Raw genomic sequence first — 182,561 nt, 5'->3', positions numbered from 1 at the left:
TACAAGTATGAAGTGAAAGAACAACCGGTAGATGGGTATAAATCGGAAGTAAAGGGTTATGACATCACGAATACAAAAGTAGGTCAAACAAAAGTAGAAGGAACAAAGACGTGGAAAGATGATAACGCAACAGATCGTCCGAAAACAATCAAAGTAGACTTACTACAAAATGGTCAAGTGATTGCAACGCAAGAAGTGAGTGGAGCAAGCGGCTGGAAATATGAATTCAAAGATTTAGCGGCATATGATGTAGAAGGTAAGGCCTACAAGTATGAAGTGAAAGAACAACCGGTAGATGGATATAAATCTGAGGTAAAAGGTTACGACATTACGAATACAAAAATAATAGATGTAACAGTTGTTGATCCTATAGAAAATGCACCTCCAAAGGTTGATAAAGAAGTTCCACCAACAACAGAAAATGCACCTCCAAAGGTTGATAAAGAAGTTCCACCAACAATAGAAAATGCACCTCCAAAGGTTGATACAGAAGTTCCATCAACAACAGAAAATGCACCTTCAAAGGTTGATTCGGAAGTTCCGCCAACAAAAGAAAATACGTCTTCAAAGATTAATACAGAGGTTTCGCCTACTAAAGAAAATAATAAGATGTCAGCATGGCTTCCTAAAACAGGTGGAACATCAATGGAGATGATTTCTATTATCGCAGGTATGGTGATGTTGATTTTAGGTGGAGTCCTATTCGCCCGTCAACGGATGAGATAATAAAAAAACTTTAGCTGGTATAAGGAATTTATCAAGTGTGAAAATGTTCATACTATCAGCTAAGTAATATGTTGTTAACGGTAAGCGACTTAGTAAAGATAATAGGGAAATATAGATTGTTTTTTGTTTGTACAATGATTATAAACTAAGTTTATAAGTATGATTTAGAATTAATTAGTTTATATATAAAAGTAAGAGGGTAATAGATTTACTTATAGCGTGCCGTTGATTCAGAAAGAAATACAATTGATTTTTATTTTGGTGAAACAAGAAAGTATAAGGCCGCAGAGCGTTTTTTAAGAAAGCTTTGCGGTCTTTTATGTTTTAAACTCTTGTTTTATTACTCTATACAAGTACGCGGTTAATCCTATGGTAATTCAGAACAAGAGTATCATTGTAATAGGTAATTGTTTTAGTTTGAAAAGTTATATGGGGATTCTTAAAGATATAGTAAATATAAAGGAGATGGGTTAAATAATGAAATACACACTTAAAGATCTTATAAATATAAACGAGTTTAAGAATATAACAGAGCAATTTTATAATTTAACTAAAGTTCCATTCTGTCTCCTTGATAATAATCAAAATGTTATATTTTCCAAAGGTAACCCTTTTTTTCGTAATCAAAAAATCCAATTATCCCAAGAAATGCATATCCCCATCATTATTGAGCAGGAACATATAGCAACCTTTGTTATAGGAACAAGTATTAATAAAGAGGTTATTGCGAATTCTCATATAACACATTTTAAATGCATTGCAAATCTAATTGAAGAGATGGCAACACAACAATTACACCTTAAAAAAATCCATGAAAAAGATTCACAAATGAATGCGATAACAAATCATGAGGAAAATTGTTTAGGCAGTATATTACAAAATATGCCGATTATGATTAATGCTATTGATGAAAAAGGAAATATTATCATGTGGAATCGGGAATGTGAATTAGTAACTGGATATAATGCAGATGAAATAATTAACAATCCAAAAGCGATGGAATTGCTACATCCTAATAGACCTAATCGTAACGATTTGTTGCAAAATGGTCACGATTTTAGAGATTGGGAGATGGATATCACATGTAAAAATGGTGAGATAAAAACTATTATGTGGTCCAATATTTTACATAGTATTCCAAATTTAGGATGGAGTATCGGAGCAATTGGAATTGATATAACTAAGCGTAAGAGGATGGAAGAGAAACTTAAACAAACCTCGACTGAACTAGAATTAATTTTTAAAGCAATTCCTGATTTGTATTTTTTATCAGAACTTGATGGGACCATTAAGGATGGTAAAGTAAATTCTATATCCAAATTTTATGTTCCAATTGAAGAGTTTATAGGGAAGAAATTTCAAGAGATATTACCAGTTCCTATCATAAAGCAATTTGAGAAGGCTATTAATCAAATGAAAACTTCATCCGATCCTGTATTAATAGAATATTCTCTACAACTAGATGATGAAACTTATTATTTTGAAGCAAGACTTTTACCGCTTTTTGAGGATAAAATTATGATTGTTGTACGTGATATTACAGAGCGTACAATAACGACGGAATTATTAAAGAAATCAGATACCCTTAATGCAGTAGGGCAATTGGCAGCTGGGGTCGCTCATAAAGTTCGTAACCCATTAACAGTAATTAAAGGGTTCATGCAATTATTGCAGCAGGAAGTAGGAAAGGATAAAGAATATTTAAACCTAATACTTTCTGAAATCAGTAGTATTGAAACAGTTCTTCAAGAATTTTTATCTATTGCAAAACCGAATGCTGTAGTATTTGAACCGAAAAACCTTTGTACTATATTAGATAATGTAGTCGACTTAATAAGTACACAAGCAATTATGAAGAATATTCGTATTGCATTGAATATGGATGTTGAAAACTTATTGATTGAGTGTTGCGAAATTCAATTAAAACAAGTCTTCTATAGCATTTTACAAAATTCTATTGAGGCTATACAAAATGGTCAAGAAATCATCATTAATGTGAAAAAACATAATAGTACCGAGGTTAAGATTTGTATTTTAGATAAAGGCGTAGGTATTCCCTCAGAAAGAATTAAAAGACTAGGTGAACCTTTTTATAGTATAAAAGAAAAAGGTACGGGTGTGGGGCTCATGATGAGTTACCGAATTATTGAAAGTCATGGTGGGAAAATAAGTATAAAAAGCCAAGTTGGGAAAGGAACTACTGTTACTCTGTTTTTCCCAATTTATAACGGTGACTCAGCTGGTGATGTTAGTCCAAATAGCATGTAATCATAACTAGTAAATAAATCTCTGAAAATGAAAATTAAACTATTATCTTGTAGAAATATAGGTGGTCTGAAGTGATTTGATCAGGCAAAGAAAAATGGATTTAATAGAGATAATGAAACTTGAATTTGAAGTACAACTCCTAGTTTCAGTAGACGTTATATTTTATGCATAGAAGTAAGAGGCTCCTTTCAAAATTCACTTAAAAAGTTAGATTCATAATGTAACGGGAGATGAAAATTAATTTAGGGAAAAGAAGGGTGCTCTAAATACCATTTAGGTTATGCTGCATATATATCTAAAAAGTGAAAAGTTTCTTTTTCTCAGCTATAGAAAAAGAAACTTTTTTACTTGAGTAACAATTTTTATGATATTTGTGAAAGGGTTTTGTTATATTTTTGAAAGAAAAATGCAATATCTATGAACTAAGATGAACTTGCGCATATTGATTTTATATCAATCGCCATTGATCAAGGAACCGAGGAGATTTAATGTATGAAAACAAGAATTGCAATTATAGAAGATGAAGATAATATACGTGAGATATGTAAACGGTACTTAGAAAGGGAAGGATATGAGGTATACACTGCTGTGAACGGAGCAGAAGGATGGAATGTATTTCAACAATTTCAACCAGATCTAATTATTTTAGATTTGATGATGCCAGAAAAAGATGGTTGGGAACTATGTGAGGAAATTCGTCAGCATTCCAATGTACCTATTATTATGTTAACTGCGAGAGGAGAAGAAAGGGAGCGGATTTTAGGATTAACAATGGGGGCGGATGATTATGTAACAAAACCCTTTTCGCCTCGTGAATTAGTATTAAGGGTACAAATTATATTAAGAAGGGGAAATCAAGTAACACTTCAAGGAATAGAGCCTGAATCAGGAATGATAGAGTTTCTAGATTTGAAAATTGATCCAACGAAAAGACGTGTATTTGTTTGTCAATATGAAATTGAGCTAACGGTGAAAGAGTTTGAGGTGCTTTATCTCATGGCAAAACATCCTAAACAGGTGTTTTCACGGTCCCAACTTCTTGAACAAATTTGGGGATTTGAGTATGAAGGCTGCACAAATGCAGTAACTGTATTAATGAGTCGTTTACGTGAGAAATTGGAGAAACATACAACAAAGAATCGTTGGGTCCATACGGTTTGGGGCATCGGTTATTGTTTTGAACCAGATGGAGGAAACGATAAATGAAGTTACGATATCAACTGTTATTGATGAATCTATTAAGCACGGGTATCATGGTGATTTCTATATGGTACAGTGAAAGGCAAATGCTACTTAGACCAGAACAGACACGATTATTAATAGTAATAGTAATTGTAGCAATGATTATTTCTACGATTATTTACTGGTTAATGACACGCCCTATTATGAGATCTATTCAAAATCTAATTGCCTTAACCAAACAATTTAGTGATAGACAATTTGGAACGATGTACATCATAGGGAAAGAACCGGAAGAATTTAAAGAATTAGCGGAAGCTTTTCAAGAAATGGCCAAAAAACTAGACGAAAGCTTTGCAGAGTTAGAAAAAGGAGAAAAAGCACGTACAGAGCTGATTGCGAATATTTCCCACGACTTACGAACTCCTATGGCTAGCATACAATTGATGGTAGAAGCGTTACAAGATGGATTAATTGAAGACCCTGATATGAAACAACAATATTTAAAGACAATCCTAAATGATATACAACGATTAAGTGGACTAATTAATGATTTATTTGATCTTTCTAAGTTAGAACTTGGACAAGAAGTTTTTCATCCAAGTTTAATACATGTGGATAGCATTCTATTAAAAGTAATAGATTCACATGATATCTTATTGCAAGATAAAGAGATTGATCTACAATTGCATGTTTCAGAGACATTACCACGAATTTGGATTATGCCATGTAAAATAGCACGAGTTATCAATAATTTGTTGCATAACGCGATTCGGCATTCTCCTACATGTGGGACAATCGAATTAATTGTAGAGGAAAATAAACAGAAGCAGCAAGTTCAATTCACTTTGTGTGATGAAGGGGAAGGGATTTCTTCAGATGATCAATTGCGTATATTTGACCGTTTCTTTAGAACGGATCCATCAAGAAGTTCACAATCTGGAGGTTCTGGACTTGGTTTAGCCATTGCAAAATCGCTAGTTGAACTGCATAAAGGACAAATTGGTGTTCGGGACCGCCAAGATGGGAAACAGGGATGTGAATTTTGGTTTACTCTTCCTGTTACACCAGAAAAAAATGAGTCGGTTGAAAGACTTTTGTAACATTTACGAAAGGGAATTGAAAGATATATAAAGAATACTGTATCGAAGGTGATTATATTTTAATCTGAAGTGATTGGATAAAAATAATATATATTTATCGGAATCTCCACTTGCAGTAGGGATAAAGCAAATTTGTGGTTTAGCTTTTTTTGCTTGCTTTAATATATATAAATCTAACAATGGGTTATCTGGTTCCATTGAAAACCCACCACCACCAAGAGTAATTATTTGTCTCATATACGTACTCCTTTCAAAACAAAATATTAAGTGATAAGTTCTACAAATAATAAATAATCCCTTGTTGAACTAACCTATCCGTTAGTTTAATAAGAGTAGGTGATGCCTTTACGTACATCACCTACTCAAATGATTCAAAGTAACTCGAAACCCATTTAGTGTTATTTTCTGCAATATATTCTTTTGCAAGAATTAGTCTTTGGACAAGTTCTTCCTTAGTTAATTTCATATATTTCCATCTCAGATTATCCAGATTAAGATTGGACGGATGTATTAGGTATGCAAAGCTAGGTAATTTTACTAATATACTAAATCTTCAGGTGATATATGAAAATAGGATTTTTACGTGATAGTAGCAAGGGAAATAAAATGCATTTAAATGGTAGGAAATGACGTTATCAACTATAAATATTAAAGTACATGCGGTATGAAACCGAGGAAGATATGCTTTCCTCGGTTATTTATATTGTAATAATATTTATACAGGAATCATATTGAATAGATGTATTTTATTGTTAAATTAGTTAAAGATTAATTAGATTTATGAATAATAATTTATTGAAAAAATAATTGAATTTTTCAGATAAATAAATTAATATAAAGTAATAAATTTTCAGATTTATAGAAAATCGGAAAATGAGAGGTTTTGGAAATTTTATAAGAGGCGATAAACGATTTTAAGATAGCTTTAAAGCTATCTTAAAATGACGTTTGCTTCATCATTTTCGAGCCGAAAGGAATTAGGGTACAGCATCTTGTTTTAAAATGCGGCTATGAATCATCTAAGAGGGGGAAATGAAGTGGCAAACAAAGAATTGAAAAGAGGTTTAGAAGCACGTCATATTCAAATGATTGCTTTAGGCGGAACAATTGGTGTTGGTTTGTTTATGGGATCAGCCAGCACGATTAAATGGACAGGTCCGTCAGTAATGCTTGCTTATGCAATTGCAGGTATTTTTATCTTCTTCATCATGCGTGCCATGGGAGAAATGTTGTATATGGAGCCAAGTACAGGTTCATTTGCGACGTTCGGTCATAAGTATATTCACCCGTTAGCTGGTTATATGACAGCTTGGAGTAACTGGTTCCAGTGGGTTATCGTTGGGATGTCAGAGATTATCGCGGTTGGAGCGTATATGCAATATTGGTTCCCGGATTTGCCAGCTTGGATACCGGGTATTATTGCAATGGTTATTCTTGGTGCAGCTAACTTAATTTCTGTTAAGTCATTTGGAGAATTTGAATTTTGGTTTGCGATGATTAAAATCGTTACGATTTTATTAATGATTATTGCGGGATTTGGTCTCATTTTCTTCGGAATTGGTAACGGCGGAGAAGCGATTGGTATATCTAATCTTTGGGCAAACGGCGGTTTCTTTACAGGTGGTTTTTCAGGATTCTTCTTTGCTTTATCACTTGTAGTTGGAGCATATCAAGGTGTGGAATTAATCGGGATTACTGCTGGTGAAGCGAAGGATCCGAAGAAGACACTTACAAGAGCGATTCAAAGTACAATTTGGCGTATTTTAATTTTCTACATCGGTGCGATTTTCGTTATTGTAACTGTGTATCCGTGGGATCAATTAAGTACAATTGGTAGCCCGTTCGTAGCAACTTTTGCGAAGGTTGGTATTACGGCTGCTGCAGGACTTATTAACTTCGTTGTTATTACAGCGGCAATGTCTGGTTGTAATAGTGGTATTTATAGTGCGGGACGTATGTTGTATACGTTAGGTGTAAATGGACAAGCACCGAAATATTTTGCGAAAATTTCTAAAAACGGTGTACCTTTATTTGGTACAGTTGGCGTAATTATCGGTTTAGCGGTTGGTGTTGTTTTAAGCTACATTGCACCAAAAAATTTATTCGTATATGTATATAGTGCGAGTGTACTTCCTGGTATGGTACCATGGTTCGTCATTTTAATTAGTCAAATTAATTTTAGAAAAGAAAAGGGAGCAGAGATGAAAGATCATCCGTTCAAAATGCCATTTGCTCCTGTTACAAACTACTTAACGATTGCCTTTTTAATTATGGTATTAATCGGAATGTGGTTTAACGATGATACTCGTATTTCACTAATTGTAGGTATTGTTTTCTTAGCTATCGTTACAATTAGTTTCTATGCTTTCGGAATAGGGAAACGTGTTCCGTTAGATGTTCAAAATAATCAAGAGGTTTCAAGTAAATAAAGATAGTAAAAAAGTCCGATTTCTTATTTAGAAATCGGACTTCTTGTTATTAAAATTTCTCTAATACAATCTTCCCAATTGTACGCCCACCCTCAAGTAATGCATGTGCCTTTTTAAGATTTTCTGCATTTATCGGTGTTAACGTATCGTTTAAAGTTGTATGAAGGATACCTTCATCTAATAATTCGCTCACTTTGTTTAATAACTCGTGCTGCGTAATCATATCACCAGTTTCATACATCGCTTTTGTGAACATAAACTCCCAAACGAATGTAGCGCTTTTACTTTTTAAAATTCCCATCTCAAGAGGGTGCTCATTTTCTACGATAGAGCAAATTTTCCCTTGTGGTTTAATGAGGTCACCGATTGCTTGCCAATGTTGATCTGTATTATTTAAGCAGAAGATGTAATCGACATCTTTTAGCCCAAGTTCTAATATTTGATCTTTTAACGGTTTGTGATGGTTAATTGTATGGTCAGCACCAAACTTTTTAACCCAGTCTATCGTTTCACCGCGGGAAGCAGTTGCGATAACATTTAGTCCAGCCCATTTCGCAAGCTGAATTGCGATTGAACCTACACCACCAGCTCCGCCGATAATTAAAATGTTTTTAAATGTATTTTCACTTTTCTTAGCGTAATCAATGCCTAAACGTTCGAATAAACCTTCCCACGCCGTAATAGCTGTTAAAGGAATTGCTGCAGATTCAGCATCGCTTAAAGTTTTTGGTTTTTTACCAACGATTCTTTCATCAACTAAATGGTATTCACTATATGTACCTTGTCTCGTAATACTTCCAGCGTAAAACACTTCATCGCCTTCTTTAAATAATGTACAACCTTCGCCAGTTTGTACGACAACACCACTAGCATCCCAGCCAAGTATTTTCGCTACATTTTCTTTTTTATCTTTCGGAGAGCGAACTTTTGTATCAACTGGATTAACGGAAATCGCATTAATTTTAACAAGTATATCTCTTCCTATCGCAACAGGTCTTTCAATTTCCACATCAATTAAACTGTTTTCTTCTTCAATAGGTAAGTATTCATGTAAACCAATTGCTTTCATTTTAATTTCCTCCATTAAAGTAAGAATCTTATTCTCTTTCATTATAGGGGGGAAAGGTTGTTATGTAAAAAAAGGATACGCTAATTGTTTTTTGGTAATTTAGAAACTATTTTAAATATTAAGTGTATATGGTGTCCTTATGGTAGAAAATATTGTGAGGTGAATGGCTAATGACAATACAGTCAAGAATTAGCAAAGTACATAGCATAATATAATCATAAAAGAATTAAGGGGAAACTAAAAGGCATGAGTCCGGTACAATACCGGACCCATGCCCAAGAAGCTGCCTAATGAAATAATGTGTCTAACTTTTTGGGGTCACTGCAAACAGGATGGCTCTTCTTTATTTCACATATACATAGGCTTTATTTACAATTAAGCAGATTTTATTTTATATAAATATTACTATACTAATCTAAAATTTCTGTGTTTACATTTTTTTCTTTTTATCTCATAATTTTAATTGGGAAAAGGGAGGAAAGAAATGGTTCAAATCAAAGTGACACCTGAAATGCTAGAAGAAGTTGCTAATCGTGCAAGTAATACCAGAATCGCATTAGAATCTATACATAATAATTTATGTAATGAAATAGATCATTTGTGTTTTCAATGGATTGGAGCCTCTAATCAACAGTTCGTTCAAATGTTCAATGATGCGAAACCAAAAGCTTTTACATCTATCAATTCAATTATGCAAGTAGAAGAAGATTTGAAACGAATTGCTGAAAAATTTCGTAATACAGATAATCAAGATGTTACAATGGAAGAAGATGCAATGTGTGGTAAACCTTCTTCGGAGGAAAAAGGATTTGATGGAAAAAAATTAGCCAGAGATATAGCTGGTGAAATAAGTGGTGAGTATGATATTAAAAGAGCGTGGGATGGAGTTGATCCATCCACTGGCGAAAAACTTTCAACCTGGGATAGAATTTTTGCAGGTGGAATGGCAGTAGCTGGTCTTACACCAGTCGGGAAACTTGCTAAAGTGGGAAAAGGCGTTAAGATGACGCATGCTGCAGTAGAAAGTAAAAATCTTTTACGAGGAGAGGATTACTTAAAATCAGCAACACGACCAAACGGCATTGGTAAACCGCATATTGGTGAGAATGGAAACTTAATTCCAGCAAATAAAGAAGGGATGTATAAGGGCCGACAAGTAACTGTCACTGAACATATCTTAGGTGGATATCGAAGGGGAGCAAAACATAATAGCCCTTATACTAGTTTCTCAATAAATCCTGAAGTTGCAAGCAATTATGGTAAAAATATTATTGATATTGACTTACCTGCTTTAAGAAAGGGTATTAGAGAAGGAGAAGTAACAGACGTTGCTATTTTGAGCCCTAAGCAAATAGAACGTTTAATAAAGCAAGATTCCGCAACTACAGATCATTGGAAAAATCTCGCTTTAAATTGGACTAAAAGGGATACTGAATACCTTATAAGAGGAGAAATTCCTAGTAAGTACTTTAACATTAAGAAATGAGAGGGATATTCGCTATGAAACTATACTTTAAAGACATACATTTAGGTGATATTTCAAATGCAAATGGTGATGGTTTTTGGATGTATGGGGATATTAACTTCACTAATAATATTTCTGATTTCAAAGAGTTTCTTAACAAAATGGTAGATGAAAATAATCCATCTTTAGATGATGTAAATCCAATTCTATTGGATGAAAACAATTGGTTTGTATCTAAAAATGATCAATTAGAGGGAATTGGAATACCCGCTGTCTATTTTGATTCAAATGAAATAGAATGGCGTTGGAGATAAATAAAAAGGTTCTCAGTTAAGAGAACCTTTTTCACCTCACTTCACATAAGATGAATTTTGTTGTCGCTAACAGGGGGATAACAAAATCAATTTTAATTTCTTCTATATTTTGTTCAAGGGATGAAAATAAAAAATGAAAAAACGTGTCTAACTTTTTGTGGTCACTTCACATTTCGCTCATGACTTTTTTAACTAAATAATCTTTTTAAATAAGTTATATACTTTTTTTGAACTATCTTCATTTAATTGATAATACGTAAGGTTTAAATCATCAGGAGTATCTTGCTGAGCGATCATCACTTCGCCATTGTCGTGATCAACTACCCATATGAAATATTTTTTATAAGTTCCATCTTCAAACGTAATCCACATATCACAATCTATTAAATCTGAGCCTTCTTCATCTAATGTTAATTTCCCTTTTTTCGCGGTATCCATACTCGTAATGAACGTTTTTAATTCATCTGTTTTTGTGAGAAAGATATCCTTTTTCGTCTTAATTGATTCTACATGTATATCTTTTATTTCCTGTTTTCCTAAAAAAAAAGGGGGTTCATTTGGATCTCGTGAAGTTGAAATAATAGTCACTTTCTTTTTCGGTTTGTTTGCTGTATAGAAATCTTGAATAGATTTCCCAGAGTTTATAAACCACACGATTCCAGAAATAATCAATACGCTACCTAGCAGTAAAATGATTTTTTTAATAGGGTATTCTCCTCTCTATTACTTCGTGTGAAAGGCTTTTCTATTAATATATGATAGGTAAGCGTAAAGTATTATAGTTGTACGTGGCTATTTTTCACAGTTTTAATAGGGCGATCAACGAATAAATTGTAAGTAAGCCCTATTAATACGAGAATTCCACCGATAATTTTGCCAATTGATAGCTCGTTTGTCATGAAGAAATCAATGATAGTTCCCATAAACAATTGTCCGATAAAGATGAGTAACGTTAAATAAAATGCTGATATTTTAGGAGTAATATAGTTTGATAATGAAATAACGATAACGCCAACTAGGCCACCTAAATAGACTACGAAAGGGATTTTTTGTAGTGTATGACTTGATATATATATAGAATCTGAACTGAAAATTAAAAATATCATGGAGAAAAATAATCCAGTAATATAATTGAAAAATGTACCTTCCCAATTTCCAATTTTCTTTGCTAAATTCGCATTAATAATTCTAGCAACAACGATAGAAACTCCAACTAAAATAGCGATACAAATATATAACATTTTCTTGCCCCCATTAATAAATTGTCATGATAATAATTCCAGAAGAAATGAACACTAATCCAATTAGTTTTTTCTTTTCAAACTTTGCAACCTTCATTCCTAATAAACCGAAATGATCAATTATGATAGAAGCAATGGATTGACCGAGTAGACTTAATGCGATTGTAATAGAAGCGCCAAGAGCGGAGAAGCTTATATTGCTAAAAAGTACTGTGAATACTCCAATGGCTCCGGCGCTATATAAATACAGCGGAATTCCTTTCTCAAAACGAATTTTATTTTTGTTGATAATTAAGACGACAATAACTGCTACTAAACCTACGAGGTGAATGACAACGCTCGCTGTGTAATTTCCAATTATCTCGGATAAAATTCCATTAAGTGGAATCATAATAGCGATAAGTGCCCCAATAAAGACAGAAAGAAAGTTATACAATGTAATATCCCCTTTATATTTCATGTTTGTAATGACTGTATCACGCTGAAATTGTATATTGCTATGACATATGTCATAGTGAAAGAAGAAAATTTTGATTACAATGGGGATGAGTTGTAAAGGTGGGGGAAGTATGAAGAAAGTATGTAACACAAATAAATTAGCAGAGTATATGAAACAAAATAATATTGATTCATTTTTTAGTAATGATATGAAACCATATATGGAACTTATATTTTTTAAAAAGAATGAGTTCATTTGTAGGGAGAATGAAGAAATAGATTATTTATATTTCTTTGTGGAAGGAAAAGCGAAAGCGTTTAATACATTAAGTAATGGGAAATCTGTATTGCTATGTTTCTATGATAGTTTGCAGCTGCTTGGAGATGTGGAATTAATTCACTCTCAAAAGATTACGTCAAACGTACAAGTAATGGCAGATTCATATTGTGTTGCTTTGCCTTTAGGAAAAGTGAGAAACCAACTATTTCATGATGCAAAGTTTTTAAGATGTATTTGTGGATCATTAGCACATAAGTTAAATCGACTATCAAAAAACAGTACAATTAATTTATTATACCCGCTTGAAAATCGACTTGCGAGTTACATGTTAGCAGCAGGGGAACGAGCGGTTCAGCACGGAAATAGAATTGTGTTTAGCGGGAATTTAACGGAAATAGCTGAATTGCTAGGAACGAGTTATCGGCATTTATTACGTACATTAAATGTTTTTTGTGATAAAGAGATTATAAAGAAAAACAATGGTTGCTTTGAAATGATGAATGTAGATGTATTGAAGGAATTGGCTGCGGATGTATATAAATAGGAGGGGACTATAAATGATTACGCCTATATTTAGAATTTTTGATATTGAAAAAGCGCAGTTGTTTTACTTTGATTTTTTAGGATTTAAACTTGATTGGGAACATCGGTATGAGGAAAGATTGTAGAAATGTAAGAACTTAATATACAAGTTTTCATAAATTGAGTAGTGTAATTACGTGTTAAATGAATGGAATGAAGAGTAGTTCATAAAGTAGTGAACTGCTCTTTTTTATTTTGTTAAACAGATTGAATTATTAAAAAATAAATCGTATGATAAAACATATGAACAAATGAGCATATATTCATGTGTTTTAAGAAGGAGGAAAAAGATGCTAGATGCAATTATTGTTGGAGCTGGTCAAGCGGGATTGGCAATAGGATACTATTTGAAGCAGGAACGTTATAACTTTCTGTTACTAGACGCTGGAAACCGAATTGGTGATTCATGGAGAAAACGCTATGATTCTTTGCAACTTTTTACCCCGAGGTCATATAGTAGCTTGCCAGGGATGGCATTAATAGGAGAGGAAAATGGCTTTCCATATAAAGATGAAATTGCTAATTATTTAGAGAGATATGCACAGCATTTTCAATTCCCAGTACAAGTACAAACTGAGGTTTTAAAAATAAGAAAACAACAAGACATATTCGAATTACATACTCCTACAGAAATTCTACAAACGAAAAAAGTTATTATCGCAACAGGAGGTTTTCAACAGCCATTTATCCCCTCATTTTCACAACATCTTTCATCACATATTTTTCAAATACATTCATCACAATATAAATCACCATTGCAAATTCCAAAGGGAAAAGTACTTGTAGTAGGTGGAGGGAATTCAGGAATGCAAATAGCAGTAGAACTTGCAAAAAACCATGAAGTTACAATGTCTATCAGTCATCCATTAACGTTTTTACCGTTACATTTTTTTAGAAAAAGCATTTTTAATTGGCTAGAAAAAATGGGTTTACTATTTGCTGAAATAAATACAAAGCGAGGAAGATGGTTTCAAAAGAAAAAGGACCCCATTTTTGGTTTTGAAGGTAAGGAACTCATTCGTAATGGAGCAATTAAACTACAGGAAAAAGTGATAAGTGCATCAGAAAATAAGATTATGTTTCAAAATGGTGATACATATAGTGCGCAAAGTATTATATGGTCAACTGGTTTTATTCAGGATTATACATGGATTGAAATAGAAAAGGCAGTGAATGAGGATGGATTTCCTAATCATACAAAGGGAATAAGTCCAGTAAGAGGATTGTATTATATCGGATTACCGTGGCAATCGCAAAGGGGTTCTGCACTTATTTGTGGTGTAGGAAAGGATGCAGCGTATTTGATTTCTGAAATCAAAAAAATAGATCAGTAGCAGCAACTACTGATCATCCATATGTACATGAATTAGGAGAGGTCAAACATTTATTAACTTTATTATAATAGATTTTCATGGAATAAAAAACTGAAAATTCTTGTTTTTTTATTGAGAAAGTTTTTTGTATCGAAATATATGAAAAAACAGGGATTTTTATTAAAAGGAACAATGATATTTATATTTTCGTAAATTATGATATAGTCTGAATTAGAGGGGTTTCCATAAATGTAATTATTTTCATGCTAATTTCGTTTCTGTTGTTTCATTTCATTATGGAACTCCATAGGTATTATTATTTACGGAAGCATATAGAAGATGGAGGGAGAACGCATACAATCTTTTAAAGGGGCTGTAATGTATTTCGCAAAAGATTTGGTCGCTTTATGTTTATGTACGGATTTTAGAAGTCGATAAAAATATTATGTAAATAATAAAAGTGTCACAAATTTTTATATATTATTGTGATTGATATCACATCCTTTTTTCTCAATGGATATTATGCTTAGGTTGTAACGAATGATTGGGAGAGGGTGGGATGATATGTTTTGTTATCAATGTGAACAAACGCCAACAGGTGGATGTAAAATAATAGGTGTTTGCGGTAAGAATGAAACAATCGCAAGTTTACAAGATACGATTGTGTTTGGATTAAAAGGAATTGCGGCCTATCGTACTCATGCTGCTCAGCTAGGGTATACAGATGCATTTGTAGATGCTACAACTCAAGAAGCGTTATATATGACATTAACAAATTCTAATTTTAATGAACAAGAACATATTGATATGGCTATGAAAGTAGGGAAATCGGCTTTACGAGTGATGGAGTTGTTGGATGAGGCACATACGAATCACTTTGGTGTTCCAGAACCTGTTCAAATTACACAAAATCATGTAGAAGGTAAGGCAATTGTAGTTACTGGTCATAATTTATTTGCATTAGAGGAATTATTAAAGCAAACAGAAGGAAAAGACATTAATATTTATACGCATTCTGAAATGCTACCAGCGCACGGATATCCACAATTGAAAAAATATAAACATTTAAAAGGAAACATTGGTAAGGCGTGGTATGATCAACGACGTCTTTTTGAAAAATTCACTGGTGCGATATTGGCTACAACGAACTGTGTTATGCCAATTAAAGGCTCATACTCTGATCGATTCTTTTCATATGATATTGCTGGGTTAGAGGGCGTACAGAAAATTGAAAATGATGATTTTGCACCACTGATTCAAAAAGCGCTAGAACTTCCCGAAGTACATATGGAATCGGATGAACAGTTAGTAACAGGGTTTCATCATAATACAGTATTATCATTAGCTCCAGAAATCATTGAAGCAGTAAAGGAAGGGAAAATAAAGCGTTTCTTTGTGATCGCAGGTTGTGATGCACCAGGAAAAGGCGGAGAATATTATCGTGAATTAGCAACATCACTTCCGCCAGAAACGGTTATTTTAACAACTTCTTGCGGGAAATTCCGCTTTAATGATGTAAATTATGGTGTTGTACCTGGTACGGAGATTCCGCGTTACATTGATTTAGGACAATGTAATAATTCAATTTCTACAGTAAAAATAGCGGCTGCTTTAGCAGATGCTTTCCAATGTGAAGTGAATGAATTGCCAGTGAGTATTGTCCTATCATGGTTTGAACAAAAAGCGGTTGCGATATTACTTGGGCTATTTAGTCTTGGGATTCAAGACATTCGAATTGGTCCAAAGGCACCTGAATTTATTTCGCCTGGTGTGCTTGATGTATTACAAGAAACATTTGGTTTAAAACTGATTACAACTGCAGCAGAAGATATAGATATGATGTTATCGTAAAAAAAAAGGATGTTTTCATACAGTAGTGGAAATCATTTGTAGGTGAGTTAGTAGAAGAATAATTAAAGGATTCATTTTATTAATAGAGAGAATCCACTATATCCATAAACTTCAGAAGTTTAAAAAGCTCCACAACAAAAATATGTACATATTTTTGTTGTGGAGCTTTCTTTAGCTTACAAGGTATATGGATAGTTCGCCATAAAAAAGTAGACTGTATCCAATTGGGATAAAGCGGATTTGAAATTTTTTGAAAATAAAGTTGACATTCACAACTACTTAGTCATACAATGTACTTGTAATAAGTAATACCGAATAGTGAGGTTAATCGAAATATATTCAGTAAACAATAGGGAATAGCGGATTTTAGAAAAAATTAAAAATCCAGTTGACATTCACAACTACTTAGTCATACAATGTACTTGTAATAAGTAATACTGAATAGTATGGTTTCTCAAAAGCTATTCAGTAAAAAATTCGCCTTAGTACTCTGTGATACTGAATATAAGTCAGACAGAATAGGGGGTAGAGGAGGATCAGAATATGGAAAATTTAACTGAAATGCTGAAAGGTTCACTAGAAGGATGTGTGCTGGAAATCATTAGTCGCCGTGAAACGTATGGCTATGAGATTACCCGTCACTTGAATGATCTTGGGTTTACCGAAGTCGTAGAAGGAACGGTTTATACTATCCTCGTACGATTAGAAAAGAAAAAGCTTGTGAATATTGAAAAGAAACCGTCAGATATGGGGCCGCCTCGTAAGTTTTATTCACTTAATGAAGCTGGCCACCAGGAGCTTGAATTGTTTTGGAAAAAATGGGATTTTGTATCTTCAAAAATTAACGTCTTGAAGTCAAATTAGCCTCATAATATAAAATGTTCCGGCTCATATTTGGAGAGTTTCTTGTTCTGCTTTATAAAAAAGGAGGAAAATAAGATGTTGGAAATGTTCAAAAAATTAATTGGTGATAAAAAAGAGTACAAAATGATGATGGGACGTGTTGAAGCACTGCCAGAGGACTATCAGTTTGTGTTTAAGAAAATTCAAAACTACATGTGGAATTTCTCGGCGGGTAACGGGATGGATATGTTACACATCCAGTATGAATTAATCGATTTGTTTGAAGCTGGTGCAGCGGAAGGCAGACAAGTGCTTGACATTACTGGGGAGGACGTAGCATCGTTTGCTGACGAACTAGTGGCAAATGCTAAAACGTATGTCTCTAAGTATCGTGAAGATTTGAATGAAAGTATTATGAAGAAATTGGGGAAAAAATAAATGCAATAAGTAATACTGACTGATTAGCTGGTTATAAATGTGAACTGCCGCCATCGCTATTCAGTTATATTTTCAAGCTCTACTAAGTAATACAGATTATCAGTGATACTAAATAGAGGTGTAGGTAATTTAATTTTATAAGGGGGAACAAGTATGAGTCATGCAGTGATTTCTGTAAAAGGGTTAAAAAAATCTTTTAAAGATAAAGAAGTCTTAAAGGGAGTAGATTTTGAGGTGCAGCGCGGTGAAATTTTCGCGCTGCTGGGATCAAATGGAGCGGGAAAGACGACAACGGTCAATATCCTTTCGACGCTGATGAAGCAAGATGGTGGTGAAGTAAGTATTTGCGACTTTGACGTTCAGTGTCAACCGGATCATGTTCGTCAAAGTATCAGTTTGACAGGGCAGTTCGCAGCTTTAGACGGCATGCTGACTGGGAGGGAAAACTTAATAATGATTGCCAAGTTGCGCGAGGTTCCTAATCCTACTCAAGTCGCTGACAATTTGCTTGCAAGATTCAGCCTGACTGATGCAGCAAACCAAAGGGCAGACCAGTATTCGGGAGGGATGAAACGCCGACTTGATATTGCTATGAGTTTGATTGGGACGCCAGCAGTCATTTTTCTCGACGAACCAACGACAGGGCTTGATCCTGAAGCGCGGATTGAAGTTTGGGATACCGTTAAGGAACTTGCCGGCGGAGGCACAACGATCTTATTGACGACTCAGTACTTGGAGGAAGCAGAACAACTGGCGGATCGTATTGCGATCTTGCATGGCGGAAAAATCATTACGACTGGTACTCTTACTGAACTTAAAGAAATGTTCCCTCCAGCAAAAGTGGAATATATCGAGAAGCAGCCGACATTAGAAGAAATTTTCCTTGCGATCATCGGCAAAAAGGAGGAGATGTAAATGAAAAGCAAAACAGGAGTATTACTAGGTCGTTTAATGCGCAACATCATGCGTAGCCCAGATACGATTATTACAGTAGCGATTACGCCGATTATGATGATGTTGTTGTTTGTTTACGTATTTGGTGGTGCCATAAAGACAGGAACGGATAACTATGTCAATTATTTATTGCCGGGAATTTTGCTGATGGCTATTGCATCTGGTGTTGCTTACACATCCGTACGATTGTTTACGGATGTAAAGAGCGGGCTGATGGCGCGTTTCATTACGATGCCAATCAAGCGCTCGTCGGTATTATGGGCTCACGTATTAACCTCTCTTGTTGCTAATGTTCTTACTATGGTGGTGGTTATTCTCGTTGCGCTTTTAATGGGCTTCCGTTCCAGTGCTAATATTTTAGATTGGCTCGCGGTAGCTGGGATACTCGGGATGTTTACGCTGGCGCTAACATGGCTGGCTATAATTCCAGGGTTGACAGCTAAGTCTATGGAAGGGGCGACAGCCTACTCGTACCCGCTCATTTTTCTACCTTTTATTAGTTCGGCCTTTGTTCCTACCGAAACGATGCCAAAAATTGTTCGTGCGTTTGCAGAGAATCAGCCTGTAACTTCAATCGTGAATGCGATCCGTGCTCTCTTATATGAAGGGACTGTTGGCAACGACATTTGGATTGCACTTGCTTGGTGCGTGGGCATTATGATTATCGCTTACTTCTTCGCGGGTAAAGCATTTAAACGTCAGTTAGGGTAAGTACCGAGGTAACTAAACCTTCCGGAATAATATATATGTTTTGAAAAGCACGGAAGATTTTCCGTGCTTTTATTTTTATAGGGCCCATTGAATTCAGCAAGAAGGAAAATTTATTAGATAAAGAGAAATACAAGTTGATTGGCAATTGAGTAAGTTAAGGAGATCATATTTATAATGAATACTATAAAAACCACAGGGTGCTTCACTATTGTTGATAATAGTGAAGGGAAAATATTACTAGTTAAACGAAATGATTATCCTATCTGGGATTTGCCTGGGGGAAGATTAGAAGAAAATGAACAGTTAGAGAAGTGTGCTATAAGAGAAACTAAAGAAGAAACGGGCTATATAATTGCTATTGAGCGTAAAATAGGAGAATATCACCAACCTGAATACGATGATATGCAACATTTATTTTCAGGAAAATTACTAGGGGGAGAGCCAATAAATAATGGACCTGAAACTGCAAAAATTGGGTGGTTTAATCCTAGTAGATTACCTTTGTTAATGGTTCCAAATAGACGGAAACAGATCAGTAATTTTATGAGACACAAAAATTCACTAATAAAAGAGACATTAAAGACATCATTTATGGTAAAGGTATTGAAAAAAATTATGTGAGATGGCTATTGAATTAACGGGGGCTTTAGTTGAGGGAGGCTCATTGAAACGCCCCAATTTTTTTATAAAACGTTGGAGCAATTAGATGAAATAAGAGCATGTTTTGATTAATCTTTTTTCAAAACATGCTCTTTCTATTTGTCTTTTAGCAACGTCATTCTCATCAATTTGCTCAAACTTTATTTTAAAGTTATAGTAGCAAATACAATGTTTCCCCTAGGTATTTGAAAATAGGGAAAAGTAAAGCCAAATATCATTTTGGGGTATACTGTTCACTGCTTATGGACGGTATAAGCATAATCTCTCTTGTAAACCTTCCAACACTTCTTCAGGTACTTCCCTGATTTTAATATCTTTACCTAGGAAAAGTATCCAATTCGTGATTTCTGCCAATTCATCGGCATTGTTAACATTGATAAAAGTTTTTAGAATGGCTGTGGATTGAAAAGGGTTTGTGTAGGAAACCGAAATTTTTAAAGGATGGTATTTTTTGAACTGAGCAATCGCTTTTGGACCAAGTTCTAGTACAAGGTTGATTACTTCATCCTGTTTACTTAGTTTTTCTAAAATCTTTTTCTTACTTAAACTTTTTTTCGGCGTGTAGGGTTCGATATCGATGAGATGGTCGACAGGAAACATCTTCTTTTTTTCTTTTTCTAAGTCAAAGCCTTCAATTATCCAATGGCTTATTTCTTGATAAAGGTGCAATAGATAAATTGGATAAGATTTAATTGTTTTCTCTTCTTTTATGGTAATCAATAAATGGCTGTCCAAAAGAAGGGTTTGGATGAGTTTTTCTAATATTGGATGGGGGAGGTCAGAAAGCTCAAGTAGGTCGGGATTATTGGGATTAGTTCCTCCAAAAAGCAAGATTTGATTTAAAAGAACAAGATCATCTTGCTGGGTTTCTGAGATGAGTCCTAGTAGTTTTTCAGCTAAAGACTGACGGCTTTTTAGATAGGGAAGTTGTTGATTTCTTGTGGCCATAAAGGCAATAAAAAGAGCTTTAACCTCGTTATCAGTAAAGCGAACAACGGGCAGGATAGAGTTATGCATAACAAAATATCCTCCATCCCTTCCAACTTCAGCGACAAGTGGCATTCCCATGGCTTCAATTTCTCTAATGTCTCTAATAGCTGTTGATCGTGATATATTAAATTCTTGTATAATTTCAGAAATTGTAAAGTGGGAGCGGTTGTTGATATACCGCATGATGGTATTAATTCGTTCAACTTTTTTCATTTTGGTCTCCTAAACAGTATCATTTTTTGACATGATTTAAAGATATTATAAACTTATCAGATGAAAAGATAAATCATTTGATTAATTAAAAAAGAGGAAGGTTTTGAATATGAAAAATTATACTTTAGAAGAAAAAGATAGCTTTATCGTGTTAGGTATTGGAACTGAAATAAAGAGCGCATACACAGACTTTGCTGGAATAAATAAAGAAAAGGAAGATTTTTGGTCGGCTGTTAAAGAAGATGGAAGGCTGGACACTTTAAAAGCTATAGCTACAAATGAATACATTTTTTCTGTGAGTGAAGCGGTGAATAATAAGATGATGTATTATGCTGGTGTCATGACAGAAGCACAAATACAAGAAGAATCTAGAGTAATCCAGTTTCCGATGGGGGAATACTTAGTAGTTAAAGGAGAAGGTAAGACTGCTGAGGAGCTAAGTAATAAGCTTACTGGCATTGCCTTTGGTCAAGTTTTACCTGAAGCAAAGGATTTTGCCTATGTTGGTGGGCCAAATACAACGGTTGAGATGGGGCAGCGAAACGGCTTAGTTTTTGGTGAAATGTGGATTCCAGTTGTTAGGAAGTAAAGAGTTAAAAGGAGAGATGGAATTGTCCAATATCGTTGATTTTAAAAATGTAACTACAGCTGGTTTAGAGTCTTCACCTGTAGCAGAAGCGCTTGCTGGTTTACGTGCCCATGAAGCCCGTTACTTTATGAACAAATACAAACATGAATTTAAGGTTGTTCCAGCTAGTGAAAGCGAGGAGACCCTTGATTATGTGAACCGTATTTTGAAAGAAGAACGTGATATTGAGTTTACGGCCCAACCTTTAGAAACATCGTGTTTTCAAGTGGAAAATATTAAATTTTCCTATGTCTTTTATGAGGATGGTCTTGCAGTCAACGTCATGTATACATTGGATAACCCGAAGAAGCGAGCTGTTGGATTTAAGCTTTCTGAGGGAATGGAGATACCAAAGGAGTTAGAAGAGAAGTTTAAGTTTGCTAGGCAGAAGTCTAAACTTGCTGGAACAATTCGAGGCTCGTTTTTTGTAATTAAAGGAGAATATATTGTAAGTTAAAGAAACTAGTCGTTTGTTGTATTTTAACAGGCGTGAATATGAAAGGTAGGGCTAATAATCTTGAGTTGTTAGCCTTTTTTATATTGTTCTAAATAGGGGAAGCATCACATTGCTTTAAGTTAAATTTATAGATTAAAGAATACATTGAGTTTTGCTAATAGTATGTTGTGTTAACCTCATATGTATAGGTATACATTAATCTTTTCTCTCGTCAATCATGATAACATGAACAATAAGAAAATTTGTGTAAGATAAAGGGGGAATATTATGACTGAAACAAACGGATTTTCAGGAATCAATTTAAAAAAAGATGTGAAGTTTTCTATTATAATCCCTGCACACAATGAAGAAAAGTACATTAGAAAATGTTTGGATTCAATTGCAAAGGCATCAGAGGTATATAAAGATCAAACGGAAGTCATAGTTGTTTTAAATCGTTGTACAGATAAAACAGAGGAAATAGCAAAATCTTATAACTGTATTACATTAAAAAATGACGATAAAAACTTATCTAAAATCCGAAATGCAGGGGCCAAAATAGCTAGCGGAGAAATAATCGTTACTATAGATGCTGATACCCAAATGACAGAGTCTATGCTGTCTAATGTAGATAAATATTTAGCTTCAGGTAAATACATTGGGGGTGGGGTAACTGGGAAGTTTGAAAGAATATCTTTTGGAATATTCTTTTCCGCAATTTTAATAATAATCCCCTTACTTTTTAAGTATGGAGTTATATCTGTAGGGATTTTTTGGTGCTATAAAAAAGACTTTATGGCAATCAACGGATTTAATGAAAACATGCTTATGGCAGAAGATGCAGATTTTGCTAAACGGTTAAAAGGATGGGGAAAGCAAAATAATAAGAAATTCGGTACAATTAAAAATGGAATGATAACCTCGTGCAGAAGATTTGATAAATATGGAGACTGGGCTTTACTTAAAAATCCAAAAGTGATTTTAGCATATCTAAAAGGAACTGATAAAAAATACGCAGATAAAACCTACTATGATAATCAAGAAAGATAGCAATGGAGAAAATCGGCAGGGAATAGTGAGAACAGTTGATACTATTGTAGATACATTGAGAAACCAACTAGATTTAACAGGTGTGAAACATGGATGTGAGGCCGATAAAATCTTGTATCATGTTTGCAATAGAAGCACCAGAAAAAAGGATATCAACTATTGAAGAATTATATGATTAACCTTAGTTATAAAAAATAATAAATATAACGAGAAAGCCATCAATTTGATTAATGTTTTTTTCAAATTGATGGCTTTTATTTTTGAAATAAATAGCTATTTTATAGAACATGTTTTTTTGACCCCCATAAATTTTTTTGTTCCTTCGAATATATAGTGAGGACAAAAACATTCCTGCCACACAACATCAAGGGAATGAAAAGAAGAATCCATAGAATATTGAAGATGGAGATTCATTTCATGTTAGGACTGATATCATTTTGTGCAGCAACCTCACGAAATGGTGGAATTCATTTGTAAGTTATTTAGGTTAGTTGTTTGATTTCAAAGCTAAAAGGAAGTTATTATTCTATATTCCTATTAAGCTATTTTTGTATCAAAACCTTAGAAGGTTAGAGTTTGTATTTATACTTAGAGTAAGAAGAAAAGGAGCATGTGAAAAATATAATGGAGAAAAAAATTCAACAAGAGAAAGATAAATCAAAGCCTGTTTTTTATGATCCTAAAGGAAGAAGAAAAAAAGCTTTTAGTTGGTTTCTATGTATCTCAATAGTTAGCTTAAGTATTGTATTTTATTTTTTCTTTCAAAGTATTTTTTCGACACCAGAAATTCCAAATATAAATCCTTCTGTAAAACAAGATACTAAACTGGTACCTATTAATCAAAAACTCAGCGACGAGCAGTTAAAGAAAGAAGAATTTAAACCTAATACCGAAATGAAAAACACTGAAAATTCGGTTGATTCAACGAACGATAGCAAACAACCTAAAGAAGTGTATGGTTTTTATGTAAACTGGGATGAAAATAGTACTGCTTCTTTAAAAGAAAATATCGATTCCTTAACTATGTTAGTACCAGAATGGTATCACTTAAAAGCAGACTTAACAATTAGTAGTGAGATAAAACCTGAGATTGTTAAGTTAGCAGAAAAAAATCATGTGAAAATTATGCCTTTACTTACTAACTATACAGAGGAAGCTTCTGGTCCTGATAGTGAACTTATTCATAAGTTACTGAATTCACCAGATCATGTAAAGACAAAGTTTATTAACGATTTAGTAAAGCAAGTTGAAAAGAATCAATTTTCAGGTATTAATATTGACTTTGAGGCAATACCTGAAAGCGATAGAGAAAACTTAACCAATTTCATGAAAGAACTTACTACGGTCTTTCATAAACATCATTTGCTCGTTACGCAAGATGTTCCTGCTAATGATAAGGCCTTTGATTATGGTGCATTAGCCAAAGTAATAGATCGTATGATTGTAATGATGTATGACGAGCACTATGGGGCAGGGGTACCAGGACCAGTTGCTTCAAATAAATGGTTTGAACATACGCTCAATGAACTAGACATTCCGTCTGAGAAACTTATAGTTGCTTTCGGTAACTATGGATATGATTGGGAAGTAAATAGCAAAGAACCTGCGAAGTCTGTAACTTTCTCAGAAGTTATGACAATGACTCAGGATTCAAATATAAAAATTCAATGGGATAATATTAGTGGAAATCCTTATTTTCGATATAAAATAGGAGAGAAAGAACATACCGCTTGGTTCTTAGATGGTGTTACTCTTTATAATCAAGTAAAAATCGCAATGAACAACAATGCGAAGGGATTTGCGTTATGGAGACTAGGAGCAGAAGATCCTACTATATGGAAAGCTTTAAAAGATCCTATTGAGGTACAAAATAATCCTGATGCATTACATAAAATCGCTAGTTTAGATGAAGTGAATTATTCTGGACAAGGCGAAATTTTACAGATTGAGAATGAAAGACAAAATGGATCGAGAGATTTTAAGGTAGACAAAAATGGTTATCTTACAGATGAAGTGTATCAATCACTATCATCTGCATACGAAGTGCAACGATATGGAAAACCAAAAGGCAAACAAGTAGTATTAACATTTGATGATGGACCGGATCCTAAATATACGCCGGAAATTCTAGATATATTAAAAGAGTATAAAATAAAAGCTGCCTTTTTTGTACTTGGTGAAAATGCGCAACTAAATCCTAGTATTGTTAAAAGAATATACGATGAAGGGCATGAAATTGGCAATCATACCTTCAAGCATCCTAACGTCGCTGATACATCTTTACTACGTACAAAAGTAGAACTTAATACAACTCAGCGCCTAATTCAGGAAATAACTGGACATTCTACGGTTTTATTTAGGTCACCATATGAAGCAGATGCTAACCCGGATTCATCAAATGAAATACTGCCTATTTTGCGTGCACAAAATATGAACTATACAATGGTGGCAGAAAATATTGATCCTGAGGATTGGGCGACTCCATCCACAAATGAATTAGTAAAGCGTACTCTTGATCCCATTTATAAGGGGGAGGGAAATGTTATTCTTCTCCATGATGCAGGAGGGAATCGTACCCATACGGTAGAGGCGCTGCCGATGATTATTAAAGATCTTAAAAAGAATGGATATAGTTTTGTAACAATTTCAGATTTAATGGATAAAGAACGAGATGAAGTTATGCCTCCCGTTTCTTCTGAGGATAAGCAATATGCACTTTACAATAAAGCTGTTTTTTCAGGAGTAGGATATTCTAAGCATATATTAACAACTATTTTTTATATTGCTATTGGATTAGGTATTTTTCGATTCCTATTTTTAATTTATTTTGCATTCAAGCAAAAAAAGAAAACAAAATCTCGTTTATTTGCTAATTCGTCTTATCAACCTTTTGTTAGTGTTATCATAGCAGCATATAATGAAGAGAAGGTTATAGTTAAGACTATTCGCTCAATTTTGGATAGTAATTATAGAGAGTTTGAAATTATTGTCGTTGATGACGGATCGAAAGATGATACGTCAAAAGTCATTCAAGAAACATTCTATAAACATCCTAAAGTTCGTTTAATTCAGAAAGAAAATGGTGGAAAATCATCCGCAATGAACTTAGGATTTCAAAAATCACGTGGCGAAATAATTGTTACCTTAGATGCGGATACAATTATTGCGCAAGATGCTATTTCTCTAATGATTAGACACTTTGAAGATCATAATGTAGCGGCAGTTTCAGGCAATGTCAAAGTGGGAAATAGACGAAATTTGTTAACTACTTGGCAACATGTTGAATATATTACAGGATTTAATTTAGAACGCAGAGCTTTTGATGAGTTAAATTGTATTACGGTAGTTCCTGGAGCTATTGGAGCATGGCGTAAAAAGAATGTAGTCGAATCTGGATATTTAAGTGAAGATACATTAGCAGAAGATACGGATCTTACTATAACATTTTTACGCGAAGGGCATAGAATTGTATATGAAGAAAGAGCATACGCTTATACGGAGTCACCTGAAGATGTGAAAAGTCTTATTAAACAGCGATATCGTTGGTCGTATGGTACACTCCAGTGTCTTTGGAAACATCGAAAAGCATTGTTTAATGCAAAACATAAAACATTAGGGTTTATTGCATTACCTAATATGTGGTTATTCCAATATATTTTGCAATTCATTGCTCCTTTAGCAGATATACTAATGATTATAGGGTTATTTGGTAACGATCCGCTAAAAGTTTTAGGCTTTTATTTTGTATTCTTTTTAATGGATCTTCTCGCTTCTCTGTTTGCATTTAAATTAGAGAAAGAGAACCCTAAACCACTAGGATGGTTAATTTTACAACGATTTATTTATCGTCAATTTATGACTTATGTTGTAATTAAATCTATATTTTCATCCATTCGAGGGGTAGCGGTAGGATGGAATAAACTAAAGAGAATGGGGAGTGTTAAGCATTCTCCTGAACATAAGGAGGCATCATAAGAGAGAAGATAATCTGCTCTCTTTTTGTTATTGACTTTAGTCAGTTGAACCTGGAGAAGGCAAAATATAAAACCACCCGTTAAACTGGAAAAATAAAATCTCCTATAACGAAATTTCTATTCATTATTGACTACTCATAGTGAGACATTATAGTAAGAAACCCCTTTAATTTCGGACTGAAGGGGTTTCTTACTATTTTTTTAAAATGACGGACACAAAATTGTATATCCTTTCGAATTATATATATGGATATCATTAATATTTATATAAAAGGGGAGAAAAAATATGAAAGAAATGTATGAAGAGATTACTGAAGTATTGAAGGTATTGGCGCATCCTGTCCGTTTATCCTTAGTAGAAATAATGCTTGCAAAAGGTCCTACAAATGTAACAACAATGTATGAAACATTACAAATGCCTCAAAGTACAATTAGTCAACATTTATCCAAGCTAAAAGCTACTAAAATCGTTACAGGTACTCGTAAAGGGTTAGAAATTTATTATGAAGTAACGGATAATCGTACAAAAGCGATATTATTAAGTTTGTTGTAAACCCATTATCCGAAAGAAGTCGATTCATTAGCACTGGCCAACGCTCAATTAAACTCGCAAACTGCTTATAAGAATTTTTTAGTGGTCAAAGTACTATCATCATAAAAGAATTAAGACAAAACTAAAAGGCATGAGCCCGGTACAATACCCGGACTCATGCCTTTTAGTTTTGCCTAATGAAATAATCTGTCTAACCGTAAACGTCCCGATTGCTTTAGCTAATAATCAGTGGGGGATGAAGAAAACCCCCACTGATTAAAGTTTCACTTTATGGGATCACTTCAAGAATTGCGGCTTTTACTATTATTTTTTTGAACGGGCAAGTAACCAAACAAAGTATGGTCCACCAATAAGTGCTGTAAAGACCCCAGCAGGAATTTCTAAAGGAGGTACGAGCCCTTTTCCTAAAGTATCAGCAAGCAGTAAAACAATAATCCCTATTAAAGCAGAGGCCGGAAGGAGTACATAATATTTTCCTCCCACAAGCCTTCTTGCAATATGCGGTGCGATTAACCCTACAAAACCAATTGTTCCGACAATGGCAACGGTAGCGGCGACAAGTAATGCGGATAAGAATAATAGAAGCATCCTTGTGCGATCCACGTTTGCTCCTAAACCTGTCGCGAGTTCATCTCCTAATGAGAGTACTTCAATGCGAATCGAGAAATATATGACAAGTGGTACGAGAACGACGATCCATGGTAGTAGTTGATAGACGTGATCCCATTGTCGTCCCCAAAGGCTCCCAGCTAACCATGCGAGTGCAGTATTAATTTCTACTGGGAATTTCACCATCAGTAGTTGTAATCCTGCCTGACAAAGTGCTGAAAGGGCAACTCCGGCAAGAGCTAAAGTCGAAGTTTTTAATTTGTTACCTCGTGCAAAAAAGTATAAGCATACTGTAACAAACATGGCACCAATAAATGCAAAAATGGGCAGGGTATAAGCAGGTGCGCTTGGGAAAAGCAAAATAACAATTGCAGCACTTAGCCCAGCACCTTTAGATACACCAATAACATCAGGAGATGCCAGTGGGTTTTTTAAAATTCCTTGCAAAACTGCTCCAGAAATAGAAAGGCCAATTCCTGCTAGAATAGCAATAAAGTACCTTGGTAAGCGAAATGTAATAAGAATGTTTTTAACTGAAGTAGGCTCTCCGGTAAATAGACACTGAATGATGTCGAGAGGGGAAATCCAAATGGCTCCAGCCCCTAAACTAAGTAAGCTCGCAATAATTAAAAGAGCTAATAAAGTTGTAAAAGTAATGAATAGTTTTTTTCTATGATTTACGTTTGTTGTTTTCATTTCGTCTCAAGTCTCGCTCCTTTCTTAGCTAAAAATAAGAAGAATGGAGAGCCGATAATCGCTGTTACAATTCCGACAGGTGTATCGTAAGGGTACGAAATAAAGCGTGATAAAATATCGGCATATACTAATAGCACACCGCCTAGTAGAGCGGTAAATGGAATGAGTCTTTGGTAAGACGATCCGATAAGTGAACGCGCAATATGGGGTCCCATTAATCCAATAAATCCAATAGGACCAGCAATTGCTACAGAAGAGCCTGATAGTAGTACAACGCTAATTGCAGCTAGAATTTGTGTTCTTTTTACATTCGTTCCAAGTCCTTTTGCTACTTCTTGTCCCATATTTAATAGAGTTAAAGATTTAGATAACCAAATAGCAAGGATTAAACCAAGGATATACCAAGGCCAGGCCATTTGTACTTTAATCCAGCGAGCTCCATCTACACCACCAGCCATCCAATAAATAATACTATCTGTAGAATTTTCATCGATTAGAATTAGTGTTTGTGTAAATGAAGATAAGATCAAATGAATGACCATTCCGGCTAGTGCGAGGCGTACGGGTGACATTTCTTTTATATTGGCTAACATATAGACGATACAACCACCAAATGCCGCACCGATAAACGCAGCTATAACCATTCCAGTGCTTGCAACAGAAGGGAACAATACCATAATTGTAACGACCGCAAGGGAAGCACCTGCATTTACTCCAAAAACTTGTGGTGAAGCAAGGGCGTTACGAGTGATTGCTTGCATAATCGCACCAGATACGGCTAAGGCGCTACCAACGAGAAAGGTAACAATAAGGCGTGGCAAACGAATATCTCGGATTATTAAATATGTTTTATGATCTTTTGGTGCCCATAAATCTTGCATTTGTATATTTGTAGCGCCGATTAAAAAGCTACCCAATGCCCCGATAATAAGTAAAAGAAAAAGTAAAATATAAAATATGATGGCACGTTTTTGATTAGTGCTCCTCATGCTCTTTAATCGCTCCTTTTATCATCAATAAAAAAGTAAGGTATATACGTAGATGGAAGTCACTACTCCGCATACACCTTACTTTGTTTACTATTATTTCTTTTCTATCTTTTTCAGTGTATCAATTGTTTGATCCATAATGATTTCGGCTGGAATTAATCCACGGAAACGAGCCCATGTCATACGGTCAAAATAGTAGATTTGTTTGTTGTTTGCGACTTTTGTTTCTTTCCAGAGCGCTTCTGTTTCCCAATCTTTCTCAACTGTTTTTTCGCCATCTGTCATTAGGAATAGGACATCTGGATTTATTTTTAAGAATTGCTCTAGGTTAGCATTATAGTATGGTCCACCAGCTGTTTCTTTAAATGCTTGTGCATCTTTATCTTGTAGTGCAGTTGGAAGGCCAAGCTTTTTAAAGATTGTTCCTACATATGAAATGTCTGAGTGTAAAAACATTTTATCTACTGTTGCGTGAGCTGGAGCAATGACTAAATCTTTAAATTTACTTTCATCTAGTTCTTTTTGGAAATTCGCTACTTTTTCATTATGTTTTTTTAATACTTCGTCACCTTTTTGGTCTTCTCCAACCGCATGCGCAATTTGTTTAAACTGTTCGAGTGTTTGGTCATAAGTTTGATTTGAACTTTGGAAGCCAATTGTTGGTGCGATAGTACTTAATTGCTTATAAATATCTTTATGACTTTGACGACTAGAGTCGATAATAATTAAATCTGGTTGCAATGAACTAATCACTTCAACGTTTGGTTGTTTACGTGAACCAACAGATGTATAATCCTTTACTTTATCTTTTATTTCTGGAATAATGCGTTCGGGCTTACCATCATCAGCGATTCCTACAGGAGAAATATTTAAGTTAGCTAAAGCGTCTAAGAAAGAAAACTCTAGCACAACGATTTTTTTCGGTTTTCCTTTTATTTCTGTAGTACCTAAATCATGTTTTACAGTAATTGTTTCTGCATTGCTGTCATCTTTGTTGTTGGCCTTTGCGTTTTCCTTATCCTTATCGCTACCACATGCTGTTAAAGCAAAAAGTAGAATAGCGGCTAAAATAGAAAAGGCCCACTTTTTTCCCCTCATTCTAAAACATCTCCTCATTACTATGTATAAATAGATATTGAAAATCATTTTCAATTATAATGTTAATTTTATGCAAAATCAATGTATTTATTTCACTAGGTGTATTTTTTTTATATAATTTTAATTTAGAAGATTCCTACTTTAAGCTTGTTTAGAGATAGGGGAGATAGTTCAATTCGTAATATACAAAGAGGAGATTGTGAAGATCTTGTTCGTATAAAGTTCATTTATTTTTATATTTTTGTAATAAAATAAATGAACGTGCATTGAATCGTCAAAAGTATACTTGTTCATAGATGTAAACTCCTTTTAGGAGACATACAAACCATTCATGATAAAGAGATTAATAAAAGTGCACCGGAGTACGTGCGATATGTGATGAATAAAGAGTATTCTAATATATAAGGAAAATTAGTATCCAGTTATGTATAAAAAGCATAACTGGATTTTTATTTATAAACATAATAATTTACTAGATTTTGTATTTTGTGTAAGATAATAAAGAATATTCAATTAATAATCAAAGGAAGAGATATAAATGAAGCTGCCACTATTACAAGTAGAGACAGAGAGACTTATTATTCGTCCATTTCAAAAAGAGGATTATGAAAGTTGGTTAGATGGATTCAATAAGAGGTTACCATCTCAATATAAATACGATGATGGCTATCATGATATGTCGTCTTCAAAAAAAGAATGGTTCACGGAATGGATAAGAGGATTTGATGAGGCGGCACGGCGGGATGAAATGTACGTTCTAGGTATTTTTCAGAAAGAAAATGGTGCCAATATTGGAAAGCTAGAACTTATAAAAATTTTACGTATGGATTATCAATGGGCGATGATGGGATATTCAATTCATAATCAATATTGGAAAAATGGATACGGAGTAGAAAGTGTAGTAGCTGCGCTGCCGTTATTTTTTTATAGTCTTCAATTTCATAGAATCGAATTACATATACATGTTGATAATGAGCCATCCGTTCGTCTTGCAGAAAGAGCAGGTTTTTCATTTGAATGTAAGAGAGAAGCATTTTCTCAGGAGAATGGTAAGTGGGCAGATTTTCTTATTTATTATAAAAACAAGGAGCTAGATATATGAGGGTACTTATTACAGGTGGAAATCGAGGATTAGGGTTACAGTTAGTAAAGGTATTTCATGAAAATGGACATATCGTTTATCCGCTAGTTAGAAGTGAGGAAGCGATAGAACAATTAAAACAGATGTGTACTTCTAGATGTTTTCCTATATTAGCAGATTTATCAGCCGATGATAGTACTGAACGTATTAAGGAGCAGCTTGAGAAATATACGGAGCATATTGATCTAGTTATAAATAACGCTGGGATACCTGGAAAGGAAACCGAGATTTTACGGACAAATTCAGAAGAGTTAACGGAACTATTTAATATTCATTGCTTAGGTGTAATTCGAGCTATAAAAGGTACATATATGGCTTTAACTAGGTCGAATCATCCGAGAATTATCAATATGTCCTCTCGATTAGGTTCATTACATAAAATGGCGACCAAAGAATTTTCACAAGGTCAGTTTTCGTATTCATATCGAATTGCTAAGGCTGCACAAAATATGTTAACACTCTGTTTACAACAAGAGTTTGAAAATAAAGGAATTCGTGTAACTGCAATTCATCCAGGAAAATTAAAGACTGAAATTGGAGCTTTTGATGCGGATATGACTCCGGCTCAAGGAGCTCAAAATATATATAAGTGGGTTATAGATTCGAATGAGGATGTTTCAGGAAAGTTTATTGAACCGGGTGTAGGGGAGTTGAAGTGGTAATGTACGATTTTATAGTCATTTAAAGTACATTTGGATCTTAAAAGTAACGAATGAAGAAAGCCTGGCATATAGCCAGGGCTTTACGTTATCTATTCAACACTTCAATATAAGAAGCATCTCCAGTTGTTCGAATTGTAGAGCGGAAATTGTTATGTTCTAACGTTTCTGCAACTTGTTTTAGTTGCTGTGCATCATCATGATGAATAAGTAAGCTGTCGGAACCACTTTCTTCTATATGAATGTGTTCGACGTTTCCGATCGCATTATGTATAGCTTTTAAAAATTCAGGCTTCATATTGTCCTCCTATATGTATGTAACGTCGTTATTAGTATTTCCTTATTTTTGAAATATAAAAGTGGAAGAAGGGAGAAATAAAAATGAATATAACGCAGTTTAAAGAACATATTACATCACTTTTTGAAGAGCATCTTCATAAATACGGTGATGACGAATATGGTTTTACTCATATTAGTAAAGAAGAATTTCACAAAATAGGTTACACAACAAATGTAACGTTAGAAACGATTGAAGAAGCGTATCGAAATGGAGTCGATATGATCGTTACACATCATGCACCTTGGAGTTTTTTATTTGGTATGGAAGAGGCTTGTATTGAGAAATTAAAACAATACGAAATGAATCATTTTTGGATTCATTTGCCGTTAGATTTTGTGGAATTTGGAACGTGTACGTCGCTATTTCATGAAATTGGGATAGATACAATTTTAGAATACTCTACGTATGAGGAAGAGGAATTACCTGGAATAGGTGAGTTTGAAGAAGCGATTCCCTTTTCAAACTTAGTTGGAAAACTGGAAGAAAGAATGGAAGAGAAAGTGAAGAGCTGGAGGAATCATGATAAACCAGTAAAACGAATTGCGATTTTAACTGGTGCAGGAAACAATACAAATTTGATTGAGCGAGCGTTAGAAAAAGGTTGTGATACGTACATAACAGGAGAAAAAACATTATATACGGTGCAATATGCGAAATTTAAAGGCATTAACTTAATTGTAGGTAGTCATACGTTTACAGAGGTGTTTGGTGTGGAGAGCTTGGCTCGTAAGTTAAAGGGAATAGATAAATCAATAGAAATTACTAGATTAAATGAAGATCATTTGGAGTGAGGGAAATGGTAACTATATACGCAAATTATGGGGAATCAAAAGTGAAGTTAACATGGAAAAAAGATTGTATATTGCCAGAATACGAAAGGATCACGAGTGTTCACGGTTTTTGTTTTCATAAAAATAAGGTTTTACTAATAAACCATGAACAGCGTGGTTGGGACTTTCCTGGTGGGCATATAGAAGAAGGAGAACTACCAGAAGAATGTTTTAAAAGAGAAGCATGGGAAGAAGGGTATGTAAAAGGAGAATGTGCTTTATTTGGATATATTATCGTTGATCATAGTGATAATCCTAATTGGAATGAAAATAGTCCGTATCCGAAAGTGGGATATCAGCCATTCTACCGGATGGAGATTAATGAAATACATGAGTTTGATGGGGAGTATGAATCTGATAACAGGATGTTTGTTAACGTAGAAGAAATTGCGTCGCATTATCATAAATGGAATGAATTCTATGAAGAAATATTGAAGGAAGCCGCTGCAATAAAATAATATTGTTTTTTGTTACATTAAGATGTCCCGAGAGGATTCTCCTTATTTTTATCAAATAGTAAAGTTGTCTTTTGAATTGAAGGAATATTCGGAATTAGGAGTGGAGAAATGGAAATTTCAATAATAGCTGAACAACTAGTTAATGAGAAAGTTATTTCACATTATCCAAATAGTATAAAAGCGTTGAATGGAGGAACGACAAGTACAGTATATTTGTTGGACGAAAAATATGTAGTAAAGCTGAATGAATCGGAAGTGATGCGTGAAGAAGCTAATTTTTTCTCATTTTATGAGGGGAATACTTTGTTTTCAAAGCTTTTGTATAAGGACCCTTTACATACATATATTGTGTATTCTTTCCTTGAAGGGAGTACGTCTTGCGAACGAGGACATAAACGAAGTGCACTACGTACACTTGTAAAAGAAGTTATCAATAAGTACAAAATTGTTCCAGGGGCAGAGGGGTGGGGGTGGAAAGAAAGTCCGGTTCAATGTTGGAATGAATTTTTAACGAAAAATGTGATGGAGGCTTATGGAAATGTAAGACGGTATATAAGTGATGAAGAGTATGAAACGGTTCTTAAACTAGCAAATAGTCCGAATAGGGGAACTGGAATAAATCAGCCATTTTTATTGCATGGTGATTTTGGATTTCATAACTTTATATTCAGGGAGAATAAGCTATATGGTGTAATTGACCCGTTACCAGTCCTGGGAGATCCTATATACGATTTAATTTATGCGTTCTGTTCAACCCCGGAAGATTTGACAAAAGAAACAATTAATTATGCGATGAAACAGTGTGTATTTCATAAAAAAGACCGTAATTTACATGAAGAAATAGTCATAGGATTATATTTGCGTATAGATACATGTGTAAGACACCATCCGAAAGATTTAGAAGATTATTTAGTAGCTTGGCGTTATTGGATGGCCGAAATTGAGCCGACTTTGGGGGGGATAGTGAGATGAATGTTGCAGAAGCGAAAAAGGATTTAGCAATAAAAACGAAGAGAGGCTTACCAATTATATTAGCTGGCGTTTTATTTTGGATAGTTATGAGTATAACGGGCTTTGTTCTTCCAGAAAAACAAGTGGTGTGGGTATATTTAATCGGTATGGGATGTGTGTTTCCTTTCGGCTTAATGATAGCTGCTATATTGAAAATTGACATGTTTGCGAAAGGAAATCCGTTAGGGATTTTAGCAGGATTAATTGGTGGGATAAATGTATTAAATATTCCGCTTGTATTACTTGCCTATTTTCAATTTCCAGAATGGTTACCTTTTGTAGTAGCAATGTTAATAGGTGTTCATTTTATCCCGTACGTATGGATTTATGAAAGTAAAAGTTATGGTTTATTGTCAGTAGGGACTGTATTCGTAACGTCAGTTTGCGGGATTCTTTTTGCGGAAAAAGGATTTACTGTAATTCCATTATCGGTTACAGCTGTTTATTTACTTACTTTTATAAGTTTATTAATTGAAAATAAAAAAGCAGATCATTATCAACAAAAATCAGCTTAATAAAAATATAGGGATAGGGGAAATGATTATGAAAAATTACGTTTGTACAACGTGTGGCGTACAGTATGCGGCGAGTGTAGAAGAACCGGTGAGTTGTCATATTTGTGATGAAGAAAGGCAATATGTTAATCCAAAAGGACAATCTTGGACGACACTAGAAAGCTTACAAACGAGTGATACATACAAAAATGAAATAATCGAAGAGGAAAACGGGCTTTATAGTATTACGACAAAACCAGGGTTTGCGATCGGTCAAACGGCATTTGTAGTGAAAACAGAGTCATATCGTTTATTATGGGACTGTATTACTTATTTAGATGAAATGACAATTGAGAAGATAAAAGAGGGGGGCGGGTTAGATGCGATTGCACTATCTCATCCTCATTATTATTCAACGCAAGTAGAGTGGGCAGAAACGTTTGATGTACCAATTTATATACATGAAGACGATAAAGAGTGGGTGATGCGCCCGAGTAGTCGCATAATTTATTGGTCTGGGGAGAGTTTACAATTGGCCGATGGCTTAGTTATTCATCGTTTAGGAGGACATTTTAAAGGGGGATCTGTGTTACATTGGGAAGAAGGAAATGATGGAAAAGGAATTTTATTAACTGGTGATATTATTCAAGTTGTAGCGGATGAGCAGTGGGTAAGCTTTATGTACAGCTATCCGAACTTAATTCCATTACCAGCGAGAAAAGTGGAGGAAATGGCGAATCGAGTGAAGCCGTTACAGTTTAATCGTTTATACAACGCTTTTCATCGGGTAGTAAAAGAAAATGCAAATGAGGCAGTGGAACGGTCTGCTGAAAGATATATGAAGGCGGTAGAAGGAAAGTTGTTTCATACGTAAAAGGAGAGTTAGCTTCATGAAAACGTTAGTATGTTTTGGAGATAGTATTACAGCTGATGAAACGTTTTTTGATGGAACGCCGAGGTTAACACCGCGTTTGCAAGAGATGTTTCCGAAATGGAAAGTAGTGAATGCAGGTGTTCCAGGTGATAATACATTCGATGCGCTAAATAGGATTGAAGAGGATGTATTGTCATATGAACCGGAATTTGTAATAGTTTTTCTTGGTACGAACGATGCCGTTTCTTTTGCTCAAGTACCATTACAAATTTATAAAGAAAACTTAGAGAAAATTGTGAACCAGATTTCATCACATAAAGTATTGATTATTAGTCCTGCACCAGTTGATGAAGAAAGGCAGCATAATAGAACGAATAAAGTGCTCGGTCAGTATGCAGACGTGGTAGAGGAAGTGGCGAAAGAAACAGGAAGTCATTTTCTAAATTTGTATGCTGAAATGATTCAAGAAAAGGATTATAAGAGGTTTGTAGAAGATGAAGAGAAGGATGGATTACACTTTGGGCAAGTGGGTTATGAGTATTTAGCGGGGCTAATGGGTGAAAAGTTAAAAGGGATTCTGTAAAAAGCAAAGCGTGGGCGCTTTGCTTTTTTGTTCCATGTAGCTTTGGCAAGTAATTGTCTCAAGCTGTTTATTTATGTCCACGAGGGAATCCATCCAGCATTTACCGGTTGATTAATAGAACTGTAAAGTTTAAATTTACAGTATGATTTTTGGAAGTGAATTGTCATCGTTTGGAAAATGAAGTGCCGATAATTTTATAGAAGTAGCATTTTTAAAAGAAACGAATAGTCTAAGATAACTTAAATATTCTCGAATAAATAACATTACGTGTATTTGATTCTAAACTGTAACTTTTTTTAATACATTTCAATAACACATATGTAAATGAATTGTGCATTTGATAAAAAACAGTAAAGGAGTGTGTAAAATATGGTGATTCTATATACGACAGCAAGCTGTAGTTCATGCCGAAAAGCAAAAGCATGGCTTGAAGAGCATCAAATTGATTATACCGAAAAAAATATCGTATCCAATTCTCTTACAGTCGATGAACTTAAATCCATTCTTCGTTTAACTGAAGAGGGGGCTACTGAAATTATTTCAACTAGATCTAAAACTTTTCAAGAGCTAAATATAAATATCGAGGCGCTTTCGCTTAATGAATTTTATAAATTAATAATTGAGCATCCTCAAATGTTGCGTCGCCCAATTATGTTGGACGAAAAAAGATTACAAATTGGTTTTAATGAGGAAGAAATTCGTAAATTTTTACCGCGTAGCGTTCGAACAGTTTTGAATATTGAATTGCAAAAAATGGCTAATTAATAAGTAATATTTTTTAAGGGGAATTTTTTTGAAAGGAGGAAACAGGAGATGATTGAAGTATTAGTTACAGTCAATTATAACAATAGAAATTATCAAACAAATGTTATTGTGAGTAAAGATACGATCTGGACAAAAATTAAACAGTTGGCAGAAGAACAAGTTAAGAAACAGTGGAGTGTTTAAATGTATTTTTAACTTAAAAAGCTAAATGAAGTGATGAGATATAGGGGAGTTCGGATAGAATATAAAGGGATTTATTTTTATAGCAAGAATTATTTATATATATTTTAACGTTCGACTAACCTATCTGTAATATTTATGGCTACAGTATGTGAAGTAGCGAGAAATCATATTTTTTTATCGTAGGAGGAAAACAATGAACAGCGACTTTACCTTGGCCATTCACAGTTTAACTTATTTAGCTTTACAATCAGACCGGATGTCAACAAGTACTGCTATTTCAGAGAGTGCGGGTGTTCATCCAGTACGTATTCGCAAAGTGCTAAGTTTGTTGAAAAAACATAAGTTTATACAATCAAAAGAGGGGACTGGCGGAGGATTTATTTTTGCTCGCAATTTAAGTGAAGTTAATCTTTGGCATATTTATCAAATAACTTCAGAAGGTGCTTTGCAGCCTAAGTGTCCTGAATCAAATGGTCAGTGTATTGTAGGTTCGAATATGAGAAAAGTTCTTTTCACTATTTTCTTAGGTGCTGAAGAACATCTAGGTGAATATTTAAAGAATTATACAATGAAAGAAGTTGTTGATCTTATCAATCCAGAACGTTAAGTGGCTGAATTGTTATATAGCCGTGAGCTCTTAACATTTAAATGTAATGAAAAATAATACAGTTTAGTTTTTATATTTTGTTTATCGTCACGAAAAAATAAATTGTAAGAAGGTGGAAAGTATGATGTCAAATAATAACCATGTTTTAAAAGTTGGAGATTGGGTTCGTGGAATATCAAATGAAGGTGAATTCATACTTGGTTACATTGCATCACTTGATGACGTAGAAGGTGTAGTTACAGTTATTATTGTGAAACGTGACAACAAGTACACAAAAAATGAAGCAATTTTACTTCTTAGTAAACACGTTACGAAACTCCCTGAATCAAAAGCAATCAATAAGGAGCAAATCCTTTATCTTATAGACCTCGCATTATTAACAGGAGATGAAGAGTGGTTTATCGAGCTTTCTTCAAAATTAAACTCGATAAAAGAGCTAGTTAGTGGGGGATTTTAAAAAGTTTATAATAAATATAATTTCTTTCAGAATCTTTAGCTGTAATACAATCAATTCTTTAATTTTAAAAGGCCCATTACATTAGGGAATCGGGAAGAAGCGTAATAATATGATTTATAAGTTTAAGTTAAGAGCATGCAGGATTTTATACAGATCTAGTAACAAACGAGAACACCCAAATGTATAAAATCTTGCATCTTTTTTATATCAAAAAATGAGATAATTCCCTCGGTATAGAATGATTACTGATGATATCCAACTGTTTATAATGAGGTGATATGTTAACTTTACATGAATAAGATATGTATATTTCTTTATTTATGGTAATTGTCGTACAATCAAGACAGTAGTATGAATTGTATGAAGGAGGGAGAGATGAAAAAATTTATAGTTAGTTATTTAGTATGTCTCCTGTTTTTTTCTATATTTACATCTAGCTTGCAATTTATAATAAATGACCCAGAAGGGATGGAAGGATGGGGTTCTCCCTGGTCGATGGCTCTGCTTTACATTATGTACGGCAGTATACCTGTACTTATAGGTAGTCTATTAGGAGAATTCTTTTATAGGAAAGTAAAAAGAAGTTACAAATTAAATATTGGAATTCCGCTGTTTATAGTATTAGGTTTTTCTTATGCATATTTAATGGGTATCGGGTTATTAGGAGGATATGTATCTTACTCTATAATGGATTTTATTAAATTTAGTCTTCCAATTACTTTGTCTTCCATAGTTTTCTATTTTATAAGACGTATCTAATTAATTGTCGATAACAAAGATATGTAAGTTGAAAATCTATACCTTCGATAAATGTATAGATGATAAAATAGATTAATTAGGAAAATTAGGAGGTCTTACACATGACCGTTATATATTTAGTAAGACACGGTGAAACGGATTGGAATTCTGTGGGGAGACTGCAAGGAAGAGAAGATATACCATTAAATGAAAAAGGCAAAAAGCAGGCTAATGATTGCGGTCTACATTTAAGTAAAAAAGAATGGGATGTTATTATTAGCAGTCCTTTAAAAAGGGCAAAAGAAACAGCACGGATTATAAATGTATATACTAAAACATCGATTGAGATCGAAATGAAAGAGTTTGTGGAAAGAGATTTCGGTAAAGCTTCAGGATTAACTGTGGAAGAACGTACAAAACTTTATCCTAATCGAAAGTATGAAGACCAAGAAGAGAAAGAAATCTTTACTCAACGTATAATAAATGGGCTAGAAAAAATTCAACGATGTCATAAAGATAGAAATATAATTGTTGTAGCACATGGAGCTGTTATAAATGCCATCCTTGCTTACTTGTCAAAAGGGGAAATTGGCTCTGGAAAAACTGTACTAAGAAATGCCTGTATAAGTCATATTTATTACGAAGAAAATCAATGGAACATACATACATATAATCAAATTACTCACTTGTCTTAATGATTTATATAATGTTCACTCTCCATAATTATGCAAATAAGCTGTCCATATGGGCAGCTTATTATATTTTTTTGAAAAGTGTATATGAATTCAATATCAATAATATATATCCTAAAATTTGGTTTGTGTACGTTTGAATATATTTCTTTTTAGTCATATTAATTGTTTATTAGAATATCTTTTGTGTCTAAAAAAGATTTTATAATAAAAGAGGGATATAAATATCTTCATAATGAGTAACCTTGATAGGTAATGTGTTATTGTATTTTTTTATTAACTAATCCAACTTTAAACACTTGAAATAATTGCTACATACTAACTGTAAAACATTATCCATGTAAAATTATGGTCGTTAAATATTTCTGAAAATATAAAAATATTAATTTTATAAATATACACGTTATAATGAGGGCGTCGAGAGAAAATTTATTATCTCTGGAGAAAATACAAAAAATGCAATTACTAGTAAGAAAGGTGTGTGATTAGAGGCGAAAGGTATTTAAAATGCTTTAGTGGCTTGTGTAAGCAATAGCATTTATGCTGACGAAGTTATTAAAGTAATGCACAGAGTCGAGAGACAAATGCCTCACAAATTAAGAGAGGCCGGTTTATCTGAAATTACTGTTAAAAGTAAAAAGAGAGAAACCATTAAGGTAATAAACAGTTAGTAGAAACGTTGTAACGCATTTAGGAAATCTATTCTATATTGTTCTCTTAGCGGGTCTTTATATAAAAGGTCAGTATTATGAGTAAACTATTTTGTGAACGCTAACAATTATATAATGAGGCCGACTAACGAATGTTTCAATTTGGATTCGTTTTGATGAAGGACATACATGTGGGGCAACTTGTAAGTCATTCATTTTTTCAAAAGGAAAATATTCGTTAGCGATAAAGAGAGACGTAAGAATAGGAGATAAGGGGGATTTATTATATGAACGGGAATACTGCAAAAAAAATAGAAGTTCAAGAAAATACCGCAATCAAAAATGAGAACTATCTAGATCCTAAAAAGTGGCATAAGCAGGATACTACATGGGCATTAAGCCTTTTTGGAACAGCAATTGGGGCAGGAGTACTCTTTTTACCGATTAATGCAGGTTCAGGTGGTTTATTATCATTATTACTGATTACATTACTTGCATACCCAGTTATGTATTATTCACATAGGGCGCTTGCTAAAATGATATATGCTTCTAATTCTGCTGATGAGGGGATCACAGGTACAATTAGAGAGTATTTCGGAAATAAAGCAAGTATTATTTTTAACATCGTATATTTCGTTTCAATTTATACAATCGTATTAATGTATTCGGTTGCGCTTACAAATACTGCAAGTAGTTTTATCGTGCATCAATTGCACATGCCGGAACCTCCAAGAGCCATTTTATCACTTGTATTAGTGCTTGGTCTTATCGCTATACTAAATTTCGGTCAAGATATTACCGTGAAAATAATGAGTATGCTAGTGTATCCTTTCATAGCTTCTCTACTGTTTATTGCAATATCTTTAATTCCACAGTGGAATACGTCAATGCTTAGCTTTTCAGCTGCTTCTACTGCTTCAACAGGAACAGGATATTTTGGAACGATATTGATGATTCTACCAATCATCGTATTCTCATTTAATCATTCACCTATGATTTCATCATTTGTTGTGAAGCAGAGAGCTACGTATGGAATCGAAGCCACTGATGCGAAATGTGCGCAAATACAAAAAGTTTGTTATATCATGACATTCGTTGTTGTTATGTTCTTTGTTTGGAGTAGCACACTAAGTTTGACTCCAGAGGATTTAAAAATGGCGAAAGAACAGAACTTATCAATCCTTTCATATCTTGCTAATGAGCTTAATTCGCCTGTAATCACAATTGCAGCTCCTATCATTGCTTTTGTGGCTATAACAAAGTCGTTCCTTGGCCATTATATAGGAGCATATGAGGTAATGCGTGACGTAATTATTAAATTCGGTAAAACACGCGGAAAAGATATCGAAGAAAAAACAGTTAAGACAATGGTTCTTACTTTTGTCGTATTAACATGCTGGTATGTTGCTTATGCAAATCCAAGTATTCTTGGAATTATTGATGCTCTTAGCGGTCCGTTAGTTGCTGCCATCTTATGTCTATTACCAATGTATGCGATTCGTAAAGTACCAGTACTGGCTAAATACAGAGGGAAAATGAGCAATGTATTTGTCGTTATTATAGGTATCCTTACGGTCTTAGCAAGTATTAAGTCATTATTCTAATTCACGATAGTTAGTTCTAATGTAAAATAGAACGATCTTGGGACAAGCTTCTCCGTTTGGAGAGTTTGTCCCTTTTTAAATTAGCGACAAAAGGTCAAATTTCACATAAGCTCTTTTCGTAAATAAGGTTACTTTAAGGCGTAACAATTTTATCCGTATTGATTTTATGAGATTTTTCCGCATAATTGTAAATAAGGGGGATGATTCCAAATTGAGTAAGCTGAATATCAGCACAACAGTTTCAGGAGATATAGTTGTTACCCGTCTTATCGGCAAGATTAAAATAGAGGATGTTTATGAATGGTTTAATCACTTCGAGCAGGTTTGTCAACAATTCATTTCCGAGGGACGGAAATACAAATTGTTGGTGGATAGAAAAGGATATACGCCAGATCATTTTTCTGTTCAAAAAGTATGGAAAGAAAAGTTTTTCAATGAAAAGATTTTGAATCACAGTAAGGCAATTGCTTTTCTTCTTGAAGAGGGAGAGATAGTGAATTATCTACAACAATCCAATACAAAAGAATCTGTGGGATTTTTTGATGATTATGAACAAGCGTTCATTTGGTTGAATGAATATCCCATATGAAACTTTTAGCGAACCAGTTGCTCTATCAACTGGTTTTTTTATGTCCTTAATGTTGTCACTATCATAATATTTACTTGCTGACAAGCTTTCAATGCCATTGTTTTTCTTCGCATATTCTTGTCCATTTGCTTGTGCAATCAAAAAAACGAAAACAAATAGTTGTTCATATACGTTTTGCATGCCTAAAGGACACTTTAGAGCAATAAGCTTTAAAGTATTACCATCAGTGAAAAACTGCTGTACGAAATGTTTAGTACGTATAGCATTTTAAAGGACATACATTTTTAACGCGTTAAATATAATTCATAATAGCACTGATAAGAATACGCTTTAAGGTATTCGTTATATGGAAAGGTCGCACTATAGAGTCACATAATTTCAAAAATACCAATGTGGTAGAAAGTAATTAGGGAGGTTAAAGATATGAGTACTTCAAATTTGAGTGAAATAAGTAAACAAATTTTAATAGAGGAGGAAACACTTCAATTTTCCTCTTTTACAAATGAAGATGCATTGCAATTAGGTTTATATATCATTGAAACAGCAAAGCGCGAGGGAAAATTGATTGCTGTTGATATAACCAAAAATGGTGTGCAACTATTTCACTTCAAGATGACAGGGACAACTGAGGAAAATACGAAATGGATTGAGCGTAAAAAACGGGTCGTTTCTCTGCATAATCATAGCTCGTATTATATGCAGATAGAAAGTGAAATAAATGGAATCCCATATCATGAAAAATACCGTTTAGATGGCTCGAGATATGCTGCGTTTGGTGGATCCTTTCCCATCCAAATAAAAAACGTAGGGGTTATTGGAATGATAACAGTCTCAGGATTACCACCAGAAGTAGATCATGAATTGGTTATAAGAGCAGTTAAAAATCATTTAAAGCAATAATAAAAAGGCAAAAATGAACATATTCTTGTTCGTTTTTGCCTTTTTATTATTTGGCTACCAGCATTTAATAAACAGACAAAAGCGGAAAATCTTTAATTCGAGATATTTTATATTAATTTCAATAAGTAGGTAGGGTGTAGTAATGCTTTGAATTGCCGCTATTAATGTTGGGGACAATTAGAAAGCGACAAATATAAAAAAATAGAAGCTAATAGCTTTTTGCATTGTATAAAACTGTGAATTAGCCTTCTGTACAATTCATTTTTACCATATTGACAATGACTATACACCACGAGGGGGACTGAAATTGGAATCAATGACCTTTGTTTTATTTGGAGCAACAGGGGACTTAGCTAAAAGAAAAATTTACCCCGCATTATATAACTTATATATAGATCAAAAACTTCCAAAGCAAATATCCGTTATTGGGCTTGGAAGACGTGAAGTATCTCATGAAGATTTTCAAGGGAAAATAAAAGACTCAATAGAAACTTTTTCTCGTCCTAGGGAAGAAGGTACTCCGGAAATGGAAGGTTTTTTAGAAAATTTTCGATATTGCCCATTAGATGTGAGTAAGCCGGAAGACTATGAGAGGTTATTACAAGTAGTTCGTGAAAGGGAAGAAGAACTAAATATAACAGGGAATAGAATGTTCTATCTTTCAGTTGCACCTGACTTTTTTGAGACAATTGCTATAAATATTAAGGAAAGCGGACTTGATAGAACGGATGGATGGAAACGCCTAATGATTGAGAAACCGTTTGGGCACGATCTTAAGTCTGCTCGTGAGCTTAATGATAAGCTTAGTCGAACGTTTGAAGAAGATGAAATATACCGTATTGATCATTATTTAGGTAAACCGATGATTCAAAACATTGAAGCGCTTGAATTTGCAAATCCAGTTCTCCAATCGATTTGGAATAAAGAACATATAGCGAATGTACAAATAACAGCTAGTGAAACGGTTGGGGTTGAAGAAAGGGCCGGATATTATGATCAGGCAGGAGCCATTCGTGATATGGTTCAAAATCATATGTTACAAATATTAATGATGACTGCTATGAACCTTCCGGAAAAGATTAACGCCTCTGAAATTCGAGAGGAAAAACGAAAGGTAATGGAGACTCTTCGTAGAGTGAAAAAAGAAGACGTTCAGAACCATATCGTTCGTGGTCAATACGCTTCAGGTGAGATAAAAGGCGGGCAAGTTGTTGCGTATAGAGAGGAACCAGGAGTAGATCCTTCTTCTAAAACAGATACGTTTGTTGCTGCTCGCTTATGGATCGATAATCCATTTTGGACTGGCGTTCCATTTTATATACGAACAGGCAAAAGAATGAAAGAAAAATCTACTCGTATTGTAATTGAATTTAAAAATACGTTAAAACAACAATATCAATATACGAATCCAAAGGCAGAGCCTAATTTGTTAATGATTGAAATTAGCCCAAATGAAAATGTTTCACTGCAATTAAATAGTAAAAACCCGTTGAAAAATGGAGAGCTTGAACCGATACGTATTCATTTTACTTGTGAGCAAACAGGAGTGGGAATACCGGAAGCATATGAAAGACTCATCTATGATGCTGTATGTGGAGATTCTACATTTTTTGCACACTGGAAAGAAGTCGAGTTGTCATGGGAATGGGTGCAGCCAATACTTGAAGCATTCGAGGAGGACATATTGCCTCTTCATGAATACGAATCGGGATCATTTGGTCCAGATTCGGCGAATGCTCTATTACAAGAAAGTGAATTTAAGTGGTGGTTAGATGAGGAATTGAAAAAATAAGTACGTTCTTAAATGAAGGTATTTAGAGTGAAGTTTACTATTGAAACATGTGCAGGAGCTGAAGCTAAGGTCATGCATTTACGACAGAAAATGTTGTCTAATACGTAAAAGTTATATGAAAAAAAGGTATTCATGATTTTAGTGATATGTATTTATGATAAAGGGTAATTTAAGTGGGAATTATATTATGAAAGTAGGATTAATTGGCTTAGGTAAAATGGGATTGAATTTAGGAAAAAATTTAATTGCTCATAAACATGAAATAGCAGCTCTGCGCAATGAATTCGGCGGACATGCAGTCGAGAAGTAATAAAAACCCTAAAATTATAACTCGTTAACGTTTAAAAACTGGAGGGAATTGATCATGAAATTTTTTATTGATACTGCAAATCTTGAGGACATAAAAAAAGCATATAAACTAGGAGTTTTAGCTGGTGTTACAACGAATCCTTCTTTAGTAGCAAAAGAGGGCATTAAGTTTGAAGACCGTATTGCAGAAATTTGTCAGGCAGTACCTAAAGTTGAATCTGTTTCGGCAGAAGTAACTCCAGATGCTGTTACAGCTGAAGAAATGATTGCTCAAGCAGAAGAGCTTATTAAAATTAACGGTGGCGATAAAAACGTCACGATAAAACTTCCGATGACGCTAGCAGGGCTAGAAGCTTGCCGCTACCTTACTGAAAAAGGTGTTAAAACGAACGTTACACTTATTTTCACTGTGAACCAAGCACTTTTAGCTGCTCGAGCAGGTGCAACGTATGTTTCTCCATTTTTAGGTCGCTTAGATGATATTTCTGAAGATGGCGTACTATTAGTTGCTAAAATTGCTGAATTATTCGATATTCATCAATTAGATGCACAAATTATTGCTGCTTCTGTTAGGCACCCAGATCATGTAACTCGTGTAGCGATGGCAGGTGCTCACATTGCAACAATTCCTTATAAAGTAATTGAGCAACTTGCTATGCATCCATTAACAGACCAAGGTATTGAAAAGTTTGCTGCGGATTGGGCAAAAGCGCCTAAGTTATAATGAAGTGAGGCTGCCATTCTTCAAAAAAACACTATAGTTATGAAAAGGACCTCCTTATGAGAGTGAAGTTTGTTAAAACATATCCCTCATAAGAGAGAGTCTTTTTTCGTATATAGTAGGATAATATGGTAAGTTATAAAGAGGGACTCCGACTTTTTAGGATATTTTTTAATATAAAATAGTTTAAAGCTTTAGTTACGAAGTAGGATGAACAAAAACGATAGGGAGAGAGTTATGAAAATGACTGATAACAAAAAATTTATTGGATATGTTGGAACGTACACGAAAGAAAAAAGCGAAGGAATATATACTTTTACTTTAGACACGGAAACAAAAAAAATTAGTAATGTAGCACTTGCGGCCAAACTGGATAACCCTACATATGTAACCATTAACCGAAATAATCAATATCTCTATTCTGTTGTAAAAGAAGGAGAAACTGGCGGGATAGCTGCTTATTCGATTGATAGTCATACTGGAGAGCTTAAGGAGAAGAACAGACAAGTAGTAGAAGGTGCATCTCCTTGTCATATTAGTGTTGATAGTGGAAATCACGTGGTAGTTACAGCAAATTATCATAAAGGAACGATTGAGTCTTTTGAAGTAAATGAAGAAAATGGAACGGTAAGTCCTGCTGCATCTATTATGGCACATGAAGGTTCAGGTCCGAATAAAGAAAGACAAGAAAAACCACATGCACATTACGCGGGATATACTCCTGACGAAAAATATGTGGTGGGTGTCGATTTAGGAATAGATAAATTAATTACATATGAAATGAAAGATAGTACATTAATAGAAGTGAATAGCTTGTCTGTGAATCCAGGAAGTGGTCCAAGACATATTACTTTTCACCCGAATGGAAAGTACGCGTATGTGATGACGGAACTTAGTTCAGAAGTCATTGTGTTAACGTATAATCCTGAAGGAGGATCCTTTACCGAATTGCAGTATATTTCTACCATTCCAGAACAATTCGATGAAAATAGTCAAGGAAGTGCGATTCATATTTCTTCTGACGGCCACTTTGTGTATGCAGCTAATCGAGGTCATAACAGTATTGCTGTATTCAGTGTAGATCAACATTCAGGTCAGCTTACATTTGTTGAACATACATATACAGAAGGAAATTGGCCGAGGGACTTCGTGTTAGATCCTACTGAAAAGTTTCTTGTTGCGACAAATGAAAAGTCGCATAATCTTGTACTATTTTCAAGAGATGAATCTACAGGGAAGTTAACGCTCATCCAATCTGATGTTGTTGTACCAGAGCCTGTTTGTGTTAAGTTTTTAAATGTTTAAGTTGTGTTGAAGCTGAATGCGTATAGAGATGTCGTTATTTGTCGAAATGTCGATATATTAAAAAAATCGTTGATATAATTTCAGATACCCGGAAAATAGTAAAAAGCAAAGCGATATCGCTTTGCTTTTTACTGTTTCTTTTTCGGCCTACGTACTAACTCGCCGCCGCAGTTTGGACAAACGTTTTGTCTTTCTTCTGTACATGGTGCACAAAATGTACATTCATACACGCAAATGTATGCTTCAGAATCTTGCCCCAGTGATTGATCGCAAATTTGACAGTTTGTTTTCATTTCTAGTGCCATTATAGCTCTCCTTTTAGTTCGAATATTTACAATTTAATTATAATTCATCGAATAGAAGCTGTCTTTTTCAATTGAAAGGAAAATGACTGATAAAGTTATGAATTGAGATGAAAAATGCCTGTTTCTATTAAAATTGATTATTTATTGTAGTTGGAATATTATGAAATAGTCAAAAGACAACAGGGGGTATAGATTTTGACTATTCATAACGATCATTTAAAAGCGAACTGCGAAACATGTTTCGGTCTATGTTGTGTGGCATTACCGTTCGCAGCATCGGTAGATTTTGCAGTGAATAAAGATGGTGGTAAACCGTGTTCCAACTTACAATCAGATTTTAAATGTAGCATACATAAAAATCTGAGAGGGAATGGTTATAAAGGTTGTACAGTATTTGAATGTTTCGGCGCTGGACAGAAAATTTCTCAAGTTACGTTTAAAGGGATTGATTGGCGGAAGGATGCTGAGCATGCAAGGAAAATGTATGATGCTTTTCCGGTTATGCATCAGCTCCATGAAATGCTTTGGTATTTGAATGAGGCTATTCTTTTAAAGGCGACGCAGTCAATTCATAAAGAACTAAGTAGAGCGATGGAAGAGACGGAGCGTCTTTCAAATTTAAATGCGGACGAGTTAATGAAAGTAAATATTCCCTTACACCGTGCAGAAGTAAATGTTTTACTTTTAGAAACGAGTGAGCTAGTTTGGAAGGAGATGAATGCCGCGCGTAAGAAGCGAATTAGTCACCGCGGAGCAGACCTTATGGGAGCCAATTTGAAAAAGAAAGATTTACAAGGCGCGAATTTAAGAGGCGCATATTTAATTGCGGCTAACTTAAATGGTGCAGACTTACGAGGAGCAGATCTCATCGGAGCAGATTTGCGAGATGCAGATATTCGCGGTGCGGACTTCACCAATAGTATTTTTCTTACGCAAGTTCAAATTAATGCGGCGAAAGGGGATACACATACGAAATTACCGAAATTGTTGTCCCGTCCCGCGCATTGGAGTGCGTAAAGATGATGGAATACAAAGTAATATACCGATTTGCATTGGTTTTCACGATCAAGACCCAATTATACGAACAGGCAGAGAATAAAAATCTCTGCCTGTTTTTTATTTTTTTTCAAGAGTGGTAATTAAAACGCTACATATAATAAGAATACCACCAATGAAAAAGTTACTATTTAATGTTTCATTTAAGAGAAACCAACCAAGTAACGATCCAACGATAGGTTGGAAGAAGAAAAATAATGAGCCGATGCTTGCATCCATTAATTCTAATCCTTTATTCCAAAGGAAAAATGCACCTGCTGTTGAGACGATTCCTAAGTATAATACGCCTAGTATTACGTACGTATTTACTGCTTCGATAGAGGTTGATTGTATTTCCCATATCATAAAAGGTGTAATGAAAAAGAGTGAAAAGAATATCGCGTACGTTGTAATAACTAAAGATGAAAATTGAGCTGAAGCGATTTTTACATAAATGGATAGTAAAGCCCATGTGATAGCGGCTCCAACTAATATGATTGTACCGATAAAATAAGAGCCAATTTCAATATCCCATCCAATTACGATAATGACACCGATAGTCGCTATTATAGTAGATAACAGTCTACGGGCAGTTAGTTTTTCTTTTAAAATGAGCGCTGCAAATATAACCATAAATGCAGGTGTAGCTGATGTTACTAAAGAGCCTGTATGAGCGTCGGATAATTTAGTGCCAATGAATTGACATGTGATCGAAATGAAATATCCGATAAATCCAATCCAAGCGAATAGGAGCCAATCTTTTTTACGAATGGTTGCTTTTTTCTTTTGTTTTTTCTCAGTGATTTTCAAAATTGCATATAAAACAACAAAAGCGATAATAAAGCGTAACCAAACGAGTGTAAGCGGTGGGATAAAGTCGAGTACATATTTGCTAACAACATACATACCGCCCCATATACTTGCTGCTAGTGATAAACAGATAGCTCCTAAAATTGTTTGTTTCATTTGAATTACCTCCGTCTATTTTTAGGGTATTATCAGTTCCCTAAGACGAGGCATAGTGCATTTGTTATATGAATGCCCGTCTTAGTTTATAGACGGCCTACAGGTTGATCGTTTTCGAATGAAGTGTTGTAGTACATGTGAATCTGCCCCCTTTCTATATGTTATAACGTTATTATAACTTAATTTTCAGTTTATTTTGGTATTTATTGTACTGAATTGATTTTTTAGAAATGGAAGGGCATGTTCTAAAATAAGAAAGGTTGAAAAGAATAGGTGATTTCATGAATATATTTCGTTAGCACGTCACTTATTAAATTTGATAATCTAATTATAAAGTTGAAACTATAGTCTGTAAGTTTAAAAAAGTATGTGGAGTTGTGTATAAATTATGAATAACAAACCGTCACGTTTGACTGTACAGTTTATGTATTGTATGATGTTAGTAATATAAACAAGGGGGGAAGATCGTTGGGAAGGTGTATCGAATCGGACAGTTGGCTCTCATGGCTCACGTGTCGAAACGAACGATTGATTATTATACGAATCTAGGTATCTTAAAAGCGGAGCGATCTCAATCTAATTATCGCTATTACGACGAAACAGCATTTGAGACATTACAATTTATTGAGAAGTGCAAAGAAATGCATATGCCGCTTTGTGAGATTAAAGAGAAAATCGAGGAGAAGAAGAAGCTGCTCGGTATCAATGAACACGTTTCGAAACAAGTGAATGAAGTGACAGACCATATTCATCGATTAGAAGCAGAGTTAACGGAATTAAAGCCGCTTTTAGATGAGTTGACTGATTCACAACGTGAAAAAATATCGAAATCTTTATCTGGTCAAACGACAGCTTTAATACAGACACTTGCTCTATTATTATAGAAAAAGTGAAATCCGACCTCTTTAATTTTTGTATCGGGCTATGTTTTCTCATGAGCACATAAGAAAACATTATAGTATACAGGAGGTGGACACCTTAGTTTTTTAACTAAGGGGATTCATTGGGAATATTTAATTTAGTCATGGTTGCGATTTTAATCGCATTTACTGGATTTTTCGTAGCAGCAGAGTTTGCGATTGTAAAGGTGCGTTCAAGTCGCATTGATCAGCTTGTTGCGGAAGGGAAACGCGGTGCTTTAGCAGCGAAAAAAGTAACATCAAATTTAGATGAATATTTATCAGCTTGTCAATTAGGTATTACGGTTACAGCGATGGGACTAGGTTGGTTAGGTGAACCGACGATAGAAAAATTATTACATCCGTTATTTGAGAAATTGAATTTAAATCCTTCTATTTCATCAGTATTAACGTTTGGTCTTGCATTTATGACGATGACATACTTGCACGTTGTAGTCGGGGAATTAGCTCCGAAAACGATGGCAATTCAAAAAGCTGAAAAAGTGACATTGTTATTTGCGGGTCCGTTAATGATGTTCTATAAAGTTATGTATCCGTTTATTTGGGTGTTGAATAGTTCTGCTCGTGTAGTAACTGGTTTATTCGGTTTGAAGCCAGCTTCTGAACATGAAGTAGCTCATTCAGAAGAAGAGTTACGTCTTATTCTTTCAGAGAGCTACGAAAGTGGAGAAATTAATCAAGCTGAATACAAGTATGTAAATAACATCTTTGAATTTGATAATCGTATTGCGAAAGAAATCATGGTACCGCGTACGGAAATCGTTGGTTTCTATCTTGAAGATTCAGTAGAAGAGCACATGAAAGTAATCCAAAATGAACGATACACACGTTATCCGATTTTTGGAGAAGATAAAGATGATATTATCGGTATGGTCAATGTAAAAGATTTCTTTATTCGATATATGAACAACGATAAAGAAGATTTATCATCGATTCGCACGTATATGCGTCCGATTATTGAAGTGATGGAAACAACTCCAATTCACGATTTATTACTGCAAATGCAGAAGAAGCGAATTCCGATGGCTGTTTTATATGATGAGTACGGAGGGACAGCTGGAATTGTAACGCTTGAAGATATATTGGAGGAAATCGTCGGCGAAATTCGTGATGAATATGATGAAGATGAAGCACCACCAATCCAGCATGTGAACGAGCACCATAAAATTGTTGATGGAAAAGTGCTCATCACAGAAGTGAAAGATTTGTTTGGATTACACATTGAAGAAGATGATGTAGATACAATTGGTGGATGGATTATGATGCAAAACCATGAAATTGAAGAAGGACAACACGTTGAAGCAGAAGGTTATGAATTTAAAGTGTTAGAAAAAGATGCTTATCAAATTAAACGTGTTGAAATTCGCAAAATGGATCATGAACAAGAACAAGAGAAAGCAGCAACTGTGTAAGTTGCTGCTTTTCTTTTAAAGTATAAAAAATGTGAAATTAGGAGCGGATATTTTGATTCAAGCAGCCTTACGTGTATATCGATTACAATTGTATGTGATCTTTAGTGGTTTACTACTTATGTGGACGATTACTCCGTTTGGAAAACAAGTAACAGGGTTTGGTATCGGATTAGCTGTAAGCGCATATTGCCTTTGGTTATTAGCTCGCAGAGTGGAGAAACTTGGGAAAAGTATCGTAATGAAAGAAAAGGCTCCTGGATTAGGAGTTTTAAACCGGTTTGCAGCTGCTATATTAGGGGCTATCATTATGTATGAAATTGAGCATGAAATGGAAATGTGGGCATTTGGTACAGGTATTTTAGGTGGTCACTTTTTAATGATTGTGAATTTAGCTTATGCAAATATGCAGTTAGTGAAAGAAGAAGAGAAGCGAAGAGAGAAGGCTTCTAAAAACATAGAGCTATGATAAAGGGGCCTAATGGAGGTTCCTTTTTTGATTTTAAGAAAGTAATCATAACTAAACGACAAATATAATACGCTTCTTTTTTTCGTTTTTCAATAGTATGAAAAATAATAAAAAAAAATTTAAAAACCCATCGATTTCTAAAGCTTATGTATGTTATTATGACAAAAGACTTTTGGAAAGAGGTGGATATCAATGTTACAAGCTCTACTTATTTTTGTGCTTCAAATTATTTATGTTCCTATATTAACAATCCGTACGATTTTGCTTGTAAAGAATCAAACAAGATCCGCTGCTGGTGTAGGATTGTTAGAAGGTGCTATTTACATTGTCAGTTTAGGTATTGTGTTTCAGGATTTATCAAATTGGATGAACATTGTCGCCTATGTCATCGGCTTTAGTGCGGGACTATTATTAGGCGGTTATATAGAGAATAAATTAGCAATTGGATATATTACGTATCAAGTTAGTTTACTAGACCGTTGTAATGAATTAGTAGATGAATTACGACATTCAGGATTTGGCGTTACAGTATTTGAAGGTGAAGGTATTAATTCTATTCGTTATCGTTTAGATATCGTCGCAAAACGCTCTAGAGAGAAAGAACTTTTAGAAATTATTAATGAAATTGCACCGAAAGCGTTTATGTCTTCGTATGAAATTCGTTCATTTAAAGGTGGATATTTAACGAAAGCGATGAAGAAGAGAGCGTTGTTGAAGAAGAAAGATCATCATGCATCGTAAGAAAAGGGAATGGTGCAGCTTTAAAATTCAGTTTAATCAAGGCGCACTATGATCTTATATTTAAATGTAAAAGAGAGGAATCTATTTTGAAAAAGATTCCTCTCTTTTTTATAAAAAGATCTCTCAGATAATCTGAGAAATCTTTAAAATATGTATAATTATTTTTTACTGGCAACATAAATAAAGGTTACTTTATTTTCATCAATGCCCTCGGTCTTAATTTCTAATTGATTATCTTTTGTTGTAATCGTTAGTGTTAATAATTCAATATTGCCGTTTCCAGTTTCTAAAGAATCTCCTGTGAAAATAGTTGTAGTTCGTCAGATACAGAAATAGACATACAAAAAACGCCATCCTTTCCTATGATTCTACAGAAAGAATAGCGTATTTTTTTCATTTTGAGGATATTTCTTTTTATTGCGATGGGGTTCGTCCTCACAAGGCAAGCTAGCATTCTAGCTAAAATGCTAGCTCTAGATCAAAAAATAAGAATAAAACTAATAAATATTTAATTTATATTTTTTTAATCTCATTTTCATAATCATCAAGTTCCATATCTGTCATTACATATGAGGAGGAATCCTCTTTTATAAACCGTACCGCATTTAGTCCGATCATCTGAGCAGCGGCTGACGGCTGACCGTCCGGTAAAAGAGGCGAAATAGACAGGTCGGCAACCTTAAGATTTTGTGTACCAAACACATTAAGGAATCCATCGACAACCCCTTCTTGAATCGTCTGTCCCATCCGACACTGCCCGCCTATAGAGAAATTCGTGTAAGCGGCTTTGACATAATTCTCAAGCTGACGTTGTTTGTTAGGATCGTTGTCAGGTAGCTGGAATATACTCTCGGGAGGATAAACAACTTTCCCGATGCCGTTATTTGGGTATTTCAGTGGATCTCTAGCTTCTACAATAATATTATAAATTCTCTTATATTGATCGACCATATACGTTAGGTCATTGGGATTTTCTAACGGATGAAAGTCAAGAGATGGATAAGCCTCTGGATCGCTATGCTCCACTAGCACTGTCCCTCTGCTTTTTGTATTCACGTCTATAATACCGAAACTCATGATACTTGGAGTGGTTTGGAAAGTTAAATCAAAACTCCAACCATTGCTGATCACATCTGAAGCAGGGAGAAAAAATGGGATAGGAGCCCCTATTAATTGGAGACGACGACTTTCTAGTAGATTCAGTGGATTCTCTGCTTGAAAAGCACCTAGGATTAGTGGATAGTTTGGATCAGCAAAAAATACCGGAAGAAGTTGAGGGGTATCTATCTCGACTCCCAATCCAATATAACCTTGAATTTGAAGATTGTGACCAACATGTGGACTCTCTATCAATGTTGATATACCTGCTTTAGCCAAATCATCCGATTTACCGATTCCTGAACGTTGTAGAATGAGTGAAGAAAAGAATCCTGCAGAGACGATAATGCCTTTTCTTGCAAACTTTCTATGTGAAACGCCATCCTTGACAAATTCAACACCAACCGCAATGTTCAATCCATCTTTTTTCTTAAATAAGATTTTGTTAACGGTTGTTTTAGTTAAAATAACCAACTTTCTTCCATCAACTCCAAATTCATCTGAATTGGACTGGTTTCCTTGGCTGACAACATGGTCATTTAAATACCCTGTTGCGGTTGAGGATCGGACAAATTCACCGGGGCTAACCTCTTTTTGAATAATTTGCGTTTGATGAAATGTACAATCCCTTATGCCGGTATTATAGTCCGTAGCAATCGGTGTTCCCAATACAGTGTTTGTTGCTTGAACTAGCGTATTAATCAATCCATTAGGGGGGATACTCTGTTGCCTAATAAAAATCGGCCCTTGTGTTCCCCGTTCACTAGGGTCTTGTGTTGATCCTGTATAGGTTTCATTTTTTATGAACAAGGAGCTAATATTATCATAACTCCATTGATTACCAACAAGGCTTGCCCAATGGTTATACAACTCTTTACTCCCACGTACGGCGTACATGTCACTAATTTCTGAGCTTCCCCCTATGGTGCGACCATTTGTTGCAATAAGTGTACGTGCAATAGTTGACTCTAGTTCAGAAGTAACATTAAAACTAAACCTGTTACCACGGGTTGTATTAATGGCGGCAATAACGCTAGGGTCACTTAGCTCATTCGTCATATTTGTTCCTGCTTCAAGCACTAGTACAGAAGTACTTTTGTCATCCGTTAATTCTTTGGCTATTACCCCTCCAGCAGTTCCAGCACCAATCACGATATAATCAAATTTGGTAGGGTCAGGGTTTATCGGCTCTGGAATGGCGCAAGGAAATGCACAAGGAAATAATGAATAAGGAAATGCACAAGGATTGAAACAATCTCTATTTTTTGATGGCATAAATAATCAAGCTCCTTTTTTTGCATTTAGTATATTAAATGTAAAAAAGAAGTTGTCTCTTGTACCAGTGTCATTACTTTTAAAAATAATGTATGTTCTATACATGTAAGGTTATAGGGGGATTTTGATTCTTTAGGTTGGTGAGCATGGGATATCGCCAGCATTGCGAACAACCTAACAATAGAAACTATCCCATCGCCATTAAGTTAACGGTGCTAAAAGGGGATATGTGAGAGTTGTTTTTTAAAACTTCTACGATTGTACTAAAGATGGGCATAACAAATAAACCTTAACGTGGGTTGTATATTAGTGAGTTAGCTGCACTTCGTTAATTAATAAATAAAAATATGTAATTTTATTTATTAATTATAAACAAAGTGTTATTATTTTATTCTGAATATTAATCCTAATAAGAACTGTTATAAACACAAAAATAATTAAATCCACAAAAGGATAGTCTTAACATCGGAGGGATATTAAGTTGGTTTTTGAATTGTTTATCAAGGGAATAATCATTGGCATTAGTATAGCTGCTCCTGTCGGACCTATTGGAGTTTTATGCATAAGACGTACACTTGAGTACGGAAAATTTATTGGTTTTATTTCGGGTTTAGGCGCAGCAACAGCTGATGGTCTGTATGGGATGATTGCTGGACTCGGTTTAACAGTTGTAACTAATTTTTTAGTTGAACAACAAGGTTGGATTCATTTTATTGGTGGTGTGTTTTTATTATATCTAGGACTGAAAATTTTCATTTCAAAACCGTCAAAAACATCAGCTAAAGCCAATGGTAATACTGTTTTTGGAGCATATACTTCTACCTTTTTTTTAACCATTACAAATCCGGTAACCATTTTATCTTTCTTAGCCATTTTTTCTGGGTTAGGAATTTCTAATCCAAATGATGATACTATGACTGAATTGGCTGTAGTATTAGGAGTTTTTTTAGGTTCTACATTATGGTGGTTAACTCTCAGTAGTGTAACTGGAATATTGAAGAATCGAATAAAAAACTTTCCTTTCAATATTGTAAATCGTGTTTCTGGATTAATTATATTAATGTTTGGTTTATGGTCTATGTACAATTTATCGAAAGGATTTTTTAGTTAAAACAAAGTAGATAAGCTAGAATGGTGCCAACGACGTTTATTATTAAGGCGAGAAAGTAATGTACTAAGAAGAAGCCAATTGCAAAAGCTGCGTAGTCAATCCATCTTATTTGATGAGTTGTTATTTTAGGGTATATTATAATAAAAGATGATTAATAGTTAGATAGGAAGTGTTTATTTGATAGTATACACAGTAAAACCTCTTCATATATATAGGAAAATGCGAGACGACGGTTTTTATAAGGGGAATGAAAAATATGTTTGGCCAGAATTTAAATCTTCGTATGCTTGGATGATGGGACAGATGAAGGAAAGGCTTCCTAATTATGATGGTTCAACTTATCCTGTATGGCTTTGGCATAAAAGACCAGATCAGAACCGACCAGGGATGCTACCTAAAGGTCAAAAAGGTGTTATCATTGCATTAGACATACCGGAAGAGGATATTCTTTGGTCATGTTTTGATTCTTGGCATTGTGTTTTAAACAAATGGCTATTAACTCAAACAGAAGAAGAGTATAACCAATTAGAAGAAGGTTATTCTGAAGAAGAAATGATATCTTCATGGTCCAATATTTTTGATTTTGATTGGTTAAAAAACTCAGAAGAAGATTGGCTTAGATTTGATCCAGATTGGATTCAGGGCGTAACACCACGTATTGAAATGAAAAACGTAATTAAAATAAATCGATTTATTGCTAAATAGAGGAGAGGATTGACACTACAGTGACCTCTTTAAAAAGGGCAACTAAGCAACCTGAGTTCTATATTTATATGGGCTCAGGTTATTTGCTTTCTTTTGAAACCTTTGATGATTATAAAAATGTCTATATTTGTGTACGGCAAGTTTAAATGTAGTGAGGATATTATAAAAGAATAGGAAACAAAAAAGACAAGGAACGTCTTTATAGACACACCTTGCCTTTTTTGTTTTAAATAAATGGTGTTTTATCTTTTCGGTTGAAAAATATGCTGAAAGAAGTATTTGTGATGTAAGTTATCTACAACTTTATTTGCTTGATATGTGCGGTGTTGTTCGAGTCGAAGTCTTTGCTCCATCATTTTTATTGCGTGATCAGATAAACGTAACATAATACATATCTCCTTTTCTATAAATATAGGTGTCTATTTGATAACGATTCCATATTTATAATTAAGGAGGCAAAATGTGTAACATAGGCAAAGAGCACCTTCCTCTCCCATTACGCTTACGAGGTTAGCTGTCGGACTCGGGAAGTGAGAGTTTCCCTACTTAAAAAAGATTCGCCCCAAGTAGCATAGCTACAAAAATGGTTCCCCCGCTCCAAAATTTGGACTCAGCAAAAGGTTATATAAGGTAAAAAATAACATAAATAAACGAATGAGTCAAACTATTTTATTTTTTCTTTCTTTTTAAGTTGTGTAAGTACTAGACCATCAGGGAGTTCTGTATTTGTTACTTCAATGAAGCCGTGTTTTTTATATAATGCGATAGCGGGAGTATTTGCTTTTCCTGTTTGTACAATATATGTCATGGAAGAAGGGAACATGTTAAATATATAAAGTAATAGTTTCGTTGCGATTCCTTGTTTGAAAAAATCAGGCGATACAACTAGTCGGTGAATGTCAATTACTTCTTCTTCTATAAAAGAAATAAAGCCGACAAGTTTATTTTCAGAAAAATATCCATAGAATGTTTCGCCGCAACTTTGAATATCGTTTACAGTATCATATAAACGAGGGATTGCGGTACTGTTTATATAGTCCGTTTCAATTGTATAAGCTGGTATTTGAACTTGTAAAATAGATGTTGCTACTTCATAAGAATTGGAAAGTAATTTGTGAATCATAAATAATGAATCCTCCTTCAAATCTTCTATATTAATATAATTTATTGATGGATAAGTTTGACAATGTTTTTCTGTTTTGCATATAATATATGTATCTCCATACATATATTAGTAGTAGGTATATTTCTATAGTGAAATATGGTTGGCGTTGATAAATACATATTTTTGTATTGAATCATACAAACCATAATAGAAATGGGGGACTAAAAATGGGATGGATTATCACATTAATAGTTGGTGCTATTATAGGTGCAATTGCTAGTTCTATAACGGGTAAAAATTTTCCGGGTGGCATGTTCGGAAATATTATCGCAGGTTTATTAGGTGCTTCGTTAGGTAGTAGATTATTTGGATCTTTTGGGCCATCATTTGGCGGTATTCATGTCGTGCCAGCATTATTAGGGGCAATCGTCTTAATTCTTATTGTATCATTTGTAGTGAAATCTGTAAGGAAATAGAGATATAGATTATGATGAAAAGCCCTGACTAAGGGCTTTTCATCATTCAAAGAGGTGGTTTCGTTGGATAGAGAAAATGTAAGAAAAAGAGATAAGTTGAAAAAGTTTTTTAGGGAACAAAATTATTTAGCGGTGTTACTTGGATTTGCATTATTGTTCATTAACATATTATTACTAACAAAAATCTCCTTTGTATTTACCCCGTTTATTGTCTTTTTAAAAACAATTTTCTTCCCAGTATTATTGGCGGGCGTACTATTTTATATTTTACATCCATTCGTTTCACTTTTAGAAAAGAAAGGTGTTTCAAGAATCGTATCAATAGCTTCTATATATATAATAGTACTAGGATTATTTGTATTTTTAGTTGTGACAGTAATCCCGATTATTAAAGATCAAATTGATGCGTTAATACGTAACTTACCATATTTCGGTCATGAAATTGAACGCGCGGCACGTAGATTTGGGGAAAGTAATGTACTCGGTAAAATTCAGGAGAATTTAAATATTGATGTAGCAAACATGGTAAAAGACTACACAGTTGATTTTACAAAGTCATTATCATCAGTAACTGGGAATGTAACTGGATTTTTGAGTACTGTTACAGAGGTTGTGTTAACATTTGTAATGGTTCCGTTTATATTGTTCTATCTTTTAAAAGATGGTGAGCAATTACCGAATCACTTTTTGAAGTTTATTTCAGAGCAAAGACGACCAGCAGCGAAGAACATACTAGATGATATGCATTATGCGATTAGCTCGTATATTAGAGGCCAAATTATCGTTAGCTTATTTATCGGTATTATGCTATTAATCGGTTACCTTATTATCGGTATTAAATATGCTGTATTACTTGCTATTTTGGCAATGATTGTAAATATCGTTCCGTACGTAGGGCCAGTTATTGCAATTACACCAGCTTTAATTATTGCATTTATTGACTCGCCAGCAATGGTTTTAAAAGTAATTATCGTTATGATGGTTGTACAATTAGCAGAAGGGAAATTTATTTCTCCTCAAGTTATGGGGAAAAAGCTAGATATTCATCCGATTACAATTATATTTATCATATTAACTGCAGGTAACTTATTTGGAATTATGGGGATTATTTTAGCAATTCCAGGATATGCGATATTAAAAGTGTTAGTTACGCATAGTTATAGGTTTGTTAAGTTAAATACGTGAAAAAAGAACTAAAAAAGAGAAGATAGATTAATCTTCTCTTTTTTTATTGGCTACATGAATAAAAATAGTGCGAAACATTTGTCTCATGCAATGTGAGTTATCTTTCGAGATTACATTAAGGGAATATTTTCCAATTTTTAAAAAGAAATTTGATTTGATAACGTAAAGAAAAGCGTTTTTTATTTTATGGATACAATTTCTAGCTTGGTTGTGATGTAATGTTACATATATAAGTAATACTTAGCGATTATTATAATTAATAAATATTCCATGTATTATATTTAAGGGTGTAAAATGAAAGGGTGTTCAAAAAAAAGAAAATAGTACAAATTCAATTGAAAATGGGGATATTCTAGTATTTTTATAATTAGTAAAAGTTATTCTAAAAGGAGTATGTTGGGTGAATCATAGACGAAAGAAAAAGAAACCGAAACAAATAAGAAAAGAAACGGTTCAGATAAAACCGAAAGTAGAAGAAAAACCACTAAAAGAGAGTAGTAACAAGTTAGTTGACATTCTCCTTGGCATTCTTCTTTTCCCAATTCTTATATGGGCTGTCTTGGAAGGTTCTAAAACACAAGTAAGCAAAGGAAAGACTTTCCTTATTATCGTTTTCTTTATCTTAATTGCAATGGGGTTATCTATGATCGGAAACAAGTAAAGGGGTAGTTCAGATGTTTAGGAAGAAGGAGAAAAAAAACATTTACGTTAGACTCGTTAACAAACAAGGGGAAATCATTCGAGAGTTTGATTGTACAGAAAAAGACTTGCAAGAAGTAAAAGAAAATGGTGCTGAAATTCGTGTGGTTGGAGATAACTCATATGAGATGGTAGCAACCGATGAACAATTAGAAAAACTAGCAAGAGTCGAAGCAGAAATCGAAGCAGAAATCAAGGAATGGGAAGACGCTTTAAATGAGAGTTTGGATGAACGAGAGGAAAGAGAAGCAAGACAGAAAGAATTGAAAGAAAAGAATAAATGGAGTACAAAGAAGAAAGTAATCGTATTTGGACTGATATTTTTTGTATTTATTGGATTACCTATTATCGAGGGGTATCAGAATAGTAAACTAGTTGAAGAAGGTACATCAATAAATGCAGAAATTGTAGGTAGGCATGTAGAGAAGGAATTCCTGTTTACACACCCCACATTAGTAGTTGAGGTAGACGGTAAAAAGCATAATGTATGGGTAAGTGAAGAGACATATAACGGAGCAGAGTGGTTAGGTAGACTAAAAGTCATCAAAACAAAAGATGGTAAAGTTGATAAAGACCCTAGGTATGAGGGCGAAGACTTAATCACGAGTTATTAAGCAGTATGTTTTTAATAACCTCCTATCATATTGTTGAGGGGAGGTTATTGCTTTTCTGAAGATAAAATTAAATAGCTTTATTATCTCGATACAACTGGAGAAATGTGTTGATACAAAATGATATTTCGATAATTGAAGGGGTTCACATTTTCTTTCGAAACTTATAAGTTGCATATATGAAAAAGTATGCTAATATAGGGTTACTTATTAAACGTGTTTAATAAGTATAATTAAAGTCACTTATTAAAGGTATTTAATAAGTAGGGCTCATTCGATAATAAAGGAGATGATTGTATGAAAACAGAGAAAGAAAAGATGGTGGCAGGGGAAATGTATATGCCAGATGATGAAGGATTAGTAGCTGATAGGATTGAAGCAAAACGGTTAACGCGTCTTTATAACGAGGCTATGGAAACAGGAGATGAGTTGCGTTTTACTTTATTAAATCAGCTTTTAGGTTCTTCAGCTGACGGAATATCACATATTAAGCCTACTTTTCGTTGTGATTATGGTTACAATATCCATATTGGAAAGAACTTTTTCTCCAATTTCAATTGTGTGATTTTGGACGTTTGTGAAGTTCGAATTGGTGATAATTGTATGTTTGCACCTGGTGTTCACATTTATACTGCTACGCATCCGTTACATCCAGTGGAACGAAACTCTGGCAAAGAATATGGAAAGCCGGTAAAGATAGGTAACAACGTTTGGGTTGGCGGGGGAGCGATTATTAACCCTGGTATTTCAATTGGAGATAATGTTGTAATTGCTTCAGGGGCAGTTGTGACAAAAGATGTACCTAATAATGTAGTTGTTGGTGGTAACCCAGCTAAAATTATTAAAATGATAGACGAATAAAGGGCGTTTTCACCAGTTCGTAAATTATCGTATAGACAATTTGAAAGGTGTTTCATATGAAGAAATATTGTACGGACAATCATACAAAGACATTACTTGCCGCTAGAAATGCTCTATTCCTCTTATTTGCTTTACCAGGTGTCGCGTTTGCTACATGGATTTCAAGAACAGCAGCGACGCGAGATATTTTAGCAGTGTCAAATGCAGAAATGGGCTGGATTTTGTTCGGACTATCTGTTGGCTCAATAATTGGTTTATTGAGTGCAAGTCATTTCATTGGCTATAAGGGAGCTAGAGACGTTATTATAGGCAGTATGTTTTTGATGATTGTTGGATTACTATGTTTAGGTATTACTATTTATTTTGTTTCCAGCATGGGGGCTTTTAGTAGCCTACTAGTATTTGGAGTAGGATATGGATTGGCGGAAGTTTCATTGAATGTAGAAGGTTCTTCCATTGAGCAGAAACTAGGAACGACACTTCTTCCGAAATTCCACGGTTTTTTTAGTATAGGAACTTTAGTAGGTGCGCTTAGCGGTTCTGTTGCTGCCTCGCTCCATATCCCTATTATATATCAATTTTTTGCAGTTTCTCTTGTGTCTTTATTACTTGTATGTATGTTGTATCGTTTTCTTCCGCATGGAACAGGAAAGAAGGAGATATCGCCGAACAAAAAGCGAGCGAAGCATACGTCCTTACGTATGGAAAAAAAGGTGCTTTTAATTGGTCTTTTTGTGCTCGGAATGGCATTTGCAGAAGGAAGTGCAAATGATTGGCTACCTATTATAATGGTAGACGGACATGGACAAAGTGTAGTGACAGGTTCTATTATGTACACTATTTTTGTATCGGCAATGACGTTAGCTCGTATGTGTAGCAGTTATTTCCTTGATCGGTTCGGTCGTGTGGCTGTCGTACGTGCTACGATTATGATGGCGATTATAGGAATTTCAATCGTCATATTTGGGAGTAACTCGTATTTTCTAGCATTTGGTGTCGTGCTGTGGGGGACTGGTGCGGCGCTAGGTTTCCCGATTGGTCTTTCAGCCGCTGGAGATGATAGTGAAAACGCGACTTCTAATGTTGCTGCAGTTTCTATAATCGGTTTTACAGCCTTTTTAGTCGGACCACCATTTTTAGGTATACTGGGGGAAGCATTCGGAATACGCAATGCCTTGCTAGCTGTTTTATTATTTGTTCTCTTGTCCGGAATCGTATCGTCTGTTACGAGAGAGAATACATCGAGCTAAATAAGGAGTACATGCTAGCGGAAATATATCATCTCTATTGCTTTAGAAAATGATGTATGATATATTGTCAACGCAACTTATTAAAAGTGTTTAATAAGTATGTTGATTAAGGTGGTGAGCGATTTGAGTGAACAATTTGTTACTCAAAAATCGATTAAAGAGACGATCCTTCGCGGCATTCGTACAGCTCTTCTAGAGCGAGGTAGTGCAACGAAAGTTGAACTTAGTAATACATTAGAAATTAGTTTTCCAACGATAAGCAAATTTATAGAAAAAATGAAACAAGACGGTGAAGTCACTTTAGTCGGTTTAGATGATTCAAGTGGCGGAAGAAGAGCAAAACGATATGCATATAATCCGGAATATATGTTAGGAGTAGCGATATTTTTAGAAAAAAATGAGACGAACTATACAATTTTTAACTGTTTAGGGGAAGTGAAAGAACAAGGCAGTACGTCAAGTGTATTAATGGATACGGGCCTAAGTCTATTAACAGAACATATAGAAAGTCTAATAGCTACATTTCCGAAAATAAGTTCAATATCAATTGGTGTGCCTGGTGCAGTCGATAATGGGCGTATTTTCTACATTCCTGGATATGAAAAGTTTCAAAATTTTAATTTGAAAAATCACTTGGAAGAACGGTTTTCTATACCTGTAGTAATAGAAAACGATATGAATGCTGCAGTGCTCGGCTATCATAAAAACTCAGGAAGTAATGACAATTCATCTCTTGTATATTTGTATGCAGGTCAAAACGGTCCAGGTGCCGGGATTATGGTAAATGGAGATGTCGTACGAGGAAGTACCTTTTTCTCAGGAGAGATATCTTTCGTTCCGCAGTATGATAATAAAAATTTCTTGCAAGCTTTGAGAAGTGGGGACGAAGTGAAAAAATCCGATAATCCAGAGGAATATAATATAGATGCTATGACCCGTTTAATAGCTACATTTATAGCTATTATTAACCCTCATGCTTTTATTTTCTGCGATGATGAAGTGAACCAATTTGTAATAGATCAAATTATAAAAAATTGTCCGCAGTACATTCCAGCAGAGCATATTCCGAAAATAACAGTGAGTGATTGGAAAGAAGATTATTTATATGGATTAAAAAGCCTTGGACTTGATCTCATGATTACGAAAACAAACAAAGAAAGTTAAATGTACTGGCAATGAAGCATCCAATTGCCAGTTGAATAACATAAAAGAAAAGGTGTCGATTATGAAAATTGAACATGTAGCAATTTGGGTGAATGATTTAGAAAGAATGCGTGATTTTTATAAACAATACTTCGATGGTGAAGAAAATAGCTTATATCACAATCCGAAAAAGCAGTTTAAATCTTATTTTATAACTTTTGAAGGTGGAGCACGCCTAGAACTTATGAAGCAGGTAGGGATAGATGATGCATTACAAACACAAACAATAGGATATGCTCATATTGCTTTTTCTGTAGGTAGTAAAGAAAAAGTGAATCAATTAACGGATATGTTAAGAGAAGCAGGCTATTCTGTGTTAAATGGTCCACGCACTACAGGAGATGGTTACTATGAAAGTGTAGTAAGTGACCCTGAAGGAAATCAGATTGAGATAACAATCTAACATTCTATTAATAATTGATAAAAGTATAAAACCTTGTTGTTCCCCCAAATGTTTGCGAGAAATCTATTATTTCTTTAGAAAGGGGGACATAACAGTGAGTGAGTCAATTTTGATTTTCTGTATATATCCATTGCTTATTTGTATTTTTTCAATTGCTGTGACATATAGAATAGGTACACTTTACGTGATGCCAATGGTCACATTTTTTATTTTTCTTATGTTAAATGTTACATTGTATGATCCATCATTTTTCTTTTGGGTTGGCATGTATACTATTTTTGCATTTATTGTTTCTTATATAACTATACTTTTTGTAAGGGGATATAAAGTTGTAGAAAGAGAACGGTAATATCATTTTGGGGGAAATAGGGATTTACGGTGAACGGTAACAACCTCATTTCGCGTTATCATGACGGGAAATGAGGTTGTTTTATTTCTATATAAAATTATGTAACGTTTGTTAATTGGAGTGCTGAAACTCCTTAATAATACGCTTAATAACTGGATGAAGAGTACTAGGCAATTCATCAAGCGGGAAAAAGCGTAATTCTTTTGACTCCGTTTGATCACATATAAGTTCACCATGAAATTCGCGGCAAATATAAACAACGAGTACACCGTGTACTTGATCGCCGTTTGGATAGATTTGAAAATAATCTGGTCCAGAGTATGTACGGAATAGTTCTGGATTTTCAATGATAAGCCCAGTTTCTTCAAATACTTCTCGTTTTAAAGCGTCTTCTAGTGTTTCGTTATATTCCAAGGCGCCGCCAATAATACCCCAGCGGTTAAAATCTGTACGAAGCTGCAATAATACTTCATCGTTTTCATTTAATATAATGGCGTGTGAGCCTATCAAAATAAGAGGATGATTTCCTACTAAATTTCTCATATCTTCAATATAACCCATAATATTTCTCCTTACATTTAATAATAATTAGGAAGTTCTCTTAACATTTTTTCTGTTTTACGTGCTGTGAAGGCTAAGTTATGATCATCTTTTGTTCTAAAAAATAATGTGCGTAAAAAGATTTTAATGTTCGCACATAAAATACAATACTCATTAAGCGAAAGCCGTTTTCTAATTTGAGGAAGCCTTTTTATTTTTTTATAAATAATAGAAATTAACGCATCTTGCGGGAAGTCATGATACAGCATTGCTAGTAATGGAGTAACGATACGTTCATCTTCGTTATTATGAAAAAGATCAGACGGAATGAAAATTTTATTTAATAAACAATGAATTAATTCTTCATACCACTGAAAGGTCGTATAGGAATTGTGAACAATTTCGGTGAAGGCATCAGATACGTGGGCAAGGCAATGAGCCCATCCTTTATTTTCAATATAGCCTCGAAAATCCATTTCCAAGTTTGTATATGTAATGAGTTTGTTTTTTATTTCCTCGATATCCTCCTCTGTAAAAAAGTAGTGCGAGTTAGCGAATTGGAGTATTAATGCAATTAACGAAACAGTGTAAGAACGTGTGAAAACCCCATCTGTTTGTGGGGAGTGAATGTCACAATATAAATACTCATCACTTAAACAAGTATGTAAAAGCAATTTCAGCTGATCGTCCATAAGGAATTCATGATGAATAAAATGAGCAAAACATTTATATATAAGTTGGTAACGAACATAACTGTCAGTCGTTCCGATATATTGAAGCATGTTTAAAGTTAACTCATTTATATCTATATGTTGCAGTTGCGTATAGTCATTTTGTTGTATGAGCTCTAACTGTTGTTGCAGTGCTGTAATATCCAATGGAGAACCTCCTCCGCACTTTAAAGATGCGATCTTTTCTAGTATTCTATATATTCAGGGACAATCCTGCTCATGCAAGGAGAACGAGTAGAAATTCGAGTATGACATAGATGAGGGAAGAATATGACGACTATAGAACTGTTAGAAAAACATTTTAAAATAAGAAGAAGCGCTTCTTCTATAATGATAAAAGAGAATAATGCAGAGGTTTTTACAGAAGAGCAATTGGAAGAGATGCTGCAGTATTGCGTTGCTGAGGCGGAGAAAGATGGAATAGAAATACATATTGAGATTTCTTCAAAAAGCCCAAATTATGATGTGTATAAGAAATGTTTCGAAACGTATTCAATTGAATATCTTATTGAAAACATTATTGTATTTAAGGATATATACGAAGTAAAGGATGTAGAAAGTGAAATTGATTTTAAACTAATTGAAGAGGTAGGAGAAGACGCTTTTTATTCCCTTTGGAAGGAAGTGACGGGAGAACAAGTCGCTTTTGATCAATTTGTAAATATGATGGAACAAGAAATTGACGGGCAATGGAAAGAACATTGTTTAACAGTAGTTGTGGGTGAAGAGTCAATAGGAATTGTAATCCCGCATATTGAGAGAGGTACGTTAGAAGAAGGGAAACTTATGTATTTCGCAATCACTCCAAATATGCGAAATAAAGGGTACGAAGCAGCATTCTTTACAGGGGCGATGTTCGTTTTAAAAGAAATAGGCGCATCTTATTATATTGGTGAAGCAAATGTGCAAAATGAGTGGATGAAGGATGTTTTTGAAAAGAACGGATGTCAGCTGCTGAGTTCAACTGAGAGATATGTGAGAAAGTTTTAGGAGGATGAATGATGTATACTCTCGAACTCGTATAGCGGGAGGGGACTATATATGTTAAAGCAATCAATGCATTCATTCGTTTTATTGTATCCAGATGTATTGTTAGAAGGCTGGAAAGTTGAAAAAGTTTCAGAACGTTATGAAGGTGAAAAGTGGGAAACTTTTTGGTTTCAAGTTGTTACGCCAACTAGTATGTTTCGGGTAAAAGAGTTTTTTCTCGATATTATGGAACCAGTATTTCCGGATAGCTGTATTTCTCAAGCAAAAGGAGATTGTTTTCAATATAAAAGGCTTGTGTATTGGAAAGGTGTAAATTATAAGGGAAAAGAAAGTTATGTTACATCTAGATGGAAAACACAAATTGAAATTTCTATTGATCATGGATATGTAAACCAAGATGAAATGGAAAGATTTCTATTTGGGTTACAACCGGTAAATATGGAGTTTGTGAAAACGATACTACATACACCATTTCACTTATTAAGCTTTCAAGCGAAAAAAGGTGGAAGTGGTGAGATAGGAAGATGCAGAGAGTGGAATTCTCCAGATGACGTATCATATTCGAAATTACCACTTCATGAAAAGTTAAGCTGGGAACTTGAATCGGTCGGATTCGGAAATGATGAAATGCAGTATGTATATTGGGACGAAGATAATAAACTATATGCGCTTTGGGTTTGTCGGCATAAAAACAAAGCGTATTATCCTGTGTCATCATGGACAATGAATTATGGCGTGAAACAGATTATAAACGGGATAGAGTTTTATTCGCATAAAGAGCGCGGAACAGTTGTGTATGAGGATTTAGGTAATGAACAAATCGCATATGTATTTCGAGGGAATCCGTGTACAAATTTTGAACAAGTAAAAGAACTTTTCACATGTTTGTAAGATAAATAGAAGAATCGAAACGACAAAGTATGCTGTTCTATAATACAATAAAGAAGGATTAAACTATACTATACGAGGAAAGCGTTGGTGAAAGAATGGAGCAGCAAAGACTTTGGCTACAAGCAACTGTAGAACGAAATGCAGATGATACGTTACATATAAAGTGGAAAAATAATATAGAAGAAGTTCGCATTTATTGGAGTACTTCACCAGATCATATTGAAGAGGATGGGGAATTACTTGCAACAGTAAATGGGGAATCATCATATACAATTGAAACCCCGAGTGAAAATGAGCGTCCATATTTTAGACTAGTAGGAAGTAATGGACAAGCAGTAACAGTAGCTGAGCGTAGATTGCCATTACAAGGTGCGTTTAACTTCCGTGATATGGGCGGATATGAAACGACAGATGGCCGTAAAGTAAAATGGGGCAAGTTGTACCGCTCTGAAGAACTAGCAGGACTAACAGAGTCGGATATCGACTATTTACAAAAATCTGGTTTAAAGTTAATTTGTGACTATCGCACAGACTTTGAGGTAAAGCATAAGCCAAACCCAAGTATTACAGGCGCTCGTCAAGTGTGCTTACCAGTTATGCAAGAGTTGGCGAAAGACTTAAATATAAATGAGTTTTTCCAAGTGGGTGACTTATCTATGTTAGGGAAACCAGGCGAATATCTTGTGAACATGAATCAAGATTTCGTCGATGGCAACGAGGCTTTCGTTAGCTTTTTAAAACTCGCGCAAAATCCGGAAAACTTACCGTTAGTAAACCACTGTACAGCTGGAAAAGATCGTACTGGATTTGGCTCAGCGTTATTATTACTGTTACTAGGTGTACCGGAAAAAACAGTAATGGAAGACTACTTACTAAGTAACGGCTTCCGTGAAAAATTAAACGAAAAAATGATGGCCTTTTTAGGTGCAAAATTACAAAACGATGAAAGTAGAGCAATATTAGGTGCAATGTTTGAAGCACGCGCCGAATATTTACAAGCTGCGATTGATGAAATCCAAAAGCAATACGGATCAGTTGAAGAGTATGCTGAAAAGGCTCTTGGCTTTACGAAAGAGTCGTTAGAGGAAATGAAAGTGTTATTGTTAGAGGATAAATAATGGAGAGGGAGGCTGATTGGATTAGCCTCCTTTTACTATTGTTGCTATAATTTTGTTCCATAAAGTAATTGATAACCGAATTGCGTTGTCCATATTATGAAATTTTTCTTTGCCTTATTATTCCTATGACAATTGGAATAGCTGTCCCGATTAATAATATCGGTAAAAATAATTTTCCAAAACCGCCGCTCCACTCTAAAGCTATTGAAATTGTTTCAAATTGGATAAAAACAAAGATAAGTAAACAGACATTTTTTAATTGATTAAGCATTTTTCTACTATTTAAATAAAACTGCTCAGCATTCGATTCATTAAGTCTTTGTGGATAGTTATGAACTTCTGGAAACTTTTCTAAAGTCTGTATTAATAGGAGTATGAATGCTCCTACTCCTGGTAGCTGCAGAAGTTCCCACTTTGATCCCCAGCGATCTACAACCCCATATGCGTTATAATGTGCAGGTACTTCCTCGGGTAATTTTCCCCAAATGATGATCAAAAAAATGATTGACCCAAAGAATAACGAATATCCAATGATATCTCCAATCCATTCACTTTTTGTTTTTGGGATATTTATTTTTGGTCTTTTCCATGAATTTACTATATTTTCCCGCCCCTTTCTATAGTATCCATTATCCAAATTATCTCAAATTTATAGTATTTTCACAATTAATTATTTTTGAATAACATGACTCGTGTGTCTTAAGCAAGTGTAAAATTTCTGTACAGTAAAAACAAAAAGTTCGACTTAAGAGACAATTAATGAGAAACTACAAGTTGTAAATAACGTAATAATTGAGGAGAGAAAAATGAAATACAAAGTTATATTATTCGACGTAGATGACACATTATTAGATTTCCCTGAAACGGAAAGAAACGCATTACATAATGCGTTTGTACAGTTCGGTATGCCTACAGGCTATAATGATTATCTTGCAAGTTATAAAAAGATTAGTAATGGATTGTGGAGAGATTTAGAAAATAAAGTGGTTACGCTAAGTGAATTAGCGGTAGATCGATTTAGACAATTATTTGCCCTTCATAATATAGAAGTAGATGCGCAGCAATTTAGTGATGCATATCTTGAAAACTTAGGAAAAGAAGTACATCTTATAGAAGGTGCAGTGCGATTATGTGAGAATCTTCAAGATTGCAAGTTAGGTATTATTACGAATGGATATACGAAGGTGCAACAATCTAGAATTGGAAACTCGCCTTTATGTGATTTCTTTGATCATATTATTATTTCTGAAGAAGTCGGCCATCAAAAGCCGGCACGTGAGATTTTTGATTATGCATTTGAGAAGTTTGGTATTACTGATAAATCAAGCGTACTAATGGTTGGAGATTCGCTAACTTCTGATATGAAGGGCGGAGAAGATTACGGCATTGATACGTGTTGGTATAATCCGAGTTTGAAAGAGAACACGACGAGTGTTAAGCCGACGTATGAAGTGGAGAGTTTACTGCAAATTTTAGAAATTGCTGAAGTGGCGGAAGAAAAGGTAGCCTCATTTTAATTGTATTGAAATTTGACGATTCGTCGATATAATTTCATATACTAAGATATGGAACAAAAAAGATGGCACCAAGTCAAAACAATTTTACTGAAAGAAAACAGAAATAACACTAAATAATAAGCTGTTTGTAATTTGTCATTACAAACAGCTTAAAAATAAAAAAAGATTGCCTCTTAGGATATGAGCAATCTTTTTTTATTTTTTTAGGAGATGAAATGTATATTTTTCTACCCTATCTCCATCAAGTAAAAAAATGTTTGTTCCCCAATAATGAAAAAAATGAATTTAATTCTCATAAATAACTTAAAGTGGTAAAAATTTCGTTTTGGAGGTAGTTCAAAATCTTAAGTTAATGGCATGGGTTGGAACCTTTTCCTTGTTTAGACTGGATATCCGCCTGTTGGCGGTGGCCACGCACTAAATAATCTGCGAATCAGCACAATTTCTCCTAAATGGTAGGAGTTGTGAGATGCAATATTGCGTAGAACACCACCAGTGGTTTCACCAGGCCATTCCTCCAATGTTGTGCCCAATTGAACAGTTTGGGCAATTGTGCATGCCTGTTCAATCCCTTGAAGAAAATACTGAATAATCTGTCGCCACTCTTCCTCACTGGCAGGCCCTTCTTCTTCAGGCCAGCTCTCTTTTACATGGGCAGGTAATGCAGGCTTCTTCCCCTGGGCGGATAATAAGAGAAAATCTTGCCAGTAGGTCATGTGTTTTACTAATTGATAAATAGAATAAGGCAGTTCCTCTCTGCGTTTTCCCGCAAGCGCCATGTCTATATCCGACAAAGCATTTTTGATGGGAAGATGTCCTCGTTCTCCTCTTAACGATTTTACTAATGCTTGGCTAAATGCTTTATTTGATTGATCCATAATAATTGACTCCCATCCTGTTTTATTTTCTAATTTGCTGATTTTAAGGTTCCGTCTCTTTTATCCCGCATTAACGGGCAGTATGACCCCCACCTCAAAATTCAGCGAAAGCGAAGAAGTTAGGTGGGGGATCAACTGCCCCTAAAAGCCCGATTGGGTCAACTAATAATCAGTGGGGGATGGACAAAACCCCCACTGATTAAAGTTTCACTTTATATGTACTAAATAAATTATAGAAGATTTACGACTATTAAGAGAAAGTAAAATAGGGCAAAAATAACAAGAATCACTGACTTCTTAACGCACAGGAAATCGTTGGTTTTTATTTGAATAGTACTTTAATGTACAATTGTAGTAATAGATAAATCAAAGGTTAGAATGACAATATCCAGGTCTGCAATAATGTCAGCCACTTTTGATTTTAGCTTTTCCGATTCCTCCTGAATTTTATCCAATTGATTTTACTGTGAATGAACTATGAGTTGATTATAATGATTAGAGTGAACTCTAAGTCAAGAGAAAAATAATAAAAGGATAGTTATTCTATTATGAGGGAGTTCGTAAAGCAAAAATAGTATTTCTATACTAAGGTCATTTACGTGTTATAATACATGAATTAAATGTGTATATATACATAGTTTCTCAGAGTGATGCAATGTTAGGTATGAGCTGTGTAACAACTAGAGGTGAGTAAAGGATGTTAACGTTTTTATTTGAGTTAGACAAAAGTATTCCAGATAAGGATGACCCACGATATGCTGCTTATGCAAAAGGCTTTATTGAAGGTGATGTAACGATTTGCGCGAGTGACAAAGTATTTTTTCAGAAGTCACGCATGAAAGTTGCAGAGCTTGGCATTTATTTAGGACAGTGGATGGAACAAGTGCAGCACGGGCAGAACGAACAGATGAATTATGAAACGCCTGAACGTGATGAAGTCATTCTCAGATTCTTCTATGAAGAGGACGATCAGTGGAAGATTTATTCTAGTTGGCAACAATTTGAAATTCAGGAGAGTATCTCTACTACAACATTAGTAGAGAGCGTTCAACGCTATTTATATGATCTAAATAAGGAACTGCGCGCGATAGAATATCCTGTGACATTTGATCAGTATTTAAGAGGAGAGCGAATGATGCAGCTCTCTTACAAACGATTGTGTGATAGTAAAGCGGATACGACGCCTATTGAGGTTTACAATGAAAGCAAACAAGTAGGCGTAGTACGGGGCTATTATAAAAATACGTTGATGAAAGTACTAGATTTCATTCCAAAAGTTGGTAGTAATATCATTTATGAAATAAAGGATAGTAAGGACAATATTCGCGTCATTGCAAAGGATGTAAGTAGGCAGCGCCAAAGAAAGATTTTAGTAACGTACATCGATAATCATGATGCAAAGCATGAAATACTTGTATGTGACGGAAAGTTATTAGATGCAAATTTCTTATTTACCTTTACATATAAGACAGAAGAATATGTTGTTCAAAAAACTTCAATTGGGCTTGGAAAGTTATTACGAAAGGGCTATGTAATCGCAGATTGGAATATTCGTCTTGAGGAAGATATGTATTATATTGAGATGAATGTATTTGATGATGATTATATAGAGGATCAATACTTACTGTTAGGCGTATTTCATGCGGTATTGTATGGGTGATAAATGAGAAATACCTGTATTCTTCATAGGAAGGATACAGGTATTTTTTATGTCGTTCTGGTGACTTGGTGCCCTTTGTTAATCCTCAAAAATAAAAATCTCATCAATCGTACTATGTAGTACCCTCGCTATATCGTGAGCAAGTTGTAAGGAAGGGTTATACTTTCCTTTTTCAAGGTGGCTAATTGTTTCACGACGTACACCAACTTGTTTCGCTAAATCTTCTTGTGTCATGTTCAATTTGGCACGGTATTCTTTTATTTTCGTTACGAACGCCATGGCGCATCTTCCATTTCATCAACAGGTTTATCGTAAAAGAACATAGAGAAACCGAAAGTAAGAATGAGTGTGCTGAAAATAATCGCGATATCCACTTCTTGTAATGTACTAATTGGAAATAGCATTTCAATAAACATAATGATAGCGGTAGTTAGTAACGTAACGATAAACGCATTGCGGCAAGATTTATTGACGATTTGTTCAAAAAGTTCATCATGATGAACTTTTCTATACGTTGTGAAAAAGGAGAAGAAACAGAACATAGTAAACAATCCTTTTTCATAAAAAAATCCGAGAAACCCAAAGAAACCAAGAAATCCTAAATATTTAATCCAAGTCGTTTTCATGATAGGTCCTCCTTATAATATTAGAAATAAGTCACATTATGTTATAAATATATCACATATAGAAATTTATGGTAATAATAGTTTTCCAGTTCTCTTCATAATAATAGTAAAAAGAGGAAATATGCTGCGAAATAAAGAGGATAATATTGTAAAATGGTTGTAAGGAGGGGGAGGAAGAAATGCTAACTGGGATCATGATCGTTGTATTACTTGTAGTGATTACTGTAATTGCGACAGTGTTAATTGGGCGGAATGGTGATGCGAATTATAGTAAAGCGACAAAAGGGAATATTAAACGTCTTACGATGATTTATATTATACTAGCTGTCGTTTTAATCGTTGGATTAGGAGTTTACATTTATTTTAAAGGTTAAATAAACTGAAAAATACAAAAATCTAAAAATAGAAGTATGCTATAATATCAATATAGTTATTTGGTAATTAAGGAAAGGATTGGATGTAATGATTGAAATTACGAATGTGTCAAAAAGTTATAATGGATCTACTTATGCAGTAAAAGATTTAAGTTTATCGGTACCTAGTGGAGAAATTTTTGGGTTTTTAGGACCGAATGGTGCGGGTAAATCAACGACAATTAAGATGATTACTGGTATTCACGGAGTGGATAAAGGGACTATTACGATCAACGGCAAAGATATTATGAAAAATCCAATGGAAGCGAAAAAGACGTTTGGTTATGTTCCGGATAGTCCAGATATGTTTTTGCGATTAAAAGGAATTGAATATTTAAACTTTATGGCAGATATGTATGAAGTACCGAAAGAAGTAAGACAAGAGCGAATAGAGTCTTTAGCGAAGAAGTTTGATCTTTATAATGCGTTATCTGATCAAATTCAAAGTTACTCACACGGTATGAGACAAAAGATTGTTATTATTGGTGTGCTCGTGCATGAGCCGGACGTATGGATTTTAGATGAACCGTTAACGGGGCTTGATCCGAAGTCTGCATATATTTTGAAAGAAATGATGAGAGAACATGCAGATAAAGGAAAGATTGTATTTTTCTCTACGCACGTATTAGAAGTAGCTGAAAAAATATGTGACCGCGTTGCGATTATTAATAAGGGGAATCTTCAGTTTAAAGGAAATTTAGATGAAATGAGAGATCATTTTAAATCCAATGAATCACTTGAAAAAATGTTCTTGGAGATGACGGGAAATGAGTAAAATATGGACGTTAACAAAGGTATTATTGAAATTAAATTATGCAGATTTTATAACAGATAAGAAGAAGCGATGGGCGTATTTATTTTCGTTTGCAGCAATATTATTTGTAGGTTTTTTAATATTTGGTTCGATGACCCACGGAATGTATGAAGGAATGATACATCTCGGACAGAATCCAGCGATTATAATTGCAATGGGATTAGCTATTGCTAGTATATGGGTGTTTTTGATGAGTATTATGAACATTTTAACAGTGTTTTACTATAGTAATGATGTTGAAATGTTACTACCGTTACCGTTAAAACCCGCGCAAATTATTTCTGCAAAATTCTTTACGGTGTTAATTACACAATACGTAATGAGTTCGTTTATTTTATGGCCTATCTTTATTACTTACGGTTTAAAGAGCGGTGCATTCATTACATATTATATTTATATGGTTGTCATTTACATATTCTTCCCGATCGTTCCGTTAGTGTTAGCTTCGTTAATTATGACACTTATTATGAGGTATACGAATATAGCAAAAAACAAAGACCGAGGAAATATATTTATTGGAATCGTAAGCATACTATTTATTGTAGGAATTAATGTATTTATGCAGTGGAGAAATAAAAGTGCAGTATCTGGAGCTGGAGATTCAGTTGCGAATTATCTTGCAAATAATCAATCCTCCCTCTTCGTACAAATGACAAATTATTTTCCGACTACATATTTTGGTGCAATGGGATTAGTAGAAAATGCAAATTGGAAGGGTCCTTTATATGTAATGATCTTTGCAATTATTTCATTTGTATTTTTTGTGTTGTTTTATTACATTGCAGAGCGTACATATTTAAAAGGGGTTATTGGACTTTCAACGAGTACAGCAAAAAAAGAGGTCATTTCAGCAGAAGGTTTACAAAAATCAACGGTACAAAGTTCTCATTTAAAAGCATATGTGAAAAAAGAATTTAAAACGTTATTCCGTACACCGCAATTTTTCTTAAATTGCATTGTGCAAACTTTTGTAATGCCGATTATGTTGTTCTTTATTTTATTCGTGCAAGATGGAAATTTAAAGTTTATTACGGAATATGTAAACAATCCAGAGAAAGCGGGTTTTGCAATTGGTGCTGGACTTTGTGCATCGTTATTTTTAATGGGAAATAACGTAATTGCAACGACGTCATTCTCTCGAGATGGAAGCGCATGGTTTGTGAATCGTTATTTACCAGTAAAAGCTTCGGATATCTTTTTTGCAAAAGCGATAACTGCCTGGTTAATTAATATAATCATTTTAGCAGTATTCGGTATTACAATGGCAGTTGTAGCGGGAGTTTCTCCAGTCTTCATGATACTTTGGTTTTTACTAAGTGCGAACGGTTTATTGTTAATCAATTTAATCGGTACACGCTGGGATGCACAAACTGCAGATATTCATTGGGATACAGAGCAGAAATTATTTAAAAGCCGATATACAACTTTGTGGAATTTTTTAGCTAACATTTTAATAGCTTTAGTTATTGTAGCAGGTGTAAGTGTATTATACTTCGTCCTTCATGTAGGGCTTTGGGTTATGTTTATTGTTTTATTTGTACTATTTACGATTGTAAATTATATCTTTATTAAAATTTTGAAATTAGGCGCAGAACGTATATTGTCAAATATTCAATAAGAAGATAGATCCTCTGTATTCGTGCAGGGGATTTATCCATAGATGGAGGAGAAATGGTGAAGAAAATAGCAATTGTAACAGGGGCAACTCGTCTGAATGGAATTGGTGCGGCTGTATGCAAGGTGCTTGCTCAAAAGGGGATAGACATTTTTTTCACGTATTGGCCTCAGTATGATAAAGCGATGCCGTGGGGAATGAATGATCAAGAACCTTTTGTGTTGAAAAAGGAGATTGAAAGTTACGGTGTTCGATGTGAAATGGCAGAAATCAACTTATCACAGTCTTATTCACCTAATCGTGTATTGTATATGGTATCAGAACGCTTAGGTGAGCCATCTATTCTTATTAATAATGCGGCATATTCTACTCATACGAAAATTGAAGAGTTAGATGTAGAACAGTTAGATAAACATTATACGGTCAATGTTCGTGCTCCTATGTTATTAAGTTCATTATTTATTAAACATTTTTCACGCAAAACAAGTGGAAGTGTTATAAATCTTACTTCTGGGCAGTCACTGGGACCAATGCCAGATGAACTGGCATATGTAGCAACGAAAGGAGCAATTGAAGCATTTACAAAATCAGTAGCACCAGTTGCGATGGAGAAAGGGATTACAGTGAATGCTGTTGATCCAGGACCGACGAATACAGGATGGATTACAGAGGAGTTACAGCATCATTTAGTGTGGAAGTCCCCGCAAGGTAGAGTTGGAGAATCCATGGATGCTGCACGTTTAATAGCTTTTTTAGTAAGTGAAGAAGCGAAGTGGGTTACTGGGCAAGTCATACATTCAAATGGTGGTTACTCATAAATATATTATGTTAACAAATGTTGAGAAACAAAAAATGAAAGAAAATTTTATTTTTTTGTATAAATAAAATGTCAAGAAAGATAAAAATTTGATAGGAGAGTATATCGTCATATGAAGATAGTAATACTTCATGTGACAATATACTCTTTTTCTTTTACAACAGAGCAGAAAAATGAAGTAGAAGAAACTCGAATATTAAAATGAGTTTATCAGTTTTTGTACGTATTATTATGAAGATTACTGTCGGAAAGATGGTGATTTATGTGAAAAGGGATTTTTTAAAGGGAAATCGAATCGTAAAGGGGAGGATAAATTAAGTAAACATAGGGGGATTTATATGAAAATGAAAAAGGTCGCTATCGCATCGATAACAATTGGTACAATGCTTACTATGGCAGCTTGTAGTCCTTCGGCAGATAAAGAGACAGAAAAGAAGGAGCAAGTAACGGCGCAAAATGAAGGTGAAGCAAAAACGACAAGTACAGATGAAGCGTCAAAAACAACGAAAGATACTGAAAAAGAAACAAATACTTCTTCAAATGAAAAAACAGATAAAGATGCAAAAAATACGAAAGAATCATCTGGAACAGAAAGTAACGGCAAAACATCAACTCAAAACGAGAATGTGAAAACAAAAGAAAAAGAAACGACAGGTAAAACGAATGAGCAAACGACTAGTGGAAAAGCAACAGATCAAAGTACAAGTACAAACTCAAACGGAAAAACAACGAAAGATCCGAAGAAAAGCGTAGCTGTGAAAACAAATGTAAAAGAAGTTGTTGCTTTAATTGATAGCTTAGACAAGCAACTAGCTGCTAATCCTAAATTGGAAACAGTGAATAAGCTTGGAAAACAAATTAATGAGAAATGGGATGTAATTGAGAAAGATTTAGAAGCATCGCACCCAACTGACTTTAAAACCATTGGCCAAAGTATGTACCCGTTAATTGTAGGAGCGGAGAAAGAAAAAATAGATGTTACTAAAATGAAGTCATTAACGACGAAAACGAAAAAAGATTTAAATCTTTTATTGACGAAGTTATCGTAGTGTGAAAAGAGCCTACTCGTGTGAGTAGGCTTCTTTTAGGTTGAGAGTTTATTTTAAAGTTAATGGGAAAACTATCTAAAAAGGATGGTGACAAAAATGACAATCGATCGAATTTGTACAATTGGGCCAGCAAGCAATAATAAAGAAACGTTAGCGCAGTTAATAAAGAACGGTATGAAAATTGTTCGGCTAAATTTATCACATGGCACGCATGAAAGTCATAAAGACATCATTCGTTTAGTGAAATCTTTAGATGATTCTATTAAATTTTTAGGTGATGTACAAGGTCCTAAAATAAGATTAGGTGAAATGAACGGAGAACAAATTACACTTCAGGCGGGCAATTCTTTTATTTTACATACACAACCAGTTACAGGGAGCAATACAGAAGCAAGTATCGATTATGTTGGAATTGCGAATGATGTGAAAGTTGGAAGTAGAATTTTAATTAATGATGGAGAAGTTGAATTAATTGTTGAAAAGGTAAGTACGGAAAAAATAGAAACAAAGGTCAAAATAGGTGGTATTATCTCATCTCATAAAGGGGTGAATTTACCAGGGGCGATCGTTAGCTTACCAGCTATTACAGAGAAAGATAAAAAAGATATTCAGTTTCTTTTAAAAGAGAATGTTGATTTTATTGCGTGTTCTTTTGTGCGAAAACCTAGTCATATAAAGGAAATACGGGATTTTATAAAGCAGCATAAAGAATCTTCCCCGAGTTTAATTGCAAAAATAGAAACGATGGAAGCAATCGAGAATTTTCAAGATATATGTAAAGAGGCGGATGGAATTATGATTGCAAGGGGCGATTTAGGAGTAGAGTTACCGTTCCAATTTATTCCGCTCTTACAAAAAATGATGATTCATGAGTGTAATCGAACGAATACATATGTCATTACAGCAACACAAATGCTTCAATCTATGGTAGATCATTCTATTCCTACAAGAGCTGAGGTGACTGATGTATTTCAAGCTGTACTGGACGGGACGAATGCAGTTATGCTTTCTGCTGAAAGTGCATCAGGAGAACATCCAATTGAAAGTGTGAGAACACTACGCCTCGTTTCTGAATTTGCGGAGCATGTGAAAAAAGATGGTCCTTTTGCGATGAAAGATGTACTGGAATTGCTGCATAAATCTTTCGGTGAGTGATGAATAAACACGAGGGGAATATGCATCCCCCTCGTGTTTTTAACTCATATTAATCTTGCTCTTGCTCATCCAAAATCTTATCAAAAGCAGCAGATACTTTGTCAAACTCTTCGTCATTTTCAATGTATGAAAACTCATTATCTTCTTCTACTTTTAAAAAGAAGATATCAATGTCTTCCTCAGTTTCTGTTTGAATGTCTTCTACGAAGGCAACTGCAATATATTCTGCGCCTTCGACATCCATAGCTCCAAGTACTTCTACTTCCTGATCCTCATTATTCTCATCACTAAGTGTAAACACTTCGCCAACTTCAATATCAGACATATTCATTCTCCTCCTGTTAGACTCTAAAAAATTGAGCGCTCAAACTGTATACATACTAACATATCTTTCCATGAAAAACCAAATTCATACGTAAGAAAAACAACTGATTCTTCTTTAGTATGAGTATACAGCTATAAGGAGCATTATTTTTTGTGTGCTATATTACTAAATCCATTCAACAATTGTATCCATAGTCTGTCTTGTTTTATTACGCTTTGGCTCTTCTTTACGGTAACCAAAGGCAACCATAACAGATACTTCAAGATGATCGCCCTGTATAATGCCTTCTTGGTGAAGTAAAGAATCTACTTTCTCTTTATCAAATCCTTCTATTGGACAAGAGTCAATGCCAATTTGAGCTGCACTCGTCATCATATTACCTAAAGCAATATAAGATTGTTTAGATGCCCAATCAAATACAGCACGATCGGATTGTAACAAGTTAAAATCTGATTCCTGGAACTTTTTGAAGAATTCATATCTAATTTTTTGAGTGTCTTCAGGTAATCCAATAATATCGTTCATCATATATTTAATATATTTTGCATCATAATGCATATCTTTAATGTTTCTTGAAAGAACAATGACAAAGTGACTTGCTGTTGCAAGTTGTCCACCAGCTCCCCATGAATAAGGTTCTAGTTTTTCTCTTAATTCTTTATTTTGTACGACAATAAATTTCCAAGGCTCATATCCAAAAGAAGAAGGAGATAATCTTCCTGTTTCTAAAATAAATTTAAAATCTTCTTCTGAAATTTTCTGCATAGGATCGAATTCTTTACATGCATGTCTGAAATGAAAAGCCTCCATAATTTTTTCTTTTGTCATTTGTTTTGTATTTGTCATAAAAGTTCCTCTTTTCATTATTTTATTTTTGTAAGTAAATTATATTTTTAAAGTAACATAGAAACAAGTACGCACATTTATGTGGTATAGTATCAAAAAAGATACTATTGATAAGGGAAGGGATTTCTTATGGATTGTGCAAACGAAAATAATATAAATTACCCATTTTTAAATAAATATTCTTGTCCAGTCGAAGCGATGGTCGAGGTGATTGGGGGGAAATGGAAAGGGGTTATTTTGTATCATTTATTAGATGGTAAAAAGAGGTTTAATGAATTAAAGAGATTAAAACCTAATATCACACAAAGAATGTTAACACTGCAGCTGAGAGAACTTGAAGCAGATGGCATCATACATCGTGAAGTGTACCGTGAAGTGCCTCCAAAAGTAGAATATTCGTTAACTGAGCTTGGTGAATCACTTCGTCCAATGATTCTATTAATGTTGGAGTGGGCAACTCATAATATGGAGAAAGTTTTGGAGAGTAGAAATATACAAAATAATAGTAAATAGTTGAATTTGGTATAGTAGAGACGGACAGGGATTTTTCTTGAATTGGTAGTGGGGCTGGAAAACCGTATATTATCAAAATAGGTAATGGGAAGCTTTGTAGGATTAAATTGATTATAATTATTTTATGTAAACTAATTGCTTGGTTATCTATAAAATGAAAATATCTACTTATCGTTGATATAGTGTAAGTAATGATAGATATATTCGAAAAATCGTTAATATAATTTCACTTACGAAGGTGTTGTTCGTTTAGGAAAAGGGGCTGTCATGCGCGGACAGCCCTTTTTTAATTTACCTGAGTTACATTTTGAGCACATTTCACAATCATAACGTGCTAGGCATATTACAATAATTATCAAATGTATCATCTTTCAAAGAAGAAAGCGGAACCTTCACCTCACTACCTTCTTTCATATTCCGCAGCACAACAGTGTCTGTACTAAGTTCTTCCTCACCAATAATAAGCACATACGGGATATTTTCTTTGTTTGCGTAATTAAGAGCCCGTTTTAATTTACGTCCTGCCAGTTCTAGTTCGACTTTTAATGAAGTAGTAGCTCGTAATTGCTGGGCAATTTGCAAGCATTGTAATTCTGTCCCGAGTGGGATGATAAATAAATCGGCTGTAGATGATGTAGTTTCTTTTTGTGATAGTGCTGTATAAATAACATCCAAACCGAATGAAATACCAACTGTTGGATAGTTCATATTATCACCACGGAACGCTCCAATAATATTATCGTATCGACCACCGCTACCGATGCTAGATGTAATTGAGCTATTTTTTAAAAAGATTTCATACACAGTGCCTGTATACATTGTGAGTCCTCGTGCTAAAAACGGATTGAATATCGTATTTTCGTTTATTCCAAGGGCAATCAAATATTGCTGTAATTGTTGCAATTCGTTTATTCCATCGGTAACGAGTGGATTATTAAATGCTTCTTCAAATTCAGTAAGCTTAAACTTCATACAAGATAAAACGGTATTACATATCGTATCGGCCATTTCTACAGTAATTCCTCGCTCCAATACATCTTTCCGTACACCATCAATCCCAATCTTTTCGATTTTGTCTAATGATAAAATTACGTCACTTGTTAATTCGGCAGGGATGTTCATAGACTGGAGAATACCGTTTAATAATTTTCGGTTATTATATTGAATGGTTACTTCTAAGTTTAACGTTCGAAACAGTTCAAATGCCATGCTCATAAGTTCCGCTTCCGCCATGACAGACTCTACACCAACTATATCAACGTCGCATTGAATGAACTCGCGAAATCTTCCTTGTTTAATCGGACCATCTCGAAATACTTTCCCAATTTCATACCGTTTAAAAGGGAGGCGGATGTTAGGATTCATTGCCACAACTTTTGCGAATGGAATCGTTAAATCGTATCGTAAGGCAAGTTCGCGTTTTCCTTGATCCTTAAGCGTATATATTTCTTTTAGTATTTCATCACCACCACCGTACTTGTAAGACATAAGTTCATACATATTTAACGTTGGTGTTTCTAACGGTTTACAGCCATAACGTTCAAACGTATCTTCACACGCTCTTTTAATTTTATTTCGCAATACTTGTTCCTCTGGTAAATAGTCTTTCGTTCCTTTTACATTTTTCATTTCCATCATAATCACTCCTTTTTTAAATTAAAAAAAGCTATGCAGGTATAAAAATACCCACATAGCTTTATGAACGCTTCGTGGGTCAACAGGAAAAGCCCTGTACCCACGAAGAAAAAAATTTCTCCGGATACACGGCGTTACGTATGATGATGAAGTTGGAAAGAAGTATTAAAATTTCGCATTGCAAATCTCTCCTTAACATAAGTTTTTCCAAATTATATCAGATGATTTTTGAATTATCAATATTTTTAGTTTTGAAATATACGTGAAGTTATGTAGGAGAAATGGAAAAGGGTGTATAATAAAAGAAAACTTAATAATATGAAATAACCTTTTAAGGAGACCACTATGAAAAAAGATAAAACAAATGCGATGCGAATATTAGATAAAGAAAAAATTGAATATTCGATGATGTCATATGATCCGGACGATGGAAAAATTGACGGCGTATCAGTAGCTGAGAAAATTGGACGAGAAGTGAGAGAAGTATATAAAACGTTAATCGCTCAAGGGAATAGTAAAAATTATCATGTGTTTATCATTCCAGTAGATGAGGAATTGAATTTAAAAACTGCGGCAAAAGCAGTAAGTGAAAAGAAAATTGAAATGATTGCTGTAAAAGATATTACGAAAGTGTCAGGATACATTCGCGGCGGTTGTTCACCAGTCGGCATGAAGAAGTTATTTTCTACATGTATTGATGAGAGTGCTCAATCACTTGAAACGATCATTGTAAGTGGAGGGAAAATCGGTATACAAATTGAGCTGAAAGTTGAAGACTTGGCGAAAGTGACGAGAGCGCAGTTTGGTGAGGTAACGAAGTAAATATACATAGGGAAAGAAGTTCTATAAAATTTTATATTTAGGTTATAGATGTTAAACTCAATAAAATCAAAGGTAGGAGCATATTTGATATGTACAAAATGTTCCTACCTTTTTATCATTATTTTATTATCAATTACTTTTTCAAAATAACCAAACTTGATTCGTACGATCCTTACGTTATTTGAATTACGATTTAGATTTAGATCTCAACATGATTCCTCTTTTAGTAATAACATAATTCTCTGGTAAGCAAGTTGTGCCTGGATGATTTTCGCAACGTGAAAAAAGCTCTTTTAAATCTCGTTGAAAATCACTACGTGGACGCTTTGGTTCTGCAATTCCCCATTTATCCATGCACTCTAGAATCAAAGATTGAGCCTCCGGGTATATCCTTGCAGTTTCAAGAAGACAGCCGACTGCAACTGAGCGGGTAGGTTCCTCGTATCTTTTCTTCAGTTTATCAACACAGCTTGTAGTCATATTCCAAAGCCATACGTGGTAAGTTAGATTACTATCAGGGATAGGTGTATCAAAGAATCCCCTGCGAATGCATGCCCATAAAGTTAGTATACTATTATTAGTAAGAGTAGAAGATTCGTGGTTACCAACATTGATGACAAGTGAACTTATATGATTGGATATATTAATGCCTCTTTCAGCCAATCTCCGCCATATATTGCAAATGAACTCTTGTGTCGGTATATCCTTTCTATAATAATCCGATAACACCAGCTCTACTACTTCCGGTGGCAACGAAACGTTTAAGGAAATTAATTCATCCAACATCACAGCTGCCCGGTATTGAACATATCGTTCAGAATCTAATGTATCTCGTTCCTTTTTGTCAATATACAATAATCGTGCGATTTGCGTAACGTATGGTTGCAGATCAGCATCCTTACTCAAACTTTCATAAGCCACTTCTAATAAATCAGCAATTAATTCAGGGTTGTTCATTTGAGTGTAAACACCCTTATCATGCTTGCCATGACATAAGCTCTCGATATAGCTAACTATCCAATTTGCAGCTTTCGACGTTTCACCAGATGACAGTATAAAATCAGCAAGGCTAGTCTTCATACTTTGGCGTTGAATAGATTCCCCAGAAACAAATTGCTGCAGCTTATCCAAAATAATATCATCTTTTAACATATCGAATACAGATCCCCCTTCACTGACCAGTAAAATTAGTTTTTTCAGATACTAAACTTATCGCTAGTCTCTCCATCCCTACACATTTTACCTTATTTTAGTAATTATTGATGGGACAACTAAATAGTAACACATATTGGCACAGTCCTGGCAAACAACCCCATGAGGGATAGCACATCACCCAATGTTTAATTAAGATACTATCCTGCTGAAACGTCAGTTCTTTTTCGCCACTAATCTGAAAAGATACCATTTTTCTTTCAAACTTTGGTTGATGAGGTTTTTGGTGTTTTTTTACATTAAATGTATGTAGATTTAGCCGAAGACTAGTTTGACAAACGGAGGCAGCAAGCAAAGGTGAAAAAGCTACAGTATACGAAGAAAAGAATGGTTGGCTAAGAATTGGTACAGATGAGTGGATTTATAATGAGCCTAGCTACATCGTCTATACGAAAGATAAAATTTAAATAGTTAAGAAGTAAGTCATACATCACATATTTCATTTATTCCCAGGCAATGGACAGCATTTTCTCCATTGCCTGTTTTTGTGTTTCAGTTTTTTAATAGTTATATAGAAATTTGAAATGGAGTTAGAAGGAAGAGTAATTGTCTGTAAAATATTGGACGTTTTAGGTTGATTTAGTATATGGGTTTTTAAGTTTTTACGTGATTTTACATTTGTAAATGAGGGTTTTTGTTGTTTGATGGCGATAAAAACGAACATTTTTAAAATATTTTCGAAAAACATTCATATTTTAATTGCGAATATACAAAAAGTTTGTTATATTACCAATATAATAATTTTAAATAACATCACTCGTATATACTCGGTAATATGGTCCGAGCGTTTCTACCTAGTTCCCAATGAAAGAACTGGACTACGGGTTAAAGTATTCGGTCGCTCTATGTAATGTGCGCTACCGATTTATAATTTTGCATATGCTTAATTAACTTTGACTACCGTAGTTCTAGAAAGTAGAGATTCTTCTACAATTTCTAGAACTTTTTTGTTTGGACCAAAGCATCGAGTATAGAAAACAACAAGAGAAAGAGGAGATTATTTATGAAGAAGAATACGTTGAAAAAATGTGCTGCCCTAGTAACTACTGTTGCATTGTCATTCTCGATACTTGCGGGATGTAATGCGAGTCCGAAACAAGTTGAGGCAAAAAGCAATCAAAAACCAATCTTAATTCAAGGGCCAATGCCGATAGAAGCTGAAAATTTTGCAAAAAGATTAAAAAATGTGAAAGAAGAAAAGTCTGGAACTTTCGTATTTTATAAAGGAACTGTCGACAATTATCCTGTAATCGTAGCGAAAACAGGTAAAGGAATGGAAAATACAGCTGCCGCTACAGCAGTAGCTATTGAAAAATATAAGCCTCAGGCGATTATTAACCAAGGAACATCAGGTGGACATGATCCAAATTTAAATGTATTTGATATCGTTTTAGGAAAACAAGTAGCAAACATAGGTTCATTAAAAACAACAAATATGGATGAGAATCAAGGAATTGAGCCGACAAAATGGATATCTATGGACTTAATGGCTTCTGAAGGAAGTGCAGGAGAAGATCCAAATGCTGAGAAAATCCGATACTACGAGGGAGATAAGGATTTACTTGCAGCGGCGAATGCGGTAAAAGATAAATACACAAAAGGTAAAGTGGTGGAAGGTACGATTGGTTCAGCAGACGTTTGGAATAATGAAGTTGATAGAATTAAGTGGTTCCATACAAAATACGGTACATCTGTAGAAGAAATGGAAGGTGCAGCAGCAGCACAAATCGCAAAAGCGTATGATGTACCATTTTTAGGAATTCGAGTATTATCTAACAATAAAACAAACGGCGGAAAATATAATCCAAATACAGCAGCAGCAAATCAAGAATATGTATATGAAGTAGTTAAAAAGTATATTGATACGTTGCCAAATAAATAAAAGTATTTCTAGTAAAGAAACGTCAAGTAACCCCGAAATAAACGACAAAAGTTGTTTGTTTCGGGGTATTTGCTGTTTTCTTATTCACTACTGAAGTAGTTCGTAACGTTTCAATAGTATAGAAGGTTTTGCGGAAGAAAATTGCAATCTAGTTTTCTAAGATCGTTCGTCTACATACAAATTATTGCAACATTAGACAGGGAAACGAAAATAATCCAAGAATATGTTATATAGAAAGAAAAAGGAAAAGAGGGAAAATGATGTGGAAAACTACGGATCTATGTGATGAGTTTGAAAAAGAATTACAAATATGTCGCCAGTCTTTTCGGTCTTTTGGGAAGAAAGAACAATTCTACGGGAAAATTGCAACGGTAAAAGTGAAGGATGATAATGTACTAGTGAAAGAAGGACTGCAAACATTACCGGAAGGAACGGTATTAGTTGTTGATGGAGGAGCCTCTACGAATTGTGCGTTACTCGGTGATAATTTGGCAGCTATTGCAGAGGAAAGAAAGTTGGCAGGCATTATTGTGAATGGATATGTTCGTGATTCTAGTGAACTAAAGAATATTAATATTGGTATTTTAGCGTTAGGTACGATGCCAAATAGAAGTGTAAAAGAAGGGAAAGGAGAACGAAATATTTCATTACAATTTGGACAAGTGGAATGGAAGCCAAATGAATATGTTTATGCTGATGAAGATGGCGTTATTATTAGTGAAAAGAGTTTGCATAGTTAGGAGATTGGAAGTTAGTATTCTTAGAAAATAAATCCGATAAAGCGTGGACAAATTTCTTTGTCAATAGTAAAATAATACAGAAATTTAAAATTTACAGAATGTATAGGTTTATCGTTTTACGATAACTTAAATGGAAGTTAGTTTTACCTTGAAAAGTGAATGTTATCACAATGATACGTTCATAAACGAAATTGTTTTTCCTATACAAATATAGCCACGAATTATGTGGGTAGGAGGTGTTGCGCATTTTTGTTCGGCACTTACAAAAAGAGAGTGTCAACCGCACGCCCTTGAAGGGCCTTTTTTTGTGTAAATGGTAGTAAGGGAGGAAATTTTGGGATGGCAATGTTAAAAAAATGGCTGCTTACGTCGTTAATGGCAGTTACACTTGTATTTGTTTCTTTTGCGAATACAGTACATATTACGTTTGCTGAAGGAAATACAGCAAAACTTGCAATTATTGGTGAATCACAAAAGGGCATTATGTTATGTCCGAAAGAAGCGCAAATTGAAGATGGGGAAACAGCTTTAAGTTTGCTGCAAAAAGTCATGGGGGACAAAGTAACATCTGAAACGATGTCGTTTGGAACGTATGTAAAAGGCATTGACGGCTTAATGGCTGGGGACACAAGCGGTTGGATGTATGATGTAAATGATAAATCTGCACAAGTTGGAGCAGATAGTTATAAATTAGAGTCTGGAGACGTTGTTGTATTCCGCTTCGTTTCAGACTGGAGCAATATGAGTCAAGAAACATTACAACAAACATTAGATAAATTTGGTACTTGTAAAACTGTTGAAGAACCAAAGACAGATGATCCAAAACCAGAAGAACCAAAGCAAGAGAACATTCAAGTTCCAGCAGCACAAGTAAACGAAGCAATTTCCAAAACGTCTGAAAAGATGTTACAAGATGGAATTGAAAGTGATTGGGTAGCTTTAGGGCTTTCTCGTTCTGGAAAGAATGTACCAATTGAGGCGAAATTAAATTATGTAAAGGCAGTAACAGAAAAAGTGGAAAAGCGTATAAATCGTTTTTCAGCAACAGATTTAGCTAGAACGATTATTATGATGAATGCAATGAATGCAGATCCTAAAAAGGTAGGCGAACATAACTTAGTTCAAAAATTGTATGAATCAGATAAAGTGAATTCTGTTACAGGTTATGCATTTGCTTTACTTGCATTTGATACGAAAAAATATGAGATCCCAGTTGAATCAAAATGGAATCGAGTTGCGTTAGTAGAGTCACTTTTACAATCACAACACACAGATGGTGGCTGGACTTATGATAGTGCAAGCAGTAAAGAAAGTGCTAGTAGCGTTGATGTAACGGCTATGGTTTTATCAGCATTAGCTCCTTATCAAGATCGACCAGATGTGAAACCAGCTGTGCAAAAAGCTGTTGCGTATTTATATAAAGAGCAGCTAGAAAATGGTGGGTTTTCTGCAGATGGACAAGAAAATTCAAATAGTACTGCGCAAGCAATTATTGGATTATCACTTGTTAAAGATGTAGATCAAAATCGTCTTCATAAGGCAGTGCAAAATCTACTGTCATATCAACTTCCAAATGGTGAATTCAAATGGTTACCAAGTGATCAAAATGGTAGCGGAATGGCTACAGAGCAAGCGTTATTAGCTTTAATTCAGTTTAAAGAGCCTGGAAAATCAATTTATGATTGGTCAAATGTATCTGTTCCTGAAATCGATACAAAACCTAATGTGGATTCAGAAAATGTTGTAGTAGAAAAAGAAGTTACTGAAGAACCACAAGAACAAAAGCAAGTGCAACAAGAAACAAAAAATGAAAATGTAAAAGTTGTTGTAGATAACGAACCGGCTAAAAATAAAAAATCCGGAAATGATAACATGCTACCAAAAACAGGAGCATCTTCTCATAGTGCGGCTGCAGAAGTAGGTATGGGTGTATTATGTATTGCTTCCGCATATGTATTATGGAGACGTAAAGCAGCTTAACCAAAATTAGGAGCAATCATTTGCTCCTAATTTTCGTATGAAAGGTGAGAGATAATATGAGTAAGGTGAAATGGTTCATTTCTTTAATGCTTTCGCTCGGGCTACTTGCCGGATGTGAAGAGGCAGCTGTACAGCCAGAGAAGAAGGTAGAACCAAAGCAAGAAGAGGTAGCGAAACAAGAAGAACCGAAAGAAGAAGTGAAACCGGAAGAGAAAAAAGTTGAAGCTGAACCGGAGCAGAAACAACAAGAAGAGAAACAAGAACAAAAAGTAGAAGAGAAGCCTCAGGAACAACCGCAGGCACAACCAGAAGTAAAGAAAGAAGAAAAGCCTCAGGAACAACCGGCCGCTACTAAACAACCAGAACAACAAAAAGCACAAGAAGAGAAACAACAGCAACCGAAAGCGCAAGAAGAAGCAAAGGTTGTTAATCAGCCGAAAGAAACACCGAAGCAGGAGCAAAAGGTTGATCCGAATAAAGAGGAGAAAACGATACCGACTCCGGTAGTACCAACTCCTGAACAAAAAAAACCAGATCCAGTGCCAGAACCTAAAGCAAAACAAGTTACTATTTCCGTAAAAGGTAATGAAGGATACTTATTAGGTGCGAAAAAGATTGATGTACAAGAAGGCGATACTGTTTATAAAGTATTGCAGCGTACGGGATTAGATGTTGATGCAATGGGTTCTAAAGACGGTATTTATGTAAAAGGGATTAATGATTTATATGAAAAAGATGTTACCGCTACTAGTGGATGGAAATATCGTGTGAACGGTGCTTTTCCAAACTATAGTGCTGGTGTAGCTACAGTAAAACCAGGAGATACAATCGAGTGGGTGTTTGTATTAAAATAAGAAAGGCATTCGGTAAAGGACTATGAAAATAAGTTTTTCTTCTTTACATCCTTTTGTGAATTTTTTCTATTATATCGGGGTGATGATACTATGTATGATGTGTCTTCATCCTCTTTTTTTAATTGGAGCGATACTATTAATTGTTAGTTTAAACGTGATGCAAGGAAATGGCGAAAAGATAAGAAAAATGTTACCGAGCACAATCGTTTTCTTTTTTATGGTAATTTTATTTAATTCGTTATTAACACATAGAGGTCGAACTACGTTATTTTGGTTAGGTGATAATCGTATTAAACTTGAGGCGATTATGTTTGGACTAGTAATGGGGTTATTACTAGTTGCGGTTATGTTCACGTTTGCGTCGTATAATGATATTATTTCGAGTCATAAATTTTTATATTTGTTTTCAAGAATTTCACCGAAAGTTGCATTGTTAACGATGATTACAGTGAGGTTTGTTCCTTTGTTTATTAGGCGATTACAGAAAATTACACTCGTCCAAAAAACGAAAGGTGTACAAGTTGACGCAGGTTCCATTGTGGAGCGAGTGAAAAATGGTATGCAGTTGCTACAAGTGTTATTAATTTGTTCGTTAGAAGATGCACTGCAAACGGCTGATTCTATGCAAGCTCGTGGATTTGGTGTAACGAAGCGTACAACGTATATTCGATATAGAATGGAAAGACGCGATTGGTATATGCTCAGTTATTTAATAATTCTATTTATAGCTGCTGTCATCTTTAGTAATTATGGCGGAGGAAAATTAATTATTTATCCGAAAGTCGAATCTATGCTATTTCAGCAATACGACGGGATGATGTTTGTAGTATTTACGATGTTTATTAGTTTACCAATTATGATGGAAGGAAGGGAGTGGATATGGTGGCGCATGCAGAAATAAACAATTTATCATTTGTATATGCTGATGAAAACGAAAAAGCGTTACAGCATATTTCTCTTTCTGTTCAAAAAGGTGAGTTCATTACACTTGTGGGCGGATCGGGTTCTGGGAAGACGACTTTATTAAAACATTTTAAAAAGGAGTTACTTCCAATCGGTACGCGTTCGGGAGAGTTGTTTTATGAAGGTGTTTTATTAGAGGAAGTACCAGATTTATTATCTGCACAAGAAATTGGCATGGTGTTTCAAAATCCAGAAAACCAGCTCGTAATGGATACAGTAATTCAAGAATTAGCATTTTCTTTAGAAAATATCGGGTTACCATCTCATATTATTCAAAAACGAATAGCTGAGCTTATTAGTTTCTTAGGATTTCAAGATTTATTGCACCAATCTGTTCATACGCTATCTGGCGGGCAAAAGCAACTTGTCAATTTAGCTGCGGTATTAGTTATGCAGCCGAAACTACTATTATTAGATGAACCGACAGCGCAGTTAGATCCGATTGCTGCAAAAGAGTTTTTAGGATTGTTAAAGCGTATTAACGAAGAACTTGGAATTACGATTATTTTAAGTGAACATCGTTTAGATGAAGTAATTCCGCTCGCAACACGCGTTGTTTGTATGGATAACGGCCGAATTGTGTATGATGGTAGTCCGAAAACGGTTATAGCGAAAATGTGGGGAGTTGAAAAGTTCCGTCCATTTATTCCGCAAATTCCAAGGTTGTTTTTAGAGTGGAATGCGAAAGATATTCCATTTACAGTACGAGAAGCACAAATGAAAATGAATGATTTTTCAGCGATATCATTTAGGGATGAGCAAGAGGAACAGTGCGAAAAACAAGAAATAATTTTAAATGCAGAGCATATTTCTTTTCAATATGAAAAAAATAGTCCGCTTATTTTACGAGATTTAACAGTTGCGATTGAAAGAGGGAAATGGGTAGCTCTCGTTGGGAAAAATGGTACGGGTAAGTCTACACTGTTAACGATTTTAGCGGGGTTACAAAAAGCGAGAAGAGGCAAAGTGAAGTGGAACGGGAAAGTGGTACATAAAATTGATTCGAAAGAACGGTTTAAAAGGATCGGGTATGTGTCGCAACATCCGTATTATCATTTTACATTTGATACAGTGTGGGATGAAGTGTATGAACGTGCACGTGAATTATACGGAGAACAAGGAAGAGAAATGGCAGAAGATATGCTAAAACAGTTTTGGTTACATTCGCTTAAAGAACGCCATCCGCATGATTGTAGCGGGGGAGAGCAACAATTACTCGCGTTATGTACAACGTTATTGTCAAAGCCAACGTTATTATTACTTGATGAACCGACAAAGGGACTAGATCCATGGAAGAAAAAAAGAGTAGGAGAGCTATTTAAGAAGTTGCAAAAAGAAGGGACAACAATTGTAATGGCAACGCATGACATTGAGTTTGCGGCGAAATACGTGGATCAATGCATGATGTTATTTGATGGAACAGTTATTATGAATGATGCACCGAAAGAGTTTTTTAGCGGCAATTTCTTTTATACGACATCGATTAATCGATTCATTCGAAAAGAATTGCCATATGCATTAACGTGGGAGGATGTGTACGAAGCGTGTCCAAACGATATGTTGCATTCATAATATGTATTTTTGCACTACTAATAGGCACATTACTCTTTACGACACTTATTATGGACGGTTATTACATGTTAAGTAGTTTGTTTGTATTAGCTGTTATTATATTACCTTTCTATGTCCGATTTGAAAGGAAAGCATTTGTTTCACGTGAAATTGTTCTCGTTGCCGTATTAGCAGCAATTGCAGCAGTAAGTAGGGTACCATTTTCTATTTTACCAAGTGTACAACCAACTTCTTTTGTCATTATCGTTTCAGCAATTGTGTTTGGGAGTGAAACTGGTTTTATGATCGGTGCAACAGCGGCGATTGTGTCTAACATCTTTTTAGGACAAGGTCCGTGGACGCCGTGGCAAATGTTTTCGTGGGGTATGATTGGCTTCATAGCAGGATTACTCCGAAATACATTTTTGATGAAAAAACTATGGGGACGACTCATATATGGATTTGCCGTTGGATTTCTATTTGGCTGGATTATGAATTTTTGGGGTCTTCTTGGGTTTATACAGGAAGCAACGTGGGAAACAGTTATTGCTTACTATGCTGCAAGTTTTTATTTCGATCTTAGTCACGCGATATCGAATGTTATTTTTCTACTACTATTTAGTACATCTTGGATTACGATCCTTACAAGATTTAAAAAGAAATACGGCATATTAGATGAGCATAACATGACATAGATAAGCATACTCATATAAGGTAGGGTCGCGACTTACATATTCGTTTGCCTCTTTCATGCTTCTTACATATTGTAGGGAGCATTTTTCTGTATATTTTCTAATTATAACGGCAATAATAATGAAGTATGCCATTTGAAAAAGCTTCCCACCGTATGATGGGAAGTTTTTTCAATCTTGTTCTAAAATGTGAACGGTGTAATCGCAGCGTTGAATAGCTTGTTCGACAGCATAAAGAGATTGCTCAATACGAGCGCGATTAAAATCTTTTTCAACAGTTTGAAGCGCTTCTTCTAAACAATGTTTTGCTTCTTGTAATGATTGAAAAGAATCTTGTACATATCCGCGAGCATTTTCATGCATTTCATAATCCTCCTTGAATGTTCATATATGTATAGTATGAACAGTAAGGAGAAAAATATAATTTGTTATATTTTTTATATTTATTTGACAATTAAAACGAAATTACGTATAGTTAACTTTAAAGTGAATATTTTCTTATCCAGAGAGGTGGAGGGACTGGCCCGATGAAACCCAGCAACCGCGATGCAGGTGCTAATTCCAGCAGAACATATTTGTTCTGGGAGATAAGACGAAGATATACGTAACTTCTTCTTATCGGAGAGGTTTTTTTGTTGCAAAAAAACCGATTACGAAAAACATTTAATAAGAAGAAAGGGGTTGCGAAGTACTGTGACACTCGAAAAATACGTAAAACTGCGTAGTACAGTTTATGAATATATGATAGAGCAAGATAAGCCAATATCATTGTTAGATATTCAAGAACATATCGTTTCGCATCATGAAGGAAAATTCACGAAAAAGATGTTACATCAATTTTATTTATCAAGGCTATTAGACGAACTAAAACTGGATGGGAAAATTACTTTAGCTGATGATGAATATCTCTATGCTGAAAAAGGGGTATTTTATAAGGCGAGAAAAGGGAGCTAGGCTCTCTTTTTTTTGAAGTATGTAGTGTAAAAGACTGCTAATGCAGCCTGATACAGGGAATGGTGTTGAGTGTGTAGTGTCAAAGATTGAATGTGCCTGAAAGAGGCACTTCATATCGGCTGCAAATGAAAAGAGACACCTCCGCCGAATAGGTGTCAGTCGTTTTGTCATATAGACTCGCTAGTTGACAGTTATTAGAATAACATGCAGGGTTTTGGAAGTCAAAAGGGAATTAAAGGAAGAGGGAGGTGCTGTTATGTACGCTTATTTATTAAAAGAACTATATAAGTATATTCCGAAATATATTGTTGATAGAGGATATGAATATTATGAAGATGGACATGTAGAAGATGTTGAAATACACGACAAGAAAGTATTTGCTTTCGTTACTGGAAATGCAGGAAACTATGAAGTGGTTATTGATCTTGAAGATTTTACAGAAAGTAGCTGTGAGTGTCCATATGAAAATTATTGTAAACATATGGCGGCAGTTGTTTATGATATTCAAGGTGCTGGTGAGAGTACGGTTAAAGCGAAACTGCAAGGTTTAGAAAAAGAAGAGTTACTTACAGTATTAAACCGATTGTTGCAAAGTTCGAAAAACGTGCAAGTTGTAGAGAAGATGTTAGAGAAGGGGAAGCTTTAACTATGAAAGAAAAGGCTCGTACATTATGAATGAAATCGATCGTATTATAAAGTGTTGTCAGTATGATGATGAACTTTTTCGGACGTATATTATGTGCTTACTTCAATTGAAGAAATGTAGCGAAACGTTCGGGCAAATTCAAATACAATTAAGAAATGATTATTTAATAAGAGGAATTTGTGAAAGAGAAGTGGATGAGATAGTACGGGGAAGTAAAGAATATGAAACATATTTTCTTCCTAAATCGTTACGGTGGAATTTCTTGAGGGGAAATCCACATCTGATTGAAAAAGTATGTGAATATTTTTTTGCGTTTGAGGCATTAAACCTTACGGAGATAGAGTGGAAAAAGATTATAAATTGCATGGGAAATAAATGATTTATTATATAAAAAAGCTAGTATAAAACTAGCTTTTCGTTTAAATAAATAAGAAGCATAGACTAATGATAAAACCTGCATATAGTAAGTTAACAACGCAAAATCCCATAATATCACGAGCCCCTAAACCAGCTATCGCTAATGCTGGTAATGCCCAGAAAGGTTGAATTAAATTCGTCCAAGCATCGCCCCACGCAATGGCCATCGCTGTTTTTGCAGCAGGTACACCAAGTTCAGCGCCAGCTGGAATCATAATTGGTGCTTGTACAGCCCATTGACCGCCACCAGATGGAAAGAAAATATTAACGATGCCAGCACTTAAAAATGTAAAGAGCGGGAAAGTCGTTTCGTTTGAAATGCTAATAAAGAAATTAGAAATAGCTCCTCCAAGTGAAAGTCCTTCACTATTTGCTCCAATCATCATACCCATAATTCCTGCGTAAAACGGAAATTGAAGTAAAATGCCAGAAGCACTTTTCGTAGAATCTGAAAAAGCGCGAATGTATTGAATCGGAGTCCGGTGGAAAATAAGACCGGCAATCAATAACATAAAAATAACGATATCTAGTGTAAGGTTAAAGCCTTTCGTATAAAAGAAATATAAACCTGAAAAGTTCCGATATCTCTACAATGTATAAAATCATGAATAGCACGATACAAAGAGAAAACGGACAAACCCAATTGTATCAAAGGTTTGTCCGTTTTCCTTGCTCCGATAATTTGACTTATGTTAACTAGATTTGTATACAGTATTCACTTAGTGGAAGACAATGTTTGTTATTTGTGCTTAGGTTTAGGAGGTTTAGGAGGTTTAGGTTTGCCTGACTGTATTTCAGCGAAAATATCTTGGTTACCAGTTCTAGTGTCTGTCCAAACCGTAACCAATCCATCATGTGGGAGAGCTGCTGCAAAAATATAGTCACCAATAAATAATGCGTTTCCTGTATTAGGGTTGAAGGATTGATCTGTGACTCGTTTATGTTTAGAGAAAGAGTTTCCACCATTGGATGATTCGGAAAGGAAAACATCTAAATTAGTTGCTCCGGAAACTCGATTCGTATAGTAAACGACTTTGACTTTTCCAGATGACGGATCAACAACTGGAAACGGAAGGAAATTCTGGGTATTAGCAGGATTTTCACTATTTACTCTCACAGGTGTTGACCAGTTAGCGCCATTATCGGAGTGAGAAGAAAGGATCTGCGCATTTCCGGTTGAATAGTCATTCCATACAGCATACACTCTCCCCTTATTGTGGCCTTTAGAAAGATCTACAGCAAGAAATGCATTAGTAGGGGTTCTGAATTGCCAATTGTTAACATTTGAGTTCAAAGTAAAAGGAAGGGCAGTAATTTGGGCAACGGTAATGGTTGGACCAAAAGTAACCCCACCGTCATTAGAACGACGAATTCTAAAGAATGCATTGTTACCTAAATTGAATTGTTGCCGCTCAATCCATCCGACATAAACCTCGCCATTTGGCCCTACTGTAATATTGGAGCCTTGAACGAACGTATTACCTGTGATGACTCCAGTGATTGCAACGGGTGCAGACCAGATTACGCCACCGTTCGTAGATCTGTGAAATAAAATTTGTGAATTAACATTATTCGTAAATTGGGTGTAGCTGACATAGGCCCGACCTCTAAATGGACTTTTACTGGATATGTCAATTGCAGAATAGCTTTTATCGTTATGTTCAGCTATACCATTTCCTTGATTGACAATGATTGGAGTCGAAAAGGTTTGTCCATTATTAGTAGATCGATATACCACAATGGTTCCGTCTACTCCTTCACCAGCGACATTTCTATTAAAAACAAGTCCTGAAACTAGGAAGAAATTATCACCTCCCCAGTTTACAACAGCATCTGCTGCCGCCGTGAATCCAGCAGGTATTGGTAAAATATTGTTTGTCCAAGTTTTTCCCTTATCAGTCGATCGATACAACCCTGTTCGGGTATCTCCTAATCGAAAGTCATTTCCTGTTGCGACTATGGTATTCGGATTTGACAAATTAACAGCTACACTGGGTTCATTTTGAGAGGAATTATTTGATGTCACTCTTACATTCAATTTATAATCGTCTTTCCTTTCATTTTAGAATTGTTATTTATATTAATATAAATATGTTCGTGCTAGAAGATCCGTCTGTGTGAAATGGTAGATTTCAGAAAAAGGGCAGTTTCATAGAATTGAAATAAGTTAAGACTTACATGGGGGTTTCCGCTTTCATAATATGCAAAAAATGTACAAGCTACATTTAATAGTAGAGAGAATAGAAAACATTTTCTAATAACTAGAAAGGAGAGTTATATTATGTGTGGATCAATTAGTCTACTTCTTTGTTCCTCCACCATGTTTCAAATGCGCCAATTACTCCTCATCAAGAAGAAACGAGAATTAAGCGAATATAAAGCGATTTATATCATAAAAGATTATTTTCCGCTAATATATCACTCTCTACAAAAAGACACTCAAGAATTAACAAAGATATTGTTTCGCCTGTTCAATCTCTTACAGAAAAACGGACGGAAATTTCATAGGTATGAGAAGAAAACAGTCTTTGATATCTTAGGTGTCGTATACAACTTTTCTATATCTCAAAATCATGTAGCGTAATCAAAAAAATGAAACCCGATAGGATTTATTTCGTATGCAAATTTTTAAAGAACTTACACTGGATTTTTAGAAAAAAGAAAAAATCTCATATGAAATTAAACTTATATAAGCTTAGCTTGATGGGTATGGGGTAGCACCATTATCAACCTAACAGAAAAAGTTGCTTATCCACTCAATATGTAATATTGCATATAAAAATGAATTGATGCAAATGCAAAAGCTTATTATAATGAAAGCATAAATATTCAACACATTTTAATACAACAAAGAGGAGGAAGTAATATGGAAATCGCAATGGCAGTTTTGAAATTTTTAGGTGGAGTAATTCCATTAGTTCAAGAACTTTTAAAAGCATTTATGTAAGTTTATTAATTAGCAATCATTTATAAGTCATTATCATATCTTAATATAAAAAAAGAACGAGGTGATTATTCTGAAAATTAAGAAAAATAATAAAAGAATAAAATTCCTAGCATGTTTATTAGTTAGTTTATGCACTATTAATTATTCATCTATTTCCTTCGCAGAAACACAAACAGGCAATGCAACTGATGCAACAAAAAATGCTAGTGACATTAATACTGGCATAGCAAATTTAAAGTATGATAGTAGAGATATTTTAGCAGTAAATGGTGATAAAGTAGAGAGTTTTGTTCCGAAAGAAAGTATCAATTCAAATGGTAAATTTGTAGTAGTTGAGCGTGAGAAAAAATCACTTACAACGTCACCAGTTGATATTTCGATTATTGATTCTGTGGCTAATCGTACTTATCCAGGAGCAGTACAACTTGCAAATAAAGCTTTTGCAGATAATCAACCTAGTTTATTAGTGGCTAAGAGAAAACCTTTGAATATTAGTATAGACTTACCTGGCATGAGAAAAGAAAATACAATAACTGTCCCAAATCCGACATATGGTAATGTGTCTGGAGCAGTAGACGATTTAGTATCTACTTGGAATGAAAAGTATTCAACAACACATACGTTACCTGCAAGAATGCAGTATTCAGAATCTATGGTTTATAGTAAATCACAAATAGCAAGTGCTCTTAATGTTAACGCTAAATATCTTGATAATGGGCTGAATATTGACTTTAATGCGATTGCAAATGGAGAGAAAAAAGTGATGGTTGCGGCATATAAGCAAATATTTTATACCGTAAGTGCTGAACTTCCTAATAATCCATCAGATCTTTTTGATAATAGTGTTACTTTTGGTGAGTTAACTCGTAAAGGGGTAAGTAATGTAGCTCCGCCTGTTATGGTGTCAAATGTAGCGTATGGCAGAACAATTTATGTGAAATTAGAAACAACATCTAAGAGCAAAGATGTACAAGCTGCCTTTAAAGCCTTACTTAAGAATAACAGCGTCGAAACGAGTGGACAGTACAAAGATATTTTTGAAGAAAGTACCTTTACCGCTGTAGTATTAGGCGGAGATGCAAAAGAGCATAACAAGGTTGTTACAAAAGATTTTAATGAAATCCGAAATATTATTAAAGATAATGCAGAATTAAGTCTTAAAAATCCAGCATACCCAATTTCATATACAAGCACTTTCTTAAAAGATAATTCAACTGCTGCTGTTCATAACAATACAGATTATATTGAGACTACAACTACAGAATATTCAAGTGCTAAAATGACGCTTGATCATTACGGAGCATATGTTGCTCAATTTGATGTATCTTGGGATGAATTCTCATATGATCAAAATGGAAAAGAAGTACTAACACATAAAACTTGGGAAGGAAGCGGCAGAGACAAAACTGCTCATTTCTCTACAGTTATACCACTTCCACCGAATTCAAAAAATGTAAAAGTCGTAGCGAGAGAATGTACAGGTCTTGCATGGGAATGGTGGAGAACAATAATTAATGAACAAAATGTTCCATTAACAAATGAAATAAAGGTTTCAATTGGAGGAACAACATTATACCCAACTGCTAATATTAGTCATTAGGTTGGAGCGAAGCGCCCTGTTTACAGGGCGCTTTTTTACTTAGTTGAAAGTATATCATAATTAATTCGCAAATCTTCTAACCATATTTTAAAATTTATAGCGATGTGACGGAGCCTCATATAGCCATTTAATAATAATTTCTATTACCTTTAAAGGATTTTAATTATGAATACAGTAACCATGACAAGTAGGTTATATATCAGATTCATGCTCGGTTAACATAACGTCTCATTATTGGTAGCAAGAAAAAGAGATCCTTTATTCTCACAAGGAATCTCCTTTTTCTTTTTCTATAACTCTATTCATTTTTTTATACATTACTATTTTGGCGTGGATTTTAAGGTTCTCATTTGTTACTGGATTAGCCGAAAAACTGTATAAAATCTTGCATGCTCTTAGCATGGATTTTTTCCGAAATGCTGGCGGTACCCCATGCCCATCAAGTTAAAAAATCTGTTGTTCCCCAAAACGAAAAAATGAGCTGAATTCTTATAGACAGCTGCGGAGGGGGGATTTTCGCTTTTTGGGGGGGATTTCAAAACCTTAAGTTGATGGGCATGGGGTAGCACCACACATCCACCAACTTAAAAGACTATTCTTGAAGTTGAAATCACGTTGCTATTTTCTCATGTTATTGAGAATAGCAACGTGATTTTTATGAAATATGTACCAAAAACTTTATAGTAATAATTCGCATGTTACCTCTCTAGTTAATAGGATATTTTTTCTTAATATATGCATACTAAACATATCATAAAAGGTACATAGAAAGTGAGGGAATCATGGCTAAATTTTTGAAGCGTTTAAAATATAGAGACAATCCTAAGTCATTTTCAATACGAGACAATACTCATTTTCAGAAAAAAAATATTGAGGACTCCCTCTTAGGCACTGATTTATCGAAAAACATAGCTGATATTCAGAATATATTCCGTCAAGCACCTGATTTAGTAATTCGTCGGTTTCAAATGAAAGTAGATGGATTAGAAGCAGCTTTAGTATATTTGTCTGGATTAACAGATAAAGAATTGATTCAAAATCATGTTCTAAGTCCTTTGATGAATAGTGATTTTGATACCAATAAAGAACTTCCAATTCCATTAGGACAAATTAAAATTATTGATACGTGGAGTCAGATTGAAAATGCTATTTTTGGAGGAGATAGTGTTTTATTATTCCACAGTCGAACAACAGCACATCAATTGGATACGAAAGGATGGCCACAAAGAAATGTTGAAGACGCTCATAACGAAATAGCTCTAAAAGGTGCGCATCAAGGGTTCACAGAAACTGCAAGTCAAAATATCGCAATGATTCGAAGATATATTCCCCATCGTGAGTTAGCAGTAAAAAAAATAATAATTGGTGTACGAAGCAAAACGAGGATTTCTATTTTATATTTGAAAGATGTAGCTTCTGAAGATGTGCTAAAGGAATTAGAAACACGGATTCAAAATATTACAGTCGATGCTGTTGCTAGTAATGGCGAACTTATAGAATTCATTGAAGATAACCCGTACTCACCGTTTCCACAATTTATATTAACTGAAAGACCTGATTTGGCAGTATCTCACATTCTACAGGGCAGATTTGTAACTGTAATGGATCATTCGCCCAATGTGTTAATTACTCCAACAAATTTTATTTCCTTTTTTCAAGGCGTGGATGATTACGGTACAAGGTGGTTAGTTGCTTCGTCTATTCGGATGCTTCGTTTTATCTCCTTTATGATTGCTTTATTTTTGCCTGCGAGTTATGTTGCGTTTATTTCCTTTAATTTTGAAGTTATTCCTGTAGAGCTGTATTTATCTATTGCAGAATCAAGAACGCGCGTACCCTTTTCTCCAGTAATGGAAGCATTACTTATGGAAATAACATTGGAAACGATGAGAGAAGGGGCTTTACGGATACCTACTCCGATCGGTCAGACAGTTGGAATTGTAGGTGGTATTGTTATTGGACAGGCGGCTGTTCAAGCGGGAATTGTAAGCAACATTATGATTATTGTTGTTGCTGTTACCGCCATCTCTTCCTTTGTTATCCCTAATTATGATATGGGAGCGGCAGTAAGACTTTTACGCTTTCCGATGATGCTTGCAGCTGCCTTATTTGGAATTGTTGGACTTGTTATCGGGTGGATGACTTTAATTGGACATCTAATTAGTCTTGAATCGCTAGGTACTCCTTACGGAACGCCATTAGCACCATTTCGCTTTGCGGATATGAAAGATACTTTCATACGCCTACCTTTATGGGCATTAAGAAAGCGTTCTAAAGGTACCAGAGCCATTCAATCTATTCGACAAGGAAAGAATCAAAATAAAAGGTGAAACTATGAAAAAGTATGCCTATAATGACATTACGCTTATACAGTACATTCTTTTAATTAATGGAATGCAGGTGGGCACTGGCGTTTTATCGCTTCCACGCTTGCTTGCAGAAAAAGCTGGAACGGATGGATGGATAGCTATAATGATTGGCTGGATATTCTCCACAATATCAGGTGTTTTTATGGTGAAGACTGCTGCTAGATATCCCGAGGACACGATTTATGACATTCTTATACGATTATTTGGAAAAATAGTAGGAAAAGCATTCGTTGTTATTTACATGATGTACTTCGCTTTTTATTCTTGTAGCGTTCTTGTGAACGCTATGCTCTATCTTAAAGGATGGCTTCTTCCAAAAACACCTGACTATGTCGTTATCTTTTTATTTTCGATTCCTACCTTCATTGTTGCACGTAACGGTCCTCGTATTTTAGGGCGATACTCCGAACTTATTTTTTATATGTTTCTTTGGATTCCGTTATTTTTTTTGATCCCTCTTAAAGGGAACGGAAGTTGGATGCCATTTTTCCCACTTTTAAAAGAAGGGTGGAAACCTGTATTCATGGCTGTACCGACCACTATTTTTGCTTATTTAGGGTTTGATATTGCCTTCTTTTTATATCCCTTTTTACAAAAAAAACAGTATGCAGTCCATGGAATGGTTATTGCAAACACTTTAACGATGTTATTTTATTTATTTGCTACTATTGTTTGCTTTGCCTATTTTAGCCCTGAGAGCATTACGCAATATAATCAACCGGTACTAAATTTACTGAAAGTAATTGAATTTCGTTTTTTAGAACGTTTTGACATGATTTTATTGGCCATTTATTTACCCGTTGTATCCACAGCATGGATTCCCGCTATATATTGCGCTGTATTTTGTTCAAGCCAATTAATTAGAAAACAAGATTACAGCTCGCATGTAGTTGTTCTCTTATTGTTCATTATCGGCCTCATATTTTGGACTCATCCTAGTTGGAATGAAGCCGAAACTTGGCAACAGACATTATCGAATGCTGGTTTTGGATTAACCTATATATCACCTATCGTTTTATGGCTGTATTGCTGTCTATATGAGAAGTTTCGCCAGGGGAGGATACATTGACATTGAAAAGAAAAGTACTATGTTTAATTTTGTTATCGGTGTTCATGATGACTGGATGCTTTGATCAAACAAATGTTGAAGATGTTTCTCTTACTCTTATTCTTGGTATCGATTTAGATCGTAATGATAATTTATTAGTGTATATGTCAAGCCCTGTTTTCAATAAAGAAGCAAAGGTAAAAGAAGAAACCACTGGTGTAAAATCTGCTACGGTTCGAAAATCTAGAGACCAATTTGATGCTACTGTTATGGCGCTTACCGCGGGAAGTAAAACACAGATTTTTTTAATTGGAAAAAGGCTACTGAAACGAAAAGACTGGGAAAATTACCTCGATCCATTTTATCGAGATCCCAAAAATACAGTTACCGCAAGGGTTGTCGCTGTAGATGGACCTGTTTCGGACGTCATCTTCCATAGCCCAAAAGAAAAGCCGCGGCTTCCTATATATTTAACGAAACTAGTTGATACCGCTGCTTTAAGAAACATCACAGTAAAAACAACGCTTCAAGAATTACATGAACAAAGAGCAGACAAAGGGGTAACAGCAAATATTACTGAGGTGAAAAAAAAGAATAAAATATGGGTGACAGGTACAGCTTTATTGGATGAAAAGGGAAGGTATAAATTAACGCTAAAACCTGATGAAAACAAACTATTACGTATTTTGCAACAAGGAACTACAGGTGAGTTTTCATTTACAATGCCAATTAAAATAAAGGCGGACAGCCAAGATAAAGATTGGATAAGTTTTACTGCTTATGGTATTAAAGTAAAGACAAAAGCAAGATATGATGATCATTTTATATTTGATGTAGATGTAAAGATGAGAATCGGTATTACAGAACGACTTTTTTCGTTTAATACAAGAAAGGACGCAGAAAAATTACAAAAGGCGATTGAAACTAAGCTGGAAGCTGATTTCAAGCAATTAATAAAAAAAATACAAACTGCACAAATCGACCCTATTGGTCTTGGAAGATATGCAAGTACTTACACATATCCAGAATGGAAAAAAGTCCAAAATAAATGGAATAATGAATTAGCAAAGGGAGATGTAAACGTTAAGGTAAATGTGAAAGTTGGTGCAATGGGAACGATTAAGTAACATGAATTCAACTGGAATTCGTACTAAAATTGCAAGTACCTTCTATTTTAGTACGGGAAATGCCTTTAATAGGGGTTCCGCCCCACATTGCTATCAAGTTAAAAATCTGTTGTTCCCCAAAACGATAAAAATAAACTTCGGTACCATAAAAACACAAAATCTCCATTTAAGGGGTACTTTAAAATCTTAGCTTGATGGGTATGGGGTAGCACCGCATCGCTATCAAGCTAAGCTCATACAAAGTCAATTATAGTAGAGGCTGTTTCTTTTTTCTAAAGGCTATGCGTAGGGAATTTAAAGATTTGCATACGAAATAAACCCTAATGGGTTTCCTTTTTTGAATTAAGCCGCTTGATTATCAGACATGGTACAATTGTAAACGACACCTAATATATCAAAGACTGTTTTCTTCTCATATCGATGGGATTTCCGCCCGTTTTGCTGTAGGAGGTTGAACAGACGAAGTAACACCTTTGATAGCTCTTGGGTGTTTTTTTGTATAGTTTGGAATAGAAGAAGAAAATAGTCTTTAATCATATATATGGCTTTATACTTACTAGTTCGTTGTACAAAACCAACATCTCTAGCAAGGTCCCGTAAGGTATTTGGAGATAAAAAACTTTGAATCTCTTGAGCAAATAGTTGTAATTCATCAGACACAGAAATAGACATAAAAAACGCCATCCTTTCCTATGATTCTACAGAAAGAATAGCTTATTTAGGGGCATTTCTTTTTATTAGCTTGATCGCGATGTGGCGATACCCCAAATATAAAAATACTAAGACTGTTTATTTTGCTGTAAAAATGTTTCTAAAATTCTCTTAACTGGTAGACTGGCGTTTTTCAGTAAACTCTCTGCTTTATCCATTATTTTCTTGTTGGAAGCGATTCTTTTTTTATATTCTTCATTGTTAAAAGAACGCAAAGAATCTATTACATATTCAGCTACTTCATCATTCTCATTGAGTAAATCTAATAATAAATTGAATCCATTCATTCCAGTATCTTCATCTATACAATATACTAATCTAATTTTATACTTATCATCTCTGTCTTTTAGACTTCGAACCAATTTCGCCCAATCAATGTCAGCAAATCCACTTATCAACTCTTGTACATACATAAATTCATCATCATAGAAGTAGTTATCTGAACTATTTTCAGATAATATTGTATCCAATTTTTCATACATTAATATTCCTCCTCCATTTGGTAAATTCACCTGGTAATAGCGTATTGATTTGACCTGTTAGATATTCACTAACCACATTATTTTTAGTTTAACTATAAATAAGATTATGTGAATGAAAAGTCTCTTTAGAAAATCTAAAGGGACTTTTTTATACTGAATTTAATCACTTATTTCACCTCTACGATTTCAATCTAAACAACTCATTTCGGGGACTCCTCCTTCAATAAATTGATTCAGAAGGCGATATATTGATAAAAAAACAAATAATTAATTACAGTACTTTTTGTCATTACAACAGGTATTTATCCAATCCATATTAATTACCTCTGAATATTTTATAGCATTCGACTTTAAGGAGATGAGAAAATGACAGTTCGTTGTCTAATAATTGACGCATATAAAGCACCTGGATCGAATATGACTCAAAAGGAATTCAGTAGACATGTAGCACAAGTTCAAAAAATTTGGGGAAAGCAATGTAATTTAGATATAAGATGGCGTTTCCAAGATCAAAATCACACACCAATAATGCAAGATATTGAAGGACCAATCGTTACAACTGGACGCATTCCAGATGGGCTTATACCAGATGAAGCTAAAGAATTCGCTCCACGGGAACTTTTTCCAGAAACTCCAAATGTGCTTACTTGTGTTGATTATAATTCGCTTCCTGATAATATTCAAAACCCTGGTAGTGATCCAGGTTTTATCAAACAATGGTTAGCCAAGAGACCAGGAAAGGATGATTCCCCATTTGGTCAAACAAGACCACTAGATATCGCTGTATACTATGTACAAGGACCATTCCTAGGCGATGGAGCCCTAGGATGTGGCGGTTATTATACTCCTTCTGGTCCAGCCATTGTTATAACAAACAGTCTACCCGACATAGTTACCCCGGAAAACAACGTCTATATATACCCTCGCTCTGAACTAATCCTCGCTCATGAATTAGGACACGTTTTATTGAAATATTCACCTAATGCCGGCCATGTTGATACTGACGACAACATTATGTATAAAGGTTTATTAAAAGATCATTCTATTGGAGTAACAGAAGCTCAATGTACTGAAGCTAAAAAAAGCGAATATTTTCAAGATTGTCCATAAAAATCACAAACAATCTAAATCAATAATAAAGAAAGGAAGACTAAAATGTCCCCTAAAAACCACAAAATCTATAACAAGTATTTTATATTAATATCACCTGATGCAGCACATATTCAAATGCTATCATCTAATGCAGCACCACCTAAGACAATGTCATTTCAAGCACCACAACATATAAAACGATTTAATACAGTATCAACTCAACCACCTCAACTACCTCAGAATGAAATATCAACTCAACCACCTCCTTATGTAACACCATCCTCTAATAACAACAAGTGTAATTGTCCACCACGTAATAAAGATTAAAACTCTAAATACTTGTTTTAGATGTCAAATTATCTTATTTAATTTAAAACAGCCCTTCCCGAAGAGCTATTTATCTTTTGATCTGAAATTTTCTTTTTGTCTGTCGGCTTGGTGAGAAAAGTACACGAGCCGAAAAAAAATTTGATTCTAAGGGTGGAGATTTTTGAGTGTTTTTCTCAAAAATACAACCCGTTCCTTACGGAACCTTTAGCATAAGAGTGAGATAGGGAAAGTAAAAAAGTGAGTGATATCAAGAGTTTATAGAAGATGGAGTGTCAAAAAATTGCCTTTACCTCAAACCGAGACGGTACAATGAGATCTATGTGATGAATGTAGATGGAAACAACCAGACTCGTCTTACGAATAATGCAGCAGCTGACTTTGCTCCTACCTGGTTTCCCTTTATGCATCCCTAAATAACACCGCTTATGAAATGTTTATGTTGAATTATCAAGTATCAATAGCAATGGAACTTCATCTGTTTTAAGAGCGTTTCTGATCGCATCAGGTCTGTCTTTTCCATTTATAAAGATAAATAATAACACCGATTTATAGTACGGTCATCACAATACCAATTAACTATCGATAACGATAATTATATGGGCAGCTTATTATATTTTTCTTAGCATGGGGGGGAAATGCTGGCGATACCCTTCAATGAGCAATATAACTTAATGGAATCCTGTTCACCCAGGTTGGGATGTCCACTCCAGCCCCATCGCATCTTATCCAAGACTTCTGGACAACGGTCTCCCAAGCAATCGAAGACTGAAACCAAACTTAGGTATTGTTTAAAGAAAAACGCCAAGACGGATGCATAATCATACGCATGATGGCCACCATCAACACTGTGGTTAAAAGCTATGGCAGGACTGGAAGTGTTAGAAGTACTACGAGAACAGTTAAGCATTATGAATAAGAGCCAATAAAAAAATCCTCTTGGATGCAAGAGGATTTTTTTATTGGGAATAGTAAGGAGGAGGGGAGGTGCATTACATATGGGAAAAGGTAGAAGTAATAATGCTGGTAAAAAGCAACCGAATTTCGATGATTCATCTAATTTCGCTAAACAAAGTCAACCGACAGAAAAGAAAAAGAAATAAAAAAAGAATCTCTCTTCATCAAGAGAGATTCTTTTTTTAAATGGTATTTCTTGTTGCAGTATCTTCTAATAACTTATAGGTTTGCTGTAAATAAAACACTCCAATAAAAAAAGCTTCCACTACTGTGGAAGCTTCTCCAAATGATGGGCAATATCAACATACATATCGGAATAAACCGAATGTATTTCATTACTTGGCGCAGCGTTAGAAGAGAAGTGGACGATTACCATGTTTGCTTTCGGATCGATGTAAAGCGTTTGTCCGTAACTGCCTAACACTTCAAAGGCACCTTGCTCGTTATGCGGAATCCACCATTGATTATGATAAGAAATAGATGCACCGTTGCCGATTGCTAGTTCACCTTCTTGTACATTTTTCACACTTTCAGTAATAGAGGAAGGGAGGATTTGTTTTCCATTATATTGACCGTTATTTAATAATAGTTGACCGAATCTTGCCATATCTCTAGCAGTTGCATTTAAACCAGCGCTTGCTTGTTCTACTTTTGTTTCATCTGTAACGTAATAGGCATTTTCTTCCATACCAATTTGAGACCAAATTCGTTCGCTTACATTTTCAGCTAATGATTTACCAGTGATTGTTCGAATAACCCAAGCGAGCGTTTCAGCTGATCCGTTATTGTAAGAAAAGGCAGAACCAGGCGGTGCAGTTTCTTCAGCTTCTCGTAACATATCATAAATGTTCATAGGACCATCGTAATTTTTGCCGCGGGGTAAAATATTACTAGCTAAATATAGTTGCGCATCTTGATTTTCTAGTCCAGGCTGCACATATCCGTGAGTCGGGTACTCTGCAGAAACTTGCATGTCCATTAATTGCTGAAGTGTCGCTTTCCCGAACGGTGTATTTTTTAATTCTTTTATGTACGTGTCAGCTGTCTTTTCTACATCAATCAGGTTTTCTTCAGCGAGAGATTGTATAATTGCCCCGGTAAATACTTTTGCTATTGATGCCATTCCATGAGGAACATTCTCGTTATATCCATTGAAATATCGTTCATAAACAAGTTGTCCATTATGTACAACGACAAAAGCATCTGTTTTGTTTTCGTCTAACAGTTTTTTTAGGGGAGTTGTCTTTCCAAATCCACGCTCCACAGCAAAATCGTCTAAGTTTTGTAATGCATTAGGGAAGTGGGAAATTTGATTAGGGTTATTATTTACCTCGTTAATTAAAGTGAATTCTTTCATATGCGTGTACGACCAACGTAAGTACGGATCGTCTAACCAATTTTTCTTAGTGACATTATCTTTAGATGGAGTCATTTTATTATGTTTGAAGTAAGTAAAACCAAGCCCTGTAATTACAAATAAAAATGTGAGTAAGAGTAAGAGTAGGGGAGATTTTTTTAGTTTCATATAGGTCCCTCCTTGTCGTTTCTATAATAAGTATACGCTCCTATTGAAAGAAATACAAAATAAGGAAAGTAAACGGAGAAGTTTACTTTCCTTATTTATGTTAAGCGGATACTTGTCCGTCTGTACGTTGTTTCTTGGATTTTTGTTTTCGTCCGTGTAATCCATAATATAGAAGTAAAGTGAACGCAACGATAATAGCTGCGATAAAATACATATTATGATAACTTGATTTCGCAGCGACGATACCTAAAATGAAAGAACCAAAGCCAATGCCGCTATCAAAGAACGAGTAGTAAGTAGCTGTCGCAGAACCACGTCGATGGTTTGGAGCGGCAGAAATTGCAATCGTTTGGAAGCTAGGAATTAATGTTCCGTAGCCTAAACCGATTAATACGCCCGCGCTTAAGAACCAAAACGGAGTTTGTGCTTGACTTAAAGCGAACATCCCAATTGTGAAAATAATGATAGCTGGATAAATAAGTACATTTTCACCGAAACGATCAAAGATTTTTCCTGTAAATGGACGAGAAATTACAACAACAAGTGCGTATACAATAAAGAAGTAACTAGCAACCTCTCCTAAACCGAGCTCTTTTGCATAAATAGGAATAAAGGATAAAATACCACTATAAGAAAAGGCTAACACAAATCCTGTTAGAGCGATTGGAATAGAGGATGGTTCAATTAAGTCTTTCCATTTCATTTTTTCTCGTTTTTGTTTACTTACTGGTTTTTCATGAGGAATATTCACTACTAATCCTAATAAAAATGCGAGTAATGAAAATACCGAACAAACAATAAATAGTACAGTAAATGAAAAATGAGAAATAATTGTTAAACCTAAAAAAGGACCAATTACCATTGGTAGACTCATAAATACACCGTAATAAGCAAGTGCTTCACCACGTTTATGAGCTGGTGTTACATCAGTTACAATGGTTCCCGTTGCCGTCGTTGCCATCCCGAACCCAATGCCATGTAAGAAACGAAGGGCAAGTAATAAAAATAAACTTTGCGCACCGAAATACATAACAGTAGCGGCTAAAAATAGCGATAGTGAAATAAATAATATTTTCTTTCTTCCTAAATCATCGAGCCATTTTCCTGTAAATGGTCTACATAAAACAGATGAAATAAGAAAAACAGTTGCAACTAAACCAATTTCCTCAGGTTTTCCTTTTAGACCGTCTATAACGTAGACGGGTAGAGTAGTCATAAGCATGTAAAATGTTAAAAAGAGAAATAGACTACTAAAACAAGTTCCGAGGAAATCCTTCGTCCAAAGTTTTTCACTTTGCATCGTCATCCCTCCAATTTAATCTAAATTTTTAATAATTTGTTGTAACACTTGAAAAGCTTGATGTAAGTCTTCTTCTTTAATACCTTCTAGCGTCTTTTCTTCAAAGGAATCAACTTCTTCTTGCCATACGGGAATCATTTCTAGTGCAGTATCAGATAATGAGATCAACTTTTCACGGCGATCTTTTCCTTCAGTACGTATAATCCAGCCCATCGTTTCCATACGTGTTAACGTACGAGTCATCGTTGGTGATTCAACATTTAAATACTGACATAATTCTGTTTGGGTACAAGATCCACTTTGATTAATGCGGAAAATAACAGCCCATTGCGCACTAAATAATCCTGTTGGAGATACACGTTCATTAAATTTCTTCGTGAACTTACGAGAAGTTTGACTAACAATGTGGAAAAAATGTTGTTTTTCGTCCATGTATTTGGATCCTTTCAAATTAGTTACCTAGCTAACTATATACTTTTTTATAGTAATTGTCTAGTAATAGACATGTTGATTTATGTAAAAATTTCGTAGAGGTTTTATGTTGAGAACATATATTCTACATGGTATTCTTTAATTAAATAAAGAATTTTCTTTCTATTAAAAGAATGGGGGAACTTGTGATGATTAAGCCTGCAACAATGGAGTTTGTTTCACTATCGAATGGAGAAACGATTGCGTATCAGGAAGTTGGAAGGCGAAATACAGAAACTCTTGTACTCATTCATGGTAACATGACATCGTCACAACACTGGGATTTAGTCATTGAAAAACTGCAAGGTCAATATCATATTTACGCTCTTGATTTAAGAGGATTTGGAAAATCAACATATAATCAGTCGATAGATTCATTACAAGACTTTGCTGAAGATGTAAAACTATTTATCGATCAATTAAAACTAGAGAAATTTTCATTAATGGGCTGGTCAATGGGCGGTGGTGTTGCGATGCAATTTACAGCAAATCACCCGACTTTTGTAGAAAAGTTAATTTTAGTAGAATCAGTAGGAATGAAAGGTTATCCAATCTTTAAAAAAGATATTAACGGGCAACCAATCGTATCAAGTTTAGTAAAGACGAAAGAAGAAATTGCGCAAGATCCAGTACAAATCGCTCCAGTACTAGATGCGATAAAAAATATGAATAAATTATATTACCGTACAGTATGGAATCTATTAATATATACAAATAACCAACCTGAACCAGATCGTTATGAAAAGTATTTAGATGATATGTTAACGCAGCGTAATTTCGTAGATGTGAATTATGCGCTCATTACATTTAATATTTCAGATGAACATAATGGAGTTGTAGAGGGAAATAAACAAATTCATCGCATTAAAGCTCCTACACTCGTTATACAAGGTGACAGAGATTACGTCGTACCGCAAGTAGTCGGTGAAGAGTTAGCACAGCAATTGCCAAATGCGGAGTTGAAGGTATTAGAAGACTGTGGTCATTCACCGTTTATTGATTGTTTAGATGTGTTTATAAAGCATGTAGAGGATTGGTTAGAACAGGAATAATCCCCAAAATGAAAAGTATTGCATATACTATAACATTTGTAGGTAAAAGGGGAGAACATCAATGCATCAACCAGTCTTAATTGCTCATTCACCATATCATTATCACTTATATACAAAAATAATGATTGATCCGATGTATATGCACGTTTCACCAGCTGTAGTTCCTATGCAAATGCAACAACCACTAACAGCTCATGTGCATCATTACTTATATGGGCCTTCATTTTATGAAAATCCATATTTTAAACACTTTCATTACAATGTGAAAGCGCAAGTTTGGGAGGGATAGGAAGCTAAAAGGTTCATTCTTTTAGCTTCTTTTTTTATTGTGAATATTCGTACACGCATTTACAGAAACCGTTTATAATGAAAGGTGGAAAGTGTGAGAAGGAGGAAAGAGGATGTCGATGCGTTTTACTTTTTGGATTATGGTTGGAATTGTGGCAATCTCAGGTTTGTCACAAGGTATGCTCTTACCTGCCATTGCAATGATTTTTGAACAAGAAGGGGTTAGTTCAAGTATTAACGGTATTCATGCGACGGCATTATACATTGGGATATTAGTTATCTCCCCGTTTCTTGAAAAACCGATGCAAAAGTTTGGAATGAAGCCAATTATCGTTATTGGTGGGTTTCTCGTTATTATTTCATTATTCTTTTTTACACAAACATTTTCATTTTGGGTATGGTTTATTCTTAGATTTCTAGTTGGAGTCGGAGATCATATGCTTCATGTCGGAACGCAAACGTGGATCACGACAACATCCGATCCGAGTAAAATAGGGAGACAAGTATCGATATACGGTGTATTTTTCGGAATTGGTTTTGCCGTTGGTCCGTATTTAGCGAGTACCGTTCAGTACGGCCTTGCAACGCCGTTTATGATATCTACTATACTTTGCTTAATAGGTTGGCTTTTACTATTACCAACGAAAAATGCATTCCCAGCACAAGATGAAACGAAAACTGAAAGTGAATCATCATTTTCTCGTTATAAACAAGTTGTTGGATTAGGATGGATTGCATTACTGGGACCACTTGCATACGGTGTGCTTGAAGCGATGTTAAACAGTAACTTACCAGTATACGCGCTTCGTAAAGGGTGGTCTGTTTCAGATGTATCCTTCTTATTACCAGCATTTGCAGTTGGGGGTATTATTACACAAATTCCGCTTGGTATATTGAGTGATAAATACGGAAGAGACCGTATATTAACGTGGACGTTCAGCATAAGTACGGGCATTTTCCTACTTGCAGCAGTATTTGATCAATATTACTGGATCGTCTTTGCCTGTATGCTGTTAGCAGGTATGGTTATTGGATCGTGTTTCTCCTTAGGACTTGGATTTATGACTGATTTATTACCGAGACACTTACTACCAGCAGGTAATATATTATCTGGAATCGCCTTCAGTTTAGGAAGTATTATGGGGCCTGTATTAGGAGGCGTATTTATAGAAAAAATACAGTATACAAGCTTTTTTATTGCGGTTATGATTATAATGGGAATTCTCGCAATGTTATATATGATCTACATGAAGAATCAATTCGCATCAAGAAAAATAGAAAGTAGGTTAGGTCATGACAAAACAACCTAATAAAAAGAAATTTGAAGTACTCGAAAATGAAACAATTACAGACTGTTTAGCGCGTATGGAACAAGAAGGCTACGCACCATCACGTCGTATGGAAGAACCAATCTTTCATGAAGTGAAGAAAGACGGAAAAACAGTAGTTGAACCGTGCGGTAGGAAGATTGTTTTTGAGGGGAAATTGAAGTAAAACAAAATAACAAATTTTCTTTATAGTATAAAGCCATCCAATTCATTTGAGTTGGATGGCTTGTTTTTTTACTGACCAATGAAAGACTAAGCAAAGCGATCTTTGTTAGTAAAGGTAGTAGTGAGAAAAATTAACTAAATAAAAATGTAAAAGTAAATTGAACGATGCTTAATTTATAGAATTTCAGCGTTGGGACATGAAGTATAAATCCGGAATATTTATACTTATACCATTGTAGGAAAGAAAAATGATACAAAAGTAGGATGATTTAAAATATATTTATTTGTATTATAAAAACAAGATATACTTTTGGGAATTGGAATGTTGCGTATGTAGGGGAGGGAGAAATATATAATGATACAAAGCATATATGAAACTCATTTACATGTAAGAAATTTAGAAAAAGCGATAGATTTCTATCAAAATAAGTTAGGTGTAGCATTAGCAAAAAAACTATCGAAAAGACGAGTTGCGTTCTTTTGGGTAGGAGAAAATAAAAAACAAATGATCGGATTATGGGAAGTACATACTAATGAAGATTTTGAGACGAAACACTTCGCTTTTCGTGTAGATTTAGCGTTTTTAAAGACTGCTAAATTGTGGTTAGAGAAGCGTGGAATAGAGGTAGTAGGGAGTCAGGGGAAAGGGAATGAAGAGCCAATTGTTCAAAGGTGGATGCCAGCTGCAAGCGTATATTTTCTAGATTGTGATGGAAATAAATTAGAGTTTATTTCTATGTTACATGATGATCCAGATGAATTAGAATATGCAACGTATTTAAGTGAATGGGATGCGGAGCATCAAGAAAAATAAAGTTTAATCAGTAGGAGTTTTATAGCTTTGTATTATGTTAAATAGATAGAGACAAATAAAATCCCTCAAGAAAAGGCATGTTCTTGAAGGATTTTTTATGTTTTATATATTTATATTGTTTGTAACTTATTAATTATATTCATGTTTAGATATTTCAGCGCGTTGAATATAACCATCAGAGAAGCTGAAATAAAGATAATAGCTTCCTCGATTATATACAAAGCCTTCGCTAGTCATATCCCCTCCGATTTCATCTGGTTCACCAAACCACTCTTTTAATTCATTGATAGTTATATCCATTTTTACCCATATATATCTTGCGTCCGAAGGGTACATGTCAATATTATAATTTCCGTATACCGCTGTATTAGGTGCATCACATTCTGTACATGATGCTTTTTTCAAAACATCAGGCACTCCATATTCTTTTTTTACATCAGATAGATCTTTACCCAATGAATTTAATTTAAATGGACCAAACGTCCCATTCTCTAAAGCTGTTGTTAACATTTGTTTCAGTTCTTCTTTTGAATTGATGTTGAAATTATAATCTCTGTTTTTTGCTATTGCATTATAGAAAAATTGTGCATACTGCTCACGCTTCACAAATGTGTTTCCGTTAAAATTACCTGCCTCGTCACCTTGTGCTATACGGTTACTACGCAGTGTATTTACAGCTTCATAAGCCCAATGACCTTTTGGTACGTCTTTAAATTTTCCTTGTTCTTTTGATTCTAAATGAAATGCTTTTTGTAATATTACTGCCATCTCATATCGAGTTAATACATCATCTGGACGGAATGTACCTGTTCCATCACCTGTCATAATTCCAGCTTGCGCAATGGCTTTAATATCTTTTTCAAACATATGATTTGCAATATCACTAAACATATTTCCTTGTTTATCGTCTGCTATTAAACCTAAATGTCTATTGACTAAAGAAGCTACCTGTCCTCTAGTGATGTTGTCCCCAAAACCAAATTTGCCATTTCCATATCCCTTATAAATCCCTGCTGCCGCTAAGTAATCAATAGCATCTTTTGACCAGTGGTCCTTTGGTACATCTGTAAATACAGTATCATTGTTGCTAACTACCTTATAGCTATTTTCATTAAAGTTTGTTTTCGTAGTTGTTTCTGCATTTACTGTGCCTACCATCGTTGTAGTTGCTAGTGCTGCGGTGATTACTAATCCAAAAAAATTCTTAGCTTTGCTTGTTTTCTTGCCCATTTGTGAAAACCTCCCCAATTTATTTTAAATGTATTGAATAACCAGATTACGCATCTAATATAACTGAATACTTACATCGCGATTATAACATATAAACGATGATTATTTACCATAAATTTCTATAATGTGGCTACCTATTTTAATTTTAATAATCTCTATGAAACTTAATCATAATATTTAGGTGAGGAATATTCATCGCTATTTAAAAATGGTAGAAACAGTGAACCGTAAAGTAACTCCAAAATATACAATAAAAGTTGATTTTGAAGTTATTGTTTGTGTAATTCATTTTTATAAATCCATTCAACAAAATCATACAAATTCCTTTTTCATATGTGATTTGTATAGAAGGGTTCTCGCATGTACAACTTGATGACCTTGTTTTGTTGAAAAGCAAATCCATCAAGAAGCCATCCTAATTGTCGTCTTGATATGGTAAGTGCACACTCGGATGACCACCTGGGCAGTAAAACGTTCCCTTTTCCAATCTACAATAGAAGACAGAACGTATATTTGGTATAATCAAAACATACTATATGAAATGATGTACATGAGTTTGAAATTCATGTAATAAGGTAAGTACTACATAACAATAAATAATATTTAAAGTTCCAGTACATATAGGATTCAGTTCATGTTATATAAACCAATTGTTAGAAAGGAAAAGGTGTAATGGATCAAATTTCATTTGAAGATTTATTTGAAGAAGAAAAAGAAAAGGTGGAGGTAGCCGAGATCCCTGTACCTTTATCGCCCTTACAAAAGGATATTTTAGAATTACTTAATTCTGAAGAAATAAGTGCACTTGAGTTATGCGAACAATTAATACAAGCTGGTAAAATATCAGATGAAAGATTCACAACTGATAAGCCGAAAGCATATGGGCAAGTATGCTTACTATTAGAAGGTTTTGTTAAAGAAGGAAAGCTTATTTTTATCAAAAATGATGAAAAAAGAGATAGGGTATATAAATTGAAAGAAGAAGTTTCTAACGCATAAAATGTATAAAGTATAGTAATGAAATAAGGAAGTCCTCATATTTGTGTTGAAAGATTGTGTGAACTACTCGCCACTTAGCAAAGCTTGAAGTGGGAGCTTCTCAGTTCCACGACGAAAGTAACCTTTCGTCTCCCTGAGCGTTACTTCGGGGTGTTCCATCCCTAGATGTCCAACGCTTGGACGCTCTTTTCGTACGGTTGATATTTTAAGCAGGAACCGAATATGGCTTGGTTTTCGCACTCTATTTTCTTCCTGCAACCTTCTATATCAAGTTATCAAAGAACTTCATATAGTTAGTTTATCAAAAGTTTTTGGCTATGCCAAAACGAAATTCATCTCCCACCTACCGTTGGGCTATTGCCCTTCACACGGTTGAGGAAGGAGAGTTCTTTCGGTAAATTCGTTAAAAATTCAATAAAAGAAGATCGAACTAGATAGTCTTTCTAGATTGATCTTCTTATTTTATATTCTCAAGGGATACTCCCCTTCACTGCAACTCATTGTAATATGTCTACTTCTGTGACACATTACACAATTGTACAGAGATAATGAAGTAATATGAAAAATAATATAAAGATTTTAATTTAATCCTATATATTTTTTATAAATTCTAAAAGTAAATCCCTTATTTTTGGTATGATTGACAGAGACTATTTAATTTCTTGTGAATATTCTTAAAAAGGGAGTAATGCTGTATGAAATCAATAAATGTAAATGGGAATATATATCATATTGAATCTGTTCCTTTTGAAGATAAGAGTGAGCAGGATGAAGAGGGATACTACGAATATTTTTACAAAGGAGTCAATTTATCGTTTCACACGGACAAAGAAATAATTAAAGCCCGAATTTATGACGACGAAGAAATAATATATTTCTTAAAAAATCCATCTCTCGCTTTTGGTAAAGATTTTGAAGCTATAAAAGTATATATAATTAAAGAATATGATGTAAATAAATTTAAGATTCCAGGTGAAAAAAAGCCTATATAGAATTATAGCTATAATTCTATATAGGCTTTACCATGACCAATTATAATAAAACAGGAAAACTCACAAAGTACTTATGCCTGTGGGTGATGAAAGGAATGTATTCGAAATTGAGTAAATCAAGTCAAATAAGTAAATTTGAAAATAGATTCTCAGAAAATGTGATTGAAATAGCAGCTGTCACAGGGGCATTAGGAATCGGTGCATCAAAAGGCGGTGACAACATTTTGTGGACTGCGTCAATTGATTTGATTGCGTGGAAAGACTTACATAACAATGAAACGATTACAAAAGAAGACATACGAATCGCATGGTTGGTTGATGATGCAGAAATGAATTGTTAAAGCTTGGTGATTTCTCTGTAAAGGGGTTACTAATCGAACTTATGAATAGTACTCGAGATGAGCTTGTTTTGAATTTATGTACTAGACTATTTTGCTCAGTAGCTACTCACGATGATTTATTAGAAACGAATAATTTGAAATTCCTTTCAAGTGCTTCAGAGGATGGAGTTCATAATTTTGTAGTAAGTGCTGGTGAAACTCTTTCATATCATGTAGTACCATATCTTTTAGCATTACTAGAAGAGTGGGAAGATACCTTTGTTGAAAAAGCTATTAGAAATGAACTTTCATGGATGCTTGGAATTGAGGACGAGTATTATGAAGTATCTTTAGAAAAATTTAATGAAGCTTATTCTGGGTTTATCGAAAATAATGATACGCAAGAATATTATTATCATAATAGACTATCTTTTCCTGGAGACTTGGCAAAGGAATTAGTGTCGGAAGTTATGAGTTCTTTAAGAGATAGAACTACTTATAATGTTGTTACTATACCTTCCGTTTTATCAATTTGGAGTGGAATCAAATGTCCAATTCAATACGATACGATTATAACAAATGAAAAAAATAGAGAGTTGATGTCATATATTGATGTTTTAACAAAGAAAGAATGGAAGATTGGTAAAAAGTATTTTTACGGATATGTAGTCGTATAGGGAGTTTTAGTGAATAAGTGTAGATAATAATAGATGGTATTTTTTTATGTGGAAAAAATAAAAAAACAACTAGTAGCCCAATTAAATCTTAAAAGATATAAACACGTCAAGAAGGTGAAAGAATGATATTACCAGAGGATTTTCGAGAGAAATGGGATGTTAATAAAGATGGCCCACTTATTACATTTCATGAAAAAGAATTAATGGACAAAAATTTTTCTGATGAAGTGAAGAGGTTTTTGTCTATAGGAGGCTTACCAGAAACACCGTCACCATATTTAGAGTTTACTTCATCTCAGTCTTTCATAAGGTCTATTATAAATGTATTTCATATGCCAGAAGAGTTTCGAAAATATTTGTATTTAGGAACAACAAGTTCTGGAGATCCAATTTGTATAATTGAAAAACAAGAAAATATAGTATTTCTAAATAAAAGTGATGAGTATAAAGAAGTGTTTATGAATTCTTCTATACATCAATTTGCAGAATGTTTATTAGTATATTCAAAAATGATCGATAAGGCAGTAGAGATAAATGGTGAGGATGCCTTTATCGATAATAATATACCAGAGTGTACAATAAGTTGGTTGAAGGAAGAGTTGAAAAAAATTGATGATAAGTGTATGGAAAAGGGTTCTTTTTGGTTTATTGAAATTGAGAATTTATATGAATAATTGAAAGTGAAAAGGGAAATGTATGGTGCATTGAAGAGGAGTATGGTGATAGTGAAGAATGCTGTGAGTACATATTTTAAATGTTAGGTGTTAACAGAAATGAATAATAAACAGGGACATCTTTACGAGTAACATTAAAGAACCATTATTGAAAATAAAAAATGAAGATACTGATATGTTTAGTGAATCTATTAATGAAGTTATTGAGTTTATCTAATAGTTGAATAACAAAAAAGGTGTCAATCTTTCTCGAATTGACACCCCGATACGAATCTGATTAACACCTTACATATTTACGCTTAAAACCAAGTCTTCCTCTATCAAGTTCTTTCTGAATACTTTCGGAAGCATTAAGAAGGCTGCTTTTTTTCTTATCACGTTTCACTTCAACTATACCAACTTCTTTTGCAGTCTCAACTGCTTTTTCATGTAGTGGTACATATGAAATTGCTACAGTGTTTAGGAAATTATTCATAGCGGATTTTGTTCGTTCTGGTGAATCATGAATTGTATTTTTCACCATTTCAAGCATATCGGAAATTTTGCTTTCGGAAAACTCATTGTCTTTACGATTTCCTAAAAGCCAACAGTAGCAACTCCATCCCGCTGACATTCTCAGCTCGTCCCCACTTGTAATCCATTTATCAGCAACGTCTTGAGCAATATTAGACTCCGATAAAGTTACTGCCACCACATAATCGGATAGCATATAAAAATATGCTCCGTCTATCCAGCGATCAAAATCAGATTCACTCATAGCTTTTGGATCTGCGATAATGCCTGCAAAGTACATAGCATCGTAGTTGCCAGTGGCATACAGTTCCTCGGCTAACTCTTGATTTAATTTTATTTTCTTAGCGATTGGTTTCATAGCGCCTGTAGCTACGCCAAAAACTGGTTCGTGTGCACCGTTAGATATGTATATTTTTTTCGTTCGTTCCTTACCGAGGGATTCAAGCTCTTGCATAACTGTTTTAAAGTCCATAGATCTATTCTTCCTTTCTAAACTATTTAAGTTCTTTTTCGTTGTAACTACTTAGTTTATATGTATCATCAAGTGTTCCGTACTTCTCAAGTTTAATACTAATCGTATACGAATAGGTTGTCTACTTTCTATAAGGGTTCGGTAATTCGTCCTTAGTGTTGCATAAAAAGATTCTGTAAGAGGGAGCAGTGCGACTTTTTTATAATCGTTTCAAGGTTGAATATACTGCGCAAGTAATAGAGTGAAAGGAAGTTGTATTTGCTACAGTATAGGGTTAAATTTTGATTGTTGTAAGTGTTTTTGACGGTAGTTACAATTGGTTGTAAAATAATGTTTGTTAAGGGATTTTGTAGAAAAAATTAAAAACTATGATTCTCCTACTGGGGATAGAATGAGAGTATTAATAAAAGGATGAAAAAAGGGTTGTTAGAAGTACATAGTAGATTCATAGTCTTTCAATAATGAGAAAATAAAGGGAGGTTGAGATACTTACACGAAATGTGTAGGTGTTTCATACAGCAATGAAAAAAATAATTAAAAAACAAGTAATCGCACTATCAACAAGTTTTGTAATTTTAGGAGGAGTACCTGTAGCAACATCAGCAGAAGAGATAAACAAATCTCATACTGACCAACTTAGTGTTGCCAAAGGGGAACGTGGAACGAGCGGATTAAGTCATTCTGATTTCAATCTAGAAACTCCTAATCACGTACAAATTAACGAAGCGGAAGTATCAGAAAACGAGAAAATTCTTCTAGAAGAATATAAGCATAAACATGATGAAACAGAAGAGTTAAATAAAATGAAAGAAGCTAAAAAAGGTCAAGTGGCGGAAGATGAAGCTATTTCAAACATTGAAAAGGCATTTGAAAATGTAGACGGTCGAAATGATGGGTCTACTCGTGAAATGAAGCCGGTTGAAAAGCCAAGAGCTATTCAGTATAGTGCATCGATGACTACAAAGAAATATGGAACACTTGCAGGTGTCCCATTTGTAGAGTGGATTGTTCCAGCAGGAAATCCTGATATTCGCCCTGCCAATCCGATGAAAGCACGTTACATTACAATTCATGAGACTGCAAACACAGCCCGCGGTGCTAATGCTGAAAATCATGCGAAATATTTGTATAAACAAGCAACGGAAGGTACGTTCCGAACAGCTTCTTGGCATTTTACAGTGGACGATAAACAAATTTATCAGCACTTACCAACAAATGAAAACGGTTGGCATGCAGGAGATGGTGATGGCTCAGGAAACAGAGAGTCTATCGGTATCGAAATTTCAGTTAACCAAGATGGAGATTATAATAAAGCGTTAGAGAATGCAAAACGACTTGCAGGTTACTTAATGAATAAAGAAGGAATTAGCGCGGACCACATTTATAAGCATCAACAATGGAGTGGGAAAAAATGTCCAGATATTTTAATTTCTCGTGGGAATTGGACTGGCTTCGTACAAGGTATTCAATGGTATGCAAATGTTAACGCACAAATTGACTCGCCTTTACAAGAAAGAAATGAGTTATTTGATTCAAATGAATATAATCCAGCTGAACCTAGCATGGAGCTAGTCGTTAATGGTGACGGTATAAACGTACGTAGCGGTGCAGGACTTGAACATCAAACCGTTCGTAAGGCTTCAAACGGAGACCGTTACAAAGTGTTAGCAGTTAAAAATGGTTGGTACAAAGTAGGAAATGGAGAGTGGATTTTCTATAATCCAAGTTGGATTAAAATTAACTATAATGTACCAAGAGAAGAAGTACAAAAGCCAAAAGATGATATTACAGGTGGATGGTTTGAGGGACATATTCGCAAACTACATAGTCTTGGTATTATGCATGGGGAAGGAAATGGTGTATTTGCTCCTTATCGTAATGTAACAAGAGCTGAGTTTGCCGCATTAATTTCAAATGCTCTTCAACTACCAGAGGGAGATAAGTCATTTGTAGATATTAACGAAGCGCATCCATCACTTCATAACGGTATTAAACGTAGTGCAAGTGCAGGTATTGTTAGCGGTCGTGGCGGGGGGATTTTTGATCCTAACGCACACATCACTCGTGAAGAAGCATCTATCATGATTGACAAAGCATTACAATATAAAGGTGTTACAGGTGAATTAGTCGCATTACCATTTACAGATCAACATTTGATCACATACAAACAGCCTGTTCAACGATTATACAGCTTAAAGGTAGTTACAGGTGTTGGAAATAATGAGTTTAATCCTAAAGGTACAACAACTCGTGGTGAGGCAGCTGCCTTTTTAGTGAAGATGTTAGACTCTATGCAGAAATAAATGAATTGTATGTAGAAGTTTGTACTGATACAAGAAAAAGTAATAAGGATTTTAAAGGAGCTATCCAAAATGAGAATTTGGAACAGCTCCTTTTTATATTAGCCACTATTAAGCCCCTTCCAAGCCCCTCATAAGCACCTACCAAGTAATAAATCACTAAGAAAAAACAAAACAAAAACAACTACAAGAACAAAAAGCGCGAAAAAATAAAACCGTTGTTGTAGTAGTTGTAAAAAAATTTGAATTCAAACGCCCAAACCATCCCCACAATCCTACATTTATATTGAAGAGTTGAATTTTATCTTTTTACGAATGAAGGGAGGAGGCAAACATATGGCGGTGTACCGTAATGTGCGGGTGAACTTTTGGCAAGATGAATTTATTTTAGATTTAACACCAGAGGAGCGTTATTTTTATATATATTTGTTAACGGGTACGAAAACGAAGCAATGTGGAATTTACATATTACCGAAACGTTTGGCAGAGCTTGAAACAGGTTACAGTATGGAAACTGTGGAGGAGTTGTTGAACCGCTTTGTTGAATACGGGAAGATTTTATATGATACAGAAACGAAAGAGTTATATATTACAAATTGGCTACGCTATAACCCTATTTTAAATACGAATGTAGAAAAGTGCGTATTACGTGAGTTAAAGGCTGTGAAGAGTAAAGAGTTCATACATATGTTTTTACGTAAGTGTCTTGAAGAAGAATGGAAGATTCCATTATTACTGCAGCATTTTGGTATGCCGAAAGAAGAGGATAATAGTAGTTTACAAGAAGTTGTTGAAGAGGAGGAAGATGTGGAAGTTATAGAAACTGTAGAAGAGACTACTCTGCATAGTGAAGTTTATAAGTTTTACGAACACAATATAAGTAGTCTCTCTCCATATATTGTGAAGGAATTGAAGGGTTGGATACAAAGAATTTCAGGAAAGGTAGTACTAGAAGCACTTAAAGTTGCGTTTGAACATAATAAGCGAACGTTCGCTTATGTGAAGGGGATTTTGAGGAATTGGTGTAAGAAAGGACGAGTATATTTCAGTGAAGCAAAGGAAGGAGTGCATAAGAGAGAGGTATTTAGTTTGTATGATCCATAACATGAGAAAGTAAGGTTTTTTCTTTTCTAAAAGGTTCTTTTACGATAGAAGCGAATAGTTTGAGAAAGGAGGGATTGTATGGAAGTCGTCATAAAAAAGAAACGAACTAGGGGTAAGAGAATTTTTCTTTGGTCTAGTAGTATCGTTCTTTTATTCGTTATCTGTACAGCGATTTTTTTGAACATATATACGCTTAGATCTGTGCCAAAGATAGATGGAACGATAAAGCTAGAGGATTTACAACATGCTGTTACGGTGAAAAGAGATAGTAAAGGGGTACCTCATATTAAAGCAGAAAATGCACATGATTTATATTTTTCACAAGGATATGTACAAGCGCAAGATCGTTTGTTTCAAATGGATTTAAGTAGAAGGCAAGCTTCCGGGATGTTGAGTGAAGTTGTAGGGGAAGCGGCTGTTGATCGAGATAAGTTGTTTCGAACGCTCGGTTTACGGCGAGCAGCCGAAGCGTCTGTTAGTCAATATGACGGGGAAGCGAAATTTGCCCTGCAGTCATTTGCTGATGGGGTGAACGCTTTTATACGTGAGGCGAAAGCAGACAAGAAATTTCCAGTTGAGTTTACTCTATTAGGCTATGAACCTACTGAATGGTCAATTGTGGATTCTTTAACGATTGGAAAGTATATGGCGTTTGATTTAGGGGGACATTGGCACGGACAGGCGTTTCGATATTGGGCGCTGAAAAACCTTCCGAAAGAGCAAGCAAATGAGCTATTTCCAACATATCCGAAAGATGCTCCTAGATTGCTAGCTGAACTGCAAAATACAAATGTGAACGTAGCACAAAGTTTTTCAAAAACAATCATTCCGCCTGAGTTTAACGGGAGTAATAACTGGGTTATAAGCGGTGAGAAGAGTGCATCTGGTAAGCCAATTTTAGCGGATGATCCTCACCTTTCTCTTGCGACACCTTCCATTTGGTATCAAACGAAACTAGAAATGAAAGACTTACATGTAAGTGGCGTTATTTTCGCTGGCGTACCAGGAGTTATATTAGGCCACAACGACAAAATAGCATGGGGTGTTACGAATACAGGTCCTGATGTGCAAGATTTATATATTGAAAAAAGAAACCCTACTAATGAAAATGAATTTCTGTATAACGATAAATGGGAAAAAGCTACTGTTGTTGATGAATCTATTAAAGTAAAAGGCGGAAAGACAATTCCTTATAACGTTACGATTACGAGGCACGGTCCAGTCATTTCAGAGTTTGCGGATAAAGGGAAAGAAAAAACGAAAACAGTATTCTCTTTAAAATGGACTGCTTTGGAGCCTTCAGCTGAATTAAAGGCTGTTTTAAATATGAATAAAGCAAAAAATTGGAATGAGTTTGAAACGGCTCTTCAAGATTTTCATACACCGACTCAAAACTTTGTATTTGCATCAAATGATGGCACGATTGCTTATAAAGCAAATGGAAATATACCAGTGCGTAAAAAAGGCGATGGTAGTCTGCCAGTGCCAGGATGGACAGATGAATATGAATGGGAAGGGTATATTCCGTTTGATCAATTGCCAAAAGTAATAAATCCGAAAGAAGGGTTTATCTCAACTGCAAATAATAAAATTGTTGATGATAATTATCCGTACCATATTAGTAATACGTGGGCGCAGCCATATAGGCAAATGCGTATTCAGGAGTTTTTGCAAGAGAAGGATAAGTATACAGTAAAAGATTTACAGAAGTTACAGATGGATCAAAAAAACTTATACGGGAAAGAATTTACTCCTATATTTTTAAAAGAGTTAAATAAAACGGATTTAACTGAAGCAGAGAAGGAAGGAGTAAAACAGTTAACAAAGTGGAATTTTTACGATAGTAAAGATGAAGCGGCACCGTTAATTTTTCATTTGTTAATGAAAGAGATTTCAAATACGTTATTTTCAAAAGAAATACCAAAAGATGTGATGGAGTTATTTGAAGGAAAGTCACAAGTTGTTGATGAATTAATTCGAAAACAAGTAGCGGGAGAAAATAGCGCTTGGTTTACGAAGTACGGAGGTTTCACGAAAGTTGTGCATACTTCGTACGAGAATGTAATGAAGAAATTACAAAAGGAATATGGACCTGATGTAGCGGAGTGGAAGTGGGGCGATTACCATCAACTTGCTTTTACACATCCAATCTCAAAATCATCTAGTATGTTAGCATTACTTGCATTTAATCGTGAGAAACCAGTTCCAATTGGCGGAAGTCAAGTTACCGTTCAAGCAGCGAATTACGATGATAACGGTATTGTAAATCATGGGGCGTCTTGGAGATTTGTTATTGATACGAAAGACATGTCAAATGGTTATCATATCGTAGGACCAGGACAGTCAGGACATTTTAGAAGTGACTGGTATCATGATCAAATAGATGATTGGGTAAATGGCACGTATCATACGACTACACTTAATATGGCGGGGATAGAAGGGAAAGTGTTAACTTTACAACCTAAATGAAACTATGCTTATATTAGCGGATGGCTTGAATCCTGCCACTAATGAAAGTTTCATATTAAAAAGGATAAAATATAAAATATCTTTTTTATAGAGATGTGACAAGTTTTGACAAGAAAATACAAAAGAGCTTGTTATAATACCTTTTGGAATATTATGTTTAGCCCGCTATTTGCGGGCTAATAATCAGTTGGGGATGGACAAAACCCCCACTGATTAAAGTTTCACTTTATTAAAATGGGAATGGATTAGTACGCAACAAGGGAAATTTCTTAATAGTTGCAGTGAAATCTAATAGGGGGATTTAATATGAGTATTAAAGTAATAAGGGCAACAGGAATGATGGGCGGAGCAGCGAGAGTCGCTGTAAAGGTAGATAATGAAGTAGTAATGAAACTTGAAAATAATGAAGAATATACGCTTCCTTTTGAGTTAGATGAAGCAAATATAAAAGTGAAACAATTCTTTTTTGGGAGCAAAGAAAAGAAGGTAAAGGATGGCGATATAGTAGAAATTAAGATTAATAGTATTGCCATACTACTCATGATTGTGTCAATGATGGCTGTTTTATTCGGGTCTTCAATGGGCATAAATATTGTTGTTTTTGGTGTTATAGGAGCGTTAGTTACGTTAGCATATGGATTGAATAACTGGTTTAGTTTAGAGGTTAAATAAGTATTGTATCTATTTTTGTGTTGATTCATTTAATTTACTATACATGAAGTGTAATGGTTTTTTATAGGGAATGGGGTAGGATCATTATGAAGAAATGGATGCGTTTAATGTTGAATATATAATAACAAAAGATTATAAATTTGAAGAGATGCGCACAACTGTAAAAGTGAGTGAACGTAATGCAGATAAGAAATCTAGCGCGGACAAAGAAAAGATGGATGCAGTTGTGAGTATAAAAATTGATTCATATGAAAAATTTGATTCAATTAAGTTACCAGAGGGAATTCAATAATTTCAATTGTAACAGGAATAAAAGGAGCGGAAATACGCTCTTTTTTTCATTTACCTTACTATTTTTAGGAGGTTAGTATGAATAAGGGATGAATACTCATTTTTTTGAGGAGAATTCATTAATTTTTTTATGGAATATATGTGAAACGTTGTATAGAATAAGCAAGTATGCCAAAATTTATAGGAGGAAAGTTGTGAAGAAAAATAAGAGTGTATTAAGTTTTTTAGGAGTGTGTATTATGCTGTTTTCTTTTTGTTTTCAAGGAAATGTACAGGCAGATGTAAATACTGTTCAGTCTGGAAAAATAAAAGCAGGAAACGTAACGGTATGGGAAGTTGGCAATGTAGCAAAAGTGTTAGCGGATGTAGAACGCTTAAATTTAAATACAGTAAATGTACCGATCCAAGTTGATATTCCGAATGTAACTTCTACTAATATGGTAATTAATCAGGAACAAAAGAAACAGGCTATTATTTTAATTCAAGAATTATTAAAGCGTAATATTCAAGTTATAGTGGAACCGTTCCCATTTATTCAACAAGGAAATGTAGGAGAGACGGAATGGAATCCTAGTAATATGAATAATTTCTTCTGGAATTGGAAAACGGTTGTACTGCAAGATATTTTTAATTCCATTACTAGTAAATACAATGTGTATGGATTAAAGATCGCTTCTAATTTCGTTAATATGGAATATGCAGAAGGATACTGGAGCGATACGATTGATTTTGTTCGTAAGCAGTATAAAGGAAATGTTTTGTATCAAATGAATTGGTGGTTAACGGCAAGCTTTGATCCTTCTTATGAAGCGAAGTTTGTAGAGAAAATAAATCGTCCGTATTTAAAAAAGGTGGATATTGTTAGTATTGATAGTTGGTTTGAAGTGTCAGGAAATAAAAATCCGTCGTACGAAGAAGTGAAGCAAAGTTTATTTGCAACAACAGTATATAATCGTGGACAAAATGTTGTGAAGCAATTGGAACAGTTACATAAAGCAACTGGGAAGCCAGTTTATTTTGGTGGATTTAACGTTCCAGCGCGTGAATTTGGCTTGCAAAATCCGTGGAACCCAGACGTTTCAAATGTATTTTCAAAAGATGTACAATTAAATGGATGGCGTGCTTACCGAGATGTATTAGAACCGATGCCGTATTTTAAAGGTTTTTCAATTTGGTTTATTGGCTCTAATAATAGTACGCATGCGTATCAAATTCAGAGTAAAGAAGCAGAGGAAGTTATTAACAGTTGGTATCGAAAATAAATTTTTGAAAATAGGCAAGTTTTTAAGTATAGTACATATATTTTTAGTGAAAGGCCTTTCACCATCTTATCACCTAGGGGGCAATCATAATGAAATTTTTGTCTTACCTTACAGTAATTTTGGTGATTCTTGGCGGTTTGAATTGGTTATTTGTAGCGTTAGATTACAACGTAGTTGAGAAATGGTTTGGTTCTATGCCGGCGCTTGTGGACACTATTTATTGGCTCTTTGGTCTTTCTGCTATTTATCAAATTTTTGATCGGTTCTTTACGAACGATTAGCTATTATTCTTTTATTACTAGAGTGTTAAGTACGATTATGTACTTAACACTTTTTTGTATGTCTATAAAAAAGTGTTTACACGTGCAAGCGATTCCATTGCGTCTTACGCCGTAATAATAGAAAAGAAATTGACCGTATATTGCATTGTGAGGTATAATTCAGAAAGTTTAAAAATTCATAAAAATGAGAAATAGGGAGGTCATCCGGGTGATGGAGAGAGTGTATAATTTTTCTGCAGGACCATCAATACTCCCTTTGCCAGTTTTAGAGAAAGTGCAAAAGGAGCTTGTAAATTATAACGGGACAGGCATGTCTATTATGGAAATGAGTCATCGATCTTCTTATTTTCAAAGTATTATCGATGAAGCGAGCAGCTTACTTCGTGAATTAATGAACATTCCTGATGAGTATGAAGTTTTGTTTTTACAAGGCGGTGCTTCATTACAATTTTCTATGATACCGTTAAATTTAATGAATACGTATAAAAAAGCTGGATACGTACTGACTGGCTCATGGTCTAAAAAGGCGCTGCAAGAAGCCGAAAAAGTTGGGGAAGTACAAGTGATCGCTTCTTCTGAAAAAGAGAAGTTTACTACGATTCCGAAAATGGATGATTTGCAGCATGATGAAAAACTAGATTATGTACATATTACAACGAACAATACGATTGAGGGGACAAAATATGTGGAAATACCGCATTTAGAAAGAGTGCCGCTTGTTGCGGATATGTCCTCCAATATTTTATCAGAACGATATGATGTTTCGAAGTTTGGTCTTATATATGCGGGAGCGCAAAAGAATTTAGGACCAGCTGGTTTAACGATTGCGATTATAAAAAAAGATTTAATTGGCGGGGCAGACCGTTCTTGTCCGACAATGTTAAACTATGAAACTTACAGTAAAAATAACTCCTTATATAATACACCGCCATCCTTTAGTATTTACGTAACAAAACTTGTACTAGAGTGGTTGAAAGAGCAAGGCGGGGTATCTGCGATTGAAGAACAAAACAGAATGAAATCGTCACTTCTTTATCATTTTTTAGATGAATCTAAATTGTTTACTTCACCAGTTGATCCTACGTATCGATCACTTATGAACATACCGTTTACAACACCGTCAGAAGAGCTTAACAATCAGTTTTTACAAAAAGCGAAGGAACGTGGTTTCGTTACGCTAAAAGGACATCGCTCAGTCGGCGGTATGCGCGCTAGTATTTACAATGCGATGCCAGTGGAAGGTGTAGAGCAATTAGTAAATTATATGAAAGAATTTGAGCTTGAAAATAGGTAGGGAGATGGAGATATGTTTCGTGTTCAAACGTTAAATCAAATTGCGGAAAAAGGTTTGCAAGTCCTTGGCGGAGAGCGTTATGAAGTAGGGGATCGCATTGATCACCCAGACGGTATTTTACTTCGTAGCTATTCTTTACATCAAGAAGAGTTTTCAAAAGATTTAAAGGCAATTGCAAGAGCTGGTGCTGGTGTAAATAATATTCCTGTAGATCGATGTACAGAAAAGGGAATTGTAGTATTTAACACACCAGGGGCAAATGCAAACGCAGTAAAGGAACTTATCATCGCGAGTCTTATTATGTCTTCACGTAACATTATTAATGGAGTAAGCTGGACGAAAAATTTAGAGGGTGAGGAAGTACCTCAGCTTGTTGAATCAGGAAAAAAACAATTTGTTGGATCAGAAATTGCCGGGAAGCGTCTAGGGGTTATCGGCCTTGGCGCAATCGGTGCTTTAGTGGCAAATGATGCATTAGCGTTAGGAATGGACGTTGTCGGATACGATCCTTACATTTCAGTTGAAACAGCTTGGCGTCTTTCTACACATGTGCAAAGAGCGTTTAGCCTAGATGAAATTTTTGCAACATGTGATTATATTACACTGCATATTCCTCTTACGAACCAAACGAAGGGGATTATTGGTGAACACGCTATAGAGACGATGAAAAAAGGAATGCGTCTATTCAATTTCTCTAGAGGAGAACTTGTAGATGAAAAGGCTCTTCAAAAAGCGTTAGAAGAAGAGATTATTGCACATTACGTAACTGACTTCCCAAATGAAAATGTTATAAAGATGAAGAATGTAACAGCGACACCTCACCTTGGTGCATCTACGTCTGAATCGGAAGAAAATTGTGCGGTCATGGCAGCTCGTCAATTACGTGAATATTTAGAGACAGGAAATATTCGTAATTCAGTAAACTATCCAAACGTAGAACTGCCGTATATCGGTAAGAAACGAATTACAATTATGCATCAAAATGTACCGAACATGGTAGGACAAATTTCAGGATGTTTAGCTGAACATCATATTAATATTGCAGATATGATTAATCGTAGTAAACATTCTTGGGCGTACACAATGATTGATATTGATAACGGAATTGATGATATAATAAAAGAGAATATTGTGGAAAATATAAGCAAAATTACAGGTGTTGTAGCCGTTCGAATGATTGTGTAAAGGAGAGAGGAATTTGGCAAAAATCCGACCGTTTCGGGCCATTCGTCCAGTAGAAGGTAAAGCATTGCAAGTTGCAGCTTTACCGTATGACGTATTAAATAGTGAAGAAGCAAGAGAAGTTGTAAAAGGAAATCCGTATTCTTTTTTACACGTTGATAAAGCAGAAATCGACTTAGATCCGGCACTTTCACCATACGATGATCGTGTATATGAAAAAGCGGGTGAAAATTTAAAGCAATTTATACGAGAAGAAGTATTCATTCAAGATGAAGAGCCGGCACTATACATTTATGAGCTGACGATGCAAGGAAGAACGCAGTCAGGCCTTGTTGTTTGTACATCGATTGATGAGTATGAAGATGACACAATAAAAAAACATGAGAGAACGCGTCATGAAAAAGAACTAGATCGTATTCGCCACGTTGATGTGTGTGACGCAAATACGGGTCCTATCTTTTTAACGTACCGTACGAAAGATGAAGTGAAACGCCTAATTAGCAGCTGGAAGGAAGAACATGCGCCAATCTATACATTTACAGCAGAAGACGGCGTTAGACATGTTGCATGGAAGATTGCAGATGAAGAAGTAATTACGACTTTAGTAAACGCATTTGAAGACATTCCGAACTTGTACATTGCAGATGGACATCATCGTTCCGCATCAGCTGCAAAAGTTGGACTTATGCGAAGAGAACAATATCCGAATTACACAGGAGAAGAGGAATTTAACTTCTTCTTATCCGTTTTATTCCCTCACGATGAATTATCAATTTGGGACTATAACCGAGTTGTAAAAGATTTGAATGGCTTATCAGAGGAACAGTTTTTAAAGCAAATTGCGCAATATTTTTATGTGGAAGAAGCAAATGTTTCTCCGTATAAACCAAATGAGCCAAAATCATTTGGCATGTATATAAACGAGAAGTGGTATAAGCTTACTGTGAAAGAGGAAACGTTTGATGCGAACGATCTTGTGAGAGGTTTAGATGTATCTATCTTGCAAGATCATTTATTAAGCCAAGTACTTGAAATACATGATCCGCGCTCTGATTCCCGTATTGATTTTGTCGGCGGAATCCGCGGGCTAGAAGAACTAGAACGTCTTGTGAACAGCGGTGCATATAAAGCGGCATTCGCATTATATCCAACGTCAATGGAAGATTTATTAGCAATCGCAGATGCTGGGGAAGTCATGCCACCAAAATCAACGTGGTTCGAACCGAAACTGCGCAGTGGGTTGTTTGTTCATTCGTTAAAGTAAATATAGACTTCTTTAGTTTGAAAAACCGAACTGATTTTTAGTTTCGGTTTTTCTTATTTAAGAAAGGAAATTGAGGAGGGGTATCAATGAAATTGCAAGTAGGGGAGAAAATCACCTTTGAGCGAACGTTTACAAAAGAGGATGTTGCGTTATTTACAGAGGTGTCTAAAGATGAAGGAGTTCATCATGTTACACCAGATGAGCAGGGGAGATTTGTTGTACAAGGACTTTTAACATCAACGCTGCCTACAAAAATTGGTGGTGATTATAACGTACTAGCTCGCAAAATGGATTTTGAATTTTTGCGTCCTGTTTTTAGCGGTGATACAATTCGTTGTGACGTAACCATTGAACAATTTGAACTAGATGAAAAAAATCGCACGAAAATTATTACGACGTTTACATGTAGAAATCAACTAGAAAAGGAAGTAATGAAGGGGAGTTTTTCGGGGATTATTCTTTAGTTAGTAGGAAAAGTAATGAATAGGTGAATAAGCTCGTTAACAAAAAGGACATTCCTAGTATTACAAGGAATGTCCTTTCCACTAAATTATAGGATATTTTGCTGAAATTCAAACTCTAAAATTAGTTTACTGGTTTGACCTGTAAACTGATAATTATAGGACCCTCTCAGACTTTCTAAGTTACCGGTAGCTTTGATAATTGTTCCTGGGGAATCTAAATTCCTTTATCGAATATTCCTTGCTCTATAGCTGTAAATGTTCCTTCTTGCCCCTTATAAATTCCTTCAAAGTGTAAAAATCCAGAAATTTTAGCAGTAGCCAAGTGACCATCATTTATATTTGAGTCTAAATAATATAATAAGTATTCAACAAAAGCTTTTCCTTTTAATTCACCATCAATATCATATTCAACATGGGCAATATTAATAGGGAAATCTTTTCTAGTATCATCGATTAGTTTTTCATCCCATTTACTTACTGTAAATGTTACTTCCATACACGTAAATCCCCCTTTATTATTAGGTAAGTAATCTCCGTATCATTTAAAAAGTACCAATTCACTGTCATATCTCATAGAAGTGTTTTTATTTATTTGAGTGCCGCCATATCGTTATCCAGCTAATAAAAGATGCTATTCTTTCTGTAGGATCAGGAACCATAATTATAAAACTTAAGGCTCTACTTATTTAAATTTTCACTCCACGCCACTTTCTAAAATAGAGAAAGATCTATTTTCACAATCAATTTCTGCCATCGCGCCGTAAGGTAAAATAAACTTTGGTTCAGTATGACCAAAATTTAAATTATAAAGAATCGGCAAATCTTCTAAGGTATATTCCTTCATAACTTTCAGTATTTCATGTTTATATTCTTCGTAATATTGTTCGTCTTTTGGTTTACCAAAAATGATTCCCTTTGCTTTTTGCAGAATGCCTTGCGCTGCATAGTTTCGTAACCAATATTTTATATAACTTGGTTCTGGATGTTCTTCAGATGTTTCAAAGAAAAGGATACTATTCTCCCAATGTTTTTTCTCAGGCCAAAGTTCCGTTCCTTTTACAAATTCGAGTACTTCTATACAACCACCAATTAAACGCCCTTGCACAGTGGTAGAGCCTTGAAGGACCTCGCATCCATTATTCTGCTGCATTGTACGCCTTGTATTCTTATTTATTTCTAGCCATTCCAACCGCTCGCTCGTCCATTCATTAGCTGATTGAATTTCGCCAATCATCTCATTTGAAAAGAGAGTACGATTCACCATCTCAATCGTATATGGATCCATCTCCACATTTTCAGCAAAATCGGTTAAAATTGCTGGACCGTAAAAAGAAGAAATACCTGCTTTATGACAAAGTAAATGTGAAACGGTATCGTCAGAGTACCCCATAAAAATTTTGGGGTTGTCACGTATCACATTAAAATCTATATAAGGAAGCAAACGGATGCTATCGTCTCCGCCAATATTCGTAATAATTGCTTTCACGCGTGTATCTTTAAATGCAGTCATTAAATCTTCCGCACGAGCTTCTGGGTTGTTATAAAGGTATTCGCTACCTTTTAAACTATTCGGCATTGGGATAACGGTAAGACCGAAAACTTCTTCTAATCTTTTTACTCCTTGCTCATACCGCCATCGTAGCTTAGCATCACCTGCGCCTCCCCACGAAGCACTTACTGTCGCCACAATATCTCCTGCTTGTAATCTTTTTGGTTTTATTAACATTTTAATTCCGCTCCTACATTATGTAATGGACTACGATTATACAAACTGTATAGTTAAAAAACATTGTATGTGACATTAGTTTCTGCATCATGAACCGATATACCTGCTGAGATTCAAGAACATCGCCTTATTGCTGAATATGGAATAATCTATAATGTTAAGCAAGCATGGCATGTGAAATCAAAACTGTACTTGCAGTACATAATAAATAAAGTTACAGCACTTTTTTTATGCCATACAGATTTAGAATGAATTTTAATTAAAATAAAAATAGACTACTGTTCGATTTGAATATTCCACGATATAATAGTGAGAGTTTATGGCAGAATAAATATTTACATAAGAAGTGAGGTACTGTATGAAAAAACGAACGACAGACATTATTTTTATTATTATTGGTGCATTCCTTTTTGCGCTAGGTGTGAATTTGTTTGTTATCCCGAACGAGTTCGGTGAGGGCGGGGTAACAGGTATCACGATCATTACGTACTATTTATTTGAATGGTCACCAGGTTTAGTCAACTTAATTTTAAATGCGATTTTATTAATAGTTGGATACAAATTTTTGAATAAAATCACAACAATTTATACGATCATTGCTGTAGTTACTAACTCGCTATTTCTTCATTTGACAGAGGGCTGGTACATTACTTCGGATGAAATGCTTGTAAATGCCATTTTCGGCGGAATATTTGTAGGGTGTGGTATCGGTCTAATCATTCGCGTTGGCGGAACAACTGCAGGTACTACCATTTTAGCGAGAATGACGCATAAGTATTTAGGTTGGAGCATTAGCTATGGTCTATTGTTCTTCGATTTAATCGTTGCGTTCTCATCTTATTTCATCATTGGTGCAGAAAAACTAATGCTGACAATTATTATGCTATATGTAGGAACGAAAGTAATGGAATTTGTAATTGAAGGTTTGAATCCGAAAAAGGCTATTACGATTATTTCTGATAACCCGAATGAAATTGCCAAAAAGGTGACTACCTTAATGGACAGAGGGGTTACTGTGTACTCAGGTCATGGTTATTACACGAAAACTCCGAAGGAAATTCTTTATATTGTTATTAATAAGCAAGAAGTAGTGAAGCTAAAGCGGATTGTTCAAACTACGGATCCTACTGCTTTCATCGCTATACACGATGTTCGTGATGTGTTCGGAGAAGGATTTGTTGATATTACTAAGGCTTAATAAGAGTTAACAATTGTTTTTGATTAAAATAATCTTAATACTAAAATGTGAGAATCTATTTTGAATAATCTTTTTTCAAAATAGATTCTTTTTATTTATCGTAAAATGTTGGGTTGTAGGGGATTATGTATCAACTCTTATACAAAACAACTATTTTATAGTATTTTGTTTTTCTTTTTCTTGCAAAAAAACCAATTGTTTCTTAATGTAAGAATGTAGAAGGATGAACGAGAGAGGGTTTAATGAAGATGATACATATTTTATTAGCTGATGATGATAAGCATATTAGAGAGTTATTACATTACCATTTACAAAAAGAAGGGTTTAAAGTTTTTGAGGCTGAAGATGGAAAGGTAGCGCAAGGCGTGTTAGAGAAGGAAAATATTCATCTTGCGATAGTGGACATTATGATGCCGTTTGTGGATGGCTATACGTTATGTGAAGAAATCAGAAAGTATCATGATATACCGGTTATTTTATTAACTGCAAAAGATCAGTTAGTGGATAAAGAAAAAGGATTCCTTTCTGGTACGGATGATTATATTGTAAAACCATTTGAACCAGCTGAAGTGATATTCCGTATGAAAGCGTTATTGCGCCGTTATCAAATGCTGAGTGCTGATATTATTACGTTGCACGGAACGACAATTGATCGTAAAGGTGTTGAAGTAAAATGTAACGGTCAAACGATTTTGCTTCCATTAAAGGAATTTGAATTATTATCGCAACTTGCTAGTTATCCTGGAAGAACATTTTCAAGAGAAGAATTAATTGAGTTAGTGTGGGGAATAGATTTTGAAGGAGACGAACGAACAGTCGACGTTCATGTGAAGAGACTGAGAGATCGTTTCACAAAACGAACAGATGATTTTCAAATTAAAACAGTACGCGGACTCGGTTATAAGTTGGAGTTGAAATAAGATGAAATCATTATATTCTAGATTTGTTTTTATGACGGTTGGTATTATGCTACTGAGTAGTATTATCGGCTTTTTATTAACAAATGTGTACTATCAAGTAAAGCTAAAACCGTATAACAGTGAAAAGATTTTAACGTATGCTGAGGAAGTAAAATCATTATATGAAAAGCAAAGTGAAGAGAATAAAGAGGCATACTTACAGTCTATTGCAAAATTAGGATATGAAATTTATATTGTCGATGACCAAAAGAATGGAAGGCGTATCGGCAATGCGTTTCGTAAGACGACAATAAGTGATGATACTGTTCAGAAAGTATTGCATGGCGAAACGTTTAATGGCGTTTCCACATATCCGACTCGCCTATTTATTACAGGTTTCTTCGATAATGAATTAATTAATAGCGTCGGTGTACCAGTGCAACATGGTGATAAACAGTACGCTTTATTTATTCGTCCTGACATTCAGAACCAATTTGGCGAGATGCGAATTTTCTTAGCGGTATTACTTGTGTTTATCGTGCTATTAAGTATCATTTTTATAGCAATTGCAGCAGGTTATATCGTTCGTCCAATTCGAACATTTACGAAAGCGACTCAAAAGATTGCAAGTGGTGAATATGATATTGAATTAGATGAAAATCGAAAAGATGAAATTGGTACGCTAGCAACTAATTTTCAAAAGATGACGAAAAGTATTAAAGAATTAGATGAAATGAGACAAGAGTTCGTTTCTAACGTTTCTCATGAATTTCAATCACCGCTTTCTTCGATACAAGGTTTTTCGAAAACATTACAATCGGAGAATATGAGTGAAGAGGAAAGAAAACGTTACTTGAAAATTATTGAGGGCGAAAGTAAGCGGATGTCTAGTTTATGTAAACAGTTACTTACGCTAGCTTCTTTAGATAAAGAAGAGAAAGTATTACAGATCAAAGAATTCAATTTACAAAAGCAAATTAAAGACGTCATTTTTATGCTCGAATGGAAATGGCGTGAGAAAGATATCGCCGTTGAGTTTGATGTGCCGGACATTACAATACAAGGTGATGAAAACTTACTTCATCAAGTATGGAGTAATATTTTTACGAATAGTATTAAGTTCTCAAACGATGCTGGGACAATTGAGTTTGTTGTGGAAGAGTTAGAGTCCAGTATTGTAATTTCTATATCAGATAATGGAATCGGTATGGAGAAAGAAGAAATGGACCGTATTTTTGATCGTTTTTATAAAGTGGATACAGCAAGGGCAAGAAACGTAGAAGGTAGTGGCTTAGGATTATCGATCGTACAGAAAATCGTTGAACTGCATCAAGGAACCGTTTCGGTATATAGCAAGAAAGGGGAAGGGACGACCGTTCGGGTTGAGCTTCCGAAATAGATGTAAGGGAAGAGGCTGTTTTTGGAACAGCCTCTTCTTTTTTGTTCGTTAGTCTACGTGTAAAGTGAAAAAATGTGAGTCATTTTAATTACATAGTCGGACGAGTTTTATGGAGTGAGATTAGCAGGAAGTTTATTTGAAAATGTAGAATCCCTACAGAGTTATAAGGGTCTGATGAGAACTGTAACTATTTAGGGGGAGATTATTTTGAAACGAGTTGACTTGTTATTAAACGCACTAGATTCAACATTCGATAAAGAGAGTTGGTACGCACCGTTTAAACATGCTATAGAGGGACTTACAGCCGAACAGGCTATGTGGAAACCATCTGGAGAGGTAACGAATACCATTTGGGAGAACGTTAATCATCTCACTTATTACAAAGAGCGACTTGCTGCAAACTTGGAAGGTCGTGAATGGACAAATAATCTCGATGGTGGTGAAACCTTCTATCTTACCAATCAATCTAATGATGAGAAAGAATGGAAGAAAGTCGTTGAACGTTCTGAAAATGCTCAACGTAATTTAAGACAGGTGTTGAGTGCAATTTCTGAAAAAGAGCTTGAGCAAAATTCACTTGAGGGGAAATTATTGGACATCATGCTTCATGATGCTTATCATACGGGCCAAATTATTCAATTAAGGAAAATGCAGGGGGCATGGCCAGCAAATCGTTGATAGAACGTTCTAGTTCGTTCTATTAAAGAGCGTTATTATTGAATAAAACTTACATCCGAGCATAACCCCGTTCTAAATTTAGAACGGGGTTATGTTTGTTTGCTATAAAGCCGCACCTTTCCCACGTTCTTCCTTAAACCGCACTCCAAAAGTATCTGCTGTAATTTCATCAGCTTTCGGCAATGCCCGTAATTTCGGATGAAGTAACCATACGAGAGAAATAAATAAAATCCCGATGCTAGCGAGCGCGAAAATGAGTTGGCTACTAAATACGTTCGCAGTGTATCCGCCAATTAAAGAACCAAGCGGCATCGCAATTGTACCCATACTTCGCATGACAGAGTTGATGCGTCCAATATATTGATTTGGAATTACAATTTGACTAATTGTCGCAAATAATATGTTGGTCGCACCAATTGGTATCCAAGCTATGCCGAATAAGAAAATGGATAACCATTGAAACGGTACAACCGTAGAGAGAAACCAAAAGAAAGCGCCTGCTGCAAAGCTAATAATGGAAACACGGCCAACATGACGTTTACCAACCCATGAACTGAATAATGCTCCAATTAAACTACCAGCTGATATAGCGGCTAAATAGAAACCATATAATTTCACACCGCCTAAAGAATCAGCGAAAGAAGGGAGTATTGCCATCGTCATACCGATTGAAAAATTAGCGACAACTGAACCAATTAAGAAGACGCCCATTAAGGAACGAAAGACGATTGAAAAACCTTCTTTTAAATCAGAGAAATATTGCTTAGTTGAAAGTGCCGCACCTGTTTCGGTTTGTTTCGGCATTTTTAATGAAAAGAACAAAAGGGCAGTAATCGCAAATGTAAAGGAGTCGATCACATATAAAGTAATTGCGCCAAATAGTGCTACTAATATTCCAGAAAGAGTCGTACAAATTAAATCAATACCTTGATATGCAAATGAAAAGAGTGAGTTTCCTTTTAATAATTGTGTTTTATGCAGTAGAAGTGGTAAAGCTTTCGATTGTGCGGGATAGGCGAATTGTTCGATAAAGGCTACGATGGGCATAATGATGAGTAGTAGTTGGACTGTTAATAGGTCGAAGTAGTATGTAATTGGAATGATTAAAATAAGAATGCATTGCAAAACTTGTGTGATAACGAGGGTGTTTTTAATTGGCCACCTATCAACGAATGGACCAGTAAGAAATTGAAGTGCTGAAGGTAATAATGTAAGGAAACCAGCTAATCCAGAATAAAAAGGATTACCACTCAGCTTATATACGAGCCACATAGCCGCTACGTAATACAAACTATCTCCTATGTTTGTAAAAATTCTCCCTAAAAATAATAAGAGGAAATTCCTGTTTTTTAATACGTCCACTTTATCTACTCCTTTATAAAAATTTTAATCGGTAAAATAAAATTGACCGTTTATGTAAAAAAAAATCGAATTACGATTTTTCTTCTTTTTTCACAAACCGCTGCATTGCTTTTTCATCGATTTGTAGTGCAGTAGTTGAAATGTAGTAGGATTTACTATTTGGATCTTTTTCCGCGTCTTTTGTGATCTCATCTAATTCATACATTAATTCATAAAATTTTTTCACCCACACTTGAAATTGTTCTGGCGTGGCATCAAACTCCCAGCAGGATGAAACGTAATTCCACTCAGCTGGGTCTTCGCTTATTTTTCGTAATGTAAAAGCTTCTTCTGGTGCAGCGAGAATATGGCTTTTCGTTGTCTCCGTCATTTGTAAAAAGATTTGGCGACTTGATTCACTTAATATTTCTAGATGAGGTAATAACTCTGCGGCAGGGGTAAAGCCTCTAGCGACAGATTGATAAAATTTTTGAACGATGCCATTTTTTTCTTCTGTATATACGATTTCTATAAAACCATTCTTCTCTAATTCTTTTAAATGATAATGAATTTTCGCCCTTGAAATGCCGAATTTCTCAGATAGTAATTGTCCTGTATAAGGACGTTCACATAGACGCATCATCATTTCGACACGTAGTGGATCGCTTATTGCTTTTAGTTGGCTATAAGTAGTGAGTGTTAACATGGGCTTCAAAATGATCAACTCCTTAAATAAAATTACTCGGTCAATATTATTTGACTGAATTGTATCAAGGATTCTATTTGTTTTCAATACTTTCAGAAAATTTAATCTTTATTTTTTGATCTTCTGTTCATCTTCCGTTCATATTTCTTTTTTATTATAAGTGCATAGAAAGTAAGAGAAAGGAGCGAGCGAAATGTTTTTAGCTCTGCGTGAATTAAAACAATCAAAATTAAGATACGGATTAATCGGACTTATTATGGTGTTATTATCATTTTTAGTCCTTGTGATTTCAGGATTAGCAAATGGATTATCATATGATAATGCTTCATCGATTCAAAATATGGAGGCAAATAAGTTCGTTTTAGCAGATGATGCGGAAAATAAATTACTTCGTTCACAAATTAAGCAAGATGAGGTAGATAACGTAGTAAATCAAGTAGGCGAGAAAGAGGCCGTTCCGTTTCGTGTGAAAAATTCAACTTATGAAAAGAAAGGTAGTTCGAAAAAAGTTGATGTTGCTATTTTCTCAAGTGAACGCGATTCATTTTTAGAACCGAAAATTGTAGAAGGTGAGAAATTAGGTACAGCAAACAACGAAATGGTTGCTGATGAATCAATTAAAGAAAAAGGAATCGATATTGGGGATACAATTATTGATCCTGTTTCAAAGAAAGAATTTAAAATCGTTGGATTTACGAAAAATCAAATGTTTAGCCATACACCAGTCGTTTATGTAAATGAAGACGTATGGAGCGCTATTTCACAACCAAACCAAAAAGATTATAGTGCAATTGCACTTAATACAGATAAAGAAATTAAAAATGCACATGTTATCGACAAAAAAGAAGTATTACAAAGTATTCCAGGATTTAAAGAAGAACAAGGAACATTAACGATGATCATTGCGTTCTTACTTGTTATCGCTGCGTTACTAATTGGCGTATTCTTCTACGTAATTACATTACAAAAAACACAGCAATTAGGTGTATTAAAGGCAATTGGTACAAAGAACACTTATTTAGCAAATAGCTTAGTTGTACAGGCGTTATTCTTATCAGTTGTGGCGATGATAATTAGCATCGTTCTTGTACAAGGATTAGAACAAATTTTACCAGCAGGTATGCCATTCTTATTAACAACACCGATGATTGCACAATATGCAGCAATCTTTATCGTAATTAGTATTTTAGGAACACTTATTTCGTTATATCAAGTATTAAAAGTTGATGCATTAGAAGCAATTGGAGGCGGGATGTAATGACTTCATTATTAAAATTAGACAATGTAAGTAAAGTGTACGGAGAAGGGAATACTGAAGTAACAGCCCTTCATCCGATATCGCTTGATGTGAAAGCTGGAGAGTTTATCGGAATCGTCGGTCCTTCTGGATCAGGGAAAAGTACGTTATTATCAATCGCGGGTGCATTACTCTCACCATCAAAAGGGGATATTTACATTCGTGAGCAAAATATTACGAAGTTATCAGAAAAGGAAATGACAGACATTCGTTTGAAAAAAATCGGCTTCATTTTCCAATTCGCAAATCTCGTTCCATATTTAAATGTAAAAGAGCAATTACTATACATTGCAAAGCTTAAAAAAGATAACAAACAAGAATCTGAACAGCGTGCGAATCACTTATTAGCAGCATTTGGATTAGGAGAAAGAAAAAATCATTATCCAAATCAACTATCTGGTGGGGAAAAACAAAGGGTCGCAATCGCTCGTGCGTTCATGAACAACCCAGATTTAATATTAGCAGATGAACCAACGGCAAGCTTAGACTCAAAACGCGCACGTGAAGTCGTAGAAATGATGAAACGTGAAGTGAAAGAAAGTCAAAAAGCAGCAATTATGATTACACATGATGAAAGAATGCTTGATGTATGTGATCGTATATTGACGCTTAGAGATGGACAGTTAATACAAAATTAAACAATGAAAAAGGACAACAGTATATATAAACGCTGTTGTCCTTTTTATTAATAATTTAAGATAGTTATAATAGCATTATTTTGAGAATAACGTTTTAATTTTATTGCGTGTTACTAATAAAAGTCCACCTAGAATAGATAACATTCCTAAAGCCATATTACTTGATTGCTCACTACCAGCGTTAGGAAGTTCTCTAGCATTGTTTTTTGCTGGAACAGTAGTATTGTTATTATCCGCTGTCGTTGGTTTAGGTTGTGATACTTCAGTAATTTTGTTATCTACATTTTGCTGCGTTGTATGTAACTCAGCTAAATTGTCATCAATTTTTTTCTCAGTATGTTTAAAATCGTTTATTTTAATGTCTAAGTCTAGCTTTTTCTGTGTTAAATCATCTGAAACAGTTTGTTTAGATTGCTTAATTTCATTTAATTTATTTTCTAAGTCTTGTCTCGCTTTTTGTAACTCAGCAAGTTTATTTTGTACATCTTGTTTAGCTAGTTCTAAGTTAGCGGAAAGACTATCTAAATTACCTTTAATTTTCTTCAGTTCTTCTAACGTGTTACCAGTATTCGGCTTATTTTCTTTTAACTCAGCAAGTTTATCCTCAGCAGTTTGTTTCGCCTTCTTTAACTCAGCTAATGTTTCATCCGCATGTTTTTTTACTTCCTTCAGTTCAGTAACCTTCTGATCGATGTTCTCTTTATGTTGCTTTATTTCATTCACTTTTTCATCGACAGTTTGTTTATGTTCTTTAATCTCATTAACCTTTGTATCGATAGCTTGTTTATGCTCTTTAACTTCAGCAATTTTCTCATCGGCGATTTGTTTGTCTTGCTGAAGCTTTGCATCTAACTCTTGTTTATGTTGTTTAATTTCGTTGATTTTTTCATCAGCAACTTGTTTATGTTCATGTAGTTCATTCGCTTTTTCATCGACAGTTTGCTTAACTTGGTTAAGTTCTTGTAACGTTTGATCCACATTTTCTTTGTGCTGCTGCAACTTTGCATCTACCTCTTGTTTATGTTGCTTAATTTCAGCTAATCGATCTCCTGCGCTTTGCTGAGGAGTAGCCTCATTTACTTCCGCATGAGCCGAGTTTGCGCCAGCAATCATTGCTAAAGCTAGTGTAGACGCAGCGATTGTTTGTTTTGTTTTCATATTTTGTACCTCTTTCCTATGGATGAATTCCATTGTGTAAAATTGAGCATATAAAAGCAGATTATTATATCATTATATACCATGTTCGGCGCTTAGAGGAATTATTTGCATAATAATCTATCATTATGTAATGTTTAAAATCTATTATTTAGGGGGAGGGGATGAACCTTCAGCGAGATGAACAATTTCTTCTATAGTAGAATTTACATCCTTACTGTCGTGAATAACAAACAAATAATCAGCTTCATTTTCTACAGGGTCTACTACATCTTCATGCAGTGATTCAGCTTGTTGGCGATGGAGTACTTCTTTGAAGCTAGAATAGTTACCCCTAAAAATAGTTGTGCTTCGTTTACTACGAGCCACTCTTTCATAAATAACATCACTAGGGATGTCAAAATGTACTAATATACGTACATATTCGTTTTGTGGAAATACTTCGTTTAGTAAATATAATCTCCCGCTTTTACTGCGATTGGAGTTACAAATAATAAGATGTAAATTTGTATATTCTTTTGCATAATCAACAATGAATTTAGAAAGTCTGTGTTTTAATGTATTCGGTCCATCTGTTGGCTGCAATTTTTCATAATACGTGTTAATAAATTCAGCTTGGTTATCTTGATCCATAATGAAAGAGTGTGGTAACTCTTTTTCTAGTTCCTTTGCAAATGTAGTTTTTCCGCTGTGGGTTTTTCCTACTGTAATGATTACGAACCTTTTCATAATGACCTCCATTTGTATTGTTTTCATCAGGAATATTCGGTGAAAATCGAAATATTCCTGCTAGGGAATACACAAATTGTTGGAGTAATAGCGAGCTGGAAACTTGACAAAAAAACTTATTTATGCTATAATTTACCAATACAAAAATAGCGTGTATAATAGGGTTCTCCTGGCCAGGGGAACCCTATTTTTGTTGTGAAAATGAAGGAGTGTATGTGCGTGAAAAAAGGTGAAGCAAGTATAACGTCGTTAGTATCAGCTTTTGGAAGGGCGTATCATAGTGAGTTTGATAGTCCTAAAATTTTTGACGATTATATCGCCAAAGAGTTCATTTCACAAAAAGAACGTCATGATATTGAAACGAACATGGTTCAAGGGATACATTTTTTCAATAAAGACATTGCACAGCAGTTTCAAAACAATCCGAAAGAAATATTAAAATGGATTACACAAGTGCAGTTATCACCAACACCGTTAGCACGTGCAGCATATTGTGAAAGAGTATTACTACATGAAATGACACTGGGAGCAAAGCAATACGTCATACTGGGGGCGGGCTTAGACACGTTCAGTTTTAGACACCCAGAATTAGAAAATAAAATAGAAATATTTGAAGTAGATCATCCTTCTACGCAACGGTTTAAGCAGGAAAGAATAAAAGAAGCAAAACTTGAAGTTCCAAATCACCTTCATTTTGTTTCAATGGATTTTACGAAAGGATTTTCCTATGAACAGTTACGTAATGAAGGGTTCGAAAAGAAAAAAACTTTCTTTAGCCTTTTAGGTGTTACGTACTATTTAAAGAAAGAGGAACTTGCTAGTTTAATAGAATGTTTATTCGAGATGGTTCCAGAGGGGAGTTCTATCGTTTTCGATTATCCCGATGAAAACTTATTTACGGAAAAGGGATTGTCCAATCGAGTTGAAAACATGGTGAAAATGGCTGCGGTAGGCGGAGAACCGATGAAGTCATGTTATTCTTATCGCGAAATGGAAGGATTGTTAGAGAAGTCGGGCTTACTCATTTATGAGCATTTATCACCAGAGGACATAAATACATTATATTTTGAAGGAAGAAATGATTATTTGAAAGCTTTTGAGACGGTGCAGTATGTGCATGCGGTGAAGAAGTAGATAATTAATATTGTGAATTTTTAGGAGGAACAATTGGGATATTTTAAGAAAGAAGAGATTTTGTCTTTTTATTGTATATACGAATCAGTTTACTTTAATAGGTAGATTAAAATAAACTATAATATGATTAGCACTGGATTTCTTAATAAGGGGGTTTTTAAATGACGCCAGAACAAATTGTTAGAAAGTTTTTTGAAGAAGTACGTTCAGGAAATAATCCTGATTATTCAAATCAATTAATGGCAGAAAAAGTATTGGCACATCAAATTGTATCTGAAGAAGAACAAACAGTTTGCAGAACACCTGAAGATTATGCGGAACATGTAAGAGAGATGATTGAAGTATATGGTAATTTTTCTTTAGAAATTCAAGAATTTTTAGAACAAGGAAGTAAAGTATATGTACGTTGGAAACAAGTAGGTATGCATGTAGGAGAAATCGATGGATATCAACCTACAGGACTCCCAATCATTCAAATGGCAAGTGCAGTGTATAGAGTAGAAGATGGAAAAATTGCAGAGTATTGGATTCAAATTGATAGGTCAGGAATTCAAAACCAATTAGAGCGCAATAAAAATATACAGTAGTTAACTTTTAAAGTTACAAGTAGGCATGGGGAGAAATCTCTGTGTCTTTTTTTATAGGAAATAAGGAAAAGAGATGTAGTGATGGAAAGTATAATGTTATCAAACGACTACATGATGATAACGTTACATTGCTATAAATTTAAGGTTTTACACTAAAAAAACGCTATTCTTTCTATGATTCTACAGAAAGAATAGCGTATTCCTGCGAAGAGATGGACATATAGCGGGATCCCATATATACTGGTCAATTTACATTTGACAAAATTAATATTTAAGTGTGCGTAACCATATGTCTCTTTTTTTGTTCGCTATGAAAATTAGTTCTTTATTTCCATAAACTCCAACAAATCGTCCAAAACTTCTTGTTGATTCTGCCAGAGTTCAGGCAAGTTATCTAAGGGGAAAAACTTTAGTTGTAAGCTTTCTTCGTTATCAGTATGTAATATTCCATGAAAATCTCTGCAAATATAAGTCAATTTCACTAAGGAAACTTGATCACCGTTTGATAGAGTTCTTTCGTATTTTTTTCCGGAATACACATTAAAGAATTCAAGTTTTCCTAGTTTTAAACCAGTTTCTTCAAATACTTCTCTCCTTGCTGTATCTTCAACTGTTTCGCCGAATTCCATAAAGCCGCCAGGGTGTCCCCACTTCCCATTATCAGATCGTAATTGCAGAAGTACTTCATTCTTTTCGTTCAATACAAAACAACCTGCAACTACCATAATTACTTTTTCATGTCCAACCATATTTCTTAAATAACTTATATAATCCATGTGTTTCAGCTCCAATATGAATTTATATTCATTATAAATAATTTCATAGAAATTTGTTTTGTTCATTGCAATACCAATTGTAACATACAATTTACTCCATGCTATCCCTCGATTACCTTAATTGTACCATGAGCAAGGACAAGGAGTAACCGTACTCTTATAAAGGAATCTCTATTTTTGTTTTATGTATTTTTATAAAAGTAACAGATTTAACTTTGCATGTAGCAACAGTAGAAATTTAATTATGTATAGAATTGATAAATCGCTCTTTTTAGAATTTTCTTAAAGTAATTTTGACGTACTACTTTTTTCATTATAAAATAATATTCGGACAACCAAATTTAACCAAAAACATGTGAAAGCATATATCTTTCTAGCAGTTATATACTTAGATATGTCCTTTTTTGTAGTTCTAAGGGGTAAGGGTTAACATGAAAGCTAAGAACTAAGTTGATGGATGTGCGACAAGCTGTCTAATGTTTGTTGAATCCGGCTATTTACATACGATGAAACTGTTTGAGATTTTATCTGAAGTGAGATTAACGATTGAAATGGTTATTGTACAGATGTAGTGCATGTTAGATTAAAACCCTAGGGCAGGGGCAATATAGGAGGAAGTTAAAATGGAAAAGGTTGAAATGTTTCAAGATTTTAATTTTAAGTTAGTGGTAATTGAAGCTTTATTAGATAAAGAGCCACTATTTCTAAAAGAATTGAAAGACTTAATAGATAAGCATACGAATAATTTTGAATGGTATGCAGGAGCTGGACCAATTGTTGAAATCAGAGATTTTTTAGAAGAGTTAACTTTAGAAATAAGTGATTTGGAAAAGGTTGAATCCCTTTGCTTTGATGGAGGGAATGAAATTTATCATATTTTAAAACCTGATTGGGATGGCGAAGACAGTTTATTTGATGTTATATCTGTTGAAGGGTTTCAGAATCTGAAAAATTTAAAAACAGTGGAATATATTTCACTGTGCTATCCAAAAGTATTAGAACCATTAAAACAAGCTGGAATAGAAATTGAGGATTAATGAGAGGCAAGTTATGTACGAATGGAGGATATTATGATAACAATCGATAGAAATGGTGAAGCCTACTGGAATAAAACTGTTGATTTAGGCATTTTAGGTAAATTCAATAGCATTTTTATAGATTTAGATGGATGCGATATAACAGGGGCGACGGATACTATGCCTCAAGAAGAGAAGATAGAAAAGGCTACAAAATATTATGGTAATAGATTCAAAGAGTTAGAAACAAATGTGGGGTTTATAAATGAGCAATTTCTAATGTGGGTTATAACGCACTTATGTGACATAGAATATCCATTTTGGGAATTTGGTGATGAAAATGAAAGTAGTGAAGATTATCCAGATTATATAGTAAAAGAAGAAATAAAAAAATTCGAAGATAAAAATGGACAATTGCAACATGATCCGTATAGTCCAAGTCCGATTTATAGAGAAATTCAGGAATATAATGCATATAACAATGAAGATAATTTATCCAGCTATGAAATTATAACAAAATATTTACCAGTTCTTGATTTCAAAAAACTTGTAGATACAATTAGAGCTAATAGTATAAATACATTTGAAGATAACATAAACTTTCAAGTGAGTAGTGAGGTTTGTGGCGGAATGTTACTTTGTGCTACTTACGGAACAATCTATGCTAATAATGAGTTAGAAGTTACGCATAACTGTTAATATAAAGATTGCTGATAGGGATATCGCTACACATCCATTAACTTTAAAATATTAACTACCTAAGAGTAAAAAACGCTATTCTTACGAAAAGAATAGCGTTTTTTACTTATTTAAATATGATTTCATCTGAATTTAATGGAGAGAATTTAAAATGGTAAAGTACTTTATTGAAATTGTGTAAAGGAAATTAAAACACAACATATTAAGCGAGGTGATTTATCGTATAAATTTACATTCAGTTAATATTAGTAGGTTAATAGAAAAATTAGTGTTACTTGTTAAATGGGGCGTGTAAAAAAGACAAAATCCCTTAAAAAACACTTCATTTTTTAACCAATCAATCTTTACAATCTCCGCCTATAATGTGAATTGGACAAGCATCTAAGAGAAAGCAGAACATGTCAGTTTGAACATTCTACTATTAGGGGGAGAATTTGTATGAAAAAGGCAGTTGCTTCATTAGCTGTTATGACGGCGTTATTACCGACATTTTCAGCACATGCGGAAGGGAAAGAGCAAATTCGAAAATCAGCTACAACTTTTAACGTTATTAGTGATATCCAAGGGGATTTAGGGGATTTTGATCATGTGTTAAAAGATATGAACAAAGTGACGCCACTCTCTAGAGCACTTATTATGAATGGGGATATAACGTCAACTGGACAGCAGTCACAATATGATGATGTTAAGCGTGTGTTAAACAAAAATAAACTCCCGGGAAATGTATGGTCCACAGTTGGGAATCATGAGTTTTACGCTGGTAAATGGACGGCGGATGGGCAACTTTCTCAAAGTACATGGCCAAATGGTGTTACTGAGGAAACACTATTTAACCGCTACCTGAAATTTAGTGGGCAAGAAAAGGTATATCATAAAAAAGAATTAGACGGTTATCCGCTTCTATTTTTAGGAACTGAAAAATATATGAAATACCACGACTCAAAAATGTGGGACGAAGTATATATGAGTGATGAGCAACTAGGTTGGTTAAAACAAAATTTAGAGGAGTACAGCCAAAAAGATAAAAATAAGCCAATTTTCATTTTCTCTCATCACGTTTTACCTGATACTGTGTCTGGATCAAGACAATCACCATATTTACAAGACTATTTAAACGTCGATAAATTGTACGATATATTAAAAGACTATCCGCAGGTCGTTTTCTTTACGAGTCATACGCATTGGGATTTAAACTTACCAGACTGGGCTGGTAAAAAGAAAATTGCAGGCGGAGATGAAAAAGGATTTACAGTTGTAAATACGGGCGGAATTGAAACTGGCTGGATGTCGGCTGGACCGAATGGCGGAGAGAAAACTGCTCCGGATGGATATTCATTTAAACAAGGATTACAAATCAAAGCATACGGTAACGATGTAGTAGTAACAGCTTACGATTATAAACGTGATAAGGATATTAAGAAACTATTAATTAGCGATTCGAAAATTGCACAAATGGCACCAAATGTTACAGCAGATGACAGTAAAAACGTAATCGTCGGTGCAACAGAATACATGGAGTACTCTATAGAAGGAACGAATGAGTGGCATACGTACAATTCAGGAAATCCTCCGAAATTTGATGGGGACAAAATCGTTTACGTCCGTCATAAAGGAGAAATGAATTTACAGCCGGGATTAACACAGCTACTTCGTTTTTCGGTAAATAAGTAATAGGAAGAGGGCCCATCTAATGAGATAGGGCTCTTTTTGTTTTATCGTATTTGTCGGTAAATCGACATTTTATGTCGAATCGTTGATATATTCCAAGTTATGAACGATATATTGAAAAAATCGTTCATGTAAATTTCATGTACCGTATTGAAGTTAAAATCATTCATGTAATTGCATTTACCGAACTGACATTCAATACATTTTCAATTCAGAAAGATGACTTCATCATTTTTCCATGTAATAATAGTATCGTTACATATATTGTGAAAGAAGTACAAAAGGAGCGTCATTGATGAATTTAGCTAAATTCCCGAGAAAAAAATATACAGAGTCATATACACCAATTGAAAAGTTAAACAACTTTTCTGAAGCACTTGGTGGCCCAACTATTTATTTTAAACGAGATGATTTACTTGGTTTAACAGCTGGTGGTAATAAGACGAGAAAGTTAGAGTTTCTAGTTGCGGACGCACAGGAAAAAGGTGCAGATACGTTAATTACAGCAGGCGGTATTCAGTCTAACCATTGCCGTTTAACTCTTGCGGCTGCGGTAAAAGAAAAAATGAAATGTATCCTTGTATTAGAGGAAGGACTTGAGCCAGAAGAGAAGCGAGACTTTAACGGTAACTATTTCTTATATCACTTATTAGGTGCTGAAAACGTAATTGTTGTACCGAACGGAGCAGACCTGATGGAAGAGATGCAAAAAGTAGCGAACGAAGTGAGTGAAAAGGGTAATACACCATATGTAATACCAGTTGGTGGATCGAATCCTACTGGCGCAATGGGATACGTTGCTTGTGCGCAAGAAATTATGGCGCAATCATTTGAACAAGGAATTGATTTCAGTTCAGTTGTTTGCGTAAGCGGTAGCGCTGGTATGCACGCTGGTTTAATTACTGGTTTTTCCGGAACGCAAAGCCAGATTCCTGTAATCGTAATTAACGTAAGTAGAGGAAAAGCGGAGCAAGAAGAGAAAGTAGCAAAACTTGTAGATGAAACTTCAGCTCACGTTGGTATTCCAAACTTTATTTCACGTGACGCTGTTACATGTTTTGATGAATATGTAGGACCTGGTTACGCGTTACCAACAGCGGAAATGGTAGAAGCAGTTCAGTTACTTGCGAAAACTGAAGGTATTTTACTTGATCCAGTGTACACAGGTAAAGCAGTAGCGGGACTAATCGACTTAATTAGAAAAGGTAAATTTAATAAAGAAGACAACATTTTATTCGTACATTCAGGTGGCTCGCCAGCTTTATATGTGAATACTTCTCTATTTGCGTAAGCGTGAAAAAGCATTGGGTATCCAATGCTTTTTTTATATAATGGAATTATCAGGAAGTGGGAGGGGAGATTATATGAGTTCAAATTTGAAATGGATCATATATACGGTACTCAGCATTTCTATTCTATTAATTTTATTTGTAGCCTATGGAGTTTATTTGTCTTTCACATTTTAAAAGAAAGATCAGAATGGAAGTGAACTTTTATATACACTAAAGGCGGAGAACGATATGCGAATTAGAAAATTATTTTTAGTCTTCATTATGATTTGTTTATTTGAAGTAACCGGCTGTTCAAATATACTAGGAAATGAAGAACAAAGAATCGAAGTGCAAAAACGTGTTGATAGTGATACATATGAAGATTTGAAGGTAGTTACAGAAAATAAGCAAGTTCGGCAAGTAAAGAAAATATTAAATGATACTCATTTTGAAAATAGAAAAGTGGACATGTCTCGTTTACCAGATTACCGATTTATTTTTCAGTTTGAAAATCCGAAAATAGAGGCGAAAGCTGTGGTATATAATATTTGGATTAGCCCTAATAAGGATAAAGTGGAAATAATGGCGGGGGATAATCGGTATGCTCAATTAACAGAAAAAAACGCAGCCGTTTTGGTTGAGATTATTACTGATGAGAAATTATTTGAATAACAGTATATGGAACTTAACTTTTTGGCTTCCTCCGGGAAAAAAATATATACGACAAATTATGACAAAGGAATACATATACTTTTGTTATACTATGAAAGTTATTGATTTGTAATGTATATATAGGAGGATTTTTTAATGTTAAAGAAATTGTTATTATTTGTACTTATGAGCTTGTGTGTAGTTGCTTTAAGTGCTTGTAAAGGTGATGAAGAAAAATTAAAAGCAGCAACAGATGAGCAAAAAATAGATGAGGAAAAAATGGATGAAGGTAAAAAAGTAGCAGAGGAAGAAAAACGTAAGCNNCAACAAAGAGTAGAGGAAGAGAAGCGTAAGCAAGAAGAGCAACAAAGAATAGAGGAAGAGAAGCGTAAGCAAGCAGAACAGCAAAGAGTAGAGGAAGAAAAACGTAAACAAGAAGAGCAGAAGGTTCAGCAACAGCAGTCAATGCAACAAGCGAGCACACAAAAACAAGAAAAAACAACACAAGCAACAGGTGGGAAACCAACAAGATCACAAATTTCAGTTGGTTCACATGTAGTTATTCAATTGGATAATGACTATAGTAAAACTGTAAGCGGTGTTGTGAAAGATATTTTAACAAATAGTGAAACACATCCGTACGGAATTAAAGTTCGATTACAAGATGGGCAAATTGGTCGTGTTCAAAGTGTGAATTAATGAAAAAATATATACTATTCTCCTTTTTTATCCCGCTATTTGCGGGCAGTCCGATTGGTGAAAGCAAATAATTGGTGGGGGATGGAGAAGACATCCACTGATTAAATTTTCACTTTATGTATCAATCTATTAAAAATCTAAAATTTATCAATTTAATGCGATAAAATCTAGTAAAAAATAATGAAATTTCAGAGGAAATCAGGTACACTAGTCAATGGTTTTGGTTTAAAATCGATTGACGTTAATGTATACGGGGGAAAGATTGATGAACAACAATCAAGTAAATGAATCAGTTGAAGAAGTGGATAAGAAACGGGTAAGATCAAGAAAACGTTTTACAAATTGGAAGCTAATCGCAGCGGGTATTGGTATAATTGCACTTCTCATTGGGGGAATGAGTTATTATCAGGCAACGCATTTCAATTCAAATGTTATGATTAACGACACAAAAGTCGGTGGTCTGAGTGCTGATCAGGCAATGCAGAAATTAAAAACTTCTGGACTAGCAAATAAAGTCTATGTCGATCAACAGCAAATTTTAGATGAAAAAGATACAAAAACGGAACTTACGGAAAAAGATTTGCCGCAAGTTGAGAAACTATTAAAAAGCCAGTGGACATTTTTCCCTTCTGCAAAGGAAAAAAATTATTCATTGCTACCAGAAGAGGCAGATCAGTATCGTAGTGAAACGATGAAAAAACTTGTAGAAGAAAAGCTCATCTCTATGAATAAAGAATTAAAAGCGCCTCAAGATGCTATGGCGAAGCTTGAACAGGGAAAAGTTGTTATCTCGAAAAGCGTTGAAGGAAAACAGTATGACGTTACTAGTCTACTGAAAGATTACGACAAGCAGAAATATAAAAGCGAAATTCATTTGAAGTCTGCATACATACAGCCTATTAAAGAAGACGATCCGATTATCAAAAAAGAAGAGAAAGCACTACAGAATCTTCTTGGGCAGTCCGTTGAATATAAAGTGCAGAATGAAGTGTATCCTTTAAAAGCGAAAGATTTAATTCAAAATGCATCCATGTCAAAGGATATGAAAGTTACAATCGATGCGAGCGATATTAAGAAAAAGATTGCTGAAATTAATAATGCGAAATCGACATTAAATAAAGACTTCGCTTTTAAAACACATTCTGGTTCGGTCATATCAGTAAAAGGACAAGGATACGGCTGGGCATTAGATGTTGAAAAAGAGACAAAACAAGTTGGGCAAGCCTTTGAGAAAGGCGAAAAATCGCTATCTGCTTCTAATATTCACGGGAATGGCTGGGATAAAGAAGGTATCGGTTATGAAACAACATCGAATAATGGCATCGGAGATACGTATGCAGAAGTTTCGATTGCAGATCAACAAATTTGGATTTATAAAGATGGGAAATTAGTCGTTACAACAAATGTAGTAACTGGTAAACATAGCACAGGTGAAGATACATCACCAGGTGTGTGGTACGTCCTATACAAACGAACACCATACACGCTAAGAGGTAGCGCAGTAGGGAAAGCTGATTATGCAGTTCAAGTAGATTACTGGGTTCCATTCACAAATAGCGGTCAAGGATTCCATGATGCCGGCTGGCGAAAAGACTGGGCAAATAATGCCTATTTAACAGGAGGATCAGGTGGGTGTGTTAACCTTCTTCCTAATGTTGCAAAAACTGTTTATGATAGTTTGAGCACGTATGATCCAGTTATCGTGTACTAGAAAATAGCTACGTATCAATAACTTAAACGAATAAACAAAGCAGGAAATCTTACCTGATGGTACATGAAAAAACACCTCTTGCATTCGCATACTAAGTGCAAATGCAATAGAGGTGTTTTTGTTTGAAGACAACAGTTTATTGCTTATAAGAAACAAAGTGGCAAGAGATTGAGATGAAAAAATAAGTGTTCAAATAGTCAATAATAATCGATAATGAATATCGCATATTTTAAAAAACTCCTAACAAAATTTGTTAGGAGTTTTTTCATGTTTCTACTCTACTATTTTAAAAGTGGGACCACTACATTGCTATCAAGCTAACAAAACAAAATAGCATCTAATATGAAAAAATACGCTATTCTTTCTGAAGAATCATAGGAAAGGAGTACTTGATATATCACCGCTATAAAAGTATCGGTCCAATCCAAGTGTATAGTTGTGACGTGTTGAATTCAAACTTGATACCTTAGATTCACAGGTTTTTCTCCAGTCGTGCGAATTTGATTACGTATAATTACATCACAACTTGTCATTGTAACTTTGTTATCTTGCTGTTACATTCCAAAATGCGTACAACAGCGTACCTTCAAGGTTATACTGAGTCTGGAGGTGATTCAAAGTGACATACGATCGGAAAATGAATTCGAAACAAACTAATTCATAAACTGATTTTTACAAGTAAATTCCATCCGTATTTCAATTGGTTATAAACGAATGCGGAATTATTTTTCGGAAGATGAGCTTTTCATTAGCCAAGAGAGTTTTAAAGATCAAGTCTTCATTTTGAAACTAAAATCGCTTTTATATTAGGCTTCGAATTTTTATGTGGTACAGACATTAGTTGAAAGATAGGTTTTTCCTGTTCTTATTTATATCGTTAACTTGATAATTTATAAATATGAATTTAATGGGGGGATATTATGAAAGATAGCAAACGTTTTAATTTTCACAAGCTTTGGCTAGGACAGTCTATAAGTTTATTAGGTACTCAGTTTACAATAGTAGCTTTGCCGCTTTTTGCATTAGAGGTGTTACAAACAAGTGAAGCAAATGCCGCTATGATTCGCGGGGTTATATTCGTCCCATACCTAATTTTTGGGTTAGTAGCCGGTGCTTTAATAGACATTTTTCATAGGAAAAATGTCTTGTTAATTTGTAGTTTATGTCAAGGAGTATTGTTTTTATCAGTATTCATACTGACTGTAACAAATATTATAACGTTCCCTTTACTGGTATTTATCATGTTTTTAAATGGAATATTCACCACATTTTACAACATTGCCATTCCTTCTTTCTTACCAGAAATACTAACAGATAAAGACAACTTAAAAAAAGGAAATGCTCAACTAGCACTTTCGGAGTCTCTTTCTATAGTAATTGGTCCTATGCTTGCTGGAATCGTCATTACTCTAGTTGGATTAACAGGCTCATTCACTGTTGACGCAGTAACGTATTTTCTTTGTTTTATGTTTGTATTATTTATTTCAAAGTTTAAACCACATACAGAAGGTTCTTTAAAAGACGTAAATTTAAAATCTATATACCAAAACATATATGAAGGTTTGGTATATTTCAAAAAACACCCTGTATTGGAACCAATTGTGACATGTGGTGCTGTTTATGGTTTTTTTAAATACATATTAAATAGCATTTTAGTAATATTCCTTTATAAGGTAATGGGTCTATCTGAAATTGAAATAGGATTTGTTGTAGGTTCAGCAGCGGTGGGATTTTTAATAGGTAATACGATACTCATGAAAAAAAGTCAACAAATTAATAATACAAAAATGCTTATTTATAGTGCCACTGTATCAGTTACCGGTTTGGCTTTTATACCGATAATGGGATATATGGGAACAGTTTACGGAATAGTAGCCGCAAGTATCATACATGGTATGGGAGAAGGTGTATTTGGCCCTTACGCTGCAACTATACGACAACTTGCCTCACCAAATCACATGCTAGGCCGAGTCAATGCTGTACAGCGTACGCTGAATTGGGGAGCTTGGGCATTAGGAAGTTTTGCTAGTGCATTTTTAATTTCTATATTTGGGCTTCAAACTACGTTATTTATAGGGGGATTCGGAACAACATTGTGTTTAGTGGCGTTGTTAAGACGAGGTGTATCAAAAGGAAATGATATTGAATATACGAGTTCATTTTAGAGGAGATGATTATGATGCATAAGGTATTAAAAGGAACTGACATAGAAAATAAAACACACATTTTATTTATAGGGGGATGGACAAAGCCTATACAAGATGCATTAGACAGTGGCTATACTGTTTCGTACATAGGATCGTACGCTAAACACATATATTTTGATGGGACTATCTTAGGAAAATGTTTCTATAAAAAAGAATTAGACACGACAAACATACCCTTGTCTATATACTATGCTGAAGAATTATTCAAAGAGAAACCCTTTGATGTGGTTGTATCTTTCAACGAAACAGCATTAGATACAGCTTGCATAATTGCAAAGATTTTTAATGTTAAAGGGCCTTCTTACAATGCTAATATGATAACTCGCAATAAAGACATGATGCGTGAAATGCTAGCAGGTAAAGACTTTTCGATAGATTCGACAGTTTGCAATAACATTAAAGATATTAATGAATTTTTGAACAAAAAAGATAGTATTATAATAAAGCCCTCGATTGGCGCAGGTGGTAAAGGTGTATCTAAGCTAGACACGGGAGATGACGTAGAGGTATTTATTAAAAAAAATGGTATTGAACTACCTGTTTTAGTGGAAGAGTACATTGAAGGTGATGTAGTTTATACGGTTGAAACCGTTTCGTATAACAAAAAACATTCTATACTAGCGATATCAGCTGAAGTATTTAAAGAAGATACGTTTATAATAAACTATACTATTATGCCGGCACCTATAGATGAATCTCAAAAACAATTAATTATGGAAAAAGTAATGCTATTTTTGGACGACATGCAAATGGAAAATGGCATTACTCATACAGAAATAAAGTTAGACAAACAAAATAAGCCAATAATCATAGAGTCTCAAGTTAGAATAGGTGGCGGCAACATCTGGAAGATGGTGGAACTAACAACTGGCATATCTCAATTTGGATACTATTATGATGCATTAGCTACTGAGAATATAGATGAATTTAGATGTGTACCTTCAAAATGTCAAGCTATGTCTTTAAGCTTAATTCCAAAACCAGGTTGCTTAAAAGAAATCAAGTATAAAGGGTTAGCTAACATATCCGAGGTCGTATTAATTGATCTATTAGTAAAAGAGGGCGACACCATACCAAATATTGTGGATAGTACTCAGCGCAAAGGATGTATATTATTTACGGCTAATGATATAAAACATTTGTACGAGGTTGCAGAGGAGATATGTGACAATATAACGTTTGTTTATCAGGATTTATCAGAATGGAAACCTTCTTTTAAAAAATATATGTAAAAAGAAATGTAGCAAATGACTGGTCTATATAAAAAAGAGAGATTTTGAATTTTCTGATAGTTCTAAACCTAAGCAAGATAATTAACCATCCAATGCAAGAAAGTTTAGGTAGCTAATCGCATATGTTTTATGGAAAGGATGTGATTGAACTATGGAACGGCCGAATTGGGGAATTGGAGGATTAGTATTCGTTGGCTGCATGTTTCTTGGCGGAGGAGTGGGATCTATATTAGGTGATACTCATGCTGGATGGCTAATAGGGATGGGTGCTGGATTTATTGGGATGGCTTTAACGAGACTGATCAGAAAGTAATGTAACTGGGATTCTTCTTCCGGTAAATAAGGAAATATGTAAGTAATTCATGACATAAGAGTTCTATAAATTATAGTTAGCATCTTCTCTTTTGTATTTGTCTTTTCTAAATTTCTCCATACATAGATACGATTCTCACGTTGGAGGATGGCACCTTAGGGTGTCTTTTTTATGCTCTTTAAAAATGTCTTACCATATAATAGCTGAGTTTTGCTTTCAGTCTCCGATGCCCATTAAGCATAAAATAAAAATTCTGCACCATTTAAACTCTGATAACAATTCATACGATCAAGAATAATTGAGTTAATAGCTTTCGGTAGATTGCCATCATCTTTTTTATAATAGAATAGATTCATTACCGTTTCAGACATATGTATGAATTCATATCCTAATAGTAAAAGGGGGGATTTAAGGTATGGCATGTAATGATGAATCAATTTGTCAACAATTTGCAAGAATTATCGGCGGACAAGAAGGATTCGCCGGCGGGAAATGTGTGGCAACGATAAATCGGGATGAAATACAAGCTACAATCTTAGGAAAACGTTTTAGAGTAACAACTTCCTTCTCATTTGAATCACGAGATAATAAAACTGGACGAGCATTATGTCTAGGGCGGGTAGCGCTCTTACAAAAGGAAGTTACAGAATTTGTTGCTGCAATTATTAAACAAGGAATAATCGTTTCGTCTATACACAATGAGTGGTTATGTGATAATCCCAATTTGATTTACATTAATATCGAAGACGTTGATGATCCACTACATTTCGCTAGAAAAGTAAGACGAGCGTTATGTAATTAACAAATTTATTTTGTTAAATGAGTGATTAGTTTAATTAGAATATTTTAGAGTGTCAGATGTTATATTAAGAAAATAAATTTAAGTGAATAGTTTTATAAAATAATAGAGGGCATTCCATATTTGGAATGTCTTTTCTTGTTGGAAATAAATAAAATGATAGGACTTGTAAACAATGGGGAACCGTGATAATATCAAAAACGAACTTATTGACTATATTGTCCAAAAGGTCATTTGGAGGTGGAGATGTGGCAGTAGATCGAAAACATTCTATTATTGAAGCTGCAACAAATTCTTTTTCAACGTTTGGCTATAAGGCAACAACAATGGACCAAGTTGCAAAGTTAGCGAATGTTGGGAAGGGAACGATTTATACGTTTTTCAAAAATAAAGAAGAATTGTTTGGTGAAATCATTTTTAATTTGATTACAGAAATGAAGCAAGTAGCAGAAATGACTATCGATTCAAATGCACCATTTTTTGAAAACGTACATAGTACTTTATATAGTATTTTAGAGTTTCGAAAAGATCATCAACTTATGATTAAGCTTATTCAAGAAGAGCGAGATATGGGAACAAAAGAAGTGCAAGATGTGATGAAGCAACTGGATGCTACAATTATTACGTTTGTTAAATCGTGTCTTGAAGATGCCATTGCTAAAGGTGAAATTATGGAATGTGATCCAGAAATTACAGCATTTATTATGGTTCGTTTGTATGTAGCTCTTATTTTTGATTGGGAAAAACACCATGAACCGTTAGAAAAAGAGCATATTGCTAAACTTTTTGAATTATATTTATTAAAAGGATTGTCAAAATGAGATAATCCTCTTATTATTATAAAATATGACCAATTGAATAATTCGGTCATGTGTCAGTGGGGGAGGAAATGTAAGAAAATACAAACATATACGAGAAGATGAATTGTTCGTTATTTTCTTCTTTTTTTTGCAAAAATTGACTATATGAACAAAGTGGTCAATTATTTAGGAGGAGGAGTAAACAATGCGAGGATTGAAACTGCTTGGAAAAGAGTTTGCTACCATTATGAAAAACAAAAAAATCTTAATTCCAATTATTGCAGTCTTATTTATTCCAGTATTGTACGCTGGTATGTTTTTATGGGCGTTTTGGGATCCATATGATCAATTAGAGGATTTACCAGTTGCAATTGTAAACCTTGATGAAAGTGTAGTGTACAATGGAAAACCGATTGAAGCCGGCAAAGAACTTGTTAATAATTTGAAAGAAAAAGAGGGAGAGGGCTTCAAATGGGAGTTTGTCAGCGAGAAAACAGCAAAAAAAGGAATGGATGATCGCAAATACTACATGACGATTCGCATTCCAAAAGATTTCTCGAAAAATACAACAACATTGATGGATGCAAACCCAAAAAAATCAGAACTAGAGTACATTCCAAATGAAAGCTTAAACTTCTTATCTTCACAAATTGGTGGATCAGCTATTGAAAAAATTAAAGGAGAAGTTTCAGCTGCAGTAACAAAAACATATGCTGAAACAATGTTTGATTCATTACAAGATGTTTCTAAAGGCTTTGCGGATGCGAGTGAAGGTGCTGGTAAGATTTATGATGGCACAGGGAAATTAAAAGACGGTTCTGGGAAAGTAACAGATGGATTGAATAAGATAAATAGTAAGACTGGTGAAATGCAAACGGGTGTTGGAAAACTATTAAGTGGATCTCAGCAAATCGAGGGCGGCTTAGGAAAATCAATAACTGGCTCCCAGCAAATTACGGGAGGTTTAGGACAGTTTGTCGATCCAAAAGGAGAGTTTCAAAGCGGTTTAGGGCAATTATCAGGCGGTTCTAAACAGCTAGCAGATGGGCTTGTTCAATTTCAAGAAGGACAAGGAAAGTTAGATGGTGGAGCAAAAGAAATTCAAAAAGGTATTAATGATTTACATGGTGGTTTAGAAAAATCATCAGCTGGCGTTCAAGAAATGCAAAAGAAATTGCCAGATTTAACAAAAGGAACTGAAAATCTTAGCACAGGTGCTTCCGAGTTAGCGCAGGGTGCAACAAAGTGGCAACAAAAAGCAAATGAGTTAAGTGGTGGCGCTGATAAAACAGCAAAAAGCGCTCAAGACGTTGCGAACGGTTTAGTTGCTTTAAATGAACAAATCAAAAATCTACCTGATGGTGAAGCGAAACAACAATTACAAGCAACTGTTCAACAATTAGAAGCAGGTAGCAAAGGTGTGGCAGCAGGTACAGAACAAGTGTCACAAGGTGTGAAAGGACTTGCTGGAAAAACAGATGAAATTAAAGGCGGTGCTACAAATCTTGCCGGTGGCGCAAATGCGATTCATGCTGGTCAGGTAGCGCTTCAAAATGGTGTTGATCAATTACAAAATGGTCAACAGCAGCTTGTTGCTGGCGCCGGTAAATTAGCAGAAGGTCAACAGTCATTTGTAACGAATTTCGAAGTGTTTGGTGAGAAATTAGGAGAAGCATCAAAAGGTGCAAGTGGTTTAAATAGCGGTTTAAATCAACTGTCTAGTAAAGCAACAGCAGGTCTAGGTCAGTTATATACAGGCTCCAATCAATTAACAGGTGGATTAGGTCAGTTATATACAGGCTCAAACCAACTAGCAGGTGGTTTAGGTGAATTATCTTCTGGTTCAAAACAAATGGCAGACGGTATTAGCCAGTTAGCAGACGGTTCTGGCAAAGTAACAAACGGTCTTGGCGAAGCAAATGACGGTTCAAAAGAACTAGCAACAAAACTTGGCGAAGGCGCTGAGAAAACAAGTGAAACAAAAGGTGACGAAAACAAATATGACATGTTCGCGAGTCCTGTGAAAGTGGAAACTGAGAAAGTAACAGAGGTTCCAAACTACGGAACAGGCTTTACGCCGTACTTCTTATCTCTTGGTTTATTCGTTGGGGCATTGTTATTATCTATCGTGTTCCCATTACGCGAAACAGTTGGTATACCGAAATCAGGATTTAGCTGGTTTATTAGTAAGTTTGGTGTACTACTTGCCGTTGGTGTGATGCAAGCACTTGTGGCAGACGCAGTGTTACTGTTTTGGTTAGGTGTTGAAGTACAAAGTGTCCCATACTTCATATTGTTTAGTATTATTACAAGTTTATCGTTTATTGCGATAGTTCAATTTTTAGTAACAGCTTTCAGCGATGCAGGACGTTTTATTGCAATCTTGACATTGATTATACAATTAACAACAAGTGCGGGTACATTCCCACTGGAGTTAATTCCGAAACCGCTGCAAATCTTTAACGCATGGTTCCCGATGACATATTCTGTATCAGGATTTAAAGCAGTGATTTCAAGCGGAGACTTCAGTTATATGTGGCAAAACGCAGGTATTTTAATGATCTTCATTGTTCTGTTATCACTTGGAACAATTGGTACATTAACTTGGATGCATAAGCGTCAATATGGAAAGCTTGCTGATGGAATTAAATAAAATAAATAAGACGAACAGTCCTTTACTTGATTTTTCTAGTCAAGTGAAGGACTTTTTTATATGTAAGGAAAAAGTATGACGATTACCTTCACGGCAGCTTTACGACTTCCACTCCAATAATCAAAACTCCGAATATTTAAGTATAGAAACAAACTTTAAAACTTTTTCTTATAGAGGTCACCATACATGTCCATCAAGCTAAGATTTTGAAGTACCTCAAAAATGAAACTTTTCTTTCTCTACAGTTAGTTACTTTGAGAAGTCAGCTCTATTTTTCGTTTTGGGGTATTTACTTTTGTTAGCTAGATAGTGATGTGGTGGTACTCTTTATAAAACATGTAATTATTTTTAATCATCAAATTTATTTTTTTATAATATTCAAACCAATTTGTCCATCTGTACGTTTACATAGAACGAAGGGATAAAAATTCAGATACGATTACAATAGGAGGGAATCAAAAAACGTATAGTAAGTATATTTGCAAAGATTCAAACACCCTGTTTACCTGCTGATTTTGCGTGTACCTATGAAAGTTATTCATGTATCTTGAAGATTTATCATGTGAAAAAAATTAATGAGGTGAAGAAATGTTAAAAAAAATGAAATTTAAAGGTGTATTGGTTGTAGCTTTGATGTTTGTTATTATTTTTCCGACTGCCATTTTTGCTTCATTTACTGAAAATAAAAGCTCTATGGTAAAGGAGAGCTTCGATGGAAGTATCACTAACAACTCCCTCGCTATAAGTCCCGATGAGCAGATTGCGATTGTTTCAGATAGTCGCGAACAATCCATCCGTATTTATGACCTTGCTAAAGGTACTTTACGCAAGAAAATCGATGGCTTTGTTACACCGAGAAACATCGTGTTCGTTAACAATGGTTCAGAATTTGTTGTCTCGGACAGTACGCTAGGCACTTTACGATTCTACAACGCAAAAAGCCTAACCTTAAAGGATGAAGTCGTAGTCGGTCCAGGTGCATTCGGCACCAGTGTCAGCCCTGATGGAAAGACGCTGTACGTGAACAATCAGGCACATAGTTCTGTAACCGTTATAGACCTTGAGAAACGCAAACCGACTGCAGTCATCACTGGTTTCTCCCAACCACGCCAAGGTATTACAGTCTCTCCGGATGGAAAATATGTGTTTGTAACAAACTTTAAAGGAGATAAGGTGTCCGTAGTTGATGTAGCGACTAAGAACATCGTACGTGAGATTATTGGTTTCTCTATGATTCGTGGAATCTCCGTGACTGCCGATGGTCAAACATTGTATGCTGCAAACAGCGGTCGTGACAGCATTTCCGTGGTGGACATCTCTCTAGGACAAATCGTTAACGAGGTAAAAGTTGGACGTGAGCCATATGGTGCAGCCTTGTCGCCCGATGGTAAACTGCTTTTTGCAAGCAGCAAGGCGGACAATACTATCGATGTGATCAACGTCTCTGATAACCATGTGATTAAGACAATCGGTGATTTCACAGAACCCCGGCAAGCCATTGTCTTTAGCCAGGACGGAGAACGCGCTTATGTCCTTAATCGTGATCTCTCCATTTCCCGTGTGAATGTAAAAGACTTATCCATCACCGATACGATTCGTGATAAGTCAAACAAATAGGTTCTTGTGCAAAAAAATAGAAATATATGGAAGTTATATCTTAAACTTGGACATACTGATGCTAGTACTCTAAAAAAGGACGTGATCAGTATGTTCAAAACCAGAAAAAATTCATCCATCAATTGTTTGGACTAACAGCATAAAATACAATTCCGCTAGAAATATATGCGCTATATTCTCTTTTATTTTATCTTTGTACCAGAACCCTTCAATATACTTTCTCCAAAATTGGTACTTATCTATCATAAAAACATACATTACTTACTTTGTTTATCTCTAAACCAAATTTTCAATGATTGTTTTAAATTAATATGAATTTTTTAAAAGAAACATATGTTCGCATCCGAATTGATATGATATACTAATAATGTAAATATATTCCGAATTTTCGTATCTGAAATTTCGGATTTGTGAGAGAATAGGTATTAGTATATATAAATGATATAACGATGAATTCATAAAAGAACTAGGGAGGCAGTGAAGATGGCAGTCAGTACATATCAGTTGTTTCAACATCTTAATATAACAGGGGAACAAGAAGAATTAGCGTTGCGTTACTTGCAGACGAGAGATGAAGAAGTTTTAAAACATATAGAACAAACGACGATTCGCGAAAATAAGCGTAGTGATTTTTCTTGGCAGTTTATGAATGATTTTAGGAAAACGTATAAGCAAGATTCTGGGTTTTTTCGGTTATTTTATCATTTGCTAGAGGATCAACTGTTGAATGTTCTTCTCGTGCGTTTTTCATATATGAGTTTTCCAGATATAAAGGTTTATTTCGAAAAAAGCGGTCTTTCATTCGATAGACTTGTAGTATGTGCATGTAAGTATTTAACGAATCTTTCACGTTCTGTAAATGAAGCGGATGTTTTTCTTAGACAATTAATAAAGGAGAATCCGAAATATATAGAAGAGCAGTTACAAGTTATAACAGGACAGCAAAAATTACTTTTACTTCTCGTTATGTTAGATTCAGATTATGAGAGATTTCTACCTTATCGTTCTTTACTGGAAGATGAATTGCAAGAGCAAGCGGAGTATATATTGAGGTTAAGCGGAGCAGAAGAGAAGATTGAAGCAGCCAAAAGGTACGTTCGAGGTGAATCTGTTAGTAAGGTATTAGCTGGTGGGTCTTTACCTGATTTTACTTGGCAGCAAATCTTTCGTATATATCCGCATTCGGATGTTGCAAGAAGATATATGGAATTGTTAATGAAGTGCTCTACTAAAAATTTTATGAATTATGCAATTTCACATGTCAGCCATACTCTTGAACAGTCTGGAAATTACAAAAAAACAAAAGGTTTTTATGCACAATTGTATGAAACAACCCGAGATTTGTGTGAGCAATTTGGTATTTCAGAGGAAAGGTTTTTCGCATATCGCCTTGCGCAGCATCAGTTAGGTATTGTTGATTTTGATCGCGTATATGAATACCAATTGTTGTTTCGTATGGTGGAAGAGCAACCGGAATTTGTGAAGCGTACACTGCAATATGTAAGTAAAAGTCATTACCTTTTTGTATCAATGCTTTTAGCGGAAAAAGGGTACGAGTTACATAGAAACAGAGTACGTGAAGAGTTTTTAACGGTTGTCCTTCAAACGAAATCATCTGACGTACGTGGTACATATCGTGACTATTTATTAGGCAATGTATCATTTGAGGATATGAAGCAACTATTCGAAAGTTCGAAGTATAGAAATAATTACTGGAGAATGCCTGTTTTAGAAATTGCATTACTTTGGGATATAGAGGAAGCAGCAAAGAGAGAAGCGGCTCTTACGCTTCAACTTGGGAGAAATTACAGCTATCACTATAGTTTATACGAACTGCTGCAGCGGTATGCTGCGATGGAGAACTCACCAGAACAGGTGCTAGAAGATCTGATTTCCTACGGTTTATCGATGGAGAAACTCGTTTCTTATTCCATTGAACAAGCTTTCGGGCATAGTGAGAAGCGAGATAAGGCGACGGAGGCACTCGTTCGTTCGTTTGTAAAAGAACGGACATATGTAACGGAGAACTTCGCGGAGTATTCTGCAGATGAACGAATTTTTATTTTGGATGAGTTGACAAAGGATAACGCGGTTCAGACACGTGATCTTCTTATTCAAAGTCTTGGGGATTCTTCTAAAAAGGTACGTATCGCTGCAGTTGAACTTCTTACAAAAGATACGGAAGCTGCAGAAGATGTAGCAAAGGAATTGAATCATAGAAAGAAAGTTGTACGCGAAAATGTAATGCAAACACTTTTATACTATAAATCTGAAAAATATACAAAGCTTGTACAAGAGGCTTTACAAGAAAAGAAAAATGCTTCTTTGATGGAGAAATTTGCTCCATTGCTTAGCGATGGAGACTTAGAAGGAGCATCAGGAAATATAGAAGCTCTTTGCGCACGTATTTTAACGCTGCAAAAAAGGAATGCACTTGTGCAGTGGCTCGAATTTGAACCACAAATTCGTCTTCGGGATTCCGAAACAATTGCAGATGCAATGATTCCACTTGCATATTTTCAGCAGTATATATCAGATTCTGTTATTGAGAAGAAGGAAGTAGCAGAAGCGATTAGCGCTACCCTTAATGAACAAGACTTGAAGGAAAATATACAAGCAATCTATCAGCTATGGGTTTCGCAAGGCGCGGAATCGAAGAAACGCGGTATTCTTTCGCTATATGGTATGTATAGTGATGATGAAATGGCGATGCAGCTCAAAAAGCAGATTGATGAGTGGGCACTCGGCATGCGCGGAGCTATTGCTGCTGCAGCTGTTCAGGCGCTAGCGTTGTCCCCGTCACATATTGGACTTATGTCTATTCATGCGATGTCATTTAAGTATAAACATAAGCAAGTGCGTAATGCTGCGAAAGAAGCGCTGAATCTCGCTGCTAAAACGCGTGGTATTACAGAAGAAGAGTTAGAAGATCAACTTGTTCCACACCTTGGTTTTAATAAACGTGGTGAAAAGACAATTGATTACGGAAGCAGGACGTTTACTGCCTATTTAACTCCTAACTTGAAAATCGAATTAAAGACAGAAGAGGGGAAACGACTGAAGTCGCTTCCGAAACCAAATGCAAAAGATGATGCGGAAAAAGCGGAAAGGGCTAAGGCGGAGTTATCTTCTATAAAGAAACAGCTTCGAGGTATGATTACGATGCAAACTCAGCGTCTTGAAACAGCGCTTTCTCTTAATCGCTATTGGTCACAAAATACATGGCAGTCTCTGTTTGTAGAAAATCCAATCATGCAGCAGTTTGCTATCTCCCTTATTTGGGGTGAGTATAAGGAAGGGAAGTTGCTTGCGATGTTCCGCTATATGGAGGATGGCACATTCAATACGATTGAGGAAGAAGAGCATGAACTTACGCCAGATACCGTTATTGGTTTAATCCATCCGCTAGAATTGTCCGAAGAGGAACGGGAATTATGGAAGGAACAGCTAGATGACTATGAGGTGACTCAGCCATTTCCGCAAATTGACCGTGAAGTATTTCAGGTTGAGGAAAATGAGGAAGTTACTGTGGAGAGGTTTGCTGGTATTGAGATGAATGGTCGTTCGCTGTTTGGTAAGATGACGAAGCACGGTTGGAGCCGTGGATCGGTTCAAGATGCCGGTGTATATTATACATTCTATAAAGAAGATACTCGCGCTGGATTAGGGGCGGAGCTTGCGTTTGAAGGGGCACCGGTTGGGTATGAAGGCGAGGAAGATGTGTGCGTCTTTGAAATTCAATTTTACAAAGCAGGTACGGTGAGCCGTGGTTCATATGACTACGACGAAATTAATCATGAGAAACGTGTTTTACCAAAACAAGTATCGGAACGCTTTTTCAGCGAAATCTTATATGATATAAAACGGGCAACAGAATCGAACCTTGGCCGTGATGAAAACTGGCGCAGTAAGCGATAAGAAAGGAAATGACATATGCAGTCTATTAAACCATTAATGGAAGAATTATATGAAATAGAATTGAATGCGTTAGAAGCGAATGATTCGTTTCCTAAACCACCTAACTGGCGATTGTCACCACGTGCCGTCCGTACGTTTATTATCGGACAAGAAGAACCACTTCTTTTAGAAGGGAAGGAAGTAGAAGTTAGTCGTAAGTTTTATGGGAATGATGCACTTGTGGAACGAGCAATTGTCACATTAGCGGGAAATCGCGGACTTATGTTAATCGGAGAGCCAGGAACAGCAAAGACAATGTTGAGTGAGCTACTTTCTGCTGCGATATGTAGAAATAGCCGCAACACTGTGCAAGGAACAGCTGCTACGATGGAAGATACAATTAAGTACTCGTGGAACTATGCGCTTCTTCTTGCGAAAGGACCTGTAAGAGAGGCGCTTGTGCCAGGGCCACTGTTCGTTGGTATGGAACAAGGGATATTAACTAGATTTGAAGAATTGACGCGATGCCCGCAGGAAGTGCAAGATTCATTAATCAGCGTTCTAAGCGATAAGGTGCTGAATATTCCAGAGTTTGGAGAACAAGGAATTCTTACAGCAAAGCCAGGCTTCAATATTATCGCGACGGCTAACACACGCGATCGCGGTGTGAATGAGATGAGTAGTGCATTGAAGCGTCGTTTTAATTTTGAAACCGTACATCCAATTAAGGATGTAAAACTAGAAGCAAAAATAATAGAGTCACAAGTAACGCGTCTATTAGGAGCGTCGGGTATCACGCCAGAAGTGGATGATACGGTTGTTCAGCTGTTAGCGACTGTTTTTCATGAATTACGAGAAGGTGTAACCGCTGAAGGGAAACGAATTGATCAACCTTCTTCTGTAATGAGTACTGCAGAAGCCGTATCTGTATATTATCAAAGTGCAATGGATGCGTACTATTATGGAAGCGGACAAGTGAAAATGGATGCGCTGGTTCGGTATTTATCGGGCACAATTGCGAAAGAAAATAAGGATGATTTAGAAAAGCTGCGCAGTTATTTTACAAGCATCGTTAGGGCGCGAGGTCAAGTAGGGGGAGAGGTATGGAAGTCGTTTTTCGAAGCTCGCAATCAGCTGAAGTAAATGCATTGTTTCAAAGAGCTTACAATTTAGATCACAACGTCGTATACGTGCCAATTCGCCATCATAGTCCTGCGTGCTCTTTTCATGTACAAAAGATCGTTTCGTTATATAAACCAGATGCAATCCTTATAGAAGGACCGATAGATTGCAACCCTCTTATTCCGCATATTGTGAGTGCAGAAAGTGAGACCCCGATTTGTATATATTGCAGTTATGATGATAAAACGGATGTGCTTGAAAGAGGAGAAAGTGGAAAGTACCGTGCGTACTATCCCTTTCTTGACTATTCACCGGAATTTGTCGCGCTGCGGGAAGGAACTGCACAGAGCATTCCTGTTTCATTTATTGATCTTCCTTATAAAGAATATTTATTTTTAGCGAAAAATGAGGAAGAGAATGGGAAGTATGACGAACAATACTTTCGACATAGTCAATATGTCCGTATGCTTTCGGAAAAAACTGGGTGTCGAAGTTTCCATGAGTTTTGGGAGAAATACTTTGAGTTGCAAGGCTTTCATATGACAAGTGAGGAGTTTGTCCGTCAGTTATTTCATTATTGTTACTATACACGCGCAGATTACACGCAGGAGATGCTGACAGAAGACGGTTGCGAAGCTAGGGAGATACACATGGCCAAGGAAATTGAAAAAGCGCGTAAAGTGTATGATAAGGTGCTTGTTATTACCGGAGGCTTTCATGTGAAAGGACTTCTTGAATTGGAAGGAAAACAGAAAAAACTGTCCAAAAGTCCATTGTCTAAAACATATGCCAAAAACTGTCTTATGCCGTATTCTTTTTTAGAAAGCGATCAGACCCGTGGCTATGAAAGCGGTATGCCTGCACCTGCTTTCTACCAACATATTTGGGAGAACAGGGATGAAGCGGTAGCTGAGCAATTTATGATACGAATTGCTAGGCAGCTAAAGGCAGAAGGTATATCAATAGCAGATGAGATTGAAGCTGCGCGAATGATACGTGAACTTGCGCTACTTCGCGGAAAGATGCAACCGGGATTGTATGAGCTGATGGATGCAGTCCGTAGTGCATTTGTGAAAGGTGAGATATCCTCGGTAGATAAGTCTTTAACGATGCTTCAGACGAGTTTGCAAGGGACAAAGCGAGGCAAAGTGTCAAAAGAAGCGGATGTACCGCCGCTCGTACATGATTTTCGTGCTTCTGTTCGTTCGTTTCGTCTTCCAGCGCGTTCTACTGTACCACACGAGACGATTCTTGACATATATAAGAAAGAACGACACCAGCGTTTAAGTCAATTCTTTCATTGCCTCACTTTTTTAGGAGTTCCATTTTGTGAGAAGTTGCGCGGTCCTAATCTTGCGAGAAAGCAGAACATCAATCTTATGCGCGAAACTTGGAAATATCGTTTTTCAGCACAAGTGGAAAGTGCTCTTATTGATTTATCTGTGTATGGCGGAACGGTGAGGGAAGCCGCACAGGAAATGCTAAGAGCAAAGCTACACAAGGCAAAGGGACGAGCTGGTGAGGTGGCCCTTTTATTACTAGAATCCTACCTAAGTGGTTTGTTTTCCGACTTTTCTATATACATCCAATTTATAGATGAAGCTATACAAGAGGATGGAGATTTTGCTTCAATGGCAGATTGTGCTTACTATTTATCACAAATAGAAAAAGCAAATCAGCAAGCGGATCATGCTAGACATAAAGCGCTTTCGTTATTTTCTGTTTTAGATGGAGGCGAACCAGCAATTATTGCGGAAAAGCTTATCGATTTGTATACAATGCAGCCTGCAGATCAGCAATTTATTGAAGCGTTGGAGCTTTATTTGCAAAAGGAAAAACGAGAAAGCCAAGTAGAGGGAGCAGTATTTGGGCTGTTAACTTCCTTAGCGAAGCGGACGGTAGATGAGGTCATACAAGTGGCAGAAGGATATTTTTATGGAAGTGGCGATATGCAGAAGCAGGCTCCGGTATTTTTGAATGGTTTATTGGCTGGCGCAAAAGATATCTTTTTATATAACGAGTCACTGCTTGACGGGATGTCTCATGTTCTAGAAGTACTTGATGAAGAGACATTTTTACAAGTGTTGCCGCACTTGCGCCTTTTGTTCAGCCAATTCACGCCGCTTGAGGTGGATACGATTGCTAGACAGGTGGCCCGGTTATATGGCGCGACAGAAGAAGTGATAAAAGAAGAAGCAATTTCAGAAGATGCGCTCGCGTATGCAATACAATTAGATCGGAAAGCACGGGAGATTTTAATGAGACGGGGGCTAGAAGATGGAGAATAACATTTCTTTAAATCGCTGGCGTCTTGTCCTTGGAAAATATGCGGATGACCAAATCACATTTCAGGAAGAAAACCATGCATACAGGGAAATGGATGAGGTGCTGGAATTTTTATACGAACGGGAACGCGGAGAGGAACGTGGCGGGTCGCTGGATCCTTCTCAGTTAACAGTGCCTACTTGGGTTTCGAAAGTGCGGGAGTTATTTCCTCAAGAAACAATTGAAATTATGGAAAATCATGCGCTGGAAAAGTATGAATTAACGGCTCTATTACAAGATAAACAAACACTTGAAAAAATGGAGCCGAATATGAATTTATTAAAATGTATTTTGCAATTTAAGGATTATGTAAAGCCGGATGTATTAGACACAGCTAAACGTATTGTAGCGAAAGTCGCTGAGGAGTTACGCCGTAATTTAGAGCAAGAAGTGAAGCATGCTTTAAGCGGTAGACCGGACCGGAATCGCTCTAGCCGAGTGCGCATGATGCGTAACTTTGATTTTAAGAAAACGATTCGAAAGAACTTAAAGCATTTTGACAAGGAAACGAGCACCATTCATATTGAAAAACCATACTTTTATGCTGCGACAAAGCATGTTAGCCTATGGCGTGTGATCCTTGCAGTAGACGAGAGCGGAAGTATGATTGATTCTGTTATTCATAGTGCAGTTATGGCAGGCATTTTTGCAAGTTTACCGACGATTAAGACAGATCTGTTCATCTTTGATACAGCTGTTGTTGATTTAACGGATCGTATTGAAGACCCGGTGGAAACGCTTATGAGTGTACAGCTTGGGGGAGGTACATATATTGCTCAGGCGCTGCGCTACGCAACGAATAAAATCGAGATGCCTCATAAAACAATTGTCGTGCTTGTAACGGATTTATATGAAGGTGGCAGTTACGCTGAAATGTACCGAGAAGCGATGAAGATTGTAGAATCAGGAGCAAAACTGATTGTGCTTACTTCTCTTGATCCGACTGCACAGCCTTTTTATGATAAACAGGCAGCTAAAAAAATGGCGGCGCTCGGTGCTCATGTAGCCGCGTTAACACCAGGGAGGTTGGCACAGTGGATCGCAACAATCATTTCTTAAATGTTCTTTCCTCTATTGATGAAACATATTTAATCGCCATGTCCAACAAAGGAACATATAAGAGAGCAGTGAAGGATTTGGCTGTTGCAACAAATATCAAAATGGACGTAGAAGAGGGTGCAGCGCAAGTACATCTTGATGATGAAACTACTGTAACGTTTACGGGAGATATACGCAGTTACTCCTGCACTTGTGAAGCACGCTCGATTTGTAAGCATGTCATTATGGCTTTATTAGAAGCAAAGAAGATGTATGAAGGTGAAGAGAACATAAAAGTTGATTTCTCTGCCCTTTTGAATGTGGACGTTCGCAATATCGTCCCCGAAAAAATGTGGGCTGAAATGATGTTCCGCGAAACATTTCAGCAAAAGTTTGTTTTGGAAGAAGAGGGTGCTTTAATTACCTCCTTTCCAGAAGAAGATATAACGGTTCGTTTTCTGACAGCTGAATCGGTAGCTGATGCGATTTGTACATGTAAAGCAGAGGGAATATGCCGGCATAAGGCGGAAGCGATATATTGGTATCAAAAAGAGAGAGGAATTTCGCATGAAACGAAACAGATGCAGCCTCTTATTATTGCACCGGATAAGCTATCTATTTTCAAAGAGATGATTGAGCAAATTGTTCACTTTGGATTAACACGTCTTACCGAAAATACAATCTATGAAATAGAACAACTTTCTGTAAAAGCGCGTTCTTTGAAACTAGCAAAGTTAGAAAATTTATTTCGTAAGCTGGGGGCCGATATTAGGCTATACAGGATGAAACATGCATCTTTTCAAATGGCATCCTATCGGCAAACGCTGTCCGCGATTTATGAATACATTGTGTTGTTAGAACGTCACCGTCTGCAAGAGAGTCCGTTTCGTTCGGAATACTATGAAGTTCCACCGCTTACTTTGCATGCCTTTGGCGCATCCGGCTGGCAAACGAAGTCCGGTTATGTTGGTGTGACATATTATTTCTATAATCGAGAACAGGAAAAGTGGATCACATACACACAGTCACGCCCCATGTTTTATGAAGGGGGCAACACAACTTCTGAAGAGCTCCATGAAAAGCAAGTTCCATGGGAAATTGCAGGGAAAGGATACGAATTGTCTCGTTCATCTTTCGGGTTAAAGCATGCAAAACTTAACGCCGATTTTCAACTGTCATCTAGCTCACAGACGGTAGGAGAAGTGGAAGGGAAAACAAATGTGGCAGAGTGGCAATCTCTCTTTTTAACCTCATGGGAAGACTTACTAAAAAAAGTAAAAGAGAACAGGTTAGAGACAAATAAACAGGGAGTCTTTTGTATCGAAGTTGCGGAAATAGGAGATTGGCTGTTTCAGAAGCAAGAACAAAAATGGATCGTACCTCTTATCGATAAGAATGGTAAAACATTGCAAATGCAAATGATGAAACGACCAGAAAACGAGCGGATGATTCGACTTGTAAAAATATATTTGGACTCGCTATATGTAAAGAAAATGTTAGTCCATCCTTATCAAGAAGGAACGAAGCTCGTTGTTACACCTGTTATTTTATATACAGAAACAGGAGAAGTTATAAATATTACACTCAATGAAGGGGAAACGTTTTATGATAGAGTTAGTACGCATAATCGATGAATTAGAACAAGTTCTAGATGAGATGCTTATTTCAGGAGCGGGGACTATACCACTTTCTTTGTTCCATGATATAAAACGGGAATGCGAAAAGTACGGACTAACTTATGCTGCCGTGCAGCTGCTTGTCATAGAGGAAGAACGAAACAAAGCCCGCTTTCTTCATAAAGAAGAAACAGGGAAATTGACGGAAGCGTTTTGCAAGTTGCAGGAATATATTCAAGTTGTAAAGGCTGAAATGCTACATTTATAAAGATGTGATTGAATAGGAATTTAATTTATCCCGTATTAACGGGCAATAAAATTCCCACCTCAAGATTTAGAGAGACATGAGGAAGATAGGTAGGAGAGGAACTGTCCGTAAAAGCCCGAATGGTTCAACTAATAATGAGTGGGGAATGAAGAATCCCCCACTCATTACAGTTTCGCTTTATTCATCATATTAGCAGTGGAGAACAAGTAATCGGAATACTCAAGCCTAGACACCCTGACTTTGGAGAAACTTTCTAAACACCTAATCAGTATTTATCGAAAGTCCTTTCGGATAAGAAATCTGTTGATTTGTTATAAAAACGATTATTAAGCCGTTGTAAACCAATAAACGGAAAAATAACTTTCTTCCGTTTCCATAACAAAAAATTCATCATTCCATTCTGGTTCATAAGCATAAGCAATTCGGATTCCTTCAATAGGGAACTCGATAGGTTTAATAAGTGGGGCATATCTGTTTCTCAATTCTGTGAATTCTTCTTGGGATATTGTTTTCAGTTCTTCTTGTTCAGCTCTAAATTTTTCTTCGAATTCCCAAATAGGCATATCTTCAACGTGTTTTCCTTTATACCAAAACCAATGCGTATTTCTTCGTTCAATGAATTGGCATGTTGCTGCAAAATCTTCCAAGGTTTTAATCGTGTCGTAACTGTTTTTTCCTTTGCTATGTTCAAAAACATATATTGTCTCTTCACCACAGCTTGATAATTCATCATCTTCTATTACAAAATATTTCATATGTAACATCTCCTAGCTTCTTGTCTTGTAAATAATCAATCTTTTTCTATACCATATTGAACAAGAATAAAAACTAAAAAACTGTTTTGGTAATGGATTTTATGTAGCAAGTATATTCACTGTGTTTTTAAATAAATTACATGATTAATAGATTGAAAATAAACATACTAAAATTAGTCAAGTAGTGTTAGAAAAACATTAGAAGTACTGAATTTGATACTTACTTAAAAATAACACTTTTGGAACAGTTTCACCATTCATTTAGATATTAATGGAATTATATTTAATGTAAATTCTGTTAAAATATTCTATTTCCCCTTATGTAAAAGTAATTCATATAAAAGGAAAAAATTGAAAGGTTGGATCAAAATGATTAGTGGCTTAAAAAAAGCTGCCGTATCTTCATTAAAAGACAAATGGGGATTGGCGGTATTGTCATCGTTTCTTTATCATATTATTTCTAGGGTTTGTATGCTAATTATAGGATTTCCACTGTTGTTCCTGGGTATCTTATTAAGTGAAACAATGAATGCTAGTTATTCCATTACAGGAGACGAAAAATTAAATGCAGCAGGTGCTTTTTCTTATTTACTTGTTTTGGTTGTTCTATTTATTTGTTTAGTAGGTGTACAAGGCGTTATGAATTATGGGTATCTTAAAGTTACATTGCGTTTAGATCTATAAAGGTGACTACTTTAATGACTGTATACACACTTTTATGGAGTGTATTATTAATTGTACCAGGTATTATAAAATTTATCTCTTATTCTATGGCTTACTATATTTTGTTAGATCATCCAGAATATACGGCGAGTGAAGCAATTAAAAAGAGCCAAGTACTGATGAAAGGACATAAATTAGATTTATTTCTACTATCGTTAAGTTTTATCGGGTGGTTTATTTTAGGGGTTATCATCGGATTTTTCACATTTGGTATCCCGTTTCTTTGGATCTTTCCATACTACATTACAACAGTATCGCATTTCTACTTGAAAATAGTGAATAGAGATACTGTTATGGAGGAAAAAACAGTTATCTAGAAGGAGAATATAGTTTGTTTTATATTGCTACACGAGGATAGTATAATTTACGAAGAAACTTTGCTGGTAAAGAATTAGTAGATACCTAGGGTTTTGAGAAAGACGGTAATTTTACACATTTTCAATATGAAGATGTCGATTTTCTTGTTTTTGGATGGTTGTTTTCTCGAGAATAAAAAACACTCTTAAACTGCTAAGGAAAGGAGTCAAGAGTGTTTTTATTCTTTCTATTGTTTTAGAAATTATCCCATTATGTCCACTGCATCACTAATTTTATCTTTTGAAAAACACTTTATTTCTATAATAAAATATAATTATTAAGTCGAAAGTAACGATAGTGATTAGAAGTAACAAGTGTATAAGTGCATCAGTTTTCCCATGTTGTAAAGACTTTATAAAGAAACCCCATTCTTCTTCATAGGGAGGCTCTACCCAATTTCGTTGTAGTCCTAAAATCATTCCGTTTATAAAAAAGACAATACTGAATAGGATTCTTCCAACTAATATGGCAACTACTTTTATATTCCAATGCTTGATCTTGATTATATAAAGGATTGGAAATAGTATAAGCACCCAAAACAACAAAATATAGACTGTATTCATCATTTTTTACTCCTCGCAAAATGATTGCTTCTTAATCTAGATGAATTTTCAGGGTGTATGGTACTTGCGAAAAAAGGAGTCAGAATCCCGGCTCCTTTTTTCTATCTCTCCGTCTCAAAAAACTCAATCCATTCTCCATCAGGGCCAGCGAAAAATATGTAACGTGTTCCATCTGGTAATGTTTCGATTTCTTCTCCTAGTAAAAAGGTTACGCCGTGTTTCTGTAGTCTTTCAATTTCATCTTCTAATGAATCTACTTTAAAGCAAATGTGATGCACTTTTCCTTCTGCCGGAAGGGAAGAGTTATAACCTTCAATGAGTTCAAGTATCGTTTCCTTCGATTCTTCCACACCTAAAAAAGCGAGTTTTAAGTTTGGGTTTGGATGTCCCATACGTTTAATAAGCTGTAAGCCAACTACTTTTTCATAAAATGAAATAGATGTTTCTAAATCTGCAACCATAAGTCCTACGTGTTCAATTCTTCTAACTGGCATGTAGATTCCTTCTTTCTGAAAATTATATATAAAATAATATTGAAAATTAAGAAAATAAGCAAGATATAATTGTTACAATTTTTAGGGTGTTATATGGTATAGTGAGAAAGTATGTTTGGGGAGAAGGAAGGAGATTATACGATGAATACACCTACTCAAACTCCTTCATTATCGGAAACGATGAAAGAGTGGCATTATGCATTAGCGTATGAAATTAAACATTGGAAAACGATTGGCGGTAGTAAAATTTCTATCATGAACGGTCGTTTTTTATATACAGATTATGAGAATACAGTATACGTATTTCAGCTTATTTCGGAAGTAAGCTTACCTGAAGGTTCACCAATTCGAATTGAGTTCGATGGTGAGGAAGCGACAGGGGAAGTATTATCTGTACATGGATTAGAAATAGAACTGAAATTAAATGATTATATACAAGGTGAAATACGAGAAGCGGTTTTATATAGTGAACCGTGGCAACTTTTAGAACAGCTACAAGAGCGATTAAAAGAAGCTCGTCAAGATAAGCAAAGACGTCAACGAATTAAACGTTTAGTAGAGGGAACGAGCAGTCCGAAGCATCTTGAGAAGATGAAAAATCCGAAAAATGAATTGGCGTATCGTTCTTTTTACAATCCGACAACGTACGTGTGGGGACCACCTGGAACAGGGAAGTCGTACAATTTATCACGTATTATTTCGGCTCATTATCAAAAAGGAAAATCAGTACTTGTGTTAGCTCATAGTAATGCGGCTGTTGACGTATTAATGAGTGAAGTAACGAAGCAAATTGAGAAGAAAAAGAAATGGACGCCTGGCGAAATCGTTCGTTACGGTTATAGTCAACATGAGCATATACGAAATCATGAAACGTTACTCGCGTCGAAGTTAGTTGAAACGACGAACGGGTCATGGGGAGAAGAAAGGCTCTATTTGGAAGAAACACGCCAAGAGCTTCGTGAAAAGATTTTATCGTATAAGGCAACGTCCTCTGATAAGAAACGTATGCAGGAGATTGAAAGCGATCTTCGAAAACAACGAGCGAAAATTAAAGAAGTAGAAAAAGAATACATTGAAAATGCACAAGTAATCGGTGCAACTTTATCGAAATGTGCCATTGATTCACTTATTTATGAGCGTACATTTGATTTAGTTGTCGTAGATGAAGTGAGTATGGCGTTCGTTCCGCAAATTGCATTGGCTGCTTCACTTGGAAAACGTATCGTCGTTTGTGGTGACTTTTTACAGTTACCTCCGATTGCGATGGCAAACCATGAACTCGTTCGAAAATGGCTCGGCGAAGATATGTTTTACCATGCCGGGATTGTTGATTCTGTAAATAAATCAGAAGCACATCCGAACCTTTTCATGCTGCAGGAACAAAGACGTATGCATGCGGATATATCGAAGTTTACAAACTCATTTATTTATAAAAATAGAGTATACGATCATCCGTCTGTTTCAGAACGGAAAGAACTTGCGCAATTGCAGCCGTTCGCAAATGAGGCGAGTGTTTTATTTGATACGAGTTTAATGGGAGCATTTTCGTTAAAAGACGCGGCTTCTGGTTCTCGTTTTAACATTATGTCTGGTTTAGTAGCGATGCAAATGATGTTAATCGGACTGTTAGACGGTGTTCAATCGATTGGTGTTGTTACACCTTACAGGGCACAATCCCGCTTTTTATCAACGTGTATTCGGGAAATGTTGCAAAAAACGAAGTATCATCACATACCAGTATTAGCGGCAACGGTTCATAAGTTCCAAGGGTCTGAAAGAGATATGATGATATTTGATACGGTGGATAGTTATCCGCAAGAACGCCCTGGCGTGTTATTCTTCGACCATAAAAACCATCGCCTCGTCAATGTAGCGGTAACGAGAGCAAGAGGGTAACTAACTGTTACGATTTATTTA

173 protein-coding genes, 18 pseudogenes and 3 riboswitches are annotated in these 182,561 nt (G+C 35.1%); of the genes and pseudogenes, 145 read left to right on the top strand and 46 right to left on the bottom strand.

Going from position 1 to position 182,561, the window contains the following annotated elements; all coding sequences use genetic code 11:
• From COC96_RS15325 to COC96_RS15310, 5 genes and pseudogenes are all read left to right on the top strand, one after another.
• Positions 1–726 (top strand): Cna B-type domain-containing protein (locus COC96_RS15325; RefSeq protein ID WP_257201748.1); only part of this gene is annotated, 726 nt, incomplete at its 5' end.
• A gap of 218 nt (positions 727–944) precedes the next feature.
• Positions 945–1,045, top strand: a pseudogene (locus tag COC96_RS28380) (DDE-type integrase/transposase/recombinase); the annotation flags it as partial.
• 158 nt (positions 1,046–1,203) lie between these two features.
• Positions 1,204–2,994: an ATP-binding protein gene (locus COC96_RS15320; protein WP_098769021.1), complete on the top strand. Its 1,791-nt coding sequence runs from the start codon at positions 1,204–1,206 to the stop codon at positions 2,992–2,994.
• Positions 2,995–3,486: 492 nt separating this feature from the next.
• A complete protein-coding gene (locus COC96_RS15315) occupies positions 3,487–4,200 on the top strand; it encodes a response regulator transcription factor (protein ID WP_098267466.1) in 714 nt (237 codons plus the stop codon).
• Positions 4,197–5,276: a sensor histidine kinase gene (locus COC96_RS15310; protein WP_098267467.1), complete on the top strand. Its 1,080-nt coding sequence runs from the start codon at positions 4,197–4,199 to the stop codon at positions 5,274–5,276. Before COC96_RS15315 ends, COC96_RS15310 begins: the two co-directional genes overlap by 4 nt.
• 66 nt (positions 5,277–5,342) lie before the next feature.
• Here the strand turns inward: COC96_RS15310 and COC96_RS28070 are convergent.
• Positions 5,343–5,513, bottom strand: a pseudogene (locus tag COC96_RS28070) (Type 1 glutamine amidotransferase-like domain-containing protein); the annotation flags it as partial.
• 800 nt (positions 5,514–6,313) lie between these two features.
• Here COC96_RS28070 and COC96_RS15300 point away from each other — a divergent pair.
• Positions 6,314–7,705: an amino acid permease gene (locus COC96_RS15300; protein ID WP_141536151.1), complete on the top strand. Its 1,392-nt coding sequence runs from the start codon at positions 6,314–6,316 to the stop codon at positions 7,703–7,705.
• A gap of 49 nt (positions 7,706–7,754) precedes the next feature.
• On the opposite strand, the gene COC96_RS15295 is transcribed toward COC96_RS15300, so the two are convergent.
• Positions 7,755–8,774, bottom strand: a complete 1,020-nt coding sequence (locus tag COC96_RS15295; RefSeq protein WP_098267469.1) for a zinc-binding alcohol dehydrogenase family protein — start codon at positions 8,772–8,774, stop codon at positions 7,755–7,757.
• Between the two features lie 177 nt (positions 8,775–8,951).
• Between COC96_RS15295 and COC96_RS27260 the strand changes: the two are divergent.
• The 3 genes and pseudogenes from COC96_RS27260 to COC96_RS15285 form a co-directional block, all read left to right on the top strand.
• A pseudogene (locus tag COC96_RS27260) lies at positions 8,952–9,065 on the top strand (IS3 family transposase); the annotation flags it as partial.
• Between the two features lie 193 nt (positions 9,066–9,258).
• On the top strand, positions 9,259–10,260 hold the full coding sequence (locus COC96_RS15290) for a WXG100 family type VII secretion target (RefSeq protein ID WP_098267470.1): 1,002 nt from the start codon (positions 9,259–9,261) through the stop codon (positions 10,258–10,260).
• Positions 10,261–10,274: 14 nt separating this feature from the next.
• Positions 10,275–10,553, top strand: coding sequence for a hypothetical protein (locus COC96_RS15285; protein ID WP_016126853.1), 279 nt, complete (start codon positions 10,275–10,277; stop codon positions 10,551–10,553).
• Between the two features lie 192 nt (positions 10,554–10,745).
• Here COC96_RS15285 and COC96_RS15280 read toward each other — a convergent pair whose 3' ends face one another.
• The 3 genes from COC96_RS15280 to COC96_RS15270 form a co-directional block, all read right to left on the bottom strand.
• Positions 10,746–11,240 (bottom strand): hypothetical protein, encoded by a 495-nt coding sequence (locus COC96_RS15280; protein ID WP_142340008.1) that lies wholly within the window; start codon positions 11,238–11,240, stop codon positions 10,746–10,748.
• A gap of 89 nt (positions 11,241–11,329) precedes the next feature.
• Positions 11,330–11,794: a DMT family transporter gene (locus COC96_RS15275; RefSeq protein WP_088229794.1), complete on the bottom strand. Its 465-nt coding sequence runs from the start codon at positions 11,792–11,794 to the stop codon at positions 11,330–11,332.
• A gap of 13 nt (positions 11,795–11,807) precedes the next feature.
• Positions 11,808–12,254, bottom strand: coding sequence for a DMT family transporter (locus COC96_RS15270; protein WP_141555257.1), 447 nt, complete (start codon positions 12,252–12,254; stop codon positions 11,808–11,810).
• Positions 12,255–12,363: 109 nt separating this feature from the next.
• On the opposite strand from COC96_RS15270, the gene yeiL reads away from it, so the two are divergent.
• From yeiL to COC96_RS15220, 9 genes and pseudogenes are all read left to right on the top strand, one after another.
• Entirely contained in the window at positions 12,364–13,056 is a 693-nt protein-coding gene (yeiL, locus tag COC96_RS15265) for a transcriptional regulator YeiL (RefSeq protein WP_098769018.1), read from the top strand.
• 13 nt (positions 13,057–13,069) lie between these two features.
• Positions 13,070–13,177: pseudogene (locus COC96_RS15260) on the top strand (glyoxalase superfamily protein); the annotation flags it as partial.
• Between the two features lie 207 nt (positions 13,178–13,384).
• Positions 13,385–14,428: a flavin-containing monooxygenase gene (locus tag COC96_RS15255; RefSeq protein WP_098769017.1), complete on the top strand. Its 1,044-nt coding sequence runs from the start codon at positions 13,385–13,387 to the stop codon at positions 14,426–14,428.
• Between the two features lie 543 nt (positions 14,429–14,971).
• The gene (hcp, locus tag COC96_RS15245; protein ID WP_098769027.1) at positions 14,972–16,258 is read left to right on the top strand and encodes a hydroxylamine reductase; all 1,287 of its coding nucleotides are present in this window, start codon (positions 14,972–14,974) and stop codon (positions 16,256–16,258) included.
• A 543-nt stretch (positions 16,259–16,801) separates the two neighbouring features.
• Positions 16,802–17,122 carry a PadR family transcriptional regulator gene (locus COC96_RS15240; RefSeq protein ID WP_098267474.1) on the top strand — a complete coding sequence of 107 codons (321 nt, stop codon included), beginning with the start codon at positions 16,802–16,804 and terminating at the stop codon, positions 17,120–17,122.
• Between the two features lie 75 nt (positions 17,123–17,197).
• Entirely contained in the window at positions 17,198–17,539 is a 342-nt protein-coding gene (locus COC96_RS15235; RefSeq protein ID WP_088229787.1) for a DUF1048 domain-containing protein, read from the top strand.
• Positions 17,540–17,692: 153 nt separating this feature from the next.
• Positions 17,693–18,454 (top strand): ABC transporter ATP-binding protein, encoded by a 762-nt coding sequence (locus COC96_RS15230; protein WP_098769016.1) that lies wholly within the window; start codon positions 17,693–17,695, stop codon positions 18,452–18,454.
• A complete protein-coding gene (locus COC96_RS15225; protein ID WP_098267476.1) occupies positions 18,455–19,204 on the top strand; it encodes an ABC transporter permease in 750 nt (249 codons plus the stop codon).
• Positions 19,205–19,378: 174 nt separating this feature from the next.
• On the top strand, positions 19,379–19,825 hold the full coding sequence (locus tag COC96_RS15220) for an NUDIX hydrolase (protein WP_098769015.1): 447 nt from the start codon (positions 19,379–19,381) through the stop codon (positions 19,823–19,825).
• Positions 19,826–20,104: 279 nt separating this feature from the next.
• On the opposite strand, the gene COC96_RS15215 is transcribed toward COC96_RS15220, so the two are convergent.
• Positions 20,105–21,067, bottom strand: coding sequence for a helix-turn-helix transcriptional regulator (locus COC96_RS15215; protein WP_098769014.1), 963 nt, complete (start codon positions 21,065–21,067; stop codon positions 20,105–20,107).
• Positions 21,068–21,176: 109 nt separating this feature from the next.
• On the opposite strand from COC96_RS15215, the gene COC96_RS15210 reads away from it, so the two are divergent.
• The 6 genes and pseudogenes from COC96_RS15210 to COC96_RS28535 form a co-directional block, all read left to right on the top strand.
• The gene (locus COC96_RS15210; RefSeq protein WP_098267479.1) at positions 21,177–21,656 is read left to right on the top strand and encodes a GyrI-like domain-containing protein; all 480 of its coding nucleotides are present in this window, start codon (positions 21,177–21,179) and stop codon (positions 21,654–21,656) included.
• A complete protein-coding gene (locus tag COC96_RS15205; protein WP_098267480.1) occupies positions 21,643–22,152 on the top strand; it encodes a phage tail protein in 510 nt (169 codons plus the stop codon). Before COC96_RS15210 ends, COC96_RS15205 begins: the two co-directional genes overlap by 14 nt.
• A 267-nt stretch (positions 22,153–22,419) precedes the next feature.
• On the top strand, positions 22,420–23,181 hold the full coding sequence (locus COC96_RS15200; RefSeq protein WP_098267481.1) for a glycosyltransferase: 762 nt from the start codon (positions 22,420–22,422) through the stop codon (positions 23,179–23,181).
• Between the two features lie 624 nt (positions 23,182–23,805).
• Positions 23,806–27,156 carry a glycosyltransferase gene (locus tag COC96_RS15190; protein ID WP_098769013.1) on the top strand — a complete coding sequence of 1,117 codons (3,351 nt, stop codon included), beginning with the start codon at positions 23,806–23,808 and terminating at the stop codon, positions 27,154–27,156.
• A gap of 285 nt (positions 27,157–27,441) precedes the next feature.
• Entirely contained in the window at positions 27,442–27,708 is a 267-nt protein-coding gene (locus tag COC96_RS15185) for an ArsR/SmtB family transcription factor (protein ID WP_098267483.1), read from the top strand.
• 94 nt (positions 27,709–27,802) lie between these two features.
• Positions 27,803–27,967, top strand: a pseudogene (locus COC96_RS28535) (hypothetical protein); the annotation flags it as partial.
• Between the two features lie 44 nt (positions 27,968–28,011).
• Here the strand turns inward: COC96_RS28535 and COC96_RS15180 are convergent.
• From COC96_RS15180 to COC96_RS15170, 3 genes are all read right to left on the bottom strand, one after another.
• Positions 28,012–29,013, bottom strand: coding sequence for a FecCD family ABC transporter permease (locus COC96_RS15180; protein WP_098267484.1), 1,002 nt, complete (start codon positions 29,011–29,013; stop codon positions 28,012–28,014).
• A complete protein-coding gene (locus COC96_RS15175) occupies positions 29,010–30,002 on the bottom strand; it encodes a FecCD family ABC transporter permease (RefSeq protein WP_098769012.1) in 993 nt (330 codons plus the stop codon). Before COC96_RS15175 ends, COC96_RS15180 begins: the two co-directional genes overlap by 4 nt.
• Before the next feature lie 93 nt (positions 30,003–30,095).
• The gene (locus COC96_RS15170) at positions 30,096–31,100 is read right to left on the bottom strand and encodes an ABC transporter substrate-binding protein (RefSeq protein WP_098267486.1); all 1,005 of its coding nucleotides are present in this window, start codon (positions 31,098–31,100) and stop codon (positions 30,096–30,098) included.
• Between the two features lie 333 nt (positions 31,101–31,433).
• On the opposite strand from COC96_RS15170, the pseudogene COC96_RS28375 reads away from it, so the two are divergent.
• From COC96_RS28375 to COC96_RS15160, 3 genes and pseudogenes are all read left to right on the top strand, one after another.
• Positions 31,434–31,505, top strand: a pseudogene (locus COC96_RS28375) (NAD(P)H-dependent oxidoreductase); the annotation flags it as partial.
• 133 nt (positions 31,506–31,638) lie between these two features.
• Entirely contained in the window at positions 31,639–32,202 is a 564-nt protein-coding gene (locus tag COC96_RS15165; RefSeq protein ID WP_098267487.1) for a GNAT family N-acetyltransferase, read from the top strand.
• The gene (locus tag COC96_RS15160) at positions 32,199–32,903 is read left to right on the top strand and encodes an SDR family NAD(P)-dependent oxidoreductase (RefSeq protein ID WP_098267488.1); all 705 of its coding nucleotides are present in this window, start codon (positions 32,199–32,201) and stop codon (positions 32,901–32,903) included. Before COC96_RS15165 ends, COC96_RS15160 begins: the two co-directional genes overlap by 4 nt.
• 85 nt (positions 32,904–32,988) lie before the next feature.
• On the opposite strand, the gene COC96_RS15155 is transcribed toward COC96_RS15160, so the two are convergent.
• Complete coding sequence (locus COC96_RS15155) at positions 32,989–33,198, bottom strand: hypothetical protein (protein ID WP_097903309.1); 210 nt, start codon at positions 33,196–33,198, stop codon at positions 32,989–32,991.
• An 83-nt stretch (positions 33,199–33,281) separates the two neighbouring features.
• Here COC96_RS15155 and COC96_RS15150 point away from each other — a divergent pair, with 83 nt between their 5' ends.
• The 19 genes from COC96_RS15150 (at position 33,282) to COC96_RS15060 (ending at position 48,802) form a co-directional block, all read left to right on the top strand.
• Positions 33,282–34,031, top strand: a complete 750-nt coding sequence (locus tag COC96_RS15150) for a Nif3-like dinuclear metal center hexameric protein (RefSeq protein ID WP_098769011.1) — start codon at positions 33,282–33,284, stop codon at positions 34,029–34,031.
• A 5-nt stretch (positions 34,032–34,036) separates the two neighbouring features.
• Complete coding sequence (locus COC96_RS15145; RefSeq protein WP_098356791.1) at positions 34,037–34,528, top strand: NUDIX hydrolase; 492 nt, start codon at positions 34,037–34,039, stop codon at positions 34,526–34,528.
• A gap of 108 nt (positions 34,529–34,636) precedes the next feature.
• Positions 34,637–35,500, top strand: coding sequence for an aminoglycoside phosphotransferase (locus tag COC96_RS15140; protein ID WP_098769010.1), 864 nt, complete (start codon positions 34,637–34,639; stop codon positions 35,498–35,500).
• Positions 35,497–36,054: a DUF7010 family protein gene (locus COC96_RS15135; RefSeq protein WP_088229769.1), complete on the top strand. Its 558-nt coding sequence runs from the start codon at positions 35,497–35,499 to the stop codon at positions 36,052–36,054. The genes COC96_RS15140 and COC96_RS15135 overlap by 4 nt, the downstream gene beginning before the upstream one ends.
• Positions 36,055–36,082: 28 nt before the next feature.
• A complete protein-coding gene (locus COC96_RS15130) occupies positions 36,083–36,907 on the top strand; it encodes an MBL fold metallo-hydrolase (protein ID WP_088229768.1) in 825 nt (274 codons plus the stop codon).
• 16 nt (positions 36,908–36,923) lie between these two features.
• The gene (locus COC96_RS15125) at positions 36,924–37,490 is read left to right on the top strand and encodes an SGNH/GDSL hydrolase family protein (protein WP_098253165.1); all 567 of its coding nucleotides are present in this window, start codon (positions 36,924–36,926) and stop codon (positions 37,488–37,490) included.
• 369 nt (positions 37,491–37,859) lie between these two features.
• Positions 37,860–38,255 (top strand): transcriptional regulator SpxA, encoded by a 396-nt coding sequence (spxA, locus tag COC96_RS15120; RefSeq protein WP_098769009.1) that lies wholly within the window; start codon positions 37,860–37,862, stop codon positions 38,253–38,255.
• A gap of 48 nt (positions 38,256–38,303) precedes the next feature.
• Entirely contained in the window at positions 38,304–38,438 is a 135-nt protein-coding gene (locus tag COC96_RS15115) for a BA3454 family stress response protein (protein WP_088229765.1), read from the top strand.
• A gap of 193 nt (positions 38,439–38,631) precedes the next feature.
• Positions 38,632–39,045 (top strand): Rrf2-family transcriptional regulator SaiR, encoded by a 414-nt coding sequence (gene saiR, locus COC96_RS15110; RefSeq protein WP_088229764.1) that lies wholly within the window; start codon positions 38,632–38,634, stop codon positions 39,043–39,045.
• A gap of 121 nt (positions 39,046–39,166) precedes the next feature.
• Complete coding sequence (locus tag COC96_RS15105) at positions 39,167–39,502, top strand: IDEAL domain-containing protein (protein ID WP_088229763.1); 336 nt, start codon at positions 39,167–39,169, stop codon at positions 39,500–39,502.
• Positions 39,503–39,877: 375 nt separating this feature from the next.
• Complete coding sequence (locus COC96_RS15100; protein WP_088229762.1) at positions 39,878–40,261, top strand: hypothetical protein; 384 nt, start codon at positions 39,878–39,880, stop codon at positions 40,259–40,261.
• Positions 40,262–40,362: 101 nt separating this feature from the next.
• Positions 40,363–40,935 (top strand): histidine phosphatase family protein, encoded by a 573-nt coding sequence (locus tag COC96_RS15095; protein ID WP_098769008.1) that lies wholly within the window; start codon positions 40,363–40,365, stop codon positions 40,933–40,935.
• 934 nt (positions 40,936–41,869) lie between these two features.
• Positions 41,870–43,186: an aromatic amino acid transport family protein gene (locus COC96_RS15090; protein ID WP_098769007.1), complete on the top strand. Its 1,317-nt coding sequence runs from the start codon at positions 41,870–41,872 to the stop codon at positions 43,184–43,186.
• 166 nt (positions 43,187–43,352) lie between these two features.
• Positions 43,353–43,775 (top strand): STAS/SEC14 domain-containing protein, encoded by a 423-nt coding sequence (locus tag COC96_RS15085; protein ID WP_098267494.1) that lies wholly within the window; start codon positions 43,353–43,355, stop codon positions 43,773–43,775.
• 423 nt (positions 43,776–44,198) lie between these two features.
• On the top strand, positions 44,199–44,675 hold the full coding sequence (locus tag COC96_RS15080) for a heme-degrading domain-containing protein (protein WP_098267495.1): 477 nt from the start codon (positions 44,199–44,201) through the stop codon (positions 44,673–44,675).
• A gap of 307 nt (positions 44,676–44,982) precedes the next feature.
• Complete coding sequence (gene zwf / locus COC96_RS15075; RefSeq protein WP_098267496.1) at positions 44,983–46,467, top strand: glucose-6-phosphate dehydrogenase; 1,485 nt, start codon at positions 44,983–44,985, stop codon at positions 46,465–46,467.
• A gap of 154 nt (positions 46,468–46,621) precedes the next feature.
• Positions 46,622–46,777, top strand: a complete 156-nt coding sequence (locus COC96_RS28370) for an NAD(P)-binding domain-containing protein (RefSeq protein ID WP_306475336.1) — start codon at positions 46,622–46,624, stop codon at positions 46,775–46,777.
• 54 nt (positions 46,778–46,831) lie between these two features.
• On the top strand, positions 46,832–47,500 hold the full coding sequence (fsa, locus tag COC96_RS15065) for a fructose-6-phosphate aldolase (protein WP_088229757.1): 669 nt from the start codon (positions 46,832–46,834) through the stop codon (positions 47,498–47,500).
• A gap of 234 nt (positions 47,501–47,734) precedes the next feature.
• Positions 47,735–48,802, top strand: coding sequence for a lactonase family protein (locus COC96_RS15060; RefSeq protein WP_098769006.1), 1,068 nt, complete (start codon positions 47,735–47,737; stop codon positions 48,800–48,802).
• A gap of 128 nt (positions 48,803–48,930) precedes the next feature.
• Here COC96_RS15060 and COC96_RS15055 read toward each other — a convergent pair whose 3' ends face one another.
• Positions 48,931–49,107, bottom strand: coding sequence for a DUF1272 domain-containing protein (locus COC96_RS15055; RefSeq protein WP_016087002.1), 177 nt, complete (start codon positions 49,105–49,107; stop codon positions 48,931–48,933).
• Positions 49,108–49,302: 195 nt separating this feature from the next.
• On the opposite strand from COC96_RS15055, the gene COC96_RS15050 reads away from it, so the two are divergent.
• Entirely contained in the window at positions 49,303–50,124 is an 822-nt protein-coding gene (locus tag COC96_RS15050) for a pentapeptide repeat-containing protein (RefSeq protein WP_098267498.1), read from the top strand.
• 99 nt (positions 50,125–50,223) lie between these two features.
• Here the strand turns inward: COC96_RS15050 and COC96_RS15045 are convergent, their stop codons facing one another.
• Positions 50,224–51,108 (bottom strand): DMT family transporter, encoded by an 885-nt coding sequence (locus COC96_RS15045; RefSeq protein WP_098769005.1) that lies wholly within the window; start codon positions 51,106–51,108, stop codon positions 50,224–50,226.
• Positions 51,109–51,584: 476 nt separating this feature from the next.
• Between COC96_RS15045 and COC96_RS15040 the strand changes: the two genes are divergently transcribed.
• From COC96_RS15040 to COC96_RS15025, 4 genes are all read left to right on the top strand, one after another.
• Entirely contained in the window at positions 51,585–51,992 is a 408-nt protein-coding gene (locus tag COC96_RS15040) for a MerR family transcriptional regulator (RefSeq protein ID WP_025149265.1), read from the top strand.
• A 119-nt stretch (positions 51,993–52,111) separates the two neighbouring features.
• Complete coding sequence (locus COC96_RS15035; RefSeq protein ID WP_098267500.1) at positions 52,112–53,440, top strand: hemolysin family protein; 1,329 nt, start codon at positions 52,112–52,114, stop codon at positions 53,438–53,440.
• Positions 53,441–53,492: 52 nt separating this feature from the next.
• Complete coding sequence (locus tag COC96_RS15030; protein ID WP_088229750.1) at positions 53,493–53,906, top strand: ATP synthase subunit I; 414 nt, start codon at positions 53,493–53,495, stop codon at positions 53,904–53,906.
• Positions 53,907–54,098: 192 nt separating this feature from the next.
• Positions 54,099–54,647, top strand: a complete 549-nt coding sequence (locus tag COC96_RS15025) for a DUF2179 domain-containing protein (protein ID WP_088229749.1) — start codon at positions 54,099–54,101, stop codon at positions 54,645–54,647.
• A gap of 513 nt (positions 54,648–55,160) precedes the next feature.
• Here COC96_RS15025 and COC96_RS15015 read toward each other — a convergent pair.
• Positions 55,161–57,020, bottom strand: a complete 1,860-nt coding sequence (locus COC96_RS15015) for a GMC family oxidoreductase (protein WP_098769004.1) — start codon at positions 57,018–57,020, stop codon at positions 55,161–55,163.
• 481 nt (positions 57,021–57,501) lie between these two features.
• Here COC96_RS15015 and COC96_RS15010 point away from each other — a divergent pair, with 481 nt between their 5' ends.
• Together COC96_RS15010 and COC96_RS15005 are read left to right on the top strand one after the other, a co-directional pair.
• A complete protein-coding gene (locus tag COC96_RS15010; RefSeq protein WP_098769003.1) occupies positions 57,502–58,131 on the top strand; it encodes a LysE family translocator in 630 nt (209 codons plus the stop codon).
• Positions 58,132–58,308: 177 nt separating this feature from the next.
• Entirely contained in the window at positions 58,309–58,836 is a 528-nt protein-coding gene (locus COC96_RS15005; RefSeq protein ID WP_098267506.1) for a DUF3841 domain-containing protein, read from the top strand.
• A gap of 42 nt (positions 58,837–58,878) precedes the next feature.
• On the opposite strand, the gene COC96_RS28530 is transcribed toward COC96_RS15005, so the two are convergent.
• The 3 genes from COC96_RS28530 to COC96_RS14995 all read right to left on the bottom strand — a co-directional run bounded on the left by COC96_RS28530 (position 58,879) and on the right by COC96_RS14995 (position 59,959).
• Positions 58,879–59,082, bottom strand: a complete 204-nt coding sequence (locus tag COC96_RS28530; RefSeq protein WP_373604887.1) for an IS3 family transposase — start codon at positions 59,080–59,082, stop codon at positions 58,879–58,881.
• Positions 59,079–59,222 (bottom strand): hypothetical protein, encoded by a 144-nt coding sequence (locus tag COC96_RS27585; protein WP_000945246.1) that lies wholly within the window; start codon positions 59,220–59,222, stop codon positions 59,079–59,081. The genes COC96_RS28530 and COC96_RS27585 overlap by 4 nt, the downstream gene beginning before the upstream one ends.
• A 97-nt stretch (positions 59,223–59,319) precedes the next feature.
• Positions 59,320–59,462: riboswitch (cyclic di-AMP (ydaO/yuaA leader) on the bottom strand.
• Between the two features lie 38 nt (positions 59,463–59,500).
• A complete protein-coding gene (locus tag COC96_RS14995; RefSeq protein WP_098769002.1) occupies positions 59,501–59,959 on the bottom strand; it encodes a GNAT family N-acetyltransferase in 459 nt (152 codons plus the stop codon).
• Between the two features lie 209 nt (positions 59,960–60,168).
• On the opposite strand from COC96_RS14995, the gene COC96_RS14990 reads away from it, so the two are divergent.
• From COC96_RS14990 to COC96_RS14950, 9 genes are all read left to right on the top strand, one after another.
• Entirely contained in the window at positions 60,169–60,417 is a 249-nt protein-coding gene (locus tag COC96_RS14990) for a GlsB/YeaQ/YmgE family stress response membrane protein (RefSeq protein ID WP_098769001.1), read from the top strand.
• Positions 60,418–60,471: 54 nt separating this feature from the next.
• Positions 60,472–61,602 carry an AI-2E family transporter gene (locus COC96_RS14985; RefSeq protein WP_098769000.1) on the top strand — a complete coding sequence of 377 codons (1,131 nt, stop codon included), beginning with the start codon at positions 60,472–60,474 and terminating at the stop codon, positions 61,600–61,602.
• Positions 61,603–62,002: 400 nt separating this feature from the next.
• Complete coding sequence (locus COC96_RS14980; protein WP_098267509.1) at positions 62,003–62,263, top strand: hypothetical protein; 261 nt, start codon at positions 62,003–62,005, stop codon at positions 62,261–62,263.
• Between the two features lie 13 nt (positions 62,264–62,276).
• Positions 62,277–62,915 (top strand): hypothetical protein, encoded by a 639-nt coding sequence (locus tag COC96_RS14975; RefSeq protein ID WP_098768999.1) that lies wholly within the window; start codon positions 62,277–62,279, stop codon positions 62,913–62,915.
• A gap of 294 nt (positions 62,916–63,209) precedes the next feature.
• Complete coding sequence (locus tag COC96_RS14970) at positions 63,210–63,773, top strand: maltose acetyltransferase domain-containing protein (RefSeq protein WP_098768998.1); 564 nt, start codon at positions 63,210–63,212, stop codon at positions 63,771–63,773.
• A 56-nt stretch (positions 63,774–63,829) separates the two neighbouring features.
• Entirely contained in the window at positions 63,830–65,023 is a 1,194-nt protein-coding gene (locus COC96_RS14965) for an MFS transporter (RefSeq protein ID WP_098768997.1), read from the top strand.
• Positions 65,024–65,146: 123 nt separating this feature from the next.
• The gene (locus COC96_RS14960; RefSeq protein ID WP_140417286.1) at positions 65,147–66,187 is read left to right on the top strand and encodes an ROK family transcriptional regulator; all 1,041 of its coding nucleotides are present in this window, start codon (positions 65,147–65,149) and stop codon (positions 66,185–66,187) included.
• A 61-nt stretch (positions 66,188–66,248) separates the two neighbouring features.
• Positions 66,249–66,629: a VOC family protein gene (locus COC96_RS14955; RefSeq protein ID WP_098253157.1), complete on the top strand. Its 381-nt coding sequence runs from the start codon at positions 66,249–66,251 to the stop codon at positions 66,627–66,629.
• A 94-nt stretch (positions 66,630–66,723) separates the two neighbouring features.
• Positions 66,724–66,978 (top strand): YbeF family protein, encoded by a 255-nt coding sequence (locus tag COC96_RS14950; RefSeq protein WP_098253156.1) that lies wholly within the window; start codon positions 66,724–66,726, stop codon positions 66,976–66,978.
• Between the two features lie 111 nt (positions 66,979–67,089).
• On the opposite strand, the gene COC96_RS14945 is transcribed toward COC96_RS14950, so the two are convergent.
• Positions 67,090–67,539, bottom strand: a complete 450-nt coding sequence (locus tag COC96_RS14945) for an NUDIX hydrolase (RefSeq protein WP_098253155.1) — start codon at positions 67,537–67,539, stop codon at positions 67,090–67,092.
• A gap of 17 nt (positions 67,540–67,556) precedes the next feature.
• Complete coding sequence (locus COC96_RS14940; protein WP_098267512.1) at positions 67,557–68,396, bottom strand: DUF2785 domain-containing protein; 840 nt, start codon at positions 68,394–68,396, stop codon at positions 67,557–67,559.
• Positions 68,397–68,519: 123 nt separating this feature from the next.
• On the opposite strand from COC96_RS14940, the gene COC96_RS14935 reads away from it, so the two are divergent.
• From COC96_RS14935 to COC96_RS14925, 3 genes are all read left to right on the top strand, one after another.
• Complete coding sequence (locus COC96_RS14935; protein WP_098267513.1) at positions 68,520–69,239, top strand: N-acetyltransferase; 720 nt, start codon at positions 68,520–68,522, stop codon at positions 69,237–69,239.
• Positions 69,240–69,290: 51 nt separating this feature from the next.
• Positions 69,291–70,130, top strand: coding sequence for a hypothetical protein (locus tag COC96_RS14930; RefSeq protein WP_098267514.1), 840 nt, complete (start codon positions 69,291–69,293; stop codon positions 70,128–70,130).
• Positions 70,131–70,225: 95 nt separating this feature from the next.
• On the top strand, positions 70,226–71,248 hold the full coding sequence (locus COC96_RS14925; protein ID WP_098267515.1) for a tyrosine-protein phosphatase: 1,023 nt from the start codon (positions 70,226–70,228) through the stop codon (positions 71,246–71,248).
• A gap of 94 nt (positions 71,249–71,342) precedes the next feature.
• Here COC96_RS14925 and COC96_RS14920 read toward each other — a convergent pair whose 3' ends face one another.
• A complete protein-coding gene (locus tag COC96_RS14920) occupies positions 71,343–71,792 on the bottom strand; it encodes a DUF1648 domain-containing protein (protein WP_141536062.1) in 450 nt (149 codons plus the stop codon).
• A 262-nt stretch (positions 71,793–72,054) separates the two neighbouring features.
• On the opposite strand from COC96_RS14920, the gene COC96_RS14915 reads away from it, so the two are divergent.
• Positions 72,055–72,765, top strand: a complete 711-nt coding sequence (locus tag COC96_RS14915; protein WP_098267516.1) for a YjjG family noncanonical pyrimidine nucleotidase — start codon at positions 72,055–72,057, stop codon at positions 72,763–72,765.
• Positions 72,766–73,145: 380 nt separating this feature from the next.
• On the opposite strand, the gene COC96_RS14910 is transcribed toward COC96_RS14915, so the two are convergent.
• Positions 73,146–73,643, bottom strand: coding sequence for a DinB family protein (locus COC96_RS14910; RefSeq protein ID WP_098267517.1), 498 nt, complete (start codon positions 73,641–73,643; stop codon positions 73,146–73,148).
• Positions 73,644–74,340: 697 nt separating this feature from the next.
• On the opposite strand from COC96_RS14910, the gene COC96_RS14905 reads away from it, so the two are divergent.
• Positions 74,341–75,303, top strand: a complete 963-nt coding sequence (locus COC96_RS14905) for a tubby C-terminal domain-like protein (RefSeq protein WP_098267518.1) — start codon at positions 74,341–74,343, stop codon at positions 75,301–75,303.
• Positions 75,304–75,381: 78 nt separating this feature from the next.
• Here COC96_RS14905 and COC96_RS14900 read toward each other — a convergent pair whose 3' ends face one another.
• Both COC96_RS14900 and COC96_RS14895 read right to left on the bottom strand, forming a co-directional pair.
• Positions 75,382–75,582, bottom strand: a complete 201-nt coding sequence (locus COC96_RS14900; protein WP_097903336.1) for a helix-turn-helix transcriptional regulator — start codon at positions 75,580–75,582, stop codon at positions 75,382–75,384.
• Entirely contained in the window at positions 75,570–75,929 is a 360-nt protein-coding gene (locus tag COC96_RS14895) for a DUF3796 domain-containing protein (protein ID WP_098267519.1), read from the bottom strand. The genes COC96_RS14900 and COC96_RS14895 overlap by 13 nt, the downstream gene beginning before the upstream one ends.
• Before the next feature lie 179 nt (positions 75,930–76,108).
• On the opposite strand from COC96_RS14895, the gene COC96_RS14890 reads away from it, so the two are divergent.
• The 6 genes from COC96_RS14890 to COC96_RS14860 all read left to right on the top strand — a co-directional run bounded on the left by COC96_RS14890 (position 76,109) and on the right by COC96_RS14860 (position 81,792).
• The gene (locus tag COC96_RS14890) at positions 76,109–76,303 is read left to right on the top strand and encodes a hypothetical protein (RefSeq protein WP_088229727.1); all 195 of its coding nucleotides are present in this window, start codon (positions 76,109–76,111) and stop codon (positions 76,301–76,303) included.
• An 88-nt stretch (positions 76,304–76,391) separates the two neighbouring features.
• Entirely contained in the window at positions 76,392–77,117 is a 726-nt protein-coding gene (locus COC96_RS14885; RefSeq protein WP_000570199.1) for an ABC transporter ATP-binding protein, read from the top strand.
• Complete coding sequence (locus COC96_RS14880) at positions 77,110–78,774, top strand: putative ABC transporter permease subunit (RefSeq protein ID WP_098267520.1); 1,665 nt, start codon at positions 77,110–77,112, stop codon at positions 78,772–78,774. Before COC96_RS14885 ends, COC96_RS14880 begins: the two co-directional genes overlap by 8 nt.
• Before the next feature lie 56 nt (positions 78,775–78,830).
• Complete coding sequence (locus COC96_RS14875) at positions 78,831–79,589, top strand: SDR family oxidoreductase (RefSeq protein ID WP_098769026.1); 759 nt, start codon at positions 78,831–78,833, stop codon at positions 79,587–79,589.
• Between the two features lie 337 nt (positions 79,590–79,926).
• The gene (locus COC96_RS14865; RefSeq protein ID WP_098768996.1) at positions 79,927–80,637 is read left to right on the top strand and encodes a hypothetical protein; all 711 of its coding nucleotides are present in this window, start codon (positions 79,927–79,929) and stop codon (positions 80,635–80,637) included.
• A gap of 84 nt (positions 80,638–80,721) precedes the next feature.
• Entirely contained in the window at positions 80,722–81,792 is a 1,071-nt protein-coding gene (locus COC96_RS14860; RefSeq protein ID WP_098768995.1) for a pyruvate kinase, read from the top strand.
• A 49-nt stretch (positions 81,793–81,841) separates the two neighbouring features.
• Here the strand turns inward: COC96_RS14860 and COC96_RS14855 are convergent, their stop codons facing one another.
• Together COC96_RS14855 and COC96_RS14850 are read right to left on the bottom strand one after the other, a co-directional pair.
• Entirely contained in the window at positions 81,842–82,123 is a 282-nt protein-coding gene (locus COC96_RS14855) for a DUF1292 domain-containing protein (RefSeq protein ID WP_098267525.1), read from the bottom strand.
• Between the two features lie 159 nt (positions 82,124–82,282).
• The gene (locus tag COC96_RS14850; protein WP_098768994.1) at positions 82,283–82,963 is read right to left on the bottom strand and encodes an NAD(P)H-dependent oxidoreductase; all 681 of its coding nucleotides are present in this window, start codon (positions 82,961–82,963) and stop codon (positions 82,283–82,285) included.
• 129 nt (positions 82,964–83,092) lie between these two features.
• Between COC96_RS14850 and COC96_RS14845 the strand changes: the two genes are divergently transcribed.
• Positions 83,093–83,476 carry a winged helix-turn-helix transcriptional regulator gene (locus COC96_RS14845; RefSeq protein WP_098267527.1) on the top strand — a complete coding sequence of 128 codons (384 nt, stop codon included), beginning with the start codon at positions 83,093–83,095 and terminating at the stop codon, positions 83,474–83,476.
• Between the two features lie 324 nt (positions 83,477–83,800).
• Here the strand turns inward: COC96_RS14845 and COC96_RS14840 are convergent, their stop codons facing one another.
• A complete protein-coding gene (locus tag COC96_RS14840) occupies positions 83,801–85,114 on the bottom strand; it encodes a histidine--tRNA ligase (RefSeq protein WP_098768993.1) in 1,314 nt (437 codons plus the stop codon).
• 342 nt (positions 85,115–85,456) lie between these two features.
• On the opposite strand from COC96_RS14840, the gene ybaK reads away from it, so the two are divergent.
• Positions 85,457–85,933, top strand: a complete 477-nt coding sequence (gene ybaK / locus COC96_RS14835; protein ID WP_098768992.1) for a Cys-tRNA(Pro) deacylase — start codon at positions 85,457–85,459, stop codon at positions 85,931–85,933.
• 186 nt (positions 85,934–86,119) lie between these two features.
• Here the strand turns inward: ybaK and COC96_RS14830 are convergent, their stop codons facing one another.
• Positions 86,120–87,085 carry a hypothetical protein gene (locus COC96_RS14830; RefSeq protein WP_098768991.1) on the bottom strand — a complete coding sequence of 322 codons (966 nt, stop codon included), beginning with the start codon at positions 87,083–87,085 and terminating at the stop codon, positions 86,120–86,122.
• A gap of 347 nt (positions 87,086–87,432) precedes the next feature.
• Here COC96_RS14830 and COC96_RS28065 point away from each other — a divergent pair.
• From COC96_RS28065 to COC96_RS14790, 8 genes and pseudogenes are all read left to right on the top strand, one after another.
• Positions 87,433–87,552, top strand: a pseudogene (locus COC96_RS28065) (S-layer homology domain-containing protein); the annotation flags it as partial.
• 330 nt (positions 87,553–87,882) lie between these two features.
• Positions 87,883–87,986: riboswitch (purine riboswitch) on the top strand.
• A 162-nt stretch (positions 87,987–88,148) separates the two neighbouring features.
• On the top strand, positions 88,149–89,027 hold the full coding sequence (locus COC96_RS14820; RefSeq protein WP_098768990.1) for a 5'-methylthioadenosine/S-adenosylhomocysteine nucleosidase: 879 nt from the start codon (positions 88,149–88,151) through the stop codon (positions 89,025–89,027).
• Positions 89,028–89,287: 260 nt separating this feature from the next.
• Positions 89,288–89,767: a ribonuclease E activity regulator RraA gene (gene rraA, locus COC96_RS14815; protein WP_098267531.1), complete on the top strand. Its 480-nt coding sequence runs from the start codon at positions 89,288–89,290 to the stop codon at positions 89,765–89,767.
• A gap of 339 nt (positions 89,768–90,106) precedes the next feature.
• On the top strand, positions 90,107–91,747 hold the full coding sequence (locus COC96_RS14810) for a DUF4430 domain-containing protein (protein WP_098768989.1): 1,641 nt from the start codon (positions 90,107–90,109) through the stop codon (positions 91,745–91,747).
• Positions 91,748–91,803: 56 nt separating this feature from the next.
• On the top strand, positions 91,804–92,601 hold the full coding sequence (locus COC96_RS14805) for a DUF4430 domain-containing protein (protein WP_098267533.1): 798 nt from the start codon (positions 91,804–91,806) through the stop codon (positions 92,599–92,601).
• 22 nt (positions 92,602–92,623) lie between these two features.
• Entirely contained in the window at positions 92,624–93,502 is an 879-nt protein-coding gene (locus COC96_RS14800; protein ID WP_098267534.1) for an energy-coupling factor transporter transmembrane component T, read from the top strand.
• Positions 93,475–95,136 (top strand): ABC transporter ATP-binding protein, encoded by a 1,662-nt coding sequence (locus tag COC96_RS14795; RefSeq protein WP_180234960.1) that lies wholly within the window; start codon positions 93,475–93,477, stop codon positions 95,134–95,136. The genes COC96_RS14800 and COC96_RS14795 overlap by 28 nt, the downstream gene beginning before the upstream one ends.
• Positions 95,109–95,810: an ECF transporter S component gene (locus COC96_RS14790; protein WP_098267536.1), complete on the top strand. Its 702-nt coding sequence runs from the start codon at positions 95,109–95,111 to the stop codon at positions 95,808–95,810. The genes COC96_RS14795 and COC96_RS14790 overlap by 28 nt, the downstream gene beginning before the upstream one ends.
• Before the next feature lie 168 nt (positions 95,811–95,978).
• Here the strand turns inward: COC96_RS14790 and COC96_RS14785 are convergent, their stop codons facing one another.
• Complete coding sequence (locus COC96_RS14785; protein ID WP_097905386.1) at positions 95,979–96,170, bottom strand: hypothetical protein; 192 nt, start codon at positions 96,168–96,170, stop codon at positions 95,979–95,981.
• Between the two features lie 132 nt (positions 96,171–96,302).
• A riboswitch (SAM riboswitch) is annotated at positions 96,303–96,401 on the top strand.
• A gap of 99 nt (positions 96,402–96,500) precedes the next feature.
• On the opposite strand from COC96_RS14785, the gene COC96_RS14780 reads away from it, so the two are divergent.
• From COC96_RS14780 to COC96_RS14770, 3 genes are all read left to right on the top strand, one after another.
• Positions 96,501–96,761, top strand: coding sequence for a hypothetical protein (locus tag COC96_RS14780; RefSeq protein WP_000171472.1), 261 nt, complete (start codon positions 96,501–96,503; stop codon positions 96,759–96,761).
• Between the two features lie 256 nt (positions 96,762–97,017).
• Complete coding sequence (locus tag COC96_RS14775; protein WP_098768987.1) at positions 97,018–97,407, top strand: SWIM zinc finger family protein; 390 nt, start codon at positions 97,018–97,020, stop codon at positions 97,405–97,407.
• A gap of 25 nt (positions 97,408–97,432) precedes the next feature.
• Positions 97,433–97,786, top strand: coding sequence for a type I restriction-modification system subunit M N-terminal domain-containing protein (locus COC96_RS14770; RefSeq protein WP_098768986.1), 354 nt, complete (start codon positions 97,433–97,435; stop codon positions 97,784–97,786).
• 40 nt (positions 97,787–97,826) lie between these two features.
• On the opposite strand, the pseudogene COC96_RS14765 reads toward COC96_RS14770, so the two are convergent.
• Both COC96_RS14765 and COC96_RS14760 read right to left on the bottom strand, forming a co-directional pair.
• Positions 97,827–98,384 (bottom strand): annotated as a pseudogene (locus COC96_RS14765) (TIGR00366 family protein); the annotation flags it as partial.
• A gap of 179 nt (positions 98,385–98,563) precedes the next feature.
• Positions 98,564–99,862: a sialidase family protein gene (locus COC96_RS14760; RefSeq protein WP_098768985.1), complete on the bottom strand. Its 1,299-nt coding sequence runs from the start codon at positions 99,860–99,862 to the stop codon at positions 98,564–98,566.
• Positions 99,863–100,117: 255 nt separating this feature from the next.
• Between COC96_RS14760 and COC96_RS14755 the strand changes: the two are divergent.
• The 5 genes and pseudogenes from COC96_RS14755 to COC96_RS14730 all read left to right on the top strand — a co-directional run.
• Positions 100,118–100,408 (top strand): annotated as a pseudogene (locus tag COC96_RS14755) (IS4 family transposase); the annotation flags it as partial.
• 424 nt (positions 100,409–100,832) lie between these two features.
• Positions 100,833–102,371, top strand: coding sequence for an anthrolysin O/cereolysin O family cholesterol-dependent cytolysin Alo (alo, locus tag COC96_RS14745; RefSeq protein WP_098768984.1), 1,539 nt, complete (start codon positions 100,833–100,835; stop codon positions 102,369–102,371).
• A 782-nt stretch (positions 102,372–103,153) separates the two neighbouring features.
• On the top strand, positions 103,154–104,701 hold the full coding sequence (locus tag COC96_RS14740) for a spore germination protein (RefSeq protein ID WP_098768983.1): 1,548 nt from the start codon (positions 103,154–103,156) through the stop codon (positions 104,699–104,701).
• 4 nt (positions 104,702–104,705) lie between these two features.
• Positions 104,706–105,809 (top strand): GerAB/ArcD/ProY family transporter, encoded by a 1,104-nt coding sequence (locus tag COC96_RS14735; RefSeq protein WP_098768982.1) that lies wholly within the window; start codon positions 104,706–104,708, stop codon positions 105,807–105,809.
• 2 nt (positions 105,810–105,811) lie between these two features.
• Positions 105,812–106,915, top strand: coding sequence for a Ger(x)C family spore germination protein (locus COC96_RS14730; RefSeq protein WP_098769025.1), 1,104 nt, complete (start codon positions 105,812–105,814; stop codon positions 106,913–106,915).
• A 342-nt stretch (positions 106,916–107,257) separates the two neighbouring features.
• Here COC96_RS14730 and COC96_RS14725 read toward each other — a convergent pair.
• Together COC96_RS14725 and COC96_RS14720 are read right to left on the bottom strand one after the other, a co-directional pair.
• Positions 107,258–107,473 (bottom strand): annotated as a pseudogene (locus tag COC96_RS14725) (IS4 family transposase); the annotation flags it as partial.
• Between the two features lie 221 nt (positions 107,474–107,694).
• The gene (locus COC96_RS14720) at positions 107,695–108,108 is read right to left on the bottom strand and encodes a hypothetical protein (protein WP_098267544.1); all 414 of its coding nucleotides are present in this window, start codon (positions 108,106–108,108) and stop codon (positions 107,695–107,697) included.
• 366 nt (positions 108,109–108,474) lie between these two features.
• On the opposite strand from COC96_RS14720, the gene COC96_RS14715 reads away from it, so the two are divergent.
• On the top strand, positions 108,475–109,218 hold the full coding sequence (locus COC96_RS14715; protein WP_098267545.1) for a hypothetical protein: 744 nt from the start codon (positions 108,475–108,477) through the stop codon (positions 109,216–109,218).
• A 985-nt stretch (positions 109,219–110,203) separates the two neighbouring features.
• A pseudogene (locus tag COC96_RS28705) lies at positions 110,204–110,299 on the top strand (serine hydrolase domain-containing protein); the annotation flags it as partial.
• Positions 110,300–110,749: 450 nt separating this feature from the next.
• On the opposite strand, the gene COC96_RS14695 reads toward COC96_RS28705, so the two are convergent.
• From COC96_RS14695 to COC96_RS14685, 3 genes are all read right to left on the bottom strand, one after another.
• A complete protein-coding gene (locus tag COC96_RS14695; protein WP_098768981.1) occupies positions 110,750–112,009 on the bottom strand; it encodes a serine hydrolase domain-containing protein in 1,260 nt (419 codons plus the stop codon).
• A gap of 100 nt (positions 112,010–112,109) precedes the next feature.
• Positions 112,110–113,309 carry an MFS transporter gene (locus COC96_RS14690; RefSeq protein WP_098768980.1) on the bottom strand — a complete coding sequence of 400 codons (1,200 nt, stop codon included), beginning with the start codon at positions 113,307–113,309 and terminating at the stop codon, positions 112,110–112,112.
• A gap of 15 nt (positions 113,310–113,324) precedes the next feature.
• The gene (locus COC96_RS14685; protein WP_141436489.1) at positions 113,325–113,741 is read right to left on the bottom strand and encodes a MarR family winged helix-turn-helix transcriptional regulator; all 417 of its coding nucleotides are present in this window, start codon (positions 113,739–113,741) and stop codon (positions 113,325–113,327) included.
• A gap of 188 nt (positions 113,742–113,929) precedes the next feature.
• Here COC96_RS14685 and phaZ point away from each other — a divergent pair, with 188 nt between their 5' ends.
• The 5 genes from phaZ to COC96_RS14660 all read left to right on the top strand — a co-directional run bounded on the left by phaZ (position 113,930) and on the right by COC96_RS14660 (position 117,427).
• A complete protein-coding gene (gene phaZ, locus COC96_RS14680; RefSeq protein ID WP_142340005.1) occupies positions 113,930–114,832 on the top strand; it encodes an intracellular short-chain-length polyhydroxyalkanoate depolymerase in 903 nt (300 codons plus the stop codon).
• A 61-nt stretch (positions 114,833–114,893) separates the two neighbouring features.
• A complete protein-coding gene (locus tag COC96_RS14675; RefSeq protein ID WP_098267551.1) occupies positions 114,894–115,121 on the top strand; it encodes a hypothetical protein in 228 nt (75 codons plus the stop codon).
• Positions 115,122–115,233: 112 nt separating this feature from the next.
• Complete coding sequence (locus COC96_RS14670; RefSeq protein WP_098768978.1) at positions 115,234–116,430, top strand: MFS transporter; 1,197 nt, start codon at positions 115,234–115,236, stop codon at positions 116,428–116,430.
• Positions 116,414–116,614: an NETI motif-containing protein gene (locus COC96_RS14665; protein ID WP_000166303.1), complete on the top strand. Its 201-nt coding sequence runs from the start codon at positions 116,414–116,416 to the stop codon at positions 116,612–116,614. Before COC96_RS14670 ends, COC96_RS14665 begins: the two co-directional genes overlap by 17 nt.
• Positions 116,615–116,968: 354 nt before the next feature.
• The gene (locus COC96_RS14660) at positions 116,969–117,427 is read left to right on the top strand and encodes a VOC family protein (protein WP_098267553.1); all 459 of its coding nucleotides are present in this window, start codon (positions 116,969–116,971) and stop codon (positions 117,425–117,427) included.
• 129 nt (positions 117,428–117,556) lie between these two features.
• Here COC96_RS14660 and COC96_RS14655 read toward each other — a convergent pair whose 3' ends face one another.
• Positions 117,557–118,657 (bottom strand): S-layer homology domain-containing protein, encoded by a 1,101-nt coding sequence (locus tag COC96_RS14655; RefSeq protein ID WP_098768977.1) that lies wholly within the window; start codon positions 118,655–118,657, stop codon positions 117,557–117,559.
• A gap of 672 nt (positions 118,658–119,329) precedes the next feature.
• On the opposite strand from COC96_RS14655, the gene COC96_RS14650 reads away from it, so the two are divergent.
• From COC96_RS14650 to COC96_RS28700, 6 genes and pseudogenes are all read left to right on the top strand, one after another.
• Positions 119,330–119,656, top strand: a complete 327-nt coding sequence (locus tag COC96_RS14650) for a DUF3895 domain-containing protein (RefSeq protein ID WP_098768976.1) — start codon at positions 119,330–119,332, stop codon at positions 119,654–119,656.
• Positions 119,657–120,351: 695 nt separating this feature from the next.
• Entirely contained in the window at positions 120,352–120,648 is a 297-nt protein-coding gene (locus COC96_RS14640) for a hypothetical protein (protein ID WP_142340004.1), read from the top strand.
• An 86-nt stretch (positions 120,649–120,734) separates the two neighbouring features.
• Positions 120,735–120,977, top strand: a pseudogene (locus COC96_RS28525) (DUF7021 domain-containing protein); the annotation flags it as partial.
• Positions 120,977–121,645 (top strand): annotated as a pseudogene (gene imm47, locus COC96_RS14630) (Imm47 family immunity protein); the annotation flags it as partial. The pseudogenes COC96_RS28525 and imm47, both read left to right, overlap by 1 nt.
• A gap of 122 nt (positions 121,646–121,767) precedes the next feature.
• Entirely contained in the window at positions 121,768–122,319 is a 552-nt protein-coding gene (locus tag COC96_RS14625; protein ID WP_098768974.1) for an SUKH-4 family immunity protein, read from the top strand.
• Positions 122,320–122,452: 133 nt separating this feature from the next.
• A pseudogene (locus COC96_RS28700) lies at positions 122,453–122,536 on the top strand (Imm30 family immunity protein); the annotation flags it as partial.
• A gap of 60 nt (positions 122,537–122,596) precedes the next feature.
• Here the strand turns inward: COC96_RS28700 and COC96_RS14620 are convergent.
• Positions 122,597–123,304: a DNA alkylation repair protein gene (locus tag COC96_RS14620; RefSeq protein ID WP_098768973.1), complete on the bottom strand. Its 708-nt coding sequence runs from the start codon at positions 123,302–123,304 to the stop codon at positions 122,597–122,599.
• A 521-nt stretch (positions 123,305–123,825) separates the two neighbouring features.
• On the opposite strand from COC96_RS14620, the gene COC96_RS14615 reads away from it, so the two are divergent.
• The 11 genes and pseudogenes from COC96_RS14615 (at position 123,826) to COC96_RS14560 (ending at position 135,887) form a co-directional block, all read left to right on the top strand.
• Complete coding sequence (locus tag COC96_RS14615) at positions 123,826–125,607, top strand: S-layer homology domain-containing protein (protein WP_098769024.1); 1,782 nt, start codon at positions 123,826–123,828, stop codon at positions 125,605–125,607.
• Positions 125,608–125,919: 312 nt separating this feature from the next.
• The gene (locus tag COC96_RS14605) at positions 125,920–126,708 is read left to right on the top strand and encodes a DnaD domain-containing protein (RefSeq protein ID WP_255287990.1); all 789 of its coding nucleotides are present in this window, start codon (positions 125,920–125,922) and stop codon (positions 126,706–126,708) included.
• 78 nt (positions 126,709–126,786) lie between these two features.
• Complete coding sequence (locus tag COC96_RS14600; RefSeq protein WP_098267561.1) at positions 126,787–129,177, top strand: penicillin acylase family protein; 2,391 nt, start codon at positions 126,787–126,789, stop codon at positions 129,175–129,177.
• Positions 129,178–129,483: 306 nt separating this feature from the next.
• Positions 129,484–129,849 (top strand): hypothetical protein, encoded by a 366-nt coding sequence (locus COC96_RS14595; protein WP_098267562.1) that lies wholly within the window; start codon positions 129,484–129,486, stop codon positions 129,847–129,849.
• Positions 129,850–129,943: 94 nt separating this feature from the next.
• Positions 129,944–130,141, top strand: a pseudogene (locus COC96_RS14590) (hypothetical protein); the annotation flags it as partial.
• Between the two features lie 193 nt (positions 130,142–130,334).
• A complete protein-coding gene (locus COC96_RS14585; RefSeq protein WP_141536119.1) occupies positions 130,335–131,402 on the top strand; it encodes a glycoside hydrolase family 113 in 1,068 nt (355 codons plus the stop codon).
• Between the two features lie 89 nt (positions 131,403–131,491).
• Positions 131,492–131,683, top strand: a complete 192-nt coding sequence (locus COC96_RS14580) for a DUF378 domain-containing protein (RefSeq protein WP_000670801.1) — start codon at positions 131,492–131,494, stop codon at positions 131,681–131,683.
• Between the two features lie 211 nt (positions 131,684–131,894).
• Entirely contained in the window at positions 131,895–132,977 is a 1,083-nt protein-coding gene (gene serC / locus COC96_RS14575) for a 3-phosphoserine/phosphohydroxythreonine transaminase (protein WP_098267564.1), read from the top strand.
• A 12-nt stretch (positions 132,978–132,989) separates the two neighbouring features.
• Entirely contained in the window at positions 132,990–134,162 is a 1,173-nt protein-coding gene (locus COC96_RS14570; RefSeq protein ID WP_098267565.1) for a 3-phosphoglycerate dehydrogenase family protein, read from the top strand.
• Between the two features lie 13 nt (positions 134,163–134,175).
• Positions 134,176–135,423 (top strand): DUF1015 domain-containing protein, encoded by a 1,248-nt coding sequence (locus COC96_RS14565; protein WP_098356812.1) that lies wholly within the window; start codon positions 134,176–134,178, stop codon positions 135,421–135,423.
• Positions 135,424–135,509: 86 nt separating this feature from the next.
• Positions 135,510–135,887, top strand: a complete 378-nt coding sequence (locus COC96_RS14560; protein WP_098252539.1) for a MaoC/PaaZ C-terminal domain-containing protein — start codon at positions 135,510–135,512, stop codon at positions 135,885–135,887.
• An 86-nt stretch (positions 135,888–135,973) separates the two neighbouring features.
• Here the strand turns inward: COC96_RS14560 and COC96_RS14555 are convergent.
• Positions 135,974–136,383, bottom strand: a pseudogene (locus COC96_RS14555) (DUF3224 domain-containing protein).
• Positions 136,384–136,581: 198 nt separating this feature from the next.
• Positions 136,582–137,613, bottom strand: a complete 1,032-nt coding sequence (locus COC96_RS14550) for a S66 family peptidase (RefSeq protein WP_098768971.1) — start codon at positions 137,611–137,613, stop codon at positions 136,582–136,584.
• A gap of 358 nt (positions 137,614–137,971) precedes the next feature.
• Between COC96_RS14550 and COC96_RS14545 the strand changes: the two genes are divergently transcribed.
• The 4 genes from COC96_RS14545 to COC96_RS14530 all read left to right on the top strand — a co-directional run bounded on the left by COC96_RS14545 (position 137,972) and on the right by COC96_RS14530 (position 141,787).
• On the top strand, positions 137,972–138,811 hold the full coding sequence (locus COC96_RS14545; RefSeq protein ID WP_098267570.1) for a YitT family protein: 840 nt from the start codon (positions 137,972–137,974) through the stop codon (positions 138,809–138,811).
• A gap of 242 nt (positions 138,812–139,053) precedes the next feature.
• Positions 139,054–139,731, top strand: a complete 678-nt coding sequence (locus COC96_RS14540; RefSeq protein ID WP_098267571.1) for a response regulator transcription factor — start codon at positions 139,054–139,056, stop codon at positions 139,729–139,731.
• A gap of 1 nt (position 139,732) precedes the next feature.
• Positions 139,733–141,109 carry a sensor histidine kinase gene (locus COC96_RS14535; RefSeq protein ID WP_098267572.1) on the top strand — a complete coding sequence of 459 codons (1,377 nt, stop codon included), beginning with the start codon at positions 139,733–139,735 and terminating at the stop codon, positions 141,107–141,109.
• A gap of 207 nt (positions 141,110–141,316) precedes the next feature.
• Positions 141,317–141,787, top strand: a complete 471-nt coding sequence (locus tag COC96_RS14530) for a DinB family protein (RefSeq protein WP_098267573.1) — start codon at positions 141,317–141,319, stop codon at positions 141,785–141,787.
• A 102-nt stretch (positions 141,788–141,889) separates the two neighbouring features.
• On the opposite strand, the gene COC96_RS14525 is transcribed toward COC96_RS14530, so the two are convergent.
• Positions 141,890–143,149, bottom strand: a complete 1,260-nt coding sequence (locus COC96_RS14525; protein ID WP_098768970.1) for an MFS transporter — start codon at positions 143,147–143,149, stop codon at positions 141,890–141,892.
• 70 nt (positions 143,150–143,219) lie between these two features.
• Complete coding sequence (locus COC96_RS14520; RefSeq protein ID WP_098267575.1) at positions 143,220–143,843, bottom strand: ArsR/SmtB family transcription factor; 624 nt, start codon at positions 143,841–143,843, stop codon at positions 143,220–143,222.
• 184 nt (positions 143,844–144,027) lie between these two features.
• Between COC96_RS14520 and COC96_RS14515 the strand changes: the two genes are divergently transcribed.
• Positions 144,028–145,092 (top strand): ABC transporter permease, encoded by a 1,065-nt coding sequence (locus COC96_RS14515; protein ID WP_098267576.1) that lies wholly within the window; start codon positions 144,028–144,030, stop codon positions 145,090–145,092.
• Positions 145,092–145,769, top strand: coding sequence for an ABC transporter ATP-binding protein (locus COC96_RS14510; RefSeq protein ID WP_098267577.1), 678 nt, complete (start codon positions 145,092–145,094; stop codon positions 145,767–145,769). Before COC96_RS14515 ends, COC96_RS14510 begins: the two co-directional genes overlap by 1 nt.
• A gap of 75 nt (positions 145,770–145,844) precedes the next feature.
• On the opposite strand, the gene COC96_RS14505 is transcribed toward COC96_RS14510, so the two are convergent.
• Together COC96_RS14505 and COC96_RS14500 are read right to left on the bottom strand one after the other, a co-directional pair.
• Entirely contained in the window at positions 145,845–146,927 is a 1,083-nt protein-coding gene (locus tag COC96_RS14505) for an LPXTG cell wall anchor domain-containing protein (RefSeq protein ID WP_098768969.1), read from the bottom strand.
• Positions 146,928–147,071: 144 nt separating this feature from the next.
• Complete coding sequence (locus COC96_RS14500; protein WP_098267578.1) at positions 147,072–147,653, bottom strand: AAA family ATPase; 582 nt, start codon at positions 147,651–147,653, stop codon at positions 147,072–147,074.
• Between the two features lie 213 nt (positions 147,654–147,866).
• Between COC96_RS14500 and COC96_RS14495 the strand changes: the two genes are divergently transcribed.
• Together COC96_RS14495 and COC96_RS14490 are read left to right on the top strand one after the other, a co-directional pair.
• A complete protein-coding gene (locus COC96_RS14495; RefSeq protein ID WP_098768968.1) occupies positions 147,867–148,787 on the top strand; it encodes a class I SAM-dependent methyltransferase in 921 nt (306 codons plus the stop codon).
• A gap of 161 nt (positions 148,788–148,948) precedes the next feature.
• Positions 148,949–149,374, top strand: coding sequence for an ester cyclase (locus tag COC96_RS14490; protein ID WP_098768967.1), 426 nt, complete (start codon positions 148,949–148,951; stop codon positions 149,372–149,374).
• A 317-nt stretch (positions 149,375–149,691) separates the two neighbouring features.
• Here COC96_RS14490 and COC96_RS14485 read toward each other — a convergent pair whose 3' ends face one another.
• Positions 149,692–150,150, bottom strand: coding sequence for an NUDIX hydrolase (locus COC96_RS14485; protein WP_098769023.1), 459 nt, complete (start codon positions 150,148–150,150; stop codon positions 149,692–149,694).
• A 623-nt stretch (positions 150,151–150,773) separates the two neighbouring features.
• On the opposite strand from COC96_RS14485, the gene COC96_RS14480 reads away from it, so the two are divergent.
• From COC96_RS14480 to COC96_RS14380, 20 genes are all read left to right on the top strand, one after another.
• Positions 150,774–151,187 (top strand): DUF6892 domain-containing protein, encoded by a 414-nt coding sequence (locus COC96_RS14480; protein ID WP_098768966.1) that lies wholly within the window; start codon positions 150,774–150,776, stop codon positions 151,185–151,187.
• 33 nt (positions 151,188–151,220) lie between these two features.
• Positions 151,221–151,865, top strand: coding sequence for a hypothetical protein (locus COC96_RS14475; protein WP_098768965.1), 645 nt, complete (start codon positions 151,221–151,223; stop codon positions 151,863–151,865).
• Positions 151,866–152,303: 438 nt separating this feature from the next.
• Positions 152,304–153,536 (top strand): DUF4073 domain-containing protein, encoded by a 1,233-nt coding sequence (locus COC96_RS14470; protein WP_098768964.1) that lies wholly within the window; start codon positions 152,304–152,306, stop codon positions 153,534–153,536.
• A gap of 292 nt (positions 153,537–153,828) precedes the next feature.
• Positions 153,829–154,824 (top strand): D-cysteine desulfhydrase, encoded by a 996-nt coding sequence (locus COC96_RS14460; RefSeq protein ID WP_098768963.1) that lies wholly within the window; start codon positions 153,829–153,831, stop codon positions 154,822–154,824.
• 229 nt (positions 154,825–155,053) lie between these two features.
• Positions 155,054–155,476, top strand: a complete 423-nt coding sequence (locus tag COC96_RS14450) for a hypothetical protein (protein WP_098768962.1) — start codon at positions 155,054–155,056, stop codon at positions 155,474–155,476.
• 135 nt (positions 155,477–155,611) lie between these two features.
• Positions 155,612–156,154 carry a YwbE family protein gene (locus tag COC96_RS14445; protein ID WP_098768961.1) on the top strand — a complete coding sequence of 181 codons (543 nt, stop codon included), beginning with the start codon at positions 155,612–155,614 and terminating at the stop codon, positions 156,152–156,154.
• Positions 156,155–156,419: 265 nt separating this feature from the next.
• Positions 156,420–157,865 carry a L,D-transpeptidase family protein gene (locus tag COC96_RS14440; RefSeq protein ID WP_098768960.1) on the top strand — a complete coding sequence of 482 codons (1,446 nt, stop codon included), beginning with the start codon at positions 156,420–156,422 and terminating at the stop codon, positions 157,863–157,865.
• A gap of 920 nt (positions 157,866–158,785) precedes the next feature.
• Positions 158,786–160,030 (top strand): MFS transporter, encoded by a 1,245-nt coding sequence (locus COC96_RS14435; protein WP_088229621.1) that lies wholly within the window; start codon positions 158,786–158,788, stop codon positions 160,028–160,030.
• Positions 160,031–160,044: 14 nt separating this feature from the next.
• Entirely contained in the window at positions 160,045–161,304 is a 1,260-nt protein-coding gene (locus COC96_RS14430; protein WP_142340003.1) for an ATP-grasp domain-containing protein, read from the top strand.
• A 151-nt stretch (positions 161,305–161,455) separates the two neighbouring features.
• A complete protein-coding gene (locus COC96_RS27580) occupies positions 161,456–161,617 on the top strand; it encodes a hypothetical protein (RefSeq protein ID WP_000441003.1) in 162 nt (53 codons plus the stop codon).
• Positions 161,618–162,032: 415 nt separating this feature from the next.
• A complete protein-coding gene (locus tag COC96_RS14425) occupies positions 162,033–162,419 on the top strand; it encodes a DUF1259 domain-containing protein (protein WP_098768959.1) in 387 nt (128 codons plus the stop codon).
• Positions 162,420–162,664: 245 nt separating this feature from the next.
• Positions 162,665–163,237 carry a TetR/AcrR family transcriptional regulator gene (locus tag COC96_RS14420; protein ID WP_098269307.1) on the top strand — a complete coding sequence of 191 codons (573 nt, stop codon included), beginning with the start codon at positions 162,665–162,667 and terminating at the stop codon, positions 163,235–163,237.
• A 184-nt stretch (positions 163,238–163,421) separates the two neighbouring features.
• Positions 163,422–165,869, top strand: coding sequence for a YhgE/Pip domain-containing protein (locus tag COC96_RS14415; RefSeq protein ID WP_098768958.1), 2,448 nt, complete (start codon positions 163,422–163,424; stop codon positions 165,867–165,869).
• A 588-nt stretch (positions 165,870–166,457) separates the two neighbouring features.
• Complete coding sequence (locus tag COC96_RS14410) at positions 166,458–167,486, top strand: WD40 repeat domain-containing protein (protein ID WP_098768957.1); 1,029 nt, start codon at positions 166,458–166,460, stop codon at positions 167,484–167,486.
• 483 nt (positions 167,487–167,969) lie between these two features.
• Positions 167,970–171,404 (top strand): DUF4132 domain-containing protein, encoded by a 3,435-nt coding sequence (locus COC96_RS14405; protein WP_098768956.1) that lies wholly within the window; start codon positions 167,970–167,972, stop codon positions 171,402–171,404.
• A 15-nt stretch (positions 171,405–171,419) separates the two neighbouring features.
• Entirely contained in the window at positions 171,420–172,526 is a 1,107-nt protein-coding gene (locus tag COC96_RS14400; protein WP_098768955.1) for an ATP-binding protein, read from the top strand.
• Positions 172,487–174,793: a DUF5682 family protein gene (locus COC96_RS14395; protein ID WP_098768954.1), complete on the top strand. Its 2,307-nt coding sequence runs from the start codon at positions 172,487–172,489 to the stop codon at positions 174,791–174,793. Before COC96_RS14400 ends, COC96_RS14395 begins: the two co-directional genes overlap by 40 nt.
• On the top strand, positions 174,783–175,889 hold the full coding sequence (locus COC96_RS14390) for a VWA domain-containing protein (protein ID WP_098768953.1): 1,107 nt from the start codon (positions 174,783–174,785) through the stop codon (positions 175,887–175,889). Before COC96_RS14395 ends, COC96_RS14390 begins: the two co-directional genes overlap by 11 nt.
• On the top strand, positions 175,865–177,502 hold the full coding sequence (locus COC96_RS14385) for an SWIM zinc finger family protein (protein ID WP_098768952.1): 1,638 nt from the start codon (positions 175,865–175,867) through the stop codon (positions 177,500–177,502). Before COC96_RS14390 ends, COC96_RS14385 begins: the two co-directional genes overlap by 25 nt.
• Positions 177,474–177,752, top strand: coding sequence for a hypothetical protein (locus COC96_RS14380; protein WP_088229611.1), 279 nt, complete (start codon positions 177,474–177,476; stop codon positions 177,750–177,752). Before COC96_RS14385 ends, COC96_RS14380 begins: the two co-directional genes overlap by 29 nt.
• Before the next feature lie 326 nt (positions 177,753–178,078).
• On the opposite strand, the gene COC96_RS14375 is transcribed toward COC96_RS14380, so the two are convergent.
• Positions 178,079–178,507 (bottom strand): hypothetical protein, encoded by a 429-nt coding sequence (locus COC96_RS14375; RefSeq protein ID WP_098768951.1) that lies wholly within the window; start codon positions 178,505–178,507, stop codon positions 178,079–178,081.
• A gap of 369 nt (positions 178,508–178,876) precedes the next feature.
• On the opposite strand from COC96_RS14375, the pseudogene COC96_RS14370 reads away from it, so the two are divergent.
• Positions 178,877–179,547: pseudogene (locus COC96_RS14370) on the top strand (DUF975 family protein).
• 273 nt (positions 179,548–179,820) lie between these two features.
• On the opposite strand, the gene COC96_RS14365 reads toward COC96_RS14370, so the two are convergent.
• Both COC96_RS14365 and COC96_RS14360 read right to left on the bottom strand, forming a co-directional pair.
• Positions 179,821–180,153: a hypothetical protein gene (locus tag COC96_RS14365; protein WP_098768950.1), complete on the bottom strand. Its 333-nt coding sequence runs from the start codon at positions 180,151–180,153 to the stop codon at positions 179,821–179,823.
• A gap of 98 nt (positions 180,154–180,251) precedes the next feature.
• Positions 180,252–180,644 carry a VOC family protein gene (locus tag COC96_RS14360; RefSeq protein ID WP_088229606.1) on the bottom strand — a complete coding sequence of 131 codons (393 nt, stop codon included), beginning with the start codon at positions 180,642–180,644 and terminating at the stop codon, positions 180,252–180,254.
• Between the two features lie 111 nt (positions 180,645–180,755).
• On the opposite strand from COC96_RS14360, the pseudogene COC96_RS14355 reads away from it, so the two are divergent.
• Positions 180,756–182,537: pseudogene (locus tag COC96_RS14355) on the top strand (DEAD/DEAH box helicase); the annotation flags it as partial.
• Between the last annotated feature and the right edge of the window lie 24 nt (positions 182,538–182,561).

The sequence above is a fragment of the Bacillus cereus genome, assembly GCF_002577405.1.
GTDB classification, from domain to species: domain Bacteria; phylum Bacillota; class Bacilli; order Bacillales; family Bacillaceae_G; genus Bacillus_A; species Bacillus_A cereus_AU.
This window is presented reverse-complemented; position numbering and strand designations above follow the sequence as displayed.

What these genes read in the sequence shown, in the direction of transcription:
- COC96_RS15320 (WP_098769021.1), top strand. Translation starts at nt 1,204, where the DNA reads ATGAAATACACACTTAAAGATCTTATAAATATAAACGAGTTTAAGAAT.
- COC96_RS15315 (WP_098267466.1), top strand. Translation starts at nt 3,487, where the DNA reads ATGAAAACAAGAATTGCAATTATAGAAGATGAAGATAATATACGTGAG.
- COC96_RS15310 (WP_098267467.1), top strand. Translation starts at nt 4,197, where the DNA reads ATGAAGTTACGATATCAACTGTTATTGATGAATCTATTAAGCACGGGT.
- COC96_RS15295 (WP_098267469.1), bottom strand. Translation starts at nt 8,774, where the DNA reads ATGAAAGCAATTGGTTTACATGAATACTTACCTATTGAAGAAGAAAAC.
- COC96_RS15290 (WP_098267470.1), top strand. Translation starts at nt 9,259, where the DNA reads ATGGTTCAAATCAAAGTGACACCTGAAATGCTAGAAGAAGTTGCTAAT.
- COC96_RS15285 (WP_016126853.1), top strand. Translation starts at nt 10,275, where the DNA reads ATGAAACTATACTTTAAAGACATACATTTAGGTGATATTTCAAATGCA.
- COC96_RS15275 (WP_088229794.1), bottom strand. Translation starts at nt 11,794, where the DNA reads ATGTTATATATTTGTATCGCTATTTTAGTTGGAGTTTCTATCGTTGTT.
- COC96_RS15270 (WP_141555257.1), bottom strand. Translation starts at nt 12,254, where the DNA reads ATGAAATATAAAGGGGATATTACATTGTATAACTTTCTTTCTGTCTTT.
- yeiL (WP_098769018.1), top strand. Translation starts at nt 12,364, where the DNA reads ATGAAGAAAGTATGTAACACAAATAAATTAGCAGAGTATATGAAACAA.
- COC96_RS15255 (WP_098769017.1), top strand. Translation starts at nt 13,385, where the DNA reads ATGCTAGATGCAATTATTGTTGGAGCTGGTCAAGCGGGATTGGCAATA.
- hcp (WP_098769027.1), top strand. Translation starts at nt 14,972, where the DNA reads ATGTTTTGTTATCAATGTGAACAAACGCCAACAGGTGGATGTAAAATA.
- COC96_RS15240 (WP_098267474.1), top strand. Translation starts at nt 16,802, where the DNA reads ATGGAAAATTTAACTGAAATGCTGAAAGGTTCACTAGAAGGATGTGTG.
- COC96_RS15235 (WP_088229787.1), top strand. Translation starts at nt 17,198, where the DNA reads ATGTTGGAAATGTTCAAAAAATTAATTGGTGATAAAAAAGAGTACAAA.
- COC96_RS15230 (WP_098769016.1), top strand. Translation starts at nt 17,693, where the DNA reads ATGAGTCATGCAGTGATTTCTGTAAAAGGGTTAAAAAAATCTTTTAAA.
- COC96_RS15225 (WP_098267476.1), top strand. Translation starts at nt 18,455, where the DNA reads ATGAAAAGCAAAACAGGAGTATTACTAGGTCGTTTAATGCGCAACATC.
- COC96_RS15220 (WP_098769015.1), top strand. Translation starts at nt 19,379, where the DNA reads ATGAATACTATAAAAACCACAGGGTGCTTCACTATTGTTGATAATAGT.
- COC96_RS15215 (WP_098769014.1), bottom strand. Translation starts at nt 21,067, where the DNA reads ATGAAAAAAGTTGAACGAATTAATACCATCATGCGGTATATCAACAAC.
- COC96_RS15210 (WP_098267479.1), top strand. Translation starts at nt 21,177, where the DNA reads ATGAAAAATTATACTTTAGAAGAAAAAGATAGCTTTATCGTGTTAGGT.
- COC96_RS15200 (WP_098267481.1), top strand. Translation starts at nt 22,420, where the DNA reads ATGACTGAAACAAACGGATTTTCAGGAATCAATTTAAAAAAAGATGTG.
- COC96_RS15190 (WP_098769013.1), top strand. Translation starts at nt 23,806, where the DNA reads ATGGAGAAAAAAATTCAACAAGAGAAAGATAAATCAAAGCCTGTTTTT.
- COC96_RS15185 (WP_098267483.1), top strand. Translation starts at nt 27,442, where the DNA reads ATGAAAGAAATGTATGAAGAGATTACTGAAGTATTGAAGGTATTGGCG.
- COC96_RS15180 (WP_098267484.1), bottom strand. Translation starts at nt 29,013, where the DNA reads ATGAAAACAACAAACGTAAATCATAGAAAAAAACTATTCATTACTTTT.
- COC96_RS15175 (WP_098769012.1), bottom strand. Translation starts at nt 30,002, where the DNA reads ATGAGGAGCACTAATCAAAAACGTGCCATCATATTTTATATTTTACTT.
- COC96_RS15170 (WP_098267486.1), bottom strand. Translation starts at nt 31,100, where the DNA reads ATGAGGGGAAAAAAGTGGGCCTTTTCTATTTTAGCCGCTATTCTACTT.
- COC96_RS15165 (WP_098267487.1), top strand. Translation starts at nt 31,639, where the DNA reads ATGAAGCTGCCACTATTACAAGTAGAGACAGAGAGACTTATTATTCGT.
- COC96_RS15160 (WP_098267488.1), top strand. Translation starts at nt 32,199, where the DNA reads ATGAGGGTACTTATTACAGGTGGAAATCGAGGATTAGGGTTACAGTTA.
- COC96_RS15155 (WP_097903309.1), bottom strand. Translation starts at nt 33,198, where the DNA reads ATGAAGCCTGAATTTTTAAAAGCTATACATAATGCGATCGGAAACGTC.
- COC96_RS15150 (WP_098769011.1), top strand. Translation starts at nt 33,282, where the DNA reads ATGAATATAACGCAGTTTAAAGAACATATTACATCACTTTTTGAAGAG.
- COC96_RS15145 (WP_098356791.1), top strand. Translation starts at nt 34,037, where the DNA reads ATGGTAACTATATACGCAAATTATGGGGAATCAAAAGTGAAGTTAACA.
- COC96_RS15140 (WP_098769010.1), top strand. Translation starts at nt 34,637, where the DNA reads ATGGAAATTTCAATAATAGCTGAACAACTAGTTAATGAGAAAGTTATT.
- COC96_RS15135 (WP_088229769.1), top strand. Translation starts at nt 35,497, where the DNA reads ATGAATGTTGCAGAAGCGAAAAAGGATTTAGCAATAAAAACGAAGAGA.
- COC96_RS15130 (WP_088229768.1), top strand. Translation starts at nt 36,083, where the DNA reads ATGAAAAATTACGTTTGTACAACGTGTGGCGTACAGTATGCGGCGAGT.
- COC96_RS15125 (WP_098253165.1), top strand. Translation starts at nt 36,924, where the DNA reads ATGAAAACGTTAGTATGTTTTGGAGATAGTATTACAGCTGATGAAACG.
- spxA (WP_098769009.1), top strand. Translation starts at nt 37,860, where the DNA reads ATGGTGATTCTATATACGACAGCAAGCTGTAGTTCATGCCGAAAAGCA.
- COC96_RS15115 (WP_088229765.1), top strand. Translation starts at nt 38,304, where the DNA reads ATGATTGAAGTATTAGTTACAGTCAATTATAACAATAGAAATTATCAA.
- saiR (WP_088229764.1), top strand. Translation starts at nt 38,632, where the DNA reads ATGAACAGCGACTTTACCTTGGCCATTCACAGTTTAACTTATTTAGCT.
- COC96_RS15105 (WP_088229763.1), top strand. Translation starts at nt 39,167, where the DNA reads ATGATGTCAAATAATAACCATGTTTTAAAAGTTGGAGATTGGGTTCGT.
- COC96_RS15100 (WP_088229762.1), top strand. Translation starts at nt 39,878, where the DNA reads ATGAAAAAATTTATAGTTAGTTATTTAGTATGTCTCCTGTTTTTTTCT.
- COC96_RS15095 (WP_098769008.1), top strand. Translation starts at nt 40,363, where the DNA reads ATGACCGTTATATATTTAGTAAGACACGGTGAAACGGATTGGAATTCT.
- COC96_RS15090 (WP_098769007.1), top strand. Translation starts at nt 41,870, where the DNA reads ATGAACGGGAATACTGCAAAAAAAATAGAAGTTCAAGAAAATACCGCA.
- COC96_RS15085 (WP_098267494.1), top strand. Translation starts at nt 43,353, where the DNA reads ATGAGATTTTTCCGCATAATTGTAAATAAGGGGGATGATTCCAAATTG.
- COC96_RS15080 (WP_098267495.1), top strand. Translation starts at nt 44,199, where the DNA reads ATGAGTACTTCAAATTTGAGTGAAATAAGTAAACAAATTTTAATAGAG.
- COC96_RS28370 (WP_306475336.1), top strand. Translation starts at nt 46,622, where the DNA reads ATGATAAAGGGTAATTTAAGTGGGAATTATATTATGAAAGTAGGATTA.
- fsa (WP_088229757.1), top strand. Translation starts at nt 46,832, where the DNA reads ATGAAATTTTTTATTGATACTGCAAATCTTGAGGACATAAAAAAAGCA.
- COC96_RS15060 (WP_098769006.1), top strand. Translation starts at nt 47,735, where the DNA reads ATGAAAATGACTGATAACAAAAAATTTATTGGATATGTTGGAACGTAC.
- COC96_RS15055 (WP_016087002.1), bottom strand. Translation starts at nt 49,107, where the DNA reads ATGGCACTAGAAATGAAAACAAACTGTCAAATTTGCGATCAATCACTG.
- COC96_RS15045 (WP_098769005.1), bottom strand. Translation starts at nt 51,108, where the DNA reads ATGAAACAAACAATTTTAGGAGCTATCTGTTTATCACTAGCAGCAAGT.
- COC96_RS15025 (WP_088229749.1), top strand. Translation starts at nt 54,099, where the DNA reads ATGTTACAAGCTCTACTTATTTTTGTGCTTCAAATTATTTATGTTCCT.
- COC96_RS15015 (WP_098769004.1), bottom strand. Translation starts at nt 57,020, where the DNA reads ATGCCATCAAAAAATAGAGATTGTTTCAATCCTTGTGCATTTCCTTAT.
- COC96_RS27585 (WP_000945246.1), bottom strand. Translation starts at nt 59,222, where the DNA reads ATGTTACGTTTATCTGATCACGCAATAAAAATGATGGAGCAAAGACTT.
- COC96_RS14995 (WP_098769002.1), bottom strand. Translation starts at nt 59,959, where the DNA reads ATGATTCACAAATTACTTTCCAATTCTTATGAAGTAGCAACATCTATT.
- COC96_RS14990 (WP_098769001.1), top strand. Translation starts at nt 60,169, where the DNA reads ATGGGATGGATTATCACATTAATAGTTGGTGCTATTATAGGTGCAATT.
- COC96_RS14975 (WP_098768999.1), top strand. Translation starts at nt 62,277, where the DNA reads ATGTTTAGGAAGAAGGAGAAAAAAAACATTTACGTTAGACTCGTTAAC.
- COC96_RS14970 (WP_098768998.1), top strand. Translation starts at nt 63,210, where the DNA reads ATGAAAACAGAGAAAGAAAAGATGGTGGCAGGGGAAATGTATATGCCA.
- COC96_RS14965 (WP_098768997.1), top strand. Translation starts at nt 63,830, where the DNA reads ATGAAGAAATATTGTACGGACAATCATACAAAGACATTACTTGCCGCT.
- COC96_RS14955 (WP_098253157.1), top strand. Translation starts at nt 66,249, where the DNA reads ATGAAAATTGAACATGTAGCAATTTGGGTGAATGATTTAGAAAGAATG.
- COC96_RS14945 (WP_098253155.1), bottom strand. Translation starts at nt 67,539, where the DNA reads ATGGGTTATATTGAAGATATGAGAAATTTAGTAGGAAATCATCCTCTT.
- COC96_RS14935 (WP_098267513.1), top strand. Translation starts at nt 68,520, where the DNA reads ATGACGACTATAGAACTGTTAGAAAAACATTTTAAAATAAGAAGAAGC.
- COC96_RS14930 (WP_098267514.1), top strand. Translation starts at nt 69,291, where the DNA reads ATGTTAAAGCAATCAATGCATTCATTCGTTTTATTGTATCCAGATGTA.
- COC96_RS14925 (WP_098267515.1), top strand. Translation starts at nt 70,226, where the DNA reads ATGGAGCAGCAAAGACTTTGGCTACAAGCAACTGTAGAACGAAATGCA.
- COC96_RS14915 (WP_098267516.1), top strand. Translation starts at nt 72,055, where the DNA reads ATGAAATACAAAGTTATATTATTCGACGTAGATGACACATTATTAGAT.
- COC96_RS14910 (WP_098267517.1), bottom strand. Translation starts at nt 73,643, where the DNA reads ATGGATCAATCAAATAAAGCATTTAGCCAAGCATTAGTAAAATCGTTA.
- COC96_RS14905 (WP_098267518.1), top strand. Translation starts at nt 74,341, where the DNA reads ATGTTAACGTTTTTATTTGAGTTAGACAAAAGTATTCCAGATAAGGAT.
- COC96_RS14900 (WP_097903336.1), bottom strand. Translation starts at nt 75,582, where the DNA reads ATGGCGTTCGTAACGAAAATAAAAGAATACCGTGCCAAATTGAACATG.
- COC96_RS14895 (WP_098267519.1), bottom strand. Translation starts at nt 75,929, where the DNA reads ATGAAAACGACTTGGATTAAATATTTAGGATTTCTTGGTTTCTTTGGG.
- COC96_RS14890 (WP_088229727.1), top strand. Translation starts at nt 76,109, where the DNA reads ATGCTAACTGGGATCATGATCGTTGTATTACTTGTAGTGATTACTGTA.
- COC96_RS14885 (WP_000570199.1), top strand. Translation starts at nt 76,392, where the DNA reads ATGATTGAAATTACGAATGTGTCAAAAAGTTATAATGGATCTACTTAT.
- COC96_RS14880 (WP_098267520.1), top strand. Translation starts at nt 77,110, where the DNA reads ATGAGTAAAATATGGACGTTAACAAAGGTATTATTGAAATTAAATTAT.
- COC96_RS14865 (WP_098768996.1), top strand. Translation starts at nt 79,927, where the DNA reads ATGAAAATGAAAAAGGTCGCTATCGCATCGATAACAATTGGTACAATG.
- COC96_RS14860 (WP_098768995.1), top strand. Translation starts at nt 80,722, where the DNA reads ATGGTGACAAAAATGACAATCGATCGAATTTGTACAATTGGGCCAGCA.
- COC96_RS14855 (WP_098267525.1), bottom strand. Translation starts at nt 82,123, where the DNA reads ATGAATATGTCTGATATTGAAGTTGGCGAAGTGTTTACACTTAGTGAT.
- COC96_RS14850 (WP_098768994.1), bottom strand. Translation starts at nt 82,963, where the DNA reads ATGACAAATACAAAACAAATGACAAAAGAAAAAATTATGGAGGCTTTT.
- COC96_RS14845 (WP_098267527.1), top strand. Translation starts at nt 83,093, where the DNA reads ATGGATTGTGCAAACGAAAATAATATAAATTACCCATTTTTAAATAAA.
- COC96_RS14840 (WP_098768993.1), bottom strand. Translation starts at nt 85,114, where the DNA reads ATGATGGAAATGAAAAATGTAAAAGGAACGAAAGACTATTTACCAGAG.
- ybaK (WP_098768992.1), top strand. Translation starts at nt 85,457, where the DNA reads ATGAAAAAAGATAAAACAAATGCGATGCGAATATTAGATAAAGAAAAA.
- COC96_RS14830 (WP_098768991.1), bottom strand. Translation starts at nt 87,085, where the DNA reads ATGTTAAAAGATGATATTATTTTGGATAAGCTGCAGCAATTTGTTTCT.
- COC96_RS14820 (WP_098768990.1), top strand. Translation starts at nt 88,149, where the DNA reads ATGAAGAAGAATACGTTGAAAAAATGTGCTGCCCTAGTAACTACTGTT.
- rraA (WP_098267531.1), top strand. Translation starts at nt 89,288, where the DNA reads ATGTGGAAAACTACGGATCTATGTGATGAGTTTGAAAAAGAATTACAA.
- COC96_RS14810 (WP_098768989.1), top strand. Translation starts at nt 90,107, where the DNA reads ATGGCAATGTTAAAAAAATGGCTGCTTACGTCGTTAATGGCAGTTACA.
- COC96_RS14805 (WP_098267533.1), top strand. Translation starts at nt 91,804, where the DNA reads ATGAGTAAGGTGAAATGGTTCATTTCTTTAATGCTTTCGCTCGGGCTA.
- COC96_RS14800 (WP_098267534.1), top strand. Translation starts at nt 92,624, where the DNA reads ATGAAAATAAGTTTTTCTTCTTTACATCCTTTTGTGAATTTTTTCTAT.
- COC96_RS14785 (WP_097905386.1), bottom strand. Translation starts at nt 96,170, where the DNA reads ATGCATGAAAATGCTCGCGGATATGTACAAGATTCTTTTCAATCATTA.
- COC96_RS14775 (WP_098768987.1), top strand. Translation starts at nt 97,018, where the DNA reads ATGTACGCTTATTTATTAAAAGAACTATATAAGTATATTCCGAAATAT.
- COC96_RS14770 (WP_098768986.1), top strand. Translation starts at nt 97,433, where the DNA reads ATGAATGAAATCGATCGTATTATAAAGTGTTGTCAGTATGATGATGAA.
- COC96_RS14740 (WP_098768983.1), top strand. Translation starts at nt 103,154, where the DNA reads ATGGCTAAATTTTTGAAGCGTTTAAAATATAGAGACAATCCTAAGTCA.
- COC96_RS14735 (WP_098768982.1), top strand. Translation starts at nt 104,706, where the DNA reads ATGAAAAAGTATGCCTATAATGACATTACGCTTATACAGTACATTCTT.
- COC96_RS14720 (WP_098267544.1), bottom strand. Translation starts at nt 108,108, where the DNA reads ATGTATGAAAAATTGGATACAATATTATCTGAAAATAGTTCAGATAAC.
- COC96_RS14715 (WP_098267545.1), top strand. Translation starts at nt 108,475, where the DNA reads ATGACAGTTCGTTGTCTAATAATTGACGCATATAAAGCACCTGGATCG.
- COC96_RS14695 (WP_098768981.1), bottom strand. Translation starts at nt 112,009, where the DNA reads ATGAAACTAAAAAAATCTCCCCTACTCTTACTCTTACTCACATTTTTA.
- COC96_RS14690 (WP_098768980.1), bottom strand. Translation starts at nt 113,309, where the DNA reads ATGCAAAGTGAAAAACTTTGGACGAAGGATTTCCTCGGAACTTGTTTT.
- COC96_RS14685 (WP_141436489.1), bottom strand. Translation starts at nt 113,741, where the DNA reads ATGGACGAAAAACAACATTTTTTCCACATTGTTAGTCAAACTTCTCGT.
- phaZ (WP_142340005.1), top strand. Translation starts at nt 113,930, where the DNA reads ATGATTAAGCCTGCAACAATGGAGTTTGTTTCACTATCGAATGGAGAA.
- COC96_RS14675 (WP_098267551.1), top strand. Translation starts at nt 114,894, where the DNA reads ATGCATCAACCAGTCTTAATTGCTCATTCACCATATCATTATCACTTA.
- COC96_RS14670 (WP_098768978.1), top strand. Translation starts at nt 115,234, where the DNA reads ATGTCGATGCGTTTTACTTTTTGGATTATGGTTGGAATTGTGGCAATC.
- COC96_RS14665 (WP_000166303.1), top strand. Translation starts at nt 116,414, where the DNA reads ATGACAAAACAACCTAATAAAAAGAAATTTGAAGTACTCGAAAATGAA.
- COC96_RS14660 (WP_098267553.1), top strand. Translation starts at nt 116,969, where the DNA reads ATGATACAAAGCATATATGAAACTCATTTACATGTAAGAAATTTAGAA.
- COC96_RS14655 (WP_098768977.1), bottom strand. Translation starts at nt 118,657, where the DNA reads ATGGGCAAGAAAACAAGCAAAGCTAAGAATTTTTTTGGATTAGTAATC.
- COC96_RS14650 (WP_098768976.1), top strand. Translation starts at nt 119,330, where the DNA reads ATGGATCAAATTTCATTTGAAGATTTATTTGAAGAAGAAAAAGAAAAG.
- COC96_RS14640 (WP_142340004.1), top strand. Translation starts at nt 120,352, where the DNA reads ATGAAATCAATAAATGTAAATGGGAATATATATCATATTGAATCTGTT.
- COC96_RS14625 (WP_098768974.1), top strand. Translation starts at nt 121,768, where the DNA reads ATGATATTACCAGAGGATTTTCGAGAGAAATGGGATGTTAATAAAGAT.
- COC96_RS14620 (WP_098768973.1), bottom strand. Translation starts at nt 123,304, where the DNA reads ATGGACTTTAAAACAGTTATGCAAGAGCTTGAATCCCTCGGTAAGGAA.
- COC96_RS14615 (WP_098769024.1), top strand. Translation starts at nt 123,826, where the DNA reads ATGAAAAAAATAATTAAAAAACAAGTAATCGCACTATCAACAAGTTTT.
- COC96_RS14605 (WP_255287990.1), top strand. Translation starts at nt 125,920, where the DNA reads ATGAAGGGAGGAGGCAAACATATGGCGGTGTACCGTAATGTGCGGGTG.
- COC96_RS14600 (WP_098267561.1), top strand. Translation starts at nt 126,787, where the DNA reads ATGGAAGTCGTCATAAAAAAGAAACGAACTAGGGGTAAGAGAATTTTT.
- COC96_RS14595 (WP_098267562.1), top strand. Translation starts at nt 129,484, where the DNA reads ATGAGTATTAAAGTAATAAGGGCAACAGGAATGATGGGCGGAGCAGCG.
- COC96_RS14580 (WP_000670801.1), top strand. Translation starts at nt 131,492, where the DNA reads ATGAAATTTTTGTCTTACCTTACAGTAATTTTGGTGATTCTTGGCGGT.
- serC (WP_098267564.1), top strand. Translation starts at nt 131,895, where the DNA reads ATGGAGAGAGTGTATAATTTTTCTGCAGGACCATCAATACTCCCTTTG.
- COC96_RS14570 (WP_098267565.1), top strand. Translation starts at nt 132,990, where the DNA reads ATGTTTCGTGTTCAAACGTTAAATCAAATTGCGGAAAAAGGTTTGCAA.
- COC96_RS14560 (WP_098252539.1), top strand. Translation starts at nt 135,510, where the DNA reads ATGAAATTGCAAGTAGGGGAGAAAATCACCTTTGAGCGAACGTTTACA.
- COC96_RS14550 (WP_098768971.1), bottom strand. Translation starts at nt 137,613, where the DNA reads ATGTTAATAAAACCAAAAAGATTACAAGCAGGAGATATTGTGGCGACA.
- COC96_RS14545 (WP_098267570.1), top strand. Translation starts at nt 137,972, where the DNA reads ATGAAAAAACGAACGACAGACATTATTTTTATTATTATTGGTGCATTC.
- COC96_RS14540 (WP_098267571.1), top strand. Translation starts at nt 139,054, where the DNA reads ATGAAGATGATACATATTTTATTAGCTGATGATGATAAGCATATTAGA.
- COC96_RS14535 (WP_098267572.1), top strand. Translation starts at nt 139,733, where the DNA reads ATGAAATCATTATATTCTAGATTTGTTTTTATGACGGTTGGTATTATG.
- COC96_RS14515 (WP_098267576.1), top strand. Translation starts at nt 144,028, where the DNA reads ATGTTTTTAGCTCTGCGTGAATTAAAACAATCAAAATTAAGATACGGA.
- COC96_RS14510 (WP_098267577.1), top strand. Translation starts at nt 145,092, where the DNA reads ATGACTTCATTATTAAAATTAGACAATGTAAGTAAAGTGTACGGAGAA.
- COC96_RS14505 (WP_098768969.1), bottom strand. Translation starts at nt 146,927, where the DNA reads ATGAAAACAAAACAAACAATCGCTGCGTCTACACTAGCTTTAGCAATG.
- COC96_RS14500 (WP_098267578.1), bottom strand. Translation starts at nt 147,653, where the DNA reads ATGAAAAGGTTCGTAATCATTACAGTAGGAAAAACCCACAGCGGAAAA.
- COC96_RS14495 (WP_098768968.1), top strand. Translation starts at nt 147,867, where the DNA reads ATGTGCGTGAAAAAAGGTGAAGCAAGTATAACGTCGTTAGTATCAGCT.
- COC96_RS14490 (WP_098768967.1), top strand. Translation starts at nt 148,949, where the DNA reads ATGACGCCAGAACAAATTGTTAGAAAGTTTTTTGAAGAAGTACGTTCA.
- COC96_RS14485 (WP_098769023.1), bottom strand. Translation starts at nt 150,150, where the DNA reads ATGGATTATATAAGTTATTTAAGAAATATGGTTGGACATGAAAAAGTA.
- COC96_RS14480 (WP_098768966.1), top strand. Translation starts at nt 150,774, where the DNA reads ATGGAAAAGGTTGAAATGTTTCAAGATTTTAATTTTAAGTTAGTGGTA.
- COC96_RS14475 (WP_098768965.1), top strand. Translation starts at nt 151,221, where the DNA reads ATGATAACAATCGATAGAAATGGTGAAGCCTACTGGAATAAAACTGTT.
- COC96_RS14470 (WP_098768964.1), top strand. Translation starts at nt 152,304, where the DNA reads ATGAAAAAGGCAGTTGCTTCATTAGCTGTTATGACGGCGTTATTACCG.
- COC96_RS14460 (WP_098768963.1), top strand. Translation starts at nt 153,829, where the DNA reads ATGAATTTAGCTAAATTCCCGAGAAAAAAATATACAGAGTCATATACA.
- COC96_RS14450 (WP_098768962.1), top strand. Translation starts at nt 155,054, where the DNA reads ATGCGAATTAGAAAATTATTTTTAGTCTTCATTATGATTTGTTTATTT.
- COC96_RS14440 (WP_098768960.1), top strand. Translation starts at nt 156,420, where the DNA reads ATGAACAACAATCAAGTAAATGAATCAGTTGAAGAAGTGGATAAGAAA.
- COC96_RS14435 (WP_088229621.1), top strand. Translation starts at nt 158,786, where the DNA reads ATGAAAGATAGCAAACGTTTTAATTTTCACAAGCTTTGGCTAGGACAG.
- COC96_RS14430 (WP_142340003.1), top strand. Translation starts at nt 160,045, where the DNA reads ATGCATAAGGTATTAAAAGGAACTGACATAGAAAATAAAACACACATT.
- COC96_RS27580 (WP_000441003.1), top strand. Translation starts at nt 161,456, where the DNA reads ATGGAACGGCCGAATTGGGGAATTGGAGGATTAGTATTCGTTGGCTGC.
- COC96_RS14425 (WP_098768959.1), top strand. Translation starts at nt 162,033, where the DNA reads ATGGCATGTAATGATGAATCAATTTGTCAACAATTTGCAAGAATTATC.
- COC96_RS14415 (WP_098768958.1), top strand. Translation starts at nt 163,422, where the DNA reads ATGCGAGGATTGAAACTGCTTGGAAAAGAGTTTGCTACCATTATGAAA.
- COC96_RS14410 (WP_098768957.1), top strand. Translation starts at nt 166,458, where the DNA reads ATGTTAAAAAAAATGAAATTTAAAGGTGTATTGGTTGTAGCTTTGATG.
- COC96_RS14405 (WP_098768956.1), top strand. Translation starts at nt 167,970, where the DNA reads ATGGCAGTCAGTACATATCAGTTGTTTCAACATCTTAATATAACAGGG.
- COC96_RS14400 (WP_098768955.1), top strand. Translation starts at nt 171,420, where the DNA reads ATGCAGTCTATTAAACCATTAATGGAAGAATTATATGAAATAGAATTG.
- COC96_RS14395 (WP_098768954.1), top strand. Translation starts at nt 172,487, where the DNA reads ATGGAAGTCGTTTTTCGAAGCTCGCAATCAGCTGAAGTAAATGCATTG.
- COC96_RS14390 (WP_098768953.1), top strand. Translation starts at nt 174,783, where the DNA reads ATGGAGAATAACATTTCTTTAAATCGCTGGCGTCTTGTCCTTGGAAAA.
- COC96_RS14380 (WP_088229611.1), top strand. Translation starts at nt 177,474, where the DNA reads ATGATAGAGTTAGTACGCATAATCGATGAATTAGAACAAGTTCTAGAT.
- COC96_RS14375 (WP_098768951.1), bottom strand. Translation starts at nt 178,507, where the DNA reads ATGAAATATTTTGTAATAGAAGATGATGAATTATCAAGCTGTGGTGAA.
- COC96_RS14365 (WP_098768950.1), bottom strand. Translation starts at nt 180,153, where the DNA reads ATGATGAATACAGTCTATATTTTGTTGTTTTGGGTGCTTATACTATTT.
- COC96_RS14360 (WP_088229606.1), bottom strand. Translation starts at nt 180,644, where the DNA reads ATGCCAGTTAGAAGAATTGAACACGTAGGACTTATGGTTGCAGATTTA.